At 57.6% G+C, this 230,686-nt stretch carries 224 protein-coding genes and 1 pseudogene (2 of these 225 only partly in view); 182 read left to right on the top strand and 43 right to left on the bottom strand.

The features are described from left to right. From FFV09_RS23550 to FFV09_RS23535, 4 genes are all read left to right on the top strand, one after another. Positions 1-526: the 3' end of an acetoin utilization protein AcuC gene (locus FFV09_RS23550; RefSeq protein WP_141450206.1), read on the top strand. Its footprint begins 653 nt before the window's first position; 526 of the gene's 1,179 nt are visible here — the last part of the coding sequence; its start codon lies beyond the left edge, outside the window; its stop codon occupies positions 524-526. A gap of 131 nt (positions 527-657) precedes the next feature. Continuing rightward, complete coding sequence (locus FFV09_RS23545) at positions 658-2,088, top strand: NAD-dependent succinate-semialdehyde dehydrogenase (protein WP_141450205.1); 1,431 nt, start codon at positions 658-660, stop codon at positions 2,086-2,088. Between the two features lie 51 nt (positions 2,089-2,139). Next, positions 2,140-2,562, top strand: coding sequence for a MaoC family dehydratase (locus FFV09_RS23540; protein ID WP_141450203.1), 423 nt, complete (start codon positions 2,140-2,142; stop codon positions 2,560-2,562). A 115-nt stretch (positions 2,563-2,677) separates the two neighbouring features. Further along, on the top strand, positions 2,678-3,922 hold the full coding sequence (locus FFV09_RS23535; RefSeq protein WP_141450201.1) for a DUF418 domain-containing protein: 1,245 nt from the start codon (positions 2,678-2,680) through the stop codon (positions 3,920-3,922). 159 nt (positions 3,923-4,081) lie between these two features. Here the strand turns inward: FFV09_RS23535 and FFV09_RS23530 are convergent, their stop codons facing one another. Beyond that, positions 4,082-4,633: a helix-turn-helix domain-containing protein gene (locus FFV09_RS23530; protein ID WP_141450199.1), complete on the bottom strand. Its 552-nt coding sequence runs from the start codon at positions 4,631-4,633 to the stop codon at positions 4,082-4,084. Positions 4,634-4,792: 159 nt separating this feature from the next. On the opposite strand from FFV09_RS23530, the gene FFV09_RS23525 reads away from it, so the two are divergent. Both FFV09_RS23525 and FFV09_RS23520 read left to right on the top strand, forming a co-directional pair. Beyond that, entirely contained in the window at positions 4,793-5,581 is a 789-nt protein-coding gene (locus tag FFV09_RS23525; protein ID WP_141450197.1) for an SDR family oxidoreductase, read from the top strand. Between the two features lie 174 nt (positions 5,582-5,755). Continuing rightward, positions 5,756-7,252, top strand: a complete 1,497-nt coding sequence (locus FFV09_RS23520; protein WP_141450195.1) for an MDR family MFS transporter — start codon at positions 5,756-5,758, stop codon at positions 7,250-7,252. A gap of 181 nt (positions 7,253-7,433) precedes the next feature. Here FFV09_RS23520 and FFV09_RS23515 read toward each other — a convergent pair whose 3' ends face one another. Beyond that, complete coding sequence (locus tag FFV09_RS23515) at positions 7,434-9,131, bottom strand: DUF6138 family protein (protein WP_141450193.1); 1,698 nt, start codon at positions 9,129-9,131, stop codon at positions 7,434-7,436. 317 nt (positions 9,132-9,448) lie between these two features. On the opposite strand from FFV09_RS23515, the gene FFV09_RS23510 reads away from it, so the two are divergent. The 6 genes from FFV09_RS23510 (at position 9,449) to FFV09_RS23485 (ending at position 15,447) form a co-directional block, all read left to right on the top strand. Next, on the top strand, positions 9,449-10,831 hold the full coding sequence (locus FFV09_RS23510; RefSeq protein ID WP_141450191.1) for a hypothetical protein: 1,383 nt from the start codon (positions 9,449-9,451) through the stop codon (positions 10,829-10,831). Positions 10,832-11,110: 279 nt separating this feature from the next. Continuing rightward, positions 11,111-12,166, top strand: a complete 1,056-nt coding sequence (locus tag FFV09_RS23505; RefSeq protein ID WP_141450189.1) for an SPFH domain-containing protein — start codon at positions 11,111-11,113, stop codon at positions 12,164-12,166. Then, positions 12,163-13,161, top strand: coding sequence for a diacylglycerol kinase catalytic domain-containing protein (locus FFV09_RS23500; protein WP_246098430.1), 999 nt, complete (start codon positions 12,163-12,165; stop codon positions 13,159-13,161). The genes FFV09_RS23505 and FFV09_RS23500 overlap by 4 nt, the downstream gene beginning before the upstream one ends. Positions 13,162-13,328: 167 nt before the next feature. Beyond that, entirely contained in the window at positions 13,329-14,024 is a 696-nt protein-coding gene (locus FFV09_RS23495; protein WP_141450188.1) for a hypothetical protein, read from the top strand. Between the two features lie 77 nt (positions 14,025-14,101). Continuing rightward, a complete protein-coding gene (locus FFV09_RS23490) occupies positions 14,102-14,401 on the top strand; it encodes a hypothetical protein (protein ID WP_141450186.1) in 300 nt (99 codons plus the stop codon). Between the two features lie 158 nt (positions 14,402-14,559). Beyond that, positions 14,560-15,447 carry a fumarylacetoacetate hydrolase family protein gene (locus FFV09_RS23485; RefSeq protein ID WP_141450184.1) on the top strand — a complete coding sequence of 296 codons (888 nt, stop codon included), beginning with the start codon at positions 14,560-14,562 and terminating at the stop codon, positions 15,445-15,447. 389 nt (positions 15,448-15,836) lie between these two features. On the opposite strand, the gene FFV09_RS23480 is transcribed toward FFV09_RS23485, so the two are convergent. Further along, positions 15,837-17,393: an ABC-F family ATP-binding cassette domain-containing protein gene (locus tag FFV09_RS23480; protein ID WP_141450182.1), complete on the bottom strand. Its 1,557-nt coding sequence runs from the start codon at positions 17,391-17,393 to the stop codon at positions 15,837-15,839. 145 nt (positions 17,394-17,538) lie between these two features. Here FFV09_RS23480 and FFV09_RS23475 point away from each other — a divergent pair, with 145 nt between their 5' ends. Together FFV09_RS23475 and FFV09_RS23470 are read left to right on the top strand one after the other, a co-directional pair. Further along, positions 17,539-18,990 carry an SMI1/KNR4 family protein gene (locus FFV09_RS23475; RefSeq protein ID WP_141450180.1) on the top strand — a complete coding sequence of 484 codons (1,452 nt, stop codon included), beginning with the start codon at positions 17,539-17,541 and terminating at the stop codon, positions 18,988-18,990. Further along, positions 18,987-19,211 carry a DUF1450 domain-containing protein gene (locus tag FFV09_RS23470; RefSeq protein WP_141450178.1) on the top strand — a complete coding sequence of 75 codons (225 nt, stop codon included), beginning with the start codon at positions 18,987-18,989 and terminating at the stop codon, positions 19,209-19,211. Before FFV09_RS23475 ends, FFV09_RS23470 begins: the two co-directional genes overlap by 4 nt. Positions 19,212-19,260: 49 nt before the next feature. On the opposite strand, the gene msrB is transcribed toward FFV09_RS23470, so the two are convergent. The 3 genes from msrB to FFV09_RS23455 are packed head-to-tail and all read right to left on the bottom strand — an operon-like array spanning position 19,261 to position 21,815. Beyond that, positions 19,261-20,475: a peptide-methionine (R)-S-oxide reductase MsrB gene (msrB, locus tag FFV09_RS23465; RefSeq protein ID WP_141450176.1), complete on the bottom strand. Its 1,215-nt coding sequence runs from the start codon at positions 20,473-20,475 to the stop codon at positions 19,261-19,263. Between the two features lie 25 nt (positions 20,476-20,500). Further along, positions 20,501-21,052: a redoxin family protein gene (locus FFV09_RS23460; protein ID WP_246098429.1), complete on the bottom strand. Its 552-nt coding sequence runs from the start codon at positions 21,050-21,052 to the stop codon at positions 20,501-20,503. Positions 21,053-21,098: 46 nt separating this feature from the next. After that, the gene (locus FFV09_RS23455; RefSeq protein ID WP_141450172.1) at positions 21,099-21,815 is read right to left on the bottom strand and encodes a cytochrome c biogenesis protein CcdA; all 717 of its coding nucleotides are present in this window, start codon (positions 21,813-21,815) and stop codon (positions 21,099-21,101) included. Positions 21,816-22,098: 283 nt separating this feature from the next. Here FFV09_RS23455 and FFV09_RS23450 point away from each other — a divergent pair, with 283 nt between their 5' ends. The 8 genes from FFV09_RS23450 (at position 22,099) to FFV09_RS23415 (ending at position 34,742) form a co-directional block, all read left to right on the top strand. Next, positions 22,099-24,633: a helix-turn-helix transcriptional regulator gene (locus tag FFV09_RS23450; RefSeq protein WP_141450170.1), complete on the top strand. Its 2,535-nt coding sequence runs from the start codon at positions 22,099-22,101 to the stop codon at positions 24,631-24,633. Positions 24,634-24,744: 111 nt separating this feature from the next. Then, positions 24,745-25,056: a YtxH domain-containing protein gene (locus FFV09_RS23445; protein ID WP_141450168.1), complete on the top strand. Its 312-nt coding sequence runs from the start codon at positions 24,745-24,747 to the stop codon at positions 25,054-25,056. A 619-nt stretch (positions 25,057-25,675) separates the two neighbouring features. Then, the gene (locus FFV09_RS23440; protein ID WP_141450166.1) at positions 25,676-26,644 is read left to right on the top strand and encodes an ABC transporter permease; all 969 of its coding nucleotides are present in this window, start codon (positions 25,676-25,678) and stop codon (positions 26,642-26,644) included. A 55-nt stretch (positions 26,645-26,699) separates the two neighbouring features. Continuing rightward, positions 26,700-27,575 (top strand): carbohydrate ABC transporter permease, encoded by an 876-nt coding sequence (locus FFV09_RS23435; protein WP_141450164.1) that lies wholly within the window; start codon positions 26,700-26,702, stop codon positions 27,573-27,575. 50 nt (positions 27,576-27,625) lie between these two features. Beyond that, positions 27,626-29,242, top strand: coding sequence for an extracellular solute-binding protein (locus tag FFV09_RS23430; protein ID WP_141450162.1), 1,617 nt, complete (start codon positions 27,626-27,628; stop codon positions 29,240-29,242). Positions 29,243-29,321: 79 nt separating this feature from the next. After that, positions 29,322-31,874, top strand: coding sequence for a heparinase II/III domain-containing protein (locus tag FFV09_RS23425; RefSeq protein ID WP_141450160.1), 2,553 nt, complete (start codon positions 29,322-29,324; stop codon positions 31,872-31,874). Then, positions 31,871-33,058, top strand: coding sequence for a glycoside hydrolase family 88 protein (locus FFV09_RS23420; protein WP_246098428.1), 1,188 nt, complete (start codon positions 31,871-31,873; stop codon positions 33,056-33,058). The genes FFV09_RS23425 and FFV09_RS23420 overlap by 4 nt, the downstream gene beginning before the upstream one ends. Before the next feature lie 154 nt (positions 33,059-33,212). Then, positions 33,213-34,742, top strand: coding sequence for a methyl-accepting chemotaxis protein (locus tag FFV09_RS23415; RefSeq protein WP_141450158.1), 1,530 nt, complete (start codon positions 33,213-33,215; stop codon positions 34,740-34,742). A 183-nt stretch (positions 34,743-34,925) separates the two neighbouring features. Here the strand turns inward: FFV09_RS23415 and FFV09_RS23410 are convergent, their stop codons facing one another. After that, complete coding sequence (locus FFV09_RS23410; protein WP_141450156.1) at positions 34,926-35,726, bottom strand: SDR family oxidoreductase; 801 nt, start codon at positions 35,724-35,726, stop codon at positions 34,926-34,928. A gap of 220 nt (positions 35,727-35,946) precedes the next feature. On the opposite strand from FFV09_RS23410, the gene FFV09_RS23405 reads away from it, so the two are divergent. The 10 genes from FFV09_RS23405 (at position 35,947) to FFV09_RS23360 (ending at position 52,739) form a co-directional block, all read left to right on the top strand. Then, complete coding sequence (locus FFV09_RS23405; protein ID WP_141450154.1) at positions 35,947-37,044, top strand: phosphotransferase; 1,098 nt, start codon at positions 35,947-35,949, stop codon at positions 37,042-37,044. 251 nt (positions 37,045-37,295) lie between these two features. Further along, the gene (locus FFV09_RS23400) at positions 37,296-37,814 is read left to right on the top strand and encodes a MarR family transcriptional regulator (RefSeq protein ID WP_160441822.1); all 519 of its coding nucleotides are present in this window, start codon (positions 37,296-37,298) and stop codon (positions 37,812-37,814) included. 330 nt (positions 37,815-38,144) lie between these two features. Further along, complete coding sequence (locus FFV09_RS23395) at positions 38,145-38,657, top strand: DUF2243 domain-containing protein (protein WP_141450151.1); 513 nt, start codon at positions 38,145-38,147, stop codon at positions 38,655-38,657. A gap of 202 nt (positions 38,658-38,859) precedes the next feature. After that, on the top strand, positions 38,860-39,591 hold the full coding sequence (locus FFV09_RS23390) for a cytochrome c oxidase assembly protein (protein WP_425472335.1): 732 nt from the start codon (positions 38,860-38,862) through the stop codon (positions 39,589-39,591). Positions 39,592-39,722: 131 nt separating this feature from the next. Further along, positions 39,723-40,346 (top strand): DUF4241 domain-containing protein, encoded by a 624-nt coding sequence (locus FFV09_RS23385; protein ID WP_141450147.1) that lies wholly within the window; start codon positions 39,723-39,725, stop codon positions 40,344-40,346. A 184-nt stretch (positions 40,347-40,530) separates the two neighbouring features. Then, positions 40,531-41,169, top strand: a complete 639-nt coding sequence (locus FFV09_RS23380; protein WP_141450145.1) for a hypothetical protein — start codon at positions 40,531-40,533, stop codon at positions 41,167-41,169. A 165-nt stretch (positions 41,170-41,334) separates the two neighbouring features. Further along, positions 41,335-42,216, top strand: a complete 882-nt coding sequence (locus tag FFV09_RS23375; protein WP_141450143.1) for a DUF6612 family protein — start codon at positions 41,335-41,337, stop codon at positions 42,214-42,216. Between the two features lie 230 nt (positions 42,217-42,446). Further along, the gene (locus FFV09_RS23370; RefSeq protein WP_141450142.1) at positions 42,447-47,924 is read left to right on the top strand and encodes a diguanylate cyclase; all 5,478 of its coding nucleotides are present in this window, start codon (positions 42,447-42,449) and stop codon (positions 47,922-47,924) included. 469 nt (positions 47,925-48,393) lie between these two features. Next, a complete protein-coding gene (gene metE / locus FFV09_RS23365) occupies positions 48,394-50,832 on the top strand; it encodes a 5-methyltetrahydropteroyltriglutamate--homocysteine S-methyltransferase (protein WP_141450140.1) in 2,439 nt (812 codons plus the stop codon). After that, on the top strand, positions 50,832-52,739 hold the full coding sequence (locus FFV09_RS23360) for a bifunctional homocysteine S-methyltransferase/methylenetetrahydrofolate reductase (RefSeq protein ID WP_141450138.1): 1,908 nt from the start codon (positions 50,832-50,834) through the stop codon (positions 52,737-52,739). Before metE ends, FFV09_RS23360 begins: the two co-directional genes overlap by 1 nt. Positions 52,740-52,899: 160 nt before the next feature. Here FFV09_RS23360 and FFV09_RS23355 read toward each other — a convergent pair whose 3' ends face one another. Beyond that, on the bottom strand, positions 52,900-53,304 hold the full coding sequence (locus FFV09_RS23355; RefSeq protein ID WP_141450137.1) for a CBS domain-containing protein: 405 nt from the start codon (positions 53,302-53,304) through the stop codon (positions 52,900-52,902). A 210-nt stretch (positions 53,305-53,514) separates the two neighbouring features. On the opposite strand from FFV09_RS23355, the gene FFV09_RS23350 reads away from it, so the two are divergent. Genes FFV09_RS23350 through FFV09_RS23340 form a run of 3 tightly spaced genes read left to right on the top strand, consistent with a single transcriptional unit; the run spans position 53,515 to position 54,692 of the window. Beyond that, positions 53,515-53,991, top strand: a complete 477-nt coding sequence (locus FFV09_RS23350) for a hypothetical protein (protein ID WP_141450135.1) — start codon at positions 53,515-53,517, stop codon at positions 53,989-53,991. A 30-nt stretch (positions 53,992-54,021) separates the two neighbouring features. Next, complete coding sequence (locus tag FFV09_RS23345; protein WP_141450133.1) at positions 54,022-54,450, top strand: hypothetical protein; 429 nt, start codon at positions 54,022-54,024, stop codon at positions 54,448-54,450. After that, positions 54,447-54,692, top strand: a complete 246-nt coding sequence (locus tag FFV09_RS23340; protein ID WP_141450131.1) for a hypothetical protein — start codon at positions 54,447-54,449, stop codon at positions 54,690-54,692. The genes FFV09_RS23345 and FFV09_RS23340 overlap by 4 nt, the downstream gene beginning before the upstream one ends. 94 nt (positions 54,693-54,786) lie before the next feature. Here the strand turns inward: FFV09_RS23340 and FFV09_RS23335 are convergent, their stop codons facing one another. Then, on the bottom strand, positions 54,787-56,421 hold the full coding sequence (locus FFV09_RS23335) for a PucR family transcriptional regulator (protein ID WP_141450129.1): 1,635 nt from the start codon (positions 56,419-56,421) through the stop codon (positions 54,787-54,789). 171 nt (positions 56,422-56,592) lie between these two features. Here FFV09_RS23335 and allC point away from each other — a divergent pair, with 171 nt between their 5' ends. The 8 genes from allC to FFV09_RS23940 all read left to right on the top strand — a co-directional run bounded on the left by allC (position 56,593) and on the right by FFV09_RS23940 (position 66,816). Beyond that, positions 56,593-57,837, top strand: a complete 1,245-nt coding sequence (allC, locus tag FFV09_RS23330; RefSeq protein WP_141450127.1) for an allantoate deiminase — start codon at positions 56,593-56,595, stop codon at positions 57,835-57,837. Between the two features lie 66 nt (positions 57,838-57,903). Then, the gene (locus FFV09_RS23325) at positions 57,904-59,145 is read left to right on the top strand and encodes a pyridoxal-phosphate-dependent aminotransferase family protein (protein ID WP_141450125.1); all 1,242 of its coding nucleotides are present in this window, start codon (positions 57,904-57,906) and stop codon (positions 59,143-59,145) included. 555 nt (positions 59,146-59,700) lie between these two features. Then, positions 59,701-61,047 carry a uracil/xanthine transporter gene (locus FFV09_RS23320; RefSeq protein WP_141450123.1) on the top strand — a complete coding sequence of 449 codons (1,347 nt, stop codon included), beginning with the start codon at positions 59,701-59,703 and terminating at the stop codon, positions 61,045-61,047. Between the two features lie 3 nt (positions 61,048-61,050). Continuing rightward, complete coding sequence (locus FFV09_RS23315) at positions 61,051-62,325, top strand: amidase (RefSeq protein ID WP_141450122.1); 1,275 nt, start codon at positions 61,051-61,053, stop codon at positions 62,323-62,325. Next, positions 62,322-63,179: a fumarylacetoacetate hydrolase family protein gene (locus tag FFV09_RS23310; RefSeq protein WP_141450120.1), complete on the top strand. Its 858-nt coding sequence runs from the start codon at positions 62,322-62,324 to the stop codon at positions 63,177-63,179. Before FFV09_RS23315 ends, FFV09_RS23310 begins: the two co-directional genes overlap by 4 nt. A 252-nt stretch (positions 63,180-63,431) precedes the next feature. After that, positions 63,432-64,835 carry an NCS1 family transporter gene (locus FFV09_RS23305; RefSeq protein ID WP_141450118.1) on the top strand — a complete coding sequence of 468 codons (1,404 nt, stop codon included), beginning with the start codon at positions 63,432-63,434 and terminating at the stop codon, positions 64,833-64,835. 53 nt (positions 64,836-64,888) lie between these two features. After that, the gene (locus FFV09_RS23300) at positions 64,889-66,283 is read left to right on the top strand and encodes an allantoinase (RefSeq protein ID WP_141450116.1); all 1,395 of its coding nucleotides are present in this window, start codon (positions 64,889-64,891) and stop codon (positions 66,281-66,283) included. A 395-nt stretch (positions 66,284-66,678) separates the two neighbouring features. Then, entirely contained in the window at positions 66,679-66,816 is a 138-nt protein-coding gene (locus FFV09_RS23940) for a hypothetical protein (protein ID WP_170315122.1), read from the top strand. A 29-nt stretch (positions 66,817-66,845) separates the two neighbouring features. On the opposite strand, the gene FFV09_RS23295 is transcribed toward FFV09_RS23940, so the two are convergent. Continuing rightward, positions 66,846-68,873, bottom strand: coding sequence for an alpha-amylase family protein (locus FFV09_RS23295; protein WP_141450114.1), 2,028 nt, complete (start codon positions 68,871-68,873; stop codon positions 66,846-66,848). A 190-nt stretch (positions 68,874-69,063) separates the two neighbouring features. On the opposite strand from FFV09_RS23295, the gene FFV09_RS23290 reads away from it, so the two are divergent. Continuing rightward, positions 69,064-69,939, top strand: coding sequence for an AraC family transcriptional regulator (locus FFV09_RS23290; RefSeq protein ID WP_170315121.1), 876 nt, complete (start codon positions 69,064-69,066; stop codon positions 69,937-69,939). 153 nt (positions 69,940-70,092) lie between these two features. Here FFV09_RS23290 and uxaC read toward each other — a convergent pair whose 3' ends face one another. The 4 genes from uxaC to FFV09_RS23270 all read right to left on the bottom strand — a co-directional run bounded on the left by uxaC (position 70,093) and on the right by FFV09_RS23270 (position 75,663). After that, positions 70,093-71,565, bottom strand: a complete 1,473-nt coding sequence (gene uxaC, locus FFV09_RS23285; RefSeq protein ID WP_141450110.1) for a glucuronate isomerase — start codon at positions 71,563-71,565, stop codon at positions 70,093-70,095. Beyond that, positions 71,562-73,139, bottom strand: coding sequence for a UxaA family hydrolase (locus FFV09_RS23280; protein WP_425472247.1), 1,578 nt, complete (start codon positions 73,137-73,139; stop codon positions 71,562-71,564). The genes uxaC and FFV09_RS23280 overlap by 4 nt, the downstream gene beginning before the upstream one ends. Then, on the bottom strand, positions 73,136-74,569 hold the full coding sequence (locus FFV09_RS23275; protein ID WP_141450108.1) for a tagaturonate reductase: 1,434 nt from the start codon (positions 74,567-74,569) through the stop codon (positions 73,136-73,138). The genes FFV09_RS23280 and FFV09_RS23275 overlap by 4 nt, the downstream gene beginning before the upstream one ends. 77 nt (positions 74,570-74,646) lie before the next feature. Next, on the bottom strand, positions 74,647-75,663 hold the full coding sequence (locus FFV09_RS23270) for a LacI family DNA-binding transcriptional regulator (RefSeq protein ID WP_141450106.1): 1,017 nt from the start codon (positions 75,661-75,663) through the stop codon (positions 74,647-74,649). Between the two features lie 181 nt (positions 75,664-75,844). Between FFV09_RS23270 and FFV09_RS23265 the strand changes: the two genes are divergently transcribed. Beyond that, positions 75,845-76,900 carry a LacI family DNA-binding transcriptional regulator gene (locus FFV09_RS23265; RefSeq protein WP_141450104.1) on the top strand — a complete coding sequence of 352 codons (1,056 nt, stop codon included), beginning with the start codon at positions 75,845-75,847 and terminating at the stop codon, positions 76,898-76,900. A 172-nt stretch (positions 76,901-77,072) separates the two neighbouring features. Continuing rightward, the gene (locus FFV09_RS23260; protein ID WP_141450103.1) at positions 77,073-80,285 is read left to right on the top strand and encodes an alpha-mannosidase; all 3,213 of its coding nucleotides are present in this window, start codon (positions 77,073-77,075) and stop codon (positions 80,283-80,285) included. 172 nt (positions 80,286-80,457) lie between these two features. On the opposite strand, the gene FFV09_RS23255 is transcribed toward FFV09_RS23260, so the two are convergent. Continuing rightward, positions 80,458-81,336: an AraC family transcriptional regulator gene (locus tag FFV09_RS23255; RefSeq protein WP_141450101.1), complete on the bottom strand. Its 879-nt coding sequence runs from the start codon at positions 81,334-81,336 to the stop codon at positions 80,458-80,460. A 173-nt stretch (positions 81,337-81,509) separates the two neighbouring features. Between FFV09_RS23255 and FFV09_RS23250 the strand changes: the two genes are divergently transcribed. The 3 genes from FFV09_RS23250 to FFV09_RS23240 all read left to right on the top strand — a co-directional run bounded on the left by FFV09_RS23250 (position 81,510) and on the right by FFV09_RS23240 (position 85,092). Beyond that, positions 81,510-82,262, top strand: coding sequence for a rhamnogalacturonan acetylesterase (locus FFV09_RS23250; protein WP_141450099.1), 753 nt, complete (start codon positions 81,510-81,512; stop codon positions 82,260-82,262). Beyond that, positions 82,259-84,469, top strand: coding sequence for a glycosyl hydrolase 115 family protein (locus FFV09_RS23245; protein ID WP_141450097.1), 2,211 nt, complete (start codon positions 82,259-82,261; stop codon positions 84,467-84,469). The genes FFV09_RS23250 and FFV09_RS23245 overlap by 4 nt, the downstream gene beginning before the upstream one ends. Positions 84,470-84,579: 110 nt before the next feature. Then, positions 84,580-85,092 carry a GNAT family N-acetyltransferase gene (locus tag FFV09_RS23240; protein ID WP_141450094.1) on the top strand — a complete coding sequence of 171 codons (513 nt, stop codon included), beginning with the start codon at positions 84,580-84,582 and terminating at the stop codon, positions 85,090-85,092. Between the two features lie 75 nt (positions 85,093-85,167). Here the strand turns inward: FFV09_RS23240 and FFV09_RS23235 are convergent, their stop codons facing one another. The 5 genes from FFV09_RS23235 to FFV09_RS23215 form a co-directional block, all read right to left on the bottom strand. Next, positions 85,168-85,446, bottom strand: coding sequence for a DUF2653 family protein (locus FFV09_RS23235; RefSeq protein WP_141450093.1), 279 nt, complete (start codon positions 85,444-85,446; stop codon positions 85,168-85,170). 3 nt (positions 85,447-85,449) lie between these two features. After that, positions 85,450-85,908 (bottom strand): hypothetical protein, encoded by a 459-nt coding sequence (locus FFV09_RS23230; RefSeq protein ID WP_141450091.1) that lies wholly within the window; start codon positions 85,906-85,908, stop codon positions 85,450-85,452. Between the two features lie 144 nt (positions 85,909-86,052). Then, positions 86,053-86,592 carry a PadR family transcriptional regulator gene (locus FFV09_RS23225; RefSeq protein WP_141450089.1) on the bottom strand — a complete coding sequence of 180 codons (540 nt, stop codon included), beginning with the start codon at positions 86,590-86,592 and terminating at the stop codon, positions 86,053-86,055. Between the two features lie 231 nt (positions 86,593-86,823). Then, positions 86,824-87,423, bottom strand: coding sequence for a beta-class carbonic anhydrase (locus FFV09_RS23220; RefSeq protein ID WP_141450087.1), 600 nt, complete (start codon positions 87,421-87,423; stop codon positions 86,824-86,826). Positions 87,424-87,539: 116 nt separating this feature from the next. Then, positions 87,540-87,902, bottom strand: a complete 363-nt coding sequence (locus tag FFV09_RS23215; protein ID WP_141450085.1) for an iron-sulfur cluster biosynthesis family protein — start codon at positions 87,900-87,902, stop codon at positions 87,540-87,542. Positions 87,903-88,048: 146 nt separating this feature from the next. Here FFV09_RS23215 and FFV09_RS23210 point away from each other — a divergent pair, with 146 nt between their 5' ends. From FFV09_RS23210 to glnA, 14 genes are all read left to right on the top strand, one after another. Continuing rightward, entirely contained in the window at positions 88,049-89,572 is a 1,524-nt protein-coding gene (locus FFV09_RS23210) for a carboxypeptidase M32 (protein WP_141450083.1), read from the top strand. Positions 89,573-89,715: 143 nt separating this feature from the next. Continuing rightward, on the top strand, positions 89,716-90,678 hold the full coding sequence (locus tag FFV09_RS23205; RefSeq protein WP_141450081.1) for an aromatic acid exporter family protein: 963 nt from the start codon (positions 89,716-89,718) through the stop codon (positions 90,676-90,678). Between the two features lie 201 nt (positions 90,679-90,879). Then, complete coding sequence (gene mutS / locus FFV09_RS23200) at positions 90,880-93,684, top strand: DNA mismatch repair protein MutS (protein ID WP_141450079.1); 2,805 nt, start codon at positions 90,880-90,882, stop codon at positions 93,682-93,684. A 67-nt stretch (positions 93,685-93,751) separates the two neighbouring features. Further along, the gene (gene mutL / locus FFV09_RS23195) at positions 93,752-95,926 is read left to right on the top strand and encodes a DNA mismatch repair endonuclease MutL (RefSeq protein WP_141450077.1); all 2,175 of its coding nucleotides are present in this window, start codon (positions 93,752-93,754) and stop codon (positions 95,924-95,926) included. A gap of 322 nt (positions 95,927-96,248) precedes the next feature. Continuing rightward, a complete protein-coding gene (locus FFV09_RS23190; RefSeq protein ID WP_342782077.1) occupies positions 96,249-97,028 on the top strand; it encodes a class I SAM-dependent methyltransferase in 780 nt (259 codons plus the stop codon). Next, positions 97,021-98,001, top strand: coding sequence for a tRNA (adenosine(37)-N6)-dimethylallyltransferase MiaA (gene miaA / locus FFV09_RS23185; RefSeq protein WP_141450075.1), 981 nt, complete (start codon positions 97,021-97,023; stop codon positions 97,999-98,001). Before FFV09_RS23190 ends, miaA begins: the two co-directional genes overlap by 8 nt. Before the next feature lie 40 nt (positions 98,002-98,041). Next, on the top strand, positions 98,042-98,284 hold the full coding sequence (gene hfq, locus FFV09_RS23180; protein ID WP_141450073.1) for an RNA chaperone Hfq: 243 nt from the start codon (positions 98,042-98,044) through the stop codon (positions 98,282-98,284). Between the two features lie 204 nt (positions 98,285-98,488). After that, positions 98,489-101,236, top strand: a complete 2,748-nt coding sequence (locus FFV09_RS23175) for a transglycosylase domain-containing protein (protein ID WP_141450072.1) — start codon at positions 98,489-98,491, stop codon at positions 101,234-101,236. Between the two features lie 162 nt (positions 101,237-101,398). Further along, positions 101,399-101,950, top strand: a complete 552-nt coding sequence (locus FFV09_RS23170) for a ribonuclease FAU-1 family protein (RefSeq protein WP_018977625.1) — start codon at positions 101,399-101,401, stop codon at positions 101,948-101,950. A 57-nt stretch (positions 101,951-102,007) separates the two neighbouring features. Continuing rightward, positions 102,008-102,694 carry a YdcF family protein gene (locus tag FFV09_RS23165; protein ID WP_246098427.1) on the top strand — a complete coding sequence of 229 codons (687 nt, stop codon included), beginning with the start codon at positions 102,008-102,010 and terminating at the stop codon, positions 102,692-102,694. A 51-nt stretch (positions 102,695-102,745) separates the two neighbouring features. Then, entirely contained in the window at positions 102,746-104,029 is a 1,284-nt protein-coding gene (gene hflX, locus FFV09_RS23160; RefSeq protein ID WP_141450070.1) for a GTPase HflX, read from the top strand. A gap of 139 nt (positions 104,030-104,168) precedes the next feature. After that, complete coding sequence (locus FFV09_RS23155) at positions 104,169-105,422, top strand: methionine gamma-lyase family protein (RefSeq protein WP_141450068.1); 1,254 nt, start codon at positions 104,169-104,171, stop codon at positions 105,420-105,422. An 89-nt stretch (positions 105,423-105,511) separates the two neighbouring features. Next, positions 105,512-105,925: a MerR family transcriptional regulator gene (locus FFV09_RS23150; protein WP_018977629.1), complete on the top strand. Its 414-nt coding sequence runs from the start codon at positions 105,512-105,514 to the stop codon at positions 105,923-105,925. A 120-nt stretch (positions 105,926-106,045) separates the two neighbouring features. Further along, positions 106,046-107,374: a type I glutamate--ammonia ligase gene (gene glnA, locus FFV09_RS23145; RefSeq protein ID WP_141450066.1), complete on the top strand. Its 1,329-nt coding sequence runs from the start codon at positions 106,046-106,048 to the stop codon at positions 107,372-107,374. A gap of 116 nt (positions 107,375-107,490) precedes the next feature. Here glnA and FFV09_RS23140 read toward each other — a convergent pair whose 3' ends face one another. From FFV09_RS23140 to FFV09_RS23130, 3 genes are all read right to left on the bottom strand, one after another. Further along, entirely contained in the window at positions 107,491-108,624 is a 1,134-nt protein-coding gene (locus FFV09_RS23140; RefSeq protein ID WP_141450064.1) for a site-specific integrase, read from the bottom strand. Positions 108,625-108,758: 134 nt separating this feature from the next. Further along, positions 108,759-109,226: an ImmA/IrrE family metallo-endopeptidase gene (locus FFV09_RS23135; RefSeq protein ID WP_342782076.1), complete on the bottom strand. Its 468-nt coding sequence runs from the start codon at positions 109,224-109,226 to the stop codon at positions 108,759-108,761. A 5-nt stretch (positions 109,227-109,231) separates the two neighbouring features. Then, on the bottom strand, positions 109,232-109,555 hold the full coding sequence (locus tag FFV09_RS23130) for a helix-turn-helix domain-containing protein (RefSeq protein WP_246098426.1): 324 nt from the start codon (positions 109,553-109,555) through the stop codon (positions 109,232-109,234). Between the two features lie 89 nt (positions 109,556-109,644). Between FFV09_RS23130 and FFV09_RS23125 the strand changes: the two genes are divergently transcribed. The 35 genes from FFV09_RS23125 to FFV09_RS22960 all read left to right on the top strand — a co-directional run bounded on the left by FFV09_RS23125 (position 109,645) and on the right by FFV09_RS22960 (position 126,773). Continuing rightward, positions 109,645-109,908 (top strand): helix-turn-helix domain-containing protein, encoded by a 264-nt coding sequence (locus FFV09_RS23125; RefSeq protein ID WP_141450062.1) that lies wholly within the window; start codon positions 109,645-109,647, stop codon positions 109,906-109,908. A gap of 76 nt (positions 109,909-109,984) precedes the next feature. Further along, the gene (locus FFV09_RS23120) at positions 109,985-110,263 is read left to right on the top strand and encodes a group-specific protein (protein ID WP_141450060.1); all 279 of its coding nucleotides are present in this window, start codon (positions 109,985-109,987) and stop codon (positions 110,261-110,263) included. 12 nt (positions 110,264-110,275) lie between these two features. Beyond that, complete coding sequence (locus FFV09_RS23115; protein ID WP_141450055.1) at positions 110,276-110,515, top strand: hypothetical protein; 240 nt, start codon at positions 110,276-110,278, stop codon at positions 110,513-110,515. Positions 110,516-110,661: 146 nt separating this feature from the next. Beyond that, positions 110,662-111,402 carry a Rha family transcriptional regulator gene (locus FFV09_RS23110; protein WP_141450053.1) on the top strand — a complete coding sequence of 247 codons (741 nt, stop codon included), beginning with the start codon at positions 110,662-110,664 and terminating at the stop codon, positions 111,400-111,402. 19 nt (positions 111,403-111,421) lie between these two features. Then, a complete protein-coding gene (locus FFV09_RS23105) occupies positions 111,422-111,796 on the top strand; it encodes a hypothetical protein (protein WP_141450051.1) in 375 nt (124 codons plus the stop codon). A gap of 54 nt (positions 111,797-111,850) precedes the next feature. Further along, positions 111,851-112,303 carry a hypothetical protein gene (locus tag FFV09_RS23100; protein WP_141450049.1) on the top strand — a complete coding sequence of 151 codons (453 nt, stop codon included), beginning with the start codon at positions 111,851-111,853 and terminating at the stop codon, positions 112,301-112,303. After that, positions 112,300-112,644: a hypothetical protein gene (locus tag FFV09_RS23095; protein ID WP_141450048.1), complete on the top strand. Its 345-nt coding sequence runs from the start codon at positions 112,300-112,302 to the stop codon at positions 112,642-112,644. Before FFV09_RS23100 ends, FFV09_RS23095 begins: the two co-directional genes overlap by 4 nt. Before the next feature lie 26 nt (positions 112,645-112,670). Beyond that, a complete protein-coding gene (locus FFV09_RS23090) occupies positions 112,671-113,594 on the top strand; it encodes a DnaD domain protein (protein WP_141450046.1) in 924 nt (307 codons plus the stop codon). Next, positions 113,575-113,724 (top strand): hypothetical protein, encoded by a 150-nt coding sequence (locus FFV09_RS23935; RefSeq protein WP_170315120.1) that lies wholly within the window; start codon positions 113,575-113,577, stop codon positions 113,722-113,724. Before FFV09_RS23090 ends, FFV09_RS23935 begins: the two co-directional genes overlap by 20 nt. Continuing rightward, complete coding sequence (locus FFV09_RS23085) at positions 113,702-114,226, top strand: Holliday junction resolvase RecU (protein WP_246098425.1); 525 nt, start codon at positions 113,702-113,704, stop codon at positions 114,224-114,226. The genes FFV09_RS23935 and FFV09_RS23085 overlap by 23 nt, the downstream gene beginning before the upstream one ends. Positions 114,227-114,319: 93 nt before the next feature. Next, entirely contained in the window at positions 114,320-114,724 is a 405-nt protein-coding gene (locus FFV09_RS23080) for a replication terminator protein (protein ID WP_141450045.1), read from the top strand. Positions 114,725-114,756: 32 nt separating this feature from the next. Next, the gene (locus FFV09_RS23075) at positions 114,757-115,470 is read left to right on the top strand and encodes a hypothetical protein (RefSeq protein ID WP_246098424.1); all 714 of its coding nucleotides are present in this window, start codon (positions 114,757-114,759) and stop codon (positions 115,468-115,470) included. Between the two features lie 73 nt (positions 115,471-115,543). Then, entirely contained in the window at positions 115,544-115,882 is a 339-nt protein-coding gene (locus tag FFV09_RS23070) for a hypothetical protein (protein ID WP_141450043.1), read from the top strand. Beyond that, positions 115,857-116,462: a hypothetical protein gene (locus FFV09_RS23065; RefSeq protein ID WP_141450041.1), complete on the top strand. Its 606-nt coding sequence runs from the start codon at positions 115,857-115,859 to the stop codon at positions 116,460-116,462. Before FFV09_RS23070 ends, FFV09_RS23065 begins: the two co-directional genes overlap by 26 nt. Beyond that, positions 116,435-116,782, top strand: coding sequence for a hypothetical protein (locus FFV09_RS23060; protein ID WP_141450039.1), 348 nt, complete (start codon positions 116,435-116,437; stop codon positions 116,780-116,782). The genes FFV09_RS23065 and FFV09_RS23060 overlap by 28 nt, the downstream gene beginning before the upstream one ends. Further along, positions 116,760-117,035, top strand: coding sequence for a helix-turn-helix domain containing protein (locus tag FFV09_RS23055; RefSeq protein ID WP_141450037.1), 276 nt, complete (start codon positions 116,760-116,762; stop codon positions 117,033-117,035). The genes FFV09_RS23060 and FFV09_RS23055 overlap by 23 nt, the downstream gene beginning before the upstream one ends. Positions 117,036-117,049: 14 nt before the next feature. Beyond that, on the top strand, positions 117,050-117,334 hold the full coding sequence (locus FFV09_RS23050) for a hypothetical protein (protein WP_141450036.1): 285 nt from the start codon (positions 117,050-117,052) through the stop codon (positions 117,332-117,334). Further along, complete coding sequence (locus FFV09_RS23045; protein ID WP_141450034.1) at positions 117,331-117,546, top strand: zinc-finger domain-containing protein; 216 nt, start codon at positions 117,331-117,333, stop codon at positions 117,544-117,546. Before FFV09_RS23050 ends, FFV09_RS23045 begins: the two co-directional genes overlap by 4 nt. A 33-nt stretch (positions 117,547-117,579) precedes the next feature. Continuing rightward, positions 117,580-117,792: a hypothetical protein gene (locus FFV09_RS23040; RefSeq protein ID WP_141450032.1), complete on the top strand. Its 213-nt coding sequence runs from the start codon at positions 117,580-117,582 to the stop codon at positions 117,790-117,792. A 130-nt stretch (positions 117,793-117,922) separates the two neighbouring features. Further along, positions 117,923-118,291, top strand: a complete 369-nt coding sequence (locus tag FFV09_RS23035; protein WP_141450030.1) for a hypothetical protein — start codon at positions 117,923-117,925, stop codon at positions 118,289-118,291. Positions 118,292-118,305: 14 nt separating this feature from the next. Continuing rightward, positions 118,306-118,626 carry an FmdB family zinc ribbon protein gene (locus FFV09_RS23030; protein WP_141450028.1) on the top strand — a complete coding sequence of 107 codons (321 nt, stop codon included), beginning with the start codon at positions 118,306-118,308 and terminating at the stop codon, positions 118,624-118,626. A gap of 10 nt (positions 118,627-118,636) precedes the next feature. Next, a complete protein-coding gene (locus FFV09_RS23025) occupies positions 118,637-120,439 on the top strand; it encodes a DNA cytosine methyltransferase (protein WP_141450027.1) in 1,803 nt (600 codons plus the stop codon). Beyond that, the gene (locus FFV09_RS23020) at positions 120,436-120,708 is read left to right on the top strand and encodes a hypothetical protein (protein WP_141450025.1); all 273 of its coding nucleotides are present in this window, start codon (positions 120,436-120,438) and stop codon (positions 120,706-120,708) included. Before FFV09_RS23025 ends, FFV09_RS23020 begins: the two co-directional genes overlap by 4 nt. 12 nt (positions 120,709-120,720) lie before the next feature. Further along, on the top strand, positions 120,721-121,509 hold the full coding sequence (locus tag FFV09_RS23015; RefSeq protein WP_141450022.1) for an N-6 DNA methylase: 789 nt from the start codon (positions 120,721-120,723) through the stop codon (positions 121,507-121,509). 16 nt (positions 121,510-121,525) lie between these two features. Beyond that, entirely contained in the window at positions 121,526-121,888 is a 363-nt protein-coding gene (locus FFV09_RS23010; RefSeq protein WP_141450021.1) for a hypothetical protein, read from the top strand. Positions 121,889-121,928: 40 nt separating this feature from the next. After that, positions 121,929-122,258 carry a hypothetical protein gene (locus FFV09_RS23005; RefSeq protein ID WP_141450019.1) on the top strand — a complete coding sequence of 110 codons (330 nt, stop codon included), beginning with the start codon at positions 121,929-121,931 and terminating at the stop codon, positions 122,256-122,258. Further along, positions 122,255-123,079, top strand: a complete 825-nt coding sequence (locus FFV09_RS23000; RefSeq protein ID WP_141450017.1) for a hypothetical protein — start codon at positions 122,255-122,257, stop codon at positions 123,077-123,079. Before FFV09_RS23005 ends, FFV09_RS23000 begins: the two co-directional genes overlap by 4 nt. Next, positions 123,036-123,383: a hypothetical protein gene (locus FFV09_RS22995; protein WP_141450016.1), complete on the top strand. Its 348-nt coding sequence runs from the start codon at positions 123,036-123,038 to the stop codon at positions 123,381-123,383. The genes FFV09_RS23000 and FFV09_RS22995 overlap by 44 nt, the downstream gene beginning before the upstream one ends. 35 nt (positions 123,384-123,418) lie before the next feature. Continuing rightward, positions 123,419-123,835, top strand: a complete 417-nt coding sequence (locus tag FFV09_RS22990) for a DUF3553 domain-containing protein (protein WP_141450013.1) — start codon at positions 123,419-123,421, stop codon at positions 123,833-123,835. A gap of 133 nt (positions 123,836-123,968) precedes the next feature. After that, positions 123,969-124,535, top strand: coding sequence for a hypothetical protein (locus FFV09_RS24020; protein ID WP_212635455.1), 567 nt, complete (start codon positions 123,969-123,971; stop codon positions 124,533-124,535). Between the two features lie 52 nt (positions 124,536-124,587). After that, positions 124,588-124,806, top strand: a complete 219-nt coding sequence (locus FFV09_RS22980) for a hypothetical protein (protein WP_141450012.1) — start codon at positions 124,588-124,590, stop codon at positions 124,804-124,806. Continuing rightward, positions 124,803-125,063 carry an ASCH/PUA domain-containing protein gene (locus FFV09_RS22975; protein ID WP_141450011.1) on the top strand — a complete coding sequence of 87 codons (261 nt, stop codon included), beginning with the start codon at positions 124,803-124,805 and terminating at the stop codon, positions 125,061-125,063. The genes FFV09_RS22980 and FFV09_RS22975 overlap by 4 nt, the downstream gene beginning before the upstream one ends. Beyond that, on the top strand, positions 125,060-125,779 hold the full coding sequence (locus tag FFV09_RS22970) for a hypothetical protein (protein WP_141450010.1): 720 nt from the start codon (positions 125,060-125,062) through the stop codon (positions 125,777-125,779). Before FFV09_RS22975 ends, FFV09_RS22970 begins: the two co-directional genes overlap by 4 nt. Positions 125,780-125,781: 2 nt before the next feature. Next, the gene (locus tag FFV09_RS22965) at positions 125,782-126,204 is read left to right on the top strand and encodes a hypothetical protein (protein WP_141450009.1); all 423 of its coding nucleotides are present in this window, start codon (positions 125,782-125,784) and stop codon (positions 126,202-126,204) included. A gap of 176 nt (positions 126,205-126,380) precedes the next feature. After that, positions 126,381-126,773, top strand: a complete 393-nt coding sequence (locus FFV09_RS22960; protein WP_141450008.1) for a hypothetical protein — start codon at positions 126,381-126,383, stop codon at positions 126,771-126,773. Between the two features lie 56 nt (positions 126,774-126,829). Here the strand turns inward: FFV09_RS22960 and FFV09_RS22955 are convergent, their stop codons facing one another. Further along, positions 126,830-127,417 carry a hypothetical protein gene (locus tag FFV09_RS22955; protein WP_141450007.1) on the bottom strand — a complete coding sequence of 196 codons (588 nt, stop codon included), beginning with the start codon at positions 127,415-127,417 and terminating at the stop codon, positions 126,830-126,832. Between the two features lie 657 nt (positions 127,418-128,074). Between FFV09_RS22955 and FFV09_RS22950 the strand changes: the two genes are divergently transcribed. The 36 genes and pseudogenes from FFV09_RS22950 (at position 128,075) to FFV09_RS22780 (ending at position 163,687) form a co-directional block, all read left to right on the top strand. Continuing rightward, a complete protein-coding gene (locus tag FFV09_RS22950; protein ID WP_141450006.1) occupies positions 128,075-128,719 on the top strand; it encodes a hypothetical protein in 645 nt (214 codons plus the stop codon). 457 nt (positions 128,720-129,176) lie between these two features. Then, complete coding sequence (locus FFV09_RS22945; RefSeq protein ID WP_141450005.1) at positions 129,177-129,881, top strand: hypothetical protein; 705 nt, start codon at positions 129,177-129,179, stop codon at positions 129,879-129,881. A gap of 21 nt (positions 129,882-129,902) precedes the next feature. Beyond that, positions 129,903-130,814 (top strand): putative phage abortive infection protein, encoded by a 912-nt coding sequence (locus FFV09_RS22940; RefSeq protein WP_141450004.1) that lies wholly within the window; start codon positions 129,903-129,905, stop codon positions 130,812-130,814. 204 nt (positions 130,815-131,018) lie between these two features. After that, positions 131,019-131,630, top strand: a complete 612-nt coding sequence (locus FFV09_RS22935; protein WP_141450003.1) for a sigma factor-like helix-turn-helix DNA-binding protein — start codon at positions 131,019-131,021, stop codon at positions 131,628-131,630. Between the two features lie 544 nt (positions 131,631-132,174). Continuing rightward, entirely contained in the window at positions 132,175-132,477 is a 303-nt protein-coding gene (locus FFV09_RS22930; RefSeq protein WP_141450002.1) for a hypothetical protein, read from the top strand. A gap of 97 nt (positions 132,478-132,574) precedes the next feature. Further along, complete coding sequence (locus FFV09_RS22925; RefSeq protein ID WP_212635454.1) at positions 132,575-132,886, top strand: hypothetical protein; 312 nt, start codon at positions 132,575-132,577, stop codon at positions 132,884-132,886. Positions 132,887-132,940: 54 nt separating this feature from the next. After that, the gene (locus FFV09_RS22920) at positions 132,941-133,927 is read left to right on the top strand and encodes a terminase small subunit (protein WP_141450001.1); all 987 of its coding nucleotides are present in this window, start codon (positions 132,941-132,943) and stop codon (positions 133,925-133,927) included. Further along, on the top strand, positions 133,896-135,374 hold the full coding sequence (locus tag FFV09_RS22915) for a DEAD/DEAH box helicase family protein (protein ID WP_141450601.1): 1,479 nt from the start codon (positions 133,896-133,898) through the stop codon (positions 135,372-135,374). The genes FFV09_RS22920 and FFV09_RS22915 overlap by 32 nt, the downstream gene beginning before the upstream one ends. Positions 135,375-135,405: 31 nt before the next feature. Beyond that, the gene (locus FFV09_RS22910) at positions 135,406-136,869 is read left to right on the top strand and encodes a hypothetical protein (protein WP_141450000.1); all 1,464 of its coding nucleotides are present in this window, start codon (positions 135,406-135,408) and stop codon (positions 136,867-136,869) included. A 5-nt stretch (positions 136,870-136,874) separates the two neighbouring features. After that, positions 136,875-138,182 (top strand): hypothetical protein, encoded by a 1,308-nt coding sequence (locus tag FFV09_RS22905; protein WP_141449999.1) that lies wholly within the window; start codon positions 136,875-136,877, stop codon positions 138,180-138,182. 1 nt (position 138,183) lies between these two features. After that, the gene (locus FFV09_RS22900; RefSeq protein ID WP_141449998.1) at positions 138,184-138,564 is read left to right on the top strand and encodes a head decoration protein; all 381 of its coding nucleotides are present in this window, start codon (positions 138,184-138,186) and stop codon (positions 138,562-138,564) included. A gap of 16 nt (positions 138,565-138,580) precedes the next feature. Further along, positions 138,581-139,594, top strand: a complete 1,014-nt coding sequence (locus tag FFV09_RS22895; protein ID WP_141449997.1) for a major capsid protein — start codon at positions 138,581-138,583, stop codon at positions 139,592-139,594. Positions 139,595-139,607: 13 nt separating this feature from the next. Further along, positions 139,608-140,024 (top strand): hypothetical protein, encoded by a 417-nt coding sequence (locus FFV09_RS22890; RefSeq protein WP_141449996.1) that lies wholly within the window; start codon positions 139,608-139,610, stop codon positions 140,022-140,024. Then, a complete protein-coding gene (locus FFV09_RS22885) occupies positions 140,014-140,451 on the top strand; it encodes a hypothetical protein (RefSeq protein ID WP_141449995.1) in 438 nt (145 codons plus the stop codon). The genes FFV09_RS22890 and FFV09_RS22885 overlap by 11 nt, the downstream gene beginning before the upstream one ends. Further along, a complete protein-coding gene (locus tag FFV09_RS22880; RefSeq protein ID WP_141449994.1) occupies positions 140,451-141,020 on the top strand; it encodes a hypothetical protein in 570 nt (189 codons plus the stop codon). The genes FFV09_RS22885 and FFV09_RS22880 overlap by 1 nt, the downstream gene beginning before the upstream one ends. Continuing rightward, on the top strand, positions 141,017-141,607 hold the full coding sequence (locus FFV09_RS22875; RefSeq protein WP_246098422.1) for a hypothetical protein: 591 nt from the start codon (positions 141,017-141,019) through the stop codon (positions 141,605-141,607). Before FFV09_RS22880 ends, FFV09_RS22875 begins: the two co-directional genes overlap by 4 nt. Continuing rightward, positions 141,604-142,035, top strand: coding sequence for a hypothetical protein (locus FFV09_RS22870; protein WP_141449993.1), 432 nt, complete (start codon positions 141,604-141,606; stop codon positions 142,033-142,035). Before FFV09_RS22875 ends, FFV09_RS22870 begins: the two co-directional genes overlap by 4 nt. Before the next feature lie 18 nt (positions 142,036-142,053). Next, a complete protein-coding gene (locus tag FFV09_RS22865) occupies positions 142,054-142,239 on the top strand; it encodes a hypothetical protein (RefSeq protein ID WP_141449992.1) in 186 nt (61 codons plus the stop codon). Between the two features lie 30 nt (positions 142,240-142,269). Continuing rightward, the gene (locus FFV09_RS22860; protein ID WP_246098421.1) at positions 142,270-143,064 is read left to right on the top strand and encodes a hypothetical protein; all 795 of its coding nucleotides are present in this window, start codon (positions 142,270-142,272) and stop codon (positions 143,062-143,064) included. Between the two features lie 85 nt (positions 143,065-143,149). After that, positions 143,150-143,554 (top strand): hypothetical protein, encoded by a 405-nt coding sequence (locus FFV09_RS22855; RefSeq protein ID WP_141449991.1) that lies wholly within the window; start codon positions 143,150-143,152, stop codon positions 143,552-143,554. A gap of 312 nt (positions 143,555-143,866) precedes the next feature. Then, a complete protein-coding gene (locus tag FFV09_RS22850) occupies positions 143,867-151,051 on the top strand; it encodes an NlpC/P60 family protein (RefSeq protein ID WP_141449990.1) in 7,185 nt (2,394 codons plus the stop codon). Further along, positions 151,048-151,599, top strand: coding sequence for a distal tail protein Dit (locus FFV09_RS22845; RefSeq protein WP_141449989.1), 552 nt, complete (start codon positions 151,048-151,050; stop codon positions 151,597-151,599). Before FFV09_RS22850 ends, FFV09_RS22845 begins: the two co-directional genes overlap by 4 nt. A 13-nt stretch (positions 151,600-151,612) precedes the next feature. Then, entirely contained in the window at positions 151,613-152,011 is a 399-nt protein-coding gene (locus tag FFV09_RS22840; protein ID WP_141449988.1) for a phage tail fiber protein, read from the top strand. Positions 152,012-152,021: 10 nt separating this feature from the next. Next, on the top strand, positions 152,022-154,667 hold the full coding sequence (locus FFV09_RS22835; protein WP_141449987.1) for a right-handed parallel beta-helix repeat-containing protein: 2,646 nt from the start codon (positions 152,022-152,024) through the stop codon (positions 154,665-154,667). 11 nt (positions 154,668-154,678) lie between these two features. Further along, positions 154,679-155,071: a hypothetical protein gene (locus FFV09_RS22830; RefSeq protein ID WP_141449986.1), complete on the top strand. Its 393-nt coding sequence runs from the start codon at positions 154,679-154,681 to the stop codon at positions 155,069-155,071. A 73-nt stretch (positions 155,072-155,144) separates the two neighbouring features. Beyond that, positions 155,145-155,285, top strand: a complete 141-nt coding sequence (locus FFV09_RS23930) for a hypothetical protein (RefSeq protein WP_170315119.1) — start codon at positions 155,145-155,147, stop codon at positions 155,283-155,285. An 80-nt stretch (positions 155,286-155,365) separates the two neighbouring features. Further along, positions 155,366-155,887, top strand: coding sequence for a phage distal tail protein (locus FFV09_RS22825; protein ID WP_141449985.1), 522 nt, complete (start codon positions 155,366-155,368; stop codon positions 155,885-155,887). Positions 155,888-155,897: 10 nt separating this feature from the next. Beyond that, a complete protein-coding gene (locus FFV09_RS22820) occupies positions 155,898-158,123 on the top strand; it encodes a phage tail protein (protein WP_141449984.1) in 2,226 nt (741 codons plus the stop codon). 41 nt (positions 158,124-158,164) lie between these two features. Beyond that, positions 158,165-158,758, top strand: coding sequence for a stalk domain-containing protein (locus tag FFV09_RS22815; protein ID WP_141449983.1), 594 nt, complete (start codon positions 158,165-158,167; stop codon positions 158,756-158,758). Then, entirely contained in the window at positions 158,748-159,479 is a 732-nt protein-coding gene (locus FFV09_RS22810; protein WP_212635453.1) for a hypothetical protein, read from the top strand. Before FFV09_RS22815 ends, FFV09_RS22810 begins: the two co-directional genes overlap by 11 nt. Before the next feature lie 59 nt (positions 159,480-159,538). After that, positions 159,539-159,808 (top strand): hypothetical protein, encoded by a 270-nt coding sequence (locus FFV09_RS22805; RefSeq protein WP_141449981.1) that lies wholly within the window; start codon positions 159,539-159,541, stop codon positions 159,806-159,808. A 71-nt stretch (positions 159,809-159,879) separates the two neighbouring features. Then, positions 159,880-160,398 carry a phage holin family protein gene (locus FFV09_RS22800; RefSeq protein WP_342782075.1) on the top strand — a complete coding sequence of 173 codons (519 nt, stop codon included), beginning with the start codon at positions 159,880-159,882 and terminating at the stop codon, positions 160,396-160,398. 27 nt (positions 160,399-160,425) lie between these two features. Next, positions 160,426-160,959: pseudogene (locus tag FFV09_RS24595) on the top strand (peptidoglycan recognition protein family protein); the annotation flags it as partial. Positions 160,960-161,608: 649 nt separating this feature from the next. Then, a complete protein-coding gene (locus FFV09_RS22790; RefSeq protein WP_141449978.1) occupies positions 161,609-161,812 on the top strand; it encodes a hypothetical protein in 204 nt (67 codons plus the stop codon). Between the two features lie 191 nt (positions 161,813-162,003). After that, positions 162,004-163,041, top strand: coding sequence for a hypothetical protein (locus FFV09_RS22785; protein WP_141449977.1), 1,038 nt, complete (start codon positions 162,004-162,006; stop codon positions 163,039-163,041). 31 nt (positions 163,042-163,072) lie between these two features. Beyond that, complete coding sequence (locus FFV09_RS22780; protein ID WP_141449976.1) at positions 163,073-163,687, top strand: hypothetical protein; 615 nt, start codon at positions 163,073-163,075, stop codon at positions 163,685-163,687. Between the two features lie 37 nt (positions 163,688-163,724). On the opposite strand, the gene FFV09_RS24590 is transcribed toward FFV09_RS22780, so the two are convergent. After that, positions 163,725-164,684 (bottom strand): excalibur calcium-binding domain-containing protein, encoded by a 960-nt coding sequence (locus FFV09_RS24590; protein WP_425472244.1) that lies wholly within the window; start codon positions 164,682-164,684, stop codon positions 163,725-163,727. 171 nt (positions 164,685-164,855) lie between these two features. On the opposite strand from FFV09_RS24590, the gene FFV09_RS22770 reads away from it, so the two are divergent. Further along, positions 164,856-165,560, top strand: a complete 705-nt coding sequence (locus FFV09_RS22770) for a hypothetical protein (RefSeq protein ID WP_141449975.1) — start codon at positions 164,856-164,858, stop codon at positions 165,558-165,560. A gap of 53 nt (positions 165,561-165,613) precedes the next feature. On the opposite strand, the gene FFV09_RS22765 is transcribed toward FFV09_RS22770, so the two are convergent. From FFV09_RS22765 to FFV09_RS22740, 6 genes are all read right to left on the bottom strand, one after another. Then, a complete protein-coding gene (locus FFV09_RS22765) occupies positions 165,614-165,952 on the bottom strand; it encodes a hypothetical protein (protein WP_141449974.1) in 339 nt (112 codons plus the stop codon). 442 nt (positions 165,953-166,394) lie between these two features. Next, positions 166,395-166,742: a hypothetical protein gene (locus FFV09_RS22760; protein WP_141449973.1), complete on the bottom strand. Its 348-nt coding sequence runs from the start codon at positions 166,740-166,742 to the stop codon at positions 166,395-166,397. A 407-nt stretch (positions 166,743-167,149) separates the two neighbouring features. Further along, a complete protein-coding gene (locus tag FFV09_RS22755; protein WP_141449972.1) occupies positions 167,150-167,557 on the bottom strand; it encodes a DUF3862 domain-containing protein in 408 nt (135 codons plus the stop codon). Between the two features lie 68 nt (positions 167,558-167,625). Then, positions 167,626-167,895, bottom strand: coding sequence for a hypothetical protein (locus FFV09_RS22750; protein ID WP_141449971.1), 270 nt, complete (start codon positions 167,893-167,895; stop codon positions 167,626-167,628). A 685-nt stretch (positions 167,896-168,580) separates the two neighbouring features. After that, positions 168,581-168,961 (bottom strand): hypothetical protein, encoded by a 381-nt coding sequence (locus FFV09_RS22745; RefSeq protein WP_141449970.1) that lies wholly within the window; start codon positions 168,959-168,961, stop codon positions 168,581-168,583. A 436-nt stretch (positions 168,962-169,397) separates the two neighbouring features. Then, complete coding sequence (locus FFV09_RS22740; protein ID WP_212635452.1) at positions 169,398-170,252, bottom strand: excalibur calcium-binding domain-containing protein; 855 nt, start codon at positions 170,250-170,252, stop codon at positions 169,398-169,400. 201 nt (positions 170,253-170,453) lie between these two features. On the opposite strand from FFV09_RS22740, the gene FFV09_RS22735 reads away from it, so the two are divergent. Together FFV09_RS22735 and ilvD are read left to right on the top strand one after the other, a co-directional pair. After that, entirely contained in the window at positions 170,454-171,119 is a 666-nt protein-coding gene (locus FFV09_RS22735) for a GntR family transcriptional regulator (protein WP_141450596.1), read from the top strand. A gap of 20 nt (positions 171,120-171,139) precedes the next feature. Next, a complete protein-coding gene (gene ilvD, locus FFV09_RS22730; RefSeq protein WP_141449969.1) occupies positions 171,140-172,831 on the top strand; it encodes a dihydroxy-acid dehydratase in 1,692 nt (563 codons plus the stop codon). Positions 172,832-173,011: 180 nt separating this feature from the next. Here ilvD and FFV09_RS22725 read toward each other — a convergent pair whose 3' ends face one another. After that, a complete protein-coding gene (locus FFV09_RS22725) occupies positions 173,012-173,638 on the bottom strand; it encodes a hypothetical protein (RefSeq protein ID WP_141449968.1) in 627 nt (208 codons plus the stop codon). Positions 173,639-173,815: 177 nt separating this feature from the next. On the opposite strand from FFV09_RS22725, the gene coaA reads away from it, so the two are divergent. The 3 genes from coaA (at position 173,816) to FFV09_RS22710 (ending at position 176,253) form a co-directional block, all read left to right on the top strand. Continuing rightward, positions 173,816-174,739, top strand: a complete 924-nt coding sequence (coaA, locus tag FFV09_RS22720) for a type I pantothenate kinase (protein ID WP_141449967.1) — start codon at positions 173,816-173,818, stop codon at positions 174,737-174,739. A gap of 107 nt (positions 174,740-174,846) precedes the next feature. Beyond that, entirely contained in the window at positions 174,847-175,749 is a 903-nt protein-coding gene (locus tag FFV09_RS22715; RefSeq protein ID WP_246098419.1) for a D-alanyl-D-alanine carboxypeptidase family protein, read from the top strand. 111 nt (positions 175,750-175,860) lie between these two features. After that, positions 175,861-176,253: a hypothetical protein gene (locus FFV09_RS22710; RefSeq protein ID WP_141449965.1), complete on the top strand. Its 393-nt coding sequence runs from the start codon at positions 175,861-175,863 to the stop codon at positions 176,251-176,253. Here the strand turns inward: FFV09_RS22710 and FFV09_RS23920 are convergent. Continuing rightward, complete coding sequence (locus FFV09_RS23920; RefSeq protein WP_170315118.1) at positions 176,195-176,371, bottom strand: hypothetical protein; 177 nt, start codon at positions 176,369-176,371, stop codon at positions 176,195-176,197. The two genes, FFV09_RS22710 and FFV09_RS23920, sit on opposite strands and share 59 nt — an antisense overlap. A 152-nt stretch (positions 176,372-176,523) precedes the next feature. Continuing rightward, complete coding sequence (lexA, locus tag FFV09_RS22705; RefSeq protein WP_141449964.1) at positions 176,524-177,150, bottom strand: transcriptional repressor LexA; 627 nt, start codon at positions 177,148-177,150, stop codon at positions 176,524-176,526. A gap of 302 nt (positions 177,151-177,452) precedes the next feature. Between lexA and FFV09_RS22700 the strand changes: the two genes are divergently transcribed. The 20 genes from FFV09_RS22700 to FFV09_RS22605 all read left to right on the top strand — a co-directional run bounded on the left by FFV09_RS22700 (position 177,453) and on the right by FFV09_RS22605 (position 194,912). Then, complete coding sequence (locus FFV09_RS22700; RefSeq protein ID WP_141449963.1) at positions 177,453-177,854, top strand: LysM peptidoglycan-binding domain-containing protein; 402 nt, start codon at positions 177,453-177,455, stop codon at positions 177,852-177,854. 146 nt (positions 177,855-178,000) lie between these two features. After that, positions 178,001-178,204 (top strand): DUF896 domain-containing protein, encoded by a 204-nt coding sequence (locus FFV09_RS22695; RefSeq protein ID WP_141449962.1) that lies wholly within the window; start codon positions 178,001-178,003, stop codon positions 178,202-178,204. A gap of 151 nt (positions 178,205-178,355) precedes the next feature. Further along, complete coding sequence (locus FFV09_RS22690; RefSeq protein WP_141449961.1) at positions 178,356-178,886, top strand: hypothetical protein; 531 nt, start codon at positions 178,356-178,358, stop codon at positions 178,884-178,886. A gap of 63 nt (positions 178,887-178,949) precedes the next feature. Then, positions 178,950-179,759, top strand: coding sequence for an HAD family hydrolase (locus FFV09_RS22685; RefSeq protein WP_141449960.1), 810 nt, complete (start codon positions 178,950-178,952; stop codon positions 179,757-179,759). Positions 179,760-179,919: 160 nt separating this feature from the next. Beyond that, positions 179,920-180,861 (top strand): ribonuclease Z, encoded by a 942-nt coding sequence (gene rnz, locus FFV09_RS22680; protein ID WP_141449959.1) that lies wholly within the window; start codon positions 179,920-179,922, stop codon positions 180,859-180,861. 6 nt (positions 180,862-180,867) lie between these two features. Then, entirely contained in the window at positions 180,868-181,683 is an 816-nt protein-coding gene (locus tag FFV09_RS22675; protein ID WP_141449958.1) for an HAD-IIA family hydrolase, read from the top strand. Positions 181,684-181,705: 22 nt separating this feature from the next. Beyond that, entirely contained in the window at positions 181,706-182,536 is an 831-nt protein-coding gene (locus tag FFV09_RS22670) for an Fpg/Nei family DNA glycosylase (protein WP_141449957.1), read from the top strand. Positions 182,537-182,569: 33 nt separating this feature from the next. After that, entirely contained in the window at positions 182,570-182,938 is a 369-nt protein-coding gene (locus FFV09_RS22665; RefSeq protein WP_141449956.1) for a cyclic-phosphate processing receiver domain-containing protein, read from the top strand. After that, positions 182,935-183,243 (top strand): thioredoxin family protein, encoded by a 309-nt coding sequence (locus FFV09_RS22660; protein WP_160441645.1) that lies wholly within the window; start codon positions 182,935-182,937, stop codon positions 183,241-183,243. The genes FFV09_RS22665 and FFV09_RS22660 overlap by 4 nt, the downstream gene beginning before the upstream one ends. Before the next feature lie 104 nt (positions 183,244-183,347). Next, positions 183,348-184,424: an SAM-dependent methyltransferase gene (locus FFV09_RS22655; protein WP_425472242.1), complete on the top strand. Its 1,077-nt coding sequence runs from the start codon at positions 183,348-183,350 to the stop codon at positions 184,422-184,424. Positions 184,425-184,576: 152 nt separating this feature from the next. Further along, positions 184,577-186,028, top strand: a complete 1,452-nt coding sequence (locus FFV09_RS22650; protein WP_170315117.1) for a serine/threonine protein kinase — start codon at positions 184,577-184,579, stop codon at positions 186,026-186,028. An 18-nt stretch (positions 186,029-186,046) separates the two neighbouring features. Continuing rightward, positions 186,047-186,958: an SAF domain-containing protein gene (locus tag FFV09_RS22645; RefSeq protein ID WP_141449954.1), complete on the top strand. Its 912-nt coding sequence runs from the start codon at positions 186,047-186,049 to the stop codon at positions 186,956-186,958. Further along, on the top strand, positions 186,955-187,626 hold the full coding sequence (locus FFV09_RS22640; protein ID WP_141449953.1) for a hypothetical protein: 672 nt from the start codon (positions 186,955-186,957) through the stop codon (positions 187,624-187,626). Before FFV09_RS22645 ends, FFV09_RS22640 begins: the two co-directional genes overlap by 4 nt. A 1-nt stretch (position 187,627) precedes the next feature. Beyond that, positions 187,628-188,473, top strand: a complete 846-nt coding sequence (locus FFV09_RS22635) for a hypothetical protein (RefSeq protein ID WP_141449952.1) — start codon at positions 187,628-187,630, stop codon at positions 188,471-188,473. Positions 188,474-188,476: 3 nt separating this feature from the next. After that, the gene (locus tag FFV09_RS22630) at positions 188,477-190,369 is read left to right on the top strand and encodes a Flp pilus assembly complex ATPase component TadA (protein WP_141449951.1); all 1,893 of its coding nucleotides are present in this window, start codon (positions 188,477-188,479) and stop codon (positions 190,367-190,369) included. Further along, complete coding sequence (locus tag FFV09_RS22625; RefSeq protein WP_141449950.1) at positions 190,366-192,444, top strand: hypothetical protein; 2,079 nt, start codon at positions 190,366-190,368, stop codon at positions 192,442-192,444. The genes FFV09_RS22630 and FFV09_RS22625 overlap by 4 nt, the downstream gene beginning before the upstream one ends. 38 nt (positions 192,445-192,482) lie before the next feature. Continuing rightward, positions 192,483-192,947, top strand: coding sequence for an ABC transporter permease (locus tag FFV09_RS22620; protein ID WP_141449949.1), 465 nt, complete (start codon positions 192,483-192,485; stop codon positions 192,945-192,947). A gap of 60 nt (positions 192,948-193,007) precedes the next feature. Next, on the top strand, positions 193,008-193,394 hold the full coding sequence (locus FFV09_RS22615; RefSeq protein ID WP_141449948.1) for a hypothetical protein: 387 nt from the start codon (positions 193,008-193,010) through the stop codon (positions 193,392-193,394). After that, positions 193,391-193,942 (top strand): hypothetical protein, encoded by a 552-nt coding sequence (locus FFV09_RS22610; RefSeq protein ID WP_141449947.1) that lies wholly within the window; start codon positions 193,391-193,393, stop codon positions 193,940-193,942. The genes FFV09_RS22615 and FFV09_RS22610 overlap by 4 nt, the downstream gene beginning before the upstream one ends. After that, positions 193,929-194,912, top strand: coding sequence for a hypothetical protein (locus FFV09_RS22605; RefSeq protein ID WP_141449946.1), 984 nt, complete (start codon positions 193,929-193,931; stop codon positions 194,910-194,912). The genes FFV09_RS22610 and FFV09_RS22605 overlap by 14 nt, the downstream gene beginning before the upstream one ends. Before the next feature lie 34 nt (positions 194,913-194,946). On the opposite strand, the gene FFV09_RS22600 is transcribed toward FFV09_RS22605, so the two are convergent. The 3 genes from FFV09_RS22600 to FFV09_RS22590 form a co-directional block, all read right to left on the bottom strand. Continuing rightward, entirely contained in the window at positions 194,947-195,264 is a 318-nt protein-coding gene (locus FFV09_RS22600; RefSeq protein ID WP_141449945.1) for a helix-turn-helix domain-containing protein, read from the bottom strand. 275 nt (positions 195,265-195,539) lie between these two features. Further along, on the bottom strand, positions 195,540-196,181 hold the full coding sequence (locus FFV09_RS22595; RefSeq protein ID WP_141449944.1) for a thiamine diphosphokinase: 642 nt from the start codon (positions 196,179-196,181) through the stop codon (positions 195,540-195,542). Between the two features lie 220 nt (positions 196,182-196,401). Next, a complete protein-coding gene (locus tag FFV09_RS22590) occupies positions 196,402-197,127 on the bottom strand; it encodes an alpha/beta hydrolase (RefSeq protein ID WP_141449943.1) in 726 nt (241 codons plus the stop codon). Positions 197,128-197,403: 276 nt separating this feature from the next. Here FFV09_RS22590 and pdhA point away from each other — a divergent pair, with 276 nt between their 5' ends. From pdhA to FFV09_RS22550, 8 genes are all read left to right on the top strand, one after another. Next, a complete protein-coding gene (gene pdhA, locus FFV09_RS22585; protein ID WP_141449942.1) occupies positions 197,404-198,471 on the top strand; it encodes a pyruvate dehydrogenase (acetyl-transferring) E1 component subunit alpha in 1,068 nt (355 codons plus the stop codon). Positions 198,472-198,596: 125 nt separating this feature from the next. Next, positions 198,597-199,574, top strand: a complete 978-nt coding sequence (locus FFV09_RS22580) for an alpha-ketoacid dehydrogenase subunit beta (RefSeq protein ID WP_141449941.1) — start codon at positions 198,597-198,599, stop codon at positions 199,572-199,574. Between the two features lie 30 nt (positions 199,575-199,604). Next, the gene (locus FFV09_RS22575; RefSeq protein WP_141449940.1) at positions 199,605-201,302 is read left to right on the top strand and encodes a 2-oxo acid dehydrogenase subunit E2; all 1,698 of its coding nucleotides are present in this window, start codon (positions 199,605-199,607) and stop codon (positions 201,300-201,302) included. Between the two features lie 3 nt (positions 201,303-201,305). Beyond that, the gene (gene lpdA, locus FFV09_RS22570) at positions 201,306-202,730 is read left to right on the top strand and encodes a dihydrolipoyl dehydrogenase (protein ID WP_141449939.1); all 1,425 of its coding nucleotides are present in this window, start codon (positions 201,306-201,308) and stop codon (positions 202,728-202,730) included. 315 nt (positions 202,731-203,045) lie between these two features. After that, a complete protein-coding gene (locus tag FFV09_RS22565; protein WP_141449938.1) occupies positions 203,046-203,840 on the top strand; it encodes a thymidylate synthase in 795 nt (264 codons plus the stop codon). A gap of 9 nt (positions 203,841-203,849) precedes the next feature. Then, positions 203,850-204,353 (top strand): dihydrofolate reductase, encoded by a 504-nt coding sequence (locus FFV09_RS22560; protein WP_141449937.1) that lies wholly within the window; start codon positions 203,850-203,852, stop codon positions 204,351-204,353. Between the two features lie 117 nt (positions 204,354-204,470). Next, positions 204,471-205,958, top strand: coding sequence for a glutamate synthase subunit beta (locus FFV09_RS22555; RefSeq protein WP_141449936.1), 1,488 nt, complete (start codon positions 204,471-204,473; stop codon positions 205,956-205,958). Positions 205,959-206,342: 384 nt separating this feature from the next. Further along, positions 206,343-208,634, top strand: coding sequence for a DNA topoisomerase III (locus FFV09_RS22550; protein WP_141449935.1), 2,292 nt, complete (start codon positions 206,343-206,345; stop codon positions 208,632-208,634). A gap of 25 nt (positions 208,635-208,659) precedes the next feature. Here the strand turns inward: FFV09_RS22550 and FFV09_RS22545 are convergent, their stop codons facing one another. Further along, on the bottom strand, positions 208,660-209,424 hold the full coding sequence (locus tag FFV09_RS22545) for an HAD family hydrolase (protein ID WP_141449934.1): 765 nt from the start codon (positions 209,422-209,424) through the stop codon (positions 208,660-208,662). A gap of 62 nt (positions 209,425-209,486) precedes the next feature. Next, positions 209,487-210,347 (bottom strand): helix-turn-helix transcriptional regulator, encoded by an 861-nt coding sequence (locus FFV09_RS22540; protein ID WP_141450593.1) that lies wholly within the window; start codon positions 210,345-210,347, stop codon positions 209,487-209,489. A 191-nt stretch (positions 210,348-210,538) separates the two neighbouring features. Here FFV09_RS22540 and FFV09_RS22535 point away from each other — a divergent pair, with 191 nt between their 5' ends. The 6 genes from FFV09_RS22535 (at position 210,539) to FFV09_RS22510 (ending at position 216,677) form a co-directional block, all read left to right on the top strand. Beyond that, entirely contained in the window at positions 210,539-211,714 is a 1,176-nt protein-coding gene (locus FFV09_RS22535) for an MFS transporter (RefSeq protein WP_246098418.1), read from the top strand. Positions 211,715-211,787: 73 nt separating this feature from the next. Beyond that, positions 211,788-212,513, top strand: coding sequence for a phosphonate ABC transporter ATP-binding protein (locus FFV09_RS22530; protein ID WP_141449933.1), 726 nt, complete (start codon positions 211,788-211,790; stop codon positions 212,511-212,513). Between the two features lie 76 nt (positions 212,514-212,589). Then, positions 212,590-213,900, top strand: a complete 1,311-nt coding sequence (locus tag FFV09_RS22525) for a hypothetical protein (protein ID WP_141449932.1) — start codon at positions 212,590-212,592, stop codon at positions 213,898-213,900. Between the two features lie 59 nt (positions 213,901-213,959). After that, positions 213,960-214,658 (top strand): response regulator transcription factor, encoded by a 699-nt coding sequence (locus tag FFV09_RS22520; RefSeq protein ID WP_141449931.1) that lies wholly within the window; start codon positions 213,960-213,962, stop codon positions 214,656-214,658. Next, a complete protein-coding gene (locus tag FFV09_RS22515) occupies positions 214,655-216,118 on the top strand; it encodes a sensor histidine kinase (protein ID WP_141449930.1) in 1,464 nt (487 codons plus the stop codon). Before FFV09_RS22520 ends, FFV09_RS22515 begins: the two co-directional genes overlap by 4 nt. Before the next feature lies 1 nt (position 216,119). Beyond that, positions 216,120-216,677, top strand: a complete 558-nt coding sequence (locus FFV09_RS22510) for a GNAT family N-acetyltransferase (RefSeq protein ID WP_141449929.1) — start codon at positions 216,120-216,122, stop codon at positions 216,675-216,677. Positions 216,678-216,872: 195 nt separating this feature from the next. Here the strand turns inward: FFV09_RS22510 and FFV09_RS22505 are convergent, their stop codons facing one another. Beyond that, positions 216,873-218,102: a glucose-1-phosphate adenylyltransferase gene (locus FFV09_RS22505; protein ID WP_141449928.1), complete on the bottom strand. Its 1,230-nt coding sequence runs from the start codon at positions 218,100-218,102 to the stop codon at positions 216,873-216,875. Positions 218,103-218,338: 236 nt separating this feature from the next. On the opposite strand from FFV09_RS22505, the gene glgB reads away from it, so the two are divergent. The 3 genes from glgB to FFV09_RS22490 all read left to right on the top strand — a co-directional run bounded on the left by glgB (position 218,339) and on the right by FFV09_RS22490 (position 222,450). After that, complete coding sequence (glgB, locus tag FFV09_RS22500) at positions 218,339-220,453, top strand: 1,4-alpha-glucan branching protein GlgB (RefSeq protein WP_141449927.1); 2,115 nt, start codon at positions 218,339-218,341, stop codon at positions 220,451-220,453. Next, complete coding sequence (gene glgA / locus FFV09_RS22495; RefSeq protein ID WP_141449926.1) at positions 220,450-221,880, top strand: glycogen synthase GlgA; 1,431 nt, start codon at positions 220,450-220,452, stop codon at positions 221,878-221,880. The genes glgB and glgA overlap by 4 nt, the downstream gene beginning before the upstream one ends. Positions 221,881-222,078: 198 nt before the next feature. Then, positions 222,079-222,450, top strand: a complete 372-nt coding sequence (locus FFV09_RS22490; protein WP_141449925.1) for an iron chaperone — start codon at positions 222,079-222,081, stop codon at positions 222,448-222,450. 61 nt (positions 222,451-222,511) lie between these two features. Here FFV09_RS22490 and FFV09_RS24440 read toward each other — a convergent pair whose 3' ends face one another. The 3 genes from FFV09_RS24440 to FFV09_RS22480 form a co-directional block, all read right to left on the bottom strand. Continuing rightward, positions 222,512-222,646, bottom strand: coding sequence for a hypothetical protein (locus tag FFV09_RS24440; RefSeq protein WP_272915052.1), 135 nt, complete (start codon positions 222,644-222,646; stop codon positions 222,512-222,514). Positions 222,647-222,790: 144 nt separating this feature from the next. Continuing rightward, positions 222,791-224,581 carry an alpha-glycosidase gene (locus tag FFV09_RS22485; protein WP_141449924.1) on the bottom strand — a complete coding sequence of 597 codons (1,791 nt, stop codon included), beginning with the start codon at positions 224,579-224,581 and terminating at the stop codon, positions 222,791-222,793. A gap of 274 nt (positions 224,582-224,855) precedes the next feature. Continuing rightward, positions 224,856-226,055 (bottom strand): M20 family metallopeptidase, encoded by a 1,200-nt coding sequence (locus FFV09_RS22480; protein WP_141449923.1) that lies wholly within the window; start codon positions 226,053-226,055, stop codon positions 224,856-224,858. Between the two features lie 203 nt (positions 226,056-226,258). Here FFV09_RS22480 and FFV09_RS22475 point away from each other — a divergent pair, with 203 nt between their 5' ends. The 5 genes from FFV09_RS22475 to lpdD form a co-directional block, all read left to right on the top strand. Then, positions 226,259-227,734: an ABC transporter substrate-binding protein/permease gene (locus FFV09_RS22475; RefSeq protein ID WP_141449922.1), complete on the top strand. Its 1,476-nt coding sequence runs from the start codon at positions 226,259-226,261 to the stop codon at positions 227,732-227,734. Next, positions 227,721-228,443 (top strand): amino acid ABC transporter ATP-binding protein, encoded by a 723-nt coding sequence (locus tag FFV09_RS22470; RefSeq protein ID WP_141449921.1) that lies wholly within the window; start codon positions 227,721-227,723, stop codon positions 228,441-228,443. The genes FFV09_RS22475 and FFV09_RS22470 overlap by 14 nt, the downstream gene beginning before the upstream one ends. Before the next feature lie 287 nt (positions 228,444-228,730). Then, on the top strand, positions 228,731-229,432 hold the full coding sequence (locus FFV09_RS22465; RefSeq protein WP_342782074.1) for a dihydroorotate dehydrogenase electron transfer subunit: 702 nt from the start codon (positions 228,731-228,733) through the stop codon (positions 229,430-229,432). Positions 229,433-229,464: 32 nt separating this feature from the next. Then, complete coding sequence (locus FFV09_RS22460; RefSeq protein WP_141450590.1) at positions 229,465-230,430, top strand: dihydroorotate dehydrogenase; 966 nt, start codon at positions 229,465-229,467, stop codon at positions 230,428-230,430. Positions 230,431-230,462: 32 nt separating this feature from the next. Then, positions 230,463-230,686 carry the 5' portion of a prenylated flavin chaperone LpdD gene (gene lpdD, locus FFV09_RS22455; protein WP_141449920.1) on the top strand. Its footprint extends 133 nt past the window's final position, so the window shows 224 of its 357 coding nt (coding positions 1-224); its start codon is at positions 230,463-230,465; the stop codon falls past the right edge of the window.

Genomic DNA, 230,686 nt, shown 5'->3' with positions numbered 1-230,686 from the left:
CGGCTGCACGGTCAACCTGCCGATGGAGCCGTATACGGAAGACGATTCGTGGCTGGAATGTTTTGGCAGCGTTTTGGACGACGTGCTGCGCAAAGCGAAGCCCGACATCATCGTCAGCCAGCACGGCTGCGACGCGCACGCGCTCGATCCGCTGGCGCATGTGCACTGCTCGATGAAAATTTACCGCGAGATGCCCCGGATGCTGCACGAAGCGGCGCACGCGTACTGCGGCGGACGCTGGGTGGCGCTCGGCGGAGGCGGCTACGATATTTGGCGCGTGGTGCCCAGAGCGTGGGCGCTGCTGTGGATGGAGATGAGCGGCCATCCGCTGCTGCGGCAGATCGACGCCGATCCCAAGCTGCGCCTGCCGCGCGAATGGCTGGAACGCTGGGGACCGGAAAGTCCCGAAGAACTGCCGGAGACATGGCTCGACGATCCCGCGTCGTGGAGCCCCATGCCAAGACGCGCCGAGATCGAAGCCAAAAACCGGCGTGCGGCGGAGCTCGCTTCGATGTATTTGCGCTAGGGGCGCGCAGCGCCTTGAAGCGCCGGGCATGCGCACTGGTGTATACTAACAGAGAGCACGCAAGAAGAGAGGTTCGGCGCATTGCGCCGGCCCTTTCTTTTTGACCCATACACGGAAAGAAGGGCGAAACGATGAACAAAAGCGGCAAACTGCTGATCGGAGGTTCGTGGATCGACACGGCCGAGACGATCGAAGTGACCAATCCGGCCAACGGAGAACTTGTCGGCCGCGCGGCCAAAGCGACGGAAGCGGACGCGCTGGCGGCGGTCGATGCGGCTTACGGCGCGCTGGCTTCCTGGTCGGCGCTGCCGGCGATCGAACGGGGCCGGCTGCTGCTGAACTGGCATGCGCTCGTCGAGCGGCACCAGAGCGAACTGGCGCGCATCATGACGCTGGAGCAGGGCAAGCCGCTGGCGGAAGCCGCCGGCGAGATTGCCTATGCGAACAGCTTCATCCAATGGTATGCCGAAGAAGGCAAACGGGTGTACGGCGAGACGATTCCCGCCTCGTCGCCGAACAAGCGGATCTGGGTCATCAAGCAGCCGGTCGGCGTGGCGGCGATGATCACGCCGTGGAATTTCCCGGCTTCGATGATTACGCGCAAAGTCGCCCCGGCGCTCGCCGCCGGCTGCACGGTCGTGATCAAGCCGTCGGAAGAGACGCCGTTCACGGCGCTGCGCCTGGCGGAACTTGCGGTCGAAGCCGGCATTCCGGACGGCGTCCTCAATATGGTGACAGGCGTGCCGGGCGAGATCGGCGGCGTCTGGCAGCGCGACCCGCGCGTGCGCAAGCTGTCTTTTACCGGATCGACCCGCGTGGGCAAACAGCTGATGCAAGGCGCCGCCGGCACGATGAAAAAGCTGTCGCTGGAACTCGGCGGGCATGCGCCGTTTATCGTGACCGAACATGCGGATCTGGACAAAGCGGTCGACGGCATGATGGCTTCCAAGTTCCGCAACGGCGGCCAGACGTGCGTCTGCACGAATCGGATCTACGTGCACGAGCATCTGATTGAACGTTTCTCGGAGCTTGCCGCGCGCAAAGTGTCGGAGCTTGTGGTCGGAAACGGCCTCGACGAAGGCACGGAGATCGGACCGCTGATCAACGCCGCGGCGGTCGACAAAGTGCTGGCGCAGATCGGGGACGCCCGCGCCAAAGGCGCGAAGGTGCTCGCGGGCGGCTCGCGCGCCGTCTCTCCGGACGGCGGCCATTTCGTGCAGCCGACGCTGCTTGCGAACGTGACGGACGACATGGTCTGCATGAACGAAGAAACGTTCGGCCCGCTCGCGCCCGTCTCGTCGTTCCGCACGATCGACGAAGTGATCGAACGCGCCAACCGCAGCCCGTACGGGCTGGCGGCCTACGTGTTCACCGAGCGGATCGGCGAAGCGGTGGAGATCGCCGAGCGGCTGGAATTCGGCATCGTCGGCTTGAACGATCCGCTGCCGTCCACCGCGCAGGCGCCGTTTGGCGGCTTCAAGGAAAGCGGGCTCGGCCGTGAAGGCGGCCGCTACGGCATCGAAGAATATTTGGAAGTCAAATACGTTTCGTTGGGACTTTGAGTGCTTGGGCGCTCTTGAAGCGGCGTCGAAAAATCGGGAGGGCAAGATGAGATGAAATTCGAAGAATTTACGCTGGGGCGGACGTTCACGACGTCTTCCCTGGTTCTGAGCAAAGAAAGCATTATGGCATTCGCGTCCGTCTACGATCCGCAGTATATGCATCTGGACGAAGCCAAAGCGGCGGCCGGCCGGTTCAAAGGGCTGATCGCGTCCGGTATCCAGACGATGGCCGTCTCGTTCAAGCTGTGGGTGGAGACGGGCGCGTACGGCGAAGAAGTCGTGGCCGGCACGGCGATGAACGACGTTCGCTTTATCAAGCCGGTCTATCCGGACGACGAACTGCACGTGGAAGTCGAAGTGATTTCTCTGGAAGAGAGGCGGCGCAGCGGCATCGTCACGGTGCGGCTGTCGACGTTCAATGCGCGCGGCGAGCAGGTGTTCAGCGGCGAATTGTCGGCGCTGATCGGGAAGTAAGGCATAACAAAGTTGTCATCCGATTGTAGTTTTCGAAGGAAGAGTTGCCCGGCCGCCGTCTCTACAATGGAAAAGAAGCTTCTACCTATCCATTGCGAAAGAAGGACGAATCACGATGACGACTTTATCGACGACGAAGACCAAGGCGCCGGGCGGCATGCCGGACGGCCGGATCAACGTGCTCGACCAACTGCGGGGCGTCGCCCTGTTTGCCATTTTCCTGTGCAATTTATCCAATCTTACGGGAGCCTTGATGAATGAAGGAGACGTCGCCAGCAACACGCTGTGGCGCGCGATCGACGTGCTGTTCGCGAACAGCGCCCGTCCGCTGTTCTCGTTCATGTTCGGCATCAGCATGATGCTGATCTTCGACGGCGCGGTGCGCAAAGGCCGCAGGCCGTACCCGATGCTGCTGCGGCGCATGGGCATGCTGCTGCTGTTCGGCGCGCTGCACGTGTTCGCCGTCTGGGACGGGGACATCCTGTTCATGTACGCGCTCGACGGCTTGATGCTGATCCTGTTCGTCTGGATGCCCAAGCCGCTGCTGCTGCTCTCGGGTCTGCTGCTGTTCCTGATCGGCTCGTACGAACTGCAGGCAGCGATGAGCCCGGCGCTCTCGAACTTCCTGCTGAACTTCTCGCCGGCTTCGCGGCTGTACGGGTGGATCGCGCAGCTGCCGAATCCGGACGCTTTTTACATGAATCCGTATTTGTCCACCTCGTTCAGCGAGCTGGTGCTGGCGATCGAACATCTGAGCTTTTTCCTGTTCGGCATGTATGCGTACCGCAGCGGTCTGTTCGTACGTCTGCCCAAGCATCCGCGCCTCGCTTCGGGGCTCGGCGCGCTGCTGCTTCTGCTCGGCTGGACGGGCAAGTTCCTGTACGGCGGTCCCGGCAACAATCCGTGGATCACGACGCTGCATCCGATCGCCTGCTTTGCGGTGACGCTCGGCGCGGTTCTGCTGATCGTGGGACTTGCCGGGACCGAAGGGTCGAGAGCCGGCCGGCTGCTAGAGCCTTTCCGCGCGGTAGGACGGATGGCGTTCACGAATTATTTGATGCAGTCTCTGGTGTTCGTCACGCTGTTCACGGGTTCGGGCGTCGGCTTCTTCGCTTCGATCGGCGTGATCGGCAGCCTGCCGTTCTCGGCTTCGGTCGCGATCGGGCTCGGTTTCTTCGCCCTGCAGATGATTCTCAGCCGTTATTGGCTGCGCGCGTTCCGGTACGGGCCGTTCGAGTGGCTGTGGCGGGCGGGCACGAATCTGGAATGGCCGCCTTTCCGAAAAAGAGAACCGGAGCCGCAGCCCGCAGCCGCCGCTTCCGCGGATCTGCCCGGCAGCGGCGAACGCCGGATGGACTGAACACTTCCCGCAGCCCGACAGCCTTTTTCGAAAAAAGCCGCAAAAAGCCGCTTCCCGCCGACGTAACTTCGGCGGAGAAGCGGCTTTTTCGCCGCGGTCGCTGTCATTGCTGTTATTCGCTGCCGCCGTTACGTTCGCTGACGCTGCCGCGGATCGTCCTCACAGAGGATCGACTTCCCGCCGGCTGTCCGTATAGACGGATATGAGCACGATCGCCGGTTCCGAACCGGCGTTCCAGACCCGGTGCGGCACGCTTGCATTCCAGCTGAACGCATCGCCTTCGCCGAGTTCATAGAGATCTTCGCCCTGTTGGGCCATGACCGTTCCGCGTACGACGACATGCACTTCTTCGCCTTCGTGCGCGTGCGGAACGTCGCCGGACGACGCGCCCGGCGACAGTTCGACGATCGTCATGCGCAGATGCGGCGTACGTCCGATATGCGAGATAGAGACGTTCTCCGTGCCTCCGGACGTCTGGCGCCGCTCGCTTTGGCGGGTGACCTGCATCCGTTCTTCCGTTTGCAGCAAAAGATAGGCGAGCGGCACGTCCAGCGCTTTGGAGATCTGCTCCAGCGTGGAGATGGACGGCGACGTTTTGTTGTTCTCCACCTGGCTCATAAAGCCCTGCGACAAGCCGGTTGCCGCGCAGATCGAAGCGATCGTGATGCCTTTGCGCTTCCGAACGGTGCGGATATTGGAACCGAGATCCATAGGTATCGCTCCTTTTCTGGGACAGGTCGGTCTTTCGTTTCATTATCCTATCAATTTTGGGCTCTTTTTGCCAGCTTTTGCGCGGTAAAAGCCCCGGGCGGAAAGAGGCAAAGCGGGTATATAAAAAGGGAAAGCGAAACCAACGAAGGAGGCGGGAACATGGATCTGGGACTCAAAGGAAAATCGGTCTTCGTCGCCGCGGCGAGCAAAGGGCTGGGGCGGGCGGCGGCGCTCGAATTCGCAAGGGAAGGCGCCAACGTCACGATCGCGAGCCGCAGCGAAGAGCGGTTGTCGGAAGCCAAACGGGCGATCGGCGAAGCGACCGGCGTCGAGGTGGCGACGGTCGTCATGGATGCGGGCCGCGAAGACGACGTGCGGCGGGCAATCGAGCAAGCGGCGCGGCGCTTCGGCGGGCTCGACGTGCTGATAGTCAACGCGGGCGGGCCGCCTGGCGGACGGTTCGACGATATGGACGACGCGGACTGGCAGGGCGCGTTCGAGCTCAATCTGCTCGGCACGATCCGCATGATCCGCGCGGCGCTGCCGCATATGCGCCAAGCGGGCGGCGGACGGATCGTCAACCTGACTTCGACGTCCATCAAGCAGCCGATCGACGGCCTGATTCTGTCGAACGTGCTTCGCTCGGGCGTGAACGCGCTGACGAAGACGCTTGCGACCGAACTTGCGCCGGACGGCATCTTGATCAATACGGTGGCGCCGGGCCGGATCGCGACCGACCGGATCGCGGAGCTGGACGAAGATAAGGCGGAGCGGACAGGGCGCCCGATCGAAGAGATCCGGCAGGAGAACGAAGCGCAAATTCCGCTCGGCCGACTCGGACAGCCGGACGAATTCGGCCGGATCGTCGTCTTCTACGGATCGTTCGCCAATACGTATGTCACCGGGCAGGCGCTGCTGGTCGACGGAGGAGCCGTCAAAGCGCTGTAGCGGGCAGCGGATCGGCCTGCGGGCCGGTCTGCCGCTCAGGCGCGCCGTCCGCAAGCGTGGGAAGACGATTCTTTTTCAAGTATGATGGTTTTTACATAAAAATGGACTTGACACTGACCCGCCGGTCATCTAACATGTACAACGAAACTCAACAAGAAGGCTGGTGTGCGGATCATGAATCAAACCAATACCAAATGGATCGTCACGGGGCTGCTGCTCAGCATCCTGATGGCCGCGATGGACAATACGATCGTCGCGACCGCGATGGGCACGATCGTGGCCGATCTCGGCGGGCTGGACCAGTTCGTCTGGGTCACTTCCGCCTACATGGTCGCCACGATGGCCGGTATGCCGATCTTCGGCAAGCTGTCCGACATGTACGGCCGCAAACGCTTTTTCGTGTTCGGACTGATCGTTTTCCTGATCGGCTCGGCGCTGTGCGGGCTGGCGCAGACGATGACGCAGCTCAGCCTTTTCCGGGCGATCCAGGGGATCGGCGGCGGGGCGCTGATGCCGATCGCGTTCACGATCATCTTCGATACGTTCCCGCCGGAGAAGCGGGGCAAGATGACCGGCATGCTGGGAGCGGTGTTCGGCCTCTCGAGCGTGCTCGGACCGCTGCTTGGCGCCTACATCACCGATACGATCGGCTGGCACTGGGTGTTCTACGTCAACGTGCCGATCGGAATTGTGGCGCTTGCGCTCATTCTAAGCTTCTACAAGGAATCGGCCGTGCACCAGAAGCAGCGTATCGACTGGGCCGGCGCTTTTACGCTGGTCGTTGCGATCGTCGCTTTGATGTTCGGGCTGGAACTGGGCGGTTCCTACGGCTGGTCGTCGGCGCCGATCCTCGCGCTGTTTGCCGCATTCGCCGTGTTCTTCGTCGCGTTCGTGCTCGTGGAACGCAAAGCGGCCGATCCGATTCTGCCGTTCTGGCTGTTCAAGCGCCGGTTGTTCGCGTCTTCGCAGGCGCTGGCCTTTTTGTACGGCGCGACTTTTATCATCTTGACGGTCTATATTCCGCTGTTCGTCCAGGCGGTATACGGCGGTTCCGCGACGAACGCCGGATTGATCCTGACGCCGATGATGCTCGGTTCGGTGGCGGGCAGCGCGATCGGCGGTATTTTCCAGACGAAGATTTCGTTCCGCCGCCTGATGACGGTGTCCGTTATCTCGTTCTTCGCTGGCATGGCGCTGCTGGCGTTCATGTCGCCGGACACGTCGCGCGTCCTGCTGACGGTCTACATGGTGCTCGCGGGCTTCGGCGTCGGATTCTCGTTCTCGATGCTGCCGACCGCTTCGATGCACAATCTGGAGCCGAGGTACCGCGGAACGGCCAACTCGACCAACTCGTTCCTGCGCTCGTTCGGCATGACGATGGGCATTACGGTATTCGGCGCGATCCAGAGCAGCGTGCTGGCGAACCGGCTGGCGGAAGCGTTCGCCGGGCAGGAAGGCGGAGCGGCGGCCGGATTCGGCGGCGATCTGCGCCAGGTGTTCCAGTCCGACGTACGTTCGCAGATTCCGCCGGAGATCCTCGACAAAATCGTAAACGCGATGTCGGATTCGATTACGGCCATGTTCCTGTACGCACTGGTTCCGATCGCGCTGGCCGCCCTGGCCGTCGCGTTCATGGGCAAAGAAAAAGCCGGGTCGGAAGAAGTAAAGTGAAGTAAATTGAAGTAAAGTGAAGTAAATTGAAGTAAAGAAGTCAAAGCGGAAGTGCCCGCAGAACTAGCCGTATCATTAGCCCTACAATCACAACCCGTCCTGCCGAAAAAGGCTGACCCCGCATCGTCCGATGCGGCAGGTCAGCCTTTTTTGCGTGTTCACACGCTTCGGATCTCCCGCTTTACGGCGCAGCCGCCCGGATCTGCTCCAGCGCGGCCCGCAGTTCCGGCTCCGCTTTTTTGGCTGTGCGCGCCAGCTTGTCGGCGTCGCCGAACAGCCGGTACCGCACCGTGTCCCGTTCGTGTTCCGGCAGCATCTCAAGCGAGGTCAGCAGCAGCCGCGCAAGTTCCGGTGTGTCGATCGGGCACGGCTTTATCGGTTTGGCCGACTGGCCGCTCGCCAGCAGAATCGCGACCAGAACCGGCAGCGTGCGCCCGCTCAGCCCGTGGGCCGCGACGAACGCGGCCGCATATTCGTCCTGCGCCGACTGGTGCTCCGTATCGACGAGCGCCATATACCGCAGCAGCAGCGGGAAATACGCTTCGCTGCGCAGCCCCAGCCCGAACACGGCGTACGTGCCGGGCATGACCGACTTTTCGCCGGGTTCGACGTCGTTGTACCAGGCGTACTCTTCCATCGCCAGCTCCGCGTACCGGGCGATCGCCGGGAACAGGGCCGGGTAATGCAGCGCATTGGCGAAAAAGCGGTGCAGCGGCGATTTGGCCAACGTTTTGAGCGGCAGCCAGCGCTTTTCGCCGCTTTTGAGCTTCAGGGCGTAGGTGTTCGGAAATCCTTGCTCCAGCAGGGCGCAGAGATCGTCCAGCGCTTCGCGGTAAGCCGGTTCTTCTTCCGCCAGCAGCTTCAGCTCGATCGACTGGAGCACGTCGTTCGCTTGACCGACAAACAGGCTGCCGCGGCGCCGGCTGTCCACGATCCCGCTGCCGGCAGTCAGATAACGCCGGGCCGTATCCGAACCGAGCAGATCGGCATAGCCCAAATATTGCAGGCGGAGATCCGGTTCGGACTCCCCGATCTTGAGCGCGGCATAGACGAAAAAGTCGAGGCTGTCCGCGTCGGCCTGCGGCCGCTCCGTCTCCGGCTTCGGCGTGAACGAGAGCGAATAGTCGCCCGCGGGCTCGAAATAATGCGGAAGAAACAGCCGTTCCGCCCAGTTCCGCAGCGCCCGCTTGTATTCGCCGCGCCACTGCGCAAGCCGCTGGGGCTGATCGCGCAATTTGCCGGCGACTGCCGATAGCAGCGGTTCGATCGCGCCGGCGTCCGGCGCATCTCGTCCTGCCGGCAGAAAATTGGGATTGAAAAGCAGCTCCGCGAAAAAGAACAGGTCTTCTTGTTTGGGCCGGGCCGGACCGGGCGCAAGCACTTTGCGTGCGATAAAAGCGTCCAGCGTCTGGCGCAGCTGTTCCCGTTTGTCCGCGTCGATAAGCGCGGCAGACAGCTTCAGCGGCTGCTTGCGATCGGCGCGGTGGAATTCCAGCTCCAGATCCAGCCGATAATCGAAAAAGCGCGCTCCCATTTGCCCGGACTTGCGCAGTTCGACGATTTTTTGCTGCAGGGCGGGCCAGAACTCACCTCGCAGCTTGTCGTCGGTCCACGCTTCCGGATTCTGTTCCGGATCAAAGTCGAGCTCGAATCTGTAGGCGCTATCGCTCCACGGCAGCGGCTCGTACACGTCGATCGCAAGCTGCCGGGGCGAGAGGCCGCGTTCCGGCAGCGAGCGGGTGATTTTCACATAATTAAAAATGCCGGCCTGCAGCGGACTCCAAGCGGAGATCTTGTCGATTCGGCGTTTCTCCCTGCCGTAGATATCTTCGAGCCCCGCCCACACCTGCCGCAAAAAAAGTTCGACTGTCTGCTCCATGATCGAGCCTCCCGCTAGGTTTTTGGAATTTCTTTTCATAACAGGATTTTTAGGATAGATTGAGGGAATCAAGAAAAATAGGTAATTTGGAATTTTGCACAAATCAATCCAACGAGTTACAATCAATCACAGCACTAGCGGAAAACCGTTCCGCTCTTCACAACTGGAGATTATAACATACAAGCGAGATCGGGGACGAGAAGCGCGGGGGCAAGCGGGACCGCGATTCGTTCGGGATTACATAGAAGACGGCATACGCAAAGCACACGGCAGCGGGGGACGCGACAGCCTGGTTAGATCTTGGGGAGGGAACAGCAGTGGACAAGCAGGTTCAATTGGAACGCATTATTTGGAAGCTCAAAATGGCAGCGCGCAAAGATTCGGGATTCAAGGAGTTTGGGGCCAATCGGCACGGGTACCGGATGAACGAACCGATCACCGCGGAAGAGATCGCCGGGTTCGAAGCTTCTATCAAGGCGGCGCTGCCGGCGGAATTCGCGCAGTTTCTGCAGACGGTCGGCAACGGCGGGGCGGGGCCTTACTACGGAATTTCGCCTCTGCACCTGAGCGGTTCGTTCGGGGACCCGGGCGGCGAATGCGTGCTGGAACCGGGGATGGCCCCGGAACGCTGGCAAGAGATCACCGCTTTTCTGGACGATCCTTCGCTGGACGAAGCCGGGAAAAAAAGCCGGGAAAGCGAGTTGTACGGCGGTCTGCTTGCGATTGGGGAAATGGGCTGGACGTTCGAGATGATGCTGGTTCTGCAGGGACCGTGCCGGGGGCGCGTCGTATACGTGGACCGGAATCATCAGATCCCTTTTTTTACGTACGAAGTGAATTTCCTCGAATGGTACGAACGCTGGCTGGACGAGATCATCGGCGGCTACGATACGGATTGGTTCGCGCTGGAGCGGGCCGGGGACGAAGTGGTGCTGGTCGATCTGTATTTGTCGAGCCTGGAAGAAAGAGTCAAAGTAAGCGCGATCCAGGGCATGCACAAGCTGAAGAAGCTGAAGCCGGATGCGGTGTCTTTCCTGCTTGAGCAGGGTCTTGACGAATCGGCGGCCGTACGCCTGGCGGCGCTGGAGATTCTCGCGCAGAAAAATTATGCCGAAGCGATGCCGCTGCTGATCCGGGCGATCGGCAGTCCGCTTGCGGAAGAACGGCTGAACGCCGCCAGGCAGATCGACGCGTACGGAGAAGCCGGCGGCGGGGAGCTTGCGATCGTGCTGGCCAGCCGCCTGCCCGAAGAAGACGATGCCCGCGTGCTGTGCCAGGTCGTCCGCATTTTGGAACAGGGACCGGTCAATCCGCTGAATCTGCTTATACCGTTCTTCGGGTTTGCCGATCGCGACATGCGGCGCGAAGCGGTGTTCCATGCCGCGCGGCTGCCCGGCCGGGAAGCGTACGCGTCGGACTTCGGCCGCGCGCTGGACGACGCCGACGCTCTCGTTCGCAAAGCGGCGCTCGGAGCGCTCGAAGGGCTGCTGCTGGGCGAGCTGCTGCCGAAGTACGAAGCGCTGCTGCACGACACGCACGCAGACAGCGAGTTTCGCCGCGCGGTGCTGAGCCGGCTCGGCGAATACGGCCCGCGTGCGCGCGACGTGCTGGCGCGCCTGGGGCAGGGCGGCGACCCTGACGTTCGCGCGGACGCAAAGCATCTGCTGGGACGGATCGAAATGGAAGTCAACAAGTCTTGAACCGGCTGGAAGTCCGGTCCGGGTTCGGTCCGGGTCCGATCCGAGTCCTATACAAGTCCGATCCGGGTCGGGTCTGGAATCGGTTTCAAGCCGTCGATATTCACTGTACGCGCACCGGCGGTACGGCCGCCAAAGCTTCGTTTCGCAGGAAACGAAGCTTTTTTGCGTCCAAAATATCGAATCAAATGTAATTATCATATTGAAAGTATCGTTTGGATGTGTTAAAGTGTCGTTAAAGTCGAAATGACAATATCGAAAAAGAAAGCGGGGGAACCTTTTATGTTCGGATTCCGTTTTGCCAAATTCCAGCCCAGCGAGTATGTCATGAAGATCAAGAACGGCAAAGTCGTCAAGGAAGGCGTCGGTCTGGCTTTCCATTATTACGCGCCGACCACTTCGGTCGTCGTCGTGCCGGTCTCTTCGATCGACGTGCCGTTCATGTTCGACGAAATGACGAGCGATTACCAGAAGATTACGGTGCAGGGCCAACTGATCTACCGCATCGCCGAATACCGCCGGATGACCGGCGTGCTGAATTATACGTATGACCTGAAAAAGAACCGCTATCTGTCCGACGATCCGGCCCTGCTCAGCCAGCGCGTCGTGAATATCGTGAAGGTGCGGATCAAGCGGGGGCTGGCCCGGATGCCGCTGCGCGAAGCGATCCAGGCGAGCGAGACGCTGGCCCAGAGCATGCGGCGCGAGCTGGTGCAGGACGAGGAGCTGTCCGCGCTCGGCGTGGAGCTGATGGGACTGTCGATCCTCGCCATTTTGCCGAACAAAGACACGATGCGCGCGCTCGAAGCGAAAGCCCGCGAAGAAATTTTGCAGGATGCGGACGAAGCGCTGTACCGCCGCCGCAACGCTTCGATCGAGCAGGAACGCCAGGTCAAAGAGAACGAGCTGAACACCGAGATCGCGGTCGAGACGAAGAAACGGCAGATTCGCGAGACGCAGCTGAACGCGGAGCGCGCGGTCAAGCAGAAGCGGCACGAGATGGAAGAAGAGCAGCTGCGCTTCGATATCGGCATGGAATCGGACCGCAAAGAGCTGATCGGTCTGGAGACGTCGAACCGCAAAGTCGCCGCCGATGCCAAAGCGTACGAACTGACGGCGGTCATGAAATCGCTGGAGAACGTCAGCCCGGCCGTGCTGCAAGCGATGGCGCAGATGGACATGCAGCCGGACAAGCTGATCGCGATCGCGTTCCGGGACATGGCCGGCAATGCCGAGAAGATCGGCCAGCTGAACATTACGCCGGATCTGCTGCAGGGCCTGATGGGCGGGCAGTCGGCGCCGTCCGCGCAGGCGGCGAGAGGAGGCGGGCAGCGATGAGTCTGTTCGGCAAAAAAAGAGCGGAAACGGTGCCCGGAGCGGAGCAGCCGGCCGCCGGTCCGGAAAGCGAAACGAAAATCGTGCTCGTCAAGCGGCGCACCCGGCTCGAAGAACTGGTCGTCCGCTACAATACGATCCAGCAGGCGCAGTTTTTCGTGGAACGGCTCGGAGCCGACTTCGGCGATTACGTGCGGGAAGACCGGATCTACCGTTCGGCGCTGATCCAGGCGACGGAGACGCTGGAGCGGCTCGGCCGCGTGCAGCAGGTGGACCGGGAATACGTGCCGAACTTTATTTTCGGGGAAAAAGACCTGATCGTCGTGCTCGGCCAGGACGGACTGGTCGCCAATACGCTCAAATACGCCGCCGGGCAGCCGCTGATCGGGGTCAATCCCGATCCGCAGCGCTGGGACGGATCGCTGCTGCCGTTCGTCGTCGAAGACCTGCAGGCGGTCGTGCGCGACCTGCTGCGCGGGCGGCGCCCGTTCAAGGAAGTGCGTCTGGCGCAGGCGGAACTGAACGACGGGCAGATGCTTGTCGCCGTCAACGACCTGTTTATCGGCCGCCGCACGCATGTATCGGCGCGCTACGAACTGCGCCAAAGCGACGTGGCCGAACAGCAGTCGTCGAGCGGCATCATCGTGTCGACGGGCATGGGCTCCACAGGCTGGATGCGCAGCGTGCTTGCGGGCGCGGCGGGCATCTCTTCGTTCGCCGGCGGGGAAACGGCGCAGCCGCTCGTACCGGACCCTTCGTTCGGCTGGGATTCTCCGTACTTGTACTTCAGCGTGCGCGAACCGTATCCGAGCCGCTCGACTTCGGCCAATCTCGTGTTCGGCCGGATCGACGAAGGCCGTCCGCTCAAGATCGTGTCGCAGATGCCGGAGAGCGGAGTCATTTTTAGCGACGGCGTCGAAAGCGATTATCTGGAATTCGGGTCCGGCATCGAAGCTTCGATCACGGTGTCCGAGCGCCGCGGCAGACTGGCGGTCTGACGGGCGGCGGAACGGGCGGTCTGCATGGAAAGAGATCATACAAAGAATGAATCGAAACGTTTCCTTGAAAAAGGAGACGTTTTTGTTTTGCACGGAATTTGGGTAAATATGGAGTATCCTTCGCACAGCCCAACGATTGACCAACAGAGAGAGAAGGGAGCCTGACGATGACAGATGCAGTCAAAATTTACGTGCTGCTCAAATTCGGAGAGCGGCAGTTCATGGAACAATTCCAGCGCGGGCAGCTTCATTTTCAATGCCTGAGCGCTTTCAAAAACCCGGAACAAGACGAAGCGGGGCGCAACGATCCGTTCGAAGCGGCTTCCGTGATCTACAATCCGGGTCATTATAACGTGTATGTCGACGGCAAAAAGCTGGAAAACGTGGAAGGCCCGATCGTGCTGCAGGAACACGAAGCGGAGCGGCAGTATTCGCTCAGCCTGTACGGGGTGACGAACGAATCGCTGCGGCTTCATGCCGCAGGCGAAAAAGAAACGCTGATCCACCCGTGGAACGAAAAATTCGGCGATTACGCGGTCGTTATCACGAATCCGAAAGCTTTTCGCGACCGGATCGATGCCGCCTGCCGCCGCCAGGGATTCGGGCTGAGGGAAGGGATGGTCGCTTACCACGAAGTCGAGCATTTTACCGGGCAGTGGGGGTATTTCCGCAAACCGAAACAATACGAGTACCAATCGGAATACCGCCTGCTGCTCGATCTGGAGACGCGAGGCGAAGAATATAACTTGGATATCGGCGATCTGTCGGACATCAGCGAAGTCGGTCCTTACCGCGAACTGATTCCGAGAATCCGCGTCAAGATCCAGGAAGAAGGCGGAACGCTGCCCGAAGAGAACCGTTAAGCGTGATCAATCGTGAAAAAAATTCCCGGACTCGACAAAAGAACATATGTTCGATATACTGAGAGGAGACCTTGTTAATGGAGATGCATACGATGAACGATGAATTTCTGAAGGACCTCCACGAGTTGGAACGTAACGACGAAGATCGCTCCAAGCTGATGATGAAGGGAATCAAGAAGACGTTGGCCGAACGCCAGTCCGCCAATCCGATTGAGCGCTGGCTCAAGAGCAAGCGCCGGAAGAAGATCGAAGCCTGGCATTCGGAGCCTGCCAAGAACGAACCGAACAAGAATGATTCTACCAACCAGACGGAGCGCCGGGAGCCGGGTCGAGAGAACGCACACCGGGAAGGTTCCTACGAGACCAGAACCGAATAAGCGCGCCGCGCACACATACGGGAAGCACCCGCCTCTGCATGAAGCCGAGCGGGTGCTTGTTTTTTTGCGGGCAGGGCAGCGTTATCGTATCATGAACAGGAGCGGACCGGCCGCACGCCGGAGCCGCCGGAATCCAATACGATCTGGAGGGAAGCCTTATGAAATTTGCCAATATCGAACGGGGAAGCTTGTCGGAAGTCGCTCTGGCGGAAGGCGGGACCGTTATCCCGCTGCGCGAATTGGCGCCGTGGCTGGAAGGCTGGAGCGTCCTGCCGGCAACGACGGACGAACTGCTGCGCTCGCCGGAACAAATTGCGCAGATCGAAGCCGCACGGGCCCGGGCGATTCAAGCGGAAGCCCGGCTCGGCCTGGACGCTTCGGTCGTCCGCTATCTGCCCGCCGTGCTGAATCCCGGCAAGCTGATCTGTATCGGACTGAATTACCGGCGGCATGCCGAAGAGACGAACATGCCGCTGCCTGCGGAGCCGGTCGTATTCGGCAAGTTCTCGGATTCGGTTACCGCGCACGGAACTGCCGTGCCGTATCCGGTCCATACCCGGCAGCTCGATTACGAAGCGGAGCTCGCGATCGTGATCGGGCGCACCGCTTCGAATGTGAGCGAAGCCGACGCGCTCGATTATGTGTTCGGCTACTGCTGCGCCAACGATCTGTCCGCGCGCGATTTGCAGATGCGCTCGGGGCAGTGGCTGCTCGGCAAGACCGGCGAAGGCTTCGCGCCGCTCGGTCCGTTTATCGCCACCGCCGACGAGATTGCCGATCCGAATCGGCTGCGCATCTCGGCCCGCGTCAACGGTGTCGCCGTGCAGCAATCGAACACGTCGGACATGATCTTCTCCTGCCGCGAGATTATCGCGTACCTGTCCCGGCATTTTACGCTGCGCCCCGGCGACGTGATCCTGACCGGAACGCCGGAAGGCGTCATCCTCGGCAAGCCCGAAGCCGAACGCGTCTGGCTGAAGCCGGGCGACGAGATGACGATCTCGATCGAAGGGCTCGGCGAGCTGACGAATATCGTCGGCGAGTGAAGCGCGGCCACGGCAGGCAGGGCAGCCGGCGTGCGAGTACGGGCATACGCAGGCGGCCGGCGTCGGGGAATCGGGACGCCGGAGTGTGTAGGCGTGAAGGGCTTCCCGCCCGGAAGCCTTTCGCTTTTGCATCCGTTTGAGCGCACACTTACGCCGATCGCCCGCTAACGAATCCTCAGCACGCTATTCGCTCCAAAACGGTCTTTTTCCCGCATTAACGAATCGTCAGCATGCTATTCGCCTCAGAGTGCCTGCAAATGACCCGATCTCGGCCAATAAGCGTATGACGATTCGTTAGATTTTAAAAAAATCAAAAAAACGCCAAAAAACCCGACCCTCCAAACGGAGAATCGGGTTTCGCGTTCTTTGCAGCCTTCCGGCGAACGATTTTAGAATACTTTCGTCGTCCACGATTCGCAGTTCCACGTCTCGGTCACGATATCGCGGTAAAATTCCGGTTCGTGGGAGATCATGAGAATGGTGCCTTTGTACGCTTGCAGCGCACGCTTCAACTCGTTTTTTGCGTCGACGTCCAGGTGGTTCGTCGGCTCGTCGAGTACGAGGATATTCGTTTCGCGGTTAATCAGTTTGCACAGACGCACTTTGGCTTTCTCGCCGCCGCTGAGGACGGTGACTTTGCTCTCGATATGCTTCGTCGTCAAGCCGCATTTGGCCAGCGCCGCGCGCACTTCGAACTGGCTGAGCGAAGGGAATTCGCTCCAGATCTCTTCGATGCACGTTTTCGAACCGTCGCCTTTCATCTCCTGTTCGAAGTAGCCGATCTGCTGGTGTTCGCCGCGTTCGACCGTACCGGACAGCGCCTGGATTTCGCCGAGGATGCTGCGCAGCAGCGTCGTTTTGCCGATGCCGTTGGCGCCGACGAGCGCAATCTTCTGTCCGCGTTCCATTTTGAGATCGAGCGGACGGGACAGCGGTTCGCTGTATCCGATGACGAGGTTTTTGGCTTCGAAGATCAGCTTGCCGGCCGTGCGGCCGACTTTGAAGTTGAACTGCGGCTTCGGCCGTTCCTGCGCCAGTTCGATCACGTCCATCTTGTCGAGCTTTTTCTGGCGGGACATTGCCATATTGCGGGTCGCGACGCTCGCTTTGTTGCGGGCCACAAAGTCTTTGAGCTGCGAAATTTCCTGCTGCTGGCGCTTGAACGCCGATTCCAGCTGCTGTTTTTTCATCGCGTAGACTTCCTGGAAATATTCGTAGTCGCCGACGTAACGGTTCAGCTCCTGGTTTTCCATATGGTAGATGGTGTTGACGACGCTGTTCAGGAACGGAATATCGTGGGAGATCAGGATAAACGCGTTCTCGTATTCCTGCAGGTAGCGCGTCAGCCAGGCGATATGCACTTCGTCCAAATAGTTGGTCGGCTCGTCGAGGAGCAGAATGTCCGGTTTCTCCAGCAGCAGCTTGGTCAGCAGCACTTTGGTGCGCTGTCCGCCGGACAGATCGTCCACGTCTTTGTCGAGACCGACGTCGGTCAGGCCGAGTCCGCGCGCCGTCTCGTCGATCTTGGCGTCGATCAGGTAAAAGTCCTGCGCCGTCAGCGTATCTTGAATCGTGCCGACCTGCTCCAGCAGCGTCTCCAGCTCTTCCGGAGTGACGTCGCCCATGCGGCCGTACATGTCGTTCATTTCCTGTTCCATGTCGAGCAGGTATTGGAACGCGCTTTTGAGCACGTCGCGGATACTCATGCCTTTCTCCAGCACGGCGTGCTGATCGAGATAGCCGACGCGGACGCGTTTGGACCATTCGACTTTGCCTTCGTCCGGCTGAAGCTTGCCTGTCACGATATTCATGAACGTCGACTTGCCTTCGCCGTTTGCGCCGATCAGGCCGATATGCTCGCCTTTGAGCAGGCGAAACGATACATCCTTAAAAATGGCCCGGTCGCCGAAACCGTGGCTCAGTCGTTCTACATTTAGTATACTCATTAATGAAAGACACCTTTTTCTGTTAGATTTCGGTTGAACGATTTTTAAACTTTTTCCGTTTCATTATAAAAGGTAACGGCGCACAACTCAATGGAAACGTGGAAAACAGTCAAATGTTTTCACACGGGAAAAGAGGCGAACCAAAATGGAGCAGCAACAAACGGCCGCATTTGTCAGCAGACAACAGGCGCTGCAAACGTTCGAAGCCCAGATCGAACGGATCCGCCGCAAGCTGCCGCGCGCCGCGAAAGCTCCGGGCGCAGACAGCGTATTCGGTGCAAGCAGCCACGGTTACCGCCTTGGTTCCCCGCTGCCCCTGCATCGGCTGCTTGCGCTGGAGCAAGCTTGGGGTACGGAGCTGCCGGACGACTTTGCCGCTTTTCTGGTTGGAGTGGGCAGCGGCGGTCCGGCCCGATACGGCGGCGCGGGTCCATACTACGGCCTCTATGACGTCGAACGCTTGAAGCCGGACCCGGACCGGCTGGTGCAGCCGTCGCGGTTCAAATGGAATTCGGCTGCGCAGGATTGGCAGTCGGAGTCGGAGTCGGCGGGCGAATACGAACCCGATGACGATCTGGACGACGATGCCTACGAGGAAGCGCTGGCCGATCTGATGCGCGGGACGCTTGAGATCGGCACGATGGGCTGCGGCAGCGAGCTGCTGCTAATCGTCTGCGGCGAGCATCGGGGACGTATCGTGTACTGGAACGGCGAAACGTACACCCCGTTTTTCGTATACGAGAGCAATATGCTCGACTGGTACGAACGGTGGCTCGACGAAGTGATCGCCGGCTTCAAGATTCATTGGTTCGGAACGACGCCGGGCGGCGGGGAAGCCGAACTGCTGACGCTTGCGCAGAGCCCGGGCCCCGCGCGGCAGCGCAGCGAAGCGCTCAAAGCGCTGCTGCGTTTTCCGCAGCTTGGCGAGCCTGCGATCGCCTTCGCGAAGCATGCTGTAGACGATGAAGCGGATCAAGTCCGGTACTGGGCGCTGACGCTGCTGGCTGCCCATGCGCCCGAATATGCCGATCCGCTCCTGCGGCAGCATTTGCGCAGCGAGCAGACGCAGCAGCGCCGGACGGCGGTGAAGCTGATCCATTGGTATCGCGCGCAGGCGGCCCGGAATTTCGCCGAGACGCTGCAAACGACCGTTCCGTGGGAAACGGACGAAGAGACGTTCCGCTTCGGGACGTACGTGTTGGAGTCGGCCGGCGTCGAGCCGCTTCCGCTGCTGCTGCCCGCGTTCCGGAGCCCCGCCGCCGACATCCGCAAAAGCGCGATCTGGCAGGCCGGCAAATCCAGACGCAAAGCCGATTACGTCGAAGACTTTGTCGACATTCTGCTGCACGATCCCGAGACGTATGTCCGCCTGACAGCGATTCAGGCGCTTGACGGCGTGCCCGACCTACGGCTGCTGCCGGCTTACGAGCACGTGCTGGAGCAGCATCCGACAGACGAACATGATATTCGCGGCAACGTCCGGCATCGCCTAAAGCAGTACCGATTCCATACACACAAAAAAATCGAACGCGGCGTGCCCGCAGAATTAACGAACGTGCGGAGCATGCTGCGAGACCTGATGGAGGAACGCGGATGAAGATCAAATTTTGCGAAAAAAACATCGACCGCTTCTCGAAGCCGGCCTATAAGGAACTGAAAAGCAAATACGACGACGTGAAAGTGAAAAAAGACGGCTGCCTCAAAGAATGCCGGTTGTGCCGCACCGAACCGTTCGCGATCGTCAAAGGCGAGATCGTGCGGGCGGAGACGCCCAAGAAGCTCGTGAAGAAGCTGGAAAAGATCATCGCCAAAAACTAGCAAAAAACCGTATCCCGGCATGGGATACGGTTTTTTTATGGAAAAAACGTTATTTCGCCACGCCGGTCAGGTAGCCGTAACCTTGCGCTTCCATATCGGCCAGCGGTACGAACTTGATCGAAGCGCTGTTGATGCAGTAGCGTTTGCCGCCGCGATCTTCCGGACCGTCGTCGAATACGTGGCCCAGATGGATATCGCCGGAACGGCTGCGCACTTCGGTACGGACCATATTGTAGGCGTTGTCTTCGTCGTATGTCACGACTTCCGGCAGAATCGGCTTCACGAAGCTTGGCCAACCGCATTGGGAGTCGTATTTGTCTTCGCTGGCGAACAGCGGCTCGCCGGTCGACACGTCGACGTAGATGCCCGGATCGTACGTATCCCAATACTCGTTGGAGTAAGGATGTTCGGTATCCTGCTCAACCGCGACCTGATACTGGATATCGGTCAGCAGCGATTTCAGTTGTTCCGGGGTGCGTTTCGGATAATCGGCCGGATCGATCACGATCTGGCCGGCCGCTTTGGAAGCGGCCGCGGATTTGAGGCTTTCGGAAGTGACGCCGGCTTCGGCTCCCGCCTGACCCGGAATCTCTTGTTCGTTCAGAATGCCCATATCGATATGGCAGTAGCCTTCCGGGTTCTTTTCCAAATAATCCTGATGATACTCTTCCGCCATATAGAAATTTTGCAGCGGCAGCACTTCGGTCACGATCTTCTTGTTGTATTTCTCCTGTTCCTTGGCGATCACGGCTTCGACGACCGCTTTCTCGCTGTCTGCCGTGTAGTAGACGCCGGAACGGTATTGAATTCCGCGGTCGTTGCCCTGCTGGTTCACGCTCGTCGGATCGACGACTTTGAAAAATTCCTTGAGCACTTTATCGAGCGGCACGAGAGCCGGATCGTACGTCACTTCGACCGTTTCCGCGAAGCCGCGATCGCCTTTGATCACGTCTTCGTAAGACGGGTTCTCGCCGGTGCCGTTGGCATAGCCGGAGACGGCGTCCTGCACGCCGTAGATGCGCGCCATGTAAGCTTCGACGCCCCAGAAGCAGCCGCCCGCGAGATACACTTTTTTGAGATCGGACTTGGAGAAATCGACGTCCGCGTTCGGATTCGGGATGCTGGCGGCGGTCACGGCTCCGTACGAAGAAGCGCCGGAAGCGCTAAGGCCGAGTCCCGTGGACGAACAGGCCGAGATCAGCAGCGAGAGCAGGGCAATCGAGAGCAGCGGCAGCCAAGCGGCGGGCCGTTTTTTGCGGTTCATGCGCATAACCTCCTGTTAGCGGGATTTAGGGAATGTCGTTGATATTCGTCGCGATCACGTCGTTGGCGTTGTGACCCGGCACCGTTTTGGCCAAGCCGCCGTTCGAATCGATGTAGAAGGAAGTCGGATACGCCCGCACGCCGAGCTGCTGCGCGTATTTGCCGTCTTGGTCCAGCAGCACGGTCGTATTTTTCTCGTCGAGACCGGCGTACCATTTTTTGAAATCGGCTTCGGATTTTTCGCCTTTGAAGTTCGGGGCGACGATGCTGATCACTTTGTAGTCGTTGTCCTGGCCGGCCAGCGTGTTCAGTTCTTCCATGCCGGCGAGGCAGATCGAGCACCATGAAGCCCAGTATTTGATGTAGACTTTTTCGCCTTTGAAATCGGCGAGCTTGACTTCGCTGCCGCTCAGGTCTTTGAGATCGAACTGCGGAGCCGGCTTGGCGCTTGCGGTCTGGCCGGACGAGGAAGCCGCACCGTTTTGTCCGCAGGCGGACAGCAGCAGAACGGCCGAGAGCGTCAGCAGAAGCAGCGGCAGCCATTTTCGGCGCAGGGGACGGGCGTTGACGTTATTCAAATGAGTCATCTCCTTGAGTTAAAAATGAAAGTCGGATTGTAGCCGGTCAGATCTGAAAAGCGGACGTGAGCACGGCCAGATTGTTCGTCATGAGCAGGATGCCCATCGCGATCAGCACGACGCCGGACACCACTTTGAGCTTGCCCATATGCTTGTACAGATTTTTGAGGCGGCGCAGCAGCAGGTCGGAGAATACGGCCAGCAGCAGGAACGGCACGGCCATGCCGACGGTGTAGACGAACATCATCCACACGCCGTAGCCGGCCGAACCGCCGCCCGCGGCCACGCCGAGCACGGCGGCGAGTACCGGCCCGATACACGGCGTCCAGCCGAAGCTGAACGTGAAGCCGAGCAGGAACGCGCCGAACCAGCCTTTTTGCTTCGTGCTGTCGAACGTGAGCCGTTTTTCTTTTTGCATGAACATGAGATTGAGCACGCCGGTCTGATGGATGCCGAACAAGACGACGACGGCGCCGCACGCGATCATGAACCATGAACTGTTGATCACGCCGCCGAGCGCGCCCGCGCCGAAGCCGAGCAGCAGGAACACGGTGGACAGTCCGAGAATGAACAGCAGCGTGCGCCCGATCAGCTTGGGATCGACGCGGAATCCGGCAGAGGACTCCGCGGCCTTGGCGCGCTCCGCTTCCGAACCGCCGAGAAAGGCGAAATAGACAGGCAGCATGGGGAAGATGCAGGGCGAGAAGAAGGACAATACTCCTGCCGCGAGCACGCTTCCGACATATAGGGATTCAGCAGGCAATGAAGCGTCACCTCCGGGGGAATAGGTTCGTTCGAGCGTCGAATACGTCAAAAATAAACTTTTCAAAACTTTTGTATACCTATTGTACGCAAAAAAATAAGGTTTGGATTAGTTTTAATAAATATTTGTTTGTGAACAAAACAAGGCGCTAGGCGGCTTTCTTCGTTTGAAAAATAAAAAGGCTGTGCAGGGCGTATATCGAACAGGGTTGCTTGAACAACTCTTAAAGTCTGCTTAAAGTGAGAGTATATGTAATTTTAAAATAAAAATAGGGGGTCTGTACGTGCCCGGAACCTGGTTCAATCGCCTGACGTTTTCTTATCTGCCGATTCTTGTGATCGTGCCGGCGATTCTTATGATTTTGTTTTTCGCCGGCTCGGCGGAGCTGTCCAAACGGGAAACGGCGAGAGCCAACGCGGTCTTCTCCCGGCAGGCCGTCCAGTCGCTCGATTATTCTTTTCGCTCCATCAACGAGATGATGAACCGGGAGATTCTGTCGGGCGAGTTCGATTCGTTCTTCTCCGCGGCGGCGAATCCGTATCTGGCCGCCAACGACGCTTCGACGCGGCTGGCCCGGCTGAAGCTGACCAATCCGCTGATCGATTCGCTCTACGTCTACCGGCTGTCGGACGGGACGGTCCTCGACAATCTGTCGATCCGCAAGCTTGCGACTTTTCCGGATCGGGAGTTCGTCGAGCGGACGCAGGCCGGCCCGCTGCCTACGCGCTGGTCGCAGCCGAGAGAGATCGCGGGACCGGGCGGGCAGCCGCGCACGGTCGTGACGCTGACGCGCGGCATTCCGCTGCTGACGGGCGAGCGCGGTCTGATGGTCGTCAACGTCTCGCTCGATTCGGTGCGGGGCCTGCTGCGGGAAATGATCGGGGAAGAGACGAGCTTTATTCATCTGTACACGGCGGACGGCGAGCTGATGCTCGGAACCGAGACCGATCTGCCTGCCGCGGACGCGCCGCAGCCCGGCGGCGAACCTTTGGCGGGAGCAGCTCGCGCGCCGGGCTCCGGCCGGGAACTGTCCGCCGCCACTTCGCCGTATACCGGCTGGGAAGTGCGCGGGGGCATCGTCGGCGATGGGCTGTCGAGCGTCCTGACCGGCATCTGGTACGCCTGGCTCGGCGCGGCGCTGCTCATTATGATGCTCGGCATCGTCTGGGCGGCGCTCGTCTCGCGCCGCAATTACGAGCCGGTCGTGCGGCTGCTTCAGCGTCTGGATGCCCTGCCGCCGGGAACGGCGGACGCCGCGGCCGCGCTGACGGAAGCGGCCCGGCTCGGCGAGCGCTCCGGCGCCGAGCAGACGGCCGGCCGCGAAGCGGAGCGCGGGGCCTCGGGGGAGCCGGCCGAGCGCAGAGAGCGCCGCGCGCCGCATCCCGACGAGTTCGAGCGGATCGAATCGACGCTCAGCGCCATGATCGCGCGCGCCGAAGCGGACCGGCGGCGCCGGAGCGAAGATATCGGGTATCGGCGGCGGGAATTTTTCCGCGAACTGCTCGAGGGGAACCGGGTGATCGAACCGGGGAACTGGGACGAAGAGACGCGCCGGCTGAACGTGGACGGTGCCCTGCCGGGGAGAGCGGAAGCGGCGCGCGAGGCCGGCGGCGTGGGCGCGGATGGCAGTCCGCCGGGAGGCGCGGAAGCGGACGACGTCCCGCGGGCAGACGCAAGCGCGGCGCATGAGGCCGGCTTCGGCCCCGCCGTCGTCGGCCTGCTGGAAATCGACCGGCCGGAGGCGTTCAACGACGCCTACTCCGAGCGCAGCCGCAAGCTGCTGCGCTACGCGCTGGCCGCCGCTGCGGCCGAGCTTGCGGCGGCCAGCGGCGCCTGGCTCTGGGCCGAATGGCTGCCCGGCGGCCGGCTCGGTCTGCTGCTGCGCCTGCCGGCGCAGACGCGGCAGCGGAGCCCCGGCGAAGCGCCCGACGCCGTAGGCGCCGCGTCGGCGATCGCGGAAGAGCTGATCGCCTGGATCGCGGCGCATCTGCACTGCACGGTGACGGTCGCGCTGGGCGGCGCGTTCGACTCGCCGGCCGGCATCGCCCGCGGCTTCCGCGAAGCGGTCGAAGCGATCGGCTACAAATCGTCGCTCGGCGGCGCGCGGGTCATCGTCGGGCGCGACCTGCACCGCGGCGCGGTCGCCGAATTGTACGGCGTGCTGCGCACGATCCGCGAGCTCGCCCGCGCTTACCGGCTCGGGGAACCGCAGTGGAGGGATCGCCTGGAAGAGCTGCTCGGCGGGCTGCGCGCCGCTCCGCTGTCCAAAGACGATTTGTCCGGCCTCATGAACGTGCTGGCGTATCAACTGCTGCGCGAGATGATGGAGCTGCCCGGCGAAGCGAAAGAGCTGTGGCACGGCGAAGCCGCGCCGAGACTGGGCACGGCGCTGGAGCATTTCGATACGCTGGACGAACTGGAGACGTCTGTGCGCAGCCTGCTCAGCGAATACGCCGGCCGGCTGAAGCTGCTGCGCGAGAGCCGGAGCAGCCATGTGACGCTGCAGGAAGTGCGCGCGTTTATCGACGCCAACTTCAACGATCCCGATCTGTCGCTGTCTTCGATCGCCGACCGGTTCGGGCTCAGCGCAAGCTACTTGAGCCGGCTGTTCAAAGACGCGTTCGGGCAAAACTTCGTCGACTATCTGGCGGGCATCCGCGTCGAAGCGGCCCAGGCTTTGCTGCGCGATACGGAAGATCCGATCCGGGAGATCGCGACGAGGGTCGGCTACGCGAACTACATGTCTTTTAGCCGGGCGTTCAAAAAAATCGTCTCCGCCACCCCCGGCGAGTACCGCACCCGAAGCCGCGCGACGTAACGAACTCGAATAAAATTGCGAACAGGAGAGCAAAACGGCGAAGAGTGGGTAATACGTAAAGGAGAAGCGATGCAGCAAGCCTATTCGAATAGCTGAGAGGAGCAACAAACCATGGCAACTACAAACTCGGAAAATAACGCAATTATCGTCGGTGCGGTAGCCGGAGCATTGATCGGAGCCGGCCTGGCCGTACTCGTCGCCGCGCAAGAAGGAGCTTCCCTGAAAGACAAGTTCATGAATACCGTTAATCTGCTCAAAGAGCAGGGCGCAGTCCTGAACGAACGCAGCCAGGAGCTGAAGGAAAAAGGTCAGGAAGTCAAAGGCATCCTGCAGGAGTCCGTGGACGTTGTACGCGAGTTCAAAGACGAAGCGACTTCCGCAGCTTCCGACATCAAAAGCGAAGTGAAATCGTTCAAGTCGTAAGACCTGCCGATTGAATCATCAACATTGAATAATCGAGATCGAATCCTACAAAACTGTCCGATGATGCATGAGCATCCCGGGCAGTTTTTTGGGTTGGAGCGGAAACCGATGAACGCTTTTGGCGCGCGGAACTCCACCGTTCATTCAAACGGGCTAACGAATCTCAGTCACGCTATTTGCTCTCCAGCTCGATTTTATGCCTATTAACGAATCGTCATCACGCTATTTGGCTCGAAACGCACTCAAATCGCTCTTTAACGACTAATAAGAATATGACGATTCGTTAGATTTTCAAAAAGGCGAAAAACCGGCAAATAGCGATATAAGGATTCGTTAAGATTCGACTTGAGCAGGCAGAATGTCCAAATAACTCTCTCCCAAACCATTCCCCGCCCCTTCCACAAAAATCGAAACCCCGTCAAAAAACGTGAATCCCGCGCCGCTGCAAGCTTCCTCACTGTCCATACTCGAATTCAACACCCCAATCGCAAAAAACGTTACGGTCTCGAAAGCTGACGATTGCCGAACATTTCCGTGTTCGGTACAGTTGGGGTGCAGCAAAAAGTAAGCGCTTACTATAAGCGTGAAACGTCATCCCATTCCAACCGGAGGTGAGCAGATGGGCAGCCTGAACATCGGGGCGCGCAAAGGCGCAGGCAAGAAGAGCCGCCTGAACGAACAAAGCGCGCTGGGCCGGCGAAGACGCTGGAACATGAACAAACCGCTGTTGATCATGTTTTTGCCGATCGTCGTTTTTTTTATTCTTTTCAAATACGTGCCCATGTTCGGGTTCGTGATCGCGTTCAAGGATTACAACTTCGCCGACGGCCTGCTGGGCAGTCCGTGGGTCGGCTTCGACAACTACAGATACCTGTTCCAAAATCCGGACACGCTGGGCATTATCCGCAACACGCTCGTACTGAGCGCGCTGAGCGTGTTTGTCGGGTTTCCTTTTCCGGTCATCCTGGCGATTCTGCTCAACGAAGTGCGGCGCTCGTGGTTCAAACGTTGGGCGCAGACGCTGCTGTATCTTCCGCATTTTCTCAACTGGGTCATCGTGGGCGGGCTCGTGCTGATGTTGTTCTCGATCGAGACCGGCTTTGTCAACAACGTGCTGGAGCGGCTGACCGGCCGAACGTATCCGTTTCTGTTCAATGAAGGTTCGTGGATCTCGATCTTCGTCGCTTCGGGCATCTGGAAAGGGGCGGGCTGGTCGGCGATCATCTATCTGGCCGCGCTGACGTCGATCGATCCGAGCCTGTACGAAGCGGCGGGGATGGACGGGGCGGGCAAATGGAAGCAGATCCGCCATATTACGCTGCCCGGGTTGATGCCGACGATCGTGCTCATGTTCATTCTGAATATCGGCAATGTGATGGACGTGGGTTTTGATCAGGTGTACGTGCTGCAAAACGCGGTCGTCGTCAACGTGGCGGAAGTGATCAGCACCTGGAATTACAAAGTCGGCCTCGGCTCCGGGCAGTTCAGCTACGCGACGGCGATGGGACTGTTCGAATCGCTGATCGGGCTGACGCTTGTCCTGCTCGTCAACGGGATCGCCCGGCGTTCGGGACGCGGATTATGGTAAGCGGCGCAGCGGGGTCCGGCGGACTTAAGCGTGCAGACGAGAGGAGAATAGGCCCATGAAAGACACTCGCGGCGAAAAAGTGTTTTACGGTATCAATTACCTGATTTTGGCGCTAGCCGCACTGAGCTGCCTGCTGCCGATCATTCATATCGTGGCGCTGTCGCTCAGCGGCAGCGAAGCGATCACGCTCGGCACAGTCGGGCTGTGGCCGCGGGACTTTACCTGGACCGCTTACGGCAAGCTGATCGAAGATACGAACGTCGTCGGCGCGTTTCGCAACAGTCTGGTCATTACGATCGTCGGCACCGCGCTGAATATGGCGTTTACCATTCTCGCCGCGTATCCGCTGTCGCGCAAACATTTCTACGCCCGGCGGATGCTGACGCTCGCGATCGTGTTCACGATGCTGTTTACGGCGGGACTGATTCCGAACTACCTGCTGGCCAAATCGCTTGGGCTGGTCGGCAATTACGGAGCGTTATGGCTGCCGGGGCTGATCAGCGTCTACAATTTGCTCGTGCTGAAGTCTTTTTTTGAAAATATTCCGGAAGAACTCGAAGACGCCGCCCGGATCGACGGCAGCGGCGAATGGCGCATTATCCTGCAAATTGTGCTGCCGCTGTCGATTCCGGTCATCGCGACCATCGCGCTGTTCTACGGGGTGGCGCACTGGAATTCCTTTTTTAACGTGCTGATCTATATTAACGACCCGGATCGGTTCAATCTGTCGGTGCTCGTGCAGAACATGATCCAGAGCCAATCGCTGATGGCGGAAATGGCGATGCTCGACCCCGACGCGTTCCGCAAACTGACGCCCGAGTCGATCCGTTCCGCCGGCATAGTCGTCATGATCCTGCCGATGCTGCTCGTGTATCCGTTTTTGCAAAAATATTTCGTCAAAGGGATGCTGATCGGCTCGGTCAAAGGCTGAACGGCCGCACACCTTCTATCCGAAAATTTACACAAGAGAGGGGCAAAGACATGAACGCGAAAAAACGGGGCAAAACGATGAGGGGCGGACTTGCTGCCGCGGCGGCGCTGGCGATGGTGCTGAGCGGATGCGGGTCGGACCAGAAACAGGCGGCGGAAGGCACGGCGGGCGCAGGCAAAGACGCCATCAGCGTCTCGATCTACGACCGGGGCCAGATCCCCAAAGAAGAAGGGACGTACGCGGACAACCGCTGGACGAAATGGATCGACGAGAACGGCCCGGTCGACGTCGAGTTCGTGCCGATTCCGCGCAACGAGTCGCAGCAAAAATACAGCATGCTGTTCGCTTCCGGCGACGCGCCCGACCTCGTGCTGGAATACGACACCGATTTCCTGAACTCGCTCTGGACGCAGAAGCAGCTGCTGCCGCTGGACGAGCTGATCGAGAGCGGCAGTACCGAATACAAGGCGCTGCTCGAGAAAGTGCCGGCGCTGCGCACCCTCGGCACGAAGCCGGACGGCAAACTGTACGGAATCGGCATGGTGACGAAGCCGGAAGTGCTCGGCGCGATGGTGATCCGGCAGGATTGGCTCGACAAGCTGGGCCTCGAAGTGCCGCAGACGGTCGACGAACTGTACGCGGTCGCCGATGCTTTTGCGAATGGGGACCCGGACGGCAACGGCGTCAAAGACACGTTCGGCATGAACCTCAGCCAGTTCGCTTCGTTCTACGTCGACGCGATGTTCCAGAACGAGATGTTTATCATCGAAGACGGACAGCTGGTGCGTCAGTTCGACCGGATCAAGCCGGCTTACGATTTCAAGAAGAAGCTGTTCGAGAACGGCATCGTGGACAAAGACTTCCTCTCGGACAAAAACGGGCAAAAAGCCGAGCAGGACTTCGCCAGCGGCAAACTCGGCATCTATCTGGCGTACCGGTCGGTCATCAGCAAAAACTTCGATACACTCAAAAATACCGATCCCAACGCGAAGATTACGGCGATGGCATTCCCGGAAAGTCCATTCGGCCGGTTCGGCCCGGACTTCAATCCGTCGATCCAGATTACGGGCGCGGTCAACGCGAATGCGAAAAACCCGGAAGCGGTCATGGACTATATCGATTTCATGGTCACGCCGTCTACCGTCGAGACGCTGACCAACGGCGTGGAAGGCGAGCATTACACCCGGGAAGGCGACACGATCAAACCGATCGACGAGCAGAAAAACGAAACGGAAATGGGTTATCTGAACGATTACCGGATGTTCATGCCCAAATATATTCTCGATAGCGGCAATGTCGATGGACGGCAGCTGGACTCCAAAGATCCGGTCGACCGGGAATGGCTCGCGATCGCGGCCGAGATGGACAAGCTCTACCTCGATCCGGCGCATCCGCACCCCGGCTTCACGCACGCCAAGTTCCGTCCGTCGCTCGACAAGGCGATGACGACGACGTTCAACGACGGCTGGAACAATATGAACGACACGATGGCCAAAGCGGTCGTCAGCGGCAGCGGCTACAGCGTCGATCAGGGCGTGGCAGACGTCAAAAAATCGTGGGACGCATCCGGCGGGCCGGCGCTCGAAGACTGGTACGCCAAATGGTATCAAGACAACAAAGATTCGTGGATCTTCATGGAGCAGCTGTACACGATGAAGTTCGAATAAGGCCGGAGCGCAAGCTTGGGCCAAAAAACGGCTCCGGGCGAAAATATCGCGCCGGAGCCGCTTGCGGGAGGACGCCAGTATGCTTGTATACGACGAAGACACGCTTGAACGGACGAGGCGGCTGATCGAAGCGGAGCCGGCGATGCGGCGGGGCTGGGCCGTGTATGCGGCCGGGATGGCCGCGCGGGATGCCGATTGGCTGGCGACGGCGCGGGAACGGGTAGATACGCTGCGGCAGCGTTGGCGAACGCACGGCGGCAGCAAGCGGTTTACGCTCGGCAACGAAGTACGCCAGTTGGCCAAAGAAGCGCAGAACCTTGCGTTCTACGCCCGGATGACCGGCAGCGCCCAAGTGGAAGCGCTCGTGCGCGGATTGATCGCGCTGATCGGCGAAGAAGAGAGCTGGACGTATCAAAGCGGCGGCGGCCGGCAGTCCGACCTGTGGACGGCGGACATCGGGACGTATCTGTCGTCGGCGTACGAAGCGGTGCGCGCGTCGTGCGCGCCGGAGGAACGGGAGCGGATCGAAGCGGCGCTGTACATTAAAGCGTATCTGCCGCTGTACGGCGATTGGCTGCATCCGGCCGACAAGATCCATGCGCTCGACACGATGGGCCATAACTGGTGGATCGTCTGCGTGTCGGCGGCCGGCCTGCTGCTGCTGACGCTTCAACACCGCGTGCCGCATGCGGAAGAAGCGCTGCACACGATCGCGGAAGGCGTACGCGAATGGTTTGCGTATCCCGGCAGCGTGCTGCAGAACAAGCCGCCGAATTTCGGCCCGGACGGCGATTATGCCGAGACGATGGGCTATCTGGATTATGCACTCGGCAATTTCTTCGTGTTCGAAGCGGCGTACCGCCGGCGAACGGGCGACTCTTCGCTGGGACAACTGCCGGTGCTGGACAAACTGCCGGACGTCTATCTGGAGACGATCTACGCCGCGGCGGACGGCGGCATCGGTACATTCCATTTCGGCGACGAAGGCGACCGGAGCAAGCATGCGTACGTCTGGCTCCGGCTGGCCGACCTGCAGCGCCGGGGCGAACTGCTCGGCCTGTTCGCCGCGCTCAAGGGCGATCCGTCCGAAGCGGCGGAGTTCGCTTTTTACCCGGAAGGACTGGAGACGCTTGCGCCGCTGTCCGCCGGGGCGGAAAGTGTCGCCGTGTTCGCGCATTCCGGCACCGCCTTCGTCCGCTGGCGCAGCGGCATGCAGCAGATCGTGCTGGCCGTCCGGTCCGGCGAGAGCTGGAACCATAACCATCTGGACGCGGGCACGTTCATCCTGACCATCGACGGGCAGGCGTTCGTCGACGATTCCGGCCACTGCGCCTACTCCAAGCCGCTGTACAATCAATATTACCGGCAGTCCGCCGCGCACAATGTCGTGCTGTTCGAAGGAGCGGGCCAGCCGCCCGCGCTGATCGAGGAAGGGACCAAATTCCCCGGTTCTATTCCCGACTGGATCGACCTGCCGGGCTACAAATATGTGCTGGCCGACTGCGCCGGGCCGTACAGCGGGTTGTACCGGCGGTTTTACCGGCATTTTCTGTGCCTCGACGGGGCGATGGTGCTCGTCGACGATTTGCATGCCGAGCGCGGCGGCCTGTTCGAAGGGCTGCTGCATCTGCCGGAAGGCTTGAAGATCGAGAGCGGCACGGCGGAGCCGATCCTGTCGAGTACGGACGGGCAGCGGGAACTGCATGTGATGCACCCGTATCCGGTGCACAAGCAATACGTCAGGGAGAAGGGCTACCGGAACGGTTACGCCCGGGGCAGCGGACCGGAAGACGTGTTTCCCGAAGCGGATTACGTCAAGATCCGCTCCGCTTCGGCGGACGGACGGATAAAGTTCGTCGGCGTGTTCCTGCTGCCTCTCGCAGACGGGGGCAGGCTTGAGGTGAACCGACTGGCGGACGGAGTGGATGGGACGGAAGACCCGGAAGAACGGGTAAACGCGGGAAATCCGGGAAACTCGAAAGACCCGGAAAACCCGGCGCTTTCGAGCGGGCAAAGTCCGGACATGCAGGGCCTCGTATTGAAGTCCCCGGAAGGCGGACGGATCGAAATTTACGTGAACAACCGCGCCGACGGACGGGTCATGCACGACAATGCGCATGCCGCGTTCGGGGCGCTGTCCACCGATGCGCTGCTCAGCACGCTGTCTTACGACGCGGCCGGGCGGCTGCAGCGGGTGTCGCTGCATAATGGCAGCTATCTCAAGCTCGGCGGCCGCTGCCTGTTCAGCTCGCTGTCGAAAGCGGCCGCCGTAATCGATTACCGCGGCGGCCTGAGTGCGCACACGTCGCTTGCGGGCGAAGCGTGGTGCCATTTTGCGCTGGAAGCGCCGGCGGCGGACGTGGGCGCGGCGGCACATGCGGCCGATGAAAGCGAAGGCGAACAGGCCGCGGCGACCGATGCGAGCGAAGGAGCAGGGAGCGCCGAGGCCCGGGCCGCCGGCCTGCGGCGAGAAGCTTGTTCCGGCTTGTGGAAACGGCAGATGGCTTCCGGCCGCAGCGGCTTCCGCCTGGCATTCAACCGGCCTGTGCAGCCGGGCGTTTCGCCGGGCGAGAGCGGGAGAACGGGCAGCGATTCGCACGCACATAGCGAAGAAAGAGAGGGATTGCGATGAAGCCGATTCGCATGCAAGCTCAAATTCCGGCAGGCCGGAGCCGAGGCGCCGACGGGGAACGTTCGGCGTTCGAACGCGCCGCCGCCTACGCGCTCAAGCAGATCGACGCCGGGCTGGACACGTTCGGCCCGTGCGCCTATCCCGCGCCGTCGAGCGTCGGCGGCGTCTATCCGGCGATCGCCAACTTCGAATGGACGTCCGGTTTCTGGACCGGCATGCTCTGGCTCGCCTACGAGCTGACCGGCGAGAGCAAATACCGCCGGGCGGCGGAGAGCCAGCTGCCGGATTACCGGAACCGGCTCGACCGGCGCCTCGGCACGGATACGCACGACCTGGGCTTTCTATACAGCCTGTCGGCGGTAAACGAATACCGGATCACCGGCAATCCGCAGGCGCGGGAAGCCGGACTGCTCGCGGCGGATCTGCTGGCCGCCCGGTATTTGCCGCAGGCGGGCATTATTCAGGCGTGGGGCGATCCGAACGATTCGGCCGAGCGCGGCCGCATGATCATCGACTGCCTGCTGAACCTGCCGCTGCTGTATTGGGCCAGCGAACAGAGCGGCGATCCCCGCTATGCGGAGTATGCCGCGAACCATGCCCGGCAGTCGGCGCGGTATCTCGTGCGCCCCGACGGAACGACGTATCATACGTATTACATGGACGCCGACACCGGCGCGCCGAAGTTCGGCACGACGCATCAAGGGCATGCCGACGATTCGTGCTGGTCACGCGGCCAGGCGTGGGGCATCTACGGCTTTGTGCTGAGCTATCGTCATACCCGCGATCCGCAGTTGATGCAGCTTGCGCTGCGGCTGGCCGACCGTTTCGCGGCGCGTACGCCGGCGGGCGGCGTCGTCTACTGGGATTTGGCTTTTATAAACGGAACGGAACAGGAAAAAGACTCGTCCGCTTCGGCGATTGCCGCCTGCGGCCTGCTGGAGCTGGCGCGCTCGCTGCCGGCGGGCAGCCCGGAACAGGCGGAGACGCAGCGCCGGGCGGCAGCGATCCTGAGCGCGTTGGACGCCGGTTATACGACGGTCGGCAGCGGCAGCTCCAACGGCGTGCTTCGGCACGGCGTGTACAACAAACCGCGCGGCATCGGTGTCGACGAATGCACGATCTGGGGCGATTATTATTATTTCGAAGCGCTGGTGCGGGTACTCAAACCGGACTGGGGCGGGTGAATTGCGGGTGATTTTGAACAAGATGCCGAACAAAGTCACGAAAATAATTTTGCCGATTCGACAAAAACCTCTTGATTTATTGTCGTTAAATGTCGAATAATAAGTCACAAGCAATTTAATATGGCAAAATACAACGTACATCGGAGGCCCACCCATGCTCGCCAAACAAAATCGACTCATGCTGTATCTGACGACCGGCACGCTGCTTTTTTCCGCTTTGATCCACTATTTGAATCGGTCGCTCGGCATTTTCGATCGCCTGATGCAGGATTCCGCCATGGGCGCGATGCATCATGCGGCGCATGGGGGCGGCAGTACGCTCCTGCTGAACGTACTGCTGATTCTGCCCGCCGTGCTGCTGGGAGCGGCTCTGCTCCTGTATGCGCGGGATGATAAGCACGCTGCGGTGCCGCTGCTCAATACGCTGTCGCTGACGTTCGCGAGCCTCTCGATCACGTCCGGCGGAGGCGGCTACGTCGAATTCCATTTTTCGATTTTTATGGTCGTCGCTTTTTTGGTCTTCTACGAAAGCGTCGCCCTCGTCGCGCTGATGACGGCGATCTTCGCGGTCGTGCACGTGGCGGCCATTTTCTGGATGACCGGGCTGTATCTCGGCAGCGAGACGTATACGTTCACGATGCTGCTGCTGCACGCGGTCTTCCTGCTGCTGACGAGCGGGGCGGTCTGCTGGCAGATCGTGTCCAAAAAGCGGTTCGCCCAAGCGGTGGAACAAGAACGCGAAGCGAAGCGGTTGGAGCTGGAACAGGCTTTCGCCACGCTGCGCGACATGTCGGCCCGGCTGAGCGGAACGTTCGAATCGGCGGCGGCCAAATCGGAAACGATCAGCGAATCGGGACGCGGTTTGTCGGTCTCCTTCGGCGAAGTGTCGGCGGAGCTTGAACTTCAGCATCAGTCGGTCGAGCGCGCAGGGCGCAATCTGGAAGAAATCTACGCGATTGTGGAAGAGACGCGCGAAGCTTCCCGGGAAGCGGGGAGCTATGCGGAAAATGCGCGCTCGCTGCTGCCGCAGGCGGTCGGCGAAATGCAGCGCCTGCACGCGGGCATGGACAAGTTGGCGCAAAAAGTCGGCGATACGGAGCGGACGATCCGCGGCCTGGACGAATCCGCCGAGCAGGCGGACCGGATTCTGGCGGCAATCCGCGAAGTGGCTGACCGGACCAATCTGCTGTCGCTGAACGCTTCGATCGAAGCGGCCCGGGCGGGCGAGCAGGGACGCGGCTTCGCGGTCGTGGCCGGCGAAATCCGCATGCTGGCGGAGCAGAGCCGCAGCAGCGCGGAAGAAGTAAACGGCATTCTGGGCGGTATCCGCGAGGAGACGCGGCTGTCGGCGCTGCGGATGCGAGACAGCCGGGAGACGGCGGAGAACGGGCTGGCGCAGATGACCGACGCGATCCGGCTGCTGGAAGAAGCGGACGGAAGCGCGTCGGAACTGATCGGCTCCGTGGACACGATCGGCGGACGGGTCGAAGAACTGGCCGAGCGTTCGCGGAGGATCTCCGTCGAAATGCACGGCGTATCGGCCGTCGCGGGCCGCACGTCGGAAGCGCTGCGTTCATTCGGCGGCACGGCGCAGCATCAGGTCGAAGCCAGTCTGGATATGAACGGCGAACTGCAGGAGCTCAAGCGGCTGTCCGGCGAACTCCGCGCGCGCTTCGGCGCTTGAGCGGGTGCCGGCGGTCTGCGAAGCCGTGAACGTTGGCGCAGCGGCATACCGACATACGGACACGCCAATCCAAGACGCCAAAACGCAAAAAAAGGAAAAAAGCCGGGAGTGGAACTCCGCGCTTTCTTCCTTTTTTGTATTTCGCATTTGGTATTTTTTCGGGTATGTCTTGGAGCTACGCCGTTAAATCTTCTGTTCCCACAGCTTGGCCTGGTACTCTTTGACCTGCTGTTCGGACGCTTCCGGCCAGACGGTGCGGAACGCGTGCTTGTCCTGCGGGATGATCTCGACCATCTTGTCGATCATGTCCTGCGGATCAAACTGCTGCGCCAGCATCTGCTCGCCTTTGGCCAGGTCGGAACGTTTGGTGAAGTTCGTTTTTTCGTCGTACCATTTTTCTTTTTCCTCGAACATCATGTCGTTGAACCCGGTCTTGTACGGTCCCGGATTGATCGTCGCGACCTGCACGCCGTAATTTTCGAGTTCCTGCTGGAGCGCCTGCGCCAACGCTTCAAGCGCATGCTTGGACGCGCAGTAAGGGCCGAGAAACGGATTGACGCTCAGACCCGCGATCGAACTGGTGAAGACGATTTTGCCTTTTTTCTTGGCCACGAATTTGCGCGCGGCGATCTGGGCCAGCTCGATCGAGCTGAAGAAGTTCGTCTCGAACACCTGCCGTACGTTGTCCACCGGCACTTCGGCGAATGGACCGGTATGGCCGATCGCGGCATTGTTGACGAAGATATCGAAGTCGTGTTCTTCCACCTGCGCGCGGTCAAGCGGATTGTTCACGTCCAGCTTGAACACGAGGATGTCCAACCCTTCCGACTTGGCGTATTCGCGGAATTCCGGCACCTGCGAGATCGTCTCGACGGTCGCGATGACTTTGTGTCCCGCCCGCGCCAGCCCGATAGCTGTCCCTTTGCCGAGCCCGCTGCCGGCACCGGTAATAAAGATCGTTTTTTTGTTCGAAAAAATAGCCATGTTCGTTTCCTCCTTCTGGGATGTCCGAATAAAAGTTGCGTCGCTCTCGAAGCGAAACCGAATCTTACACAATTTACCCGTCTTGGCCGATCAGAATCACCGCAAGTCGTACAGACCAACTTCGGTCTTCGTCTTTCTTTTGCCCGAAGCGGCCCGGTATAATGGAATCCGATACGGTAAAAAGGAAAAACCAAACCAAAAAGCAACGGGGGAGATCGGCATGGCGGGAACGGCAGGCGAAGCGGCGCAAGGGGTATTGGAGGCCGTCGTCCGGCAGTATTGGCCGGATTATTCCGGGACGCCCGAAGCCGGGGCGGCAGGGTGGAACAACACGACGCGGTTCGTGCGGCACGGCGGCCGCAAGTACGTGCTGCGGGTGTACGAGACGCACCGCGACGTCGACAAGATCCGGTTCGAGCACGAGGTGCTGATGCGGCTTGCGGGCGAGGAGCTGACGTTCCGGACGCCGGTGCCGCGAAGAACGGCAGGCGGGGAGACGATCGTTCGACTGGCAGACGGCAGCGGCCGTTACGCCTGTGTATTCGAGCATATCGAAGGCGTCACGCCCGGCGGAGACGATCGTCGGCCGCTGCGTTCTTTCGGCGAAGCGGCGGGCGAATTGTCCGGGGCGCTTGCGCGCGTGCGGACAGAGCTGCCGCCGGCGTACCGGCCTTATTACGAATTGGAACAGGCGTATCCGCTGTGCGGAGAGCGGGAGACGGCCGGATTTTGCGCGCGGCCTCCGGCGGAACTTGCCGGCGTCGGCGCGGAGCTTGGCCGGCTGGCGGAAGAGTACGCGGGGCTGCTGCGGGAGCTCGGGAATCTGCGGAAGCTGCCGCATCAGCTCGTGCACGGCGACCTGAACGCATCGAACCTGCTGGTCGAAGCGGCAGCGCCGCAGCGGATCGCAGCGCTGCTCGATTTCGAATTTTGCACGTACGACGTTCGGGCGATGGACGCGGCCGTCATCTTGTCGGGGCTGCCGGCGGCGGCCGAACAGGCGCCGAGCCCCGAAAGCGGGCCGGGAGGCGCGGAATTCGCCGCTTATGAGGCTGCGGAAAATGCCGATCCGGTGCTTGCGTTCGGAGCGGGGTTCGGTCGGTGGGTACGGCTTGAACCGGCCGAGATCGCAGCGATTCCGCTGCTGATGCGGCTGCGTAAAGTGGACGTGTTCCTGCATTTCCTGACCCGGTATCTTCAGGGGACGGACGGTCCGGGCGTGCTGGCGGAGCAGGCGCGCGCCCTGTCCCGCGATCTGGACCGCATGGTCGGCGAAGAAGCCGGGCTGCTGCGGCGATTGAAGCGGGTATGGAGCTAATCGAGGGAGCTAATTGAGGAAGCAGGTATGGAGCTAATTGAGAATGGAAAACCGGCCTAAACCGCGAAGGTTTGGCCGGTTTTCCTTTGTTTTCGGCATTTTTCGACGTGCTTTTCCGGATACGCGGCAAATCTTTTTTTAAAATTCAAGTTGATTATCATTCTCAATTAGGATATATTGTTCTCAACGACAGATTCACTTTCCTTCTCTCATTCATGCGACACCCATTATATCGGCAAGGAGCGAATGCTATGGAAACGAGCGTTTACCGCCATCACGCGGCACCGGGGGAATTATACGGGCAGATCCTAGACTTCCTGCACCGGTACGAAAGTCATAGACAAACGGAGCCTTCGCGGCTTCGGGCCATGATCCAGGACGAGGAGACCGGCAGCCGGGTCGGCAATCTCACCGTCGTCAACGCTATTCAATGCATCGGGCGGCACGAACCGATCAACGGCACGACGATTGCCGAGAAGATCGGCTTGTCCCGCGCGGGCGTAACCAAGATCGGCACGCGCCTCGTCAGCGAAGGATTGGTCAAGCGCGAACGGATGCGCCACAACCGCAAAGAAATTTATTATCGCCTCACCCCGGAAGGCCGCGAAGTGTTCGAGACGCACAGCCGCCTGCTGGAGAACGAAGAAGAACGGTTCCGCGTCTTCCTCGGCGCCTACAGCGGCGAGCAGTTGGCTTTCGTCGGCGAATTTCTGCGGCATGCCGGCGCCGAATTCGAACGCCAGCCGTTCACGGCCGGTCAGGCGCGTTAAGCCAGTTAAGCTTCGGCTGCAAGCCGTTTGTGCAAGCACTTTCCGTCAGACGTTTCAACGGCTCACCCGCTCCAACCGTTCACCCGCTTCATCCGTCCGTGCCTAAGCCATTATGGGCATGCCGGACACTCTTCCTTCTACATAAGCCGCCGCAGGAGACGCTTTCGTCTCCATGCGGCGGTTTTTTTGCGTGTCCGGCAGAAGCGGAACTCTTCGAATATGTCCGCCGGCGCGCGTTCGAACGCCAAGGGAACGGGTAAACATACACAGGGCTTTTTACTGCCGGTCCGGCGAAGTCTTGATCCGGTCCGGCCAAAAGGAGGCAAAGCCATGACGACATTTTCGAACGATGCCGAAGCCAACGGACGGAGCGCTTCGGGCAGCGGACATACCCGCAGCTTGTGGTCGGGCATTTTGTTCGGGGTCGGCTGCGTCGCGTTCGTCGACGAAGCCGTGTTCCACCAACTGCTGCACTGGCATCATTTTTACGACAAATCGACGACTTCCGTCGGCCTAGTGTCGGACGGACTGTTTCATGCGCTCAGCTGGTTCGCCACGGTAGCTTCGCTGTTCATGCTGGCCGACCTGCGCCGCAAACGGTCGTGGTTCGTCGCCCGCTGGTGGGCAGGCGTGCTGACGGGCGCCGGATTTTTCCAGCTGTACGACGGCATCGTGCAGCATAAGCTGATGCAGCTGCATCAGATCCGTTACGGCGTCGATCTGACCGCGTACGATTGGACCTGGAATATCATCGCGGTTATCCTGCTGGTCGCGGGCGTCGTCATGATCGTCCGGACCCGCGAAACTTCGGGCCGTTCGGGCGAACGGACCGGGCGGCGCTGATATGGGCGTATCATTAGCGTACGGATTATTCGAAAACGGATCATTCGGATCTTTCGCTTACGCGGCCGCGGCCGGCGGGCATGCCGGGCATTCGCACGGCCACGCGCCCACGCCGGCGTCTGCACCGGATGGATCGTCGGCCGGGCTGCTGGCCGGCTGGGCCTACGACCTGCTGCCGCTGCTCGCGGTCGCGCTGCCGCTCATGCTCGCGTACGCGGCGGCGGCCGTGCTGACCGGCCGCCGGTACAAGCGCTGGCCGGCGTATCGCGTCGCGCTCTGGTGCGCGGGCGTGCTGCTGTCGGCAGCCGCCGTCGCCGGCCCGCTCGCCGGGCTTGCGCACGGCAGCTTCACGTTCCACATGCTCGGCCATCTGCTGCTCGGCATGCTCGGACCGCTGCTGCTCGTCTTGTCCGCTCCGATGACGCTGCTGCTGCGCACGCTGCCGCGAGCCGGGGCGCGGAGATTGTCCGCACTGCTGCGCAGCCGGTTGGCCGCCGTCTTGACGCATCCGGTCACGGCGGCCGCGCTAAACTTCGGCGGCTTGTGGCTGCTGTATACGACCGGCCTGTACACGGCCATGCACCATTCGGCGGCGCTGCATGCCGCCGTGCATCTGCATGTATTCGCGGCCGGCTACTTGTTCGCGGCGTCGATTCTGCCGATCGACCCGGCGCCGCACCGGACCGGCTTCAAGCTGCGCACATGCGTCATGATCGCCGCGTTTGCTTCGCACGGCATTCTCGGCAAATATCTGTACGCGTCGCCGCCGGCCGGCGTGACGGTCGCGGATGCGCATACGGGCGCGCAGCTGATGTATTACGGCGGCGACGCGGTCGACCTGCTGCTGATCGTCTTGTTCTGCTCCGCCTGGTACAAGCGCAGCGGACGCACGATCGCTTCGGCTTCGACCGTTTCCCGCGCCGATTTCGGCTGAACGCTTCGCGCGCAAGCAAGTTCGAAATCCGCGAAATGAGGGATACGTAACGAAAATGGGTATACCTAAATTGAAGCGTTTTCCAAAGCCAATTCCAAAGCCAATTCCAGAAACAGAGAGGAAGAGATACGATGTCGAAATTGCTGCAAGATTTGCTGGAACCTACGGGCGGGGCGCTGCGTCCGCAGCCGCTGGAACCGGTCAAGATCGTGTCGGGCCGCGTTGTAGCCTGCGATCCGCTCACTTCGCGCGTCGAACCGTTCGTGTACGAAGTCGCGCCGGGCACTTATCCCGTCTACGCATGGCACAGCGAGCAGGAAGGCGCGATTGCGGGCGCGGAGATGCGCCTGTCCGATACGAAGCCGGTGCGCTGGGAACTCGCGGTGCGTCCGGGCCAGGATGCGGCTTCGCTCGGCGAAGACGAAATCTTCGGCTATCCGGTCGATGCCGGACTGGGCAGTTTTGCCGACGAAGACGCGATCCGGGCGGTCGAGATGCTCGATCTTCGGCTGCAGGAAGAACTCGGCGACGAATACATCAGCCTGTACGACAACCTCGTTGAAGACGTGCTGGACGAACACGACGGCGTCTGGGGCAATCTCGCCGCAGACGAAGAGAACGGGCTGAACGTCATCTTGTTCACTTCCGGGTACGGCGACGGCGTGTACGCTTCTTATTGGGGCCTGGACGAGCAGGACAACGTCGTCTCGCTGCTGACGGACTTCCAGGTGCTGAAGGAAGACCGCGAAGCGTAAGTTTTGAGCGGAACGGCCGGCTTTTCCAAATAGGGTTACAGTCGGGGCTATAGGCAAGGCGATCAGGTACGGCGGCGGGCGGCGCATAAGCGCTTCCCGCTTTTTTGCGCTCTTTTTTTGCGTGCGGCGCCTGTTCTTCGTGATACAATGCAGAAAAAGCCGGCCCGGGAGGTCGGCGGCAGGCTTGAAGGAACAGGGGATGAAGGACATGGTGAAGGACATGGGCAAGAAACCGGCACGGCCGGTTGAACACGCGGGAACGGAGGCGCCGCAGCGCGGCTCCGCCGAACCGGGCGATAAGCGGCGCGTGCTGCGCGAGGTGACGCGGCAGTTGGAACTTGGCGGCATCGACTACGTCATCGGCGGCAGCGGCATGCTGCTCGGGCTCGGGTTGACGGACACGGTAGGCGACTGGGACATTATGACCGAAGCTTCGGAAAAAGAAATCCGGGCGGCGCTCGCGGCTTACACGATCATCGACGCCGACGGGCCAAGCGATCTGTACCGAAGCGCGTACAAGCTGCGCCTGGACGGCACGGAGCCGGAAGTGGAGATCATCGGCGGGTTCGCCGTGCGCACGCAGCGCGGCATCTGCCGGCTGCCGGCGCTGCCGGGAACAGGCGGCGGCGATCTGCGCATCGCAAGCCCCGAGATCTGGTTCGCGGCCTACACGCTGATGGACCGGACCGCCAAAGCGGAGCGGCTCGAAGCCTATCTGCACGAGCACGGGGCCGAGCCGTCGGCGCTTGCGTATCTGCGCGGCCAGCCTGTGCCCGAAGCTTTGGCGGAGCGGCTGAACCGGCTGCCGGAGCAGCGTCGGTGACCGCGCACCCCACTCTTTTCAAAAAAGGGAAAATCGTCCTGATTTACGCTTTTACGGCGCGAATTTGCGGAATTGCGTTAAAGCAAAAGCCGTTTGGGTTAATAGGGCTAAGAGACATACTTATCTTAGAGAGATTTTTACTAGAATCGAGAGGGGCATAACAAGATGAGAAAATGGGGAACGGCCGCACTGTCGGTCATGATGATGGCGGCGCTTGCCGCATGCAGCACCAATGAAGAAGCGGCCAATACGGCGGCACCGGTAGCGGAGACGACCGCGCCGGCGACGACCGAGACACCGGCAGCGGAGACCGCGGCACCTGCCGAGACGGCTGCCGTGCCGACGGCCGAAGAACTGCTGAACAAAGCCCAGGCCGCGAGCAAAGAACTGAAAAGTTACAATATGGTCGCGGACATGGACCAGACGATGACGCTGAACGGCGAAGAAACGGCTTCCAAAACGAAATTGAACACGGACATGGTCGTCGAGCCGATGAGCGCGTACCAGGAGATCTCGACGCAGACCGGCGATACGACCAATGAAGTGAAGCAGTATATTACCAAAGACGCCATCTACATGGGCATGAACGACGAATGGACGAAGCTGCCCGAAGAGAACCGCGAGCAGATCATGGCGGGCCTTGAGAACACGGCCAACCTCGACAGCTCGTTCGAACAGTTCAAATCGGTAGCCCAGGACATGAAAGTGACCGAAGAAGGCGACGATTACGTCCTGACGGCCGACCTGTCGGGCGACAAAATCAAATCGATGGCTTCGGAAATGATGGGCGCGAACACGGACGAACAAACGGCCGCCGCGCTGGATCAAATGGACATCGAAGAGATGAAGCTGACTTACGCCGTGAACAAAGAAACGTCGTACCCGACCAAATCGATCGTGGACATGACCATGTCGATGACCGGCGCGGCGGGCGAAGGTCAAGAAATGGATATGCAGATGCACATGATTATGAACAGCACGATTTCCAAGCATAACGAGATCGAGGCGATCGAAGTTCCCAAGGAAGTCATCGACGGCGTCAAGTAAGACCGGAACCGTTCGACAATCAGACCGATCGCAAGTGGACCTATCGCAAGAAGAACCATCGTAAGAAGAACCATCGCAAGAAGACCCATCAAAAGCCGGCCGCGCCGTTCGCGGCCGGCTTTTTTTGCGTTTGCGGCGAGGCTGCAGGCGCAGGAGACGCTTCCCACGTCCGGCGTTATCGGATATGCTAGAAGTCAGATGAAATTGTGCGGTTAAAGGTGGAATCGGACATGCAAACAATCGATCATTTCAACATACTAGAGACCTTTTCCGAATATGGCCGCCGGGCGGTCTATCGCGCCGTAAACCGCGAGACCGGCGAGACGGTCATTTTGAAGGTGCTGCGGGGCGGCTCGGCCGATTCGCAGGAAGTGTTCCGCTTCAAGCGGGAATACCGGCTGCTTGAGCGGCTGAGCGCCGAAGTGGAAGGCGTCATTCGTCCGCTGCGTCTGGAAGAGCGCGGCGGGCTGCTGCTGCTGGAGCAGGAAGACGTCGGCGGCTTGTCGCTGGACCGGATTTGGGCCGAAAGCCCGCCCGATCCGGCTTCTTTTCTGCGCGCGATGGCGGGCTTTATCGATATTTTGGGCGAAGTGCATACGCGGGGCGTCCTGCACAAAGACGTCAAGCCGGCCAACCTGATCTGGAACCGGGATACGGATACGCTCCGGCTGATCGATTTCGGCCTGTCGGCCGAGACGACGCCGGGCGAACCGGCTCCGCCGCAGGCCGAACACCCGGAAGGCAGTTTGTCGTATATGTCGCCGGAACAGACGGGCCGGCTGAATCGCGGCCCCGACGCCCGCAGCGATTATTACGCTTTCGGCGTCACGCTGTACGAACTGGCGACCGGAACGAAGCCGTATCCGGAAGAAGAAGCGCCGGAGTATCTGTATTCGCTTATGGCGAAGACGCCCGTCGCGCCGCATGAGGTCGCGCCGGAGGCCGTATCCGGGTCGCTGTCCGGCATCATCATGAAGCTGCTGGCCAAATCGCCGGAAGACCGCTATCAGAGCGCTTACGGCATCAAGGCGGACCTGCTGCGCTGCCTGGCGGGCGAAGAGACATTCGAGCCGGGCGCAAGCGACCGGACAGAGCGCTTCGAGCTGCCGAGCGGTCTGTACGGCAGGCAGAGCGAGCTTCGTCTGGCGGAATCGGCGCTCGGCGCCGCTGTCGGCGCGCCGCCGAGGCTCGTGCTGGTCGCGGGCGAAGCGGGCGCGGGCAAAACGGCGTTCGTGCGCGAGCTGCGGCCCGCCGTCGCCCGCCATAACGGGCGGTTTGCCGAAGGCAAATGCGATCCGTACAACCGCAGCGTTCCGCATGCCGCCGTCGTCGAGGCGTTCCGCGGGCTGATCGTGCGGATGGGCGAAGAACTGGGCGATGCGCAGCCGCAGCATTCGGAGACGGCGCGCAGCCTGCGCCGCGAGCTGGCCGGAAGCGGCTCGCTCGTGCTGCGCCTGATTCCCGAACTTGCGGACTGGATCGGTCCCCAGCCGGAGCTGCCCGCGCTTGGCCCGGCGGAAGACACGAACCGGTTCTTCATGACGTTCGCCGCGTTCGCGCGCGGCCTGCTGGACGGCGGACGTCCGCTGCTGCTGTTCCTCGACGATATGCACCGGGCGGATGCCGCGGAGATCCAGCTCGTCGAGCGGCTGCTGCTCGATCCCGAGCTGCGCGGACTGTGCGTCGTCTGCGCCTACCGTTCGGACGAAGCCGAAGCCGGCCATCCGCTGCGGCAGGCGCAGCAGCGGATCGGCGCCCTGCGCGGCGTGACCGAACTTGAACTGGGCGCGCTGACCGTAGAGGCGCTGGAAGAGATCGTCGCCGACGCGCTGCACGCCGACCGCGAGCGGATCGCTCCGCTGGCCGAGTCGATTCGGCAGCATACGCGCGGCAACGCCCTGTTCGCGCGGGAGATGCTGCGCGAGCTGCATCGGGACAAGCGGCTCGTCTACGAGCCGCTGCAGGGCCGATGGAACTGGGAAGCGCAGGCAATCGCCGCGTTTCCGGTCAGAGGCAGCGTGCTGAGCCTGCTGATGGAGCGGCTGCGCCATCTGTCGCCGGACACGCTCGGCGTGCTTGCGCTCGGCGCGGTGCTGGGGTCGGGCTTCGACCGCGATCGCCTGATCGACCTCGGCGAGAGCGAAGCCGGGGTCATCGACCGCGCGCTGGCGCAAGCGCTGGCCGAAGAACTGATCGTGCGCGATCGCGCAGGCGAATCGTTCGGGCGCAGCGCCGGACGGCCGGGCACGGCGGGGCTTCGCCCGGCCGCCGGGGCCGGGCCGGAGGCGCAGCGGTTCCGCTTCCGGCACGACCGGATCCAGCAGGCGGCGTACGAACTGCGAACGCCGGACGAGATCGGCCGCCTGCATCTGCGGATCGGGCGCGCCCTGCTCGGCCGGCAAGGCCGGCATGGGCGAATCGCGCCGATCGGTGCGGACGAGCGGCTGGAGACAGCCGCCCATTTGAACGCGGGCCGCGCCTGGATCGAGTCGGAAGCCGAACTCGGCCGGTTGATCCGCCTGAACGTCGAAGCCGCGGCGGCGGCCAAAGCGTCTTACGGCTACGATACCGCGTTGGCTCTGGCGGGCACCGCGCTCGAACTGCTGGGCGAACGCCGCTGGGAGACGGAGCCCGATCTTGCCCGGGACGTGCTCGCGCTCTACGCCGAATGCGGCTATCTGTGCCGCCGGATCGAAGCAGCGGATGCCGCCTGCGCCGAACTGGCCGCGCAGGCCCGCGATTCGCTCGAACGGGCGAAGCTGTACGAGATGCAGGCCGGCTATTATTTCTACCTCGGTCTAATGAAGGAATCGATCGAGGCGGGACGCAGCGGCCTGGCGCGGCTCGGTATCCGGCTCCCGGAAAAAGCCGGCATGCCGGCGGTGCTGTCGGAACTTGCCGGCGTCAAGCTGAAGCTTGCCTCCACTTCCGTCCGCAAGCTGGAACAAGGGCCCGAGATGAGCGATCCGCGCGTCAAATTGGCGATGCGGCTGCTCATCGGCATGTTTCCGCCGGCGTTTATCTCCGGCGAGCAGCCGCTGTTCGGGCTGATCGTGCTGAAGAAAGCGGGATTGACGCTCAAATACGGCATCGCGCCGGAATCGACGCTTGCTTTTACCGGCTACGCGCTGCTGCTGTCGGGCATGGGCGATATTCGCGGAGCGTACGAGTTCGGCAGTCTCGCGCTGCGGATCAACGAGCGCTTCGACGATCTTCAGTCGCGCAGCGCGGCACAGGTGCTGTTCGCGCTGTTCGCCCGCGTCTGGAAAGAGCCGTGGCGGCAGCTGCCGGACGCGTTCGCCGAAGCGGTGCAATCCGGGCAGCGCTCGGGCAATCTGCTTTATTTGGCGCATGCGTGTTATTACGTCAACTTGTGGAATCCCGATCTCGACCTGAGCGGCCAGATCGAGCAGAGCGGCCGGTATATCGCCCTGATCGAAAACACGGGGCACCGGGAAGCGCTGGCGACGGCGCGGCTGGCACGGCAGCAGTGGCGCGGCTTGGCCGGCCTGCTCGACGATCCGCTGTCGTTCAATGGACCGGACTTTAGCGAGAGCGCTTATCTGGAGCAGCTGGAGCAGGCGAATTACCAGTCGGGCATCGCCATTTACCATGTGTACAAAATGAAGCAGCTGTTCACCGGCGGGCATTACGGCGAAGCGGCCGACGCTCTGGAGCGGGCCGAAGCCTTCATCGGAGCTTTGGCGGGTTCGGCTTTTATGGAAGAGTTTGCGCTGTACGCGTTCTTGATCTGCGCCTACGCGCCGCCTTCCGCGGACGCTTCCGTACGCCGGCGCAGGCACAATCGGATGCGGCGGGAATTCCGGCGTTTCCGGGTCTGGCACAAGCACAATCCGGGCAATTTCGCCTGGCATGTCCGGCTGCTCGCGGCGGAGCGGGCGCGCCTGAACGGGCGGACCTCCGAAGCGTTCGCGCGGTATGATCTCGCGTCCGGCGAAGCCGAGCGCAGCGCCCCGGTGCGCTACAAAGCGCTCAGCTTCGAATTGTCCGCCGCGTTCCGTCTGGAACGGGGGCAGAGCGAATACGGAACGTATTTGCGGGGCAAAGCGGTCTATTATTACGCCGTCTGGGGAGCGGAGAGCAAAGTGCGGCAGTTGAACGAATCCCGCTTGGCGGCCGGCGTCTCCCGAACCCTTGACCGGACGCGTCCCGGCAGCCTGGGCGCTTCGTCGGACAGTCTCGACCTCGACGCGCTGCTGCTCGCTTCGCAGGCGATCTCGCGCGAGATCGAGCTGGACCACCTGCTTCAGGCACTGATGGAAATCGTGATCAAAAACGCGGGTGCGCAGCGGGGCTGCATCGTGCTGCGCCAGAGTCCGATGATGGTCGAAGGACGCTACCTGCCGGACCAGGACCGGATTTCGGTGACGGTGCACGGAGAGACGCTGTACGACCGGCTGCCGGAAAAGCTGCTCAAATCGGTCGAAGACAGCGGCAGAACGGTCATTTTGGACGATGCCAGCACGGAAGCCAGGCTCGCGGACGATGTGTATATTCGCCAGAACCGGCCGCGTTCGCTCGTCTGCATGCCGCTGATCAATCAGAACAAGACGGTAGCCGTCATTTATTTGGAGAACAATCTGGTCACGGGCGCTTTTACCCAGGAACGGATGAAGATCATCAACCTGCTGTCGCGGGACATGGTCTTTTCGCTCGAAAATGCCAGCTTATATGAAGAACTCGAACAATCCGAAGCCAAATACCGGGAATTGGTAGACAATATGCAGGACGGCATCTTCATGATCCAGGGCGGCTGCTTCGTGTACGTCAATCACGCGCTGGCCGAGATGGTCGGCTGCCGGACGGACGAGATGATCGGCGCCCGTTACGACGCTTTTATCCATCCAAGAGACGTCGAGCGGGTAGCCGGCTATTACGAGAACCGCATCGACGGGCGGGAAGCGCCGGAAGAATACGAATCGGCCCTGCTGCACCGCGACGGATTCCGGGTCATTATGGCGATCAACAAAGTCGTCGGCGTCTCGTACCGGGGACAGCCCGCGGTGCAGGGAACGGTCAAAGACATTACCGCGCGCAAAAAAGCCGAGCAGGAACTCAAGCGCCACAAAGACCATCTCGAAGAGATCGTGGCCGAACGGACAGAAGCGCTTGAGCGCAACAACGAAGAACTGAACCGTTCGCTCAATCTGATCGAGCGGTTGTCGGTGACCGACGAGCTGACCGGGCTGTTCAACCGGCGCCATTTCAACAGCGTGTTTGCCGGCAGCATCGCCCGCGCGAACAACCAGCGTACCCCGCTCGCGTATCTCATGCTCGATATCGATCATTACAAATTGTACAACGACACGTACGGGCATTACGAAGGCGACCGGGTGTTGAAGCGGCTCGGCGACGCCATCCGCGAACTTTCGGCGAAACAGGGCGGTCACAGCTTCGCGTTCCGCCTCGGCGGCGAAGAGTTCGGCATCCTGCTGCCCGGCATGCAGCAGGAAGACGCGTTCGCGTATGCGGAGAAGCTGCGCCTCGCCGTCACGGAGCTGAACATCGAACACGCCAAAAATCCGCAGGAAGGCATCGTGACCGCGTCGATCGGCGCCGTCTGGATGCGCGGACCGGGACTGGGCGAGGAAGAAGCGTACAAAATGGCCGACGAAGCGCTGTACCGGTCCAAGCACGGCGGCCGCAACCGGGTAACGCCGGCGGTCCAGGACGGATCTTCCGCCTAGACGGAAAACGCCGAACCGGAATCCGGCCGCTATCCCGGCGTGATCCGGACGTCAGGCGCAGCGGGACCGGCCGCGCAATCGCAAGCGCGACAAGCGCGCAGGCAGGGAGTGTTCTTCCCCGCCTGCGCGCTTTTTGCGTGCGGCCGCCCGAAAAGGCTTATGCGCGTTTGCTATAGTAAGCCATAGCCTGAAGATATAGACGAATCCGGGGCGCGATCGGCGCCGGATGCGGCAAAAGCTTCCGAAGCCTTGCCAGGCAAGGGATAAAGGGCAGACAGCCCGCAGAGGTTGGTTTCTCCGTTATCCGTAATTCCGAGGGCCAAGCATGGAATTTGCCTATAACGCCGTTTGGGAAGCTTCCCTGGGCGATTGACACTTGGCGCTCCTCTGCCTATGATCATACTCAAAGTCCAAGGCGAGCCGCCGGAAGGCAGGTTTGTCCCAATAACCGACAGAGAGGAAGATTAATATGAGTCAAGCGAAAAGTTCGAATTTGGGGTATCCGAGAATCGGCGAGAAACGGGAATGGAAAAAACTGCTGGAGGCGCACTGGTCCGGCAAGATCGACGCGGCGGAGCTGGAAAGCGAAACGAAAAAACTGCGTCTGAGCTATTTGCAAAAACAGCGCGACCTGCAGGCGGAACTTATTCCGGTCGGCGACTTCTCGCTCTACGACCACGTGCTCGACACGGCGTTCACGTTCGGCCTCGTGCCTCAGCGTTTCACCGGCGGAGCGAACACCGCGGCCCACGACGAGAACTGCAACTGCGCGACCGGCGCGCATGACGAAGAAGCTCCCGCATCCGCGGATGCCGAAGCGAAAGTGTTCGCTCCGGGCGAGAACGGCGCCTACGGCCTCGACGCCTACTTCGCCGTAGCCCGCGGCACCAAAGCGTTCGCCGCTTCGCCGATGACGAAATGGTTCGACACGAACTACCATTATATCGTGCCGGAACTGCAGGGCCTGACGCCGAAGCTGACCGTCAACCGTCCGCTGGCCTTCTATCTGGAAGCCAAAGAAGAGCTTGGCATCGACGGCAAGCCGGTCATCGTCGGACCGCTTACGCTGCTCAAGCTTGCACGCGGCATCGAAGAAGGCAAGTTCGATACGCTGCTGGATCAACTCATTCCGCTGTATGCCCAAGTATTGAAGGAACTGGGCGAAGCCGGAGCGACATGGGTACAGATCGACGAGCCGATCCTCGTGCTGGAGACGAGCGACGAAGACATCGCCCGCCTCAACAAAATCTACGCCGCGTTCCGCGCCGCGGCGCCGGGACTGAACATCCTGCTGCAAACGTATTTCGAATCCGTTTCCCGTTACGAAGACATCGTGCAGCTGCCGGTCCAGGCGATCGGCCTCGACTTCGTCCACGACCGCGGCCGCAACCTGGCGGCGCTTGAGCGCCACGGCTTCCCGCAAGACAAGATCCTCGGAGCCGGCGTGATCGACGGCCGCAACATCTGGCGTTCCGACCTGCAGGTGAAGCTGGACCTGCTGCGCCGCATCAAGCAGGCTGCCGGCGCCAAGGAACTGTTCGTGCAGCCTTCGTCGAGCCTGCTGCACGTGCCGGTTACGACCCGCAGCGAACAGGCGCTGGAGAGCAAGATCCGCGACGGCCTGAGCTTCGCCGACGAGAAATTGACCGAGATCGCGGTTCTCGTCAAAGCGTTGAACGAAGGGGAAGAAGCGGTAGCCGCCGAGATCGCCGAGAGCGTACAAGCCGTTGCCGCGCTGAACGCTTCGCCGGAACGCAATGACGAATCCGTTCGCGACGCGCTGGGCAAGCTGGACGCGCGCCGTCCGGAACGACTGTCCCCGTATGCGGTTCGCCGCGACGTGCAGGCGAAGCACTGGCCGCTGCCGCTGCTGCCGACGACGACGATCGGCAGTCTGCCGCAGACGACGGAAGTGCGCCAAGCCCGCAGCAAGTGGAAAAAAGGCGAATGGAACGAAGAGCAGTACGTGCAGTTCCTGCACGCCGAAACGGAACGCTGGATTCGGATTCAGGAAGAGATCGGCATCGACGTGCTCGTGCACGGCGAATTCGAACGCAACGACATGGTCGAATACTTCGGCGAGCAGCTGGCCGGATTCACCACTTCGGGCTTCGCCTGGGTGCAATCGTACGGTTCGCGCTGCGTGAAGCCGCCGATCCTGTACGGAGACGTGAAGCTGCTCAGCCCGATGACCGTTACCGAAAGCGCGTATGCGCAGTCGCTGACCGACAAGCCGGTCAAAGGCATGCTGACAGGTCCGATCACGATCTACAACTGGTCGTTCGTACGCGACGATCTGCCGCGTTCGGTCGTGCAGAACCAGATCGCGCTGGCGCTCCGCTCCGAAGTGAGCGCGCTGGAAGAAGCGGGCATCGGCATGATTCAGGTCGACGAGCCTGCCCTGCGCGAAGGATTGCCGCTCAAGCATGAAGACTGGCAGTCGTACCTGGACGAAGCGGTCTATGCGTTCCGCGCTTCGACGACAAGCGTGCAGGACGAGACGCAGATCCATACCCATATGTGCTATGCCGAATTCGGCGATATCATTCAGGCAATTTCGGACCTCGACGCCGACGTTATCTCGATCGAAGCGGCGCGCAGCCACGGCGACCTCGTGACGGCGTTCGAAGACGGCACGTACGACAAAGGGATCGGCCTCGGCGTATTCGATATCCACAGCCCGCGCCTGCCGGAACAATCCGAGATCGAATCGATCGCCCAGCGTGCGCTGGAAGTGCTCGATCCGGCCCAATTCTGGATCAACCCGGACTGCGGCCTCAAGACGCGCCGCGAAGAAGAAGTTATTCCTTCGCTGAAGACGATGGTCGCTTCCGCAGTCGCCCTGCGCGAACAGTTCGCGAAGGCCGGAGCGGCGGGAGGCGCCGGAGCAGCCGGCGGCAACAGCTAATGGGGATGCTCGACGAACTGCGAACAAGAGTCCTCGTCGCCGACGGCGCGATGGGCACGCTGCTGTACTTGAACGGCATCGACCGCTGTTTCGAAGAGCTGAACCTGACACGGCCCGAGCAGGTGCGCCAGATCCATCAGGCGTATCTCGGCGCAGGCGCCGAAGTGATCCAGACCAATACGTATGCGGCGAACGATCATAAGCTGAAGCGCTATAATCTGGAATACGAGTTGGAAGCGATCAACCGGGCGGGCGCCCGGTTGGCCCGCTCGGCCGCGGAAGGAACCGGCGCTTACGTGCTTGGCACGATCGGCGGCATTCGAAGCACGAAGCCGGGCGAAGTGACGCTCGGCGAGATCAAACGCAGCAACGAACGCCAGATCGAGTCTTTGCTCGGCGAAGGCGTGGACGGCCTGCTGCTGGAGACGTTCTATGATCCGGAAGAACTGCGCTCCACGCTCACGCTGGCGCGCCAGAAGACCGATCTGCCGATCGTCGCGCAGGTCTCGACCCAGGATTCGGGATTTCTGCAGGACGGCAGCACGCTGACCGAGATGTTCGCGATCCTCGAAGGTCTCGGCGCGGACGTCGTCGGCCTGAACTGCCGGCTTGGCCCGTTCCATATGACCCGCTACCTGAAGCAGGTTCCGCTGCCCAAGCACGCGTTCTTGTCGGCGTATCCGAACGCCGGCCTGCCGGAGTATAACGAAGGACGGCTGCGCTATCGCTCGGGCGCCGATTACTTCGGCCGCAGCGCGCTGGAACTGCGCGGCGAAGGCGTCCGCCTGATCGGCGGCTGCTGCGGCACGACGCCGGAGCATGTCGCGGCGATGGTGGAAGCGGTCAAAGGCGCGGCTCCGATCACCGAGAAGACAACGGAACGGTCCGACGATGCCGAGCCTGTGCCGTTCGGGCGGATCGAAGTCCGGGAAAAAGCCGAACAGCTGTCCGCTGCGCAGGAGGGTCCGCCTGCCGAGATTCCATTTCACGCAGCGGCTGCCGCCAAAGACCATTCGGTCATCGTCGAACTCGATCCGCCGCGCACGCTGCGCACGGACGGCTTCTTCAAAGGCGTGCAGGCGCTCAAGGAAGCGGGCATCGACGCGCTGACGCTGGCGGACAATTCGCTGGCCAGTCCGCGTATCGCGAACGAATCGCTCGCTTCGGTCGTCAAAGAGAAGTACGGCGTCAAGCCGCTCGTCCACGTCGCCTGCCGCGACCGGAACATGATCGGCCTGCAGTCGCATCTGATGGGCCTGGCCGCTTCGGGCATCAACCAGATGATCGCGATTACCGGCGACCCGTCCAAAGTCGGCGACGTGCCGGGCGCGACTTCGGTCTACGATTACAATTCGTTCGACCTGATCAAGCTGTGCAAGCAGTTCAACGAAGGCCGTCTGCCGTCGGGCCGTTCGCTCGGCCTGCGGGCCAACTTCTCCGTCGGCGCGGCGTTCGATCCGAACGGGCGCCATCTCGAAAAAGGCGTGCAGCGCCTGGAGAAGAAAATCGCGGCCGGTGCCGATTATTTCATGACCCAGCCGGTCTACGACGAGCGCCGGATCGAGGAGCTGTACCACGCGACGAAGCATATCAAGCAGCAGATCTTTATCGGCGTCATGCCGCTGATCAGCTCGCAAAATGCGGCTTTTCTGCACAACGAAGTGCCGGGCATCCGCCTGACGGACGAGATTCTCGCCCGCATGCAGCGGCACGAACACGACAAGGAAGCCGCGATGCAGGAAGGAATGGCGATCTCGCGCTCGCTGATCGACGCGATTCTGGAATACTTCGGCGGCGTCTATATTATGACTCCGTTTCTGCGCTACGAGCAGTCGGCGGAACTGACGCGGTACGTGCACGAAGCCGCGGGCAAGCGGGCGCTGATCCAGTCGCGGCCGGCCCGGTAAGCGAGGCTTCCCGGCTCGGCTGCCGGCAAGCGCAGCGCAACCAAACGCAGTAAAAAAGCTTTCCGAACCGTTTGCCGAGGCAGACGGACGGAAAGCTTTTTTGTGCGGGAACAGAGGCAGAACGCGGATCGGATGAACGCGGGTGACGACTTCGCCGAACCTAGTCCATGATCCCGTCGTTATAATAATTAATGATGTCGCGGCGCCGGATAATGCCGAGGAAGATGCCGTCGTGGTCGGTGACCGGAACGAAGTTCTGATCGGCCGCGAGCGTAAGCATGTCTTCCATGTCCGCGTCGATGACGACCGATTCGTTGTGCCGGTACAGCTTGATGCTGCTCAGCGGCACTTCAGCCATCGTCGACAGGTCGAAATTGAACGTGTGCTTGAGTTTCCACAGCAGATCGCCTTCGGACAGCGTGCCGACGTAGCGACCCTGCTCGTCGATGATCGGGACCGCGGAGTAATGATTTTCTTCCAGCAGATCCATCGCTTCCATCATCGTGGCGGAAGAGGGGATATACTTGACTTTGTCTTTGGACAGCAGAAAGCGTGAAACTTCCATGTATGTATACACTCCTTAACCGTCGAATTTCCCTGACTTGTATCTCTCTCTATTAAAACATAGTTGAAGGTTTTTTTGAACGGTTGGCGGGTTATACGACAAAAGCGTAACTATTTAAGGGCCGGGACCGTCTTTTTAAAAAGAGCTTTCCCTCAGGCCTAGGCGAGCGGGAGAGCGTTTGACCATTTTTTCGAAAAGGCGGCGGTGTCAATGTCCCAATTATCGGTATTGAGTGTGCATAAGCAGCAGCGGACCGGTTTCCCTTGTACGTTCGAGTACGGGGATTTCCGGATCGACGGGAAACGGTTGTACGACGAGGTGCTGCGGCAGTATCCGCATATGGACGATATCGGCTGCCTCGGATTCGGGCCGGAGACGTTCCAGCGCGAGCAGATCGGGAAACTGCTGCTGCTCGAAAACGCCGATTTTCCCGACGGCCGGCGTGCGCTGTATCTATGTCCGGCGTGCGGGGATCTCGGCTGCGGAGCGGTATCGCTGCGGATCGAACGCCGGGATTCGCAGTTCGTCTGGCACGAGTTCGGACTGCAAAGCGCCGGGGATACAACAGGGACGTTGACGCCCCTGCCCGGTATCGGTCCGTTTTATTTCGACGCGGACGCCTACGGGCGTACCGTCCGTTCCGCTTACGGGCTGGGCGGTTTTCACTGGCCTACGCCAAGACCTTAACAAAAAGACTAACGATTCGGGAGTGAATTTATGCAGAGGCTCAACATACGCCATATTCCTCGCCGCCATCTTGCGGCTGCGCTGCTGATCGGTACGATTGCGGCCTTGGTCACGATCTCGTGGATCCGGCACGAGCCGGTCGTGTACGCGAAGACCGAACAACCGCATCGGTCTTCTCTTCCGGCCGGCGCGGCCGGGCTTATTCGCGGCGGGGTCGATAACGAGCTGCTGACGTTCGAGGACAAAGGCTGGACGTACGCCTATTATCGTCGTCCGCACGGTTCATACGAAGTCGTACAGATTGAAGTGACCGATTCGGACACGCATTATACGGTGCAGACCACGGTCGAACCGGCGAGTGACGAGGCGTGGGTCGATACGGAGTGTCTGATCCGTTTCCGGGCCGAGCCGGGCAAAGAAATCCGCATCGGGGAAACGGAGGTGTATGGGGAATCGTGAAACCGAGAAACAGGCTGCTTGCCCTGCTGATCGTCGGCGTCGTTGCCGCCGCGATAGGGTTCGTGTACGGACCGAGACCGGTCGATCTGGACGTGCAGGGCGTCAAATACCGGTTGGGCGCAGATGCCGCCGACGAAGCAAAGCTTGTACGGATGAAGATTCAAGGCGACGTTTGGCGCAGTTGGCGCGGGACGCCTCGCTTCGAAGGGATCATCGGCGTGGAAGGCGAATCGTTACGATGACACATCCGGCAGACCGCGCGCAAAAAGATCGTTTTCCCGCTAAACGGGCGAACGATCTTTTTTCGCTTATAAGGCATCTGCCTTCCAACCGCGCTCAACCTTCCGACAATCCGCCTGCCGGCAGCAGCGCCTTGATTCGGAACGCCATGCGCAGACGCAGCGTTTCTTCCGGGTCTTTCAGGCTGCGGCCGATGATTTCTTCGCATTTTTCCAGCCGGTAGATGACCGTATTGCGATGGATGTACAGCCGTTTGGCCGTCTCCGCAAGCTGGCAGTGCGTCTCCAGGTACACGGACAGCGTCTGCAGCAGCATCTGATGGTCTTTGAGCGTCTCGTCGGTGAAGCCCTGCATCGTATCGGCATAAAATTTGCGCAGATGTTCGTACGGGATCATGCGCAAAATTTCGGGGACTTCTTTGGGCTGGTACAGCTCGATGAATCTCGATTTGCCGGCCATGCCGCCGAAATAGAGCGCCTCGTTCGCTTCTTTGTAAGAGACGGGCATATGGACGAGCGGCTGGGCGTAGCTGCTGAAGCCGAACGACAGCTCCGACGCGTCGTGCGCGGCGATCCGCTGCTGCAGCCGTTCCAGCAGGGCGACGAAGGAAGGCTCGACGATTTTCCATTCTTCCGCAAGCGGCATAAGCAGCACGTAGGCCCGGTCATGGGTGAACAGATGGATCGGATAGCGAAAATGGGTCAGTTCGGCTTCGATACGTTCCGCGATCCGGTCCTGCTCGGATTTGTACTGCATGAACGAAGTCGTCTTGTCCGCGCCGCCGAGCTTGCCGACCGCGCACACGTAACGCTGGTCGCCGGACAGTCCGAACTCGCGTCCGCGGCTTGCGATCTCTTCGCTGCCCGAGAAGGCTCCTCCGATAAAGTTGGCGAAAAACTCGTTCTGGATCCGGCGGCGGTTCTGCTTGAGCGCGTTATCTTTCATCAGTTCGAACGCGATAACGTTGGCCGCCTGCTCGATCGTCAAAATGCCGGAGCGTTCGGCCGGGGAAAAAGTGCCGGGGATGCACAAATAATGCAGCTGTTTGTGCGTGTAGACCGGGAACAGCGTAAGCGTCTCGCGGCTGCCGTCCAGCAGGGAAAAAGCGGAGAAAATCGAAGGCGCCGCATGGAACCGGCTTCCGCCGGCGAGCAGCGCTTCGAGTCTGCCTGCGGTGGACGGGTCCTGAAAGCGGCCGAACATCGGCTGCATATACGGGCCGAGCAGCAGGACAGGCAGCCGCAGCAGAGCGGACAGCTGATCGAGCAGTTTTGGAATACCTTGTCCGCTCATGATCTGCTGGGTGAACTGCCGGTGCGTCTGCATGGCGTTATGCAGTTCCGTCGTCCGCACGTCGAGGATATGGCTCAGCGATTTGTTGACGATGTCGCCGAGCGAAGGCTCGGGCGGAAGTTCCAGCAGCGGCAGATGCAGTTCGTCCGCAAGCGCCGCCGCCGAAGCGGGGATGCTGCCGAGGTACCGCTTGCTTTTGATGCCGAGCGCGGCGCATTCCTGCTGACCCATCTCGCGGATCAGTTCGAGCAGCGCCGGCAGGTCGTCCTTGAAATGGAACGCCGTGGTGACGAGCAGTTCGTTTTTTTTCAAATAAGGAATAATGTCGGGAGCATCCATCATATTGACGGTCAAGACTTCCCGGTTCAGCCCTTTTGCTCCCGCCGCGATGGCAGTTCCGTCAAATACAGGCAGCTGTAACAGCTCATCCAATCTCATTTTACGGCGCTCCTTTGGTTAACATGTCCAATGAAATCTATAATTCTTCTACACTTCCGTGAATGCTTTCGACGTTGTTTTATTCTACAATGGATGAAACGGCTTTGCCAAGTTAATTAAACTAACACCGGTTGAAAAGCTTGTACGGCCGGAACGGGGGGAATTGCAGGGATGATTGAACAACCGAAGCTGTCCGCCTTGTCCGGGCAGGTCGAGAATCTGATCGAATGGCTGGCTTCGTACGGCGCTTCCGAAGCGGGCGGCGTGACCCGCCTGCTGTACGATCCGTCCTGGCGCTCCGCGCAGCGGGCGATCGAAAGCAGGATGGCCGAGATCGGCCTGCTGCCGCGGTACGACGACGCCGGCAACCTGTTCGGCCGGATGGCCGGCCGGGACCCGGAAGCGCGCGTCGTGCTGACCGGTTCGCATGTGGACACGGTGACGGGCGGCGGCAAATACGACGGTGCGTACGGCATCGTCGCCGCGCTGATCGCGGCGGAGTATCTGCTTGCGCGGTACGGCCCGCCGCTCAAGCCGATCGAAGTCGTCTCGCTGTGCGAGGAAGAAGGAAGCCGCTTCCCGATGACGTACTGGGGGTCGGGCCGGATTACCGGCGTCAAGTCGCGCGAAGAGACGGCCGGGCTGGCCGACGCGAACGGCGTAACGTTCGAGCGGGCGATGCGCGAAGCCGGCTTCGGCTTCGGCCGGCATCCCGCGCCCGAACGCAGCGATCTGGAGTGCTTTATCGAGCTGCATATCGAGCAGGGCCAGATTCTCGAACGCGAAGGGCAGTCGATCGGCATCGTCAGCCATATCGTCGGCCAGCGCCGCTACGACATTACCGTCACCGGCGAAAGCAATCATGCCGGCACGACGCCGATGCGCTGGCGCCGGGACGCGATGTCCACCGCGGCGGCACTGATCTCCGTGCTGATGAACCGGGCGAACGAAGACGGGGCGGGACTCGTCGCGACGGTCGGCCGGATGGAGGTCAAACCGAATGTCGGCAACGTGATCGCGCGGGAAGTGACGTTCAGCCTCGACGTGCGCCACGGCGACGCGGCGGTTATCCGTGCTTTTTGCGAAGAATGCTTCCGTGCATTCGACGTCATCGCGGCGGAGCATGGGACAAGCGTTGCAATCCGCAAATGGATGGACGAGCCGCCGGTCGCGATGGACGAAGGATTGGGCTCGGCCGCCGAAGACATCCTGCGTACGGCAGGCATCCCGTATCGGTCTATGACGAGCGGAGCGGGGCACGATTCGCAGGTGTTCGGCACATTCTGTCCGACGGCGCTGCTGTTCGTGCCGAGCCGCGGAGGCCTCAGCCATTCGCCGGCCGAATTCACGGAGACCGAAGATCTGGAACGCGGCGTGAAGCTGCTGATCGATCTGCTGCACAAGTTGGCGTATTGAACGACATAGACGACATGAACGACATATAGGTAACCAGGGAACGATAATCGAGGAGGGCGACAGCCGATGACGACGTACCGGGAAATTCAAGTACCTTTGAGAACGATTATGACGCCGGGGCCGGTCGAAGCCGATCCGCGCGTGCTGCGCGCGATGACGACGCCGATTCTGGGACAGTTCGATCCGGCGTTTACGCAGATCATGAACGAGACGATGGATATGCTGCGGCAGACGTTCCAGACGAACAATCAATGGGCGTTTCCGGTCGACGGCACTTCCCGTTCGGGCATCGAAGCGGTCTTGTGCAGCCTGATCGAACCGGGCGACAAAGTGCTCGTGCCGATCTTCGGCCGGTTCGGCCATCTGCTGACCGAAATTGCCGAGCGCAGCGGCGCGGAAGTCCATCTGATGGAATGTGCGTGGGGCGAAGTGTTCGACCAACAGGCGGTTATCGACGAAGTGAAGCGGGTGCAGCCGAAAATACTGGCGATCGTGCACGGGGAGACGTCGACGGGCTGTATGCAGCCGCTGGACGCCATCGGTCCGGCCTGCCGCGAACTCGGCGTGCTGACCGTGGTCGACGCCGTCGCTTCGATCGGCGGCGCGCCGGTCAAAGTGGACGAATGGCAGCTGGACGCGGTCATCGGCGGCACGCAGAAATGTATCTCCGTTCCGTCCGGCATGGCGCCGGTCACGTATAACGAACGCGTGGAACGGATTTTGCAGAGCCGCAAAAAAGTCGAGCGCGGCGTCGCCCAAGCCAGCGACTGCCGGGAAGTGGCGCATCCGATCCGCAGCAATTATTTTGACCTCAGCCAGCTGCAGGATTATTGGGGACCGCGCCGCCTGAACCATCATACGGAAGCGACGTCGATGCTGTACGCGCTGCGCGAAGGGCTGCGTCTTATTTTGGAAGAAGGGCTGGAAGCGCGCTTCGAACGCCACCGGCTGCATGAACGGGCGCTCATGGCCGGCCTGCGCGGCATGGGACTGACGCTGTTTAACGACGTGGCCTGGAAGCTGCCGGTCGTCACGTGCATCCGTATTCCCGAAGGCATCGACGGCGAATCGGTACGCGGCATGCTGCTGAATCTATTCGGCATCGAAATCGCCAGCTCGTTCGGCCCGCTGCACGGCCAGATCTGGCGGATCGGCACGATGGGCTACAGCTGCCGCCAGGAGAACGTGCTGTTCGTACTGGCCGCGCTGGAAGCCGTATTGATCCGCCACAAAGCGCCGATTGCGATCGGGCGCGGGGTGCAGGAGGCGTTGGATGTGTATGAGGGAGTGGTGGCGTCGGTGGTCTAGTGGGGTGGAGGGTGCAGGCGTGTAGCGGGGCTCCGGGGGAATTCGTTTCGGTCGCTTCCTGCCTTTGAGAAATTTGATTATATTTAAATGGTGATTTCTCAAAGACAGAGGCGAACGCTTTAGCGTATGCTTCCGATGTGACTTTCTTCGAAAGTCTTTATCCTACACGAGTTCCCCCTCCGCCCCCCGACCATCCGCGCTTGGAGTGGGGTAAGGGAAAAGGGAAAATCAAAGGCAAAGGCAAAGGCAAAGGAAATGGAAATGGAAATGGGAAAAGGGCCATGAAAAAGTGTGGAATCAAAAAGATATAAAAAAATATAGAATATACAAGAAAAATAAAAAAACAAAAGGATTGCGGATTTTCGGGGTCATGGTTGTTAAAGGAAGTTCGATTCAGTGCGAAGCGAAAAGGCACATCGGAAGCCTACGCTAACGAATTTCTCTCGCGGCTAGGAGTTTCCGTAACGAATAGGATTTCTCCAAACAACCAAGGATTCCGGAATTCTCCGGAATCCTTTTGCGTAACACAAGCAAAAAAGGGAGGGAAGGTGAATCATGCGGTACCAAATCGCGCTGCGGTCGGGGCTTTCGGGACTGCAGTGGTTATTTTTCCTGTTTACGAACACGGTCGTCATTCCAATCACCGTAGGGGCGGCGTTCGGGCTGCCGCAGGGGAGGATTCAATTTCTGATCCAATGTTCGTTCGTGCTGACGGGACTGGCCTGCGCGGCGCAGGCGTGGCTCGGGCATCGGCGATCGGTGATGGAAGGGCAGTCGGGGCTGTGGTGGGGCGTGATCCTGAGCCTGTGCGCCGCGGCGCCGTCGCTCGGCCTCTCGCTGCCGCAGTTGGGCGGAAGCCTGGCGGTCGGGATCCTGATCTCGGGCGTGCTCACGATACTGATCGGTGTGTGCGGACTGGCGGCGCCGCTGTCGCGCCTGTTCACGCCGGGCGTGATGGCGGTGTTCATGTTCTTGCTCGGCTGCCGGTTGAACACCATTTTTCTCGAAGGCATGCTCGGCATTTCGGCGGGAGGCAACTCCGATTCGGCGCTGATCCGGCCGGGCATTTTCGGACTGGCGGCAGCCGTTGCGCTGTTTGTCGCGGTACTGTCGGTCAAAGCCCGGCCGGCGATCGCGCAGTACGCGCTGCTGATCGGCATCGTTGGCGGCTGGGCGCTGCACAGGCTGGTTTTCGGCGCGGAAACGCAGGCGGCCGGCCAGTTGGAGTGGGGCTGGTTTCCGCTCGGGCAGCCGACCGGCGGACTGGACGTCGGCGTGATCGGGATCGCGGTCATCGCGGGACTGATCAACGCGTCGAACACGTTCGGCGCGTTAAAAGGCACGGATGAGATTTACGAACAAGAAGCAGGCAGCGGGCAGTATCGGCGTTCGTTTACGATCAGCGGAATTTTGGCCGTCCTGTCGGGAATGCTCGGGCTGGTGCCTTACGCGCCTTACGTCTCGTCTGTCGGATTTTTGCTTCAGACCCGTATACGCGACCGGCTTCCGTTCGTGCTCGGCGGGCTGCTGTTTGCCGGGATCGGGCTTGTTCCGGCGGTCAGCGGCATGCTGACGACTCTTCCGCTGAGTATCGGCAGCGCCGTGCTGCTCGTGACGTATTTACGGCTGCTCGGTTCGTCGCTGACGTATTTCGGCCAGATCCGGATGGATACGGCCAATATTTACCGGACGGCGGCGCCGCTGTTTGTCGGCTTGATCCTGATGGGCATGCCGGCGTCGTATTTCGCTTCGCTGCCGCCGCTGCTGCGCCCGCTGCTCGGTAACGGGCTGCTGGTCGGCATCATGCTGGCGCTGCTGCTGGACCGGATGCGCTCACGCACGCGGGAACCGGAACAGGCGGACACGAATACCGCAGGGGAAGCCAACACCAAGGAGGAATAAGAGATGAGCGAAGCGGGAAAAAGACTCGGACATCAAGCGGAAGAGGCTGCCAAGCCGGTATCGGCGTTCAATCGGAGTGAAAAAGAACACTACGGGGCGTTCGTCGACCGGCATGTCGAACTTTCGCCTACCGGAAGCGGACCGCTGGACGGCCTGACTTTCGCGGTCAAAGACGTATTCGATATCCAGGGCGTCATAAGCGGAGCCGGCAATCCGGATTGGCTGCGTACGCATGAACCGTCCGCGCGGACAGCTCCGGCGCTTGAACAGCTGCTCGCCGCGGGCGCCCGGCTTCAAGGCACGACGCAGACCGACGAACTGATGTACAGCCTCAACGGCGAAAATGCCTATTACGGCACGCCGGTCAATCCGGCCGCGCCGGGTCGGATTCCGGGCGGGTCTTCAAGCGGTTCGGCCGTCGCGGCGGCGGCCGGCCGGGTCGATTTTGCCGTCGGCACGGACACGGGCGGATCGGTCCGTATTCCTTCGGCCTACTGCGGCCTGTACGGGTTTCGGCCGACGCACGGCGCGGTCTCCGCGGAAGGCGTTATTCCGCTGGCGGCAAGCTTCGACACCGTCGGCTGGATGAGCCGCGACGTCTCGGTCCTGCGCCGGGTCGGGCAGGCGCTGCTCGGCGACAACGAGGCGCGCAGCGGCGAAGCGCAGCCGTTTGTCCGCTTTTTTGCCGCGGACGAAGCTTGGGCGCTGCCGGAAGAGTCCGATCGCGCGCTGCTGCGGCAGAAGCTTCACGCTGTCGAAGACCTGACAGGCCGCGTCAGCGGAGTTCCGCTGACAGCGGAAGGAGAATCGCTGGCCGACTGGTCAGCCGCTTTTCGCATTCTGCAAGCCTTGGAGATTTGGAAGCAGCACGGGGCGTGGATCGAGCGCGAACGACCGGCGTTCGGCCCGGGCATCGCGGAGCGTTTTGCATGGACATCCACATTGCGCGCAGCCGACGCCGGCGCGGAAGCCGAACTGCGCCGCCGCGTGCGCCGCGGGCTGATCTCCCTGCTCGGCGAAGACGGGCTGCTGGTCGTGCCGACCGCGCCGGGTCCCGCGCCGCGGCTCGGTCTGCGGGGCCCGGAAGCGGAAGCGTACCGGGCCAAGACGATGCAGCTATCCTGCATCGCGGGGCTGGCCGGCCTGCCTCAGGTGACCGTTCCGGTGCTGCGCGCAGACGGGCTGCCGATCGGGCTGTCGTGGATCGGAGGGCCGGGCACCGATCTGCGGCTGCTGGACCGGGTCGCCGGAATTTTCGGCGGGGAGGTGCGGCCGTGAGACTGGCGACGATCCACTACGAAGGACGGGAACAAGCCGCCCTGATCGCCGACAGCGGACTGGTTCCGCTGAAGGTCGTGAACGAGCGGGAAGGCACGGACTGGGACACCGAACTGTGGCCGCTGCTGCAAGCGGGCGGACTGGATACGCTGCGAGCCTGGTACGACGGGGGCGGAGCGCGGCGGCTTGCGGCGCTGCCGAAGCTTGCCGAGCACGAAGTGACATACGGGCCGCTGTACCGCCGGCCGGGCAAGATGATCGGGATCGGCATGAATTATCTGGCCAAAGCGATAGAGCTGTCCGGGCGTCCGCCCGAAGACGAACCGGTCGTGTTTCTCAAGCCGGACACGTCGCTGATCGGGCCGGGCGCATACATCGAATGGCCCGCGGGTATCGGGCAGGTGACCGCGGAAGCGGAGCTTGCGATCGTAATCGGCCGGCGCTGCCGCTCGGTCGGCGAAGCGGAAGCGCCGGATTACGCGGCCGGCTACGCAGCGTCGCTCGATATGACGGCCAAAGACGTGCATGCGCGCAATCCGCGCTTTATGCAGCGATCCAAAAGCTACGATACGTTTACAAGCTTGGGCGCTTCGCTCGTCACGCCCGACGAATATGCCGATCTGAACGCGCTTGAAGTCGTCACGCGGCTCAACGGCGAACCGGCGCATCGCGGCACGGTCGGACGGATGATTTTTTCGCCCGCTTATCTGATCTCCTTCTTGTCCGGCATCATGACGTTGAATCCCGGGGACGTGATCTTGACGGGAACGCCGGGTTCGGTGATCATCGCTCCCGGAGACGTGGCGGAGTGCGGCATCTTCAAGCAGGTGAGCCTGCGCAATCCGGTCCGGTAAAGGCTGCTAAAGGCCGGCAAGCGCCGCTCTTTTCCGATGAATAGAACGCTTACACTCTGACATCACACTTTGTGTGATGTTTTTTTGTTTAATTTCAACAGCAAACGCTGCGATAATCTACGTTTTTGTCAATGAATTGTATGGGGGAGGTGATAAAATAAGAAATAAGAAATGAGAGTAAGAAAACATTACATATTCAAGTGACGTTATCTTACCGGATTTTAAATCGTTTATAGAGGGAGCGTGCTGAGTATGTCTACGAATTTGGCAGGTCGGGTGCTGGAAGAAACGCAGCTGCATGAAGAGATCGGATTGGACGACTCCCTGAAGCCCAAGCGGGACAACGAAAGAACGGTAGGTCCGGTAGCGTACATGTTCATGTGGATCGGAGACGGCGTCAATCTCGGCAACATGACGCTCGGAGCAAGCTTGATCGCGGCGGGGATGGCCACGCTCAACGTGTTCCAGACTTTCGTGGCCGCGATCGTGGCGATCGGCATCATCTCCGTCATCTTCGCGCTCAACGACCGCTTCGGTTATCGCACCGGCATCCCTTACGTCGTTCAGCTGCGCATGTCGTTCGGCATCAAAGGGTCGGTCATCTCTTCGTTCCTGCGCGGCGTGCCCGCCATCGTCTGGTACGGCTTCCAGAGCTGGGTCGGGGCGACAGCGCTGAACGAGATCGTCAAAGTGCTCAGCGGCGGCGGGTTCGACAGCATCCCGATCTGCTTCGTCATTTTGCAGGGCGTTCAGATCGTCTTGTCGCTTTACGGCTTTCATGCGATCAAGTGGGTGGAGACGCTCGCTTCGGTCGTGATCATGCTGGCTCTCGTCTACGTCTTCGGCGTCCTGCTGAATTCGCACAGCGCGGCGATCGCCGACGTGTGGGTCAACACCGAAGGCACGTGGGGACTTCCGTTCTTCGCTTTTATCATGGTGTTCCTCGGCAACTACGCGGCGATCTTCCTGAGCGCGGCCGACTACTCCCGTGAGCTCAAGACCGGCATCAGCGACAAAAAGCGCAGCATGCTCTACTTCCTCCCGATCGTGATCGCCTACGGATTCGTTCTGACGATCGGCGCGATGATGGCGGCGGCGACCGGTATCTCGAATCCGGTCAAAGCGTTCGCGATCATCGTCGACAATCCGTATATTACCGTCGCGGTATCGGCCTTTATCGTCATCGGCGCGGTTGCCGTCAACATGGTCGCCAATATCGTACCTCCGGCTTACGTCATCTCGCTCGTGACCAAATTGAAGTATAAAGCGTCGGTCGTCGTGACCGGACTGCTCGCGCTCTGTTCGTTCCCGTGGGTACTCGTGCAGGATTCTTCGGCGCAAGGGTTGAACACGTTCATCCTGATCTACTCCGCTTTCCTCGGTCCGATCGTGGCGATCCTGCTCGTGGACTACTACATCCTGCGCCGGCAAAAGGTCGATGCGATGGAGTTGTACCGGGAGACCGGGAACTTCGCGGGATACAATCCGAGCGCACTGCTTGCTATGGCAATCGGAGCCGGCGCCGCGTTCCTGCTGGTAGATATCGGCTGGATTACCGGTTTTGTCGCCGCGGGTATCGCTTACCTGCTGCTGAGCAAATACGCGTTCCGGGGCTCTTCGTTCAAAAAAGGGACGATTTACGAAAAAGCGGCTTGATCCGCATATCTGTCACCGCCTACCATTAGCGCATACGAAAAGGGGAGAATACTATGGAACGTTTGGACCTGATCATCCGCGGAGGCAGCGTCGTGCTGCCGGGCGGCGTTACGCAAGCCGATATCGGAATTACAGACGGGAAAATCGTCGCGATCGAGGAAAATCTGCGGGCAGAAGCGGGGCAGGAGTGGGACGCGGCCGGCCGGCATGTGCTGCCGGGCCTGATCGACGTGCACGTCCACTTCAGCGAGCCGGGCCGGGAGCATTGGGAAGGGTTCACGACCGGCTCGGCCATGATGGCCGCCGGAGGCTGTACTACCTTTTTCGATATGCCGCTGAACGGCATTCCGTCGACCGTGACCGAAGAAGCGCTGCTCGGCAAAGCCCGGTTGGGTACGCAGAAGTCGATCGTCGATTTCGGGCTGTGGGGCGGGCTCGTGCCGGGCAACGAAGAGGACCTGGAGCCGTTGGCGGCAGCGGGCGTGATCGGGTTCAAAGCGTTCCTGTCCACGACCGGCAACAAAGAATTCGAAGCGGTGGACGATAGGACGCTGCTGACCGGTATGAAAAAGATCGCGGCGCTCGGCAAGATTCTGGCCCTGCATTCGGAAAGCGCGGCGATCACCAACTGGCTCAAGGAAGAAAAAGAAAAAGCCGGGCTGTTCGGCGCCGACGACTATCTGGAGACGCGTCCGATCATCGCCGAAGTCGAAGCGGTGGAGCGTGCGCTGTACTACGCTGAAATAACCGGCTGCGCGCTGCATTTTGTCCATATCAGCTCGGCCGCGGCCGTCGCGAAGATCGAAGCGGCCAAAGATCGGGGCATGGATGTGAGCGTCGAGACATGCTCCCATTACCTGATGTTCAACCATGACGATTTGCGGGAAAAAGGAACGATCGCCAAGTGCGCGCCTCCGCTGCGCGAAGCGGACGAGCAGCAGCGGCTGATCGCCCTGCTCGCGGACGGCAAGTTCGATATGCTGTCGTCCGACCATTCGCCGTGTCCGTACGATATGAAAGATCCGAAAGACTTTAATCTGTTCGAAGCGTGGGGCGGTATCAGCGGCGGGCAGTTCACCCTGCTGTCGGCGCTCGAAACGGCGCTTGCGCAGGACATCCCGCTTCCGCAGGTCGCGGCCTGGACCGCTTCGAACCCGGCTGCGCGCTTCGGCCTGGCGGATCGCAAAGGCACGATCGCCGTCGGCCTCGACGCGGATCTGGCGATCGTCGATTTGAACGAACCGTTCACCGTGACGGAACACAATTATTACGCGCAGCATAAACAGAGCCTGTACATGGGCCATACGTTTCCGTGCAGCGTGAGCGGAACGATCGTGCGCGGCGAGATCGTCGCCTGCGGCGGCGAAGTGACGGCCGCGCAGCCGACAGGCCGCTGGCAGAAGCCGGCGGGAATCGGAGCCGCGGCGGAGGAGCTGTCGGCGACATAGTCGGGCGACGCGCATACGGCGGTGGTCTGGTCCACGCATCCATTTGCGCCATCTGCACGAAAAACCGTTCTTTTGCCACTTCGGCGAAAGAACGGTTTTTTGGATAGGAACGCTTCTTCTTCCCTATATGCTCCACAGACGAAAGGGGAAAGGAGGAAGTTGCAGCCCAAGATTACCTGGATCGAGCGCTAACGAATCCTCAATTCGTTAGACGCCGTTTGGAGGACATTTTGGAAATGTAACGAATCGTGAGATCGCTATTAGCGGGATAAAGCAGAAAAACGCCGGTTTTACTCCTGTTAGCGATATCACGATTCGTTAGCGGCGCGAAAAGGCTTAAAAAGCCGAAATAGCGTTACGACGATTCGTTGGATTGTTGGATGATCGCTTAAAATTTGCTGATCCCGCTGATCCCGCTGATCCCGCTGATCCCGCTGATCCCGCTGATCCCGCTGATCCCGCTGATCCCGTCTGCGTCCCGTTATTTCCGTCTGTGTTTCGCCGTTCCCGTCATTCCCGTCTGCGTCCTGTAATTCCCGCCGCCTGTCCCATGCCGCATCCGTCAAAACTCTGCCACCACCATCTGATGGCACGACCACGCCGGCACGGTGCAGGCAATCTTCCCGTTCTCCTGCGTAAAACCGAGCGGCGTGCGCTGCGGGGCGAGGTACAGCCGTTTCACCGGACGCGGCTCGGCGAGCGTTACGTCGGTGCTCGCTACGGTCGGCAGGTCTTCGATCACTTCGGTGTTTTGGCCGCGGCGCACCGGAGGGGCGTACAGCAGATGCAGCATCCGGCGGTTGGCATCCGGCTGCTCCTGCAGCGTGACGATGCCCTGCGCGGGCAGATTTACGGACAGCGTGCGTCCGCCGGCCGCGGATTCCAGCAGCGTATCGAGCAGATGCAGCAGCATCTGCTTCACCGGCAGGCTGCCGTGCCGGGCATAATCGGCGAACAGGTTCCACGCCGCGTATAGGCCGTCCGCGCCGGAAGTGAAGCCCGGCCCCGCGTCGATCAAGCGGGAAGGCGCATGCTGATGCGAAGTGAACGTGAACAGGTCACGGTTGAAATACGGATTCTGCCGGCTGCCGAGCGAGGTTCCGCCCGCCGCCAGACCGATTTCGTAACTGTTCGCGTACACGACGAACGAAGCTGGCCGCAGCGACGGCAGTTCGAACGCCGGGCAGGCGTACGTCGGATTGAACGGCGATGCGCCCTGCCACTGCGCGCCAAGCTCCAGCGCAAAAGACTGTCCGTCCGGCGTCAGTCCCGAACGTCCGGTAGCGAGAATCTTGCCGCCCGCAGCCGTAAAAGCCTTCAGGCGTTCCTGCAGCTCCGGCGTAATCGCGATGCAGTCCGGCAGCACCAATACTTTGTAGCCGTCCAGATGGCTGTGCGTGTCGATCACGTCGAACAGATAATGGCCTTCGAGCAGGAGACGTACCGCGCCCGTATCCGCCGCGACCGTGTCATTGCCGCCGCTTCCGTCCGTCACGCTCGTTCCGCTGATGAGGTCCGCCGCACAGGCGCCGAAGTCCGAGCCGGCCGCTTCGGCGGACAGCAGCGCGATATCGGCGACCGGCGACACGTCGCGGCACCATTCTTCCTTCGCTTCGACTTCCGTATACGCTGCGCCGATCAGCGCGTAGGTCGCTTCGTCCATCCGGCCGAGCGGATGCAGCTGGTCGCCGATCGAACAGCCCGCGCCGTTCGCCAGGCTGAGCGCGGCTTCGTACCGCAGCGCGTTGGGATGCTTGAAGCCGCCGAACTCGCCCCACGAATGGTGGAACTTGCCGGTCATGCCGAGCACGTCGAGACCGAGTCCCTGCGCGTAGCGGACCGACAGCGGAAAGTGATCGTAGCCCCAACCGCCGGTCGGCAGCGATTCCAGTTCCAGATGCGTGTTGAGCGCAGCCAGATCCCGCCGCCCGCGTTCGATATGCCCGTTATTGTGGAAAAGAGGCAGTCCCGGCTTGAGCGCATGCACGGCTTGGTCCATGGCGGTCCCGTATTTTTGATACGTCTCTTCCCACAGCTTGCGCATATCGTCCGTCTGGCGCGGATCGGAGCCGCGGCGGCGAATCTCGGCGACGCAGAATTGGCAGTAACATTCGCGCACGCCGACGATGTCGAGGAAGATGCCGTCGGCGTCGTAACGTTCGACGACTTCGCGTACCTGCGCGGCCAGCATATCCAGATAAGGCGTGTTCATACAGAACTGGTGATAGCCCGGCTGCATAAAATGCGCCGACCAGTTCGTGCGTTCCTCGCGATCGCGGATCAACCATTCCGGATGGCGGCGCGCCAGCTTCTCGTCCAGCCCCGCGGACAGGTAGACCGGCGTTTTGACTCCGATCGCATGGGCAGCGTCGATCTGGGCGCCGAGCAGGTCGAAGTCCAGCTGCGGATGGATTTCGTTGGCGTCGGACGGATGGTAGGCCCAGCCGTGATGACATTTGGAGAACACGGTGATGGAGTCGACGCGGCCAAGCTTGAGCTTTTGCTGAAAATCTTCGGTGTCAAAATCGCGGCCGATCTCGGGCACCGCTTCAGACGTGTGGAAATCGAGATGAACCTGACGGAATCGCATAGAGAACCCTCCTGTGTAAAAGTGGTTGTACGGACGCAGTCTTTGCATGAATCGTACGATCTCTACCACTGTATCCTATTTGATGTCCGAAAAAAGCAGACAATTCCGACTCCGTATCGTACAATCTCTACAAGATCGAACGACAACGACAACGACAACGACAATGACAACGGAAAGGCGGGGAGCGAACATGCGCATGCTGGAACTGCCTATTCCGCCGCTGCCGCAGATCGCCGCGGTCGGCTATGCGGTCTGGCAGCCGGGCACGCGGCACGCCGAGCGGGTCTTCGAAGCGTACGACGTGATCTTCTGCGTTTCGGGGACGCTGTATATGCAGGAAAAAGGAGAGCGGTACGCGATCGGTTCGGGCGAGATGCTGGTGCTCGAAGCGGGGCTGCGGCATGGCGGATACCGGGCGGCGGAAGAGGAGACGGCGGTATACTGGATTCATTTCCGGCACGCGCCCGCCGTGCGGCGGCCGCCTCACGCAGCGATCGCGCCGGGACAGCCTCTTGCGCCGCGCAGCGATCAGGAGACGGAGCCGGCTTCCGGCGCGGCGTTCATTCCGAAGTACGGGCAGGTCGATCTGCCCGCGCTGCTTCCGCTGCTGGACGAACTGCTGCGGTTGTCCGAGACGCTGACGCTCGCGCGGTCGTACGAGCTGCAGGTGTTGTTCGGCCAACTGCTGCTTCAGCTGCAAAAAGCGCGCTCGGTCTTGCCGGGCCGCTCCCGCGCCGACCGGCTCGGCGAAGCGGCGGCCGCGTATCTGGCCCGCTCGCTGGAGCAGCCGTTCGATTCCGCCGTCATGGAGCGCGAACTGCACTACCATTTCGATTATTTGTCCCGCTGCCTGAAGCGGCATACCGGGATGAGTCCGCTATCCTACCGGCATCATCTGCAAATCGAACGCGCCAAGCGCCTGCTGCTCCAATCCGGCGATACGCTCGGCCGGATCGGCGAACAATGCGGCTTTCAAGACGCGACGTATTTTGCCCGCCTGTTCAAGCGCTCGACGTCGTTGACGCCGGGCGAATATCGCAGGCGCTATTCGGTGTTTCGCACCTGATCGCTTTCTCGCGCCTGATCGTCCTGTTGTACCTGACCGCTCTCTCACACTTGAGCGCCTGCGCTTCGATTCCCGCAGCCGGATACGGACAGCCGAACGCCAAACAGCCGTGCTTGCGCACGGCTGTTTCTTTTACCAGGATCAGGCTGCGCGTCAAGCTTCGCCGAAGCCGAAATAAGCGGAAGCGTTGCCGTAAGCGATATCCCGCACGACGGCGCCGAGCAGCTCGGGGTCGTCCGGCGCTTCGCCGCGCTGGGCCAGTTCGCCGAACCAATCGCACAGCACGCGGCGGAAATATTCGTGCCGGGTGTAGGAGAGGAAGCTGCGCGAGTCGGTCAGCATGCCGACGAACCGCGGCAGCAGGCCATTCTCAGCCAGCAGCGTGATCTGGCGGCGCATGCCGCTGCGCGTATCGTTGTACCACCAACCGGAACCGAGCTGCATTTTGCCGGGCGTGTCTTTTTGGTAACAGCCCATCAGCGCGAGCAGCGCCGGATAGTCGCCGGGATTGAGCGAATAGAGAATCGTTTTGGGCAGACCCGAACCGCTCTCGGCCCGGTCGAGCAGGCTCGACAAAGCTTCGGTCAGCGGCAGATCGTTCAGCGCGTCGTAGCCGGTATCCGGGCCGAGCTTGCGAAACATCGGCGTGTTGTTGTTGCGGTACGCGTGCAGATGCAGCTGCATCGTCCAGCCCTGCTTCGTGTAGGCCGCGATCAGACGCACGAGCAGTTCGGTGCGGTAAGCCGTCACTTCGTGCGGAGACAGGGGCTCGCCGGACAGCCGCTTGGCGAAGATCGCTTCCAGCGTGTCCGAATCGGCATGTGCGTACTTCAGCGTATCGAGCGCGTGGTCGGACAGGCGGCAGCCCCGCGCGTGGAAAAAGGACACCCGTTCGTCCAGCGCGTCAGCCAGCGCCGCGAACGAAGAAACCGAACGTCCGCACGCCTGCTCCAGCCGCCCGATCCAGTCGGGGAAGCCGTCGGCGTCGATATTGAGCGCTTTGTCGGGGCGGAACGTCGGGAGCACGGCGAAACGGCTTTCTTCTTCGGCGAGCAGCCGGTGGTACTCCAGATCGTCCGCCGGATCGTCGGTCGTGCAGAGGATCTTGACGTTGGAGCGGGCAATCAGCCCGCGCCGCGTGAAATCCGGCTGCTGCAGCCGCGCGTTGGCACGCTCCCAAATGTCCGGCGCGCTCTGCGCGTCCAGCGGCGTATCGATATCGAAAAAGCGGCGCAGCTCCAGATGGGTCCAGCTGTACAGCGGATTGCCGACCGTGCTCGGCACGGTCTCCGCCCAGGCGGCAAAGCGGTCGTAATCCGAAGCCGAACCGGTAATCCGCTCCTCGGCGATGCCGTTGGCCCGCATAAGGCGCCATTTGTAATGGTCTCCGTACAGCCAAGCTTCCGTCAGATTGGCAAACGGACGGTCTTCGTAAATTTCACGCGGATCGAGATGGCAGTGGTAATCGATGATCGGCATCGTTTTGGCGTGATCATGGAACAACGTTTTGGCGAGGTCGGTGGACAGCAGGAAATCGTCGTTCAGAAAACCGGCTGCGGCCGATCTCGCCGCGCCGCTGCCCGTGTCGGTCCGTCCTGCGCTTGAATGGTTGGCATTTGTGTTCATAGCGTAACCCCCGTTTTGAAAATAGCCAGCTCCCGCACCTGATTTTGCTCGTTGCGCGTCGGGCGGCCGCTTGCGACTTCGATCAGATAAGCGATAAACGACTCCAGTACGTCTTCCATCGGCCGCTCCAGCAGCGGTCCGGCGTTAAAATCCATCCAGTGTCCCTTTTTGGCGAACAATTCGTTGTTGGTCGCGATCTTGACCGTCGGCACGAAGCTGCCGAACGGCGTCCCGCGCCCGGTCGTGAACAGCACGAGCTGGCAGTCCGCCGCGGCCAGCGCCGAGGAAGCGACGAGGTCGTTGCCTGGCGCCTGCAGCAGGCTGAGACCTTTGCGGCGCAGTTTTTCGCCGTATTTGAGCACGTCGACGACAGCCGAAGTGCCGGCTTTTTGCGTGCAGCCGAGCGATTTGTCTTCGAGCGTGCTGATGCCGCCCGCTTTGTTGCCCGGCGACGGATTTTCGTATACCGATTCGCCGTGCGACAGAAAATATTGTTTGAAATCGTTGATCAGCCAGACGATGTCCGAGAACACTTCTTCGTTTTGCGCGCGGGCCATCAGCACTTTTTCGGCGCCGAACATTTCGGGCACTTCGGTCAGAATCGTGCTCCCGCCCTGGCCGATCAGGAAATCGGAGAACGCGCCGAGCAGCGGATTGGCCGTGATGCCCGAGAAGCCATCGGAGCCGCCGCACTTGAGCCCCACGTTCAGTTCGCTGAGCGGCACCGGCTCCCGGGCATCGCCGAGCGCCGCGGCATGCAGCTCTTCGAGCAGCTGCATGCCGGCTTCCACTTCGTCGCCGACATCCTGCGCCACGAGGAACTTGACCCGCGACTCGTCGAAATCTCCGAGTTTCTCGCGGAATTCCGCCACGATGTTGTTCTCGCAGCCGAGGCCGAACACAAGCACGCCGCCCGCGTTCGGATGCTGCACCGCGTCGAGCAGAATGTCGCGCGTCATCCGGTGGTCGTCGCCGAGCTGCGAGCAGCCGTACGGATGCTTGAGCACCGTGACGTTGTCGAACGGGCCGAGATCGGGATGCCGCTGCTTGAACTCGGCGATGATCAGTTCGGCGATGCCGTTGACGCAGCCGACCGTCGGCACGAGAAACAGGTCGTTGCGGATGCCGACCTTGCCGTTTCGGCGGCGGTATCCGTCGAACGTCAGGCCGCGCGGAGGATAGACGGCCGGATGCAGCTCCGGCGCGTAGACGTAGTCTTCTTCGCCGGCAAGCGTCGTGCGTACATTGTGCAGATGCACCCATTCGCCGGCCGGAATGTCCGCGGTCGCGTAGCCGATCGGCGCGCCGTATTTCATGACGACGCCGCCCTGCGGAATCGCCGCCGTGGCGATCTTGTGTCCTTGCGGCACGTCCTGCAGCGCTTCGATCCCGGCAAGTTTCGTATCGGAGCTATTCATGTCCGTCATTCCCGTATCGGTACGGTCCATGCCTGCGCTGCTTACGACCGTACGTTCCGCGCCGTCACCTTCGGCTTGCAGCCGTTCGCCGGCCGCAAGCGGCCGAAGCGCGACCGCGACGTTGTCGCGGGCGTTCATTTTCATCAACGTTTTCATGCGTGGATTCCTCCTTGGGCGATGCGCCGGAGCAGGGGGCGCGGGCCGTCTTTTTCCAGAACGTCCAGCAGGCTTTCCAGCCGGTCCGCCAGGCCGGGCACTTCGTTCAAGTCGGTGCCCCACAGCGAAGTGTCGCCCAGAAGGGTCGGCACGAAGCTTGACGGCGCGGCTCCGGCCCGGTCGAAGGCCGCCAGCACGGACGCTTCGTCCCGGCGCCGGTCACCGTCATCGCGGCCGCTGCGCAGCAGGGCGGCGAAAGCAAGCGTGAGGCGGGGCGGCAGCTCGCCGCGTTCGCGCACGAAGCGCAGCAGGATCGGCAGCAGCCGCGACTTGAACTTCGATACGCTGTTCAGCGAGATCGAACGCAGTTCGTGCCGGATCGACGGATTGCGGAAGCGATCCAGTACGTCCCCGGCGTAAGCTTCCAGTTCCGCGGTCGGCATATCGAGCATCGGAATCAGTTCCCGCTCGATCAACGCATGGACGAACGGCGAGAAGTGTGCATCGTTCATCACGTCTTCGACCGTCTCCAGACCGGCGGGCAGGGCGAGCGGAACCATCGCCGTATGCGGGCCGTTCAGCAGATGTACTTTGCGCTCGCGGTAAGGCGTCATGTCCGTCGTCACGACGACGTTCAGCCCGGCCTGGGCAAGCGGCAGGCTGTCGCGCAGCGATTCCGGTCCTTCGATGATCCACAGCAGATAAGGCTCGGCCGCGACCGCAAGTTTGTCGACGTACCCGAGCCGCGCTTGCAGTTCGGCTTCGCGCCCGTGCGGAAAGCCCGGCACGATCCGGTCGACGAGACTGCTGCAAAACGTATTGTCCGTGTCCAGCCAGCGCTTGAACTCTTCGCCGAGCTGCCAATCGTCCGCGTGCCGAAGCACGATCTCCCGCAGCCGTTCGCCGTTGCGGTCGATCAGCTCGCACGGAAGAAGCGTGAAGCCGGGCCCGCCGAGCGAGAAGCGCCGGTGCAGCAGCGCGGTCAGCTTGCCGGGAAAACCGGCCGGCGATTTGGTCTCGGGCCGTTCTTCATGACGGTAGACGAGGCCGGCTTCGGTCGTGTTCGAAGTGATGAACGTCAGCGCCGGATCGTCCGCAAGCGACAGATAAGCGGCGTAATCGGTATACGGATTGATCAGGCGGCTGACGCTTGCGACGACTTCGGCGGTATCGATGCTCTCGCCGCTGCGGATGCCGCTCAGCAGCACGGTGAACAGACAGTCCTGCTCGGCGAACTGCGGATCGGTCCGGGGAGACACGGCCTGGACGAGCACGGCGCTGCCGCCGAACAAGCCTTGATCGTTCATGCGCTGAAGCTGCCAATCGACGAAGCCGCGCATGAAGTTGCCGCCGCCGAACTGGATCATCTTTTCGGGAAAAGAAGGCAGGTCCGGCAGCAAATTACGCGACAGGGTAGGCAAGTCGGTCATGTTGTTCGCTCCTTGTATTCGGATTTTTGCACACGTGAACATTTTGGGTGAACGGAACCGGCGGATCGCCGGGCAAATCATGCGTTCCCGCCGATGTCCGCCGGTTCGGCTACGGAGCGGCGAACGATCAGGCGGCTGCCAAGCAGGCGCTGGACCGGCTCGGCTTCCGGGCGTTCCATTCGCCGGAGCAGCAGCCGCGTGCCTTCGGCGGCGATCTCCGCCACGGACTTGCGGATCGTCGTCAGCGGCGGATTCGTATACCGCGCGAAGATCATGTCGTCGAAGCCGATCAGCGACATATCGCCGGGAATGCTGACGCCGCGGTCGAAGCACGCGTTCATCGCGCCGATCGCCATATCGTCGTTGCCGCAGAAGACGGCGGTCGGGCGCTGCGGCAGGTCGAGCAGCGTGTTCATGGCGGCATAGCCGCTCTCCAGCGTGTAATCGCCCTGGACGAAATAGTCCGGGTTCGGCGTCAGTCCGTGCGCCATCAAGCCGTCCAGATAGCCGGCGCGGCGTTCGGACGCGGACTTGAAGCCCGGCCGGCCTTCGATGATCGCGATACGCCGGTGCCGCAGTTCGCAGGCGTGGTCGGCCGCCGCGCGTCCGCCGACGCGGTCGTCCGAGGCGACGTTCGAGATCGACGGATCGTCCAGCTGGCGGTTGAGCACGACGAGCGGGATGCCGGACGAGCGCACATGGTAGATGAAGGCGTTGTCCAGTTCGCTCTGGCTCATGACCAGAATGCCGTCGTAGCGGCGCGGATTGACGCTGCCCAGACTGCCGGGATCGTCGATACCGCTGACCGTCAGCATGTAGTTCGCTTCCAGCTCCCGCCGGATACTTTTGAGCGCGTCCGCGAGGAAGCTCGAAGACGTGCCCTGCTCGATGCTCGAAAAAAAGAGCCCGATCGTGTTGGACTTGCGGGTGACGAGATTCTTGGCGCTGTAGTTGGGCACGTAGTTCATGTCCGCGGCGATCTTCTCGATCCGCTCCCGCGTGCCCGGCTTGATCAGCGAACTGCCGTTCAGCGCGCGGGACACGGTCGTATGCGAGACGCCGGCCGCGCGCGCGATGTCTTTGATCGTAATCATGATAGGTTCTCCCAACTGTAAATGTTAACGTTATCATCATAATCCGGCCTTGGGTCGTTGTCAACGCGTCGGCGGCTTCCCAAGAGCCGGGTTTTCCTGACCCTCTTCGTCGAAACCGACATCGAAACCGACGTCTGTACAGGCAGAATAACACGTGTTATATTGAGGGCGAGGTGGAGATATGACAAGCAAATCGACGGGTTCCAAACGAATCACCAGCCAGGACGTCGCCAAGCTTGCGGGCGTCTCCCGCAGCGTCGTCTCGGCCGTGCTGAACGGAACGCCGGGTATCGGCGTGAGCGAGCGGACGCGGGAGAACGTGCTGAGCGCGATCCGCGAGCTGGACTACCATGTGGACGCGAGAGCACGCGGCATGAAGACCGGGCGCAGCATGACGCTTGCGGCGTTCGGCGATACGGCCCATCCGCTGTTCATGCGGCTGCTGGAAGGTATGCAGCGGGCCGGCGAAGCGGCGGGGTATCATCTGCTGCTGAGTTCGCCGGGCCGGGGCCGGCCGGGCGAAGCACGCAGCGAACTGCTGGAGCTGTACCAGCAGCGCAGAATCGACGGGATCGTGACGCTGGACGATACGAGTTATGCGGACGCGCAGTGGGCGCAGGCTGTCCGGGAAGTCGGCGTGCCTTACGTCTCGGTCGAAGGTTATGCCGAGGCGGAAGGTATTCATTCCGTGCATGCCGATTACCGGGGCAGCATGGAGACGGCGCTCGATTATTTGCGGGCGAACGACCCCGGGCTGGGCGCCGCGCCCGAATATGCGGAAGTGTTCAGCGCTTCGCACGGCGGGCGCGTCAACGAAGCGGAGCGGCAGCGCCGGCAGGGCTACGAAGACGGGTGCCGCAAGCACGGCTGGGAACCGGTCGTGTCCCGTCACCGGCAGCAGGGCGGCCGCGTGGACTGGGCCGACTGGTGCCGGCAGCGAAGCCAACGCAAGCCGGCGCCGCCGGTGCTGGTCAACTGGTCCAGCGCGGTGCCCGATCTGTACCGCGCCGCGCGGGCCTGCGGATTGTCCGTCGGCGGCGACCTGCGTGTCATGGCCGCGGACAATACGATTCAAGGCGACGTGCTCAGCGTGCCTACGCTCAGCTGCGTAGAGATTCCGTACGCGGATATGGGCGAAGCGGCGGTCGCGAACGTGCTGCGGCAGGCAGGCGGGGAAGCCGGCCCGCCGTCGAAGCTGCGGCTGCCCGCCGTGCTGAAGCCGGGCGAGAGCGCTTAGGCGGGAGCTTTAACAGGTGTTTTCTTTAGAATCTGCTTTCTTTGAATGAACTCCAATGAACTCCAATGAATTCGAATAAGTTCCCACGCACCCGAATAAACGGCAGGGCGGCATTCTGCGGAAGCCGCCGATTTTTAAGACATATAACACGTGTTATACAGGAGGCGACGATATGTTCTCGACAGACGACAAGTTGGCTGCGCGCATCAAGGAACTGGAACCTTACCGGCACAGGGAAGCGATCGAATTGGACGGCTGGGACGGCCTCGAAGACGAGGCCGGGGCGAACGGCGCGTATCCGCCGGCTTCGTTCGAAGGCGCATGTACATACGCGATCGGCGACCGGTGGAGCGGCCGGGACCGGTATGTGTGGCTGCGGCGCCGCGTGGACATTCCGGCCGATTGGAGCGACCGGCGGATCGTCGGCCTGTTCGATTTCGGCCGGACCGGCGATTTCTACAACAGCGGCTTCGAATCGCTGCTGTTCGTGGACGGACATCCGTATCAGGGCGTCGACTCCAATCATCTCGAAGTGTTTCTCGACGCGGACACGGCCGGGCGGACGCTGGACTTGTCGTTTCGGCTCTGGTCGGGTCTCGAAGGCGGCGGGCTGCCGACTCCGCAGGAGCATGTGATCCGCGCGGCGCGGCTGACATGGCTCGACGAAGCGGCGGACGATTTGTACTATACGGCGCGTGCCGTGCTCGGCGTCTGCCGGGAACTGCCGGACAATGAAGCGCTGAAGCCGGAACTGCTGTCCGCGCTCAACCGGGCGTTCGGCCTGATCGACTGGTCCAAACCGGGCGGAGCCGGGTTCTACGACAGCGTGCAGGCGGCCGGCACGGAACTGCTCGACCGTCTGCGCGCGGTCCGGCGCGGCGAACATCCGGTGACGGTGACCGCGGTCGGGCATACCCATATCGACGTGGCCTGGTTGTGGCGCCTGACCCACACCCGGGAAAAAGCGGCGCGTTCTTTCTCGACCGTCCTGCGTCTGATGCGCCAATTTCCGGAGTACGTTTTTTTGCAAACCCAGCCCCAGCTGTACGCCTATATGAAGCAGGATTACCCGGAGCTGTACGAACAAATCGCCGATCGGGTCCGCGAAGGACGCTGGGAAGCGGGCGGCGCGATGTGGCTGGAAGCCGACTGCAATCTGACGAGCGGCGAGTCGCTCGTGCGGCAGATTTTGTACGGCACGCAGTTTTTCCGGGACGAATTCGGCGTGGAGTGCAAACATCTGTGGCTGCCCGACGTGTTCGGCTACAGCTGGGCGCTGCCGCAAATTTTGCGCAAATCCGGGATCGGGACGTTCATGACGACGAAGCTCGGCTGGAACCGCTATAACCAGATGCCGCACGACACGTTCTACTGGCGGGGAATCGACGGCAGCGAAGTGCTGACCCACTTCATCACGACGCGCGCCAAGCCGCTGTCCCAGGGCATTACGTACAACGGTGTGATCGAAGCTTTTTCCGTGCAGGGCATCTGGGATCTGTATCGGGACAAAAATCTGAATACCGAACTGCTGCTGGCGTACGGATACGGCGACGGGGGAGGCGGCGTCAACCGCGATATGCTGGAGATGCGCCGGCGCCTCGACACGCTGCCGGGCATTCCGAGTGTCAAGCCGGGCCGCGCGGACGACTATTTCGAGCGCTTGAACGAGACGATCCGGCAGACCGACGAATACGTGCACACGTGGGACGGCGAGCTGTATCTGGAGACGCACCGCGGCACGTATACGAGCCAGGCGCACAACAAACGGATGAACCGCAAGCTGGAGATGACTTACCGCGCAGCGGAATGGCTGCATGTACTGCTGGCGGCGGAGCTAGGCGATCTGAGCGGTTATCCGGCCGAGGAGCTGCTGGAAGGCTGGCATATTGTGCTGCGCAACCAGTTTCACGATATCATTCCCGGCTCGGCGATCCGCGAAGTGTACGAAGATTCGCGCGCGGAGTACGAACAGGCGGAAGAGATCGGCGAACGTCTGGTGCATCTTGCCGCGCGGCAGCTGACGCAGGAAGCCGCGGCGGAATCGGAAGGGTCCTCGCTTGAAGCGGCCTACACCGTGTTCAGCGGCGCTTTTTTCGAGCGGACGGGATATGTCAGTGTGGCGGGCGCAGACGATGGACATCGCCGCTGGACCGATGCGCAGGGCCAAGGTCTGCACGCCCAGCGCATGCCAAACGGCGAATGGCTCGTCCGGGTGCCGTCGCTGCCGCCGATGGGAAGCGCGGTCATTCGGAGTACGGCCGCCGAAGAAGCGCGGGAGGACGAAGCAGTTTTTGAAGAGCGTGCTTTTGAAAAATCTGTTGTCGAAGAACCTGTTTTCACCGAAGCAAACGGAACGATGACGACGCCGTTCTATATCCTCGAATGGAACGAAGCCGGGCAGCTGAGCCGGATCTTCGACCGGGAAGCGCAGCGCGAAGTGCTGTTCGAAGGCGAATGCGGCAACGTGCTGCAGGTGTTCGAGGACAAGCCGCTGGAATACGACGCCTGGAATATCGATTTGGACTATGTGGAAAAAAAGAAAGAAATCACCGACCTTCTCTCGACGGAGTGGGTCTGCACCGGGCCGCTTGCGGCCGTGCTGCGCACGACGTGGCGCTACATGGATTCTTCCGTAACGCAGCATATGAAAGTGTACGCCGACCGGCGGCAGATCGATTTCGAGACGACGGTAGACTGGCACGAAAGCCACCAACTGCTCAAAGTGTCGTTCCCGGCCGCGATTCGCGCGACCGAAGCGACTTACGATATCCAGTTCGGCAACGTCAAGCGGCCGACGCATTGGAACACGAGCTGGGATTACGCGCGGTTCGAAAGCGTCGGCCATCAATGGGCGGATCTGTCGGAGCGCGATTACGGGGTCAGCCTGCTGAACGATTGCAAATACGGCTACGATATCAAAGACCATACGCTGCGGCTGACGCTGATCAAATCGGCGACCGATCCGGACTGGAGCGCCGATCAGGGCGAGCACGTATTTACGTACGCGCTGCTGCCGCACGCCGGCGACTGGGCGGCGGGGCGCACGGCGGAAGAAGCGTGGACGCTGAACGATCCGCCGCTTGCGGTGCGCGGCGCGTATGCGGCCGGCGAAGGCCGCTCGCTCATCCGGACGGATACGGCGGGCATCGCGATCGACGCGATCAAGCGCGCCGAAGACGGCGACGGCTTTATCGTCCGGCTGCACGAATACGCGGGGCGCCGCATCCACGCGAATCTGTCCAGCGATTATTCCGCGGCTTCGTGGCAGGTATGCGATCTGCTGGAACGCCCGATCGAAGGCGAGGAGCAGAGTACGGGCGCGGCGCTGCGGCAGCTGTTCAAGCCGTACGAGATTGTGACGCTGCGCGTCCGTTTGCGAAGCTGACGAACGGCGAATGAGCTTCTGCCGGAGCACGTTCGGCAGAAATGACGAACGGGGGACGGACTTCTGCCGGAGCACGTTCGGCAGCAGTTCGGCCAACGACCAGGAAGCCGGGCGGAGAACCTCTCCGCCTCGGCTTCTTTTTCCTGTTCGCACAGGCGTCGCCGCAAAGCATTCAGTCGGCCGCGCCGCCGGGGCGGTCCATGTTCCGGTATTCGCGCGGCGAAGCGCCCGACAGGCGTTTGAACATTTTGCCGAAATGCGAAAAGTTGTCGAAGCCCGCAAGTTCCGACACGAGCGTCACGCTGTGCCGGGTCTCGCGCAGCAGGCGCTGCGCTTCGCGGACGCGGGTCAGGTTGACGTATTCGGCGAAGCCGAACCCCGTCACTTCCTTGAACGTCCGGCTGAGATGGCTGCGGCTGATATAGAAGCGGCGCGCCAGCTCGTCCAGCTCCAGCGGCTCGGCGAAATGCTGGTTGATATGGCGCACGATCTCGGCGATTTTGAGCCGGACGGGCGTCGGCTGCAGGCGGGGCCGCAGATCGCTTTTGCCGGAAGCGCGGGCGACGAGCAGCAGCAGTTCCCCCGCCATATGGCGCACATGCAGGCGGTAGCCGGGCGGCCGGTCGTGCAGTTCGCGCAGCAGCGACAGCAGCAGCTCTTCGGCGCGCAGCTTTTCCTGCAAGTTGAGCGGAAGCAGCGCGCTGCCGCGGGTGAACGGCTTGCGCAGCAGCGCCCGTTCTTCGGGCGGATATTCGTCGAAATAGGCGGCGGAAAAATAGAGCACGACCCGTTCGTGATCCGGGATGCCGGAATCGGTGCTTTTGTGCACGGCGTTGGAATCGATCAGGACGAGATCGCCGGCGCGAATCCGGTAGGCGCTGTCTTTGACGAAATAGTTGCGCTCGCCGCTGAACAGATAATACAGTTCGCAGCTGGCGTGGTAATGGTTTTGCAGCATGGAGAAGTAGCCGATACGGCGATCGAATTCGACGCGAACGGGATCTTTCGATTCGCCGTAGTGCAGCAGGTCGGGAAGCTGTTGAAGCTGCATGGGAAAACTCCTTTCGCCGCGTATGCCGATACGCTTTCATTATTGCTGGCTCTATTTTAACAAAAAAAGCGGGGTTCCCGTCAACAAAGCGCGAAAAGCGGAGTCCATACGCAAAGATTGCGCTAGCCTTGCAGCAAGGGCACGTTCAATCAAGCGTAAAGGGAGCTGGGGACATGGGGATCACGTTTTATCTGGCAGGCGATTCGACGATGGCGGACTATCCGCCGGAGCGGCTGCCGATGCAGGGCTGGGGCGCGAAGCTGCCGCTGTTTTTGGAAACAGAAGCGCGCGTCGTCAACGAAGCGGCATGCGGGCGCAGCAGCAAAAGCTTTATCGACGAAGGAAGGCTGGACCGGATCTTGCGCGTTATCGGCGAAGGCGACGTACTGCTGGTCCAGTTCGGCCATAACGACGAGAAAGACGATCCGGAGCGGCACACAAGTCCGTGGACCACGTATGCCGAGACGCTCAAGCGTTATCTCGACGGAGCCCGGGAGCGAGGGGCGCATCCGGTGCTGGTCACGCCGATCGCGCGGCGTTATTTCGATGCCGACGGACTGCTCACGCCGACGCACGGCGATTACCCGCGGGCGATGGAAGCATTGGCGCAGCGCGAACGGGTGAAGCTGGTCGATCTGGCGGGCCGCAGCGCTTCGGCGTTCAAGGAAATGGGGCCGCAGCATTCGAAGCGCTGGTTCGTGCAGCTGCGGCGCGGCGAGCATCCCCATTATCCGAACGGGATCATGGACGATACGCATTTGAACGAATACGGCGCGCAGGCGGCCGCCGGTCTCGTCGCGCAAGCGCTGGCCGCCGCCGGCGTCCGCGGCGTTCGCCCGCGCAGCCCGCTGGAACCCGAGGCGTTTGCGGCCGCGCCGACCGACCCGGCCGAAGCTTCGTTGGCCGCCAAGCGGGTGTCTTCATGAGCGCCGCGGACGTGCATTCCGTGCAGCCCGGCTCTCTTCGGCTGGCCGGGCAGGTCCGGCTGTACGCGGAACCCGGCGAATCGACGGCGGTCGCGCATGCGCTGCGCTTCCTGCTGCGGGATTTGCACGCCGTGCTCGGCGCCGAACCGCAGCTTGCGCAGGACGAACGGACCGCGCAGATCGTCGTCCGTATCGCCCGCGGTTCGGACAGCTGCCCCGAGCGGCCGGAAGCGTTCGTGTTCCGTTTCGAGCGCCGCGAAGACGCCCAAGACGCCGAACATACCGAACACGTCGAACACGTCGAACACACCGAACACACCGAACGCGCCGAGACCGGCCCGGAAGAATCCGTCCGGATGGTCATCGCGGGCCGCGACGAATTGGGCCTTGTGTACGGCCTGCTGGAATTCGGCCGGATTTTTCTGGGCGTTCAGCCGCTGGGATACTGGATGGATCGGAGCCTGCTGAGCCAAAGCGAGCTTGTTCTGGCGTGCGAGCCGTACGATTCGCCGCCGCGGCGGGTCCGCTACCGGGGCTGGTTCGTCAACGACGAAGTCAGCCTGATCGGCTGGACGCGGCAGTATCCGCCGCCGCGCGAAGTGTGGGAACCGGTATTCGAAGCGCTGCTGCGCTGCGGCGGCAACATGGTCATCGCCGGCACGGACTTGCCGCACCACGGCATTCATCATGCGCTTGCGTCCGAAATGGGACTGATCGTGACGCATCATCATGCGGAGCCGCTCGGCGCGCAGATGTTCCTGCGGGCGTACCCGGGCTACCGGGCGAGCTACCGCGAGGAGCCGGAGCGGTACGAACGGCTGTGGCGGCAGGCGATCGAGGAGCAAAAAGACCGCCGCATCCTGTGGGTGCTGTCGTTTCGCGGACAGGGCGACAAGCCGTTCTGGGAAGACGACCCGTTCTTCGACACGCCGCAAAAGCGCGGGGAGCTGATCTCCCGCGCGATGCGCAGGCAGTATGAGCTGATCCGCGAATCGGTGAGCGATCCGGTCTGCTGCGTCGCGCTGTACGGCGAGATTTCGGAATTGTACAAAGCCGGCTGGATCGAGCTTCCGGAAGGCGCGATCAAGATCTGGGCGGACAACGGCTACGGCAAAATGGTCTCGCGCCGGCACGGCAATCTGAATCTGCGCACGCCGGCGCTGCCTGCGCCGGGCGAGAGCGGCCCGCACGGTCTGTACTATCATGTAACGTTCCATGATTTGCAGGCGTCCAACCATCTGACGATGTTTCCGGGAAGCGCCGAATTTTTGCGCAGCGAGATTCAGACGGCGTTCGACGCCGGCGCGGACGAATACCTGCTCGTCAACTGCGGCGGCATTCGTCCCCACGTCTACCCGCTGGACGTGCTGCGCACGCTCTGGAACGACGGAACGATCGACGCGGACCGGCATCGGGCGCAGTTCGTGCGGGATTATTACACATCCGGTCATGAAGAACTTGAACGGTTGTACCGGACCTATCCCGACGCGGCACTGGCTTACGGGCCGAACGCCGACGATCTGGCCGGAGACGAATATTACCATCATCCGGCGCGGCAGATCATCGGCCGATGGATTGAGGGCCGGACGCCTGACTCCGATCCCCGGTTGGACTGGGCGGCGGAATCTTCTTCCTGGGCCGGGCAGCTGCAGCGGTTCGAACAGAAGCTGAAGGCCGCGATCCCGAAGTGGGAGGCGTGGCTGCGGGCCTGCGACGAAGCGGCGGAGCGGCTTGAAGCCGGGGACCGGCAGCGGATGCTTGACCATCTGCGGTTCCACGGCGAACTGCACGCTTCCGGCTGTGCAGGCTTCTACCTGCTGTGCCGGTCGTACGGCGAGTATGCGCAGGGAAGGCTGCCGGAAGCGTTCGTGCTGGCGTCGGAATCGATGTCGCAGTACGAACGGGGAGTGGACGCGCTGCGGGCAGCGGAACACGGCAAATGGGCGGACTTCTACCGCGCGGACTGGCTGACGAATATCGCCAGCACCGTGCGCAGCGTCGATACGCTCCGCCGGGTGCTGCGCGTGCAGGGCGACGGCCCGGACTTTTTCCTCTGGTTCAAACAATACCTGATGCCGGAAACGGAAAAGTATATTTATTTGGAAAACACGCACCGCGAGCCGTTGGAAGACGACGAGCTGGCGCGAAGATTGAAGCAGCGGCTGTTCGGGGAAACGGCGGATCTTTTAACAGATTCCTCTGGTTGATTTCCTTATTCGCTGCCTTTATTGGATGCCTTTATTAGATACCTCTATTGGATGCCCCTTACCCTGACGCGCGAAAAGCGGGTATAATCGTCAAAAAGGAGGCGGAAGCGATGGAAATCCGATTGCTGCAGCCTAGCGACGCGGCCGCTTATTTGAAGCTGCGCCTTGAAGCGCTCCGGCTGTATCCCGAAGCTTTCGGTTCGAGTTATGAGGAAGAGCGCGGCGACACGCCCGACAAATATGAACGGCGCTTCGCCGCAGAGGCTGCTTTTACGTACGGAGCTTTTGTCGACGGGCAGTTGGCAGGTTCGGTGACGCTCGTTCCCGAAGTTGGCCTGAAGCTGCGGCACCGGGCGAATCTGGTCGCCGTCTATGTGTCGGAACGCTGCCGCCGGCAGGGAGCCGCCAAAGCGCTGCTGGAAGCGGTGCATGAACAAGCGCTTGCGCTGGAAGGGCTCGAACAGCTGCATCTGGGCGTCGCCTCGACGAACGAAGCGGCGATCTCGCTGTACGAAGGGTTCGGATTCGAACGTTACGGCGAAGAGAAGCGCTCGCTCAAAATCGATGGAGCCTATGTCGACGAGCGGTTGATGGTTAAGTTTTTGTATCCGAAAAACGACTAAAAAAAGAACCGATTCGAATTTTCGAATCGGTTCTTTGCCGTATAGGGTGAGGCCGTATTCGGTTATAAGACGGCTTTACACCGCGACGTGCGCGATAATCTCTTCCGTCAGTTCCAGGCGGATCTGGTCGGGAAAAGCGCGCACGTGATATTCCTGGTCCAGATAGCGGGTAATCGCTTCGATCAGCGCGCCTTCGTTAATGTACCAGTCCCGGCCCTGCACCGTAATATGCGCGCTGAAGCCGAGATCTTCGTCCCATAGCATGTCGACCGTCACTTCGGTCGGCTTGATCACCCGGCGCTGCGCGATGTTCAGGCAGACGGCGTTGATGATTTCGTCCATCGTCAGCTGCATGGCTTAGTAACGTCCTTCCCGTTCGCGCGAACGGCGGCGATTGTCCTGAATCGCGCGGTACACGGTGCGGATTACGACGAACAGCATGTAGAGGACGAGCAGATTGACGAGCAGGCCGAGTATGCCGCCGAATGCGCCCATGTTGGCGAACAGGCTGCCGAACATGAGGCCGGCGATACCGCCGAACAGCATGCCGCGGAAGAACGTGCCGCCGAAGCCGCCGCGATTCGTACTGCCGCTGCGGTTCACGCTGTTCGTATTGGACGGCGTATTGGAGTTCGAGCGCGTGCCCGAATTGATGCTGTCGCTGTTTTGCGTTTTGTTTGGCGTGCTCTGGTACGATCTCGGTCCGGAGCTAAAGCCGCCTCGACGCGCATCGGCTTGTTCGGGAACGACGGCCGAAGCGGCGAACAGGATAAGGAAAGACAGAAGGACAGAGAAGAACTTTTTGGATTGCCGCATAATAAATGAAATTCCTCCTATAGGGTCGGTTGGTAAAAGGAACAAGCGCAGGCGCTTTGCCTTTCTCCTATCCTATACGGAGGAATCTCGTGAACGTTTCAATTTTTAAAGATTATTTTTTGTGCAACTTGATTTTGGACAGTCTTACGCTTCCGCCGTCCACTGTCCGTACTCCTGCTCGACCCAATCGATCCAGTCGATGCTCGCTTTGGTGCGCATAACCGCTTTTTGCAGCAGAATGTAATCTTCGAAGCCGATATGCCCCGGATTGCGGTATTCCTGCGGAATCGCATCCTGGATATCTTTGTAGTATTTCATGCGTTCGACGTGGTACTTCCGTCTGCCCGCAAACATTCGGCGCACTTCGGAAGGTTCGGCCAAATGGATGCAGAAACATTTCAGGTTGAACTCGTCGCGCATGACCGGCGGCGCCGTCTCTTCCAGCAGCCACTCGTGCAGCTTGTCGGTGCCCGCGGGGGTAATGGAATACAGCTTTTTGTCCGGCTTGTCCGCCTGCTGAATCCATTTGGCGCTGAGCAGTCCCTGTTCTTCCATGCTGCCGAGCAGCGGATAGATCTGGCTGTGCTTGGCCTGCCAGAAAGGCTGGATCTTGAGCATCAAATCGTAACCCGAAGCTTCCGTTCGCGAGACGAGAGCAAGCAGGCCGTAAGAAAGTATATTCATGAAATCACCCGTTTTCTATATTCAGGGCGCCCCGCCGAGGGGCGGCACACTCTTCGTCCCAAGTGTACAACATCCGAAGACGCCACGGCAACCAAGAGCGCAAACGAGGCTGCGATGCGGATAAGAGAAGAACAAACGCGAAAAGCGCGGTTTCCGCAGAAACCGCGCTTTTCGGGTGAAAACCATTTTGCGAGATCCCGGCAAAACGGCCCAATGACATTAAGGCGTGTCTTAAGGCGTGTCCGGCGTCGAGTGGGCTTTGCCGCGCAGCCGTTCGTAGCCGTCTTCGATCAATTCGAGCTTGCCCGTCTTCGGATCGATCAGCATGCCGTGGACCGGAACGCCGGCCGGCATAAGCGGATGGTTCGCGATCATGTCGACGCTGTGCATCACGCCTTCGGTCTCGTTCTCCACGCCTTTGAACCATTGGCCGAGCTGGACACCGGAATGTTCGAGCGTCGCCAGCACTTCGTCCGACACGCCGCGTTCGCGCATCTGGCCCATAATATGGCCGGCGTTCAGCGAAGCCATGCCGCATTCGTAATGGCCGACGACGATCACTTCTTCCGCCTGAAGCTCGTACAGCGCGACCAGAATGCTGCGCATGATACTGCCGAACGGCGAGGAGATGACGGCACCGGCCGTTTTCAGAATTTTGGCGTCGCCGTTGCGCATATTCATCGCCCGCGGCAGCAGTTCCGTCAGCCGGGTGTCCATGCAGGTGAGCACGACGACTTTTTTCTCCGGAAACTTTCCGCTGATAAACGTTTCGTATTCCTTGTTTTCGACAAACGCCGTGTTATGATTCAGAATTTCCGTAATTTGAGTCAAAGCCGGTTCCTCCTTTTTCGCCTGGCCGCTTTCGCCCTTTAGCGTTATCACGCATTTTACATAAAGGGGCGGGGAAAATTCAAGCCCGAATTTTGCCGGACGTCGGCGTCAAGCGTTCAGGCGCGGATTTGTGCTTCCGTGCGGCGGTCCTGGATCGGGATGCTGGAGCCGTACGATTGACCGTCGCTCGCGAGGCGCACCGACGTTTTGTCGAAGCCGCTGATCGTGATGGACAGTCTCTCGTCGAAATAGACGGCGTCGCTGCGGTTCACGATAAAGTCCAGACCGCTGTCCGAAGAAACGGAGAGATCCGACGCTTCCGCCTTGTCCACGATCCACAGCGCGATGGCGCCGCTCAGCGAACAGCCGCAGCCTTCGTTATCGTAAGCGAGGCGGATAAAGCCGGGATGGCCGCCGAATTTCGATTGCAGCAAAGCGGCGGCTTCGGGAGACACTTTCATGGAGAGGGAGAAGGACATGGATAACACTCCTTTTGATAAATTGTATTTTGCAAAACCTTTTCTTGATATTGATTATACGCCCGTCAAAAAGTATGATCAAGAGGGAGAATGCTTATGTTTACCATTTTTATGAAACTATCAAACTCACGAGGTGAAGCATCCGGATGGAACAGCAGCTGCAGGAAAAATGGAACGGGTTTCGCGAATTGGTGTCCAAAATCGGAAGTTACAACGAAGCGATCGGCCTGATGTATTGGGATCTGCGTACCGGAGCGCCGCGCAAAGGCGCGGAGACGCGGGCGGAGACGATCGGCCTGCTGTCGACGGAAGCGTTCAAGCTGCAAACGTCGGACGAGATGGGTACATACCTCGACTTTTTCGCTCAGGAGGACCATGCCGCGCAGTTGGAAGACGTCGATCGCCGGCTTGTAGCCACGGTCAAGCAGGAATACGACCAGAGCCGCAAAATTCCCGAAAGCGAATTCAAGGCGTACACGATTCTGACGTCCAAATCGGAAACGAAATGGGAAGACGCCAAAGAAAGCGGAGACTTCGATTCGTTCGAGCCTTTCCTGACCGAGATCGTCGCGACGCTGCGCAAATTCGTCGGCTATTGGGGCGCCAAGGACACGCCTTACGACACGCTGCTCGACATGTACGAACCGGATATGACGGTAGAACGGCTGGACGCGGTGTTCGAGCGGCTCAAGCAGCGCCTGGTGCCGCTGGCGGAAGCGATCGCGGCGTCCGATATTCGCCCGGAACTGCCGTTCCTGGAACAAGTCTATCCGAAGGAAGGGCAGAAAGCGTTCAGCCATTTTATCCTCAAAGAGATGGGCTACGACTTCGACGCCGGCCGGCTGGACGAGACGGTGCATCCGTTCGCGACGGGGCTCAACCCGGGCGACGTGCGGATCACGACGGCGTACCACGAACGCGACGTACTGAGCGCGGCGTTCAGTTCGCTGCATGAAGGCGGACACGCGCTGTATGAGCAAAATATCGATCCGAAGCTGACCGGCACGCCGCTTGCGCAGGGTACGTCGATGGGCATCCACGAATCGCAGTCGCGTTTCTGGGAGAACATGGTCGGACGCAGCCTGCCGTTCTGGCAGCGGTATTTCGGCGATTTGCAGCGGCAGTTCCCCGAGCAGCTGGCCGGCGTTACGGCGGAGCAGTTCCATTTTGCCGCGAACCGGGTCGAAAGCTCGCTGATCCGGATCGAAGCGGACGAACTGACCTACAATCTGCATATCATCATCCGGTACGAGATCGAGAAGATGCTGTTCAACGAAGACCTGGACGTGAAGAAGCTGCCCGAAGTATGGAATGCCAAATACGAGAGCTATCTGGGCATCACGCCGCCGGACAACGCCGCAGGCGTGCTGCAGGACGTTCACTGGTCGGGCGGCGCGTTCGGCTACTTCGCTTCGTATTCGCTCGGCAACATGTACGCGGCGCAGATCATGCACACGCTGCGCAAGGAAATGGACAATTTCGACGAGCTGATCGAGCAGGGCAACCTGCTGCCGATCAAACAATGGCTGACCGACAAGATTTACCGGTTCGGCAAATCGAAAAAACCGTCCGAAATCATTTTCGATGTAACCGGCGAAGAGTTGAACCCGGATTATCTGGCGGATTATCTGGAACACAAGTACACAAGTCTGTATAATCTGAAGCTGTAGCACGGTCTCCTGCGGGAGTCCGCTCCGAATCCTGCCCTTCCTTCGCGGAAGCGGCGGGATTTTTGACTCCGGGGAGAAATGTAAGAATCATGGCAGTTTCGAAAATAAAGTGAACGTTTCTGAAAAAAGGAAGAAGGGATACGATGACAGGCCTGTTCGGTTTTCGCGTGATCAAAACGGCCGTCGCGGCTTTTGCCGCGATCCTGATCGCGCATTTCGTCGGCATTCCGTCGGCGACGTCGGCGGGGCTGCTGGCGATCCTCGGGCTCGACACGACGATCAAGCGCAGCATCAAGACGGTCGTAGACCGCTTTTTCGCTTCGATTCTCGGCCTGCTGGTCGCCTGCGCCTTGTTCGGCATTCTCGGTTTTCATTACTGGGTCATTCCGCTGTATATCCTGGTCGCGTTTCCCGCGATCGTCAAAGCGACGTTCAAAGGGGGCATCGTCACGAACGCGGTCGTCGTGTTCCACGTGTTCAACGCCGGAGCGATCTCCTGGCCGGTGCTGTGGACCGAACTGCAGCTGCTCCTCATCGGCCTCGGTTCTGCGATGCTCGTCAATTTGGTCTACATGCCGAATCCGGAAGAAAAGCTGGCCAAAATCCGCGGCGAGGCGGACGAATGCTTTTCCCGCATTTTCGCCCAGTTCGCCCGTACGCTGCGGAACGCCGATTACGTCTGGGACGGCAAAGAACTGATCGAAGCCGACAAAAAAGTCGAAGAAGGCCTTGCGCTCGCGCGCCGCTCCCTGGAGAACCAGGTCGTCAAAGCCGACGAGTTCTGGAGCGTGTACTTTTACATGCGCAAGCAGCAGCTGGAATCGATCCAGACGATGGCGCAGCTCGTGTCGCAGGTGTACCGCAAAATCTCGCAGGCCGAACTTACCGCGGAACTGTTCGATCGTCTGGAGCAGGACGTCAAAAGCGAACATTACACCGGCCGGGCCGAAGACATGCTCACAGAGCTGGAAGAGCGCTTCAAAGAGATGAGCCTGCCGCATACACGCGAAGAATTCGAGGTGCGTTCCGCGATTCTCCAGCTGTGCCGGGAACTTAACCGCTATTTGAAATTGTCGAAAAAAGACAAGGCTCCGCACGTGACGTAAGCAGGGGAAGTTGGAGCCGGATGTCTCGACGCTTCGGGACGGGGAAACCCCCGTCCCTGTTTGGTTTGCGCATGCGACCGGCCGCTAACAGGGCTGCGTTGTCGGGATCGATTTGAACATATGTTCGCATTTGCGCGCTTTTCGCCGGAAGTCTGTTATAATCAGGGAGAGAAAAGAAGGCAGAATGTATGGAGGGGAATCATGGCCAAGTTAACGCCGATGATGGAACAGTATCTCAAGATCAAGGAAGAAGCGAAGGACGCGATCCTCTTTTTCCGGCTGGGAGACTTTTATGAAATATTTTTCGACGATGCCCTGACGGCTTCGCGCGAATTGGAGATTACGCTGACCGGACGCAACGCGGGGCTGGAAGAGCGGGCGCCGATGTGCGGCGTGCCGTACCACGCGGCCGAAGGTTACGTGCAGCGTCTGATCGAAAAAGGGTACAAAGTGGCGATCTGCGAGCAGGTGGAAGAACCGGCCGCCGGCCGGGGCATGATGCGCCGCGAGATCGTGCGCGTCGTCACGCCGGGCACGCTGATGGAGAGCCGCGCGCTCGGGGAGAAATCGAACAACTACCTCGTCTGCGTGACGAGCAGCGGCGGCATGACCGCGATCGCGGCGTGCGATCTGTCGACGGGCGACCTGCACGTGACGTCCGCGCCGGACAACGACGAATGGATCAAGGGCGAAGTCGGCGTCTATCAGCCGTCCGAAGCGATCGGCGACGCTGCGCTGCTCGATCTGCTCGGGACGCAGGCCGCGCCGATGGAACGCCGCCTTGTCCGCACGCCGTGGGACAAAAGCAGGGAAGACAGCGCGCGCGAGCAGTTCGGCGAAGCCGTCTGGGCGCGTCTGGACGAAGAACGCCGCGTGTGCGTGGCGCGCCTGTTCGCCTACCTCGCGGAAACGCAGAAGCGGGCGCTCGGCCAACTGACGAAAATTTCGGTGTACGAGCCGAACCATTACATGATTCTCGATTCGTTCACGCGACGCAACCTTGAATTGACGGAGACGGTTCGCGAGCGCTCCAAGAAAGGCTCGCTGCTCTGGCTGCTCGATCGCACGAAGACGTCGATGGGCGCGCGGACGCTGCGCCGCTGGATCGACAAGCCGCTGCTGCAGCGCAGTTCGATCGAAGACCGGCTCGAAGCGGTGGAACATCTGCACCGCGACCTGATTCTGCGCGGCGACGTGCAGGAAGCGCTGAAGGAAATTTACGATCTCGAACGGCTGGTCGGCCGTGTCGCGTTCGGCAGCGCCAATGGCCGCGATATGGTCGCGCTGCGCGATTCGCTGCTGCAAATCCCGGGATTGAAACAGATCTGTCTGAATTCCGGTTCGCAGACGCTTTCGTCGACGGCGAACCGGATGGACGAATGCGCGGAACTCGCGCAGGCGATCTCCGCGGCGGTGACCGACGAACCTCCGGTATCGGTGCGCGACGGCGGGCTGATTCGCAAAGGCTACCACGAACATCTGGACCAGCTGCGCGAAGCGAGCGTCAACGGCAAGCGCTGGATCGCCGAGCTTGAAGCCGAAGAACGCCGCGTGACCGGTATCCGCTCGCTCAAAGTCGGCTACAACAAAGTGTTCGGCTACTATATCGAGATTACGCGCGCCAATCTCGGCCAGCTGCCGGAAGGCCGCTACGAGCGCAAGCAGACGCTGGCCAACGCCGAGCGGTACATCACCCCCGAGCTCAAGGAGAAGGAATCGCTTATTCTCGAAGCGGAAGAAAAAATGGCCGATCTCGAATACGGGCTGTTCCTCGAACTGCGCGAGCGGGTCGCGGAGCGGATTCCGCGGTTGAAATCGCTGGCCGAGCGGGTCGCGGAAATCGACGTCTACCAGGCGTTCGCCGAAGCGAGCGCGGAGAAATCGTTCGTTCGTCCGCAGCTGCACGACGGCTACGACCTCAGCGTGGACAACGGACGCCATCCGGTCGTCGAAGCGGTCATGGAAGGCGGGTCGTTCGTAGCCAACGCGACCGGACTTGCCGAAGACGGCGCGAACATCATGCTTATCACCGGCCCGAACATGGCCGGCAAAAGCACGTATATGCGCCAGGTCGCGCTCATCTCGATCATGGCCCAGATCGGCTGCTTCGTTCCGGCGGACCGGGCAAGCGTGCCGCTGCTGGACCGGATCTTTACCCGGATCGGCGCGGCGGACGATCTCGTCGGCGGCCAGAGCACGTTCATGGTCGAAATGGCCGATATCCAGGTCATGACCCAGCAGGCGACGCGGGACAGCCTCATCATCATCGACGAACTCGGCCGGGGCACGTCGACGAGCGAAGGCATGGCGATCGCGCAGGCGGTCATCGAGCATGTGCACGAATCGATCGGCTGCAAAGCGCTCGTCTCGACGCATTTCCATGAGCTGGCGCATCTGGAAGAAAGCCTGCCGCGCCTGCGCAATTACTGCATGGCGGTGCGCGAGAGCGGCGATCAGGTCGCTTTCCTGCGCAAGCTGGTCGCGGGCGCGGCCAGCACGAGCTACGGCATCTACTGCGCGCGCCTCGCCGGACTCCCGGGCAGCATCATCGACCGGGCCTACGGCCTGCTGCAGGGCTTCGAACAGGCCGCCGCGAACGTGACGTCCGGCAGTCCGGAATCGGCCGCGGCCCAAGCGGCTTCTCCGGTAACGGCTCCGGTGAAGAACAAGGCCGAAGACCGGCCGATCGCAAGCAAGTTCAATAACAAGGTTGAAGCGGAAGCGACTTATCCGCTGCCGTCGAACGAAGGGCCGGACCGGACCGGCGAAGTGCGCGAGCATGCGCCTGCCACCCGGCAGGGCGTCGTGCAGCTGTCGATCTTCGGCGAAGAAGAACGGGCGCCGCAGAGCGCGGCCGCGCCGGCTAAGGAAGATCCGATCAAAGAAGATCCGAAAGTCAAACAGATGCTCCAGCGCGTCCGCGAGATCGACGTGATGAACCTGACGCCGCTGCAGGCGATGCAGATGCTCAACGAGCTGAAGCTCGAAGCGCAGCGTCTGGGTTAATCCGCGCACCCGTAGAGTTCGCGGACTGGTTTCGCTACCCGATATCGAACGGGAAAGGAGAATGGAAATGGCCAGAATCAAAGTATTGGACGAACATATCGCCAACCAGATCGCGGCCGGCGAAGTGGTGGAACGGCCGGCTTCGGTCGTTAAGGAACTGGTCGAGAACGCGATCGACGCCGGCGCGACCAAAGTCGACGTCTGGACGGAGGAAGGCGGATTGTCTTCGATCCGCGTGACCGACAACGGTTCGGGGATCGAACCGGACGACTGCGAGACCGCTTTTTACCGGCATGCCACCAGCAAAATTTCGGGCGGCCGCGATCTGTTCCAGATTACGAGCCTGGGCTTTCGCGGCGAGGCGCTGCCGAGTATCGCGTCGGTCGCCAAAGTCGAAGTGCTGACCGCCTGCGGCGACGACGGGGCGGGACGCCGCCTCGTGATCGAAGGCGGCACGCTCAAGAGCAACGAAGACGCGCCCGCTTCGCGCGGAACGGACTTTCGCGTGCGGGAGCTGTTCTTCAACACGCCGGCCCGGCTCAAATATATGAAAACGGTGCAGACCGAACTCGGGCATATTTCCGATTACATGTACCGCATGGCGCTGTCGAACCCGAACGTCGCGTTTACGCTGCGCCATAACGGCAATTCGCTGCTCCAAACGCTGGGCGGCGGCGATCTGCTGCAGGTCATCGCCGCCGTATACGGCACGACGAGCGCTAAAGCGATGCTGCCGCTCGAAGGCGAGAACCTCGACTTTTCCGTCGGGGGCTTCGTCAGCCTGCCGGACTTTACCCGTTCGAACCGCAGCGCGATCACGACGGTCGTGAACGGGCGTTATATCCGCAGCCATGTGCTGAACCAGGCGATCATGCGGGCGTATCATACGCTGCTGCCTGTCGGGCGGCATCCGCTCGTCGTGCTGCGCCTGGCGATGCACCCGTCGCTGGTCGATGTCAACGTGCATCCGGCCAAGCTTGAAGTGCGTTTCAGCAAGGAAGCCGAGCTGACCGAATTCGTGCAGGACACGATCCGCGCCGCTCTGGCGCGCGAAGTTCTTATCCCCAAAGCGATCAACCAGCGGGTCGGCAAAAGCAATACGATGATCCAGGAGCAGTTCCATTTCCCGAAACGGGAAGAGCTGCTCGGCGAACTTGCGGGCGAAGTGCCGCAGGGCAAAGACGCTCCGGCGGGTCTGCCGCCGCACGCGCCCGCTCCCGGCGCGCCCGAACCGTCGGACGATGCCGACGATTTCGTGCCGGCGGATGCCGCCGGCGCCCCGCCCGCCGCTGCGCAGCCGGCCCTCAATGCCGGCGCGCTCTCCGCGCAGCGCGCCGCGAGACCGGCCGCGGCCGATGCCGCCGCGGCGAAGCCTTTGCCGGCCGCTGCGCCGGCCGACCCTGCCGCCATCGCCGGCGCTGCGGCGGACGCGCTGACGGCGTCCGCCTACCCGACCGAAGGCGGGGTGCACAAGCCGCTCCCGCAGGAAGTGCGGGAGCGCGGCCGCAGTGCCGGCTACGCCGCGGGGCGCGACGCTTCCGGCGGCGCCGGCCGACCGGCCCCGTCCGGCTTCCCGGGCGGCCGCCAGACGCCGCCGGGACAGCCTGCCGCGCTCGCTCGTGCGGCGGAGCTGTATACGCGGGGCGAAGCGCCGAAGCGGCCCGTATTCCCGGAGATGACGCTGATCGGCCAGCATCACGGCACGTACCTGATCGCGCAGAACGATCAGGGGTTGTATCTGATCGACCAGCACGCCGCGCACGAACGGATCAATTACGAATACTATTACGAGAAGTTCGGCCAGCCGGAAGCCGCGTCGCAGGAACTGCTGCTGCCGATCACGATCGAATTCACGTCGGCCGAGAGCACCAAGATCCGCGACCGGCTCGGCTGGTTCGAGCAGGCCGGCGTCTATATGGAACCGTTCGGCGGCCAGACGTTCCGCGTCACCGCTTATCCGCACTGGTTCCCGGCCGGAGACGAACAGTCCATTATCGAGGAAATGGCCGAATGGGTACTGAGCGAACGCGTGATCGACCTGGCCAAACTGCGGGAAAAAGCGTCGACGCTCTGTTCGTGCAAAGCTTCGATCAAAGCCAACCAGCGTCTGAGCGACGTTCAGGCCCAGACGCTGATCGAACGCCTCGGCCGCTGCAAGCAGCCTTATACGTGCCCTCACGGCCGCCCGATCGTCGTCTCTTTTTCTTCTTACGATTTGGAGAAGTTATTCAAACGTGTATAAGACCTTCCCCCAATCAAGAGCGTTTCCAATCCGATTTACGAAACGGGACGCTTCAACCCGTTTCGTAAATGACCTAAAAGCGATTTGTTCAACTGGGGGAAGGTCCACTTCGCCGAATCTTCCCCCAATCAAGAGCGTTTCGTAAATGACCCAAAAGCGATTCAATCAACTGGAGGAAGGTCCTGCTTCGCCGAATCTTCCCCCAATCAAGAGCGTTTCGTAAATGACCCAAAAGCGATTCAATCAACTGGAGGAAGGTCCTGCTTCGCCGAATCTTCCCCCAATCCATAATCTTTTCCAATTCCAAAGGAGCCCAATCCCCATGATGATCGTAACTACCGGCGATTCGCCGGCCGACGCCGAACTGCGGCGGGCCCGGCAGATCGCCGAACAGGCGGGAATCCGGCTCGTGCCGCGCAGCCGCACCTCGATTCCCAATCTTTTTTCCAAATACGGCGCCGAAGCGGTCCTGATCGTCACCCAGGGCAAAGTCCGCCTGTTTCGCCAGGAGCAGCCCGTGCTGGAATACCATCCGAGCATGGGTTACGTCCGCGCCAAGCGGCTGCTCCGCGGCGAACCCGATCCGATGATCGACGCTTCGCGCGCCGCGGAAGGAGATTCCGTGCTCGACTGCACCGCGGGACTCGGCACCGATTCGCTCGTGTACGCCGTCCGCGTCGGCCCGCAGGGCCGTGTCTGCGCGCTCGAAGCGTCGCCGGAACTGTCCGTGCTGCTGAGGGAAGGGCTCTCCAGCTACGAAGTCGAGAAATCGGCCGTCACCGAAGCGATGCGGCGCGTCGAAGTCATTCATGCCGACCATCTCGATTATTTGCGGTCGCTGCCCGACGACAGCTTCGACGTGGTCTATTTCGATCCGATGTTCCGCAAGCCGGTGTACGATTCGTCCGCGATCTCGCCGCTGCGGGCGTTTGCGGACGCCCGTCCGCTGAGCGTAGAAGCGATCGAGCAGGCGGTGAGAATCGCGCGCAAAACGGTCGTGCTCAAGGAGAAAAAAGGCAGCGGGGAAATGGAACGTCTCGGCTTCGCGCCGGACGGACGCAGCCACGCCAAAATTACGTACGGAGTGATTCCTATTGACTGAACATTATCCAACCGGCGATGCGGCCGGAAGCAGACCCAAGCTGCTCGTTTTGATCGGACCGACCGCGGTCGGCAAAACCAAACTCAGCATCGAATTGGCCAAAACTTTTTCGTGCGAGATCATTTCCGGGGATTCCATGCAGGTGTACCGGGGTATGGATATCGGTACGGCCAAAATCTCGGCGTCCGAAACGGAAGGCATCCCGCACCATTTGGTCGATATCCATGAGCCGGACGAACCGTTTTCCGTATCCGAATTCCAGGAACGCTGCGACGCGCTTATTCCGGAGATCGAAGCGCGCGGCAGGCTGCCTTTTATCGTCGGAGGCACCGGGCTGTACATCGAATCGCTGTGCTACCGGTACGAATTCGCGGAGAGCGGAGCGGACGAAGCTTTCCGGCAGGAACAGGCGTTGTTCGCGGAAAAAGAAGGTACGGAAGCGCTGCATGCGCGGCTGCGCGCGATCGATCCGGAGTCGGCGGAACGGCTGCATCCGAACGATACGCGCCGGGTGATCCGTGCGCTGGAGATCTACGAATTGACCGGCGAGACGCTGTCCCAGCGGCTTGCCGCGCAGAAAAAGACCACGCCTTACGACCTATGTTTGATCGGTTTGACAATGGACCGCCAAATGCTATATAACCGTATTGAAGAGCGGATCGACCTCATGATGGAGCAGGGCCTGGTCGAAGAAGTGCGCACCCTCAAGGCCCGCGGCTATACGCCCGACATGGTGTCCATGCAGGGTCTCGGCTACAAAGAGATCTGGCCGTACCTGGACGGCTCGGAGACGCTTGAAGAAGCGGTCTACAAGCTGAAGCGCGACACCCGGCATTTTGCCAAAAGACAGCTGTCCTGGTTCCGGCATATGCGCGACATTCAATGGGTGGACGTTTCCGAACCGGAAAAATTTTCCGCGAATTTCGAACAGGTTCATGGTATAATTACCGGAAGGTTCGGCTCCGATTTTTGAACAAAAACGACAGTAAAATGACAATTTGGGGGTACCGGTTATGAACAAATCCATTAATATTCAAGACACGTTCCTGAACCAACTGCGCAAAGAGAATATCCCTGCCACGGTCTATCTGACCAACGGATTTCAGATTCGGGGCACGATCAAGGCTTTCGATAACTTCACGATCGTGATCGACAGCGACGGACGCCAGCAGATGGTGTACAAGCACGCCATTTCGACGTTTATGCCGCAGCGCAACGTATCCCTCGCCCAGCCCGACAGCACGTCCGGCGAATAACGGCGACGCCGCGCCGCTTCGGTAACGAAGGAATGACAAACCTGTAACGGCAAAAGTTGAAACTTTTCACCGATCCTGACGTCTAAACCAATAGCTTGCGAACGGGAGCAACCCTCACGGGTTGTTCTTTTCATTAGCGAACCATCATAGCGGCCCAGGATCGTTCAGGCCGCAAAGAATGCAAAAGGGGTGTCAGAACACATCATGCCTAACCCACAACTGAGCCGCTCGAACCGGAATGCCGGAGGAAGCGGCGGAGGCGGGAACGGCGGAGGCAAAAAACCTCCGACGACTGCGAAGAAAAAAACTTCCCCGAAAAAGAAAAAAATTACGGGGAAACGCGTTTTTTGGACTTTATTTTTCACGGCGGCGTTTGCGGTCCTGTGCGCGCTGGGCGGTTACCTGTTCATTACGATCAACGGGGAGAAGATTCTCGCCGAGAACAAAGACAAGATCGATATCAAAGCGCCGACGGTCCTCTACGACCGGACGGGCGTGCAGATCGGCGAAGTCAAAATCCAGCGCGGCGAAGAAGTCGAGGAGCAGGACATTCCGAAGCTGCTCAAGGACGCTTTCGTGGCGACCGAAGACAAACGCTTTTTCGATCACTCGGGCGTCGACCTGAGATCGATCGGACGGGCGGCGGTCCGCGACGTCATTGCCCGCTCGGCCGTGGAAGGCGGCAGTACCATCACCCAGCAGCTCGCCAAGAACATTTTCCTGTCCGCGGACAAGACGTTTTTCCGCAAAGCGACGGAAGTGTCGATCGCGCTGGCGCTTGAACGCCAGTTCAACAAAGACGAGATTCTGGCCATGTATCTCAACCGGATTTCGTTCGGCGGCCAGCATTACGGCATCAAAGCCGCGTCCGAACGTTATTTTGGCAAAAGCGACCTGAACGATCTCAAGCTGTGGCAGATGGCGACGCTTGCGGCGATGCCGAAAGCGCCGACGCGCTACAACCCGATCGCGAATCCCGACAAGTCCAAAGAGCGCCGCGCCGTGGTGCTTCAGCTCATGTACGAGCAGGGCTACATTACGGAAGCGGAAAAAGACGAAGCGGCGGCGATCAATTACAACTACACGCCGCCGGAGACCAAAGAAACGCATTATCAGGCGTTTATCGACTACGTGCTGCAGGAAGCGGAAGACGCTACGGCACTCGGCGAAGACGACCTGAACCGCGGCGGCTACAAAATCTACACGACGATGGACGCCAAAGCGCAGCAGAGCCTCGAAGACGCGTTCAAGGACGACTCGCTGTTCGAGGAAAGTCCCGACGATCAGCCGGTGCAGGCGTCCATGACGATTACGAACAGCCAGAACGGCAGCATCGTCGCCATTTTGGGAGCGCGCAATTACCATAAAGGCGATTTCAACCGCGCGGTCAACAGCCGCCGGCAGCCGGGCTCGGCATTCAAGCCGATCGCGTCCTACGCGCCGGCGCTCGAATCCGGGCAGTTCACGGTCGATTCGCAGCTGAACAACGAACAGCAGAGCTTCGGCAGCTACAGCCCGAGAAACCTGCACGGGTACAGCAAATCCGTCTCGATGAAAGAAGCGCTGGCAGAGTCGATCAATATTCCGGCCGTATGGCTGCTGAACCAGATCGGCGTCGAGACGGGCTTCCAGTTCGCGGAATCGCTCGGCATCCCGCTGACCGACAAAGACCATAACCTGAGCCTTGCGCTCGGCGGTCTCAGCAGCGGGACGAACACGCTGGAGATGTCGCAGGCATACAACTCGTTCGCCAACGGCGGCAAATATATCGAAGCGTACGCGATCAAATCGATCCGCGATTCGAACGAAATCGAGATCTACAGCCGGATCGACACGGCCAAAGAAGTCATGAGCGCGCAGACCGCTTACGAGATGACGCAGATGATGCAGAGCGTCATTACGGACGGTACCGGCAAAAAAGCCGATATCGGCCGTCCTCTGGCCGGCAAGACCGGCACGACGCAGAGCGGCATTGACGGCAACAGCGCCAACCGCGACGTCTGGTTCGTCGGCTATACGCCGGAGTGGACCGGAGCCGTATGGATGGGCTACGACAAGCCGAATGCCGAACACCTGCTGAAGAACAGCAGCGGCCTGGCCGCCTCCATGTTCGCCCGGGTCATGAGCCAGGCGCTGGACGGAACGCCGGTGACGGACTTCAAAGCGCCGGACGCGCCAGCCCAGGAGCCGGTCGCCGAAGAGCCGGAGCCACAGCCGGAACCGCCGGCAGCGGCCGAGCCGGTCGGCGCGCCGAGCGGGCTTGTCGCTTCGTATGACGTCGGCAGCGAGAAGATCGTGCTCTCCTGGCAGCCGGTAGCCGGAGACAACGTCCGCTATCGCCTGTACCGCCAGGAGTCGTCCGAAGCCCAGCCTTCGATGCTCTCCGACGGCCTGATGTCCGCTTCGGCGGAAGATCCGGGCGCGCTCGCCGGACTGACCTACAGCTACGCGGTTACGGCTTATCGGGCGGGTGAAGAACCGATTGTGGAGTCTGCGGCTTCCAACACGGTCAGTCTGACCGTGCCGGCTCAGGACAACCCGGAAGAGGTCGTGCCGCCGGAAGAGACGACGCCGCCGGAAGAAGTCGAAGAGCCGGAAGTCGACGAAGGTGCGGAAGAAGTTCCGCCGCCGGTCGAAGACAACGGCAGCGGCTCGGACAATGGCAGCAATAACGGCAATAATGGAAACAACGGCAATAACGGCAACAACGGTAATAACGGCAACAACGGCGGCGAGACGACCGATCCGGGTACCGTGGCTCCTCCGGCCGAAGACGGCACCGGAGAAGAGAATACGGTTCCGGGCACGGTCGTTCCCGAAGAGCCGGCGGATCAGGAACAATCCGATCCAGCAGCCGAACCCCCGGCCGATCCGAATGCGGCCCAACCGACCGATCCCGCGGCGGGAACGGTTACGGACGGTACGCAGGAAGTCGCGCCTACCCAGCCCTAAACAAGCAAGCTCCGAAAGCCATAAACGGCTTTCGGAGCTTTTTTGCACATATTTTCCGTAAATCGGGTAATGTAGAGCAAGAGCAAGCCAGTTCTTTTGTGAAGTGGCCTGAGAATGTGATAAGCTTTAGTCAAATGGAATAATGGAAAGGGTCGGTTCCCTATGAAACGTAAATTTGCTGACAGAGCCAACTGGCGGCGCGTAACCGATCGGAGATTCTTGTGCCGGTACATCGACAGCCGCCGCTTTACGGGCTACGTAACCTTGTACAATATGCTCAAGCTGAAGGAACCGCTGATGAAAACGTACGGGGGACTTACGTTTTGTGTGGCCGACAAAGGCTATTCTTGGCTGCAGTATTTTCCCAAGGATGCCCACTTTATCGTCACGACAATGTTCAACGAGAAAAGGGAAGTCGTGGAATGGTACATCGATATCTGCAAATCGCAGGGCGTAACGGATCAGGGCGTACCCTGGTTCGACGATCTGTATCTGGATATCGTCGTACTGGGCGACGGCACCGTTTTTTTGCTGGACGAAGACGAACTGGACGATGCGCTGCGGCGCGGCGTCATTACGGAAGCGGACTATGCGCTGGCGACCCGAACGGCCCACGGGCTGCTTCGGATGATCGACGCGCACGCTTTTCCGTATTTCAGGCTCTCGATCGAACATCGCAGACGGCTGTTCCCGGCTTCGGCGCTCAAAGTCTAGCTTCAGGCGGACGATGCCGCGCCGAACGGTCTTGCAGGGAAAGGGGAACGAAGGCAAGTGAATACGAGTGAACGGCCGGAATCGCTGCGCGGCACCGGACCGGTCCGGGGACCGGCAGACCGCACGCCCCGCAGACGCGGCCGATGGATCAAATCTTTGGCGCTTGCGGCAGGAGTCGGTGTGATCCTGTTCGCGTTCTGGACGCTGTATATTCAGATCCGGATCGGGCAGGGCATGACGCTTGACCGTGAGCACAACACGGATGTCGGCATCGTACTCGGAGCAAGTCTGTGGAATAACGAACCGAGTCCGGCGCTGACCGAGAGGCTCGAAGCCGCCTACGAAGGCTACGCAAGCGGAGCATATCCGATGCTCATCGTCAGCGGCGGGCTCGACAATCCGCAGATGAAGCTGACGGAAGCGGAAGGTATGGCCAACTATTTGCGCAAGCGCGGCGTGCCCGAGGCGAATATCATTTTGGAAAACAAAGCGACCAGCACGTACGAGAACCTGTTATTTAGCACCAAGATCATGCAGGAGCACGGCATGGAGACGGCCACGATCGTGACCCATCAATTCCATGGCGCCCGCTCCGAAGACATCGCGGACTTTCTGGGCTACGAAGATCCGCAGTTCGAGCTCGCTCCGACCGAGGCGCTGAATCTATGGCAGACCCGCGGCCGCGAGACGCTCGCTTTTACCAAATGGCTGCTCGACAAGAACACGTTGCCAGACGGCAAATAATCGGGGATAATGGAACGGATGTACCCCCATGGGATAGAAGGAGAACAAGAGATGCAGACGACAACTTACGATACGACGCCGGAGGAAAATCCCCGCGCGATTCTCGTCAGTCTCGTGACCGACGAAGTGAAGCGTTCCGGGATCGACCCGGTGTATTCGCTTGACGAACTGGTGGCGCTGGCCGAAACGGCGAGCGTCCAGGTGCTTACGACCCTGACGCAGAACAAGGAAAAGAAAGACACGAAATGGTTTATCGGCAAAGGCAAAGTCCAGGAGCTCAAAGTGATCGCGGACGAGCTCGGCGCCAACACGGCGATTTTCGACCAGGAGCTGTCCGGTGCGCAGGTGCGCAATCTGGAAGCCGAACTGGATTTGAAAATCATTGACCGTACCCAGCTGATTCTGGACATTTTCGCCCAGCGGGCCAAAACACGCGAAGGGATTATCCAGGTCGAACTCGCCCAGCTCAGCTACTTGCTGCCGCGCCTGTCGGGACAAGGCGGCAATCTGTCGAGACTCGGCGGCGGTATCGGCGCGCGCGGTCCCGGCGAGACGAAGCTTGAGACCGATCGCCGGCATATCCGCGGACGGATCGACGAGCTGAAACGGCAAATCGGCGAAGTGGAGAAGCACCGCACGATGCAGCGTCAGCGCCGCAAGAAAAGCGGAACGGTGCAGGTTGCGCTGGTCGGCTATACGAATGCGGGCAAATCGACGCTGCTTCGCGAGCTGACGGATGCCGACGTTTATGTGCAGAATCAGCTGTTCGCGACGCTCGATCCGACGTCGAGAATGCTGGAACTGCCGGGCGGCCGCGAGATCGTGCTGACGGATACGGTCGGTTTTATCCAGAACCTGCCGCATAACCTGATCGCCGCGTTCCGCGCGACGCTTGAGGAAGTGAACGAAGCCGACCTCGTGCTGCACGTTGTCGACGCGTCTTCGGACATGCTGAGCGACCAGATGAAAGTCGTCGACCGCATTCTCGAAGAACTCGGCGCCGGCGGCAAACCGCAGATCCAGCTGTACAACAAAAAAGATCTGTGCACGCCGGAGCAGCTGGAGCTGCTTCCGGAAGACGAGCAGAACCTGCGTATCAGCGCTTACGACAAGCAGGATCTGGACAAGCTGCTGAACCGCCTGCAGGAAGAATTGACGGGCGGAACGGTCTCTTACCGGATTCCGGCCGCGCGCGGCGACCTCGCCGCCCAGCTGTACAAAATCGGCGAAGTGATCTCCCAGGAGTTCGACGAGTCCGACATCCTGTACGAAGTTCGCCTGCACACGGGAGAAGCGGAGAAATACGCGCATCTGCTGGAAGACTACAAACTCTAAAACTCCAGATGAAAAAGACGATTCCCCTTCGTATAGAAGCGGGAATCGTCTGACGTTTCGGCGCGCCGGCCTACGGCGTGCAGACCCATCAACGTGCGGACCCATCAAATCGAAAAAAGAAGGACGGAACAACAAGACGATGAGAACTTTTGAAGCGACAATCGAGCAGTGGAAAGAAGAAGCGGAGCGGATCGTGCGCCCCCGCTTTGAAGAGATCGACGCCATCGTCGAGCATAACCAATGGAAAGTGATCGAAGCTTTTCGCAGCTGTAAAGTCAGCGATTTTCATTTTAACCCTTCGACGGGGTACGCTTATAACGACCGGGGCCGCGAGGTGCTGGACGAATTGTATGCGGTCGTGTTCGGGGCCGAAGCCGCTCTGGTGCGCCCGCATTTCGCTTCCGGTACGCATACGATCTCGACGGCGCTGTTCGGCGTGCTGCGTCCGGGCGACGAGCTGCTCTATATGACCGGCACGCCGTACGATACGCTGCACAAAGTGATCGGCAAAACCGGTGACGGCACCGGCTCTCTTGCCGATTTCGGCATCGGCTACCGCGAAGCTTCCCTGACGCCGGACGGCGAAGTCGATTGGGACGAGGTGGCCCGCCAGATTACGCCGAACACGAAAGTGATCGGCATCCAGCGTTCGCGCGGTTACGCGTGGCGCCTGCCGTTTACGGTGCAGCAGATCGGGGACATGACGCGCAAAGTCAAGGAACTATGCCCGAACGCGATCGTCTTCGTGGACAACTGTTACGGCGAATTTACGGAGAAACTCGAACCGACCGAAGTCGGCGTCGATCTGATGGCCGGTTCGCTGATCAAAAATCCGGGCGGCGGTCTGGCGGAAACGGGCGGTTATATTTGCGGGCGAAAAGATCTCGTCGAATTGGCCGCGTATCGCTTGACGGCACCGGGCATCGGAGCAGAAGTCGGCGCGATGCTCGGCACGACGCGCGGCATCTACCAGGGGCTGTACATGGCGCCGACGATTGTCGGGCAAGCGGTCAAAGGCAGCATTTTTGCCGCCGCCATGTTCGAACTGGCCGGCTTTGCCAGCAGTCCGGCCTGGAACGCTCCGCGTACCGACCTGATTCAGGCGGTCGTGTTCGAGCGGCCGGAGCAGTTGATCGCGTTCGTGCAGGGCATTCAGCTCGCGGCAGCGGTAGACAGCCATGTCGTGCCGGAGCCGTGGGACATGCCCGGTTACGAGAACCCGGTTATCATGGCCGCGGGAACTTTCATTCAGGGCGGCAGTCTGGAATTGTCGGCTGACGCACCGATTCGCGAGCCTTACATCGGCTACATGCAGGGCGGTCTAACTTACTCCCACGTGAAGTACGGGGTACTTAACGCTCTACAAAATCTGTTTGATCGTAATTTACTGTGAGTTAATCTAACACATCATTGACGCTTCCTATCAGGATATGTACAATAAGAGAGAGAATAAGAAAAGTACATTGGAAGGTTGATGCATAAATGGGCGACGACATTCGCAGAAATATGGCCTTGTTCCCGATAGGGATTGTTATGAAACTTACCGATCTGTCCGCGCGTCAGATCCGATACTATGAACAGCACAGTCTGATCGTTCCGGCACGTACGTCCGGCAATCAGCGCTTGTTCTCGTTCAACGACGTGGAGCGGCTGCTGGAGATCAAGGCCCTGATCGAAAAAGGCGTCAACATCGCCGGCATCAAGCAGGTAATGAACCCGGTCACCAAAGAATCCGAAGAAGCGACCGTCCTGAACGCGGCAACCGAAGAAAAGCGCAAAGAACTTTCCGATTCGCAGCTTCATCGCATGCTCAAGCAGCAGTTGGTCTCCGGCAAGAAACCGGGCCAAGTCTCGTTGATTCAAGGCGAACTGTCCCGCTTCTTTAATAGAAAATAAGAAACACCGGCATTTTGCGCGTCGATTGGCTTCTTCGGGATGTTCCGGGATGCAGTCTGCGCGCGGAGTGCGTATACTTAAGAACGTAACCTATCACAGAGACGAAGAGGAGAGGGTATCTTGAGTTACAACAAAGAAGACATTCTGCGTATTGCCAAGGAAGAAAATGTTCGCTTCATCCGTCTTCAGTTCACCGACCTGCTCGGCGCGATCAAAAACGTCGAAATTCCGGTCAGCCAACTGGAAAAAGCGCTCGACAACAAAATGATGTTCGACGGTTCTTCCATCGAAGGGTATGTCCGGATCGAAGAATCGGATATGTACCTGTATCCGGACCTCGATACCTGGGTCGTATTCCCGTGGGTAACCGAGAACCGCGTCGCGCGCCTGATCTGCGATATTTATCTGCCGTCCGGCAAGCCTTTCCCGGGCGACCCGCGTGCCGTACTGCGCCGCGCGCTCGAAGAAGCCGAAGAAATGGGCTTCAGCGCGATGAACGTAGGACCCGAGCCGGAATTTTTCCTGTTCCGCACCGACGAGAACGGCAATCCGACAGACGAGCTGAACGACCAGGGCGGCTACTTCGACCTGGCTCCGATGGATCTCGGCGAGAACTGCCGCCGCGAGATCGTCATCACGCTCGAAGAAATGGGCTTCGAGGTCGAAGCTTCCCACCACGAAGTGGCTCCGGGACAGCATGAGATCGACTTCAAATACGAGAATGCGATGAAAGCGGCCGACCAGATCCAGACGTTCAAACTGGTCGTCAAGACGATCGCCCGTCAGCACGGCCTGCACGCGACGTTTATGCCAAAACCGCTGTTCGGCATGAACGGTTCGGGCATGCACTGTCACCAGTCGCTGTTCCGTGGGGGAGAAAACGCGTTCTACGACGAGAGCGACGAGCTTGGTTTGAGCGAGACGGCCCGTTATTACATGGCCGGCATCCTCAAGCACGCGCGCGCGTTCGCGGCGATCACGAACCCGACCGTCAACTCCTACAAGCGTCTCGTACCGGGCTATGAAGCGCCTTGTTACGTGGCCTGGTCTGCCAGCAACCGCAGCCCGATGATCCGCATCCCGGCATCGCGCGGCCTGAGCACGCGGATCGAAGTCCGCAACCCGGACCCGGCAGCCAACCCGTACCTCGCTCTGGCCGTTATGCTCAAGTCCGGTCTGGACGGCATCCGCAGACAGATGACGCTGCCGGCTCCGATCGACCGTAACATCTATGTCATGTCCGAAGAAGAGCGGATCGAAGAAGGCATCCCAAGCCTGCCAGCCGATCTGAAGGAAGCACTCAACGAACTGATCCGCGACGAAGTCGTCGTTCAGGCGATGGGCGAACACGCCCTGACCCACTTCTACGAACTCAAGGAAATTGAGTGGGATATGTACCGTACGCAGGTCCACCAGTGGGAACGCGATCAGTACATGACGCTCTACTAGAAACTCAAACCCTTGGCGCTCTAAGCGTTGAGGGTTTTTCTTTTTTTGGGCACTTGCATACGGAACGCCCTATATTGCCTGCGTGCCCACAAAATGCCCACAAACTTTTTACGAAGTCACTTTAGAAGGTGATCCGTAAACAATTCGAACTTCTTCATATTACGATCTTTGAGTTTTTTGGAGATGTGGGCATACACGTCTGAAGTGATTTGAACACTACCATGACCCAGTTGCTCTTGAACAAACTTAATGTCAGCGCCAGCTTCCAGCATAAGGACAGCATACGTATGGCGAAGCGAGTGGATAGGAAGCTCTGGCAGATCTGCACGGTGACAAATCCGAGAGAAGGCATTGAATAAGGAAGACTTTGGCATGAAATTACCATTGGTGCGACAGAAGACGAGATCCAGATCATGGTGGTATAGCGGACCCATTGCCTCTCGGTTTCTTTGCTGCCACTCCTGGTGCTTTCTTAAGTCCTCCATCAAAGCTGGCGGAACATGAACGAATCTTTTGGATCGATACGTCTTAGGATCGCCAAAGAGTTCACTCTTATCGGCTGCTGTGAAATCGAGGGTTTCATCGATACGAAGCTTCTTTTGTTCCCAATCGATATCAGGCCATTTCAGCGCGGCAGCTTCTCCTTTGCGCATCCCCGTTCCAATCATGCTTTTAAAGAAAATCCAATAGATGTAACCATACTTCCAGGTAGCTTCTAAAAATTTTGGGATATCTTCTGATTCGATGAATTGCACTTCACCACGATTTTTCTCTCCGCGTATCTCTACGCCATTACACGGATTTTTCTCAAGCTTTCCAAGTGTTACTGCCTTGTCCAATGCGTTGTGCATTGTAGCATGAATTAATTCGATGGTACGGCGGCTGTATCCACGAGGTCCGAAATGGTTGAGAAACTCCTGATACATAATTGGTTTTACATCACGAAGCGAAATCTTTTTGAAATAGGGAACCAGGTGATTTTTGATATTATTCTTGTGTAATTCATAAGTGTTTTTTCGTACAGTGCCTTTCTTGTATTCCTCTAACCAAATGTAAAGAAAGTCGGCGAGTGGAAGATCACTTTGCTCATATCCGGCAGCAAGTTGTTTTTCTAATTCGGCCGCGGCAATTTGCGCAGCCTTTTTCGTTTCGAAGCCTCGCTGTGATTTTTCACGAAACTTTTGTGTGAATGGATCTTTATATCGGATTCGAAACTCCCAGCCAGCATCGTGCTTCTTAAAGCTTGCCAAATCAGCACCTCCAATTTAAAATTTTTACATTACAGAACGTGCGAAGGTATTCTAAATAAGTATCACCTCCTCAAAGGGAATGTATGTTCGCTAAAAAGGCAAAAAGGTGCCCTGCGCAGCTCCGTCTTCGAGAACTACCCTATTTCAAGCACCTCAACTGGATCGAACCCAACAATGAATTTATCGTCGAACCGTTTGTATAAACCGTACTTGTCGCGGTATCGATCAACAGTCTCTTGCAAAAATTCCTCTGTGACACCCAAGTAGGCAGCCAGGTCGTTCCGGCCACTGACTTTCGCTTTATGAGCCTCAATGAAGCGGCACAAAGGGATTGCCCGGCCATGTCCCCATTGTCGCGCCCGCAGCTCCTGTCGTCTGCTGACGACGTGTCGTTGATCTAATATATTGCCGACGCTAGTATGATGATGCCCCAGTTCCTCGACCATCACACAGCCTTTCTCTGTATAAGTCGGAATAAACTTATTTATCCAAATGATCTTATCGCTATAAAGACCTTTGGTTCGTGAGGATAAGGGTTTTTCGTATGTATGGATATTATGTTGGGTATAAGCTTCGTCTAATAGTTCTTCGTAAAGCAGCACAACGATCACTCCTCGCGGTTACGCTTCGACTTTACAAATGCTTTGAATGCCTCGATCTCTTTCTGTTCTTCCTCTGTAAAATCTTCGCCATCGTGATGGGCAGCTATTGTTTCAATTTCTACATGTTCTTCACGACCGAGCAAATAGTCAGTACTGGTATTCAATTTATTAGCGAGTTTTAATAAAACATCGCCTGGTATATTCGTTATTTTACCTCGTTCATAATTAGAAATATTAACTCGATTCATATCCAATGCCGCAGCCAGTTGATCTTGAGATAAGCCTCTTCGCATTCTAAGTTCTCTAATACGTATTCCTGGATGATCCAAAAAAACACCACCTAAATTAAATAGTAATTACCGCTTGCGTAATTCATAGTTACATGTTATCATCAGTTACGAAAGGAGGCGAAACGTAAATGGCAGTTACTCAGAAACGTACAGTGCGAGCAAAGTTTAAGGCGCTTCGTATTGCTAAAGGCACTCAAAAAAAGGTTGCTGAAGATATGGGAGTCACAGAAACCACAGTTCGCAATCTTGAAAATGGTCATTCCGATCCCGGCGTAGAGCTTGTCTTTGGTTTCGCGAATTACTTTGGTGTTAGTGTTCATGATCTCTGGCAAGATCTTGAACAGAAAAGCGCTAAAAGATTCACAACCCAACAAAATCATTATAACGCGTAAGCAACACTTACGCAATCGTTTGTTACTATTTTTTTGACTTTATAGTAATTATCAGTTACGTAACAGGGGGTTACAAATGAAGAGCCTCTTAAAAGTTGAAATTGATCCAGTTGAAGTGAAGCGTATGTGCCATGAACAAATAGGTGAACTGGTCAAAGCGGCCGATGCGGAATATGCCTTCTGGGATTCAAAAGAACTTATGAAGCGAACCTGTATGAGCTGGAATACCATCCAAGATATGTTCTTCCATGATCCGCGCTTTATCAAAAGGAAGGTCGGACAGAAGTGGTACTTCCCGGCAAAGGAAACACGCGAATTCCTCCGGCAATGGTTGTTGGAGCAGTCGCCTTTTTAAGAAGGAGGACCTATGGCAAACTCAATTATCGAAGAGCAGTTGGCTGGCATGTACAATCTCGGATGCAGCCCGGTCACAATCAAATCTGCGGTGAACGACTTCCGCCAGATATTGCGTTCACAGCCGGAAGAACTCGCGTTGTTGGACGATCTGGAAGTGCGCTATGTCAAATCATTCGAAATCAGGGAGGGAGATGAAGAACTTGAAAGCAACTCAGACAGTGAAAAGCAGCTTGGAATACGAAATACGTAAGATGTCCCGCAAAGGCATAAAACCTTTGGGGATTCGCCGGCGCATTGATCTGGCTCGACGGTTTTATCAGAGCGAACCGGAAATTCTGCAATTTCTCAACGTGATCGAAATGCAGTACGTGATCAAGTCGCTGGGAGGGATCGCACTTGGATAAACTGCAACTGGTAGAACGCGCCGGCGTGTTTTACGCCGACAGCCGCGACGTCGCCGACATGGTAGATAAACGGCATGATAATCTGTTGCGCGATATCGAAGGTTACAAAGCAGTCTTGGATCAATCCTCAAATTTGAGGACTGCCGACTTCTTCATCGAAAGCTCTTATGTTAGCGCGGGCCGAGAGTATAAAAGTTTCCTGCTTACCCGACGCGGATGCGACATGGTTGCGAACAAGATGACCGGCGATAAGGGCGTACTCTTCACGGCCGCTTATGTCAGCCGCTTCGAGGAGATGGAGCGTGCAGCGAAGGCAGATATTTCGCAGCTCAGCCCGATCCTGCAGGCGCTCATCCAGACGGAACAGCGACAACTCGCGATTGAAGCGCGACAGCAGCGCTCGGATGAACAAATCGCTGTGATCAAGGAAACCTTCCTGCAGCGCGATGAGCGATGGCGCGACCAGATGAACGGCATGCTGAACGCCGCGGCGAAGCGCACAAACGGTGATTTCCGGGAGACCCGGACGGAAAGCTACCGACGCCTGGAGCAACGCGCTCATTGTGACTTGAACAGACGCCTGAGTAATATGCGGGCCCGGCTCCAAGAAGACGGCGCGACAAAAACGAAAATCGAAACGACAAATAGACTCGATGTCATCGAGTCGGAGCCGCGGCTGAAAGAAATCTACACGGGAATCGTGAAGGAACTCAGCATCGGAACAATCTTATAGGAAATGGAGCGGAACGCATATGGAACGAATCGGAACGCAGATCAAAGGAACGGACGTAGCGCTGGGAGGACCGAAGACGGAAGGATTACTGCGGAGGCTGGCTGCTTATCATTTGCAGCGCGAAGAGGTGCTGGCAATGCAAGGGAAGCCACAGAGAGCGCGCGAAGCACATCGGCAGTATAAGCGGTACCTTCGGAATGCACGGGCGGCAGCGGCGGCACGGGCGCATCTGGAACGCGGCGAACAGTGCTCAGGGCCGAAATGCATCCGGCAGATCGCCGGAGAAGGTATCCGCTTCAAACACGATGGAAAAGCGTTTTGCAGCCGTAACTGCATGCAGGCGCACTTTGACGGCATAGAAAAAGGCCGCGTTCGCACCGCGGCCCTGATCTAACACACATATAAACTTTGTACGGACAGATTAACACAATTTGAATTGGGGTGCAATATGGCTCTTTCGGAAGACGTATTTAATCGGCTGGACCGGCTGATCCGCGAGGAAGAGATCCCGGGATACCTGGAGAATATCGACAAGTTTCAAAGAGAGTCGCGGCGCTGCGCGGAAAGCACGGCAGACGGGTTGATGAATAAAATCCACTGGCTTACGCAGCAACTCGTGCTCACCGGCCGGGTGGCATCCTATCTGGAATTGGAAGCAAAGCGCGCATATAACGAGCGGGTCCGCATTTTCAACGAGGCTCGGCAGAATGCGTCTCGTGGCGACAAAGAAGCAGCTGCACAACTGGCCGTAACTGATCTTCGCGAAGCTGAAGCGCGTGCAGAAAGCCGAGCGGAGCTTTGGAAGAAAGAATATAAGTCTCTGCAAGAACATATCTATCGACTCCGCCTGCAAGCGCGGCAAGATATGGACATTCACCGGGCGGGAGCTGAGGGCGCATGAATATGCCGTTTCGCCCTTGTCCGAAGCCTTCGGCGGCCAAACACAAGCCGGTCCGTGTTAAGCCGACTCAGCGCCAAATGGGCGAGATCAGTAAGCCGGTTGATCGCGAGCTGAAGCACCGCTCCCACGGCGTCTGCGAGTGGTGTGGCCGCCGCCCGGCAGCAGAGCGGGCCCATTTGACAGGACGAGGTCATTTGGAGCACAAGACAACGGCTGTCGACTTGGCTCACGTATGTACAGAATGCCATCGGGAGCTGGACGGCACAGAAACTGGCATCCGAGCACGCCGGCTGATCGCGACGATCGTCAACGCAGAATTGCAACGCGAGCGCGGCGGATAAGCGCTCGCAGGGAAGGATGAATACGTATGGCGGATGAGATTTACAGGATTACGAAACAAGAAAATTATGTGGTCATGGACCGTAGGTTTCTGCACAACAACAAGCTTTCTCTGAAAGCAAAGGGATTGCTGGCTTATGTGCTCACCCTTCCAGACGATTGGAAGTTTCATATCGAAGAGCTGGCCAAGCACAGCACTGACGGAGAGAAAGGACTGCGCAGCGGATGGAAGGAACTGATCGAGAACGGATACGTCAATCGTGTTCCAATCCGGGAAGGGCAGCGCATTGCTTACTGGGAAACGCAAGTCTTTGAACATCCGTCGCTCAATCCTCTACATTCCGAAAATAGGCAAATAGAGAATCCTCTACTTTCCGGTTCTGTACATGTACAAAAGCTACATGTAGATCCTGTACATGTACAGGATCGGCGACTACTAAGTATTGATCTTTTACCTAGTATTGATTCTACTAATTCTTCTTCTACATCAGAGCCGGTTAAACCGGATGGACTGGAAGAAGAAACGGTGTCGGACGTTTACACTCAGGTTTTTGGAACGTTCGCTATGACGCCGCTGTTCACTGGATTCGTCAAGGAACTGAAGCGAAAAGGGCGCACAGATCGTTTCGTGATTGAGCTTCTTCTCGAAGCCGGAGAAAGTTCGAGCGGCAAACCGACCTTGAAGTTTGTCAGGGCGATCGCGGACCGCTGGCTTCAGGAAGGCATCGAATCCCGAGAGCAGGCCGCCACAAAGAAAAGTGCCGGATACTCGCCGGCCCGGCAGCCGCCGAAAAGCAGCGGATGGCGGCCGAGTAAGCCGGACCTGCCTATCGTTCAAAATGATCCGGAGCAGAGCGGCGTCAGCGACGAGGAGTTTGCAGAGTACGTCCGGCTGGCGGAAGAGATGAAGGAGTCGAAAGGGGCGGGGCCACGTGCTGGAGACGAAGAGTAGCGCGGAGCTGGCGCAGATCGCCGCGGACACCGCGCTGGACTACGACATCCGGATCGCAGCGCAAACAGAAATCTACCGGCGGCAGCGGCCGCCAGAAGGGACGAAAGATGCCAAGAGCAAAAATGAATGACGGCATGATCTTCGAAACCATGCTGAACGTGACCAACCAGATGTACAACAACCGGGGGGAGGCGGTCGTCAATAAACGGCCGACGCCGATCAAAATTCTCCAAACCCGGGGCAACCTGATTTTGAAGGCAGCTTTCGACGGACGCTCGACGGTCGATTACGACGGCGTCGTACAGGGGCGCATGATCACCTTTGAGGCCAAGTCAACGATCGAGGAAACGCGCTTCGATCTCAACATGATTGCCCGGCACCAATACGACTATCTGAGCCGCTGCGATGCACAAGATGCAATCTGCTTCGTCCTTGTATTTTTCATCAAGCGGCAATCGATCTATCTGATTCCATACGAGCTGCTGAAAGAATATTGGGACGCCGCGGATGCGGGCGGGCGGAAGAGTATCCCGCTCGTAGATCTGGAGCGGCGAGCACACAAGTTCGGCACCGCCGGCCGGGCACCAGTCGATTATCTGCCTCACGTGAAAAAAATCTGGTTCGAAGGGTAGGCCGGGGATGGTCAGCGGCCGCGGCCCACCTCAACCAAAAAAGGGAACATAAGATCTTATTTCGAATAAAATATCCAGAAAGAAGGAATGAAAATGGCAAGAAAGCTCGATCCGTCCAGAATGGCGGACGGCGCGGTATCGGAGCGCCTGGAACTCGAAATGCAACGCGTACTGGAAAATGTGGCTGACCCGAACACCCCATGGAAGAAGAAACGGAAAATTCAGCTTACGATCACGATCGACCCGAATGAGAAGCGGGAGCTGGCCGCGGTAACGATCGACGCAAAGACGACGCTGGCGCCAGCAAATGCAATCCCGGCCACGATCATGATCGGTACGGACGGCGCAGGCAAGGTGGTCGGCAAAGAGCTGCTGAGCGGAGAGCCCGGTCAGACGTACATGGACAACGACGGCCGACACCGCTCCGACGTTGGAGAAGAGATCCAGCCGGAAGCCGGCGAAGCAGAGAAAAAAGGCAACGTAGTCAAGTTCAGCTAATCCAAACCAAAAAGAAAACGGAGTGAAATCTCATGCCAATCGAAAAAGAAGCATTGAAATATCTGGTCGAACTGCAGCCGAACGAAATCCTCGAAGTCAACGGACAAACGTGGTCGACGAATCCACTCAGTCTCGTTCCCGTTGCGCAGCCGCGGCCGCTCACCATCCATAAGCTGTCCGGCTTGGTCACCTACCTGATCGATAACTTCGACGAGCAGCCTCCGGTCTTGATCCAAATCGAAAGCCCATCGAAAGTGAGCGTGCTCAGTACGTTCAACGCCGACAAACAGCGGGACGTGCTGATCCGCGCCGAGGCGCTTCTGCCGAACATCCCATTCGAGTCTTTCCAAGGGGTCGAGAACTTTAATATCCTGCTCCAATCCTGCTTCGTCGAAAACGAAGATCGCTCGAAAGTCCTCCAAGTTGTCGGCAATGTCCGGGAAGAAGAAGTTTTGAATTTCGGCGACGACGGTGTAAGCCAGCAGGTGACGGCATCGGCCGGTGTACGAGTCGTCGAGCAGGTTAAGGTTCCGAACCCGGTCAGACTCAAGCCGTTCCGTACCTTCATCGAGATTTCGCAACCGGAGTGCCAATTCGTCTTCCGGATGCGTAAAGGCCCGCAGGCTGCCCTCTTCGAAGCCGACGGCGGCGCTTGGAAGTTGCAAGCGATCGCCTCGATCAAAGAATACCTGGAAACAGAACTGTCCCAGCAAATCGAAGCCAAGCAAGTGTTCATCATCGCGTAAATCCCCATCTCACCTCATGCAAACCGAGCGGCTCCGGCCGCTCCCCATTCCACTCACCGAAGGAGCGATCTGCATGCCCAATGCAAAAGGCTGGCTCGACCGCGAGGAAGTCTTGGCAACCCGTAAGCCCGTCCTGGTCCCCGGCGATCACAGCCACGGCGAGTGGAAGGGGAAGCGGCCGGAGAACTGCCTGCTGCTGCCGAAGTCGCGCTGCGCGGAATACGGTTGCCCGGTCGAACCGGGCGAACTGCCGGCAGCCTACGGATACACCTCGAAACCGAACGATCTCTACCGCTACATTCCCTTCTACGCCCGGTACCCGGGCATGCTCGACTACGAAGCGCTGGACGCCGAATACCTGCGCCAGCTGGAAAGGATCATCAGCCATGAACACGAATCTCACGCGAGCTGAGGCCGTCGCCTCCGGCAAGCCGATCGCGCTGCCGCAGACCGAATATTTTTACGCCGATTTCTTCTCCGGTGCGGAGTGGATTGGAGAGAGACCGAAAGACGTGGTCTTTCTCGGCCGAAATCACGTGGCTCTTCAGCGGAGCACCCGCCCGCTGGCTGAGGGCGAAGAGCCGATCGCTTACGTGCATTACGGATACAACAAATTAGAGCGCTGCTTCAAGCCGGTCTACGGCCGACACCCGGACGAGCTGGACCCGACCTGCTTGAGCCGATCAGAAACGACGATGTATGTCCGGGTGCTGATCGCCGCCGGGCGGACGATCGGGGAGACGGAGAGCGAGCGACGCGTGCGCAGATTGCGAGAGGACTTGAGCTTCGCTCAGCGCGAATTGAATCAGATTCTTCGTGATTCCGACGAGCTCCCCAAACATTGGGCCTACCTAAATCAGCGTAACGATATGGCAGAGCGGATCAACCGGAGGAGGATCTTGCGCGATGAATTGCGAGCGGATCTGGCGCTTGCAGAACAAGAACTGATCAAGGAGGCAGAATCATGTCCAAGACCTACGGAAACGAAATGACCGAAGCCGCACGCCTCACCAAGCGCGCCAAGAGCGCAGCGTTGAGCGCGAGCCGGCTCGCCGACCGGGCGGCCAAAGAGCGGCGTATGGAGCAAAAGCGAGAACGGCAGATCAACCGGCTGGGCCGGAAGCTCTGCGCGGCTGACCGCCGGCTGGCGAAGATCGCCGAGGCATGGGCGCGGCCGCCGCGCTGGACGGATGCCATCTGGCGCCGCCGGCAAAATAATCGCTGGGCCGACGCCGCCGGTAGACGGAGCGCGCTCGCGGCGGAGCTGATGCGGCTGGGAGGCGGTAGCCATGAGCCCAAAGCGCAGCGCTGACTGGCCGCGCCCGCTCTGGAGCGCGGCGGACATTAGCGAGATCCATATTGCCTGCGAGGACTACGACTTCGCCTGGACCGACAAGCAGGTGCAGCGGTTCCTGGAGATGTGGCGATCCGGCTTGACGATCCGGCAGATCGCGGAACATTTCGACCGCGATCCGGACGAGGTCGTATTGCTGGTGATGGATCAAGCAAAGCTCGGAAATATCAACCCCCGGCCCGGCGGAATACTCGGCGCGCTGGGAGCCTGAAAGGAAGGATAGATATGACTCCAAAATTCGAAGCAGGTGCGGCCGTCCGCTGGACCAGCCAGAGCCAAGGAAGCACGAAAGAGAAGGTCGGCACGGTGCATGCGGTTGTGCCCGTCGGTGAATCCCCGATCGATTACCTGACCAAGCCGTATAGCTCCGCGCAGATCAAATTCGACAAGCTGATCAGCACGACGTCGTACGTTCGATACCTTATTGCCGTTCCGCGCGGCGGGCGATCGGTGAAAGTTGATTACTACTGCCCGCGGCCGGCGCTGCTGCAAGTAGCTGATCGGGAATGAGCCGGCTCGAAGTCGTCTTCGAAATCAGCGACATTCTGGACCGCGAGTGCGCGGTCTGCGAAAAGCGGCGGGAAATGCAGCGCATGTACCAGTCCAAGTTCGCGACGATCGACGGCTACTGCAATCAGGAGTGTCCGGTCGGTAAGGTTCTCCAAGCGCTTGGGCAGCAGTTGAACCAGATCCGGGCGCAGGCGTTGGCAAAATCCGAATAAATTATTCCAAAAACTATTCTGGAGGGATCTGCAATGGCAAAAAAGAAACAACCGGCTCCACATCGATCCGGACTGCAGCCGGGCGACACCGTCGTCATGCACAACTGCTACGAGGCACCGAAGCACGACGGACGCATCTGGACGGTGCGTTCGGAACCGTGGGACTTGTGCGGGACCGAGGTCGTTTTGCTTGAAGGATACAGCGGTGGATTTTCGACGGAAAAGCTGGCCCGTGCAAGAGTGTGACAGCGCAATACGATCGAGACGACCCATATTTTAGCGACGTGCCTTACGACATCATCCATGACAATAGCGGCCGGACGATCGGCGAGGTCTTTGTGACCGCCGAGTCCCTGCTGCCGAGGGGGGAACGCGAGTGGAGCCTGCAAACGAGTCGGAAACGATCGAACCGAAAATCTGGCGGGAAGACATGCTCACCCCGGAACAAGCGGAATTTCAAATTTCCGGGTACGAGGAAGTCTTAGCAAGTTCGATGGAGGATCTTGCCAACTCACGGAGGCAGATCGCGGAAGTCGAGAAGCAGTTGTTAAAGGGCAAAAAAATCCAGTATACGGAGAAGGATTTGGAATACTTCAAAGAACGAGAACGCTGGTGCGCCTCCGATGTCAAAAAGCTTGAACGTGAGCTGAATGAGAGACGGCTCCTAGTAAGCGGGTGGACCTGGAAGCAAATATACGCTCAGCGGCAGCCAGCCAAAGAACCGGACGAGCTGACCTTATTTTGAAAGGACTGATCAGCATGGAAGTTTGGATCAAATACAAATGCGAAAACTGCGGTCGTAGATTTCAAGTGTGCGAAGTACCGGGCGACGAACTGGAAGAACCGGGTTGTGTGGAATGCGGCGGCACCGATCATGAACAACTGCCGGATCAACTGCGCCGCGGCGATGCCGTTATCATGATCGGATGCGGAGAGGCGGAAGAGCATTCCGGCAAGACCTGGTACTGCCGAACGGACGAATTTTACCACGGCGCGGGCAAATACCAGGAAGGCATCGTTTTTTTGGAAGGGTACAGCGGATCGTTTAAGACTCGCTTCCTCCAGAAGATCGAAGAATAGGGGGACGATCATGCAGGAAATCATCGTAGACAACTTCGCCGGCGGCGGCGGGGCCAGCACCGGGATCGAGCTGGCAACCGGACGCAGCGTAGACGTAGCCATCAACCACGACCCGGCAGCGATCGCCATGCACCGGGCGAACCATCCCGAAACCGATCATTATTGCGAATCGGTCTGGGACGTCGACCCGCGGGACGCGGCCGGCGGTCGACCGGTCGGGCTCGTCTGGCTATCGCCGGACTGCAAGCACTTCTCAAAAGCCAAAGGCGGCAAGCCGGTAGAAAAGGCGATCCGTGGGCTGGCATGGGTGGCCGTCCGCTGGGCGGCAACGGTAAAGCCGCGCGTGATCATGCTGGAGAACGTCGAGGAGTTCAAAACGTGGGGGCCGCTACTTGAAAACGGCTACCCTGATCCGAAACAGAAAGGCCGGACATTCAACTCGTTCATCAACGCGCTGCGCCGGCAAGGGTACGAGGTCGAGACGCGCGAGCTGCGGGCATGTGACTACGGCGCACCTACGATCCGCAAGCGACTCTTTCTGGTCGCCCGGCGGGACGGCCGCCCGATCGTCTGGCCGGAGCCGACGCACTCCGCGCCGAACAGCCCGGAAGTTCTGCGCGGCGAGCGGAAGCCGTGGCGGACGGCAGCAGAGATCATAGACTGGTCGATCCCTTGCAAGTCGATCTTCGGCCGGAAGAAGGAATTAGCCGAGAATACGCTGCGCCGGATCGCGCGCGGCATCGACCGCTTCGTCGTGAACAATCCGCGGCCATTCGTGATCAAGGTCAACCACAAATATGACCAGTTTCGAGGGCAGGAGATTGATCAGCCGTTCCAAACGATCACCGCAAAGAACGGCTGGGGAATCGTGACGCCGTACATCGCCCGGATCGGCCAGACCGGATTCGGCGGGGACCGGCTGCAGTACGAGCTGGACGACCCGCTGACGACGATCACGACCAAGGCGAAGCATCTTCTGATTGTACCGCATGTGACGAAGTTCCGCGGCGGCGCCGTGGGGCACGCGGTCGACGAGCCGCTTCATACGGTAACGAGCGGGGCGGGGGCGGCCCGGCCTGCGGGTGCAGCGCACGCAATAGGTATCGTGTCGGCCTTTCTGACCCAGTACCACACGGAGACGAAGGACAATGCGCCCCGCGGGCAGACGCTCGACCGGCCGATCCTGACACTTGACGCATCGAACCGGTACGGACTGGTTACGGCGCACGTCGCCCGGCATTTCGGAGAATCGGTTGGCAGCCCCGCGGACACGCCGCTCGGCACCGTGACGGCCGGTGGTGGCGGAAAGAGCGCGGTCGTGACGAGTCATCTGGTCAAGCTGCGCGGCACGTGCGCAGACGGGCAGCCGGTTACGGAGCCGATGCCGACGATCACGGCCGGCGGAACGCATGTCGGCGAAGTGCGGGCGTTCCTGCTGAAATACTACGGCAGCGCGGACAACGGTCAGACGGTCGACGAGCCGCTGCATACGGTGACGACGAAGGACCGCTTCGGCTTGGTCACGATCGAAGGCATCGACTATCAGATCGTCGACATCGGCATGCGGATGCTGGAACCGCACGAGCTGTTCGCCGCGCAGGGCTTTCCGGAGACGTACACGATCGACGTTGACGCAGACGGCAAAAAGTATTCCAAGAGCGCGCAGGTCGCCCGCTGCGGCAACGCCGTGCCGCCGCCGTTCGCAAAAGCTCTGGTCCAGGCGAATCTGCCAGAAATGTGCGTCGGAGCCGGCAATGCGCTGGCGCTTGAGCGGTATAAGCCGGCGGCTGGTCAGGTGGCATGGAGCCTATGAGCGGCGCCTACTGGGTCACGACCGAAAAAGGCTACCACGCCACGCTGGAGCTGGCGGAGCGGATGGGTACGCCGGCAGCCCGCCAGGTGGCCGATCTCTTCCGCCCCGGCGAGCCGCTGCGGCCGCCTTACGACCGCGAGGTTCCGGCCTGCTGGGTAGACGACGGCTGGGTTCGGCTGGCTGAGCCAGCGCCGCCGACGGATGCCGCAGAAGACGTTCAGGTAGCCGGCAGCCCGCCGGCTGATGGACAAGTCGTATTTTCATTCTAAGGAGGACCCGAGATGGCAAATAAGATCACCGGCCTTGCGCCGGCACAGAAACGCTTTATCGACCTGTTCCAGCCGCTCACATACCGGCACTCCGCCTGGCAAGTGTGGAGCGACTTCATCGAGATGACGGCCGTCGCCATCGCGAATCGGACGGACGCCCGCCGGCGCGCCGTGCGCGAAGATCGCTACCTGAGCCTGATCGGCAAATATGATCCGGGCGAGCAGGCTGTCTTCCCGCGGCTGATCGGTTCGATCGCCCTGGCGCTCGAGGAGAATCCAGAGCAGGACTTCCTCGGGGACCTGTTTATGCGGCTTGAACTCGGTAGTCACTGGAAAGGGCAGTTCTTTACGCCTTACTCGGTCTGCCGGGTGATGGCGCAGATGCAGGTCGTAGACATGCCGGCGCGGATCGCGGAGAAAGGGTTCGTCAGCGTGAACGACCCGGCATGCGGCGCAGGTGCGACGCTGATCGCCTTCGCCAACGAATCCCGCTCCCGCGGAATCAACTTTCAACAGCACGTCCTCTTCGCTGGGCAGGACATTGACCAGACGGCCGGGCTCATGTGCTACATTCAGCTATCATTCCTCGGCTGCCCGGGATACGTGCTGATCGGCGATTCCCTACGGGAACCGGTAACCGCCGCGGCGCTTACCGGTCCGAACGTTTGGTACACGCCATTTTACTTCACCTCGACTTGGCATTTCCGCCGGACTTTCGCCGTGTTGGACGCGGCGATCGCCTCGATGCCGGCGCCGCGGGAGCGGAAGGGCGGAGAGATCGAGCAGCTGACACTATTCTGAACGGGGGGAATGAATCGTGAACGATAAAGCTTATTACGTAGATACGGTTTACGGCGACAAAGGCGAGATCGTATTCGGCGAAAAACGCTCTGATGCAATCTATCATAGCGAGGCATACAACGAAGACGGACGGTCATGGACGGATATCCGCGCTGTACGCCAGCCGAAATACGATCAATTCGCCATTGAGGGAAGCGGAGTGCCGAAATCAGTGCTCCTGCAGGGCGGCTGGTGGTTTGAATGCTCGGGGATCAACGAGGACGGCCGGCGCTGCTGCAAGCGACTTACAGCGGAGGACGACCCGGTGATCGAAAACGAAGGCGTTTACTGCCGCGGCGGATGCTACGGGCGGCACATGGACAAACAGGCGGTCAAGTAAGCAGAGCCGCTGACACTATTTTGAACGGAGGAATGAAGCGATGAAGTTCCCAATGAAAGGTAAGCAGATTGACCCACAGTACATTGAGCGCGTCGCGCAGCGAGTGAACGCCACTTGGCACGTCACGAAAAGCGAAGTGAATGCGGTGCTGATCGCAGCGATAGCGGAGCTGAATCCAAACCTAGCGAAAGACGACAAGGTAACGCATCGGACGCGGAAGGGACTCGGCGAAGGCAAAGTAGAGCGCCTTTCGAAGAGCGGCCGCCGCGCGCAAGTCTACTGGCCGGAAAGCAAAAATCCTTGGGACCGGAAACACGGCGGGATGTATGACGTCGCCAACCTGATCAAAGTAGAGCCGGCCGAGCCATGAAAGAGTCGGATCTGTACCAGCCGCTCAAGCTCTACCTGGAGCGGTTGGGATATACGGTGTACCCGGAGATCGAAATCTCCGCGGGCCGGCCGCGGGCGGACATCGTGGCCGTAAAAGACGAAAGGCTGCTGATCGTCGAGATGAAGACCAGCTTCGGCCTAGCCGTGATGGAGCAGGCCGATCACTGGGCCAGCGGCGAATACGCGCACCAAACGTATATCGCGGTGCCGTGGCGGGACCGCTGGCAGGTGCCGATGATCGCGCAGCGGGCGCTCCGCCCGGCGGGCATCGGTGTACTGCAGGTGGACGTACGGCAAAATCCAAACGATATAGGTGATCTGGAAGAAAGATTTGGCTGGCTCGATGGACTGCGCGCGGAGAGAATGCGCGAAGACACAGCGAAAGCCCATCAGTTTTACGAGGAGCGCCGCGTTCGCGTTTGTCTGGAAGCGGCCGCGAAGTCGGAAGCGCCGCAGGCCCGCCGCATCCTGGACGTGCTGACGCCGTACCATCTGGCCGGGCCGGACGCCGGCGGCAAGGCGGGCGGCCACATATCGGCGTATCGCGTGACGATGATCCGGATCCGCGAGTATCTGGAGCAGCGGGCGGACTGGACGACGGCGAGAGAAATCGAGGCGAACGTCGAGACTCATTTCCAGGCTGCAGACAATTCGGCCAGTATCAAACAGGCGCTGCTCGCTTGGGAAACCGGCTGGTGCGAATCCTGCAAGATCAAAAACAAACTGTATTTCAAAATCAGATGGGGGAGCGATGAACATGTTCACAAAAAAGCAGCTGGACAAGATCGGGAAGAAGCATGACGGCGCAGTGGAAGTCGGCGTTTGGCAGTACGCAGACGATACCGTGACTGGCGAAATCGAAGTCTACTTCTTCGGCTATCAAGCCCACGGGAAGCCGGGGCGGATCAGTGATGGGGTGATCGCGATGAATCGGCTCACGGACGAGCGGCAAGACCGGCCCAAAGGCTACTGGCTGGCCCATCAGTTCGAAACGTCGCCAGGCTGGAACGTATGCTTCATGGTTTCGGATCGCTGGCTCAAATCCCATAAGGGACTCGCTTTCTATCAGGCGGCATGGGAGCAGGAATTCAAAAAGGCTCAGTGATCGACAGAAAATATTTTAAGAGGAGCGGATAAAGGATGGAAAACGTGAAAGTGAATTTGCACCAGAAGAAGCCAAAATATTTTGAAGCAATCGACGGAAAGTATTTCGCGGACGGGAAAGAAGTTTCGGCCGAAGAAGCAATCACTATTTTGGTAGAAGCCGCAGAGGAACTTGGGTATTGGTGCCAGGTTGCCAAAGACATCCTGCCGGAAGAATGGTTCGAAGAAGTTCAATTAGTTTACGCAGATCGTCCAGAACTCGCCGCGCAAGAAGTCCTGCAGGAGTCGCGCCCGGAGTTAAAAACAGGCGATACGGTGACACATGACTCGAATCCTCGCTGGGGGAAAGGCGAAGTCAAAACGGTATCGAAAAGCGGGAAGACGGCTGACGTTCTTTTCGAACACGCCGGATGGACAAGCCCGCGAGTAAAGAATCTGACCAAAATCGAATGATCGGCCGCGCCGTCATGGTATCGCCGGCCGTCGCGCTGATCGTCGTTCTTGTAGCGGGGATCGGGCGGCTGGCATGGGAGGGGCTGACGGTTCTGATCAGCTTCATATTTTAAATCAAAGGAGCGAACAAACGATGAAGAAATTTTTGAGGGTTACGATGCCCGACAATTCGAGATGGGACGTGCCGGCGGAACTGATTGCTAAAAACCGCGCTGCTGATTACGCAGGCCAAGATACGCGCTCTTCCTCAGGGCCGGAATACGAAAAAGAGTTCCAAGCGGAATTCGAATATGCGATGACAGATGCTATTGAGCTGGTGGACTGGGCGACGGACAACATGAACTGGGAAGACGTTGAAGCGCATGCTCAGCGTGTCGCTCAGCAAGACCATCCAATCGATTATCAAGAAGGATGGGTCAACGGCGAGAAAGAAATCGTCGAATACGATCGCCCAGACCTGGCGACGAATACCGCGGGCATGCAAAACAAATTCATCGTCGTGAAACGAACGGACGTTTCTGAGTTTCTGCCTCAGGTGCTGCAAGATCAGCAGGAAGACATTCTGCGTGCGATCGAAGTGAACCAGATTGTGCAGCAGGTTACGCCAGCAAGTACCAAAACGTACCTGGTCGTCAACACCGACGAACCGTACGCCGACGAAGTCATCGCGATCCTCAAGCGGCACGGTCACTGGGGATAAACCAACACGCCCGGCTAAGGCCGGGCATATAGCATATAAGGAGAGATAAAAAATGAAAACAGAAAAACGATACGCGGAAGTCGGAGAACGAATCTTGATTGTGAATACGACGCCGGATGAATCTTTCGACGATTACGAAGAAGGCGATATCCTTACCGTAACTGGACACCGGGACAAACAGGAAGGAAAGGTGCTTGTGAATGTGCCGGGGTCCGCTTCGGTATGGCCGCACGAATACCGGGTCATTGTAGGGGAGGAAACAGAGGTATGAGCGTCCACGACCTGAAAATCCTGCCGGAGTATTTCGCTCCGGTGGCGAACGGCGATAAGTTGTTTGAAGTTCGCAAGAACGACCGCGGATTTAAGGTAGGCGACAGGCTGATCCTGCGTGAGTGGCAGGCGCAACCGAAGACATACACGGGCGGCGAGATCGAAGCGGTAGTGACGTACGTCCTTGATAACGAGCAATATCTGCAACCCGGCTACGTCGTGCTGGGAATCGAAGTCTGGGAGACGGTGTGGGAATGAGCCAAGAGAGAACAGAGCAGCGGTTCACGGATCAGCAAATGCGTGATGCCTTGCAACGGTTGATCGAAGGTAAACACTCGCTGCATATCCCGCCACAGCCTGATGACGAAGATTTTGTGATCACCGCCGCTATCGACGAAGCTTTGAAATCTAGGTCGTATATTGCCGGGCTTAAAGCGACAGCGCAAGAGCTTTTCGAGGGAAGAACGAACGATTGGGCGGAAATCGAACGCCTGAACGCCGTAATCGCCGACAAGGAAGCGCAGATCGAGAGTACAGAGGGGCGGTCTACGGATGTTCTGGACGATAACTCTATCGCGTGGAAAGAGGTCGAGCGGCTGAATGCTGTGATCGGCGAACTGAATGAGAAAATGCAGGCGCGAGATTATATTATCGAATCAGCTCATAGAGCAATAAAGTCGGCAACGGATCAAGGTGACAAAATGATTGCGATCCGCGACGAAACAATCCGCGATCTGACGGCGAAGGTGCAGGAGCGGGACAAGTACATCGAATCCCTGACTGCACGGCAAATCGCATTTGGCGCCGATCTGGACACGCGGGATAAGGAGATCGAGCGGCTGCGGGCGGCGTTGGAGTCAGTGCAGTCGAACGTAAGAGCCGTATTCCATTCATCTTCGGTCGGGTCTATCCCGGAAAAGTACGCTTCCGTCGCGCTTCACACGATCTGGGCAGCCCTGAAAGGAGCGGAATAGAGATGCCGAGAGTCTATATCGATCCTAAATATGTTGACCTGGCGAAGAAGAACGGGATCGGCGAAGGCACGTTCCGCAGCCGGGTGAACGGCCGCGGCTGGTCGCCGGAGAAGGCCGCGACTACGCCGATTCAAAAGGCCGGTAACGTTTACGGTAAATGGAACAAAGGGAATGAGGAAAAGACGGATGACGAGATCGACTATGCCCGCCGCAAGGAAGTGCCGATCGACGTCCAGCGGAGTAGCCAGCGCGGCGTGAAGATCGAATTCTGGAGCCAAGAAAAGATTGCGGCGCACCTGGCAGCGATAGGGCCGGACAAGAACTTCGAATCTGCCCAAACGAAAAGCTCGCAGATCGACATTTTCGCTCCGCAGGAAAAACGATACGCCAGCGGGCACTACGATAGAAAAGGCAGCAGTCTATAAAATATATGTAAAAATAATTACCTGATAAATTCATAATAGAAATAAATGAAGTCCTAACCTCGGAAAAACGGGATTTCTATACAGCAAAAACCCCGCATGCTTTGGCCGGCTCCGCGGGGATTGGGTAAAGATTCGTCTCACGTACTCATTTTATCATAAGGAGACGTGAGACGTTCATGAATATAGTAGAGCAAATTGAGATTTTTCCGGCGGTTACAGATGACGAGAAGCGAGCCGTACGTGCGTTGCTGGAGCGATACCCTCGGATGAAGACGATGTGCCTGGCGATGGAGCGACGGACCGAGCGGACGGATCGGGAAGAGGAAGTCCGGCGCGTTTACCAGCGGATGATCGACGACATCCATACGGCCATCATGTTGATCGTTGACGACGAGGTGCGGCTTGTGTTGGAGGAACGATTCTTTCGCTCCCGGACGTACAAAACGACGATCTTTCGATTCGCGAGCATGAGCGCACGTACAATTGACCGTCGAATCAATGAAGGAGTTGAAACGGTCGCAGAATGCCTCAAATTATGGGGACATAATATTCTTTCAAAAAAGGATTAGAAATAATTTTATTGAAAAGATGAGTGTGGATTATTTGAATGCTAGTTATAACGCTATCAAGGAATTTCTTTTTCGATTTCTTCTACAATCGTCAAGTGTCTATGTAATTCATTCTTCTTAATTTTGGAGGAAAACAAATAGATAAGAGCCACTGTAAAAGCAAGAAATGCAATGTTTAATGTCACGTTAAAAAAGTCAAGTCCAGCAGTGAAGTTTGAAAATATGTCTTGAATAGATTGGGTCGAATCATTAAGTTCGTTTTTATTACTATTAAGAAAATTTAAATTTGCTACACTTACAGTTGCTACAAAACCCATTGAGGCAAGTGCAATTGCAAAGACCGTTTTTGTTAAAATATCTAAAATTTTAGATCCTAAATCACCATCAATATTATGTGATTTCAAACTCAACTTAATCATTTTAAATAATTCGGGTTTATCACGCTTAATTTCTTTGTAAGCTTTATATCTAGAATGAGTTTCCTTATAGTGCTTAAATAAGGGGGGGGTTGTTTGAGAAGAGTAAACTGCAGTATCAGTAAGTGGCTTTTTGATGCTTCTTAAAAACACTATGCAACTTGCTACTTCCAACACAATTAAAAGGATAGCAGCCACTAGGGGTAATGCTAAAATATAATTTTCCATTATACATCCTTCTTTCTTTATTTTAATTTTTCATCGGCTTTTAATGCTTGCTTGTTTATACTGGTTTTTGAGAAATCGAGAAAAGAATGGATTAAATGCGGAATTACAGTAAGGGACATAGGGAGCAGCGCTCCCGGGTGTCCCTGCTATCCCTTATCCTGGCAGGACTCGTCCATACCGAGTGGAGCTTTGTTTCTGGCTCCTATGCACGGGTGTGAGCGCCTCAAAAGCGCCCGCAGAGTTCGCGGTGGTGTGGAAGCGGGGAGCAGGGGTAAGATCACCTGAAAGCCGCTCCTCCCGACCGGCTAAAAATATAAGTACGGGAACGGGTGAACTTCAAGCGAGGGTACGGTAAGGCGCAGTATGGGGCTGCCCCAGCGGAGAGTCCGCAACCGATCCGCCCGATCGAGATAGAAATACGGGCAAGTCATCACCAGCTTCGGGCTGCTGACGGCAAACAAGCGGAGTACTGAACAAGAAATTTTATCCCAAAGGTACGCTGCTATCTTTTGTGAGGAGTTTTGTACAGGCTATGATTCGGCTATCACGCTAATGATGCTGGTTCGATTCCAGCGTTCATCATTTTCTTTAAAATAAAGGTCTTCTCTTCTTTTTGTAGAAATAATCTATTTATAACTGCGAAAAGAGGTGTTTGCTTTGTCAGATAAACTTGATATGGAAGAATTATTAACAGCGATAAAACCTATGTATACCGAAGTGACCAAAAAAGCATACCATGAATTCTCTCAAGAATTCTTTGAAAAGACTAAGAGCGAAGAATTATTGATTGTTGTTCTAAGATCACATATTTTTATAGAACACGAAATTGAAATCCTGTTAAGGAATTTTTGTATAGATGTTAAGAAGACTAAGCTTCAGTTTTATAGCCAAAAGCTAGATTTGATAAATAGTACAGGCGTTTTAAAAAAGGAATTGTATGATAGCTTGAGTTTTGTTAATGAGATTAGAAATAAATTTGCACATAGGCTAGATTATAAATTTGATGATGAAATATATAATACTCTCTACTCTAAGTTACCTGAAGATACAAGGGAATCGCTAAAGAAGGAATTTGCTCCTAAAAAATTGCGCTTAGACAATTCTGGTTATCTACTTGCTATGAGACATGTGCTCTCTTCGCTTTGGGCTGAATTAAAAGCCATGTCTCTTGATTTGTGGGGACGGAAAACATTTGCTTTAGATATAGACGAGAAGATATATGAAGATGCTAGGTTTTATCTGCAAAAACATATTGAAGAAAGTAATCAAATTCTAGAATCCTCAAAGTCTCAAAAAGATTAAAAATAAAAATTATTTAAAGACGCCACTTTTAAGGCGTCTTTTTTTCGGAGGTGGTGACATGTAGTGCCAAGAGAAAGATATCCAAATCATCGAAAATCAGAGACAATGCAAATAATATTGGAGCACCAGACCATTTGGACAGATTAGGGAAGAGAAAGGGAAGTACGCACACCCACGGGTAGTCGAAGACATCGACACGGCCGTACACCTTATTATCGATGAAGAGGTTCGGCGTGTTTGGTGGAACGACATTTCCGATCTCGGAGATACAAAACGACTATCTTTCGTTTTGCCAGCATGAGTGCATGTACAGTAGATCGCCGTATCGACGAAGGAGTAGAGACAATCGCGGAGTGTCTGAAGCTTTGGGGACACGAAATTTTAAAGACCGATACGTAGTCGGTCTATTTTTATGCTTGCTGATTTGATAATATTGGAATAAAAAGAGGTGATTAGTTTGTTGCTTATGGATGTTACAGATGCTGACCGTTTAAGAGCGTTAATGACTTTGATTCAAACAGGAGGCACAATTTTAGCTGCAATTATAGCAGCAAGCATAGCTGTTCATGTAGTCGGCAAACAACAAGAAGCTCAAAGGAAAAACGAAAGAGAAAAGGAACGGATTCAAGAAATAAAACACGTTTTAAAGTGCTGTGACCAAATATATCTATCGCTGACTCGTACACAAGAGTATTTTTCGCGTTTGCATGAATCTATCACGTTCAGAATTAATTTTGAGAATCAATTATCAGTAGAAAATATTCATGAGACAAAGAGGCAAGTGCATTTTCTGAAAGAAAACATTATTCAAACGTATAAGTGGTTTGAGCAAATAGAAGAAGAACACTTACCGCCAGGAGATTTTTTTAGATATTATTTAACGATAAAAGTTCAATTGGAAAGCATGATCAATATTTTAGAAATAAATTTAAATGGAATAATAGAAGAACGAGAAAAAGCGGTTTTGGTAATTCAGGTTATAGATAGTCACCAAAAAGCTTTCCGTTTTTCCTTTCTTGCTCTGGTTGATGAAGCACAATTGTTATACGAGGAAGCAGTAGAGTTAAAAAGTATTTACACAAAAACTAAGCCTATTTCCCTTTCCATCGATCGTAATGATCCGTTTGGCATGAACAGTAATTTCGAAGGTAGATCAATATAGCCCGATAAGGAGGAGCAGTTTGTGAAGGGAAGACTTAAAAGCTTTTTTATAAAACGAGTGGATATTGATGTGGAAGAGAATGTGGGATTAAAAGCAACTGAAGAGATAAAGCTTTTAAATGTTTTCTGTACAGTGTTCATTGTTTGGATAGCATTTGGCGTTGCGATGTTCTCTTATGACGATAGAGGCACGTTCGGGGATATGTTTGGATCAATTAATACCCTGTTTTCGGGTTTTGCTTTCGGAGGCATCATATACACTATTTATCAGCAAAGAGCAGAGTTTAGGTTGCAGCGAGAAGAACTTCGGCTTCAGAGAGAGGAAGTGGCCAGAGCGAATGAAGCTCTACAAGAACAAGTCAAAGTAACAAACGTACAGAGATTCGAGAGTACATTTTTCAATATGATTGACCTGCATAATAATTTAGTGAAAGAGTTGGTAGTTTCCGAAGAAGACCTTAAGCTCTGGGTGATTACTAAAGACCACGATAAAATATACACAGGTAAAGAAGCTTTCAGTTATTTATATAATCAATTCAAAGACCAAGAAGTTAGAATGAGAAAACTTACAGAGGAAGAGCGGGTTGATGCTGCTCAATTCTATGCGATTCGCTCAGAGGCAATGGGTGAAACGTATCTTTCATTTTTTAAAGATGCAGAGAAAAAGATCCAGCCATATTATAAAAATTTACTCAATATGATCTCTATAATTCATGAGAATAATTGGATTGAAGATGAGGAGAAAAAATACTATCTACGAATTCTGGAATCCCAACTATCACCAGACGAATTACTAATGTTGTTTTATAAAAACATGACAAAAAAAGGAGGAGAAATGAGGAGTCTCACAAAGAGATATTCGCTGTTGAAAGATATACGGGGCGAAGATCTGATTTACGAGGAAGATCTAATAATTTACAATAACGCTGAGTGAAAAGTTGACGGTAAGTTGACGGTAACATAGCGGCAATATGACGGTGGTTCACGCATACAGTAAAAGGCACAGGGATAAAGTTTCCCTCGTGCCTTTTTTTGTGTTTTTGGGCAAACGAAAGCCCCGCTGCCGGCCAAAGCTCACGGGGCACACAAGCAAGCATTTTCCTAACCATTTTACCATAAAAAGGACCGGTGAGGGATTATGTTAACGCAAGAAACCTATGAGGAAGTAAGCTTTAACGTCAATGATTTGGGTGGAGCGACGGCGCTGACGTACCGTAAGACCCGCCTCGCCGCCCAACGATCGTACAACAACACGAAAGAGTCCGCGGACTCACTGAAAGATAAACTGATTCAAACGAAAGATGCGAAGTCAGCACTCAAGCTGCAAACGCAGATCGATGCCCTGGAATCGGAAAAGAAAGTGCTGGGCGAAATCATTTCGGATTGCGAATTCGTCGAGGAGTGGATAGTTACAGGGCGACGTCCGGGCGGGAAGCGCGGAATCGAACGTCGAGCCGCCTACGAGCGAGAGAAGCTGATGGACCCTACGCATATGCAGTCGTTCGTGCATCCGGAAGGCTGCGGCAGCCCTTCAACGATCGGCGACACGGAGCGTGAGCGAATCGAAGCGGCGATGAAAACTCTCAGCAAGCGGGAACGTGAATGCTATACGCTGGCTCATGGAGAATGCTATAGCTTGTCTGAGATTGGAAAGTTGCTTTTTATCTCGAAAGCAAGTGTTCAGGTCCACGTTCGAAATGCACAACGCAAAATTTCTAAATATGTTCAGTCGCAGGAAGGATTGGTATAATAAGACGGCAACATACAAATATATTTGATGGATTGGAGGAATGAGCGATGACTCACGAAATCGGAGGAAACACGCCAGGCATTCAAGGCGTAGGCGGAAGCGCACCTGGTATTCACGGAGCTGGTGGTGGTGCGCCAAGCACTCATGGATCAGGCGGATGGTAAGAAATATTCACGGAATCGGTGGCGGATCGCCTACTGGTCATGGAGTAGGTGGAGGGGCCGAAAGAGATAATGATACAGATCCGCGTAACAATGGATCGGGTTCCGGAGCATTCTAAGTGATAAGGCCTAGCAAAGACGCTGGGCTTTATTTTTTTGTCTATTTAAAAAAAGTCCCTCATACGATTGCCCTCTATAAGTGAGAGCCATAAAACGAAATTATCTTATGGAATTTCGAAAGGCAGCGGACTGGACTGATCTCCGGTGATCGTGAAAGCCGCTGCCGTCCATTAAGCTTAAACTACAAGCAACTGAATGTAAGTCTAAAAAAGGGTAAAACTTCCTCCTGTCGAATCTTAATTTGATGAGAGAGGAGGTGCAAAATGCCCAAAAACAATAATCTTGAAAAACAACTCAAAGCATTCGGAAAGAAAGTTGCCGCCACAAGTGGTCCGGTATCAATGGGAGTGCTCTTCAATGACGATTTCATTTCACGAAAGACAGATTTCGAAAACTCAGAAAGCTTTTTTCAAGCTGTACCTGTAAACCTCGATTCAGAAGAAGAGTATGCTAAATTTGATGAATCTGAATTGGATACTTTTATAGCTGAGCACAGCAAGTTCAATAGCTGGAAAGAATTTATGCAATCGGCTGCAACAGAGCAGGTTATAAAAAGACTTAAATAACTGATTTAAATTCTCGAATTATCGCATCAAGAAGAGCTGCCTATAGGTAGCTCTTTTTTTCTTGCAAATATTAGTTCAAATCGAAGGAATGATAACTATGAGTGAACAACACAGAAAGAGCGTTGAAGGAGAATTCGTCGAAATCGGCAGCGGCAACAAAGAGGAAATGAAAGGCCGACCGACTATCGGGCAAAAGCCATCGGTCGCCCGCATCGTGCATTACCAGAGCTACGGCACGCCGGGTGGCGAATTCAAAAGCGAACCGCGCGCAGCGATCGTTACGGCTGTAGAAGACGAAGAACAAGAGATCGTCAGTCTGTGCGTATTGAATCCGACCGGCCTGTTCTTCAATCAGCACGTTACCCGCGGCGATCAAGGCGGGCAATGGAACTGGCCGCCGCGCGTATAACAGTAGCCCGACAGTAAACAAACCAATCCGAACCGGGGGTGGTGACATGTAGCAATGGCGAGAGAGCGGGATCCGAGGCGGGCGATCGCCGAGCGGCTATGGCTGGAGAGTAAAGGCAAACTCGATTTGGTAGAGGTTGCGCAGCAGTTGGAGCTATCGGCGGGAACAGTCCGTGGGTGGAAAAAGAAAGATGGCTGGGAAGACAAGCTGGCCGGTGGGGACTCCGGTTCAGCGAAGGGCGAAAAGAAGAAGCAAAAGGCAAAAACGAAGACAACGGAACAGACAAAGATCGCATCGGAACGTTCCGTAAAACGATCGGAACGTTCCGATCGAATACGGAACGTTCCGATCCCAGAAAATTCACACCCGTGGGAGCAGGAAGAAGAGACGGATTCAGGGCCGGCTGGGCCTGATGGATTGACCGATAAGATGCGATTCTTCGCGAAAGAATACGTGCGGACGATGAACGCCACGAAGGCGGCTATGAATGCTGGATATTCGAAACGATCCGCATATTCGATCGGTTCGGAGAACCTGAGAAAACCTGAAATTCAAACAGAGATCAAACGACTACAAGGCGAGCTTTCTGACGAGATTGGTTTGGACACCCGGCGAATCCTCGCTGAGTACCAGAAAATCGCGTTCGCGGACATCGGAGATTACGTGGAATTTGGACAGAAAGAGGTGCCGGTCTACTTGGATTTCGGGCCGCTTCTGGATGAAGACGGCGATCCGGTCACACGTACCGTCAGCTACGTCGCTTTTAAAGAGGCCGACGAAGTAGACAGCAGCTTGATTCAAGAAGTCAAGATGGGGCGCGACGGAGCGAGTATCAAACTTTATAGCCGATTCGACGCACTCAAGCAGCTCGAAAAGCATTTGGGGCTGGAAGCAGAAGCGAAGCGGCTGGATATCGACAAGAAGAAGTTGGAAATCAAACAGCTTGAAGGGAATGGCGGCGATGAGGATCTGCTGATCGATGAGTGGGTGAATGGGGTGGTAGACGATGATGGAGGCAACACCGCGGCCGCAGACGAATAAGCAAGCGCTCGACAAGCGGCGTGCCGCCTTCAAGAAGCGCATCCCGGTTTATCGCAGGCAACCGGTTCTCTTTTGCCAAGAGATTCTCGGCTTCGAGCCGGATGAATGGCAGGCGGGGGCACTGAATGATCTGGCGGAGCATCCGCGCGTCTCGATCCGATCCGGCCAAGGCGTCGGTAAGACTGGCCTTGAGGCCGCCGCGACGTTATGGTTTCTCTCGTGCTTCCCATTTCCGAAGGTCGTCTGCACGGCACCGACGCGGCAGCAACTGCACGACGTTTTGTGGGCGGAAATCAGCAAGTGGCAGAGCAAGAGCCCGATCCTCAAAAAAATCCTCAAGTGGACGAAAACCAAAATCTACATGCGGAATTATGAGGAGCGCTGGTTCGCCACCGCCCGGACCGCCACGAAGCCGGAGAACATGCAGGGATTTCACGAAGACAACATGCTATTCATCGTGGACGAAGCGTCCGGCGTCGCTGATCCGATCATGGAGGCGATCCAAGGCACGCTCTCCGGCGCGAACAATAAGCTGCTGATGTGCGGCAACCCGACGCGTACGTCCGGCGTGTTCTTCGATTCCCATAACAAAGACCGGGCCGATTACCGGACGCGAAAGGTTTCCTGTCTGGACAGCCCGCGGACCAGCAAAGAAAATATTGCGATGCTCAAGCGGAAATACGGTGAGGGCAGCGACGTTTATCGGGTTCGCGTCGAGGGCGAGTTCCCGCGCGGTGAGTCGGATTCGTTCATCGCGCTCGAAGCGGCGGAGTTCGCTTCGGAGCACGGGCGAGCCGAGGTGACCGGCACCACACTGACCGTCGGGTGCGACGTCGCCCGCTTCGGTGACGACGAAACGTCCATTTACGCGGCAATCGGGCATAAGCTTGTAGGCCAGCGTCACCATCACAAGCAGGACACGATGGTAACGGCCGGCTGGGTGATCAGCACCGTTCGCGGCGTTTTGGACGAAGGATACGAGATCGATCGCATAATCATCCGCGTAGATGACACGGGCGTCGGGGGCGGCGTGACGGATCGCCTGAACGAAATCATCATCGAAGAGGGACTGGACTGGGAAGTCGTGCCGATCAACAACAACGGTAAGACGCTGGACGAACACTATGCCAATTTGGGCACGGAGATGTGGGGCGCAGTCAAAACGCTGCTTGAACAGAATATGACCGATTTCATCGACGGAGAGATCCCGCCTTTTGCACTTCCCGAGGACGAAAAGCTGATTGCGCAGCTCACGACGCGTAAATGGAGCATGACATCCAAAGGCAAGATCAACCTGGAAAGCAAAAAGGATATGAAAAAGCGCGGCGTGCCGTCTCCAGACCGCGCGGACGCGTTCGTTTTGACGTTCGGTGACTATCTGGTCGAAGCGGAAGAACGCGTCATGCTGCCGTCGATCGGCGGGGTGGCTATGAAACGTCGCTCCTGATCGAATCAGCGGCACGGAAGGGGGTGAGAACTTGAAATGGTATGAACGCGCCGCTTACGCGCTAGCGAATGCGGTGCTGCCGGCTTCCGTAAAGCGGCAAATGATGGGTGCCGGGCGCATGACGTCCGCGCGAAACGCGTCACATTCCTGGGGGATGTTCGATTGGTTGCCGCGGAAATATCAGCGCGCCCATGAAATCGACATGACCAAGCTGCAAAACTATACGGCCGACGAACTGCTGGAACTGCTGATCTCCACGCATCCAGACGTTTCGTTTGCGCTTTACAACTATCTGCGCATGGGCGACACGCCACTGACACTGACGGCGAAGAAGGCCGACGGAGATGCAGATAAGCGCGGCCAAAAGCTGCTGGACGAATTGAAAGCGATGCTCAACACGCCGCTGCCGTCGCCCGGCTACCAGCACGGCCGCTCGCTTGACAAACTGGACACCATCCAGCGGATGATGATCATGGTCCGCGGGGCATGCGCTGGCGAAGTCGTGCTGAACGACCGGTGTACGGACGTCGTCGACATCGTGCCGGTCGACCCTTCGACGATCTGGTTCCGCCGGGAAGCGGGTACCGGGCGGCTGGTTCCATGGCAATACGTCCGAAATCCGCTCCCGCTTGTGGGAGAAGAGTGGTTCGGGAACTACAAAAAGATCGATACGCCGACGTTCATTTACGAAGAATTCGATCCGATGGTCGATGATCCGTATGGCCGGACCCCGATGCTGCCGGTACTTCAGGTTGTTTTCTTCCACATGCAGGTTTTGCAGGATCTGAAAGCGGTCGTACACAACCAGGGCTATCCGCGCTTGGACATCTCCATGTTGGAAGAAGTCCTGATCAAGAACATGCCGAACAATATCAAAAACGATCCGCAAAAGCAGTCGCAGTTCCTGAAAGAACGCCTCGAAGAGTTTGAGCAGCATTTCAGTTCGCTCAACCCCGACGATTCTCTCATCCATTGGGACAGCGTGAAGATCGGATACCTGCAAGGCGGTAACAGCGGGCCGATGATCGATGTGAAAAAGCTGATCGATATCATCGATACGCAGATGGCGACCGGCTTGAAGACGCTGCTGACCATGCTTTCTCGGCATCAGGGATCGACAGAGTCGTACAGTTCGATCGACACGAAAATCTATATCAAAAACGTGGAGTCCGCGCGGAGCGTAACCAAACGCTTCTGGCAGCGGGCTTTTTCGTTGTGCGCGCGGGTGCGCGGCGCGCAGATCAGGGTCGAAGTCGATTACCTGCCGATTGACCTGCGTTCGGAAAATGAAGTGGAAAAGGACCGGAAAGCGAAATTGGACAATTTCACGGCACTGGAGCGGGAGAAGTATATCACGCCGCTCGAAGCGGCTGAGGAAATCCGTTGGACGTTCGGGCTCAACCCAAAGGTACCAGCCGAGCTGCTGCCGGAGCTTACCGCAAAAAGCGCCGCTCCGCCTGCTACGGTAAATCAAACCGAGGAAGGAGGTGAATAGGACAAATGGCAAATCCAACACCAGAACAATTGACCAAGATCAATCAGCTGGCACTGGTCCCGCTGACCGAAGATAAAGCCCACGTGTTTCAGGCAAAAATCATCGGAACCAAGCGGATTGAGAAATATAAAATGAAGATCACGCCGAACTTTCTGCGCAAAATGCTGGATCAGGTACGAGAAGGTGTCGCGCTGCTGATCGACCATCCGTGGATGAAGTGGGAAGCCCTATCATTCCCATATGGGCGGACGTTTGACGGCCGCATCGTCGAAGAAAACGGCGAGATGGAGCTGTACGGCGACCATTATATGGCGAAAGGGCAGGAGATTGCCGGGATCTCGACGGATCAAATCGCGCTCGGCATCGACTCTGGAACCATCTTCGATACGTCGGCCGGATTCGTCAGCACAAAGCATACTTGCAGCATCTGCGGCGGAAATTACTACGGCGGTTCCGAATGCCAACACGTTCGCGGCCAAAGCTATGACGGCAAGGAATGCTTGGTGCTGGCGGACGATGGCTATCTGATGGAAAACTCGCTGGTATTCGACGGCGGGTACGAAGGTGCTGGCGTCGCTCGAGCTGCACTCTCCCTCCAAGGGGAGGAACAAGCAGAGACGCAGAACATCGACCAATACGATCCGCTCCCACTGGATGCGAAGTCGCTGGATGGCGACGAACGCGTCTTTTATTTTTTCAGCAATAAAGGCGGACTATCTGCTTTCATTCCAAAGCATCAAACCCCGCAAACCAAAGAAGAGCCGGCGAATACGCTGGACAAAGGAGATGACTCTACCGTGACATCTGAAGAACAACAGAAACAAGCGGCGGCGCTTGCAGCCGCGAAGAATCAACTGGGCCGCATCCGCGATCAACTCGGTCTGGCGGAAGACGCAGACGTTATGGCACATCTGAAAAGCCTGACAGCGAAAGCAGCCGATGGCGAAACTTATAAAGAAAAACTGATCGACCAAGCTTGCGGTGCCGGTGTTCGCGCGTTGGGCGAAGCATTTGATGTCGACACGATGAAACTTTCTTTCTCGGCACTTTCGGTTGAACAGATTGAAAAAATCGGTTCGAGCTATGAGAAGCAAGCGCAGGCAGCGCTTGGAGGCGGCGGACGCCAAACGCAAGGTGAAAACTTGGAGGTTCCAGCGGGACTGGCGGGCGCTGGAGCACCTGGTAACCCGCAAGCAGACGCACAACAAACGCCGGAAGAACAAGCAGCAGCCGCAAAGGCACTCGCTAAACAAGAAGCCCGTGGTGCTCTCCAAAGAACCGGCCGCGGCAATCTGATGAAGGAGGACAAATAACATGAGCGATAAGCCATATTACGGCGTTCCGGGCCCGGGCGTAGAGCGTGTCCAGTCGTTTACGGAAGTCCTGGCTTCCACGGACCTGCAAGCGAAAATCCCTGGCGGCGTACTGCTGAAAAAGGGACAGGGCGTTCTGAAAAAAGGTCAGGTGCTCGGCAGAGTTACTGCTGAAGGCGAAGATAAAGGAAAATTCCTCGCTTATAAGCCTTCCGCTACCGACGGCACGCAAAAGGCCGTCTGCATCCTCGATAACGATAAGGATACAGACTATGCCGACATCGGCGCATCCGCTTGGATCGCCGGCATCTTTGAAGAATCGAAACTGACGGGCATTGACGAGGCGGCCAAGACGGCGCTGAAGCTTTGCTACTTCATGTAAGGGGGATAATGAAAACATGGCAAACGTACTCGATCCGCAATTCCTGACCGAAGTGGTTCAAAATATTCGGACAGATATCACCAGCTTCCGGGGGGCGCAGCTGCTCACCAACGGCGTCGATCTGAAGCCGGAACTCGGCATGTCTATCAAATACGACGTAACGTATGACGATACTGGCATGACGCCTCCGACGAACCTGAACGACCCTTCGCCAATCCACAACCCGCCGGTTGTGAAGCAAATGGATTTTACGAACCAAGAGTGGAGAGAGAAAGAAGTCATCGATCGCGAAAAAATGGCGATTCTGCGCAAGCCCGGAACGGACTTGCAACGTATGTGGGCCGAAGATTACATGGTCGAACGTATGGTCGGCTTGAATCAACGTCTGGAAACCCGCTTCGAATGGATGCGTTGGCAGAGCCTTACCGGCAGTCTGGTGATCCCTAAGACGCTGAATATGCCCGCGCGAACGATCGATTACGGGGTTCCTGCCGCCAATAAACCGACGGCTGCAGTTCTCTGGAGCAACACGGCTACGGCAGACGTACTGGCCGACATCGACAAATGGGTGTTGCTGTTCCGCGGGAGCGGTGCAAGAGCAAAGCGCATTATTGTCAACAAAAAGGTCGATATCCTGATCAAGCAGAACGCGAAGATTCGCGAGCTGATCAAGATGTCACTGGGCAAAGAAGTCGTGACTGCAGAATCGCTGGCGGCGATCGTAGACCAAGAGCTGAACGGTCTGGAATACGAAGTCTACGACGGCGGATACATCGACGACACCGGTAACTTCTTCCCGTTCATCCCGGATAACGCAGTAATCATTCTGGGCGAAGGCATGACGGGTTCGATCATTGATCTGGTAACCAGCCCCAACAACTACGAAGACATCTTCCATGGTCACGTAGGTAAGTTCGCGCTGCCGAAACTGATTCTCGGAGATCCGGACCAATGGCAGGTCATCAGCGGAGCTACCGTGCTGCCGCGTCTCAAATACGTCAACCGACATATCATCGCCACTGTGGCGTAAGGAGGGTTTCGCCATGAAAACAGTCAAAGTGCTGGTGGATGGTGTCGGCGACTACAATGCGGGCGACGTAGTTCGTAACGCTCCAGATGGACTTGTCGAGATTGCCATCAGCAAGACAAGGAATGCTGCGAGCGGTCAACTGCTTGCAGAGATGGTCGGCGGGGGTTCGGAAGATGTCGCGGATACAGAGAGGCTGCAATTCGAACTCGACAAAACGCGCAAAGCGCTCGCCGAGTCGCAACAGCGTGAAGAAGCGCTTCGCGCGCAAGTTGATGAACTCAGCAAGCCGCCCGCCGGGCAGACCGGTGAAGATTTGGATGTCCTGAAAGCCAAAGCCAAAGAGCTCAAGATCAAGGGCTACGTCGCGATGAGCGCCGACGAACTGCATGCTGCGATTGAGGCTGCTGGCGGTGATGGGGATGCCAAATAAGATCCTCACGACCGACACGTATCACGAAGAAATCAGGAGTCGATTGGGTGTAAGCGAAGGCGAAGTGCCGGACACTCAGATCGACTCCTTTTCTGTGCTTCCGATTGCGGAGGCGCGGCTGATCCGGACCGTTCCAAATTATGCGGAGCTGATCGGCGATGATCAAATCTATCTGTACGGCGCTGCGATCTGTGCGGTGGCCGCCATGCTCGCTCCATCGCTGTCCGGCCGACTCAAGCAGTCGATGAAGGACTTCGACTTTTCGTATACCAAGCAAACGGTAGATTGGGCCGCGATGGGTGCGGCTTTGCAGGCGGAAGCTGACGGCCTCATCGGACTGATTTCAACCCAAACAAGCGGAGGACTGACGGCGCCGACGATGCACATCGCCGGGCCGACCCGTGCAAAAGAAAGGTGGCAGCGTTGATGTTCAGCGATTTTGCATATCGTCAAGAGCCATGCGAAATCCGCGGCCAGCCCGAAAGGGTTGTGTTGACGCGGAATAAAGACTCAGTGAATCCCGCTGATCACGAGCATGCCTACAAAGGGTTATTCACTCCGAAGTCCATCGTTGAGCCGGGCGATCTTGTCCGGTTAGATCGGCTGGCACCGCTGATCGTCCTTTCTCTTCGCCTCAACACGAGCCGAGACAAGACAACGATCATGGTCGAGAGCAACGGCACGGCGGCCGTGCAACGTCTGAAAAAGCAATACGACAGCAACGACAACCCGATCGGCGAAGATTTCGTCACGATCGTGGAGACGCCGGGCTTCATCCGGCTCGTAAGCGGCGACATGCGGCAGCGTGATCCCGGACTGCTGGCGACAACAACACACGTTCTTCAGGTTCCGATCAACACGGAGGTTCCGCGGCCGAAAGACGGCGGTCGTCCGGCGCGGATCGTGTTTGAGGGGCAATCATTCGAGGTCGCTGTCGTGGATAGCTACAAGTATCCGGGCGCACTGTACGTGCAGCTCACGGAGGATCACCGATGATTACCGGCATGCTGAACGGATACGACTACCAGGGCGCCGAGGCCGCGCTGACCCGCCGCTTGGCTGCCGAAGTCGTCGAACTGACGAAGCTGGTCCTCAACAGTGCGCGGGGAAACATCCGGTATTACCCGGACGTCGCTGCGCAACTGCAGGAGCAGCTTTTCGTGCTGGCCGGTCAAAGCGTCAATGGCGTCGTGTCGACGACGTTTTGGCAGGCTTGGCTTGAGCAGTTCGGCAAAGGCTCCCTGATGGCCGGCCCGGACCTGAACCCCGGTTTGGTTCGGTACATGTCGTCCAGCGAGTGGAACGGCCTGCGGGATCGGAGCAGCCGGGCGATAGTCGGGCGGATCAAAGGCACCTATCGCGGGATCGATGGTGTCGAGCGGAAGTCCGGCGGCGGCCGCGCAGGCGTAAATCTGGAGGAGCTGGCGGCGCAGGGAGAGATCGACCCTGCGTTTGGGCCGACCCCGCCGACCTTCTTCCTGCGGATCGCCTTGCAAAGCAATAGAGGCCGCATTCTGGCGTCCCTGCAGCGCGTTGTGGAGGCTTTCCCCTATCACGAGTATTTCCGGGAGGGGAAGCCATGACGACGCTGATTGACGCCGTACAGAACGCGCTCAAGGCCGATACCGAGTTCATGCAGCTGCTCGGCCTCACTCCCGCGGCGACGGGCGAGCAAATGACTGCTCGATTTACCAAAGGCATGGAGCCCGACATCGTCATATCCGCGGCGACGATGCCACATGTCTGCCAATACACGCAGGCGGGCCGCTTCGGTCCGAACCCGCTCGTGTACGAGGGGAAATTCACGCTCGATTTTTACGCCAAGAGCGCCGCCGCAGCGCGGGCGTTTGGTGAGAGGGCGTTCCAGGTACTGCACGACAAGCGAATCTCTTCCCCGGGGTTCGCTTCTTTTTTGTGCGTTCTGGCTTACGACACGGACGCCGCGACCGGGATCAAGGACGTCAAGATATTCCGTGCGTTTTACGACGTGGACTATCTTCGGATGAACTGAGGAAGCGAGGTGAACGGCATGACAGAAAAAAAAGAAGAGCAGCCGGCAGAAGAAATTGAGCTGGAGAAGCTGATCAAAGAAAAGATCCGCCTGGCGAAGAAGTTGGGCCTGTTGGATGGCGAAACGCCGGTTGAAGGCTATCGGGAAACGAAGGAATACGCACGCTTGAACGAAATCGACGCGCAGCTCTGGGAGCTCGTTTAAGCGTCAACCATACGAGGAGGAAATACAAACATGACAAGCATGAGACCACTGGTCATTGACGGCGTGGGTACGATCGTCGCACGCGAGCTGGATGGAAAGTTAAAGTACGTCGAAGACAAGGTCACGAAAGTCGGTCTGCAGTTGCAATTCGACTGGCAGGGCGTAATGGGTGGGGACAGCGGATACGCTTTTCACTACACGGCCGGAGACCTGCAGGACAAGGTCACTGTCGAAGTGCCGCGGTATTCCCCGGCGATCGCAGACATGTCGCAGGGCGGAACAACCACGCGTAGTGAAAATGTGCTGTTTGAGGGCAATGAATACGGACTGCTGGGGGCAAACGGCTACACCGTAAAAGACTCGGCCAAGTACGAAGGTGAATTCGTAGCCGATAGTGACGAAGTGTACCTGAAAGATCCGGTTACGGATGAACTCAAAGCGCTGAAACGCGTAGCTACGGCGCCTACAGACGAGCAGTACACCATTACAGCCGATGGTAAGATCAATTCTTCGGAAGCCAACAAAGGCAAAGAAATCTTCGTGACGTTCAACTGGACCAAAGCCGGCGTCGAAACAGCCTTCGATGGGACGCGCCGCCCGACCCCGTTCAAACTGACACACCGCTTCGAACTGATCGACGACAAGACCGGCAAAAAAGTGCCTGTTCAGCTGACGATCTACAAAGCACTCGGTGGCGGCACGCTGGATATTTCGCAGGAGCGGAAGAAAGCGAACGTCACAACCATGGACGTCCAGGTCATGGAGCCGGATCGTACGTCGGACAACCCGGAAGGTCATGCAATGACAATCAAATTCGGCATCTAATCGAGCTGCTGCATCAATCCTGATCCCCGCCTATGCCGGCGGGGATTTCTATTTCAAATCCCATATAGATCAAAGGAGCATCCACATGAATGAATTGAAAGATCAAGTACAAGAACAAGCCGATGACCAATCGCTTGACCAATCGCTGAATATCGGTAGTGAAGTCGTACTGGCTGCTGAATCCGAAGAATTCCCTACCGGCATCCAGAAAAGAATCAAGATCGGCACAATCGGTCTGCTGCGCCAAGTACGGAGTAAGGCCGCGGGAGCGCAAGGCATGCGTTTTTCGTTTGCAGTTGGCCGCCCGAAGATGGAAGTGCAAATGATTCAGGGCGAAGAGTACCCACCCGTCGACTTCCCAGCGATCGAAGCGGCTTACCGTGACATGTTCAATCTGATTCTCGTCGACGGATTGTCGGATGCGGAGTACGAAGCTATCGACATGAACGGGCTCGAGGAGCTGGATAAGGTCCTCGATCGATTTCTATAAGGAATCGTTCCCACCAGATCCGGAAGAGCCGGATGACGATGAGGACGAGAACGAGGAAGGAGCTGGCGAATACAAGCCGCCCGGTACGGACTGGATGGGGCTTTGGGCCTTGTGCATAGCTAATGGCATCTCGGACAGCGAGTGGCCGAATGTGACGATCCCCAAAGTTCGTGCTCTCATGAAGGAGCGGCGTCAGTCCCGAGAATTCGAAATCGTGCTGCATGGTGGAAATGTAGAAAACAAGAAGCCCAAAAAGGCGAAATTCTTGTCTGACTTCGGATTCTACCCAGCGCAGGGAGGAGGGAAAACGTAATGCCAGACGCATCAATGGGCCGGGACGTGGTAGGCGCCCGGATCAACCTGGACACCAGCAAGATCCTGCAGTCGTTCAAGGTGATCGATACCGGGGCGCGCGGCAACGCCGATTCATTCAAAGTGCTGAATGGACATCTGGCCGCGGCGGAGAAGTCGTACAAGGCGATGGCGGCCGCTATGGACAAGATCGCTTTGACTTCCGATCAGCGACGAGCCAAGATCATGGCCGAGTCGAACGCTCTCGTGCAGCAGCGGACCGCTCAAGCCGCTCTCCTTACCGCCCGCACGCAGCAGTTCGATCAGGTGAACCGGCTGACGGAACAGAAGATGCAAGCGCAGCAGGCGATCGTACAGCGGCGTCAGCAGCAGATTGAGCAGCAGGAACGCGAACATCAGCAGCGGATGCAGATTCTTCAAAATCGCACGGTTACGACCGGTCAGCAGGCGGCGCGATCGACCGGTACCGGAAGCGACATCGCAGCGCGAGAGCGTGTCCTGCAGGAAGAGCAGAAGGTTCGGCGTGCGATCGAGCAGAACATCCAGCAGACCGCTGCCCGGCAACAGCAGGCGGCGCAGAACTACGAGAAATTCTGGATCAATGCGCTCCGCACGCGGGAGCAGAAGGAAGCGGCCACGCGGGAGAAGGTCCTGCAGGAAGAGCAGCGGATCCGGAACGCCCTTGCTCAGACCGAGCAGCAGGCGCGTCAGATGGGCTCGACGATGGATGCCATGTCCAAGAGCTGGATCGGCCGGCTTTCGGATATGGCGACGCATGCGGTCGTTTTCCACACGATCTATCGTGCCCTGCACGAGGCCACGCAGGCGATGCGCGAAGGTCTGGTCGACATTGAATCGAATATGGCTGGCTACGTGCAAACCAATGAGCATTACTTCGTTCATTTTGAAGAGGGAACGAACCATATGACGATGGATACGAATAAACTCAATGCGGAAACGCAAAAGTTTATTCAGACCGCCCACGAACTTGGATCGAACATCATGGACGTAACGGAGTCTGCGCGCCTATGGGGCCGGATGTATAAAGACGTCAACGTCGTGCAGGAACTCGTCCGGCAGTCGACCAAGCTCTCAACCGTGGATATGGTTGCGCTTGAAGATGCAACCAAATCGATGGAATCGGTCATGTCGCAGTATGGCGTTCACATCCATAGCGCGAATGATGCGATGGTGATCGGCAACCGCGTACTCGATTCCTGGTCTAAGGTCGCGCACGATACGATGGCGCCCGCGCGGGATCTCGGCGCCGCCTTCCAGCGGACCGGTAAGATCGCCGCGGAAACCGGCGTCGGCTTCGACTTCATGAACGGCTTGATCTCTGCCGGTATCCGGAATACGGCGCTGTCCGGGGAGAACCTCGGTAACATGTGGAAAACGGTACTCGGTACAATTCGGACGGACAAAGCAGTCAATGAAATCGAACGTCTCGGCGTCAAGACGAAAGAAGTGGTCGACGGCGTCGAACAATGGCGGAAAGCGGAAGATATTCTGCTCGACCTTTCCATCCAGGTCACGGACAAAAACTATGACCTGACAAAGTCGTATGCGGACATCTCCCGCGGCGTATACCAATACGCCAAGCTGGCCGCTTCCTTGAACGCCGGAGACATCCTTCTGGGCACAGCCGCCTCGATCGGTTCGACAGGCTCTACGATGCAATACCTGACGGTGCAGATGGATACGATCAGCCGGAAGGCGGCGCAGACCAAAACGTCGCTGCTCGAAATCTTCAATACGGCCGGCGAAGACGGACTCCGCCAGATGATCAAAGACGTGCTGGATGGCATTGACCAGCTGCTGATCGGGTTGACGAGAATTCCGACCGGCGTATTTGCGGCGTCCGCAGGGCTTGCCGGGCTCTTCATGGCGTACAAAGCACTTTCCGGGCCGATCATGGCCGTCATGGCCGCGACAAAAGTGCTGATGGCGGCGAAAGTGGCGGATACCGCGGCGACAGCAGCCAGCACAACGGCCACCGGCGCCAATACGGCGGCGAACGCCGTGAATATTGTGTCCGGCAACGGCGTTGTGGTCTCGACCGTCGAACAGACGGCGGCCCGCGGCGCGAATGCGGCGGCTACCACAGCGGCCACAGCCGCTACCGGCGCGCTGACGCGTGCGCAGGCGCTGGCTACGGTTACGACAGCCGCGGCGACAGCGGGGCTGTCTCTGCTGATCGGCGCCGTCGCGCTGTACGCCTTCAAAAGTGGCGATGCCGAAAAGGCAACGCGCGAGCGGCAAGAAGCCTTGAAGGACCAAGACTCGGCCAGTCAGCAGATCATCAGTCAATACCAGCGGCAAACGGAACTGCTGCCTAAACTCGTTCAAGCTCATAATTCCTTGTCGAAGATGATGGAAAGCGGCACGCTCTCGTCGAGCAAACAGGTTCAAACGAAACGGCAACTCGATCAAATTTCGCAAGCCTTGGCTATGACGCTGGGAAAAGAAGGCGCCGCGCAGCTTGAGGCAGCTGGATACACCGAGCAGGCTACAAAGCAGCAGCTCGACAATTTAAATCAGCTGATCTTCAAACAGATGGAAATGCGAAAGGTTTCAATAACCGGTCAGAAATCGGAATTTGAAGAGCAACTGAAAGAAAATGTCGCTCAACTCAAAAACGTCGAAGAACAGCTGGCTGCGCTTGAAGGTAAGGAAGTCAAAATATTTGCAGGACGTACAGATGCAAGCCTGGCGGAAGAACTCCAGATGAAAATGGAGTCTCTGCGAACGGAAAACAGCAAGCTGAATTCCTCTATGGCGGATTTGGATGTTCAGTTTAGCCAAACCTCACTTGAAGCGCTCAATGCTCAGCAGGAGATGGATGCGCTCAGCGGCGCATCCGGCAAAGTCGCTGATACGATGGAACAGGTCGCCGAGGAAGTGGAAGAGCAGACGCGCGCATTGCAGCAGTCGATCAAGGACAATACCTCGGCCGTCGCGGAACTCAATCAGGCCTCAGCAATGGTTTCGAAGAATCAATCCTTCAACGCGCAGGCTGCTGCCGATCTGATCATGAAATATCCGCAACTGGCTTCGGAAATCCGGAAAACAACGGATGGCTGGACATTCGAAGGCGACGTGCTGGAGAAGCTGCGGGATATAAAGATCCAAAAGGCCATCAGCGACTTGAAAGCGGAGCGAGACACAACCCGAGATACTGTCTTGCAATCTTTAAGACGGATCGACGTGTACCAGCAGGAGTTTGCCGCGATTTCGACCTTCGCTGAAGCGAGGCAAAAACTTGCTGAACTGGAACAAAAACAGGTGGACGAACAGAAACGAATGACGGACTTTGCCAAAGGAGCCGCCGAAAGTCTGGTCGGATCTGGGTTTGCTCCATTTACCGTCCTACAAAACCAAATGCAGCGCAGCATGGACGTGCAAGCGGATGGACTTTCCCAAGTTAAAAGCGTGATCAATCAATATGCCGGCGAGCTGCAGTTGAGCAGTAATCAAATTGACGCCATGACGAAGCTGCTCAACGACAACACATACGGCGTCGAGGAAAACGACAAGGCCTCTAAAGACGCGAACAAAACGAACAAAGAAACGAACGAGATCATGACCGATCTCATGAAGACGATTGAAGGCAATACGAAGTCGCTCGACAAGCTGGATTCGGCAAAGAAACGTGTCGCTAAATCGTCGCAAGAAAATTTGGATCTGCTGGAGCAGGAGCGGCAAGCATTGCTGGAGCGGCAAACGCTGTACGAAGCCGGATACGCCGACCCCTCGCAGCTCGTGCCCATCAAGACAGAGTCGACGGGCGGCGGCGCAGGCGGCGCTGGAACGACTGGCCTGAACAATCTGTTCAATACGATGGCGGGGTACGAAGATTCGTTCAAATACGTATACGGCGGCAAGGCGGCATCGTCCTTCGATCAATTTTTGAAGAACGCGGTTGCTGACTGCTCGCAGCTCGTCCAGAAAACGTACAAAGAATTTTTGGGAATCGATGTCGGACGAACGACGACAGACCAGTACGCCAAAGGTCAGAAATTGAACATCAAAACGGATGCGCTACAAGCAGGCGACCTGGTCTTCTTCAATACGACGGGACGCGACCACTCGCACGTCGGCATTTATAAAGGCGACGGAAAATTCTTCCATATCGGTGAGGAAAGCGGCCTCTCGACGCAGAGCATGAGCAATTCGTACTGGTCTGGCAAATATGACGGAGCCGTCCGCTTCCCTGCCGTCGCGAACATGAGCGCTTCGACTGCTTCGGCTACGACGTCGAGTGCGGCAAGTTATTCCGGATCTGCAGGCGGGTACACAGGGAAGTACCAAGATACGATCAATGGCGCCGCGGCCAAATATGGCGTAGATCCGTTCCTGATCGCCGCGGTGATTCAACAGGAGTCCAGCTTCGGAGCGAACGGAATTACGAACGTGATGCAGGTCAACGGCAAGAATAACGCTACGGTAGCGGAAAGCATCAGTGCAGGCACGAAAATGCTGGCCGATCTGCTGGACAAAGCCGGCGGCGACTGGAAGATGGCCCTGGGCGGCTACAACATGGGCGAAGGCATCATCGATTGGTTCAAGGAAACGGGCGGATACAACAAAGCGGACATGATTGCTTATTCCCAAAAGTACGGGAAAGGCAAACGCTATGGCACCGTCAGCTACGTGGACGACATTGCCGCCAAGTATTCGCCGCAGACCGTTACCACCAAAGCCCCGACGCAAAAAGAGCTGGCTGACGCTCAAAAGGGCGCGGACGCCGAACTGCTTCAGATCAGCGATAAGCTGTACGACGTCGATGTGCAGAAGCTTGAAGCCAAACTCGGCATGAAAGATATGGATATTGCCGACAAAGAGCTGCTACTCAAACAGTCCGAACAGCGGCAAGAAGGCATGCGGAAAGATTCAGCCGAGTATAAAGCGGAGTTGGATCGGCAGATCAAGCTCAAGACGGAGATTCAGAAAATCTATCAAGAGCAGCGGCAACTGATCGATAAATCCGGACTCAAATCGGACGAGCTGATCAACAAGCGCCGCTCGCTGACGGAAAAAATCGGCGATATACAGTCCGACAAGGGCGGCATGCAGGAGCAATATGCCAGCGACCAATGGGAAGCTTCGGTCGCCAGCATGGAAGCCAAAGTCGAGCGGATGCGGCAGCAGGGACGCGGCGAGGCCGAGCGGGTTAAAGAGCAGCTGCGCTTTTACCAAGACCAGCTCAAGAACACGTCCCTGACTGAAGAGCAGCGCGCGGAGGCGACCAAACAGGTCTATGACCTGACGCAGCGATCGACCGAGATCCAATTCCAAACTTCGAATGAATTCATCGACAATCAGGCCAAAAAGATGGAGCGGCAAGGGAAGTCCGAAGCAACCATCCTCCAGATGCAAGTATCTGCATACGATCGTATGCGGAAAAGCCAGACGCTGACAGCAGAACAGCGGGCAGAATCGGACGAGAAGTATTACGAGGCTTCGAAAAAGCTCGGGGAAGCACAGTTTGAACACTCGAACGAGTGGATCGACAAGCAGTCCGAGCGGATGCAGCGGCAGGGTAAGTCGGAAGCAGAAATTCTCCAAATGCAGGCAGAAGGGTACAATCGCTTGCGAAAGAATAAGGCGCTTACGGCGGATCAGCGCGCGGAATCCGAAAAGAAGTACCAGGATACGGCGAAAAATCTCACCGAAGCCCGTTACGACCACTCAGAGAACTGGATCGCGAAAGAAGCAGTCCGGATGGAGATGGTCGGCAAAGATAAAGTGTCCGTTCTGAAAATGGAACTGAACGCTTATTTGCGTATGCAAGCGGATAAGACCCGCTCGGCGGCGCAGCAGTGGGAACTGGAACAGAACATTTACAAGTCTCGCGAAGAGCTGGACAAGGAATACTATTCGGCTGCCGAAAAACGGATCAATCACGCGAAAGCGATGGGGCAGTTGACGACGGCGCAGGAGCTGGTCGAGTATCAAAAGCTCCAAGCCGCCTACTTGGATGGCAGCGACGAACGAATGAGCGCGGACGAAAAGGTCTATGACCTGAAAAAGCGACTCACCGAGGAAGCGACGAAAGCAGTAACCGAAGCGGCAGCCAAACAGAAAAAGGCACTCGATGCCGCTCGCGACGCGGAGATCAAAAGCATCCAGGCGGAGAAGGACGCGTTCACAGCCGCACAGGAAGCTAAAATCAAGGCGCTGGACGATGTACTGCAGGCGATGGAACGGAACAACGACGAGGCCGATTACGAGCGTCAGCGGGCAGAGAAGGTCGCCCGTCTCCAGCTGCTGCAATCAGCCGTCAGCCCGGAAGGGATCGCCGAGCGCAAACAGGTCGAGAAGGAAATCGAGGACATGGACCGCGATCATGGCCGCAAGCTGGCCCGCCAAGCGATCGAGGACCAGAAGACCGCCTTGCAAACCGAGAAGGAAACGCAGGAGAAAGGCTTCGATGACAAAATGCAGGCGGCCAAAGACCATTACGAGAGCCTGACGACGGCTTACGATGAGTTTTCTTCCGCGACGGAGTTGTCCGCTGAGAATCTGAAAACCATTCAGGTCCTCAAGGAAGCCGAAAAGAACGCGACGATCATCGCGCAGTTGGATCAGTTCGTGGTGGACTATCAAGCCCGAATGGATCAGATCGCCGCGGCGCAGACGCTCGCGGCCGACGTGGACGTTTCGGGCGTGCCGCTGGCGCCTGGAACCGCATCCAAGCAGCAGTCGGACACGAAGGCGTTGGACCTGTATACGTACAACGCCAACAAAGAGGCTTGGGATTTGGCAAAGGCGCGCGGCGACGCGGCGGCGATGAAGACGCTGGCTGCGCAGAATGAAGCGCTCCGGAAGAAGTATGGACTCGGCAAGGATACGGGCAAGATCCAGCAGTTCAGCGAGGGCGGCGTCGTTCAGGGCATGCGCGGCGCAGCGGTGCCGGTCATCGCGCACGCAGGCGAAATCTTCCTGAACGATCCGCAGCAGCAGAACCTGATGAAGCTGCTGAACATGAGCCTGCCGAAGATCGACTTTTCGATGCCGAGCTTCACGCCGGCGACGACAAACAATAACACGACTTCGATCGATAACCGGGTTTACCTGAACCGCGGCGATACCATCCTGCAGGACCAGGCGGACGTAACGGCATACTGGACCGAAGAGGAAAACTTTATGCGCCGCCAAAGCGTGAGGGGGAGAAAAGGATGATCGACGCGACCGCAAACGGCGTCAGCTTCCGCTCGATCGGCCTCGGCTTGATCAAGCACAATATTCCGGTCCTCCCGCCGACGCGCGATTACAACGTGCAGCTTGCCGGGCGGGATGGGGAGATCGACTTTGGCAGCGACTACGGGCCTCGGGTCATCAACCTGGAATGCGTGGTTATGGCCGAAGATACGACACTCGATTATCACCGCAGAGTCGCCCAAGTGGCGGCTCTTTTTAATGCAAAAAGGGGCGACATCGCCTTCACCTTCGATGATCTGCCGGACCGGACCTATCACGGCCGGTACGCCGGCACGATGGACATCGAGAAGCTGCTGTTCGACGGCATGGTAACGATCCCGGTCAAAATGCACGATCCATTCCCGCGCGCGCCGGAACGTATCAAAGAGCTGACGATCACCGAGTCGCCGCGGACCATCCCGGTTGAGTCCGATTCCGACGTCGGCGCGCAGCCGGTGATTGTGCTGACGAATATCGGGACGAACACGATCCGCGGGCTGACCTTCAAAAACGAATATATCAGGGAGTGATTGAACGATGGCAATGCAAATTTCGAACTGGCTGTCTGCGCAGGTGCTCAATTCGATGCTGCGCGGCGTGGCCTTCTCGCCGCCAGCGGGGTGCTATGTAGCGCTCTACAAGTCGGACCCAACCGCGGCCGATACCGGGCAAGAAGTTGCAGGGAACGGGTACGAGCGGCAGGTGGTAGCTTTTACGGCAGCCGCCGTCGAGAACGGCAAACAAACGACCAAAAATACAGCGGACATTGAATTTCCCATTTTCACAGGCGATGTCGGACTGATCACTCATATCGGGCTGCGCACGGCAAAAACAGGCGGGAACTTGCTGTTTTCGCGGCCGCTCGATAACGCCAAAACCTTTTTGGCCAACGACAAAGTAAAAATGTACAAAGATAGTATCGTCGTCCGTTTCGGACAGTAAGGGGGACCCCATGGTGCAGAAACCGATGTACCCGGCACAGATCAGCTCGCCGGGTACCGAACTGGGCGTAGCGGCTACAATTTCGGCGAAAGAAATTACGTTGTTGGATGCGAGTAAGTTGCCGGACGCGCCGAATGTGGCGACGATCGGCAGCGATGAGACGGCGGAAGTCGTTTTGTATACCGGGAAGACCGGGAATAAGCTGACGGGCGTGACACGCGGATTCCAGGGCGCAGCCAAGTCTTGGAGTATCGGCGCCCGCGTCGCGCGATATTTTACTGCATACGACCATGACACGCTGGTCGACAATGTGCGAGACGCTGCCGGCACGATCCCGCCGTTTTACAACGTAAGCGGAAACGGCGTCGCGGATGACCGGGCGGGATTGATGGGATACATCACCGCGAAGATTGCAGACGGGGCGCAGCGAGTCTTCCTTCCGCCGGCGGCGGTCGAATACCGGATTTCGGCGCCGCTGCGGTTTGATGCGGTCAAAGACTTCGTACTCTACGGAGTTGGATACCGCTCGCCGATCAAAGCGGACTACAATACGGACGCCGTCCTGATCTTTTCGCGGTGTGAGCGTGTCGGGGTCGAAAATCTCCGGATCGTGGGTCCGGGTGGACCGCGGCAATCCGGCGGCGACGGCATCGAATTCGATCTTTGCACGACATTCCACGCCCGCGGCGTCATTATCGAAAATACGGCAGCAGCCGGCATTTATGTAGGCGGCGGCAGCGAAGGCACGATCGAAAGATGCCGGGTGCGCAGCACGCAGGCCGACGGCATCCATATTACCGAAGGGGCGTTCGACATCGACGTCGTGCGGTGTCGAGTATTTGACAGCGGTGACGATGGCATCGCGACCGTTTCTTACAAAAGGCACGGCGCCGCCTGCTTCGGCATCCGAATCCACGAAAACTTTGTTCGAGATTCGCGGAGCCGCGGCATCACCAACGTCGGGTCGATCAGCGTCGACATCTCCCAGAACGACATTGAAAACACATCCAGTTGCGGTATCTTGGTTCACCGCGACGGCACGGCGGATTACGATACGCATGCGCCGATCGATACGACCGTCGCCGACAACAAGATCCGGAATGCCGGAAAATACATCGCGCACCGCGGATCGTACAACGGCATCGAAGTCGGAGAGTCGACGAAAACGAAAATTACGAACAACACGATCGTAGGGTCGGACGCCAACGGGGTCGTTACGCAGGCCAACGCCACGTACGTATTTCTGGATGGGAATACGTCGGAACAAAATATCGAAGCCGGCTTTAAGTTCAGCGGCAGCTGCATTTCAGGTGGGGCGAACACGGCCAACAACAACGGGAAGCAAGGCGTGCTGATGGTCGCGCTCGACCGGACCAGCGATATGGGGAATTTCATGGTCGTCGACAACAACACGTCGAACACGACCAATAGCCATGGGGGAGTCGATAACTTCTTCGCCGACGGCTGCGATGGGGTTCGCATCGGGAATATCGTATCGATGGATAACCGTGTTCCGTATCTGATCGAACGGGCAATCCAACTGCATAACTCGCCGAACGCCAAAATCGCGTGCTTTACAATGAATGTCGGGTCGCGATTGGTGCTGACGGGGACGACGGCAAACATTGAGACGGCTCCGTTTACGGTAGATGCCGTGCCGACGGCCGCGAATCTTATTGGATACAAAATCGGGCAAATCGTCTATTACGGCGGAGAATCTTATTGCTGGGACGGATCGGCGTGGAATGCGCTCGCGAATAAAGCGGATTACGTACGGCAATCGGGTTATGCAGCCACTACGGGCACTGGGGCGGTCTATACGGCAACGCTGAGCCCGCAGCCAGCCGCCCTGGTCGATGGTCTGTCGATTACGATTGTGCCCCATGTAGCGAATACAGTCGCAGACCCAACGCTCAAGATCGGCGCGCTGACCGCGCTGCCCATCCGGCGGCAATCCGGCGGAACTTTTGCTGCCGGATCCATCAAAGCAGGCGCTCCATTATCGGTCGTTAAGGTGGGAAACTATTTTTTAGCACGTAGCGCCGCGCCGACCGGAGATGCGTCACCGGCGACGGTGCTCAACGGTAACACGTTTATGAGTGCGGCTTACCCGGACGGTGAGACGGGGACCGTGCCCGTTTTGACGGGCATTCGAAACGCTACGGGGGCGGCTCAATGGGGTGATGGCGGGATCGCTGTCTACCCGGAACGCGGCTACCAGAAAGGCGGAGCGGGCGACGGGGAGATTAAGGTCACACAGTCGCAGCTGATTCAGGCCGAACCGGATCTGGCTGCTAGAAATATTTTGGAAGGCGTAAATATGTTTGGCGTTGTAGGAACCGTAACGCCAAGACGATATTTCGCTCAACGATATAATGCGGGGGCTTATTCCGTGAACGAAGTAAATTTTGGTTTTATACCTCGATCTATTATTATTTCAATACTTCCTCCAGGAGGGACCTGGCGGGTTTACCAAACAGTAAACTCGGGCGTTGTTAACCAAGATCAAGCCAAGTATACGCAGTTCGCCGGTTTTGTTCTCTGTAAGTCCGGCACGTACAACGAGTTCAACGTGAACGAGGGTTTGCCGCAGGCTCTTCGAGTTTACGCGAATAGCGGATCGACCTACGACACAATGATCGAAGCTTTCGGATAAGGAGGCCAACTATGTATAAATACGGACCGCGAGTTTATTTTGATAGTGAAGGGGCTATCGTATTCCAGACGGGTACGATTGAGACGACAGTCACCGACTATTACAAAGATAACGACCCCAGAGATTGGCACCCGGAACTGATCGGGAAAGAAGGGATCGAAATGCAGCAGTTTGGATGGGGCGAGTACGAAGAAGAGTTTTCGAGCCAAAAGCTTGCGCGGATCGACCCGCAAACGAGGCGACCGGTTTTCGAAGCCCGCCCCGAACCAGATCCGAATGAAGTCCCTTCGCCGCCGAAAAACTCTCTTGAGGAAGAAGTCGCGCGGCTGCGCGCGGCCGATCTGGACAATAAAGAAATGATCAACGGCCTGGGCGAAATGCTCATGTCGCTTATGGAGGGCTGATATGCGCAGCCGGATCTACGCCGCTGCCTTTCGTTTAGGAATCTGGATGGCTACGAGAGGGGGTGAGAAACTGATGAGTGAAAAACTGAAACGCATGCTGGCCGGGAACGCCGTGGTCCTGATCATGGCGGGCCGCCTGGCTATTGAAGACGTATCGCCGACGCTCCGTCCGATCGTTGACGAAATGCTGGCCGAGCCGGCCGCAGCCGAGTAAACCGCCCCGATCCGGGAGCGGTTATTTTTATGCCCTTGGGACTACCGGGGGCATTTTTATTCATGAAAGGCGGCGATGCCGTGTTTAATACAAGCCCATTCGGGCGTACACCGTTCGGCCGGGCCGCTTCGCTTGAGATTGCGCTGGCCGTAACTTTTGAGACGCAAACGGAATTTGAAGCGAGGATAAACGTCGAGGCGCCGCTATTCGCCATTTTCGAAACGCAGACCGAAATGGAAGCTTCATTTATTCGGGAGAGCGCACTTCAGGCCACGATTGAGACGCAAATTGAAATGCTGGCGCAGATCGTCCGCGAAATGCTGATTGGCGCCGAGTTTGAAATGCAGACGGAAATGCTTGCCAAAGTCGTGCGGGCGCGAGTGGAAGAAATCCGATTTACCGGAGATTTCCCGCCGGGCGCGCGAATCGAAATCGACTCGACCGAAATGACTGTCACGATCAACGGCGAGAACGCGCTGCACCTCATGGAAGGCGACTTCCTTGAGCTGATCCGCGGGGTCAACACGCTGACGTACTCCGACAAGGAAGCGCAGCGCTCGGTCTTGACGCGGATCACGCACAAAGACAAATACCTGTACTGAGGCGATGCTGATGCAAAAACAAAAATATTTGGAGTCGTTCGACAAAAACCGCCGGCGGATCGGCATCCTCAAAGATGTGGACCCGAGCAGCGTCCAGCGGCAGCGGCGAATCAATTCGGACTATGAGCTGACATTCACGGTGCCCATGCAGTCGGCTGACTACCGGGAAAAAATCTTGATGAAAGGCCACGTGCGGGACGAGCGCGGCCAGTATTACGTGATCAATGGGCGGAGCCGGGTTCGCGGCGGCAAGCAGCTAACGGCACAAATCGTGTGCTCGCACATCATGTACACGCTGAAAGAATTCAAAATCCCGTATGATCTGTATGTCGAGGAGCGGTACGGCATCCCGGTCAGCGTGCTGCTGCAGCGGATCACGGACGTTACGGGCGGACTCTTCCAATTCCGGATCGAGGACGACTTTGGGCTGCGCGACGTGAAGGACTGGGGGCGGGGCAACTGCCTGGAAGCGCTCAACGCGCTGGTGGAGCAGTACGGCATGGAAGTCGAGCCGGACAATCATGTCATTTATCTGCGGAAGCAGATCGGCCAAGACAAAGGACACCAATACCGCCTGAAAAAGAACATCGTCAACGACCAGTTTAAGGACGAGTCGTCGAACCTCGTTACGCGGATGTACGCGACCATGAAGGACGGCCGGACGTGGATCGGGCAGCCGGCTTCGATCCTGACGGCGGACGAGCGGGCACGGCTCGAAGCGGTGCCGGGCGCGATCGTTGGCGGCGTGCTGCAGTCCAACTTCCTTGTTTCGCAATACGCCGGCGCTTGGGCAAGCCAGGACATCCCATTCTTCGACGGCGAAATGAGCGACCAGGACATTGAAGAGCCGAAGGATCTGCTGGAGGCAGCGCGCATAGAGCTGGCAAAGAAAGAAGTGCCAGAATTGGAAGTGCAGATCGACACGGCCGACCTGCACAAGCTGGACGGATCGAACCCGCCGGCAGGGCTGGGCGACATCGTGTACGTGTACGATCCGGAAATGAGCTTGAAAAACATGAAAGCCCGGGTCACGGAGCTGAGCGAGTATCCGTTTGCGCTGGATCAGCATGCCAAAGCGACAGTGGCCAACTTTGTCCGGCCGGACTGGAACGACATCATCGCGGATCTGGACCAGGCCAAAAACATCGTCAACGGCATGCTATCCGGCGGCCGTATCCGGGCGGACATTTTCGAATCGTTCGCCCGGCAGGCGGTGATCGACATCAAAAACAGCAAGACGGAGATCAGCTACCCGCTCGAGGGCGGTATCCTTGCGCAGGATAAGACGAATCCGCTGAATCAGGTCCGGCTTACGGCCGCGGGCATCCTGATCAGCTCCGACGGCGGCAAGACGGCGCGCGCGGCGGTCGTCGGCGGCCGCGTCGTGGCGGAGGCGGTCATTGGGCAGTTCGGTAACTTCGTCTCGATGCTGATCGGCAGCGGCGAGGACGTCGTGCAGATCAATACGCGCGGCATCTCCGCGGGAGCGTCGGTCTTCGATGCGGCAGCGTTCCGCCTGAACATGAGGGGCGATGTCGTCGCGAACAGCCTCACGGCCAACTACGCGAACATCGCCTATTCGAATTTCACGAACGGCGCCATCACTGGGTCGTCGATCAACGTCGGCAACGGCATGTTCACGGTGACGTCCGGCGGCATCATGAGCGCGACGGCAGCGCGGTTCTCCGGAGAGGTCGAGTCGTCTACGGTGCGCGGCAGCGTAATCATCGGCTCCACGTTTAAAACGGCGGAGAGCGGGCGCAGAATCGAGCAGGCAGCCGGCGGCCTACAAGCGTACGATAGCGGCGGGACGGTGCGCATACGTATCAATACGAGCACGGACAGCAGTATCGCATCGTTGGGCTTCTTCGGTTCCGGCGGCGGATTTGCCGGGGAGCTGAATTCGTACCAAAATGGCGGGCTGACGATTTTCAGCAACGACCTTTTTTTGGGATCGAACAATACGGCCAACCCGATCCGCTTGCAGGGCGCGGCAACTATGGTTGGGCCGGCGACGTTCAATAGTACAGTGAACTTTTTAGGGAGTGTGAGCGGTCTGACACTCGCAATCACAGATATTGTGGGACTCCAGAGTGAAATGAATAGAATCTGGAACGCTTTGAATAATAAGTCGGACAAAGGACATTCGCATTCTGTCACCCTTCCAAATCACAATCATGGCAGTGCAACGTTGGCGCCGTCTGGAGGAGGAAACTTCCCAACTTCCGCTGCGTAATGGTAATATGAGGGAAACGGCGACCATTACGGAGGGATTTTGTGAAAAAGACAGGATATTTAGTGGCGGGTTTACTGGCCGGGATCATACTGAGCACGGCCGGAACTGCCCTTGCTGATCAAGTAAAAAGTCTGGTTGGAACGAAGGTGACAGCGGAGTACAGCGTAAAAGTTGACGGAGTAAACTTTGCCGATAAGGCCGTAATCCTCGGCAATAAAGCGATGCTTCCTGTTCGATCTTTTTCCGATGCGTTAGGGATGGGGATAAAAGTGGACGGAAAATCTAAATCTATAGAAGTGTCAACAGACGAATCAAGCATTCGGGATTCGTTGCAATCAAATTCTACAGATGATTCGAAAAACAAATATTTCGGTCGCACAAAAGCAGACCTTGAAAGCACACTGAATGTGCTTGAAAATAATGTTCTTGCTCCGACAAAGGTGGGTAGAGATCGATTGGCATTGGAAGTGGCTGATATGACGGGAATAAGCGAGAAAATCGATAACGATACGGCGTTGCAAGCCAAGAAAAAACAGTTAGAAGAATATGAACAAATGGTTTCTGAGACTGAATCCGAAATTGTATTGGTTAAGGCCGCTTTGAAGGCCGCTCGGGAATATGAAGATGAAAAGTGATCGGATTTTCTGGGCCGCTTTAGTCCTTGTTTCCATTGGCGTGACGGTGCTTGTGGTAGGTTCGCAAAAAGACGTAAATAATGTTTCTGCCGAAAGTATTGCACAGGTAGAAGTTAAAGATTCTACCGCCCGCGACACATATGAGCGATTTTATTATCCTAACGAAAATGAGGTAAACGCTCTTATCAGAGAGGCTTCTAAATTTCAAGAGTACGATATGGAAAACTACATGAGGGATCAGCGGCTGCCATTGAAGGAAAATAAGTTGCGCACGGCTGCTGATCATCCTCCGTTTGTAACCTTGTTTAGTCCGTGGGCGTCGATTGTGCGGAGTGCTGATGCGGCGTATCAGCGCATGGAGACGCCATCCCCTACCGATGTAAGAGCTGATGCAGGAGATAGAACGCTATCTTTTTTGACAGAGTCATATAGGCTTCCGACAGAAGCATCCTCTGATTTTCATGTTGTCTTACGCCAAGGCGATTTTGTTTTGCAGCCAGCGGGAGAATATGAAGCGGATTCTATTGACGGAAATTCTATGTATGATAGCGGACGAGATATGAAAAAAACTAAAGAAAGATACATTCGGGAAAATGGGCATGTTATTTTTTGGGTAGGAGACCAGATCGATTTCGAACAACCCGCCGAACTGGTTTTCCTTTTTAACGGAAAAGACGATTATGCTGTATACGAATTGGATTTCCAAAAATTCATAAGATAATCCACATGAAGCCGCTTATTACAAAGCGGCTTTTTCGTGCGGAAAAGGAGAATATAAAAATGAAATTTGCTATGAAAATCGAGTGTCTCATTGATCTCGGCGATCCCACCGGAGAACTGGAGGCTGTAGTCTCAACCGTCTTGCAGCAGTACCCTGATCTGAAAAAGAGACGCGAGATCCTGCACCACTTGGAACTGATGGTCGGCGCCGGCCTGAACGCCATCGACGAAGCCGACCAGGCCGCCGCTGATGCCCGTGAAGGAGGTGAGGCCGGGGAAACAGCGCGAGAAGCAAGTGAAGAGCAGCAACACAAGGAGTCGGCCGGATAGAGCGCGCCCATTATGGGACGCGCTATTTTTATGCCTTCGGACCCGAGGGCTCATTTTACAAGAACGGGAGAATGCGTATGGGGAATCTGGGGGAACAAATAATCAAGGGGACGGCCGCGGCCGTCGGTGTCGTGGTCGGGTTCCTATTTGGAGGGACGAATACAATGGTCACATTGCTGCTGGTACTTATCATCGTGGATTGGGCAACAGGGTTGACGGCGGCGTGGGTGCGCGGGGAGCTGCGCAGCCGAGTGGGGTACTTTGGCATCGTCCGGAAAGCGGCGATTTTCGTCGTCGTGGCGATCGCGCATTTGGTCGACCAGGTTCTCGGTGATCTGCATATGTTCCGGGATGCCGTGATCTTTTTCTATCTGGCGAATGAGCTGCTGAGCGTCGTCGAGAACATGGGTAAAATGGGCGTGCCGATGCCGCCGATCATCCGGGATGCCGTGCATATTTTCCAGAGCCGGACCAAGCCGGAAGAAAACCCGATTCTGATCCCAGACGCGCAGCCGGAGATTGTGAAGGAAGACAAGGCAGAAGAGGCTGCCGCGGAAGCACAGGCGGCCGAAGACAACAAAACGGCCTAATCGGCCAAAGGAGGCACCACTTTGAATTTGAACAAATATCCGATCGAGCGCCGCTATATTGCGAAGCGCTCGAATACACGGCCAGGACTCCGGCTCACAACCGGCGTGCCGGCTTTTTTTGTTGCCCACGACGTCGGAAATCCCGGAGCATCGGCAGACTCGCATTACCGCTATTTCAATGCGCTGAAGGACCGCTCCGCATCCGCGCACACATTCATCGACGACAAGAAGATTCTGGAGATCATCCCGGCCGGGACCGGTCCGGATCCGGCGGAAAAGGCATGGCACGTACTCTATGGCGTCAAACTGGACAATGAGCGGTTCGGCTACAATGCCAACGACGCCGCGCTGGGTGTGGAGCTGTGCTATGGCGGCGGAATCGATTTCGAGGCGGCGTACGCGCGGTTCGTCTGGTATCTGGCCTTCTGCTGCAAAAAGTGGAACAAGGACCCGCGCCTGTTCATTCCGAGCCACAAACAGTTGGACCCGGCGCGGAAGATCGACTGCGATAACGCGCTGCGGTCCGGCGGCCGGACGCTGAAAGACCTGGTCAACGACGTCGCCGCGGAGATGGCTGCTGCCGTCGCGCTGCCGCCCGTGCCTGCGCCGGCTCCGAAGCCAGCGGAACCGGACTTCCTGCCTCTGCCGGTGGCCGTAGCAAAGGAACTGATCGACAAATACGTGCGTCCGGCCTGGGCAGCGGCCAACGCGGCTGGGCAGCAGCCGGAAGCGGAGCATTTCCACCGACTTGCCGTCAATCTGCGATCGGCGGCCGGTGTAGATGATCAGATACGGCCGCTAGCGGTGCCGGTCAAGCTGTATAAGAGCAACGTTCAGGAGATCGTCTTTCGTTGGCTTTCGCCGGACTGGTATCGAGCGAAGGCAGCTGGAAATGATGAATCTGCCGCTCATGTAAATAATCGGGCAAATTATCTGCGGCGTGCTGCCGGCATGCCTTCAACTTGACGTTTGTTTTACCACAAAAAATCGCTTTGTGAACAAACCTAAAGCCTCAGCAAAAGAGCCTATCCGTTCAAACAATAGGCTCTTTTTTTATGGTATATGATCGTGAGGCTCGCGCACGGCATTCAATCTAAAAACCGAAATTGTAAATTAAACCGAAGAACAGATATAATATAAGCAACCGAAAGAATCGGCCCTGCCTGGATAGCCAGGACAGGGCCGATTTCTGTTTATAAGGAGGCTCATCATGAATACATATAAAGAACTGATCAGCAACGAGGAGTTTTTCGCCGCAGCGTTGCTGCAGGTAAGGGTCTTTGTCATCGATGCAGAGGACCGGTCTTTGGTCGACTACGGCGGTCCGGTACAGAAGTATACGGAATTTGCCGTCCGGATCGGTGGCACATACTATCAGCGACATTTGTACATTTTTAAAGTTTTTGATAGGTGAAAATTTCTCAGTGTTAGTCTAAGGCTGTTATACAATCAACCGTTTTAGTTGAAGAAAGACAGAAAAAAGTATAATATAGATAGGAACAAACGTTCCTAAGGGAATATCCGTTCCTATTGCCTATTCAACCATTTTAAGGGATTATTAAGTTGGCAAGTAATTATTCCTAAAGAATGGGGCTGCAGAAACACATGGCAAGAAAATTTCAATACTACAATGTTGCAATTACTTTGAACGCCCAAGCAACAACTATATACTTCACAGAATTTTTAGATAAGATCAGAAAGTTGGACTGGGAAAAGCGTATTCGTAAAATTAACAATTATCCTACAGCCTTGTTTGAAATAAATATTCCTTCCGAACAAACGGATTGTAGGATTGTAGGGTTAGGGAAATATCGACAACAGGTAAAGCCTTATATCGGAGATATAAACACTAGTAAAGCTGACATGATCGAAAACGATATAATAGAGATGATATCGTTAGTAACAATTCCAACCGCAAGGACTGTCTTGGTTGAATATAGCTTCTATGGTAGTAAAGCAAAAGATTTAGAAGAGTATTTTAACTCTTTTTTTATAAATGAAGATCCAGCTCAACAATGGGCAATCAAATTCGTTCCAGTTGATTCTAAAAAAAGTTTAAAGGATGTAAGGAAATCAAGTGATATAAAAAACATACAGTTAAAAATGAATGTAGAAGCTGAAAATTTTTCTTCAATCCTAGAAAGCTCTAAAACTAAAGCGCATAAAGATAGTCTTTTTGCTAATATTATGAGCGCTATGGACAAAATAAAAGAGGATGTAGAAGCACCGATAGTCGAACTGAAATTTGGAAAAGGCAGACAGCGAAAATTGCAACTAGATGGCTCTGAAATTCTAAAACTTTTAGAGTTGTTACAAATTGATCAAAATGAATCAGTGCTTTCCTGCTCTGTACTTTATAAAAATGACGCAACTTCGAAGTACGAGTCTATCGAACTTAAAAATGTAGGAATTATGAGTGATATTGTTTTAGAAAATGTAGAAGGAAATCATGCTTGGGGATTTGTAGGGGATAAGATCCTAGAGCGGTATAATGAGAAAGGAAGACCAGGAAGTGTAACTTTACAAAAATGGAAGTATGTCCATGATAAAAAACTTCCGCTGCTTACAGAGATCCCTAAAGAGGAGTACCGAGTCGCTGTCCAAAAAGGAGAGAGAAAGGACTTAGGTAATGCCTCTGCTTAATTGATGATTTTGGAGAGGGATGGAAAATACCATGAGTGCCAAGAGAGCGAATTTCATTGGTTGGTTATTGGAGAAGTGTTCAATGCAAATTTTTTTCCCTGGTTTCGCTCTATTGTTTTTATGTAATAAACTATTGTTATATTTCACTAAAAGCATGGGTTCAACTGACTTAGAACTTTGGCTTTATCGGACTTATGAAGTTTTGATTTCTTCTAATCTCGGGACGATAACAACTATTGCAGCGATATTTGTAGGAATATACATGACAGTATTGTCGGTGTTAGGAAGCGTCAAAGTTAACTCAGTTATGGCCTTTTTAAGTGATTTGGATTTAAAGAAGCTTGTAAATTTTATTGTTAAAGGGATGTTAAGTTCTTTTATAGTAGTGTTTTATTCTTTAATAGCAAATGCAATCGAATTTGAATTCCTTCAAGTCTTCGTCTTTTTCTTGCTTTTGATTTGGATGTTTTCAGCTGCATTACGATTTGGAGGAAATCTCGCTTTAATTTATAAGTCCGATCTTGAGCGGCTTTCTGAAAATATAGAACAGGAGCGTGAAGAAGCGGAAGAGCAGAAAGAGATATTAAAGACACTTCGAACTTATTTAAGGATTCAAGAAGAGGAAAAATTAAAAATAAAAAAATAAAACCATGTTTAGGCTTTTAGCTAAACATGGTTTTATTTTATTCACAACCTACACCATCGCTGTCACGATCAAGATGTGTATCGTACCCTGGCTCGCCTTCGTAGATCGGATCTGCGCCAGCGGCGCGTACAGCCGAGCAGTTTTCATAAAACGTATACTCGACTTCCGGTTCTTCGACAACCGGTTCTGGTTCAGGCTCTGGTGCGGGCTCGGGCTTTGGTTGCGGTTTAGGTGCCGGAGTAGCAACAACAGGCGCCTTCTCGACAACCGGTTTCTTTTCCGGTGCTGGGGTCACAGCCTTTGCTGGCTCTTTTGCAGGAGTGGAAGCTGGCGTTTCTTTCTCGGCAGCTACAACCTTTGCGTCGCTCGTCCCATCCAGGACGAACAACACGCGTGTGCCGTCCTCATAATCACGTAGGCGGCTGCCTACCCAAGAACCTGATCCGCGATTATCTGATAGTTCTACATAAGCAATATCCGCGCCCACGCCGCCTTCGGCACACATGGCCATCGGCCATTCGTCGCGATCGTGACCAGCTTTTGTAGCCAATCCGGCCAGCGAAGCATCACGGTTCGAGTCCGCGCCATTACGGTCGATCGTGCATACTGCTGGTTGCCCGGCTTCGATTGCTGCAGCGATGTGCGCGGCCGTCTGCGGGTATCTCGCGGCGGGGAACTCAAGGACGACGTCGTATTCCTCGTCATTATCAATAGCCGGCACCGGATCAGCTGCCGGAAGAGTGGCGGCTGGTTTTGGCGTTTCCTTCGCTTGTTCAGTTTTGGGTTCGGCCGTCTTCGTTTGGACAACGGCTGCTTCCGGCGTCGTGTTGGTCGTTACCGTTTCTGGCGGAGCGTCCTTTGGAACGATCGTCAGGATGAGGATAAAGAACGCCCAGAGTACACCAGTTGTTCTTTTCACTACGCCAAACCGTTTCCAAGCGAAGAGAATCATGATATACGGAAATACAATCCAAGCAAAGATTTTAAGCCACTTCAATTCGTTGTTCCCCCTCTATAATATGTATCTAATTATTATATCGTCATGTTTCCTTAATTTGTTATTCTTATACGTCTTCAAAAGGAGAAAAGACCTTTATATTTGCTAAATCACTTTCTTTGAGAGAAAATGTATATGAAGATATATAAATGAAATTCTAAGGAGGATTGGATGAAGAAAATCAAGGCTATCGCTCTAGCTGCTTTAATTGTTATTAGTTATTTAGCAGTGCTTCTTATTCTCGTTTTGGCTGCGATTAATTTATTTGGTGAGAATTTTGAAAGAATTAAAACAGAGTTTCACAATTCACCGTGGATGGTAGTCTCGATTGGAATTTATACCGTGATAATGAGCCTGTATTTTGTACATGTTAGAAAAAAAGACTTCTTATATCTTAAATCTTTCTATCATATATTCATCCTTCCGGTAGGCATAGTAGTTATTGTTCTCTCAATGATTTCATTTAATCCATCTACTTTCACTTTAATTCAAGAACTTGTTTTTATAGCAGTCATATTATTCGGAATTAGTGCGGTAACTTGCATCTTTGTGCTGCGAGAAAGGCATAATAGCGACCTGATTTCAGCAAGCCGAGTTCTTTTAGAATACCTAGATGTATTTTATTGGATTTTGTTTTCTGTCATTGTTTTTGTTTTTGAGTTTAGCTGGAAAGAGGTTCTTCAATTCTTCACTATTCCATTCCTTATTCAAACTAAAATAACAAAAGCAATTATTGGACATTTAAAATCTGGAGTAGTAAAAAAGAGAGGGAGGATGGGAATATATATAGCTGATGGCTTTTGGAGAATCATAGATTTTAAAAATCCTCATAAAAAAAAGAAAATTATCAAAAGGGAAATTCGAAGAATCCCTTAAATGAGGTTAAATCAAAAATCCTACCCAGATTTGATTCTGTGGTAGGATTTTGCTCACTCAGGTTCTTGCCAGTCAATGAGTCGCCAACCTTTCCAGGAGCCGACCGGCCGCTTGGTCTTGCCTTCCATTGATCGCTTCACCTGCATAAGCCCGGCCCGCGCTTGCTCCGGTGTCCCGTCCAGCAGATCAGCATGCTCGCGCAGCCAGAGGCTCAGATTACGCACCGTATGCTCTACACCGTCAGGCGATCGTATCGTCCAGATCAGAGCATCGCGGTGTGTCTCAAAAGGACCGGCGATTGGGCTTTGCTGAGCGGCAGCCGTCCCTTTTTGTAAGTTAGGCGTCTTGCCTCGTGCAGCCAGTCGTTGCCGGCTCTCATTGTTCCACGGCATACCTCGTCCCAATCTTGCTCGACGAGCGCGCTCACTGCGGCATGCCAGATCGCCGCAGGTAGATTTCCGATCGCTTGGAGAAGCCTTAAAGGCAGTTCCGCAGATGACACAGTTCCGAATCATTCCGCAGTCGCCTCGCGTTGAATTCGGTAAGCCTTGATTGCATCCGGATCCCAAAGACCCTCAGAGACTTCGGTTGGAAAGGAGCCTCGATATTCCGGCTTCCGGGCGGCATCTCGTAACTGCGACACTGCCGGTCGACTAACCCCAAGCTCGCGAGCCACGTCAGCAGCACGGAGAAGGGGGCGGGGAGCGGCAATGTCGCCGGGTCCGTATGCTTTACCATCAGGCGCAACAAGCACGGGCTGTCCGTGGCTACTGGCCGCGTGGTCGGTTGTGATCTTCCATCCGGACCAGAGTCCGCTGCCTATCCATTGGTTATTCATTTCATCAGCTCCCATTCTTCGTCGATGATGTCCCGCTCAACACGATCTCCAGTAATCCAATAGTAGTCGCTGCCCATATACTTTTCTTCGAGCGCTTGAGTCAGATCGGCATCGTAGCTAACGCCGGCATCAGCTCGACTCATTTCTTCGAAAACAACCGCTACTCCAACTTCCTTTGCTGCCTCGCGTGTATGATGGCCATCGACTAGTACGTAAAGCGGGGAACCGTTGTATTCTCCGACAAGGACAACCGGGAGGGTAACCTCACCAGCGCCACGAACCGATTCCTCTTTACTTGTTACAATCTCCCAATCGATGTGGCGTTGGCTGCTGATTACGTTCATCCCGATCACTTCCCCTCATTTGATATTTTTATTATACAATATAACTTAACAAATGTTAAGCGAACGAAAGGGGAACGTTGTGTTAAAATATTGAAGGGTGATCTTATGGATACAAAGGATAAGGTATATCGTGTCTTGCGTGCGCACTGGACATCGTACGGGCGTGCGCCGACGCAGCATGAGCTACTAGTCCGGACTGGACGAAGTCTCGATGCGATCCGTGCGGCACTCGTGGAGCTGCGCGAGGAAGGATATGTGGATTGGGAGCCGCGAGGCGGGGAGAAGTCTATTCGACTGACAAACAAAGTTCCGCGGGATGAATTCCGCGAGGAACGCTCGGGATCCGGAATCGAGTACTGGACGGACCATTAAAAAGCTCCGCCGGCGCGTTGCCGAACGGAGCTTTTTTATTTGAAAAGCATTTGGGATTTAATGATCAGTTCGTCGTCTTTGAAATATAGCGTAACGTCAGGCTTTGACCCGTCATTTCTTTCAAAAATGTAATTCGTCACTCCTGTTTCTCCGCTTTCAGTTTTGACGACGTCGGTCTTTTTCCCAGGTGCGCCGATAATATCAACAACTTCTTTATATGTCATGCCTATTTGTATCTGATCGTACTCTTCTAATGTGATTTCTCCGGAATGTGAATCTCCGGAACTTGAAAGCATAACCAACCCCGTGACAATGCCTGCCAACCCGGCTGTAACAATGACGGCGGAGAGGCGGGCGACTTTCCATTGCTTTGCTTTAATCTGCCTTGCCAATAGTACGCTGAAATATAGTGCGAGCACGACGCCGATAATAAGAAAGAGCACGATTCCCCTCCTGAATTCTGTTGGGCTTCATTGGTGAGAGTTTACCAAAATAGAGGGGGGGTGGCTATCTAATATTTGCGTATTTCTTTGATATATTCTTGATAAGCCTCCATGTAGGCGCGCGTGCACTCGACGATGTACGCGTCTTTTTGTGATTGCGCCGGCCAGATGTCGTGCTCGTCTTGATCGACGACATGAAGAAAGTTTTCCAAATAGAGCGCTAAGATTTCTGACGCCTCTCTCCGCTTGAATGAGTCATCTCCTTCGATCCAGTTCAGGCGATCGCTCATCACCTTTTTAAAAAATTCGAAATTAGTTGGGTTTTGAGTTTCGTTCATCTTATTTTCTCCTCTCAGAATGCGTGATTATACGCTGACCATATTCTGAACTTATAAATAGAAGAGAAGAAACCTGCCCCAGATATCGAACTCTGGAGAAGGTTTCCTTCTATTATACTAGGATCATTTGGGTGCCCACAAAAGTGCCCACATGATGCCCACAAAGGTTTGAAATGATATGATACAAAATGAAAAGTGAAATTGAATACATCCCTATAAAACAAGCATTTTAGGCATAATACAATACGGTTTGAAAGCAGGGAACATAAACCGTACGCAGGTCCACCAGTGGGAACGCGATCAGTATATGACGCTTTACTAGAATTCGTAATCCCAGCCGCAGCAAGGATTGTGCTTTCCGCACATTCTTGCTGCGGCTTTTTTTGCGTTATCTTATGTAACTCGTGACCACATTTTGACCACGGGAAAAGAAGCATTCGAGTTATTGATTTAAATATGCGCTAAAATTGTCTATACCACGTCTTTCGATTTTTTTGGTGACGTAACTGTACACGTCACCGAAAACATCTATTGAACAAAGCTTTTCGATACAAAAGCAAGCGGGCAAAATGTTTGTCTAAAGATGGTAGGCTGCGGCATCAGCCTTTCGCGGATCAGCGAGACGGATCAGTTCTAGCAACTGCATCCGTTTCAATCGCACATGTGAAAGAAAAGGAGCAGAAGATCAAAACGGACCAACATGCTTTTCTCGATTTTTGCTTTTAATATAGACCGCCTTAACGTTTTTCAAATCCGGATCCTCTATGGTGATGTTAAAATCTCCGCTTGGATATTTTTTAGTAACAAGTCCTCCTTCAATCTGAATATACGCATCGTTTTGTTTGATCGTATAATGATAACCTCTATAACTTTTTGCGCTTGCCAAAATGCTGCCTCGAATAGATAAAGAATGTTCGTCCAGTGAAGCTTCGTTAATTGCCAGCTCTTCAACGGAAAGAATGGAACGGGAATTATTTTGCTGGAAATGGGCTATAAGAAATCCTGAAAAAAGCAACAATACAATCAAAACTCCAAATGCCAGCATCGTTTTTTTTCCTTTTTTCATTTGATCACATCCTTTTGTACGCATCTTATGAGCGATGAGTATAAGTAATATCATGTGTTATAAGCTGAATAATAACAATCACTTATATATGCTGCTGGTAGTAAGTGTCTGAGATCCATTGGCATGATATACAGTATAATTGGAAGGTACGTTTATTGCTTCTGAACAGACTGAGAAGCGATTAAATCCCAACTTGAAGCAGTAAAAGAAGAGCAGTTGGTGAGAGGGGGACTATTTGTCGAAACGAAAGATAAGGAGTTAAGCTTTTTAATATTGCTCTCCGCTATAAATACATTTATCTTTATAATACTTTAAAAGATGCTTGCGGTGGGAGTTCTTGATTTTACGATATTTTTGAACCGCTTTAAGTAAAGCATCCGAAATTTAGCATACAAAAAGAGAGATCCGCTCGGCACACAGCCGGCGAATCTCTTTATTATTTTTCGCAGCCTACACCGTCTCTGTCACGGTCCAATTTGTGGGAGTAACCCGGATCACCTTCATAAATCGGGTCTGCTCCCGCCGCACGAACGGCGTCGCAATTTGCGAAATAAACGTCCGGAACAGGTGCAGCTTCGGGTTCAGGTTCAACAGCGGCAGCTGCAGGGGCGGGTTTCAGTTCCGACTTCGGTTCCGGCTGCTTTTCTTTTACAGGAGCAGGCGCCGGAGAAGCAGCTGGTTCCTTTTTCGGAGCTTCCTTTATGATCGGGGTTGGAGTGGCAGCCTTAAGTTCCGAAAAATATTCCCCTCCTATGGAAGTATAAATCTTTTTTGCACCTTCAAGGTCGTCCGCTTCAACGGCTGCTGCCAGTTTTTGAAAAGAAGCTTTGTCTGCATCGTCAATTTTGTCTGCATAAGTCTTAACGACGTCAACGGCAGATTCGTATCGGTCTTTGGATAAAGTCTGCCGGACGGATAACTCGATATAACTTTGAGTTTCGTTCATTACGATTTTTTTGTGATTGGCCTGCCATTCAGCTGCGGTCGGCTCTTTTGGAGTTTCCTGTTTTGCGACGGGAACCTCTGACTTAGCTGCAGCCTTCGGTATATCCGAGACGAGCGATTTTGATTTGGCTGGTTGTGCCGGCTGTGATTGTACCGCTTCCGTTTTTACGGATGTTGTTGCGGTGACCGGTTCGACGGCCGCCTCTTTTGGCGTAACGGTTAGGAGAAGAATAAAGAATGCCCAGAGGACGCCGACCGTTCTTTTGACAACGCCAAACCTTTTCCATACAAACCAAATCATGATATACGGAATGAAAATCCATCCCAAAATTTTAAGCCACTTCAACCCTTTTCCCCCTCTATGCAATCTGTTTCTATATCTACCTTAGGTATTATATATTCTTTATGCCTCAAAATGTTATTTGTTTAGCGAAAATACAAATTCATTCTCCCAACTCTTTCAACCCATTATTGTTTACCCGTACTTGCATTACATATATTTATGCGATATATTGCATACATAACGAATGAAGTAAGGATGATCATTATCCCGATACCCAAAAATTTCGTTTCGCCCGTGCGGATGTCCGCGAAAGAAAGGGCATTCTCGCAAATTCAACGTTGGATCATTGACGGTACGCTGCAGCCGGGGGAGAAGATTATCGACGCGGAGTTGGCGGAATCGCTTGCGGTCAGCCGGACGCCGATTCGCGAAGCGTTTCAGCTGCTTGAAGCGCAGGGACTTGTCTCGATGCATCCCGGCAAGGAAACGAAAGTGACGGAGATCGAGCGCGGCGACATTTTGAACATGTATTCCACAATGGCGGCGCTGCAATCGCTTGCGGCGGAGACGACCGCAGCCGTCATTACGCCCGAGCAGATTAAGCGGCTGCGCGCGATCAATCTCGATTTTGCGGATTGTATCCGCGGCGACGACGCCTATCTGGCGATGGAGGTCGACGAACAGTTTCACAACTTGATTGTGGAACTGTCGCGCAATCCTTATGTGTCGTCGTTCAGCGCTTCGCTGCAGATCCATATTCGGCGGTTCAAGTACGTGTTTCTCAAACAGCCGATCGCCGAGACGCAGACTTCGGTCGACGAACATGCGGCGATTATCGAGGCTTTTGAACAACGCGACGGCAAGCGGGCCCAAGAGATCATGAAGCGGAATTTTATTCGTCCCATGCAAGAACTGCACGAGCTACTCTAAACGGAAAAGAGTGAGAAGAAATGGCCAACGGAAAAGATCTTCGGATTCGCAGTCATGTTATTAGCGAGGGTGCCAATCGGGTACCGAACAGAGCCATGCTTCGCGCGGTCGGATTTACGGACGAAGATTTCAAGAAGCCGATGATCGGCGTAGCCAGCACCTGGAGCGAAGTGACTCCGTGTAATATGCATATTAACGACTTGGCTGTCCATGCCAAGCAGGGCGCGCGCGACAACGGCGGCGCACCGCTCATTTTCAATACGATTACGGTATCCGACGGCATCTCGATGGGCCACGAAGGCATGTTGTTCTCGCTGCCGAGCCGGGAAGCCATTGCGGATTCGATCGAAATCGTGACGGGCGCGGAACGGTTCGACGGAATCGTGGCGATCGGCGGCTGCGACAAGAATACGCCGGCCTGCCTCATGGCGATTGGCCGTCTGAACGTGCCTGCCGTGTATGTCTACGGCGGAACGATCCAGCCTGGCAAGCTTGACGGCAAAGACGTCGATATCGTCACCGCTTTCGAAGCGGTCGGCCTGTATCACGACGGCAAGATGACGGAAGAAGAACTGCACAAAGTCGAATGCAGCGTATGTCCGGGTCCCGGCGCATGTGGCGGTATGTATACGGCCAACACGATGGCGGCTGCGGCCGAAGCGATGGGCATGACCCTGCCGGGTTCTTCGTCCACGCCGGCGATTTCGCCGGGCAAAGCCGAGGAATGTGCCGCAGCGGGCAAACAGGTTATCGCGCTGCTGGAGCAGGAGATCTACCCGCGTGACATCATGACGAAGAAAGCGTTCGAGAACGCGATTACCGTCGTTATGGCTCTGGGCGGATCGACCAACGCGTTCCTGCATCTGCTTGCGATTGCCCACTCGGCCGGCGTCGATCTGTCGCTGGACGATTTCGAAGAAATCCGTCTGCGCGTTCCCCATCTGGCGGACCTGAAGCCGAGCGGCCAGTTCGTCATGCAGGATCTGAACGATATCGGGGGCATTCCCGGCGTCATGAAGCTGCTGCTTGCCGAAGGACTGCTGCACGGAGACTGCCTGACCGTAACCGGCAAGACGATTGCCGAGAATCTGGCCGAAGCGTCCGGGCTGCAAGCGGATCAGACGATCATTCGTCCGCTCGACAAGCCGTTGAAGCCGAACGGACCGCTCGTCGTGCTGCGAGGCAACCTCGCTCCCGAAGGCGCCGTCGCCAAAATGTCCGGCATGAAGATCCAGCGCTTCGTCGGACCGGCCAAAGTGTACGACAGCGAAGCCGAAGCGACGGAAGCCATTTTGCAAAACCAAATCCACAAAGGCGACGTCGTCGTCATTCGTTACTGCGGACCGAAAGGCGGACCCGGCATGCCGGAAATGCTGTCCGTGACCGCTTTGATCGTCGGCAAAGGACTCGGCGGAGCGGTAGCTCTTATTACGGACGGCCGGTTCTCGGGCGGCTCGCACGGCTTCGTCGTCGGGCACGTCTCGCCGGAAGCACAGGTAGGCGGACCGATCGGACTGCTGAAGAACGGCGACACGGTCGTTATCGACAGCGAGACGCAGCAGATCACGTTCGAAGTGACAGATGAAGAGTTGGCGGCCCGCAAACAGGCTTGGGTGCAGCCGCCGTTCAAAGTCAACTCCGGCGTGCTCGCCAAATATTCGAGACAGGTGTCTTCCGCTTCGAAAGGCGCCGTTACCGACCTGTTCGAGTAAGCGCCGCATCTGACGTTTGAACGTTTGGAATGGTATATAGGGGATAGGCGAACAGGAAAAGGCTCTCCGGGATATCCGGAGAGCCTTTTTGCGTGCTGCCGCGAACGTCTTGCCTCATTCGCCCGGATGTCTTCTGACGCGCGGGGATGTCTCGCCTGAAGACCGCTGGAACAATCCGCTTCAATTATCGAGGGGGATTTCGACACTGAACTGCACGGCGCCTTCTTTTGAACCTTCGATCCGGTAGCGCAGACCGCTGCGTTCGGTAGTCTCGTTAATGGAAGAGAAATCGGCATCCGCTTCCGTCATCTTGAGAGAGTCGGCAATTTCGGTGACCTGATCCAGATCGAGGCTCGGGTCCATCGTAAGCATGACGAGCGACATTGCGGTAAAAAAGTGCGCGCTCGTCGCTTCGCTGCCGTCGCCCTGCGTCAGCAGGCTTGCGGCACGTACCGAATCGTCCGCCGGATTGAGCGTGCCGGTCAGAATCAGATTGGCGGTAATCGCATATTGAAACGTATTTGGGATCGATCCTTGCGAGAATGTCGAAGGCTCCAGATTCATTTTCGCTCCGACTTCCGCGGCTTTTGTATTGAAGCGTTCTTCGAACTGCTGCACGGTCAGACCTGGCGCATCCGTTACCTCGCCTGGCTCGGCCGTGTCTACTGCAGGCACGTCTTCGGCTTTCCTTATATCTTGCGCAGCGGTCAGCGGATCCGGCGTATCGGCGGTACAGGCGGACAGCAGGCCGGTCAGCAGGCCGGTCAGCAGAGCCGCGGCTGCCATGACCCGGAAAAGTTTAGTCATCGTTAATCCTCCTTGGCCCGGTAGGGACTTTATTTAGTTTACCAGAATCGGGGAGAAGGGAGAAACACGGTCTTTTTCGGTCTTCTTTTCGCAGCCTGCCATTCTCGCATGTTCAAACCTGCCCCAATTTGATAGACTAGAGTTACTTTGTCTAAGTGAGTGAGGGATCGGTCCAACATGAATGCTTACGGAAGTTATGTCGAATTCGACCGGGCCCGGTGGGCCGCTTTGCGGAGCCGGACGCCATTACGGTTGTCTGAAGAAGAACTGCAGCGGATCAAAGGGTTAAACGATAAAATTTCGCTGCAAGAGGTCGAAGAGATCTATATTCCGCTGACGAGGCTGATCAATCTCAAAGTCCGGGCGGCGCAGTATTTGGACGAGGTCACGAGCGCTTTTCTCGGCTGCGAGCCGGTACATAAGCCGTTCATCATCGGGGTGGCAGGCAGCGTGGCCGTCGGCAAAAGCACCGTCGCGCGCCTGCTGCAGACGCTGCTGTCGCGGTGGGAGCACCATCCGACGGTCGACCTGGTCACGACGGACGGTTTTTTGTATCCGACGCGGGTGCTGGAAGAGAAAGGGCTGATGGCCCGAAAAGGATTTCCGGAAAGCTACGATACCAAAAAGCTGCTCGACTTCCTGACCCGGGTCCGGGCCGGCGAACGTCAGGTGGAAGCGCCCGTCTATTCGCATGTCACGTATGACGTGCTGCCGGACCGAAGCGAGATCGTGGACAGTCCGGACATTTTGATCGTTGAAGGCGTCAACGTGCTTCAGGTGAGCAAAGGACAGCCGGTGTTCGTCAGCGACTTTTTCGATTTTTCCGTCTATATCGACGCCGAGGAGCAAGAAATCCGCAACTGGTACATCGATCGCTTTTTGCTGCTGCACCGGACCGCGTTTCGCGATCCGTCTTCGTATTTTCACCGCTATGCGGAGTTGACAGAGCGCGAAGCGGTCGAGCGCGCGACGAATATTTGGGAGACGATCAACCTGCTCAATTTGAACGAGAATATTTTGCCGACGCGCGGCCGGGCCGACCTGGTGCTGAGCAAAGGGCCGGACCATCAGATTCACCGCGTGTTTTTAAAAGATTTGTAGGACGGGGTATGAAAAAGAGAGTCGAAATAACGAAGGGGGAGTTTGTTTTGCCGCTGTTTACGTATAAAAAGAGCCGATCGGGTGCCGTTCGTTCCAAACGAGGAGCGATGTTGTCGGCGGTACTGGCGCTTGCGATCGGAGGGAGCACCGCTGCGGCCGAGCCGGCGCAGGCGTCGCCTGCCGGGGAGACGAGTGTCGCTTCGCGATCTGCGTCGTCGCTGTTGTCGGCGTCGAATCTTACGAGCGGCCTCTACAGTTCGAACGCGATCCTGATCGATTTGAACAACGGGCAGATGCGGATGAAAAAAAATATCAACCAAAAGGTCTATCCCGCTTCAATGACCAAGATGATGACGGTGCTCGTGGCGCTCGAAGGCTTGCCGGACAAACAGAAGAAAATTACGCTGCCGGCGTCTATTTTTCCCGCGCTCAAAAAAGAAGGCGCTTCGATGGCCGGCTTCCTGCCGGGCGAAAAAGTGAAAGGAATCGATCTGCTCTACGGGTCGATGCTGCCTTCCGGGGCGGACGCTTCGATGGGACTGGCCTACGCGGTGGCAGGGTCGGAAGCGGCATTTGTCAAAAAGATGAATCAAAAAGCGAAAAAGCTGGGCATGACGCATACACATTTCGCCAACGTGACCGGTCTGCACGATCCGAACCATTATACGACCGTCAAAGACATGTCGATCCTGCTGCGGGCCGGACTCAAAAACGCCACGTTCCGCAAACTGATCACGACGGAGAAACATGCGATCGGCGCGACCAACAGCCATCCGAACGGACTAACCGTGCGCAGCACGCTGTCCGAGAGCGCTCCGACGCTGCAGTTCAAAGGCGGCAAAATTTTGGGCGGCAAAACGGGCTATACCCGGGCGGCAGGGCTGTGCCTGGCGTCGCTTGCGGTCAAAAACGGCAGATCGTACATTCTCGTCACTGCGGGAGCGGACGGAACGCCGTGGACGAAGCCTTACCATATCCTCGACGCGCTGAACGTCTACCCGAAGCTGTGAATTTGGAGTGGAAAAAGAACGCGTGTTCGCTTATAATACAAACATACGTTCCGATCGGTTGTGAGGGAACTGCCTGATGCGATTCGATCGAGGGGCCGGGAGGGTGTGTTTGTGGACATGAATGGACTGGAGTTGAAAGTTCTTGGCATTTTGCGCCGTCATCGCTGGGGCGCTTTCCGTTGGTTGTCGATGGCGCGATTGATCCGCCGCAGCGGCGGGGCTTTTCGCGAAGTTACGATTGCGCTGATCAATCTCGAACAGGCCGCCTATATCCGTTGGCTCGACAAGTCATCGATGCAGCATATCGTGCTGCTGCGCAAAGCGTACGAACGGCCGAAGACGCCGCCGCCGAGATTCGGCACTTCGGCGGCGGACACGCGCAAGCTGCCCCGCCCGCCCGGGAATCGGACGCAGCGGGCGCTGCCTCAACCGACAGGTTCGACGGTCAAGCGCCGTCCGACAGGGACAGAGCCACCAGAGCGGCGAAGACAAGCAGCAGACTGATCAGCGCCGCGCCGAAGTAGATCCGAACCTGCCGCGGGCGGCGGCGGTAGACGGCAATGCCGCCAAGCACCGCGGATACCGCGAACAGTAGAAAAGAAACAGTCATCAGATCGGCCATGACGATCCTCCTTAAATGAGATGGAATTTGAACGGGAACCTCTTAAGCGGGAAACTCTTATTCGCAAGCCGCCCATATCGCACAAAAAAACTCCTCCGATTTCGGGGGAGTTTTCTAGTTGGAGCGGTAAAGGTCGGATGATCCTCCCAGACTCAATGGAAGTTACGGAACAAACCGACGACTTTGCCAAGAATCGTCACGTGTGTCAAGCGAAGCGGTTCGTAAGTCGGGTTCTCCGGCTGAAGGCGAATATGATCCTTCTCCTTGTAGAACGTTTTGACCGTCGCTTCGTCTTCTTCGGTCATCGCCACCACGATATCGCCGTTATTGGCCGTCTGCTGCTGGCGTACGACGACGTAGTCGCCGCTGTTGATGCCGGCTTCGATCATGCTGTCTCCGATGACCGACAGCATGAACACCTGATCGTCGCCGACCATCGTCTGCGGAAGCGGGAAATAATCTTCGATGTTCTCGGTTGCCGTGATCGGCACGCCGGCCGTGACTTTGCCGACGACCGGAACGCGCCGGATCGTCGAGGCGAACAGGTTGCCCGTATCCGACTCTTCCAGACCGAGCAGCTCGATCGCGCGAGGCTTTGTCGGGTCGCGGCGGATCAGCCCTTTTTTCTCCAGGCGGTCCAGGTGTCCGTGTACCGTCGAGCTGGAAGCGAGTCCTACCGCTTCGCCAATCTCGCGAACGGAAGGCGGGTACCCTTTGGATTTGACTTCAGTACGGATAAATTCCAAAATGGCCTGTTGGCGTATGGATATCTTCGACATATCGTATCAACCCCATCCATTAATCTATAGTAGTGTCATTCAAGTTATGAGCATCCGAAACATGCGAACAGACGGTCGAATGCTATACGCGCAAATTATAGCATAGAACTTCCGTTCGTACAAACGTAAGTTCGAAAGTAAGCGTTCTTTTTGCAAACGGGCGTTCGGGCTCGCTTTTTGGACCGCATAAAAAGGGGAACAAATTTTCCCGAACAAGCGTTCCAAAAACTATTGCCTGAAACGTATGTTCGTGCTATATTAATTCACAGAAGGCAGAACAAACGTTTGGGAGAGTGTGTAAGATGCCAAAATATACGACGTATAAGAGCATTTACGAGACGGCCGGCACGCCAACCGAGTCGCGCGGCGGCAGACCCGTTTCCAGCTTGTCTTTTTTACATAATCGGAAGTTTCCCGCTTATCGGCGAAGCGGAAGTACGACCGCCAAAGCGCGTCTGCTGCTGTTTGTCCTGATCGGATTGTTCGCGGGCACCGGAGTCGTGCACGCGTTCCAAAACGACAAGCCGGCAGCGGAAGTCAGCACGGTCATCGTCTCGCCGGGCGATACGCTGTGGTCGATCGCCGAGAGCCGCAAGCCGGCAGGCGCGGACACCCGTATTTTTATCGCCGGCATCCAACAGAAGAACGGATTGAGCGGCAGCGAGATCCACGCGGGTGACGAACTGATTCTTCCGAATTTCTGATCGTCGCTCGCCAGGTTGCGAAGCGCGCGGGAACGCCGATCGACGCACCTGATCCAAACGCAGGAGCTTGCAGGGCTATCGCCTTGACAAGCTCTTTTTTTCATGTGAAAGTATATAGAAGCAAGGTGATTAAGGAGGGGTTACGTATGGATATCGATATTTTGGTAGGCCGGATCAACGAACTGGCCCGTAAACATAAAGCCGAAGGCTTGACCGAAGAAGAAGCGCAGGAACGCGCGCAGCTTCGCGAAGTGTATCTCGGCAACGTTCGGCGCAATTTCCGGCAGGAACTCGATACGATCAAATGGGTCGACGAAGAAGAGCCGGGCAGCGATTCGAAGCTGCACTGATTTTTTTGCGGATGAGGTCTCGCTAGCGCGTACCTGCTCCGCAAGCGCTTTACCGGAACGGAAACGGCTCGCCGGTTCGCGGAAAAGGGAGTGCCGCGAACCGGCGGGTTTTTCTTATATATAGAGTGACTTATTTTAAGGGGGAAAACGCATGTCCCGTTCGTGGGAGAGACAGGTTCGCAAAAATCAGCAAAAAACGAATACGTACAGGCAAAAATCGGGTCAGGAACGAATCGGCGGGTCGGGCACTTCAAGCCAGTCGTTCGATACGTTCAAAGGCCGGAACTATATGTTCCCGGTGTTCCTGCTGGTCATCGCCCTTTTCCTGACGGCCATTACGATTTCGGCCCAAATGTCGGGCGTCGAAGAAGCGTCGGGCTCGTCGTACTGGTTCATCATCGTAATGTATCTCATCTTGGCGGTCATCATGTTCCTGCGCCGGCCTTTCCTGCGTATCGGCAAAGACCGGATGAGCACGATTCGCTTCAACCGCGAGCGCACGATCATGGCCGGCGATATCGCCAAGTTCCGGATCGAAAAAGGCTACGTCACGGTAGAAACCAAAGGCAAAGGCGCCAACTGGATTTTCTCGCGCTTCCTTAAAATGTTCAAAACGGACGAGATTGCTGCGCGCGTGACGGAATTCGCCGAGCAGCACCAGATTCCGGTCGAGAAGAAGTAAGCGAGCCGTTGAATCGGGCTTTGCCGGGAAGTAGACCATACAGGAAGAGTGAGGGGACGACACATGACGGTGAACAATGAGGTTAAAGCGGTAATTTTCGATCTGGACGATACGCTGCTTTGGGACGAGCGCAGCATTCGGGAATCTTTTGCGGCCGTGGCCGAAGAAGCGGCTCGCCGCACGGGAATCGACGCGCAGGCGTTCGAAGAAGCGGTGCGCGGACGTGCACGCGAACTGTACGCCGGCTACGACACCTACCCTTTTACCCAGATGATCGGCATCAATCCGTTCGAAGGACTCTGGGCGAATTTTGACAAAGGCGAACAGCCGGAATTCCGCAAGCTGCAGGAGATCGCTCCGGCGTACCGCAAAGAAGCTTGGCGCCTCGGGCTGGCGGATCTGGGCATCGAAGACGAAGCGCTTGCGCTCGAGTTGTCCGACAGGTTCGCGGCCGAACGCCGCAGCCGTCCCCACGTCTATGAAGAAACGTACGAAGTGCTCGACGCGCTCAAAGGCGAAGTCAAGCTGCTGCTGCTGACGAACGGCTGTCCGTCGCTGCAGCAGGAGAAGCTCGACGGCGTTCCGCAGCTCGTGCCTTACTTCGACCATATCGTCATTTCCGGTACGTTCGGCAAAGGCAAACCCGATCCGGCGATTTTCCGCCATGCGCTGAGCCTGCTCGGCGTGGAGCCGGAAGAAGCGCTGATGGTCGGCGACAAGCAGAGCACGGATATCCGCGGAGCGCTGGACACGGGCATTCCGTCGGTCTGGATCAATCGCGGAGGTCGTCCGCCCCATTCCGGCATCGTGCCTGTGCATCAGATCGAATCCCTGCGCGACCTGCCTCAGCTGGCCGGAATCCGCGTTTCCTGAGAAATCGGCGATACGGTGTTCCGTCCGCCCGCTGCGGCGGGCGGGCTTTTTTTCGCCTGTTTGCAAGTCTGACGCCGCCCGGCGGTCACGATTACCCCGATCGGTATTCGGGTATGTAATGATCATTTAGAATATGGAAGCAGAAAGGAGGAGTGCGGCTGTGGAACTTTATTTTCTCGGGACCAATGCGGGACTGCCCACCACGCAGCGAAACGTCACTTCCGTCGCGCTCCGCATGCTGGAGGAACGGCGTTCGTCCTGGCTGTTCGACTGCGGCGAAGCGACCCAGCACCAGATTTTGCATTCGCCGCTCAAGCTGAGCCGTTTGGAAAAAATATTTATTACGCATATGCACGGCGACCATGTATTCGGCCTGCCGGGGCTGCTGTCCAGCCGCTCCTCGCAGGAAGGTTCGCCTCCGCTGACCGTATACGGCCCTCAAGGGCTGAAGCAGTTTCTCGAAGTGACGCTTGGCGCGACGCAGAGCCGGGTGACGTTCGGGCTGGACATCGTGGAGCATGCCGGCGGCTTGATTTTCGAAGACGAGCAGATCAAGGTTGAAGCGGCGGCGCTGGAACACCGGATCGAGAGCTATGGCTACCGCATGACGGAAAAAGATCGCCCGGGCAGCCTGAACATGGAGCTTTTGCGGGAATGGGGCGTGCGTCCGGGGCCGGAATACGGTAAGCTTAAGAATGGAGAGAGTATTACGGTGGACGGACGCACGATTACGCCCGACCAGGTGCTCGGTCCGCCCAAGCGCGGCCGCATCGTTACGATTCTGGGCGATACGCGTCCGGCGCCGGGCATCGATCCGCTCGCGGCGGGAGCGGACCTGTTGGTGCACGAAGCGACGTTTACCGACGAATTTGCCGATTTGGCGCAGAAATATTACCACAGCACCGCCGTTCAGGCCGCGGAAGCGGCGAAGAAGGCGGGCGTGGGCGAATTGATTCTGACGCATTTCAGCTCGCGCTACAAAGATCCTGAGCAGCTCCAGCCTCTGCTGGACGAAGCGAGAGCCGTTTTTCCCAACACGCAGTTGGCGATGGAACACGAGACCTATCCGGTTCGCCCTGCGCAAGACCGAGAAAAGGACTGAAGACCGATGCCAAGCCCCAACGCTTTTTTGATCGACCTGGACGGGACGCTGTATCACGGCGAACGCCGCGTTCCGGGAGCGGACGAACTGATCGCGGCGCTGAACGAACGCGGCATCCCGTTTCTTTTTCTGACCAACAATTCGTCCGCGTCCCAGGATACGGTCGCCCAACGCTTGAACAACATGGGCATTCCCGCGAAGCGTGAGCAGGTCTGCACGTCTTCGATGGCGGCCGCGGCCTATATCGCGCAGCGCAAGCCCGGCGCTTCGGTCGCGATATTCGGCGAAGCGGGGCTTCGCGGCGCGGCAGCCGCGGCCGGCCTCTCTGAATTCGCGGGCGATCCGAGGCAAGGACGTCCCGATTACGTCATTCAAGGCATCGACCGCGAGTTTTCCTACGGAAAGCTTGCGCAGGCAGGCCGCTGGATTCTCGGCGGATCGGAATTCGTGCTGACGAATCCCGACCTGCTGCTGCCTTCGGAAAACGGCTTGATGCCGGGAGCGGGCACGCTCGGCGCATCGCTCGAAGCGATGACGGGCGTCAAGCCTACGGTCATCGGCAAGCCTTCGCCGATCCTGATGAATTTCGCGTTCGATCTCCTCGGCGTCGAAGCCGCAGACGTGACGGTGATCGGCGACAACATGATGACCGATATCAAAGCCGGCGCGCAGTCGGGCTGCCGCTCGCTGCTGCTGCTGACCGAAGAAGGCGTCACGACGCCGCATAATCTCGAACGTCATCAGGTTCTGGCCGACGCCAAGCCGGATCTGATCAGACACAATTTACGTGAAATCCAAGACTGGATATTAAGCGGATACTAAGCGACACGGAAAGGAACGATGCATGATGCCGGAACTGCCGGAAATCGAACATTACCGCAGACAATTGGGTCAATGGATTCTCGACCTGCCGATTCAACGAGTGAAACTGAACCATGCGCACAGTACCGATGTCGAGCCGGAAGAATTTGCCGCCGCGCTGGAGGCCAGAAGCCTGCTCTTTTTGGAGCGCCGCGGAACGTTTCTTATTTTCCATCTCGATAACGGGCATCGCCTGCTGATCGCTCTGGCCAAAGACGGAGCGCTTTACTGCGGGGAACAAGACGAGCAGCCGCCGTTCGTCTCCCAGGCCGAGATCGGCTTCGGGGAACGGACGCTGTACATCGCGGGCAAAGGCAGCGTGCTGCGTCTGATGACCGTACGCGGTCTGGACGAAGTGCTCAAGACGCTCGGTCCCGATCCGTTTTCCCGTCAAGCGACGCCGGAGTACTTCGTGTCCCAGCTCAAGAAGCGCCGGGGCGCGCTGCGCAGCATCCTGACCGGCCAGAAGCTGGTCGCGGGAATCGGTCCGCGCTACGCGGACGAGATCGCTTTTGCCGCGGGCCTGCTGCCTTCGGTCAAAACGCAGGAGCTGAACGGCGAAAGTGCGGCCCGTCTGTACGAAGCGCTGGAAGAAGTGCTCAAGGCCGCGATCGACGGCGGAGGCTGCATTACTGTTCCACTGAACGCGGACGACGCGGTAACCGGCGGGTATCTCTCGCAGTGCCGGGTGTTCGAGCGCGAAGGACAACCGTGTACGGAAGACGGAGCACCGGTGCAAAAAATGGACGTAGCGGGCAAAAAAGCGTATTACTGCCCGCAGTGCCAGCACGAACAGACGCCGGTATTCTCCTGATCGAAAGCGCGAGAGCGCGGAAGGAGTCCTAACATGACGAATACGGAAAACAAACCGAAAATCCATCTGTACATGGACGATTGGCGTCCGTGCCCGGAAGGGTTCGCGCTGGCCCGCACCGGCGAAGAATGCCTGACGCTGCTGCGGGACTGCGAAGTCGGCATTTTGTCGCTCGATCACGAGATGGGACCCGACGAGCCGAGCGGAAGCGAAGTTGCGGCCCGAATCGTCGCCAACGGCACGTTCCCCAAAGAGATCTACCTGCATACGTCCAGCGAATACGGCCGCCGCAGCATGTACGAAATTCTGTACGCGGGCAAGCCGGAACATGTCATCTTGCATCGCGATTCCATGCCGGAAGACGTCCGCAGACGCGCCGCGGCGGAGCAATCGCAGTCGTGAGAGAGTCGACAGAACGCGAACTGCTTGGCTGGATCGAAGCGGGGGAACGCCGGATTATCGTTTTCGGGCATACTCCTTTTTGCGGAACGTGCCGCGTGGCGCGGCGGATGCTCGAAGTGGTCGAACAGATGAATCCCGAGATCGACATCTATGCGCTGGACCTGAACTTTGCGCCCGAATTCATACAAAAGTACCGCGTGCGCAGCACGCCTTCGCTGAGCGTCTTCGAACCGGGGACACGCGGCGAGCCGAGAACGGCCTATGCGATGCAGTCGGTGCCGTATCTGCTCGATTTTATCGGGTAGGGGCCAGGCGGAATTCGCATCAAATGACAAGAACGAACAAGAAAGGACGCGGCACCGGGAAGATGTTTTTTTCGATGCCGGAGTCCTGTGGAGGGTAACGTATTTTGAGCGAGCATGAACAAGAACACGTAGAACCGATCGAAGCGGCGGACGCGCTGCCGGAAGAAAGCACGTTTATTTGCACCGCCAACCGGGATTTCGCCGCTTACGCGCAGGAAGAGCTGCGCCGTCTGTTCGGATCGGTCAAAAGCAGCGTGCTGAGCGACCGCGAAGTGCTGCTGGTCAAATTGAATACCGGCGCGGAAGAAGCGGTACGGAAAATGACGGACAGCCGTCCGATTTTCCTGCGTCACGTCCAACCTGTTCAATTCGAACGCGAAGGCGACAACGTCGGCGAACTGCTGTCGGCGGCCGCCGGGTTCGTGTTGGGCAGCGGCCTGCTTGCGGCGGGCATCAAAGCGGCGCTGCAGGTACGCAAAAGCGAAGGCGCCGGAGGCGACAGCGCGCCGCAGCTCAAAGAATGGCTGGAAGAGCTGCTGCGCGGGTCGGAAGCGGAATTCGTCTCGGCAGGCGCCGACTGGATCGTCTCGGTCTACGTCACGCCGTCCGGCGTCTATGCGGGCATTTCGCGTCCGGAAGACAACTTGTCGGACTGGAGCGGCGGAGCCGTTCGGTTTCGCCGGGAAGAAGGACAGCTGTCGCGCGCCAAGTTCAAACTGCTGGAAGCGGAGCGGGAATTCGGTCTTGATCTGTCGGCTTACCGCAGCGCGGTCGATATCGGCGCGGCGCCGGGCGGATGGACATCGCTGCTGCTCGAACGCGGGCTGAAAGTGACGGCGGTCGATCCGGCCAAGCTGCATCCTTCGCTGTTGAAAATGCCGAATTTGACCTATATCCGCAAAAATGCGAGCGAGATCAAATTCCGCGACAACGAGTTCGACCTGCTCGTGTGCGATATGAGCTGGAGTCCCAAACTGATGGTTCAGTTGGTGACGGGTCTGCTGCACGCGCTTGCGCCCGGCGGGACGGCGATCATCACTATCAAGCTGATGCACAAAAAGCCGATGGCGCTGATCAAGGAAGTGATCGCGTCGCTTGAAGGTTCCCGCCTGCAGGTTCAGCGCTCCAAGCAGCTGTTCCACAATCGCGAGGAAATTACGCTGTACATGATCAAGTATTAAAAATAGGTCTTTACAGTCGGCAAGCAGCCGGTTTATAATGACTTCAAAATCATAGCAGCGGCAAAACAGGGAAAGCATCCCTCATGGACTCGGTCTTCGGACCCCGGCCACGAGGGATGCTTTCTTTTTTTGTCCAAAAAAGGAGGGATAAGATGCCGAAGCCGGCTGAATTGGAGCGGGGAACGGTCATCGGCGAACGATACCGGGTGGAACGCGTGCTCGGAAGCGGCGGCATGGGGAGGGTGTATCTGTCTTCCGATGCGAAGCTTCCGGGCAAGCGCTGGGCCGTCAAGGAAACGTTGGCCGCTACGGAGGATTACGAACGGATCGGGAACGAGGCGCGCATGCTGACCCGGCTGCGCCATCCGAGTTTGCCGCAGGTCGTCGATTTTTTGTCGCCTGACGCGTCCGGAAGAGTGTTTCTCGTGATGGAATACATCGAAGGCATGAACCTCGGGGAATACGCGGCGCGCTGCGGCGGCCGTCCCGATCTTGCGTTCGTGCTGGAACTGACGCTGCGGATCTGCGACGTGCTGGACTATTTGCACGGGCAGAGCCCGCCGATCGTGTTCCGCGACCTGAAGCCCGGCAACGTGATGATCGGCGCAGACGGAGCCGTTCGGCTGATCGATTTCGGCATTGCGCGCAGCACGGGTCCGGGGCGGCTTGACGATACGGTCAAACTCGGCACGATCGGCTTCGCTGCTCCCGAGCAGTACGAAGGACGCAGCGAACCGTCCAGCGACCAATACGCGCTGGGTGCGCTGCTGCTGCATCTGTGCACGGGCGGGCAGTTCAGCGCATGGACGCCGGAAGCGCAGCGGGCGCTGCGTCCGGATCTGCCGCCGCCGCTTGCAGCGGCGATTCGCAAAATGCTCAGTTACCGCGCGGAAGACCGCTACGCCTCGATCGCGGAGATCAAGCGGCTTGTTCGGCCGGTCGGTGCTTCAAGCGAATTGGCGCAAGCCGGAGCGGGCGGGATCGGAACGTCGACCGTCGCGGTGCTCGGTTTGTTCCGCGGCTGCGGCGTGACGCATACCGCGATTGCCGCGGCGCATACGCTGGCCCGCGAAGGCGGGCGTACCGCAATCGTCGAATTGGACCGGCGGGCGGGAAGTTTCGCACAGATCGCGCTGGAATGGGAAGGAGAGCCGCTCAGAGACCGGCCGACGTTCAGCGTAGGAGGCGTGGATTATTGGCCGGATGCGGGCCGGGAACGGTTGGCCGACGTGTTCGGCCGGGGATACCGGCATGTGGTGCTCGATCTGGGACTGTGCGGGGACGCCGGGGATTTCGAAGAGTTTCAGCGGGCCGACGTTCCGGTAGTCGTCGGTTCGGGCCGCGAATGGAGAAGCGGCGAGTGGGACGCTTTCGTTCGCCGCGAGAGCTTGAGAGCGCGGCCGAAGTGGAGATATGTGCTGCCGTTCGCGGCGAGCGAAGACATTCGGGAACTGCGCGGCCGGCTCGGCAGCAAGCACGTATATGCGCTGCCTCTGCTGCCCGATCCGTTCGGGGGACAATGCCGGGCAGCGTTCGAGCCGATTCTGGGCACGCTGTATGCCAAGAGGGAACGACGTTCGCGGCTGAAGTTGGGATTTCGGTAAAACGAAGGGAGCATAATCATGTCAAGAATGAGATTTCGACAGCGGCAGCGTCTGCTGGCCGCCGGAGCGGGGGCTGCCGCCGCCCTGCTGATCTGCACGGCGGCCGGTCTGCCGTACATCCGTTCCATCGAGAACCGTTACGAAGCGGAGCGCGGAGACTACGAACGCCAGATTGCGGACATGGATGCGCGGCGCGTCCCCGTTTTTGCGCTGACACGGGATATCCGCGCCGGAGAAAAGATTGGCGAAGCAGATCTGGCGCAGATCGAAGTCGTCGAAGCGACGGTGCCCGACAACCTTCCGACCAAAACGGAAGCGGTCGGCCGGTTCGCCAAAGTGGCGCTGGCCCGCAATACGCCGGTCAGCGAATCGATGCTGTACGAAGGAGCGGTTATGCCCAGCGACGTGCGGAATCAGGAGTTTCGGTTGATCGAACTGCCGACCCGGCTGGCGGCTGGCGAATTCGTCGACGTGCGCGTCAAATTCCCGACCGGCGAAGATTTTATCGTATTGTCGAAAAAGCGGGCGGAAGACCTGTCTGCGGGCACCGTATGGATTCGCATGAGCGAACGGGAAATTTTGACGATGTCTTCGGCCATTGTCGACGCGTACCTGAACGATGCTTCGATCTATGCGCTGACTTACGTCGAACCCGGCTTGCAGGCGGAAGCGGTCGTGACTTATCCGTCGAACGCGAGCGTGCTCGACCTGATCGGGAGTGATCCGAACATCGTGCAGCGGGCCGTCACGGAACTGGAGCGGCGCCGGCGCGAGAAGCTGGAGAACGGACTGGATCTGCTGACGCCGGAAGAGATCCAGAAATATTTGAACAGCAAAGCCAATCTGGATGTCGTCAATCCCGGCACGCAGGATAACGCGCTGCTCCCGGATAGGGAAGACGCCGCTGCCGCCGAGGGGGAAGCGCATTGAGTACCGCTGTTTTTATCGGAGACCGCGATAAAACGGATCTGCTGTTTTACGTGGCGAAAATGTTGGCGGAAGCGGGACGCGAAGTACTGATCGTCGATTATACGGCGGGGCAGCGCTACGAGTTTTCTTTTCCCGCATTGGACGTTCCGGGCGAACCGCGGGAATATGACGGATTCGACGTCTGGATTCCGGCCGAAGGCGCCAAGTCCGGGTTCGAAGAAGGCTACGACGTCGTCTTGTACGATACGGACGATCCGCGGCGGCTGCCGGCATTTCCGGACACGGCCTACCGTTTTCTGGTCGGCGGCTGCGAACACGCGTCGGTTCGGCGCTGCGTCCGGCTCCTGAACGGCTATTTCTTACGGCGGCCGCTCGCCGAGCTGTGCGCTTTTCGCGCCGTGCGAATCGAGGAAGCGAGCGAACCGGGAGAAGCGTATATCGCCGAACAGTTCGAAACGTTCCCGATCGATTGGAAAGAATCTTTCGTCTATTATCCCGATGAACGGGATCTGGCGCTCAAGATCGGCAATCAATATGCCGGCCGATTGAGACTCAAAGGGCTGTCTCCGGCGATGAGAAAAGCGGTGCAGGGCATAGCCGCCGTATTGCTTGGGCTGGATCGAAGGGAAATGCGCAAGCTCTGGAACAGAGCCGAGAGGAGCAAATAAAATGGGACAAATCGCATTTTGGGGAATCGGGCACGGAACGGGGGTGACCGCTTCCGTAGGCGCGCTCGCTGCGCTGATCGGAAGCGAATACGGCATTCGGACGCTCGTCTCGCAGCCGCAGGGCGAAGAGAATACGCTGGAGCGGGCCTTTGCCCGCTCGATCAACGTCTACGGCCGCGACCAGGCGGCGGAAGCGGGCACGGGACTCGACGCGCTGGTCAGGTTGGCCCGCAGCGGGAAGCTCGAACGCGAAACGGTCAAAAACAATGCTCTAATGATCGAACGCCATCGCCTCGATCTACTCAGCGGTTCCGAACGGATGAACCGGCTGCAGTTCGAAAATGCCGGCGGATTGATCGGAAATATCTATGCCAACGCCCGCGCGTATTACGACTGCATCCTGCTCGATGTCCGTTCGGGAGCCGACAGTCCAGCGGCCGCTCAGGTGCTGGAAGACGCGGATCTGGTCGTCGTCTGCCTCAATCAAAATATCGGCATGCTGGAACGGTATTTCGATCGCAGCGGTTGGCCGGAGCAGCTGCATGGCAAAAAGCAGCTGCTGCTGTTCTCCGGTTACGACCCGGATTCCAAATACAAAGCTTCCAGCATTTTGCGCAAATACGGACACCGGGACTCGGCGCTGACGCTGCCTTACAATTCCGATTTCCGCGATGCGGTCAACGACGGGGATATCAAAGGATTTATTGCCAGAAGCCGGACGCTCGATCGCAAGCACGGCAATTACCGCTTTATCGCCGAAGCGCGCCGCACGGCGCAGAAGCTGCTCGAAGAGATCGGCATCAATACGAGATTGAAGCATGTCGATGCCGCGAAGGGAGTTTCGTAGAACATGGACGGAATCAATTCGATGCTGATCGCGGCGATTGTCGGCGGGCTTGCGCTCGGGCTCTTGCTTGCGCTGCGCAGAAATGCGGCTGCCGCAGGCGAAGAAGCGGAAGACGAGCTGCTGACGATCGACGACCTCCAGCGGTACGCGGCAGCGGCGATCAACGAATTCGCCAATGCGAACCTACTCGATTTGGGTCTGTCGGCGGAAGAATTCGAACGCCGGAGAAACGTCGTAGCCGAACTCAAAAGTTCGCTCAAGACGTGCAATGCCGGCAGCCTGCCCGACAAGACGTATGTCAAATCGTTTATCTCCGATCTGCTGCTGCGGGGCGGCGCCGTGAGCGAAGCGACGATCGACCGCATCCTGCCGTTCGGCGACGAACGCCTGCTGACCGATACGGACAAGTTCGATATTTTGCTGCATGCGTACAAGCGGGAACACGGAATGCAAGCTCTGACCGTGCTCATCGACAAGCACGGCCTTGCCGATCCGAAGTTCGTCATCGAGAACGCGGCGACCGAATCGTATATTATTACGGGTGAAGAAATAAGAGCCATTTACGGCGCCGAAGCGCCCCGCCTGTCTTTTGAAGACAAACTGCAGCTTGTCGTGCAGCGCGTCTACCAGCAGTACAAAGGGTTTGGGCCGATCGACGAACTGCGCGACCAGACGATCGACGGCGTATCGGGCGGCGTATCCGGCCTGCTGCCGGACATGCGCGAGACGGAAGACGAAGTCGAGCTGCTGCGTGCCATGCGCGGCGAGACGCCCAAAGGCTGCGACAGCGTATGGATTTTCTATCGCGGCAAATCGATCCGGCTGGCTTTTCTCGGCTTCGGCAGCCTGCTTGAGCTCAAGCGGGTCTGCCAGAACATTTACAAATTCGGCAGTCCCGGACAGCTGTCGGAAGCGAAAGCTTATCGGATCAACGAGATGCGGGACGGTTCGCGGGTCGTCGTGGTCCGGCCTCCCTTTTCCGAGAGTTGGGCGTTTTTCGTCCGCAAATTCGATCTGCCGAATCTCAGCCTGGAGCGCCTGCTCGGCGCTGAGGAAGGCAACCATTCCGATCTGCCGATCCGGATGCTCGACTACTTGATGAAAGGTGCGCAGGTGACGGCCGTGACGGGGGAACAAGGTTCGGGCAAAACGACGCTGCTGATGGCGATGGTCAAAAGCATCTACGGCACGTTCAATTTGCGGATACAGGAATTGGCGTTCGAGCTGCATCTGCGCAGATTATATCCCGAGCGTAACACGCTGGCTTTCCGCGAAACGGACCATATCAGCGGGCAGGAGGGGCTGGATCTGCAGAAGAAAACGGACGGCGCGGTCAATATTCTCGGCGAAGTGGCGACCGACCCCGTGGCGGCGTGGGCCGTGCAGATGTCCCAGGTGGCTAGCAAGTTCACGGTATTCAGCCATCATGCCAAAACGACAAAAGACCTGATCTGGTCGCTGCGCAATTCGCTGCTCAAGACAGGCACGTTCCAGAACGAGCGGATCGCCGAGGAACAGGTGGCCAGCGTGATCGCGTTCGACGTGCATTTGGAAAAAGAACGCGACGGCACCCGTCATATCGAGCGCGTGACCGAATGCGTCGCGCTCGATCCGGACGAAGAATCGTTCGCGGAGCTCGGCCGAAAGCTTGCCGCCGGCACGAACGAAGCGGAGGCGTTGAACGTGTTGGCGCAGGCGCAGCTGAGTTATTACCGGCGGATGACCGGGCGCACGTTCGAAGTCCGCGACATCATCGCGTTTCGGGACGGCGCTTACGTACCCGTGCAGCGCCCGACTCCGGGAAAAGTGCAGCTGATGGCCGGCAATATGTCACGGGAAGACGCCGCCGCTTTTCATGCGTTTCTGGATCGGTACTGGGGAAGTGAGCCGGCATGAGCCTGAAGTGGTGGATCATTCTGGCGTTGATTCTGTATCTTGTGCCGCTCGTGCTGGTGTTGATCCTGAAGCGACGAAGCCAAAAAGCTTCGGGCAGCAAGGAGCCGCGCGGCAGCTGGATGAATCGAAAGGCTCAAGCGGGACCCGGCAATCCGGCGTTCAATCGCTTCTATCAACGATCATATGTGCGCTCCGCGAAGTTCCCGCTGCTTGGCGGACAGCTCCGGCGGATTCGCCAGCGCTTGGCAATCATGGGGCCGTATGACGAAATGACGCTGCGCAAAGAAACGATGAAGATCACGTATGCCGTCCTGCTGATTAGTATCGGACTGCTGCTTGCTTTGACGCTGCTCGGACGCAGCTTCTCCGTCACGCTGCTTGGGGCGATCGGCTGCCTCGTCCTGAACGGCATGCTGATCGACGTGTTCGTGCATCGGGCGGAGAATCGGCTGCTCCAACATTTTCGCGATTTTCTGGAAGACAACCGGCACCAGTTTCAGGCCAGCCGGATGGCAGACGAAGCGATCTACGAAGCCGCGCAGCTTGCCGGACACAACATGAGACTGCATGGCGAACAGATGCACAGTGTGCTGACAGCCAAAGACCCGGAGCGCAGCCTGTCGGCGTATTACGAAGTGGCGCCCAATCGGTATTTGAAAGCATTCACGGGTGTCGCCTGCATGATTATGGAATACGGAGACAAAGCGACGGCGAAAGGTTCCCTGTACCTGAACGCGATCGGCAAATTCGTGCAGGACATCAACTTCGACCTGCTGCGCCGCAGCCGGCTCAGTTATCAGCTGAACAGCCTGACCCTGATCGCGCTGGCGCCGATCCTGCTGTCGTTTCCGCTGGAACGCTGGGCCGAGCATTATTTTCCGCTCATGGGCGAGTTTTACGAAGGACGGATCGGCATGGCGTCCAAACTGCTGCTGTACGCGATAGCGGTAGCGGCGTACGTACTTATTCGCAAACTGGCGGAAACGGAAGAGTCGCGGTATGTGCCCAAGCCCGGAGGTATCCGCTGGGAAAAGAAATTGTACGAATACCGGATCGTTCGCTGCGTCGTTGATCGTTTCGTGCCGCAAAAGCATACGAAAGCGCATAGCGATCTTTCCCGGCTGCTCAAAGAGTCGAATTCGCCGCTTCTGCTTGAATGGCTGACGCTCAGGCGGCTGCTGCTCGGCTTGTCGGTCGGCCTGCTGTCGGCGCTGATGTTCGTGTCCGTCCACGGCAGCATGATCCAGCGCGTGCGGGAAGCGCCGACGTATCCAAAAGGCGGCCTCATGATCGGGCGGGTCGACGGAGCGGAACGCGCGGAAGCCGAACGGCGAACAGCATTCGACCGGAAAATCATGGATGAATTTCGAGGGATGCGGGGCGACGTGGAGGAAGCGCTGCGCAGACGCGTACGGGATACGGCCGGGGCGGTACTTGGCGAAGCGGAGCAGAATGAAGCGGCGGTCCGCATCGCCCGGAAGTTGGATCGGATGAACGACGAATATTTGAAAGCGTGGGAGCTGCTGCTTGCTGTCGCAGCCGGAGCGGCCGCATCGTTCGTTCCCGTAGGCATTTTGCGTTTCCAGCGCCGGGTGCGCGGTATGGATATGCAGAGCGAAGTCGACCAGTTCCGAATGCTGATCTCGATTCTAAGCCAATTCGACCGGATGAGCGTGCAGATTCTGCTGGAGTGGCTGGAACGGTTTGCGGTGATCTTCAAGCCGGCGCTTCAGCGCTGCCTGCTCGATTTTGACGGAGGCGCTGCCGCCGCGCTGGCTGAACTGAAGCACGAAGCGCCGTTTCCTGCTTTTATCCGGTTGATCGAACGGTTGGAAAATTCGCTGGAGCATTTGTCGATCCAGGAAGCGTTCGACGATTTGGAAATGGAACAGGAGTATTACCGCGAACAAAAAAAAGAAACGATGGACCGGCTGATCGAAAACAAAGCGAGTTGGGGCCGGGATATCGGCTTCGCTCCCGTCATGTTCATGCTCGGCGCCTATATTATCGTTCCGTTTCTGTACGTGTCGTTTATGCAGATGAAAGACCTGATTGCCCGACTGGGCCAAATCTAAATCCAAATCCATGTATCGTATAAAGGAGACTGTTATCTATGGGAAGCAACGCAACTTCGGGTTTGAAATTGGCCGCCGGCATTTTTCTGACACTGGCTTTGATTACGACGGTCGTCGTGATCTTCATCTCTTCGCAGGACGCGGCCAAAGAAGGACAAACCCAGTTTTCGACGATCCAGACACAGCTGTCGCAGACCCGCTTCAATATTTACGAGAATACGACGCTGTCCGGCAGCCAGGTCATGAACGCCGTACGGCAGTACAACAACGACGAGCAGTTCGGCGTGTACGTCCTGACCGGCAAAGGCGGCGCCACGTACTACGGCAGCCAGTTCAACCAGACGACGGGCGTCATTACCGGCGAGACCAAGAACAAGGCGCTCAGCCCGGCGTTGAACGAAGCGGACAACAACTTCATCAATCCGTCGGGCAAATTCAAATCTTCGATCGTGCGCGATGCCAACAATATGGTACGCGGCATCGTATTTACGCAGGCGAAATAAAGCCGAATCTTTACCGTCTTCCGTATGGGGCGGAAGGCGGCGAGGGGCGAGGAGACCGATATGGGGAATACAAAAAGTTTTATGACGCTGGCCGCCATGTTTGCTTTGTTCATCGGCGCCTGTACGTATGCGGCGGATGTCGCAAGGTCGATCGACGCCGGAACGCGGCTGGCCTACGAACTGAACACCGACCAGGACGGCAAAATCAAAACGGAACTCGGCCTTGATTACGAAGAACGTTATTCCGGCGCACAGATCCTGCTCATGATTCGCGGCCTCGCAGAAGACGGAGCCGATATCGAGGTAAACGGGAAGCTGTATCGATCCGGTTCGAATGAAGACAACGTCGATCCGGCGATCCTGAACGTTAAGCTCGCTTACCGGGCGTTCTATGAGAGAAGCGCAGACGGTACGTTAAACAAAATGGTGTTCCGGAGCGGGACATGAACTACATAACCGGCATTTTCGCGGCTTTGCTGAGCCTCTTGCTGTTGTTTATGTATCCGCTGTACGAACAGGCGCGCAGCCAGGACAAAATCGCAAACCTTGTCGTTCAGGCGGCGGTGACCCGTTTTGTCGACAGCGCCCGCACCAAAGGGTATATTACGCCGCAGATGTACGAGACGTTTAACGCGCAGCTGGCCGCAACCGGCAATCCGTACGAGGTGCGGCTGGAGCATCTGCGCAAAAGGTATGTTCCGGAATACGGGGACCCGGCCGATCCTTCGACGTTCAAGAATCGGTTCACTGCTTTTTACGACGGATTTTACAACGAACAGATTTTGGCGGTATTGTTCCCGAACCCCATCTCCAGCGCGGACGACCCCGCCCGGCGTTACGACATGCAGGTGGGCGATTATATCGGGATCAAGCTTGAGAACGTCAACCGTACCGCGGCCGTGCAGCTGTGGGATTTCCTGATGAACGACAATACGGACGAAAACGCCACGGTAGCGCTCAATTACGAAGGAATGGTTCTCAATGAAGATCGTTAATTTCGCGTTGCTGTTCGTCTTGATCTTTTTCCCGGTGTTTCGGATCGCTTCTATACATCTGGACGATCAGCATACCGCCCTGCGGCTGAGCAGCCGCTACGACGCCATGCTTCGAACGGCCGTGCAGGATGCCGGTTACGTACTGAACGATACGACGGCGCAAGGCGATCAGCCGGGTTACGGTTCGCGGAAATTTCTCGGAACGGACAAAGAACGCGCGGTCGAGACGTTCTATCGTTCGCTGGCGCTGAATATGGGCACGGGAGACGATCCCGCTGCGCTCGGCGCGCTCGCCGCTTACGTGCCCGCGATCGCGGTCATCGATTACGACGGTTACTTCATCTATGCGACAGAGTCATTCGTCGATTCCGGCGGACAAACGCAGCTCCGGGCGGTATGGTCGCCCAAAAAACCGTACGCCTACTCGGATGCCGGCGGTTCTGTCATTCAGTTTACGCTGGACCGCTTCGTGAAGATCCATGATCGAAGCCGGCAGGTCTGGGTGCAGGGAATGCGGGAAGAGATCGCTTCAGAGACGAATGTTCCTCTATTGAAGGATGCGGATACGTTCGAGAGCGTGCGCCGGCGGACGATCCTGAACGGGATCCAAAACGACCTGGCGCATGCCATTCACCGGCATAATCGATATGCGGCGCGCTACGGAGTGGATTATCTGTTCACGCTTCCGCAAATTTCGCGCGAAGAATGGGACAACGGTATCGACGATATCGGAATCGCGGCTTTTTTGCAGGGGATTCCGGTCGGCGATCAGGCGTACAACCATTACGCGTTCGGCGGAGGAAGGCTGGTCCGAACCAAGCAGGTGTACGGAGCGGCCGATCCGATCAGCGGCATCCGTTATTATTCGCGCGACCGTGCCGAGCTTCCGGCCCCGAACGAGGAGACGTTCGGCAGCGAGCGGGAAGCGGCGCAGTCCGGTTATTTTCCGATCCGGCGACCGAAACCTTGAGTTCCGGCAGAAGCAAAACCGCAAGAAACGGCTTTCATGATTTTGCGGAAAAACTTTGGAGCAGCTCCAACAAATTCTGCTGCTGCGATTCGTTCATGCGGCCGAACAGATCGAGCAGCTGCCGTTCTTCTTCTTTTAGAGGATGTTCAAGCAGATCGTCGACCGGGAGCAGCTCCGACAAAGGGATGCCCAGCGCGCGGCTGAGGCTGCTTAACGTATTGAGCCGGGGAGAGCGACGATTGCATTCGATATCGCTGATCGAGGATTGAGAGACGTTCGCACGTTGAGCGAGTTCGACCGAGGAGAGATGACGTGCTTTGCGCAAATAGCGCAGTTTGCTTCCGATATCCATAAAGTCCGCCTTTCCCTAACCGAAAATAATTGAACGCACAAACAGAATTGAGCTTCGTCAGTGGGCATGCCGCCCGTATAGTAAACCTAATATATACCGAATGCACGCGGCAGGTCTACGGATTCTTTTTCCAAAAACCGGATGATTTTCGGAGTTAAAAAAACGCGCAAATTCCCTCGCCGCCGGGCGGCGGGGGAATTTGCGCGTTTGAACGGCGTAGGCGGCCGCGGCGGGCATGGAGCAGGCACGGATGCAACCGATGGCTGCATACGGACTCAATCCCGGCTCTGAATGACCAATAACAATCCGCTTTCGATCGAGACGGTGCCCGAGGGGCCCGACAGCTTGTTGCTGACGGACAACGATTGCCCCTGGCGAAGCGTCGCGTTCTCGAGCGGATACTCGAAACCTTCCAGCGTAACCCCGCTCACTTCCATCGTGGCGGGAATGAGGGACACGTATGTAAATCCGCGGTCTTCGACGACCAGTTGGCTGCCGGTCAGCTGAATATAGTTGTTGCGGTCGCGGATCGTGCAGACTACCTGCCGGCGCAGCGCGCGAATAAGCAGCTGCACGTTGGCCAGCGTATGGTCCATCCGTCCGCCCGTCACGCCGAGCATGACGATCTCCGACGGCCGCTCGTTCAACGCCAGCTCGAAAGCGAGTTCCGTGTCCGTATAATTTTTGTCGACCGGGTCGCAGGTGTCGATCCGTCCGCTGAGCACGCGGATGCGCTCCGCGTCTTCGGGCGAGACCGAATCGAAATCGCCTACCGCGATATCCGGGCGAAGCCCGCGTTCGATCAGCATGAGAGCGCCGCGGTCGGCTCCGATGAGCAGGTCGCCGGGGCGGATATAATCCAGATAGTCGTCGGTCCACAATCCGCCGGATACGATAATGACGCGTGTGTCGTTCATGACGCAGTTTCTCCTCCTTTCGGGTTCGGTACTTTTGTCGAAACAAGCAGGCTTGCTGTGCTGATATCCAGTATAGCGGACACAGGGCGAAGCGTACAACGAACTTCGAAGGCGGCCGTCGTTTCAAGGTCGGAGAGTCGGCCGCCGCAAGGGTTGCGTTTCGCAAAAAAGTTTTGAAGGCGTTTGCAGCATTGTCAAAAATAAGCGCGTTGGAGAGCGCTTATCGGGTTAAGAAATAGAGGAGTGCGTCCGGCAGTTCTTTTTGCCAAAATCCCCACAGATGTTTGCCTTCCTTTTCCATATAATGCACCTTCGCTCCACGGTCCAGCAGCAGGTCGCGCGTTCGGCGGTTAAGGTCGACGAAATCGAATGTGCCGTGATCGGTTTTGTATTCATTTTCCTGCAGGCCGACGATCATGTACGTGTCCAACCATCCCAGATCTTCCTCGCGGGCAATGATGTCCTGGGACTCTTCGTAGTAGGCGCCCGAGAGGCTGATGATGCGCGGGAACTCGCCCGGGTATAACAGCGACAGATGCAGCGACATCGAACCGCCGAGCGAATCGCCGGCCAGGATACGGTCGTCGCCGCGAACGCGGTATTTCTGCTCGACGAACGGAATGATCTCCCGCATGATGCAGTTGACGTAGGCTTCGTGCCGGTCGCCGAACGGCGCGTATTCGGCCGTGCGCGTCTTGACGTCCACTTCGATGCCGACGACGATGAACGGTTCCACGCCTTCGTCGAGAATGAGCTGATTGGCATAGGTCGCGATACGGCCGAAATTGAAAAACTCTTCGCCGTCCTGGCAGTACACGACCGGATAGCTGAGTACTTCATTGTAACCGGGAGGAAGGTAGATGCGCAGCGCCCGGTCTTCGTTCAGAAAGGCGCTGGCAATGACTTCTTTCACAATCGTACGTTTGAGATAACGGGAATCGGTCATGGGAAATCGCTCCTTGGGTTCGGTATGGGTGCGCATTTTGCATGCGCTTTACATGGCGGTCCGGAATGCGGTAAGATTGTGACTGTGCGGACGCTAAGACGTGAAACGTTCGAATTAGCTTTCTTGTTATACTAATCTTGTATTCCTGTTATATATACAATCACAGAAATTAATGAATAAATATGGTTAATTTCTTTGACTCCGCTATGGAACAGGTGTATAATAATGATATAACAGAGGGCCAAGATATTCAAATTTTTTATTGAGGTGAAAACAATGAGCAAGGTTCCTTATGAAGTGTATACGGAAGAAGTCGAGGCTCTTTCCGTTCTGTCGCCGGATGGCGAAATTGTTAACGAAGCATTGATGCCGGTTCTGACCGACGATCAATTAAAAGAAGTTATGCGTCGCATGGTATTTACCCGTACTTGGGACGAGCGCGCAATCAACCTGGGCCGTCAAGGCCGCCTCGGTTTCTACGCACCGGTATCCGGTCAGGAAGCGACGATGGTCGGCAGCGAATTCGCTCTGGAAAAAGAAGATTTCGTCTGCCCGGGCTACCGTGACATCCCGCAGCTCGTATGGCATGGACTTCCGCTGTACCAAGCATTCCTGTACTCCCGCGGTCACCAGCACGGCGGACAGATTCCGGAAGGCGTAAACGTTCTGATGCCGCAAATCATCATCGGCGCGCAGATCCTGCACGCAATGGGTATCGCAATGGGCTTCAAGCTCAAAAAGCAAAAGCAGGTCGCGATCACTTACACGGGTGACGGCGGTTCGTCGGAAGGCGACTTCTACGAAGGCCTGAACTACGCGGGCGTCTACAAACTGCCTGTTATCTTCTTCGTGCAAAACAACGGCTACGCGATCACCACTCCGTTCGCGAAGCAAACCGCTGCCCTGTCGATCGCCCACAAAGCGGTTGCAGCCGGCATCAAAGGCGTAAAAATCGACGGCATGGACGTTCTGGCCGTTATCAAATCGGTTCAAGACGCAGCCGAGCGCGGTCGCAACGGTGAAGGCGCGACGCTGATCGAAGCCGTCACTTACCGCTTCAAGCCGCACTCCCTTTCCGACGATACTTCCAAGTACCGGACGAAAGAAGAAGAAGGACAATGGAGCGAAAAAGATCCGTTGACCCGTTTCGCGAAATACCTGGAGAAAAAAGGACTTTGGACAGCCGACGATACGGAACGCGTAAGAGCGGAAGCCAAAGAAACCGTAGCCGAGCAAATCAAGAAGGCGGAGAAAACGGAGAAAATGACCGTTTCCGGCCTGATCGATTCGATGTTCGAACATACCCCTAAACACCTGGAAGAGCAAAAAGCGGACTTCCAGTAAAAGAATCGGTTCCGGTCGGAGCGGCCCCTATGGCGCTCTGCCGAACCTTTTACCTGCGCATATAAGTGTGAACTTTTTATAGAGCAAGATTCCAGCGAACGTAACGTTAAGGAGGAAATGTAGCAATGGCACAAATGAACATGAAAGAAGCAATTCGCGACGCAATGCGCGTGGAACTCAAGCGCGACCCGAACGTGCTCATCTTCGGTGAAGACGTGGGTAACGTAGGCGGCGTATTCCGTGTAACGGAAGGGCTGCAAAAAGAATTCGGCGAGGAGCGCGTATTCGATACGCCGCTGGCCGAATCCGCGATCGGCGGCATGGCTGTCGGTCTGGGCGTTCAGGGCTTCCGCCCGATCGCCGAAATCCAATTCGTCGGCTTCATCTTCGAAGCTCTCGACCAAATGATCGTTCAAGCGGCGCGCATGCGTTACCGTTCGGGCGGCCGTTACAACTCGCCGATCGTATTCCGTACGCCTTTCGGCGGCGGCGTAAAAGCGGCAGAACTTCACACCGACGCGCTTGAAGGCCTGCTCGTTCAAAGCCCGGGCATCAAAGTGGTCGTGCCTTCCAACCCTTACGACGCAAAAGGCCTGCTGATCTCCGCGATCCGCGATAACGATCCGGTCTTCTTCATGGAACACTTGAACCTGTACCACGCTTTCCGTTCCGAAGTGCCGGAAGGCGAATACACGGTTGAACTGGGCAAAGCGAACATCGTTCGCGAAGGTTCGGACGTAACGATCCTGACTTACGGCATGTGCGTACACACTTCCGTCAAAGCTGCCGAGCAGCTGGAAAAAGAAGGCATCCACGCCGAAGTCATCGACCTGCGCACCCTGAACCCGCTCGACATCGACACGATCGTGACTTCGGTCAAGAAAACGAACCGTGCCATCGTCGTTCAGGAAGCTCAGAAATCTGCCGGCATCGCGGCTGAAGTCATCGCTCAAATCAACGAAAAAGCCATTCTTCACCTGGAAGCTCCTGTACTGCGCGTGACTCCTCCGGATACGGTTTACGCTTTCGCGCAAATCGAGGATGCATGGCTGCCGACTCCTGAGCGTATCATCACGAACGTGAAGAAAGTTCTTGAATTTTAATTAGTAATATCCAGAAGGAGGTAGTGCAACGTGGCAAAATTCGAATATAAATTCCCAGAACTCGGCGAAGGCCTGCACGAAGGCGAAATCGTCAAAATGCACATCAAAGCCGGAGACAAAGTCACCGACGACGACATTATCATGGAAGTGCAAAACGATAAAGCGGTTGTCGAAGTGCCTTGCCCGGTAAACGGCACGGTACTCGAAGTTCGCGCAGCGGACGGAGAAGTTCACCATGTGGGCGACGTGATCGCGATCATCGAAGCCGAAGGCGAACTGCCGCATAACGACGAAGAAACGGCACCGGGTCCGCAAGCGGACGCGGCTCAAGAATCCAACGCTGCGGTAGGCGGCGTGGATACGAAGTCTTCGCCGGCGACAGCCGATCCGTCGGAATCGCAAGCTTCTTCTTCGCAAGGTTCGGCAAGCAACAAATTCGCCTACAAGTTCCCGGAACTCGGCGAAGGCCTGCATGAAGGCGAAATCGTCAAAATGCATATCAAAGTCGGAGACAAAGTTACCGATGACGACATCATCATGGAAGTGCAAAACGACAAAGCGGTCGTCGAAGTACCTTGTCCGGTAAACGGCACCGTACTCGAAGTTCGCGTAGCGGACGGAGAAGTTCACCACGTTGGCGACATCGTGGCGATCATCGCCGTTGAAGGCGAAATGCCGGAAGGTTCGGAAATGATCGAAGAATCGGCTCCGGCCGCCGAAGCGAACGCTCCGACCGCAACTTCCCCGGTTGCCGCTCCTGCAGCAGCATCGAGCCGCGAAGTGCTTGCAACGCCAAGCGTACGCAAGTTCGCCCGCGAAGAAAGCGTCGATCTGAGCCAGGTTCAAGGCACAGGCAAGAACGGCAAAATCTCGCGTGAAGACGTCGAGAACTTCAAGAAAAACGGCGGACAAGCTCCAGCCGCAGCAGAAGCCGCTCCGGCTGCCGCTTCGACCGAAGCTCCGGCTGCCGCAAAATCGGAAGCTCCGGCAAAAGCGGCATCCGCGCCTGCAGCATCGGCATCCGCTGCCGACGAAGAGCGCGTACCGTTCAAAGGCATCCGCAAAGCCATCTCGAACGCGATGGTCAAATCGGCTTACACGGCTCCGCACGTTACGATCATGGACGAAGTCGACGTAACCGAACTGGTCGCTTTCCGTACCCGCATGAAACCGCTGGCCGAGAAGAAAGGCATCAAAGTCACTTACCTGCCGTTCATCGTCAAGGCTCTGGTTGCCGCTGTACGCGAATTCCCGGCTCTGAACGCTTCGATCGACGAAGCGGCCAACGAAATCGTCTACAAAAAGCACTATGACATCGGCATCGCGACAGACACCGAAAACGGTCTGATCGTACCGGTCGTCAAAGACGCCGACCGCAAAAGCGTGTTCAAGATCGCGGAATCGATCAGCGATCTGGCCAAACGCGGCCGCGACGGCAAGCTTGCTCCGAACGAGATGAGAGGCAGCACGATCTCCATCACGAATATCGGTTCCGCAGGCGGCATGTTCTTCACGCCGATCATTAACTATCCGGAAGTGGCAATCCTCGGTACGGGCCGCATCAGCGAAAAAGCTATCGTAAGAAACGGCGAAATCGTAGCCGCTCCGATGATGGCTCTGTCCCTGAGCTTCGACCACCGTCTGATCGACGGCGCTACTGCACAAAATTGCATGAACTATCTTAAATCCCTGCTCGCTAATCCCGAGCTGATGGTAATGGAGGTATAAACAATGGTAGTAGGAGACGCTTCCCTGGATATTGACACATTGGTAATCGGTGCCGGACCCGGCGGCTATGTAGCCGCCATCCGCGCCGCTCAACTGGGACAACAGGTTCTGATCGTGGACAAAGCCGAACTCGGCGGTGTCTGCCTCAACCGCGGTTGTATTCCTTCCAAAGCTCTGATCTCGGCTGCGCACAGCTTCGAAAACGCGCAGCACGGCGAAGCTTTCGGCATTACGGCAAGCGACGTTAAAGTCGATTTCGCCAAAACCCAAGAGTTCAAAAACGGCGTCGTCAAGAAAATGACGAACGGCGTAAGCGGACTGCTCAAAGGCAACAACGTTGAAGTCTTCAACGGCGAATGCATGTTCATCAACGAAAACGAAGCACGCGTATTCAACGATCACGAATCGCCGCGCTACCGTTTTAAGAACTGCATCATCGCGACGGGTTCCCGTCCGATCGAATTGAAGCCTTTCCCGTTCGGCGGACGCATCCTGTCGTCGACCGAAGCGCTGAACCTGCCTGAGATTCCGAAAAGCCTTATCGTCATCGGCGGCGGCTATATCGGTGCCGAGCTGGGCCAGATGTACGCGAAGTTCGGCACGAAAGTGACGATCATCGAAGGTCTGGACACGGTTCTGCCTGGTTTTGACAAAGACATGACGAACCTCGTGTCGAAAACCATGAAGAAAAACGGCATCGAGATTCACGCGAATGCCAAAGCCGAAAGCGCAACGCAAACGGACAAAGACGTAACCGTGAAATTCTCGGTAGGCGGAGAAAGCCAGGAAATCACGGCTGACTACCTGCTCGTAACGGTTGGACGTCGTCCAAACACCGACGGCGAACTGGGTCTGGACATGATCGGCGTTGAGCTCGACGAGCGCGGCCTGATCAAAGTCGACCAACAAGGCCGTACCAGCATTCCGCATATCTTCGCAATCGGCGATATCGTGCCTGGCCTCGCGCTGGCACATAAAGCTTCGTACGAAGGTAAAGTGGCTGCCGAAGCGATTGCCGGACATCCGGCTGTCGTCGATTACAAGTGCATGCCTGCCGTGGTCTTCACGGATCCGGAATGCTCCAGCGTCGGCCTGACCGAAAAAGAAGCCAAAGAAAAAGGCTTCAACGTCGTGGCAGGTAAATTCAGCTACGGCGGCAACGGCCGTGCCGTATCGCTGAACCATCCGGAAGGCTTCGTGAAAATCGTAGCCGAAGAAAGCACCGGCGTCGTATTGGGCAGCCAAATCGTCGGTCTGGAAGCGACGAACATGATCGCCGAAATGGGTCTCGCCGTCGAAATGGGCGCAACCCTGGAAGATTTGGCCCTGACTATCCACGCTCACCCGACACTGGGCGAAATCGTGATGGAAGCGGCCGAGCTGGTTTTGGGTAACCCGATCCACGCAATCGCTCCTAAAAAACGCTAATTTCAAAAGTATGAATTCATAAAAGCAAAGTTCGGAATTCCCGTTTTACTCGGACTCCCCGAATTTTGCCCAAGCAAAGCGGGCGCCTACAGGCGTCCGCTTTTTCATGTGCGCCTTAAATTTCTTTGTCGAAAAAAGATGAAATTTACCGGTGAATTCGGTTTTTTCATCCTCGCGGGGCCTATTCTTTTTTGCGGCGGACGTGATAAACTAGACGAACGAGCATTTGCTTTCGGCTTTACAAAATAAGAACGACGAATAAGGGCGGTTTCTCGCGAGAAGAGAACGAATGCCCTGGAACAGAGGTGGCTTTTTTTGCGTAAATATTTGGATTTGCTGCAGGATATTTTGGATCACGGGACGGAAAAAGGAGACCGGACAGGGACCGGCACGGTGTCGGTATTCGGCCGCCAGCTGCGGTTCGACCTGACGGAAGGTTTTCCGCTGCTGACAACGAAAAAACTGCATCTGAAGTCGATCGTACACGAACTGCTGTGGTTCCTCAAAGGCGATACGAACGTCGGCTATTTGCAGGAAAACGGGGTGCGGATCTGGAACGAATGGGCCGACGAGAACGGCGAGCTGGGACCGGTATACGGTTCGCAGTGGCGCGCCTGGGAGACGCCGGACGGCCGGAAGATCGACCAGATCTCGCAGGTGATCCATTCGATCAAGCACAATCCCGATTCCCGCCGCCATATCGTAAGCGCCTGGAATGTGGCCGAGATCGACAATATGAAGCTTCCTCCGTGCCATCTGCTGTTCCAGTTCTACGTGGCGGACGGCAAGCTCTCCTGCATGCTGACGATGCGTTCCGTCGATACGTTCCTCGGCCTGCCGTTCAACATTGCGAGCTATGCGCTGCTCACCCATATGATCGCGCAGCAGTGCGGCCTTGAAGTCGGCGAGTTCGTCTGGTCGGGCGGCGACGTGCATATTTACTCCAACCATATCGAGCAGGTCCGTACGCAGCTGCAGCGACAACCGGGCGAGCTGCCGCAGCTGCGCATAGTGCGCAAGCCGGATTCCATTTTCGATTACCGCTACGAAGATTTCGTGTTCGAAAATTATGATCCGCAGCCGGGCATCAAAGCGCCGATTGCGATCTAGGAGGGCCTTATGCCGACAATTACGCTTATTTGGGCCCAGGACGAGAACGGGCTGATCGGTCGGGATAACACGCTTCCGTGGCGCCTGCCGGCCGATATGGCTTATTTCAAACGCGAAACGCTGGGCAAGCCGGTAGTGATGGGACGCAAAACGTGGGAGTCGTTCGGTTCCAGACCGCTCAAAGATCGTCCGAACCTCGTGCTGACGCGCGATGTTTCTTATGCCGCGGAAGGGGCGCAGGTTGTGCATACGGCCGAAGAAGCGCTCTCTGCCGCAGATGGGGAAGAAGTGATGATCATCGGCGGGTCGCAGGTGTACGAGCTGTTCCTGCCGCTGGCCGATCGGCTGCGCGTGACGCGGGTACATGAAGCTTTTGCAGGGGACACGCATTTTCCGGAGCTAGACTGGTCGGGCTGGACGCTCGTGCACACGGAAGAAGGCGTGCAGGACGAGAAGAACACGTACCGTTACGTTTTTGAGATTTACGAACGTTCTACACAAAATGCAAATTAATTTCCGTATAATCTATTTCAAATGACGAACGAAAAATGATATTATGGTTGAAATATATCGCTTGTGATAGAATAGAGAACAAAAATCAAGAACTTATGCGGATGGGGGAAACGTTCGATGTCTACACCTACTGGATTTATGGAATATAAGCGTCAGCTGCCAACGGATCGCAATCCGCTTGAACGCATCAAAGATTGGGAAGAATTCCATAAACATATGTCGGAAGAAGAACTGCGTACGCAGGGAGCGCGCTGCATGGACTGCGGAACGCCGTACTGCCACGTGGGCGTGAACATGAGCGGCGGCACTTCCGGCTGCCCGGTGCACAACCTGATTCCGGAGTGGAACAACCTGGTCTATCGGGGATTGTGGAGAGAGGCACTCGACCGTCTGCATAAAACGAATAACTTCCCGGAATTTACCGGCCGCATCTGTCCGGCTCCGTGCGAAGGTTCTTGTACCGTCGGCTTGATCGGCCAGCCGGTTACGATCAAGAGCATCGAAGAAGCGATTATCGAAAAAGGGTTTGCGGAAGGTTGGGTACAGCCCGAACCGCCCAAACACCGCACCGGCAAAAAGATTGCTGTTGTCGGCTCGGGACCTGCGGGCCTGGCCTGCGCGGCGCAGCTGAACAAAGCGGGACATTCCGTGACCGTCTACGAGCGTTCCGACCGCATCGGCGGCCTGCTGACGTACGGCATTCCGTCCATGAAGCTCGAAAAGGACATCGTGCAGCGCCGCGTCGACCTGCTGGCGGCCGAAGGCATCACGTTCATTACGTCGACGGAAATCGGCAAAGACATTCCGGCGCAGCAGCTGACGGACGAATTCGACGCCGTCGTACTTTGCGGCGGTGCAACGAAACCGCGTGAATTCAACATCGAAGGCAGCCATCTCAAAGGCGTGACGTACGCGATGGACTTCCTGAACGGAACGATCAAAAGTTACCTTGATTCCAATCTGGAAAACGGCGAATACATTTCGGCGGCGGGCAAAGACGTGATCGTCATCGGCGGCGGCGACACCGGTTCCGACTGCGTGGCGACTTCGCTGCGTCACGGCTGCAGCAGCATTACCCAGTTCGGCACGCACAACAAAGCGCCGCTGGAACGCGACATTCTGGCCAACCCGTGGCCGCAGTTCCCGAACGTGTACACGCTCGATTATGCGCAGGAAGAAGCGAAAGCGATCTTCGGCGACGATCCGCGCGAGTTCTCGATCATGACGACGAAGTTCGTCGGCGACGACGAAGGCAATCTCAAAGAACTGCATACGGTGCAAATTCAGCGGATCGTCGACGAAAACGGCCGCAAAATCTACGCACCGATCGAAGGAACCGAGAAAGTGTTCCCGGCTCAAATGGCGCTGATCGCGATCGGCTTCGACGGACCGGAGCAGACGCTGGCGAATCAGCTCGGCCTGCAAACGGACCGCTGGACGAACGTCAAAGCCAAATACGGCGAATACAAAACGAATTCCGACAAAGTGTTTGCCGCAGGCGATATGCGCCGCGGACAAAGCCTCGTCGTCTGGGCGATCAACGAAGGCCGCGAAGCGGCTCGCGAAGTGGACAAGTTCCTGATGGGAGCCACGGTTCTCGTCTAATCGCTTGGCAGCAGGAGCGGCCGCGGACAGAGTGACCAAGCAGATCTACTCTGTTCCAATTAGCGGGAAATGAAAGGGTCGTACACCGGTACGGCCCTTTTTCATGTCATTCAGCAACCTTTTGTCATATTATATTACACATAAAGCGAAAAATCTATTCGTTATTTTCTTTTTTTGCATACAAGTTATTTTAACTAACACATACCTAACTCTATAGACGATTCAGCCATTTTGTTCTCTTTTCAAGGCGGTAGCGAAAAACGAATCTGCATGCTAAAATGAGGATTCGGATAGCGGTTCGAACGTACGCAATAAACGGGGCCAGGCCGGCCGGGAGGACAGCTCTCGGCTTTTTGCTTGCTTATTCCACAGGAGGAGATCAATTTGCTGCTAATTATTGCGGAAAAACCCGATCAGGGAGCCAAGCTGGCGGCGCCGTTCAAGCACAAAAAAACACAGGGCTATATCCAAATCGAGAAATGCCCGACTTTTCCGGACGGGGCTTATGTCAGTTGGGCGGTCGGGCATATTTGCGAGCTTGTTCCCCCGGAAGAATACGATCCGGCGTACAAGCGGTGGAGCCTGAACAGCCTGCCGATTTTGCCGGGCAAATTCAAACATCGCATCACCCCGTCCAAAGCCAAGCAGTTTAATCTGCTGCAGGAACTGCTCAAGCGTCCGGAAGTGAACGGAATCATTATCGCGAGCGATGCCGGGCGGGAAGGCGAATATATCGTCCGCATCGTCATCCAGCTCAGCGGAGTCAAAAAGCCGATGAAGCGGCTGTGGATTTCTTCGCTGACGCCGCGCGCGGTCGAGCAGGGATTTGCCAATCTCAAAGACGAGAGCGAGACGCGCAATCTGTATTACGAAGCGGTCAGCCGCTCGTGCGCGGATTGGCTTGTCGGCATGAACGGCTCCCGGGTCTACTCCCTGCTGTTCCAGCGGCGCGGCGTGCAGGGCGTGTTCTCGACGGGACGGGTGCAGAGCCCGACCCTTGCGCTGATCGTCAACCGGGAGAAAGAGATTGCCCACTTCAAGCCGGAACCGTTCTGGGAAGTCAAAGCCCGTTTCGCGATCGGCGGGGCGGAGTATGAAGGCACCTGGTTCAAAGGCGAAGAGACGCGTCTGAAAACGCCGGAAGAAGCCGAAGAGATTCGGGCGCGCTGCGCAGGCAAAGACGCCGTCGTCGAATCGATCGAGACGGAGCGCAAAGAGTTTCAGCCGCCGCAGCTGTTTTCCCTGTCGTCGCTGCAGGCGTCGGCCAACCAGATTTTCAAATATTCGCCGCAGGATACGCTGAGCGCTTTGCAGCAGTTGTATCTGGACGGCTACATTTCGTACCCGCGTTCGGATTCGTCGTACGTGACGGACGAGGAAGCGAAGCAGTTTCCGGACATTTTGAATAAACTGCAAAGCTTCAATGAACTCAAAATTTTCCTGCCGGCACCCAAATCGACACTGATCGGCAACAAACGCTACGTAAATGCTTCCAAAGTCGGGGATCACTACGCGATCATTCCGACCGAGCAGGTACCGCAGCCGGGCAAGCTTCAGGGCATGAACCTTAACTTGTACCTGCTGATCGCCAAGCGTCTGATCGCCGCGCACGAAGAGAAAGCGATCATCGACTACACGAATCTCGTGACGATGGTAGACGGGTGCGATCCGTTTATGACGAAAGGCAAAGTGATCGTGCAGGAAGGTTGGCGCAAAGTGCTGTACGACAACGCGGCGAAAAAGAAAGCGAAAAGCAGCCGGGAAGACGATAAAAGCGACAAAGAAGAAGACGACGAAGATCTGTCCGTGCTGCCGCCCGTCCAAAAAGGCGATGCCGGCACGGTGGCGGACGTCCAGGTCAAAGAAGGCAAGACCCAACCGCCGAAGCGTTATACCGAAGGACAGCTCATCACTTTGATGAAGACGGCCGGCAAGCATCTGGACAATGCGGAGTTGGAAAAAGTATTGCAGCGTACCGAAGGGTTGGGCACCGAAGCGACGCGTGCGGGCATTATCGGCGGACTCAAAGACCGCCAGTATATCGACGTCCGCAAAAATATGGTGTACGCGACGAACAAAGGCACGGTGCTGATCGAAGCGCTCGGCCAAAGCGTGCTGGCTTCGGCCGAAATGACGGCGAAGTGGGAGCAGCGGCTCGGCGAGATCGGACGGGGGCAGGAGTCGCCCAAAGCTTTTATGGAACAAGCGCAGCGGCTCGCCCAGAAGATCGTGTCCGACGCGGTCGCGGCCGAGAAAGACTGGACGTTCACCGTCGAACTGCCCAAAAACGAAGAACGTCCGGCCTACGGGAAAAGCGCGGGGAACCGCGGCGGATCGAACGCCGGACGCGAGGATCGCGGCGGGGCGGCGGAGCTTGGCGCGTGCCCGATCTGCGGCAAACCGGTCGTCGACAAAAAGAACTTCTACGGCTGCACGGGCTATCCGTCCTGCACGTTTACGTTTTCCAAAAAAATTCTCGGCAAAGCGATCTCGGAGACCCAGGTCAAACGGCTGCTCGACAAAGGGGAGACGCTGATGCTCAAAGGATTCAAAAAAGGCGAAAAAACGTTCGACGCGGCGCTTGCCTGGAACAGGGAACAGCAAAAGCTCGACTTTTTATTCGCCGACCGCGGAGGCAAACCGGACAAGCCGGAGCAGGCCAAGCGGGGCTCGTAAATGCGGACGTAAAAAAACGGACCCTTCAGAGGGTCCGTTTTTGAACGGATGCGCGAGCGGCACGGCTGATCAGCTCGGGCACTTCCGGCAGCCTGGCTACCGTATGCAGCGAGCCGGTGGAAGATTCGCCCAACTCGATCAGATTGTAGGCCCATTCGCGTTCCTGCTTGAGATAGACGGCGTTGATGTCGGCGCTGAGCGCGGGCGCGATATCGGTCCGCAGCGAATTGCCGATCATCCAGGTCGACGGGCGCGGAAGCGATTTGGCGCGCAGGATGCCTTCGAGCGCCTGCACGTTTTTGTGCTGGCGGATAAAGATGTCGGAGCCGAAATACGTGCCCAGCTTCATCTGGTCGATTTTGCGCTGCTGGATCCGGTCTTCGCCGCCCGTGTACAGATACAGGGCGTGCCCTTCGCCGCGCAGCCGCTCCAGCGTCTCGACCATGCCCGGGTACGGCTCGACTTCCTGGTCGTATACGCTGAGGCCGAGCTTCACGAGGCCCGCTTCTTCGGCATCGCTGCCGATCCGGTGATGCGCGGCCGAGAAATGCCGGTAGGTCGCGATCAGCGATTCCGGAAAATGATGGCTGGCGAAGCCGACCACGTGCACGCCGGCGATATCGATCTCCAGCTGCTTGGAGCGGACCTGTTCGACGGTCACGCCGTACTTGCCGAACCAATCCAGCATCCGGTCGAAAAAGGCATCCAGAATCTGGTCAAAATATTTGTTGCAGTAGACGAGCGTGTCGTCCAGGTCGAAAATCAAATGTTGTTGGCAGGTACCCGTCACGGGATAGTCACTCCTTCGAAAATCCGGGCGGGGGTCGGTCGTTCATGATTCAGAGAATTCGATTAAAGGCGAAGATACGATTCCAGAAACATTTGCAGTTCCGACGCCCCGTCGGGACGTATACTAAATTTTTCGTTCGATTGTTCGCCGATATGCGTGCGCAGCAGACCGGCGGTCCGCAGCAGCACCATATGATGCTTCAGCGCTTCGGCGGGCTGCTTCAGGTCGCGCTCCATTTCAAGCAGGGAACGCGGCTGATCGGCGACGTAACGCAGCATCTTGAGCCGGTCCGGCACGGCGAGCGCCCGCGTCATGCGCAGCAGCACGGTCGGCGGCTCGCTCTCTTCGGGTTCCGGCACGTCGACCGGATATTGGATCAGCAGCACGTTCTGGTAAAAGCAGTACGTGTTCATCGGCCGGTTGTGCACGGTCGGGAACAAGATGACCGTCTTCAAATCCAGCGGCGTCTCGACGACGAGGCCGCCCGACGCGTACTCGACCAGGGCGCTGGCATCCATCTTGAGCAGCAGTTCGCGCTTCTCCGCCGCGTCTTCTTCGATCAGCGGCAGGACGGAATCCTGAATGCCCTTGAAGTAATAAGTATACCATGACTTGAGCAGAGGCGTGTAGTCGCGCTGGATGCGGGACATGTCGCCGTGCGTCAGCGAAGGCAGCTGCGGCGCGATCCGCTGAAGCAGCCGTTCCGCCGGTTCGGCAAGCAGGCGGTCGAGGAAAAGGGGGATGTCTTCGCCCGCTTCGCGTTCGATCACGAGAGCGTACAGCGCGTCGAAATCGAGAAAAGGCCAGCCGGCCGCTTCGACGAACCGCTGCCGCATCTCGGGCGGCATGCCGGCTTCCGCTTCTTCGGACCAGCCGGAACCGATATCAAGGTTGGGCAGCCATTTCTTCGTAATATGCACCATAAAACTGCCGAGAAGTTCGTAAATCCCGGATACGTCGATCTTGATTTCATAATTGTTCAAACGATAACCTCCTAGGCCGAACGTCGCCTTGCCTTTTGAACCTATTATGTATGTTTTCGCTTGAACTTGTCCACTACTAAGTGAGGTCGCGGCAGTCGCTTGGACGTGCCGCTTACGAAAGGAAGATCCTATTGTCTCCGCGTTCCGCTTTTTCCTATTACATCCTGCTCGGCGTCGTCGTTATGGCGGGGCTGAGCCAGGGCATGCTGCTTCCGCTGCTGTCCATTTTGCTTGAAGAACAGGGGGTGTCCGCTTCGGTCAACGGACTGAATTCGGCGGCGCTCTATATCGGCTCGTTCGCGATGACGTTGATCGCGGAGCGGCTCGTCGGCGTCGTCGGCTTCAAAAAACTGCTGATCGGCGGCCTGCTCATGGTCATGATCGCCCTGCCGCTGTTTCCGCTCATTCCGGGCATCGGCATCTGGTTCGTGCTGCGCCTGATCGTCGGAGCCGGCGACAGCGCGCTCAACTATGTGGCGCAGCTGTGGGTGCTGCTCGTCACGCCGCCGGAGAAGCGCGGGCGCAATCTGTCGCTGTACGGCATGTCGTACGGGATCGGATTCAGCATCGGGCCTCTCGGCATCGGGCTGGTCGATTACGGCGATTACGTGCCGTTCGTCGGCCTGGCGCTGCTGTTCCTGCTCGTGCTGGTGTTCGTCGTCCGGTTTCTGCCGGAATACCGTCCGGAACGCGAAGCGCAGCATTCGACGGGATTTGCGCGGTTCCCGCGTATTTACCGTTATGCGTGGTTCGCGCTTATTCCCGCTTTCCTGTACGGCTATATGGAAGCTTCGCTGAACGGCAACTTCCCGGTCTACGGGCTGCGCCTCGGCCTGCCCAAAGAAGACATCGCGCTGCTGCTGCTCTGCATCGGTATCGGCGGACTGATCCTGCAGCTTCCGCTCGGCATGCTCAGCGACCGGTTCGGGCGGCGTCCGATCCTGATCGGGGCCGGTATCTGCGGCGGCCTGCTGTTCGCACTCGTTCCGCTGGCCGGAACGAACCTCTGGGCCAATATCGCCTTGTTCCTGACCGCCGGCGGTTTGGTCGGCTCGTTCTACTCGCTCGGCATGGCCTATGCGGCCGACCTGCTGCCCAAAGGGCTGATCCCGTCGGCCAACGTCGTCGCTTCGTTCCATTTCAGTATCGGCAGTATGGCCGGCCCCGGTATCGGCGGTTACGGCATGCAGCACGCTTCCCCGTTTCTGTTGTTCTGGATCATGGGCTGCGTCTATATGCTGTTCGGCGCACTCGGGTTCTTTTTCAGAGGAAAGAAGCCGGAAAATATCGAGAAAAAGCCGGCCTGACGTGGCAATAAGCAATCGTTTCGGGGTACACTAGAGAAGTGAAGTTTACCAAGTCAGGGGAGTCGGATGTCGAATGATCAAGGTGAGAGGCTTGAGAAAGACCGTAAGCAGCGATAAGATACCGGTACTCAAAGGCATAGACTTCGATCTCGTTCGCGGAGAGTTCGTCGCGATCGTCGGATCGAGCGGAAGCGGCAAAAGCATGCTTTTGCGCTGCCTGGCTCTGAAGGAAAAATGGGACGGCGGCAGTTTGGTCGTGGACGATATCGATATTTTCAAAGCCGGTTGGTCGGGTCGGCGGCGCATTCACAGGGAATGGGCTTATCTCCAGCAAAATCCGGATCTCGATCCGAACCGTACCGCGCTGAAAAACGTACTGATCGGCCAGGTCGGGCAGACGCCCGCCTGGCGCCGCTTTACCGGCATGGTCCGCACCGCCGATTACATGGGCGCGATGGACATGATCGAATCGTTCGGGCTGCTGGACAAAGCCAAACTCAAATCGGGCAGTTTGAGCGGCGGCGAGAAACAGCGGATTGCCACAGCGCGAGCTTTGGCGCACGGCGCGAACGTCCTGCTGGCCGACGAGCCGGTCGTGGGTCTGGACCCGCATACGGCGGACAACGTGCTCGGCATGCTCAAAAATTTGTGCGAGACGCAGGAGACGACCGTCGTCGCCGTACTGCCGATCGAACTGGCCGAGAAGCACGCGCACCGGATCTGGAGCATGGAAGAAGGCAAAATCGTGCTCGATATCCGCGGACGTCGCCTGACGACGGCGGAGAAAAGCCGGCTGTAGCGATTGTGCGGCGCAGCAAACGAAGAACGCCGAACGACGGAAGGAACGGCCCAATCGGAAGAGAGTGAGCAAAAGAATGAAAAAAATATGGTGGAGTGCCGCCTGCGCGGCAGGCCTGCTGTTTTTGTCGGGCTGCAGCGACACGCTGTCGCTGCCGGACCCGACGTCGCTGATCCGGCCTCCGCGCCTGCCGGCGGAAAAAGAAGTGCTCAAAAACGCGATCGACCGCCAGCTTCCGGCCGGCGCGACGGCGACCCGTACCCGCGATTCGGACGACACGAACGCGGTACACTATGCCGATCTCGACGGCGACGGATCGCGCGAAGCGATCGTGTTCTACAAACCGGTGGAAAGCGCGAAAAACATCCATCTGATGATTTTGCAAAAGCAGGGCGACGCTTGGGTGAACGTGCTCGATATCGAAGGCAAAGGCCCGCTGCTCGACAAGCTGGAGTTCACGGACATTTCCGGCGACGGCTATACGGATATTGTGGTCGGCTACGGCACGGACGGCGAAGATCCGGCGAGCGGATCGACCGGCATCTTGATGGTCTATTCGTACGCGGGTCAGGCGCTGGAAATTTTGGGCACCAAGCTTGAGCTGCCGTATTCGGATTTCGCGCTGGTCGATATCAACCATGACGACCGGCAGGAATTGGTGCTGGTCAACATGAAGCCGAATGTCGGCACGGAAATCCGCGTGTACCAGTACCAGGGCAGCGATTTCCAGGAGCTCGCTTCGCTCGTTCTGCCGAGCAAGACGCTGACCGGCTATTACAACGTGACGGCGGGCAAAATCGCGCCCGATCGCAACGCGCTCGTGCTCGACGTCATGATCGGCGCCGGGTCCTACACGCAGGTCGTCGTGATGAAGAACGGCATTTTGGAGTCGCTGATCAGCGAAGACAAGACGTTCCGCGACGGACTGGTCAAAAGCGAAGACATGAACGGCGACGGCATCATCGAGATTCCGACGCTGAAGACGCCGACCGGATGGAGCGACTTCGAGCATAAGGAAGACATCCTGCTTCTGACCGTGTACAGCCAGTGGAACGGAGAAAAAGGCATCACGCCGGTCAGGGAACAGTACCGCGACGCGAACGGCCGATTCACGCTGCCGCCGTTCCCCCAGAAGCTGATCGGCAAAGTGACGCTCAATACCGTATCGATGGTCGACAAATATTTGCAGTTTGTGCGGATCGACGACCAAAGCGGCGAGCGCGAATGGCTCGAAGAAGTCCGGTTCTTCACGCCGATCCAATGGCAGAACGAATCCGAGGACAAAGGCTGGATCAAGCTGTACAGTACAAGCAGCCAGGTGATCGCGTACCGGGTCAATCCGGACGGCGCATTGGCCGCGGCCAATTCCGGCATTCCGACGAACTGAAACCAACGCAAGATCCGTGAACAAACCTATAGGCACGAAAGTCCGGGAAGGGGAGTCTTATGAGCAAGGTGCTGATTTTGGAAGACGAAGAATCGATTCGCAGTTTTATCGTGATCAACTTGAAACGCAACGGCTTCGAGGTGCTTGAAGCGGCGGAAGGCCACGAGGCGCTGCATATTTTGCAGACGGAACCGGGCATCGATATCGCGCTGCTCGACGTCATGGTGCCGGGTATCGACGGCTTCGAAGTATGCCGCCGTATCCGGGAGACGAACGAGCGCATGGGCATCATTTTCCTGACCGCCAAAGTGCAGGAGCAGGACAAAGTCTACGCGCTGTCCGTCGGCGCCGACGATCACGTCAGCAAGCCGTTCAGCCCGACCGAGCTGATCGCGCGGATCCATTCGCTGCTGCGCCGGGTCAACGTGCACCGGGAGACGGCCGCCAAGGTTACATTCGATTCGGGACCGTTCAAGCTGGACCTGATCTCCAAGCAGTTCAAGAAAAACGCGCAGGCGATCGAACTGACGCCGACCGAGTTTTCGCTGATCCAGTTTTTCCTCGAAAAAGAAAATACGCCGCTCAGCCGGGACGTGCTGCTTGATCACGTCTGGGGCAAAGAATATATGGGCGATCCGAAGATCGTGGACGTCAACATCCGCCGACTGCGCCAAAAAATCGAAGACAATCCGTCGGAACCGGAATATTTGCAGACGGTATGGGGGCACGGCTATAAATGGAAAGGTCAGGGTCAATGATCAAGAAAGGGATCGGCAGACAGATCGTGATGCACTATTTCATCGTCATCTTCCTGGCGCTGATGCTGGTGGAAGTCGTGTTTCTGTTCGCGATCCGGGCCTACTACTACGATACGATCTACAATATGATCTCAAGCCATATCGACGTGACCGTTCGCAGCGCGTTGATCTCGACCAATTCCAGCGACTACAACAAGGAAGAATACCTCGGGCAGATCGTGAGCCTGCTCAAGCTGCCGGAGTCGGAACTGCAAATCCTGAACGGCAAAGGCGAAGTGCAGATCAGCTCTTCGGGCTTCGGGGTGGACAAGCCGGTCCAGACGAGCGATATTCCGCAGGCGCTCGCTTCGGGCGGCACCGCGAAATGGATCGGTCGCCAGGCGACGACGGGCGAGCCGGTCATGGCCGTGACGACGACGCTGCAGCAGGGCGGCGGCCAGGTATATCTGGCCCGCTTCGTCACTTCGATCGAGAAGGTCAATCAGCGCTTGACGGAGATCACGCTCGTCTCGATGGCGATCATCGCGACGATTCTCGTCATCGTGCTGATCGTCAGTATCGGTCTGGCCAACTCGATCGTGCGGCCGATCAATAATATCATCGCCGTGTCAGCGCAGATGGCCAAAGGCCGGTTCGATGTCCGGGTCGAAGGCGATTATCGCTACGAACTCGGCGAGATGGGCTCCACGCTCAATTACATGGCCGAAGAAATCGTGCGCAGCAACCAGATCAAAGACGATTTCATCTCGTCGATCTCGCACGAGCTGCGCACGCCGCTGACATCGATCAAAGGCTGGAGCGAGACGCTCGATTCCGGCGGCTACGATCCGGACGAGACGCGGATCGGCATGGGCATCATTTCCAAGGAAACGGAGCGCCTGATCGGGCTCGTCGAAGAACTGCTGGACTTTTCCAAGCTGCAGCAGAACGAGATGAAGCTGACGATGAAGCGCGTCGAACTCCGGGAATTGCTCAAGGAAATCGTGCTGAACGTCTGGGCAAAAGCCGAACTCAAAAAGGTGAAGCTGCGCGTGGAATCGGACGGCGACTATTTCCCGGTATACGGTGATGCCAACCGGCTGAAGCAGGTCTTTTTGAATCTCGTGGACAACGCGGTCAAGTTTTCGCACGAAAGTTCGGTCATCGTGCTGCATTTGTCGATCGAAGACGGATGGGTACGCGCCGACGTGCGGGACAGCGGGATCGGGATCGACGAAGAGAATTTGAACAGGGTCAAAGACCGGTTTTTCCAGGTCAATACGCAGGGCGGGGGCACGGGACTCGGCCTGGCCATTACGCAGCAGTTGGTCGAACTGCACGAAGGCCGGCTCGATATGACGAGCGAACTCGGCGTCGGCACGACGGTCAGCGTCAAGCTGCCGCTGCTGGAAGGCGAGCCGCAGCCGGAAGCGGAACCGGCGGTCCAGCCGGGGCTGCCTGCCGAAACGGAGGAACGGTAACATGTCGGATAACGAACGTTCGGGGCCGCCCGCAGGCGGAGGCGGAGTTCTCCCGGTCATTCGCGAAGCGCGGCGGAGCGACGCGGAGATGCTGGCCGTCATGCTGCGCGAAGCGGCCGAAGTGATGGTCAGCGCGGGCGTGGAGCAGTGGAAGCCGGAGATGTTCACGACCGAGTCGGTGCTTGACTATTTCGGGCACCGCCGGTTGTTTCTGCTGACGGCGGACGGACAGCCGGCCGGATTGTTCACGCTGCAGGGCAGCGACGCAGCGTATTGGAAAGAGCGCAACGACGAGCGCTATCTGTACCTGCACCGCCTGACGGTCCGCCCGGCCTACAGGGGACTGGATTACGGCGGCGCCATGCTGCGCTGCGCCGAGCGCGAAGCCGCAAGGCTCGGCAAGCGGGGACTGCGCCTGGACTGCGTGGCGCATCTGCCCGCCTTGAACGCTTATTACCGGCGCAGCGGATTCCGGTTCGTGGCCGAACAGGACCTGAATCGGGAGACGGGCGGACGGTACGTGAACCTGTACGAAAAAGAAGTGCCGGAGCCGCGTTGAATCGATTCAACGCAGCTTTGAATGACCCGGCCCGTTGAACGTCGAAGCGGCCGCACACGACAAAAAACCGTTCCCGAATGGCTTGCCCAATTCGGGAACGGTTTTTTGGGGAGTTGCGACGCCGCATTTTTGCATCCGGTTTTGGAAGAGGAACCTTCAGCCGGTCAAGCGGGTCGGGCGCCGCGTTGTAGCCGATCAGGAAGACAGGCCGCCCGCGCGCCGCAGCGCCGCCGGTTCGTATGCTTCCTGCGTGGACAGTACCGGCTGGGACAACGCCGTTTGCGACAGGACGACCGGCTTCGCGTAGACCGTCTCATGCGGGCCGACGATCAGGATGTCATCCGGCGTGCCTTTGATCTCCGCTCCGTCGCGGACGATCGCATTCTCGCCGATGATCGCGTATTCGATCTTCACGTTGCGGCCGATCTGCGCTTCCGGCATGATGACGCTGTCCGCGATCACCGAGCCTTTGCCGATCTGCACGCCGCGGAACAGGACCGAATGCTTGACGCTGCCTTCGTTCACGCATGCTTCGTGCACCATCGAAGAGATCGGCGACGGAGCGAGGGTGCGGCGGAACAAAGCGGGACGGCTCGCTTGGCGGTTCGTATACATCGGCCATTCCGATTTGTTGAGCCGGAATTCGCTGTCTTCGCCGAGCAGGTCCATATGCGCTTCCCACAGGCTGTTGACGGTACCCACGTCTCTCCAGTAGCCCCGGAAAGGGTACGCCTTCAGCGCCGATCCGTCGCTCAGCATAAGCGGCAGCAGGTCTTTGCCGAAATCGTGGCCGGACGTTTCGCTGTGCATGTCGCTCAGCAGATAAGACCGCAGATACGACCATTTGAACAGGTAGATGCCCATCGAAGCGAGGCTGCTCATCGGCTTGGCCGGTTTTTCGTTGAATTCCGTGACGCGCAAAGCGCTGTCGGTCGTCACGATGCCGAAACGATGCGCTTCGCTCAGCGGCACTTCCATGACGGACAGCGTCGCGTCGGCTCCCGAAAGCTTATGGTCGGCGAGCATCTCGGCATAATCCATATGGTAGATATGATCGCCGGACAGGATCAGCACGTGCTCGGGATCCTGTTGATCGATAAAGGCGATATTTTTGGTGATAGCGTCTGCCGTTCCGCGGTACTCGTCGCTGGAAGCGGAAGGAAGCAGCACGATTTCGCCGCTCGGCGAATCGGTTCTCCATGGCGTGCCGTCACCGATATGTTCATGCAGCGACTCGGCGGCATACTGCGTCAGCACGCCTACCGTGTCGATGCCGGAATTGAGGCAGTTGCTGAGAGGAAAATCGACTATGCGGTAATGCCCGCCGAAAGGGACGGCAGGTTTGGCAAGGTTGGAAGTCAACGGTGCGAGTCTACGGCCTTCCCCTCCGGCAAGCAGCATAGCGATACAATCTTTCTTATTCATGTTAATTTCCCTCCCGTGATGTATGTCAACATGATATATAATTAAACGGAAGTGCAGCGCTTTGAAACGATGAAAAAAGGAAATGGGTGACATTTTTTAGAAAACATTTTTTTAGTATCGACTTATTCAGCTCCGCCAAATTCGGGTAATAAACATATTGATGTGTTCAAATTTGAATGAAAAAGAGTCACCGGCTCAACACCGGGCTTAAGCATCGGACAAGGGAGAGTGAAGGGATGGCCAAGCAATCGGCTGGAGCGCAATCTTTATCACGGGAAGATATTTATTTATTTCATGAAGGTAATTTTTTTCACAGCTATAGAATGTTCGGCGCCCATCTGACTACGGAGAACGGCACGGAAGGAGTCCGCTTTACCGTCTGGGCTCCCAATGCCGTATCGGTTGGCGTGGCGACAGATCGCAACGATTGGAACGGAAGCGCCGACCCGCTTGAATCCGTGCCCGAATCCGGCGGCATCTGGAGCGGCTTCATCGAAGGCATGGCGCACGGCGACCTGTACAAATACGCGATTCGCTCAGTCACGGGCGAATCGCTGCTCAAAGCGGACCCGTACGGCGTCTACGCGGAAGTGCGTCCGAATACGGCATCGCGCGTCGGATCGATCGAAGGGTATCAGTGGGGCGACCAGTCGTGGCGGCGCAAGCGGCGTTCGCCTTACAACAAACCGATGAACGTCTACGAAATGCAGCTGGGCACCTGGAAGCAAAAAGCCGACGGGACGTTTTATACATACCGGGAATTGGCCGACGTGCTGATCCCCTACGTCAAAGAAATGGGTTATACCCATCTCGAATTCATGCCGCTCACCGAGTACCCTTACGACCTGTCATGGGGATACCAGGCAACGGGATATTTTGCTCCCACGAGCCGCTACGGCGAAGCGAAAGATCTCATGTACCTGATCGACCGCTGCCACCAGGCTGACATCGGCGTGCTGCTCGACTGGGTGCCCGGCCATTTTGCCAAAGACGCGCACGGCCTTCGGCAGTTCGACGGAACGCCGCAGTACGAGTATGCCGATCCGATGCTGGCCGAGAAGCCGGGCTGGGGCACGCTGTCGTTCGATTTCGGCAAACCCGAAGTGCAGTCGTTCCTGATCTCCAGCGCCCTGTACTGGATGGACGTGTTCCATTTCGACGGCCTGCGTATCGATGCGGTAACGAGCATGCTGCGCCTCGATTTCGAGAAAAAGCCGCACCAATGGCGTCCGAACGATGAAGGGGGCGTCGAGAACTTCGATGCGATCGAGTTCCTGCGCAAGTTGAACAAAGCGATCTTCGGCTATTACCCGAACGCGATTATGGCGGCGGAAGAATCCAGCGCCTGGCCGCTCGTGACTTCGCCGGCGCACGAAGGCGGACTCGGCTTCAACTATAAATGGAACATGGGCTGGATGAACGATACGCTCAAGTACGTGGAAGCCGACTTCGGCGAGAGACCGTCCATGCACAATCTGCTGACGTTCCCGCTCGTGTACGCGCATCAGGAAAACTACGTGCTGCCGCTGTCGCACGACGAAGTCGTCCACGGCAAAAAGTCGCTGCTCGACAAAATGCCGGGTTCCTACGAAGAGAAATTCGCGGGCCTGCGCGTGCTGCTCGGCCACCAGATGACGCATCCGGGCAAAAAGCTGCTGTTCATGGGCGGCGAGTTCGGTCAGTTTATCGAATGGCGGGACGAAGAGCCGCTCGACTGGATTCTGCTCGATTATGAAGCGCACCGTCAGATGAAAGACTACACCGCGGCGTTGAACCATTTTTATCTGGACGAAAAAGCGTTGTGGGAAATCGATCACGAATGGGCGGGCTACGACTGGATCAGCGCGTCGGACGAAGGGCAGAGCGTCATCAGCTTTATGCGCAAAGGCAAAAAGCCCGGCGACACGCTGTATATTCTGATCAACTTCCGCCCGGTGTCGTACGACGATTACCGGATCGGGGTGGACAAGCCCGGCGCCTACAAGGAAGTGTTCAACAGCGACGAACTTCGTTTCGGCGGCCGGGGTCTGATTAACGAAGGGCCTCTCCGCGCGGAAAAAGAAACGTGGCACGACCGCGAGTACAATCTGTCGGTGAAGCTGCCGGCGCTCGGCGTCGTCATTCTCAAAAAAAGCGGGCGGGCGTCCGATCTGTTGAAATCGGCGCCGTCCAAAGCGGACAGCGCGGAACCGGCGCCAAAACCGAAAAGAAAAAGCCCGGTCAAAAAAGCAAAAGAACTCGTGACGGAAGCGCTTGACGCCGTCAAATTGGAAAATCCCAAAAAAGAGACGAAAAAAGAAACGAAAAAAGAAACGAAAAAAGAGACAACACGGAAGGGGAAAACAAAATGAAGTTATTGTTTGCAGCCGCGGAAGCGGCACCATTTATCAAAACGGGAGGATTGGCCGACGTGATCGGAGCTCTGCCCCGCGCACTCAAGCAGGCGGGCGCGGACATCCGCGTCGTGCTGCCCAAATACAAAGGCATCCCCGATGCGTACAAAGAAAAAATGACGCACAAAGGCGAGACGACGGTGAGCCTCGGCTGGCGCGGTCAATACTGCGGCATCGAAGAATACGACGACGACGGCATTCCGGTCTATTTTATCGATAACGAATTTTATTTCGGACGCGACGGCGTGTACGGCTACGGCGACGACGGCGAACGGTTCGCCTTTTTCAACAAAGCGGTGCTCGACATCCTGCCGGAAATCGGCTTCAAGCCGGACGTTATCCACTGCCACGACTGGCATACCGGCATGATTCCGCTGCTGCTGCAGGATACGTACGCGCATGATCCTTTTTACGATAATATCGAGACGGTCTACACGATCCACAATCTGCTGTACCAGGGCGTGTTCCCGTACGCGGTGTTCGGCGAGCTGCTGAGTCTGGACAACCGCCATTTCACGGATGCGGGCGCGGAATACTACGGCAACGTCAACTTCATGAAAGCCGGCATCGTGTATTCGGGCAAAGTGACGACGGTCAGCCCGACTTACGCGGAAGAAATCCGCACTTCGTATTACGGCTACGGCCTCGACGGCCTGCTGTCTTCGATCGGCGACAAGCTGACCGGCATCGTGAACGGTATCGACACGAAGAGCTACAACCCGAACACGGACAAAACGCTCCGTACCCGTTATAAGAGCAGCCTGGCCAAAAAACGCGAAAACAAAACGGCGCTGCAGACCGAACTCGGCCTGCCGGTCAGCGCCAAAACGCCGATGATCGGCATCGTGTCGCGTCTGGTCGAACCGAAAGGCCTCGATCTGGTCGTGCGCGTGCTGGACGAACTGCTGTACGGCGAAGACGTGCAGGTCGTCGTGCTCGGTACCGGCGAACCGGGCTATGAAGACTGGTTCCGCCAGGCGGCTTACCGCCATCCGCAGCAGCTGTCGGTGCAGATCCGCTTCAGCGAGGCGCTGTCGCGCAACATCTACGCCGCCAGCGACCTGTTCCTGATGCCGTCGATGTTCGAGCCGTGCGGCATCAGCCAGCTGCTCGCCATGCGCTACGGCAGCGTGCCGGTCGTACGCGAGACAGGCGGCCTGAACGATACGGTGCACGCCTTCAACGAATATACGGGCGCAGGCAACGGCTTCAGCTTCTCTTCGTACAACGCGCACGACATGCTGAACACGATCCGCCGGGCGCTTGCGTTCTACCGCGAAGAGCCCACGTGGAAAAAGATCGTGCAAAACGGCATGAGCGAAGATTTCAGCTGGTCGTCTTCGGCCAAGGAATACCTGAACATTTACGAGCAGTTAAAAGCGTAAGACGCAGCACCGGGACTTTCCCGGAAGCCGCGCAAAAACCGGACGTCCCGCAGAAGGTCACGAAGCGAAAGCTTCCTGATCTTACGCGGAGCGTCCGGTCTTTTTTTGCGTGAAAAGCTTGTCAACAGCAGAAAAATCCGGCAAAATGAAGGGGACACACGTTCGCATGAATGCAACCCAAACCGAGGAGGCTACATCATGGAAGTGTTTAACGAATATCTGGACAAAATCGACGATCCGCTGCAAAAGGAACGGCTTGAACACGTGCTGCAGTGGATCAGCGACGAGTTTCCGCAGCTGGGCTCGAAAATAGCCTGGAACCAGCCGATGTTTACCGACCATGAGACGTTTATCGTCGGCTTCAGCACCGCCAAAGCGCATCTGTCTGTCGCTCCGGAAAAAGCGGCGATCGAAGTCTTCAGCGAACGGATCGGGCAGGCCGGCTACACCCATACGCCGCAGCTGTTCCGCATTCCGTGGAAAACTCCGGTCGATTACGAACTGCTTCGGGACTTGATCGCGTTCAACATCGAAGACAAAGCCGACTGCACGACGTTCTGGCGCGCCTGACGTTCGCCGGAGGACGGTGCGCAGCCGCGCGCCTCGCAGCGCTGCCGTCTAGGCCAGACGTTCAGAACGGGCTGAAATAGTACAGCAGCATGAACAACGCCGTTTTGACGCCCGTGCCGACCGAACCTCCGTCCACTTTTTTCAACACCGCCAACACCGATACCACGATAGCCGCCATCGACACGACGAAGAACATGCCGGTTCGCCTCCTTCAATTTCTGATTGATCCTCATCACCATCTAAGAGGAAATAACCAAAATAAAGGGTTTAAAACGCTTTCTTTTACATATTTCTCGCAAAATTCGGCAGGCTGTCCGCAAAAGAAAGCGGGCGGCTTGTTTTACATGATTTGCTGCGGCCGTTCGCTCGTCTCGGCCTCGCCGCTGCCGTCCAAATTGCGATACAAAATACGGTAGCCGTAAGGGTCGAGCTGAATCGACAGCCGTCCTTCCGCCGTCGGGAAATCTTCGCCGGTCAGCGCGTCGCGCCAGTCGTCCGTCTCCATCGGATGCGACAGCGTGGACGGCTCCCCGGTATTGTTCATCCAGAACGTGAAATGGATCCGGTCGTCGATCCGTTCGTACACGATGCACGGATTGCCGGGATCGGCCATCAGGAAGCGGAAGCGTCCGCCGCGCAGCGCCGGGTTGCTTTTGCGCAGCACGATCATTTTGCGGTAAAAGTCGTACAGCTCGCGATCCTGGCGGGATGGATTCCATTCCATGCATTTGCGGCAGTCCGGATCGGCTCCGCCCTGCAGCCCGATCTCGTCTCCGTAGAAGATGCACGGCGTGCCCATATACGTGAACAGGAACACGATCGCAAGCTTCAGCTTGCGCTTGTCGCCGCCGAGGCGGGTGAGCAGGCGCGGCGTATCGTGGCTGCACAGCATGTTGAACACGACTTCGTTCGTCTGCTGCGGATAACGCATAAGCAGGCTGCCCATATGGCCGGCAAAATGATGGCCGTCCATGCCGCCGCCGAAAAAGGCCAATACTTTATCGGAAAAAGGATAGTTCATGACCGAATCGAACTGATCGCCCATCAGCCACGACAACGAATCGCTCCACACTTCGCCGACCAGGTACGCGTCCGGCTTGGCGCTTTTGACCACGTCCCGGAACTCGCGCCAAAAGTGGTGGTCGACTTCGTCGGCCACGTCCAGCCGCCAGCCGTCGACGCCGATTTCCTTGATCCAGTATTTGGCGACGCCGAGCAGGTACTTGCGCACTTCCTCGTTGCCGGTATTGAATTTGGGCATGTTGGAATAGAAGCCGAACGTGTCGTAGGTCGGGATGCCGTCTTTGACTGCAAGCGGGAATTCGTTGACGTGGAACCAGTCGGCGTAAGGCGAATAAGGGCCTTTGGCGACGGCGTCCTGAAAAGGAGGGAATTGGTCGCTGCAGTGGTTGAACACCGCATCCAAAATGACGCGGATTCCTCTGGCGTGACAGGCTTCGACCAACTTTTTCAAAATCGAGCTGTCGCCGAGATGGGGATCGACCGTTTTGTAATCGACCGTATCGTATTTATGATAGGAATTCGCCGTGAACACGGGGGTAAAATACAGCGCGTTGATCCCAAGCTCCACCAGGTAGTCGATATGGTCCAGCACGCCTTGCAAATCGCCGCCGAAATGATCCGTCAGCGTCGGCTGCCCGCCCCAGGCAAGCGTGCCCGGCGGATCGTTCGACGGATTGCCGTTGGCGAAACGGTCGGGCATGATCTGATAGAAAATCGCTTTTTTGGCCCAGTCGGGCGCAGCGAACAAATCGACATGGTGAATGTACGGGAATTCGTAATAGCCGCCGGTCGGCATCGGCATCCCGTCGTGAAACTCGTTATCGGACTTGAACAGCGTCTCGCTGCCCGCGATCAGACGGAACAGGTAAGCGACCCGCTTGAACTTGGGCCGGACGGGACCTTCCCAGTAATCGAAATATTCGTCGCTGGCCGCCTTTTCCAGTTCGACTTCGAAATAGGTACGGTTCCAGTCGTATTTGTCGCCGGTCAGCGCGGTTACACGGTCGACATCGTTCTTTTTGGTGCGAAAACGCAAATGGATCGTGTGCAGGTCGTACGCATACGCCCATTTGTCGCGCGGTACGTGGTACATGGCTTCCCGAAACATGAAATCGCCCCTTTGGTAAAATCGGAGATACGGATAGAACGGCACATGGAGGGCAGGAGATAGGGCGCGGAGCTTTGTCAGTTCAAACCCAAGCATGGCGGAAACAGAGGAAAGCCGGTCAAGTTACCCAGCAGCATCAAATATGACTGTTATTACCCGGTAAAAGTTTACATTGAAACCAAAACCCGAGAGGGGCGGTAGTCGGTCTCTTACCTTGTCGGCGCAACAAAAACCCCGTTTCCGGCACAGACCGGAAACGGGGTTGAGACGGCCGTCAGGCCGAAGGCGCGGGGCGGTACGCCTGCCGGCGGAATTCTTCGCGCACGCGCTCCAGCAGTCCGGGAACGGTCAAGACGTCGCAGGCGGTAGCGGCCAGCAGCTTGGCGCCGAAGATCATGGCGTCGTAAGCGGCATCCTGCTGCGCCAGATCGCGGAATCCGATACTGTGCAGCTCATGGCGTTCGGGGACGACTTGAACGTACGGATGGATCGCCGGACAGCGGGTGGAGACGTTGCCGACATCGGCGGAACCGCCGTTCACCGGCTCTTGAATGTCGCCCGGATCGATGCCGGCTTCGATCAGGTTGCGGGTGAACGTCTCGGACAGCGTCTCGTTCGTGATCAGTTCGTCGTACGAATATTCGTAATTCGACACTTTCAGTTCGCAGCCGGTCTGCAGCGCGGCGCCTTCGGCGATCCGGCGCACTTTCGCGACCAGCTCGTCCGTGTACGGCCGGTCGGCCGAACGGATATAGAACTGCGCCGACGCGTAATCGGGAATGATATTGGCGGCGACGCCTCCGTGATTGATGATGCCGTGAATACGGGCGTCGGTACGCGTCTGCTGGCGCAGCGCGTTGATCGCGTTGAACAGCTGCAGCACCGCGTCGAGCGCGTTGACGCCGGCTTCGGGGCTGGCGGCGGCGTGGGACGCTTTGCCGTAGAATTCGTACTGGATCGCGTCCATCGCCAGCGCGCTGCCGGACTTCTGGAACGCGTAGTACGGATGCGCCATCAGCGCAAAGTCGCAGTCGTCGAACAGTCCGGCGTCCGCCATCGTGACTTTGGCGCCCCGGGTCTCTTCGGCCGGCGTGCCGTAGACGCGCAGCGTGCCGCCGAGCTGCGCGACGAGGTCTTTGAGCCCGAGCGCGGCGCCCAGGCTCATCGTGCAGATCAGATGGTGTCCGCAGGCGTGGCCGATTTCCGGCAGTGCGTCGTATTCGCACAGCAGCGCGACGGTCGGACCCGGCTTCCCGGAGCGGAACGTGCCGACAAAAGCGGTCTCGATTCCGAGCACCGGCGCTTCCACCTCGAAACCGTGCGCGGCGAGCGATTGTTTGAGCCTGGCGGACGCTTTGAATTCTTCGTTGCCGAGCTCCGGGTTCTGCGCGATATAGACGGCGATCTCTGTTAGCTCCGCGGCATGGCGGTCGATCCCGGCTTCGATCCGCTGCTTATGCGCCTTATTATTCATCAATGAAAAGACTCCCCGCTTCGTTTATTTAGAAGTGAATTTTAGCATGGGCAGCGAACGTTTTCAATGCTGACGCGGCTTTGGAAGAAGTGAAAAAGAAAGAAAAGCAAAAAAAAACACGCGACATTTGCTGAATATTGTTGTATAAATATGAATATCATTTTATAATGACTTGTCATTTTACAACAGAGTGGAGAGAGAGCATGCTGAGACTGAAACGGATCATCCCGATGCTGCTGGCTCTGCTGATGCTGACGTTGGCGCTGTATCCCGGCCACGGACAAGCACAAGCGCAGACCGACTCGGGCACGAACGACAAAAAGACGATTATCGTCGGATTGAGCGCGGATTTCGCGCCGTACGAATTCATTATGACGGTCGACGGCAAGAGCAAAATCGTCGGTTCCGACGTCATGATCGCCGAACAGATCGCGGCCGACATGGGCGCGGAATTGCAGCTTGAGAACATGCCGTTCGACAGCCTGCTTCCGGCGCTGCAAAGCGGACGGATCGACATGGTCATCTCCGGCATGACGCCGACCGACGAACGCAGACAGAACGTCGATTTTTCCGACCTGTATTACATTTCCAAACAGGTCATTCTGACACGCGCCGAAGATGCCGACCAATACCCGACGATGGCTGAACTCGAAGGTCAACCGATCGGCGTACAGACCGGTTCTATTCAAGAAGAGATCGCGAACGGTATCCCGAACGCCGAGGTCACCGCCGTCAAAAGCATCTCCGACGTTGTCAGCCTGCTGCTGTCCGACCGCGTAAACGCGGCCGTGTTCGAAGGACCGGTCGCGGAAGCGCAGGTCAAGAACCGGGCCGGCCTCGCGATCGCCGAAGCGGTGCCGGAAGATAGCGACACGCCGATGGCGATCGCCGTCGAGAAAGGCAATACCGAACTGCTGGGCGAGATCAATACGACGCTGAAGCGGCTCAACGCCGACAATGCGGTCGAACGTTTTATCCAGGAAGCGAACGAACTGAATTCCGGCGAGAACGCGCCGGGCAACATCTTCTCGTTCTTCTGGAAATATCGCGGCTACTACGCGGACGGCGTCCAGTATACGCTGCTGCTGTCCGCGCTGGGCGTTCTGTTCGGCTTCCTGATCGGCCTGCTGATCGCGCTGCTGCGCTTGTCCGGCGTCAAGATCCTCAAATGGATCGCCGTCGCCTATACCGAAGTGCTGCGCGGCACGCCGATGCTGGTCCAGCTCCTCATTATCCATTTCGGCCTAGCCAGTGCTTTCGATATCAAATTTACGGTGCTCCAGTCCGGTATCATCACCCTGTCGCTGAACAGCTCGGCTTATCTGGCGGAAATTTTCCGCGCGGGCATTCAGGGCGTCGACAAAGGGCAGATGGAAGCGGCCCGTTCCCTCGGGATGCCGCGCGGCCTGGCCATGCGCACCATCATTATCCCGCAGGCGATCAAAAGCGTGCTGCCGGCGATCGGCAACGAATTCGTCGTCATTATCAAGGAATCGTCGATCGTTTCGTTTATCGGCGTGGCCGACCTGATGTTCCAGGCCAACGCCGTACGTACGCTGACGTATTCCGGCCTGTATCCGCTCGTGATCGCGGCCTGTATCTACCTGATCATGACGCTTATTCTGTCGAAGCTGTTGAATGTATTGGAACGGAGGTTGAGTGCCGGTGATATCCGCTAAAAATTTGCAAAAGTCTTTCGGTAAAAACCAGGTTCTCAAAGGGATCGATACCGAAATCAAGCAGGGCGAAGTCGTCGTCGTGATCGGGCCGAGCGGCTCGGGCAAAAGCACGTTCCTGCGCTGCCTGAACCGTCTCGAAGAAGTGACGGGCGGAGAGATTCTGTTCGAAGGCAAACCGATTACGGACAAGAAGCACAACATCGACAAAACCCGCGAGAAAATGGGCATGGTGTTCCAGCAGTTCAATCTGTTCCCGCACAAGACCGTGCTGGACAATATTACGCTGGCTCCGACCAAGCTGCTCGGCTTGTCCAAAGCCGAAGCCGACAAGCGCGCCGAGTCGCTGCTGCAGTCGGTCGGCCTGGAAGACAAGAAGAACGCCTATCCGGCGCAGCTGTCGGGCGGCCAGAAGCAGCGGATCGCCATCGTGCGGGCGCTTGCGATGCAGCCCCATGTGATGCTGTTCGACGAACCGACGTCGGCGCTTGACCCCGAGATGGTCGGCGAAGTGCTGGACGTCATGAAGAAGCTGGCCGAAGACGGCATGACGATGGTCATCGTCACGCACGAAATGGGCTTCGCCCGCGAAGTCGGCGACCGGATCCTGTTCATGGACGGCGGCGTAATCGTCGAAGAAGGCACGCCGGAAGAAGTGTTCGGCGCTCCGAAAAACGCGCGGACGCAAGATTTTTTGAGTAAAGTGTTATAAGGGGAAAGTAAGAGGTAAGCGTAATCCGCTTTTTCGTTCCGTTGTTTTCCTGCGGAAAGCCAAAGTCACTCCAAAGCGGATTACGCTCACCGGGTAGGTGGGAGTAGGAGAAGGGACATTTTAAAACCTGAAACCTGGCAAACCTGCAAGAAGTAAAGCGAAAAGAGAAGGTAAGCCCTGGCCCGGACTCTGGAGTCCGGGCTTTTCGTGATGCTTGTCATAGCGATCACGGCCTGCGCAAGGCATCATGGACAGGATATGCGTAGTCAAGCAATCCGGGGGAGGACATGATGGCGATAGTTATTTCCAATCGGCGTACGGCGGAAGGGATTTACGTGATGCACGCGGAGGGACGGTTCGAAGCTCGGCCGGGCCAATTTTTTATGGTGCGAGGGTGGGGCGGGTATCCGCTTCTCTCGCGTCCGCTCAGCGTGTACGATCAAGACGAGACCGGGGTCAAGTTTCTATATAAAGCGGCAGGGGAAGGAACGGCCCTGCTGTCTCGGCTGAGACCGGGCGATGACGTGGCGCTGCTCGGCCCGCTCGGGAACGGCTTCCCGCTTGCGCAGGCGCAGGGCCGCGTCGCTCTTGTCGGCGGAGGGATCGGCATCGCGCCGCTGTATTACGCGGCGAGGCATCTGGAGCGCGCCGATCTGTACTTGGGGTTCAGCGAAGAAGCGTACGAAGAACGCGAATTCCGCGCGCTCGGCCACCCCGTCGAGATCAACCTCGGCGGCATCGTGCTGGATACGGTCGACTTCGACGCTTACGATACCGTATGGGTGTGCGGACCGGAACCGATGCTGCGCGCCGCCCAGATCAAAAGCGGCTTGTCTTCGGGGCGGGCCGACGTGTACCTGTCGCTGGAGAACCGGATGGCCTGCGGCGTCGGAGCCTGCCTCGTATGCAGCGTGGGCAGCCCCGGCGGGCGCAGGAAAGCGTGCGTCGACGGGCCGGTCTTCCGGGCCGGAGAGGTGGTGCTGGCATGAGCGAGACGATGCGCAGCGTCGACCTTGCCCGTATGGCCGGAGGGCAGGCCGGGACGCCTGAAACAAGGCCCGATACCGTCTGCCGGATCGGGGAAGTCGCGTTCAAAAATCCGGTCGTCATGGCTTCGGGTACGTTCGGCTTCGGCCGGGAATATGGCAGCTTTTACGATCTGGGCCGACTCGGCGGCATTTCGGGCAAAGGTCTCACGCTGCATCCTCGTCCGGGCAATCCGGGCATCCGCGTATACGAGACAGCATCGGGCATGCTGAACAGCGTAGGGCTTGAAAATCCGGGCATCCCGGCCTTTTTAGAGCAAGAGTGTCCGTTCTGGGAGACGCTCGGCACGGTCCGCATCGTCAATCTGGGCGGCGGCACGGTGCAGGAATACGCCGAAGGCGCGCGCCTGATCGACGCCGACGCCCGGATCCGGGAGCGGGAAGGCCGCCGCGCCGTCGATCTGATCGAACTGAACATTTCGTGCCCGAACGTCAAGGCAGGCGGCATCGCGTACGGGATTCGAACGGAAGCCGCGCGCGAAGTCGTGCGGGAAGTACGCGGCGCGACGATCCTGCCGCTGATGGTGAAGCTGTCGCCCGGCGCCGAAGACCTCGTCGGCATGGCGCAGATGTGCGAAGAAGAAGGCGCGGACGCGGTGTCGCTGATCAATACCGTGCCGGGCATGAAGATCGACGTGCGCAGGCGCCGCAGCGTGTTCGACAATCTGTACGCCGGCTTGTCCGGCCCTGCCGTCAAACCGATCGCGCTGCGCATGGTGCATCAGGTGTGCCGGAACGTGAACCTGCCCGTCGTCGGCATGGGCGGCATCTCAAGCGCGGAAGACGTGCTCGAATTCATCATGGCCGGCGCCGAAGCGGTGCAGGTCGGTACGTACAACTTCGTCAACGTCCAGGCCGGAGCGGAACTTGCCGCAGGCATCGAACGGTTCATGGTCGCGGAAGGCATCCGCAGCCTGAGCGAGATCCGGGGCATACTGTGAAGGATATGCAGGCAGGGGAAGGTCAAGCCGGCATGGCACGCACCTACACGTATCATTCGGACGCTGCGCAAAAAGAGATCGTAGTCGAACGCCGGGACGTCGGCCGGGACACGCTGCTTATCGTGACCGGCGGCGCCGCGCATATCGGAGCGGTCTCGACAGCTTATATGGAACGCGGCGAAGTCCGGGTGCAGACGTGCGTCGTCCCCGGGCACCGGGAACAGGTGCTCAGCGAACCTGCCGCCCGCCGCGCCGC

Origin of the sequence: Saccharibacillus brassicae, assembly GCF_006542275.1 — a bacterium.
Lineage (GTDB): Bacteria > Bacillota > Bacilli > Paenibacillales > Paenibacillaceae > Saccharibacillus > Saccharibacillus brassicae.
This window is presented reverse-complemented; position numbering and strand designations above follow the sequence as displayed.

Bases quoted from the DNA above. Each gene is read 5' to 3' on its own strand.
- FFV09_RS23395 (WP_141450151.1), top strand. From the start codon at position 38,145: ATGACGACATTTTCGAACGATGCCGAAGCCAACGGACGGAGCGCTTCG.
- FFV09_RS22515 (WP_141449930.1), top strand. From the start codon at position 214,655: ATGATCAAGAAAGGGATCGGCAGACAGATCGTGATGCACTATTTCATC.
- FFV09_RS23175 (WP_141450072.1), top strand. From the start codon at position 98,489: ATGCCTAACCCACAACTGAGCCGCTCGAACCGGAATGCCGGAGGAAGC.
- FFV09_RS23255 (WP_141450101.1), bottom strand. From the start codon at position 81,336: ATGCAGCTTCAACAGCTTCCCGACCTGCTGCACTACGGCGAATCGAAA.
- FFV09_RS23320 (WP_141450123.1), top strand. From the start codon at position 59,701: ATGCGGTACCAAATCGCGCTGCGGTCGGGGCTTTCGGGACTGCAGTGG.
- FFV09_RS23210 (WP_141450083.1), top strand. From the start codon at position 88,049: ATGGAACAGCAGCTGCAGGAAAAATGGAACGGGTTTCGCGAATTGGTG.
- FFV09_RS22530 (WP_141449933.1), top strand. From the start codon at position 211,788: ATGATCAAGGTGAGAGGCTTGAGAAAGACCGTAAGCAGCGATAAGATA.
- FFV09_RS22980 (WP_141450012.1), top strand. From the start codon at position 124,588: ATGAAAACAGAAAAACGATACGCGGAAGTCGGAGAACGAATCTTGATT.
- FFV09_RS23500 (WP_246098430.1), top strand. From the start codon at position 12,163: ATGAGTCTGTTCGGCAAAAAAAGAGCGGAAACGGTGCCCGGAGCGGAG.
- FFV09_RS23150 (WP_018977629.1), top strand. From the start codon at position 105,512: ATGGGCGACGACATTCGCAGAAATATGGCCTTGTTCCCGATAGGGATT.
- FFV09_RS22690 (WP_141449961.1), top strand. From the start codon at position 178,356: ATGTCCCGTTCGTGGGAGAGACAGGTTCGCAAAAATCAGCAAAAAACG.
- FFV09_RS23475 (WP_141450180.1), top strand. From the start codon at position 17,539: ATGGAGCAGCAACAAACGGCCGCATTTGTCAGCAGACAACAGGCGCTG.
- FFV09_RS22635 (WP_141449952.1), top strand. From the start codon at position 187,628: ATGGGACAAATCGCATTTTGGGGAATCGGGCACGGAACGGGGGTGACC.
- FFV09_RS23065 (WP_141450041.1), top strand. From the start codon at position 115,857: ATGAACACGAATCTCACGCGAGCTGAGGCCGTCGCCTCCGGCAAGCCG.
- ilvD (WP_141449969.1), top strand. From the start codon at position 171,140: ATGGCCAACGGAAAAGATCTTCGGATTCGCAGTCATGTTATTAGCGAG.
- FFV09_RS23360 (WP_141450138.1), top strand. From the start codon at position 50,832: ATGGGGATGCTCGACGAACTGCGAACAAGAGTCCTCGTCGCCGACGGC.
- FFV09_RS22460 (WP_141450590.1), top strand. From the start codon at position 229,465: ATGGCCGGAGGGCAGGCCGGGACGCCTGAAACAAGGCCCGATACCGTC.
- FFV09_RS22520 (WP_141449931.1), top strand. From the start codon at position 213,960: ATGAGCAAGGTGCTGATTTTGGAAGACGAAGAATCGATTCGCAGTTTT.
- FFV09_RS23235 (WP_141450093.1), bottom strand. From the start codon at position 85,446: ATGCAGCTGACGATGGACGAAATCATCAACGCCGTCTGCCTGAACATC.
- FFV09_RS22915 (WP_141450601.1), top strand. From the start codon at position 133,896: ATGGAGGCAACACCGCGGCCGCAGACGAATAAGCAAGCGCTCGACAAG.
- FFV09_RS23425 (WP_141450160.1), top strand. From the start codon at position 29,322: ATGCTTGTATACGACGAAGACACGCTTGAACGGACGAGGCGGCTGATC.
- FFV09_RS22555 (WP_141449936.1), top strand. From the start codon at position 204,471: ATGTCTACACCTACTGGATTTATGGAATATAAGCGTCAGCTGCCAACG.
- FFV09_RS22485 (WP_141449924.1), bottom strand. From the start codon at position 224,581: ATGTTTCGGGAAGCCATGTACCACGTACCGCGCGACAAATGGGCGTAT.
- FFV09_RS23275 (WP_141450108.1), bottom strand. From the start codon at position 74,569: ATGACCGACTTGCCTACCCTGTCGCGTAATTTGCTGCCGGACCTGCCT.
- FFV09_RS22770 (WP_141449975.1), top strand. From the start codon at position 164,856: ATGAAGAAAATCAAGGCTATCGCTCTAGCTGCTTTAATTGTTATTAGT.
- msrB (WP_141450176.1), bottom strand. From the start codon at position 20,475: ATGAACCGCAAAAAACGGCCCGCCGCTTGGCTGCCGCTGCTCTCGATT.
- FFV09_RS22465 (WP_342782074.1), top strand. From the start codon at position 228,731: ATGATGGCGATAGTTATTTCCAATCGGCGTACGGCGGAAGGGATTTAC.
- FFV09_RS23095 (WP_141450048.1), top strand. From the start codon at position 112,300: ATGAATATGCCGTTTCGCCCTTGTCCGAAGCCTTCGGCGGCCAAACAC.
- FFV09_RS22850 (WP_141449990.1), top strand. From the start codon at position 143,867: ATGCCAGACGCATCAATGGGCCGGGACGTGGTAGGCGCCCGGATCAAC.
- FFV09_RS22645 (WP_141449954.1), top strand. From the start codon at position 186,047: ATGTCAAGAATGAGATTTCGACAGCGGCAGCGTCTGCTGGCCGCCGGA.
- FFV09_RS23040 (WP_141450032.1), top strand. From the start codon at position 117,580: ATGGCAAAAAAGAAACAACCGGCTCCACATCGATCCGGACTGCAGCCG.
- FFV09_RS22870 (WP_141449993.1), top strand. From the start codon at position 141,604: ATGACGACGCTGATTGACGCCGTACAGAACGCGCTCAAGGCCGATACC.
- FFV09_RS23430 (WP_141450162.1), top strand. From the start codon at position 27,626: ATGAACGCGAAAAAACGGGGCAAAACGATGAGGGGCGGACTTGCTGCC.
- FFV09_RS23335 (WP_141450129.1), bottom strand. From the start codon at position 56,421: ATGAGATTGGATGAGCTGTTACAGCTGCCTGTATTTGACGGAACTGCC.
- FFV09_RS22630 (WP_141449951.1), top strand. From the start codon at position 188,477: ATGGACGGAATCAATTCGATGCTGATCGCGGCGATTGTCGGCGGGCTT.
- lpdA (WP_141449939.1), top strand. From the start codon at position 201,306: ATGGTAGTAGGAGACGCTTCCCTGGATATTGACACATTGGTAATCGGT.
- FFV09_RS22900 (WP_141449998.1), top strand. From the start codon at position 138,184: ATGAGCGATAAGCCATATTACGGCGTTCCGGGCCCGGGCGTAGAGCGT.
- FFV09_RS23060 (WP_141450039.1), top strand. From the start codon at position 116,435: ATGTCCAAGACCTACGGAAACGAAATGACCGAAGCCGCACGCCTCACC.
- FFV09_RS23240 (WP_141450094.1), top strand. From the start codon at position 84,580: ATGGAAATCCGATTGCTGCAGCCTAGCGACGCGGCCGCTTATTTGAAG.
- FFV09_RS22845 (WP_141449989.1), top strand. From the start codon at position 151,048: ATGATCGACGCGACCGCAAACGGCGTCAGCTTCCGCTCGATCGGCCTC.
- FFV09_RS23390 (WP_425472335.1), top strand. From the start codon at position 38,860: ATGCTCGCGTACGCGGCGGCGGCCGTGCTGACCGGCCGCCGGTACAAG.
- FFV09_RS23325 (WP_141450125.1), top strand. From the start codon at position 57,904: ATGACGACGTACCGGGAAATTCAAGTACCTTTGAGAACGATTATGACG.
- FFV09_RS23090 (WP_141450046.1), top strand. From the start codon at position 112,671: ATGGCGGATGAGATTTACAGGATTACGAAACAAGAAAATTATGTGGTC.
- uxaC (WP_141450110.1), bottom strand. From the start codon at position 71,565: ATGAACACAAATGCCAACCATTCAAGCGCAGGACGGACCGACACGGGC.
- FFV09_RS22670 (WP_141449957.1), top strand. From the start codon at position 181,706: ATGATGCCGGAACTGCCGGAAATCGAACATTACCGCAGACAATTGGGT.
- FFV09_RS23225 (WP_141450089.1), bottom strand. From the start codon at position 86,592: ATGAATATACTTTCTTACGGCCTGCTTGCTCTCGTCTCGCGAACGGAA.
- FFV09_RS22525 (WP_141449932.1), top strand. From the start codon at position 212,590: ATGAAAAAAATATGGTGGAGTGCCGCCTGCGCGGCAGGCCTGCTGTTT.
- FFV09_RS22510 (WP_141449929.1), top strand. From the start codon at position 216,120: ATGTCGGATAACGAACGTTCGGGGCCGCCCGCAGGCGGAGGCGGAGTT.
- FFV09_RS23370 (WP_141450142.1), top strand. From the start codon at position 42,447: ATGCAAACAATCGATCATTTCAACATACTAGAGACCTTTTCCGAATAT.
- FFV09_RS23085 (WP_246098425.1), top strand. From the start codon at position 113,702: ATGCCAAGAGCAAAAATGAATGACGGCATGATCTTCGAAACCATGCTG.
- FFV09_RS22610 (WP_141449947.1), top strand. From the start codon at position 193,391: ATGAACTACATAACCGGCATTTTCGCGGCTTTGCTGAGCCTCTTGCTG.
- FFV09_RS22540 (WP_141450593.1), bottom strand. From the start codon at position 210,347: ATGGTGCATATTACGAAGAAATGGCTGCCCAACCTTGATATCGGTTCC.
- FFV09_RS22580 (WP_141449941.1), top strand. From the start codon at position 198,597: ATGGCACAAATGAACATGAAAGAAGCAATTCGCGACGCAATGCGCGTG.
- coaA (WP_141449967.1), top strand. From the start codon at position 173,816: ATGAATGCTTACGGAAGTTATGTCGAATTCGACCGGGCCCGGTGGGCC.
- FFV09_RS23290 (WP_170315121.1), top strand. From the start codon at position 69,064: ATGCGCATGCTGGAACTGCCTATTCCGCCGCTGCCGCAGATCGCCGCG.
- FFV09_RS22925 (WP_212635454.1), top strand. From the start codon at position 132,575: ATGAGTGAACAACACAGAAAGAGCGTTGAAGGAGAATTCGTCGAAATC.
- FFV09_RS22875 (WP_246098422.1), top strand. From the start codon at position 141,017: ATGATTACCGGCATGCTGAACGGATACGACTACCAGGGCGCCGAGGCC.
- FFV09_RS23280 (WP_425472247.1), bottom strand. From the start codon at position 73,139: ATGAAAACGTTGATGAAAATGAACGCCCGCGACAACGTCGCGGTCGCG.
- FFV09_RS23470 (WP_141450178.1), top strand. From the start codon at position 18,987: ATGAAGATCAAATTTTGCGAAAAAAACATCGACCGCTTCTCGAAGCCG.
- FFV09_RS22700 (WP_141449963.1), top strand. From the start codon at position 177,453: ATGCCAAAATATACGACGTATAAGAGCATTTACGAGACGGCCGGCACG.
- FFV09_RS23300 (WP_141450116.1), top strand. From the start codon at position 64,889: ATGGAACGTTTGGACCTGATCATCCGCGGAGGCAGCGTCGTGCTGCCG.
- FFV09_RS23525 (WP_141450197.1), top strand. From the start codon at position 4,793: ATGGATCTGGGACTCAAAGGAAAATCGGTCTTCGTCGCCGCGGCGAGC.
- FFV09_RS23480 (WP_141450182.1), bottom strand. From the start codon at position 17,393: ATGAGTATACTAAATGTAGAACGACTGAGCCACGGTTTCGGCGACCGG.
- FFV09_RS23070 (WP_141450043.1), top strand. From the start codon at position 115,544: ATGCCCAATGCAAAAGGCTGGCTCGACCGCGAGGAAGTCTTGGCAACC.
- FFV09_RS22790 (WP_141449978.1), top strand. From the start codon at position 161,609: ATGAATACATATAAAGAACTGATCAGCAACGAGGAGTTTTTCGCCGCA.
- FFV09_RS23495 (WP_141450188.1), top strand. From the start codon at position 13,329: ATGACAGATGCAGTCAAAATTTACGTGCTGCTCAAATTCGGAGAGCGG.
- FFV09_RS22560 (WP_141449937.1), top strand. From the start codon at position 203,850: ATGCCGACAATTACGCTTATTTGGGCCCAGGACGAGAACGGGCTGATC.
- glgA (WP_141449926.1), top strand. From the start codon at position 220,450: ATGAAGTTATTGTTTGCAGCCGCGGAAGCGGCACCATTTATCAAAACG.
- FFV09_RS22830 (WP_141449986.1), top strand. From the start codon at position 154,679: ATGTATAAATACGGACCGCGAGTTTATTTTGATAGTGAAGGGGCTATC.
- FFV09_RS22480 (WP_141449923.1), bottom strand. From the start codon at position 226,055: ATGAATAATAAGGCGCATAAGCAGCGGATCGAAGCCGGGATCGACCGC.
- FFV09_RS23170 (WP_018977625.1), top strand. From the start codon at position 101,399: ATGAAACGTAAATTTGCTGACAGAGCCAACTGGCGGCGCGTAACCGAT.
- lexA (WP_141449964.1), bottom strand. From the start codon at position 177,150: ATGTCGAAGATATCCATACGCCAACAGGCCATTTTGGAATTTATCCGT.
- FFV09_RS23005 (WP_141450019.1), top strand. From the start codon at position 121,929: ATGAAGTTCCCAATGAAAGGTAAGCAGATTGACCCACAGTACATTGAG.
- FFV09_RS23515 (WP_141450193.1), bottom strand. From the start codon at position 9,131: ATGGAGCAGACAGTCGAACTTTTTTTGCGGCAGGTGTGGGCGGGGCTC.
- FFV09_RS22765 (WP_141449974.1), bottom strand. From the start codon at position 165,952: ATGCCGTGGAACAATGAGAGCCGGCAACGACTGGCTGCACGAGGCAAG.
- FFV09_RS23355 (WP_141450137.1), bottom strand. From the start codon at position 53,304: ATGGAAGTTTCACGCTTTCTGCTGTCCAAAGACAAAGTCAAGTATATC.
- FFV09_RS22785 (WP_141449977.1), top strand. From the start codon at position 162,004: ATGGCAAGAAAATTTCAATACTACAATGTTGCAATTACTTTGAACGCC.
- FFV09_RS22675 (WP_141449958.1), top strand. From the start codon at position 180,868: ATGCCAAGCCCCAACGCTTTTTTGATCGACCTGGACGGGACGCTGTAT.
- FFV09_RS23045 (WP_141450034.1), top strand. From the start codon at position 117,331: ATGAGCCGGCTCGAAGTCGTCTTCGAAATCAGCGACATTCTGGACCGC.
- FFV09_RS23215 (WP_141450085.1), bottom strand. From the start codon at position 87,902: ATGTCCTTCTCCCTCTCCATGAAAGTGTCTCCCGAAGCCGCCGCTTTG.
- FFV09_RS23295 (WP_141450114.1), bottom strand. From the start codon at position 68,873: ATGCGATTCCGTCAGGTTCATCTCGATTTCCACACGTCTGAAGCGGTG.
- FFV09_RS23385 (WP_141450147.1), top strand. From the start codon at position 39,723: ATGTCGAAATTGCTGCAAGATTTGCTGGAACCTACGGGCGGGGCGCTG.
- FFV09_RS22725 (WP_141449968.1), bottom strand. From the start codon at position 173,638: ATGACTAAACTTTTCCGGGTCATGGCAGCCGCGGCTCTGCTGACCGGC.
- FFV09_RS23230 (WP_141450091.1), bottom strand. From the start codon at position 85,908: ATGCGGCAATCCAAAAAGTTCTTCTCTGTCCTTCTGTCTTTCCTTATC.
- FFV09_RS22665 (WP_141449956.1), top strand. From the start codon at position 182,570: ATGACGAATACGGAAAACAAACCGAAAATCCATCTGTACATGGACGAT.
- allC (WP_141450127.1), top strand. From the start codon at position 56,593: ATGATTGAACAACCGAAGCTGTCCGCCTTGTCCGGGCAGGTCGAGAAT.
- FFV09_RS23105 (WP_141450051.1), top strand. From the start codon at position 111,422: ATGGAACGAATCGGAACGCAGATCAAAGGAACGGACGTAGCGCTGGGA.
- FFV09_RS23025 (WP_141450027.1), top strand. From the start codon at position 118,637: ATGCAGGAAATCATCGTAGACAACTTCGCCGGCGGCGGCGGGGCCAGC.
- FFV09_RS22620 (WP_141449949.1), top strand. From the start codon at position 192,483: ATGGGAAGCAACGCAACTTCGGGTTTGAAATTGGCCGCCGGCATTTTT.
- glgB (WP_141449927.1), top strand. From the start codon at position 218,339: ATGGCCAAGCAATCGGCTGGAGCGCAATCTTTATCACGGGAAGATATT.
- FFV09_RS22810 (WP_212635453.1), top strand. From the start codon at position 158,748: ATGAAAAGTGATCGGATTTTCTGGGCCGCTTTAGTCCTTGTTTCCATT.
- FFV09_RS23435 (WP_141450164.1), top strand. From the start codon at position 26,700: ATGAAAGACACTCGCGGCGAAAAAGTGTTTTACGGTATCAATTACCTG.
- FFV09_RS22625 (WP_141449950.1), top strand. From the start codon at position 190,366: ATGAGCCTGAAGTGGTGGATCATTCTGGCGTTGATTCTGTATCTTGTG.
- FFV09_RS22600 (WP_141449945.1), bottom strand. From the start codon at position 195,264: ATGGATATCGGAAGCAAACTGCGCTATTTGCGCAAAGCACGTCATCTC.
- FFV09_RS23400 (WP_160441822.1), top strand. From the start codon at position 37,296: ATGGAAACGAGCGTTTACCGCCATCACGCGGCACCGGGGGAATTATAC.
- FFV09_RS22805 (WP_141449981.1), top strand. From the start codon at position 159,539: ATGAAATTTGCTATGAAAATCGAGTGTCTCATTGATCTCGGCGATCCC.
- FFV09_RS22490 (WP_141449925.1), top strand. From the start codon at position 222,079: ATGGAAGTGTTTAACGAATATCTGGACAAAATCGACGATCCGCTGCAA.
- FFV09_RS22650 (WP_170315117.1), top strand. From the start codon at position 184,577: ATGCCGAAGCCGGCTGAATTGGAGCGGGGAACGGTCATCGGCGAACGA.
- FFV09_RS23440 (WP_141450166.1), top strand. From the start codon at position 25,676: ATGGGCAGCCTGAACATCGGGGCGCGCAAAGGCGCAGGCAAGAAGAGC.
- hflX (WP_141450070.1), top strand. From the start codon at position 102,746: ATGCAGACGACAACTTACGATACGACGCCGGAGGAAAATCCCCGCGCG.
- FFV09_RS22475 (WP_141449922.1), top strand. From the start codon at position 226,259: ATGCTGAGACTGAAACGGATCATCCCGATGCTGCTGGCTCTGCTGATG.
- FFV09_RS23520 (WP_141450195.1), top strand. From the start codon at position 5,756: ATGAATCAAACCAATACCAAATGGATCGTCACGGGGCTGCTGCTCAGC.
- FFV09_RS22615 (WP_141449948.1), top strand. From the start codon at position 193,008: ATGGGGAATACAAAAAGTTTTATGACGCTGGCCGCCATGTTTGCTTTG.
- FFV09_RS22960 (WP_141450008.1), top strand. From the start codon at position 126,381: ATGAATATAGTAGAGCAAATTGAGATTTTTCCGGCGGTTACAGATGAC.
- FFV09_RS23315 (WP_141450122.1), top strand. From the start codon at position 61,051: ATGAGCGAAGCGGGAAAAAGACTCGGACATCAAGCGGAAGAGGCTGCC.
- FFV09_RS23020 (WP_141450025.1), top strand. From the start codon at position 120,436: ATGAGCGGCGCCTACTGGGTCACGACCGAAAAAGGCTACCACGCCACG.
- FFV09_RS23015 (WP_141450022.1), top strand. From the start codon at position 120,721: ATGGCAAATAAGATCACCGGCCTTGCGCCGGCACAGAAACGCTTTATC.
- FFV09_RS22880 (WP_141449994.1), top strand. From the start codon at position 140,451: ATGTTCAGCGATTTTGCATATCGTCAAGAGCCATGCGAAATCCGCGGC.
- FFV09_RS22780 (WP_141449976.1), top strand. From the start codon at position 163,073: ATGAGTGCCAAGAGAGCGAATTTCATTGGTTGGTTATTGGAGAAGTGT.
- FFV09_RS22835 (WP_141449987.1), top strand. From the start codon at position 152,022: ATGGTGCAGAAACCGATGTACCCGGCACAGATCAGCTCGCCGGGTACC.
- FFV09_RS23205 (WP_141450081.1), top strand. From the start codon at position 89,716: ATGACAGGCCTGTTCGGTTTTCGCGTGATCAAAACGGCCGTCGCGGCT.
- FFV09_RS22860 (WP_246098421.1), top strand. From the start codon at position 142,270: ATGACAAGCATGAGACCACTGGTCATTGACGGCGTGGGTACGATCGTC.
- mutS (WP_141450079.1), top strand. From the start codon at position 90,880: ATGGCCAAGTTAACGCCGATGATGGAACAGTATCTCAAGATCAAGGAA.
- FFV09_RS23125 (WP_141450062.1), top strand. From the start codon at position 109,645: ATGGCAGTTACTCAGAAACGTACAGTGCGAGCAAAGTTTAAGGCGCTT.
- FFV09_RS22590 (WP_141449943.1), bottom strand. From the start codon at position 197,127: ATGACCGATTCCCGTTATCTCAAACGTACGATTGTGAAAGAAGTCATT.
- FFV09_RS22760 (WP_141449973.1), bottom strand. From the start codon at position 166,742: ATGAACGTAATCAGCAGCCAACGCCACATCGATTGGGAGATTGTAACA.
- FFV09_RS22955 (WP_141450007.1), bottom strand. From the start codon at position 127,417: ATGGAAAATTATATTTTAGCATTACCCCTAGTGGCTGCTATCCTTTTA.
- FFV09_RS24440 (WP_272915052.1), bottom strand. From the start codon at position 222,646: ATGTTCTTCGTCGTGTCGATGGCGGCTATCGTGGTATCGGTGTTGGCG.
- FFV09_RS22840 (WP_141449988.1), top strand. From the start codon at position 151,613: ATGCAAATTTCGAACTGGCTGTCTGCGCAGGTGCTCAATTCGATGCTG.
- FFV09_RS23920 (WP_170315118.1), bottom strand. From the start codon at position 176,371: ATGGCCGATCTGATGACTGTTTCTTTTCTACTGTTCGCGGTATCCGCG.
- FFV09_RS22595 (WP_141449944.1), bottom strand. From the start codon at position 196,181: ATGAACGACACACGCGTCATTATCGTATCCGGCGGATTGTGGACCGAC.
- FFV09_RS22895 (WP_141449997.1), top strand. From the start codon at position 138,581: ATGGCAAACGTACTCGATCCGCAATTCCTGACCGAAGTGGTTCAAAAT.
- FFV09_RS23245 (WP_141450097.1), top strand. From the start codon at position 82,259: ATGAGCGCCGCGGACGTGCATTCCGTGCAGCCCGGCTCTCTTCGGCTG.
- FFV09_RS22890 (WP_141449996.1), top strand. From the start codon at position 139,608: ATGAAAACAGTCAAAGTGCTGGTGGATGGTGTCGGCGACTACAATGCG.
- FFV09_RS23115 (WP_141450055.1), top strand. From the start codon at position 110,276: ATGGCAAACTCAATTATCGAAGAGCAGTTGGCTGGCATGTACAATCTC.
- FFV09_RS22865 (WP_141449992.1), top strand. From the start codon at position 142,054: ATGACAGAAAAAAAAGAAGAGCAGCCGGCAGAAGAAATTGAGCTGGAG.
- FFV09_RS23415 (WP_141450158.1), top strand. From the start codon at position 33,213: ATGCTCGCCAAACAAAATCGACTCATGCTGTATCTGACGACCGGCACG.
- FFV09_RS23265 (WP_141450104.1), top strand. From the start codon at position 75,845: ATGACAAGCAAATCGACGGGTTCCAAACGAATCACCAGCCAGGACGTC.
- mutL (WP_141450077.1), top strand. From the start codon at position 93,752: ATGGCCAGAATCAAAGTATTGGACGAACATATCGCCAACCAGATCGCG.
- FFV09_RS23030 (WP_141450028.1), top strand. From the start codon at position 118,306: ATGGAAGTTTGGATCAAATACAAATGCGAAAACTGCGGTCGTAGATTT.
- FFV09_RS23535 (WP_141450201.1), top strand. From the start codon at position 2,678: ATGACGACTTTATCGACGACGAAGACCAAGGCGCCGGGCGGCATGCCG.
- pdhA (WP_141449942.1), top strand. From the start codon at position 197,404: ATGAGCAAGGTTCCTTATGAAGTGTATACGGAAGAAGTCGAGGCTCTT.
- FFV09_RS22975 (WP_141450011.1), top strand. From the start codon at position 124,803: ATGAGCGTCCACGACCTGAAAATCCTGCCGGAGTATTTCGCTCCGGTG.
- FFV09_RS22930 (WP_141450002.1), top strand. From the start codon at position 132,175: ATGCCCAAAAACAATAATCTTGAAAAACAACTCAAAGCATTCGGAAAG.
- FFV09_RS22920 (WP_141450001.1), top strand. From the start codon at position 132,941: ATGGCGAGAGAGCGGGATCCGAGGCGGGCGATCGCCGAGCGGCTATGG.
- FFV09_RS23530 (WP_141450199.1), bottom strand. From the start codon at position 4,633: ATGGATCTCGGTTCCAATATCCGCACCGTTCGGAAGCGCAAAGGCATC.
- FFV09_RS23545 (WP_141450205.1), top strand. From the start codon at position 658: ATGAACAAAAGCGGCAAACTGCTGATCGGAGGTTCGTGGATCGACACG.
- FFV09_RS22995 (WP_141450016.1), top strand. From the start codon at position 123,036: ATGTTCACAAAAAAGCAGCTGGACAAGATCGGGAAGAAGCATGACGGC.
- FFV09_RS22935 (WP_141450003.1), top strand. From the start codon at position 131,019: ATGTTAACGCAAGAAACCTATGAGGAAGTAAGCTTTAACGTCAATGAT.
- FFV09_RS22505 (WP_141449928.1), bottom strand. From the start codon at position 218,102: ATGAATAAGAAAGATTGTATCGCTATGCTGCTTGCCGGAGGGGAAGGC.
- FFV09_RS23270 (WP_141450106.1), bottom strand. From the start codon at position 75,663: ATGATTACGATCAAAGACATCGCGCGCGCGGCCGGCGTCTCGCATACG.
- FFV09_RS22855 (WP_141449991.1), top strand. From the start codon at position 143,150: ATGAATGAATTGAAAGATCAAGTACAAGAACAAGCCGATGACCAATCG.
- FFV09_RS23540 (WP_141450203.1), top strand. From the start codon at position 2,140: ATGAAATTCGAAGAATTTACGCTGGGGCGGACGTTCACGACGTCTTCC.
- FFV09_RS22885 (WP_141449995.1), top strand. From the start codon at position 140,014: ATGCCAAATAAGATCCTCACGACCGACACGTATCACGAAGAAATCAGG.
- FFV09_RS22990 (WP_141450013.1), top strand. From the start codon at position 123,419: ATGGAAAACGTGAAAGTGAATTTGCACCAGAAGAAGCCAAAATATTTT.
- FFV09_RS22965 (WP_141450009.1), top strand. From the start codon at position 125,782: ATGCCGAGAGTCTATATCGATCCTAAATATGTTGACCTGGCGAAGAAG.
- FFV09_RS23190 (WP_342782077.1), top strand. From the start codon at position 96,249: ATGATGATCGTAACTACCGGCGATTCGCCGGCCGACGCCGAACTGCGG.
- FFV09_RS23100 (WP_141450049.1), top strand. From the start codon at position 111,851: ATGGCTCTTTCGGAAGACGTATTTAATCGGCTGGACCGGCTGATCCGC.
- FFV09_RS23050 (WP_141450036.1), top strand. From the start codon at position 117,050: ATGACTCCAAAATTCGAAGCAGGTGCGGCCGTCCGCTGGACCAGCCAG.
- FFV09_RS23410 (WP_141450156.1), bottom strand. From the start codon at position 35,726: ATGGCTATTTTTTCGAACAAAAAAACGATCTTTATTACCGGTGCCGGC.
- FFV09_RS22745 (WP_141449970.1), bottom strand. From the start codon at position 168,961: ATGAAAAAAGGAAAAAAAACGATGCTGGCATTTGGAGTTTTGATTGTA.
- FFV09_RS23000 (WP_141450017.1), top strand. From the start codon at position 122,255: ATGAAAGAGTCGGATCTGTACCAGCCGCTCAAGCTCTACCTGGAGCGG.
- FFV09_RS23375 (WP_141450143.1), top strand. From the start codon at position 41,335: ATGAGAAAATGGGGAACGGCCGCACTGTCGGTCATGATGATGGCGGCG.
- FFV09_RS23505 (WP_141450189.1), top strand. From the start codon at position 11,111: ATGTTCGGATTCCGTTTTGCCAAATTCCAGCCCAGCGAGTATGTCATG.
- FFV09_RS23260 (WP_141450103.1), top strand. From the start codon at position 77,073: ATGTTCTCGACAGACGACAAGTTGGCTGCGCGCATCAAGGAACTGGAA.
- FFV09_RS23420 (WP_246098428.1), top strand. From the start codon at position 31,871: ATGAAGCCGATTCGCATGCAAGCTCAAATTCCGGCAGGCCGGAGCCGA.
- FFV09_RS23345 (WP_141450133.1), top strand. From the start codon at position 54,022: ATGCAGAGGCTCAACATACGCCATATTCCTCGCCGCCATCTTGCGGCT.
- FFV09_RS23075 (WP_246098424.1), top strand. From the start codon at position 114,757: ATGCCAATCGAAAAAGAAGCATTGAAATATCTGGTCGAACTGCAGCCG.
- FFV09_RS23250 (WP_141450099.1), top strand. From the start codon at position 81,510: ATGGGGATCACGTTTTATCTGGCAGGCGATTCGACGATGGCGGACTAT.
- metE (WP_141450140.1), top strand. From the start codon at position 48,394: ATGAGTCAAGCGAAAAGTTCGAATTTGGGGTATCCGAGAATCGGCGAG.
- FFV09_RS22605 (WP_141449946.1), top strand. From the start codon at position 193,929: ATGAAGATCGTTAATTTCGCGTTGCTGTTCGTCTTGATCTTTTTCCCG.
- FFV09_RS22800 (WP_342782075.1), top strand. From the start codon at position 159,880: ATGCGTATGGGGAATCTGGGGGAACAAATAATCAAGGGGACGGCCGCG.
- FFV09_RS22715 (WP_246098419.1), top strand. From the start codon at position 174,847: ATGTTGTCGGCGGTACTGGCGCTTGCGATCGGAGGGAGCACCGCTGCG.
- FFV09_RS22970 (WP_141450010.1), top strand. From the start codon at position 125,060: ATGAGCCAAGAGAGAACAGAGCAGCGGTTCACGGATCAGCAAATGCGT.
- FFV09_RS23055 (WP_141450037.1), top strand. From the start codon at position 116,760: ATGAGCCCAAAGCGCAGCGCTGACTGGCCGCGCCCGCTCTGGAGCGCG.
- FFV09_RS23350 (WP_141450135.1), top strand. From the start codon at position 53,515: ATGTCCCAATTATCGGTATTGAGTGTGCATAAGCAGCAGCGGACCGGT.
- FFV09_RS23930 (WP_170315119.1), top strand. From the start codon at position 155,145: ATGAGTGAAAAACTGAAACGCATGCTGGCCGGGAACGCCGTGGTCCTG.
- FFV09_RS23305 (WP_141450118.1), top strand. From the start codon at position 63,432: ATGTCTACGAATTTGGCAGGTCGGGTGCTGGAAGAAACGCAGCTGCAT.
- hfq (WP_141450073.1), top strand. From the start codon at position 98,042: ATGAACAAATCCATTAATATTCAAGACACGTTCCTGAACCAACTGCGC.
- FFV09_RS22750 (WP_141449971.1), bottom strand. From the start codon at position 167,895: ATGAACGAAACTCAAAACCCAACTAATTTCGAATTTTTTAAAAAGGTG.
- FFV09_RS23445 (WP_141450168.1), top strand. From the start codon at position 24,745: ATGGCAACTACAAACTCGGAAAATAACGCAATTATCGTCGGTGCGGTA.
- FFV09_RS23405 (WP_141450154.1), top strand. From the start codon at position 35,947: ATGGCGGGAACGGCAGGCGAAGCGGCGCAAGGGGTATTGGAGGCCGTC.
- FFV09_RS22695 (WP_141449962.1), top strand. From the start codon at position 178,001: ATGGATATCGATATTTTGGTAGGCCGGATCAACGAACTGGCCCGTAAA.
- FFV09_RS23155 (WP_141450068.1), top strand. From the start codon at position 104,169: ATGAGAACTTTTGAAGCGACAATCGAGCAGTGGAAAGAAGAAGCGGAG.
- FFV09_RS24020 (WP_212635455.1), top strand. From the start codon at position 123,969: ATGAAGAAATTTTTGAGGGTTACGATGCCCGACAATTCGAGATGGGAC.
- FFV09_RS22905 (WP_141449999.1), top strand. From the start codon at position 136,875: ATGGCAAATCCAACACCAGAACAATTGACCAAGATCAATCAGCTGGCA.
- FFV09_RS23485 (WP_141450184.1), top strand. From the start codon at position 14,560: ATGAAATTTGCCAATATCGAACGGGGAAGCTTGTCGGAAGTCGCTCTG.
- FFV09_RS22685 (WP_141449960.1), top strand. From the start codon at position 178,950: ATGACGGTGAACAATGAGGTTAAAGCGGTAATTTTCGATCTGGACGAT.
- FFV09_RS23080 (WP_141450045.1), top strand. From the start codon at position 114,320: ATGGCAAGAAAGCTCGATCCGTCCAGAATGGCGGACGGCGCGGTATCG.
- FFV09_RS23490 (WP_141450186.1), top strand. From the start codon at position 14,102: ATGGAGATGCATACGATGAACGATGAATTTCTGAAGGACCTCCACGAG.
- FFV09_RS22820 (WP_141449984.1), top strand. From the start codon at position 155,898: ATGCAAAAACAAAAATATTTGGAGTCGTTCGACAAAAACCGCCGGCGG.
- FFV09_RS23120 (WP_141450060.1), top strand. From the start codon at position 109,985: ATGAAGAGCCTCTTAAAAGTTGAAATTGATCCAGTTGAAGTGAAGCGT.